The organism is Streptomyces sp. NPDC047043, assembly GCF_040644055.1.
In the GTDB taxonomy this organism is placed as follows: Bacteria; Actinomycetota; Actinomycetes; order Streptomycetales; family Streptomycetaceae; genus Streptomyces.
The window spans coordinates 1-230,686 of the sequence record NZ_JBEYVO010000017.1; the positions used below are offsets into that span (position 1 = coordinate 1).

Sequence of the window (230,686 nt, forward strand, 5' to 3'; positions counted from 1 at the left end):
TTGAGACTTCGAACACCTCCCTCAACGGCGCGGGGGTCTCGTGCGTTGCGACCTCGACGCCGTCACCCCATCAGTGGCCACTCTGAAACAGCTCAGTGTTCAGGTGAGGCTTCACCGCATCCGCAGGGGGCGTCATGGCCATCTCCGACGAACAGCTCGCGCAGGCCAAGCACATCAGGATCGAACAGGTGCCGCTGCTACGCAGGAGCCGTGGCGCGACGAACGAGACTCTCCACGGCCTGTCCGACGCGGCGATACGGCGGGCACTGCGCCGCCTGAACTAGGTTGCGTCCAGGGAAGTGGTGTACGGCTTTGACCTGATCCGGGGGTTTGCTCCGGCGTCGGGATGAGGCCCGCATAGATGAACGGCCACCGGCTGATCTTCGAGGTGTCGAAGCCCGAAGGAGATCAGCACGATGACCGCACCCGACAGTCTGCCCCTGCACGCCCTCGCTGAGGACAACCTCGCCGCGGCGAGTCCCGATCTGCTGCGCGCGATGGTCAAGACGTTCGCCGACGCGCTCATGTCCGCCGAGGCGGACGCCCTCTGCAACGCCGAATACGGCCAGGTCAGTGACGAGAGAGTCAACCACCGCAACGGATATCGCCCGCGCGAGTGGGACACGAGGGCGGGCACCGTCGAACTCGCCATTCCCAAGCTCAGGTCCGGGAGTTACTTCCCGCACTGGCTGCTGGAACGCCGTCGGCGGGCCGAGCAGGCCCTCATCTCGGTGGTCGCCACCGCCTACCTGCTCGGGGTCTCCACCCGTCGAGTCGAGAAGCTCGCCGAGTCCCTGGGCGTCACCCAGCTGTCGAAGTCCCAGGTCAGCGCGATGGCCAAGCACCTCGACGAGCAGGTCGCCGCGCTGGAGTCGTGTCGGGGTCACCGGGGCGAGCCCGCTGAGGCCGCGGCGCTACCTCACCTGCATCACCATCGACCCTGCGGACCCGGACACCGTCTACGTCGCCTTCGGCGGGTTCGAACCGGACAACCTCTGGGTGACCCACGACGGGGGCGGGCGGTGGACTCAGCTCGCCGAGACGCTGCCGGACGTTCCGATCCGGGCCGTCGCCGTACACCCGCGCCGTACCGAATTGCTCTACTGCGGCACGGAGGTTGGGCTCTTCGCAAGCGAGGACGGCGGTGCGAACTGGTCGGCCACCAACGAAGGGCCCACCAACTGCTCGGTGGACCAGCTGTTCTGGATGGACGAGACGCTGGTCAGCGCCACGCACGGCCGCGGCATGTTCCGCATAGACCTGTCGGCGGTCTGACCAGTCCTCGACGTGGCACCCATCGAAGACTTGGCACCCATCGAAGGTGAAAGACGATGACACGAAATGTGCGTTTGCGGGGCCGGATCGAGGCAGCGGCCGCCGGCCTGTGCGGTCTGCTCTTCCTGGTGACGCTCATCTGGCCCGACTGGATCGAGGCGGTCTTCGGAGTGGACCCGGACCAGCACAGCGGCGCACTCGAGTGGATAATCGTCGCCCTGGCGCTGTGCGCCACGTCGACGTTCTCCCTGCTCGCGCGCAGTGAATATCGCAGGGCCCGGGCGCTGTCGACCAGGTGAACCGATACCGCGCAACTCTCGGCGGACGGACCGCACTCAGTGATGGTTGGCTCAGTGATGGTTGGCGACGAGGGTGGTGATGACGCGCCGGGTCTTGGTCTCGGGGTTCTCGGAGATGACCAACCCGTGGTCCCGCACTGCGGATTCGAGTTTCCTCTGCTTGCGCTTGGCCCGCGCTTCGAACTCGTCCGCCTTCTCTTCGTCTTTGGGTTTGACGCGGAGCGAAAGCTCCAGGAAGTCCAGGTCTGCAACCGACCATCGCTCGAGGTCGACTTCCAGATCGTCCAGCGGCACGTCGCTGAACTTCGTTGAGGAGATCGGACCCAATGCGACAAGTCCTGTGACGGGCACTGCGGGCGCACATTCTCGCAGGAACTGCAGTTGCCGAGCGGTGAGGGGCGCGGCGGCGTCGGTCCCGGGTGCCACCGCGTCCAGGAGCGCCCCCTGCGGGTGGCTGCTCGTCGCTGACGCGGCGAGCACCTGACGGTTCCCCGACCAGTCCTGCTCGATCTTGTACTCGAACGACTCCTCGTCGAACGGGCTGGAAAATCGACCGACCAACTGTCCCTCGTCGCACGGACGCAACTTGACGGTCAACTCGTCCGGGGTGTCACCGCTTCTGAATCTCACCATCACATGGCTGTCCAGCAGCAGGTTGCCGTCAGCGATGCCCGAGCGCGATTCAGCGAACCAGATAAGGCGCTTCCGGACTGGTCCCTGCGGTTCGCCCAATACCGACAGAGTCTCGCCGACATTGCCGTCGATGTTCACCTTGATCTCGACCGGAAGGCTCATTATCCCGCTCCCTGCATGTTGAAGGTACTGTTCCTCGAAACTGTTGAACGTTGTCCGCTGATTCGGCTACTCATCGAATTCCGGATCTACACCGTCTTGACCCTCCGCGAAGACGAAGTCACCGAAGTCGCCCGGACAATTTCACCCCATCTCAGGATATCCGGGTCGCGCTGTACCGCAGTTCGGAGGACGACACAGTCCACCCAGGGCCCGCATATCCGGGATTCGACTCCGGGGTGCGCGCAGCGGGAATTGACCAGTTGTTGCCGCGGCGGAAGCGAACGCCTGTTGACTCCCTGTGCGCTGATGGCACAAGGCCGGGCTCGGGCAGGTCTGGGCCCGTCACCGGATGGGTTTCGTCTGCTCATGATGCGGGAGTGCGCGGCGACATGGCTGAAGCCTGGATGTCACCCGTCTGGCCGCATCCCTCGCCCGGCCTGGTGGAACCTGCGTTCCACCCCCTGGGCCAAGAGCGGCACCGCGCTCGTCCGCCGCCACACCCTCGCAAGCCGGTCCCGCCTGCCGCTGTTCGAATTGACACCGGGTCACGGGGGCCTCGTACTGATCAAGGGGAATTCCTGGCCAGAAGTTCCCTGGGGGATTCCATCATCCGCTCTCTCCCTCTCAGCGAGGCTCCATGACGGTGCAACAGCAAGCTGCGATCCCCACGGTCCTGGTCTACGAGGACGACCCCGGATTTCCTCCCCGGGTGAACATGCCCGTACCGCACCCCGTTCCGCAGCTCGACACACAGCCCTTCCCCACGGCCATCGCGGACACCGCGCCGCAGCCGAACGGTGCCGGGCCGGGTACCGAAGCGTTCCGCTACTGGGTGGCGGCCGATGCCCTCAGCAGGGCCAGTCAGACCTGGGGTCCGCTGGTTCCCACCGGAACGCAGTGGCACTCGACGGTCGGCCGCGCCCTCACCGCGCACCTCAACGCCGGAAGAGACCTCAACGCGTTCTACGACCGCAGGGGCCTGTGGTTCTTCCGCAGCACGGTGGCCGGCGTCAATGTCGCCGCGTGCGAGAGCCCCGAGGTCGTCGCACACGAGACGGGTCACGCGATCCTCGACGCCCTGCGCCCCCAGCTGTTCGACACCGCGAGCGCAGAGGCAGCTGCCCTGCACGAAGCCTTCGGCGACATCAGTGCGCTGCTGAGCTCACTCCAGCTGGAACCGCTGCGGATCGCGGTTCTGGCCGAGACGCAGAGCGACCTCGAACTCTCCTCGCGGGTGTCGAGGATGGCCGAGCAACTGGGCGCTGCGATCCGTCAGGGCCACCCGAACGCGGTCGACCCGGACTGTCTGCGCAACATGTCGAACAGCTTCTTCTACCGCGACCCGGTGCATCTGCCGCCCAGCGGACCCGCGAACACGCTCTCCAGCGAGCCGCACTCGTTCTCCCGGGTGTTCAGCGGCGCGTTCCTGAAGGTCGTCGCGGGAATCTTCCGGCAACAGGACCTGCAGGACCAGGCCGGTCTGGCCAGGGCGGCCGAGATCGCGGGACAGCTGATGGTGGATGCCGTCGTGGCCGCGCCCGTGGTGTCCGCCTACTACGCCCAGGTCGCGGGTCACATGATCGCCGCGGACCAGCGCCGCAACGGCGGCATGTACGGTCAGTCCCTGCGCTCGGCGTTCATCCGTCACGGCATCCTCTCCCTGGAGGCCGCCGCGACCATCACCGAACCGGAGGTGGCACGCCGAGGCGCCGGAATGGCCGAGGCGACACCCGGCGGCGGTGAGCACGAGGGCCTCACAGCCGTCACGATCCAGGGCTCGACGTACGGCGTCACCCAGCCCCTGACCCTCTCCGCCCCCGCGGAGGAACGACGGTTCGGCATCGCCGGCTCCGACCCCGCCGGCGGCTCGGTGCGGCCCACCGACCCGGAACAGGTCGCCACCTCGTACCTCGAGGACCTCTTCCGCCGCGGCCGCGTCCACGTGGCCGAGGAGCACCGCTCCGCCACGGCGTTCGTCGACGACAGCCCCTCCCGCCTCAAGACGCACGAGATCAAGAGAAGCGCGACGGGCGAGGGCCTCGCCCTGGTCCGGCGGTGCTTCGACTGAGAGGCAGTGCACTCAGCGGGAAAAGCGCAGACGACGGACGGTGAGCCGTCCGTCGTCTGCGCGCTTGATGACGTGTGTCGTACGCGGCGTCGGCTCCTCGCCCTCGTAGACCGCCTCACCGCGCGCCAGCAGGTCGCTGATGAACTTCTCGGTCACTCGTCGCTCGGCGTCATCGCTCTGTCCGCCGGCACCTGCGCTGCTCAGGTTTTCATCACTGTTTGCACCCATATAGTGCACTTTATGCCGTTGGCATCCCGGCGCCTGTCGGGAGGCCGACCACCCGGGACACTCGAATAGTCGGCTGCCGCGACGGCCCGGCCGCCCACCGGCGTTCGTGAGAGTCGCCGGCGGATCATTCGTCTTTCACGACGGCCTGGCCGTCCCGTGCCGGAAAGGTCTGCGTGTCATCCACCGGTCCCCGCAGGTCCACCGTGAAACCGGTGCGCTCGAGCGCGTCGGCGCCCTGCGTGGTCGCCATGGCGAGCGCGAGCCCTTCGGACACGATCTGCACGACAACGGCCTCAGTCTCATCGACGGCAGCGGTCAGCTCGGGCAGGCCTCGGTCGCCCGACAGTTCGACCCGTGCCCGCAGCACGGGACGGCTCTCCATCGCGGCGAGAGCGAATACAGGGTGGGCTGCCGTACCCATCCCCGCCTCCCGTGCGAACGCGCGCTCCTGGGCGTCCTCGCCCACGAAGACACAGTCGTCGGCCGCCGTTCCTCCCGTGCTCGCGACCGCTCGGTCGAAGATCCCTCGACTGTCCTTCGCACCCCAGTGCACCAGCGCCTCGTCGGTGAATCGGCCGGGGAACGCCTCATCCAGCGCGGCCGCCACCCGTGATGCGGCACCGTCGCCCGGCCCGGGGTTTGAGATGATGCCCATGCGCACCGCGCGGAGGGCGTCGAGCACGGCCATGACACGCGGTCGCGGCTGAAGCCTCAAAGGGCCGCCGAGTTCCCCCTGAGCGTCCGCCAGAGTCGCCCCGATATCGAAAAAGATCACAGGCATGAGAAGTGTCTCCCCACGGTGAACGCTTTCGAGTCGGGACCGCGCGGGTGAAGGTCAGCCACGACGGGAACTGCCGGCGCGTGCAGTTCGGTAGCGGCGTCCAAGCGGGCCTTCCATGTGACCACGGACGAGACGGGCCGTGGGTCGTCGTGGGGCTCCTTGGTTTGCCTTCCCCCGACGATGCGCATCCCAGCTGAGAGGGCAGCGCATTCGCCGGCGCTCAGGTGAGGATCGCCGCGTCCACGGCCTGCTGGTCTGCCTGCTCGATGACGGCGCGGTGACGCGTTCCGCGCAGTGGGCTGTAAGGGCGAAGAGCCTTGCCCTCGCGCCGTGCCCCATGCGCAAGATCCGGTCAACGGAGTCGGCAGCGCGTACGGACCGTCGAACCTTCATGCCTGACCTCGCGCGGATGTGCGGCTGCCTGGTGTCCGGCCTCTGGCAGGTACCTCCGTTGCCTGTGCGGCGGCGCTCCGGCGAATGCCGAAGGTCCACTCCACCCCTCCCTGCGTTGGCTGCTTCTTGCCCCTCGGACGACCTGGTTCCGAATTCAACGGCATCATGAAGATTCTGTGGGGAGAATCTGTCCAACGTCTGGAGCCTGTACGTCGAGGGAGCGTGCGTGCGTGAATCGGCAGGTCCCCGCTGTCCGGAGTGCGACAAACCGCGAGCAGCGGACGGCACTCCGACCTGTTCCTGCGCTCGCCGCGCGTCTGAGGCCCACCGTGAGACACGGACGGCGGAAGCGGCGGCCGCGGAGGACTTCGACCCGGTGCGCATACGGTCGTTCGTCGACATCGACGTCGAATCCGGTCCGCTGGACGCTGCTGCGGCCCGGGCCGAGGACGTGGAGGCACACGCTGACGAGCCGGTCGGCGCTTCGACCGATGCCGAGAAGCCAGAGCGGCCGGACAGTTCAGGAAGGCCGGGCGAGGACGCACCTGGGCTCCCGGCCGACAACGCACCAATCCCCGTGTCACCCGGGCAGTCGCCCCTGCAGTCGTTGCCCGGCGGTGCCCCGGACCGTCGCCGACGGCCTCGAGCGCTCCTGGTCACCGGCGCGGGTGCCGCTGTGGCCGTCCTGGTGACGGGCGGCATCATCGGGGGTCCGTTCTGGTATGACGGCCCTTCCCGGGAGGACTCGGTGTCCGGCGGTGTCCGGGCGGGTCTGCCTGAGGGGCGGAACTCGGGGAGCGCCCCGTCCTCGCAAAACCCATCCCGTACGGCGTCACCGGCGCAGTCGTCCGCAACGTCGACGTCCTTACCGAGCTCGAGCGCCACCGGCAGCCAGGCCACCCCCACGGGCGCCAACGGCCCGCGCGGAGGCGCGCCCAGTGCCACCGCCACTGGCCCGGGTGCCCCCGGGCCGAGCGAGTCGGGCGGCCAGGCCCCCGTCCTCCGCCTCGGCGACAAGGGACCCGAAGTCGTCGAACTGCAGTTGCGGCTACGGCAGATCGGCTTCTACGACGGCGACGCTGACGGCGAATACGACCGCGAGGTCGAGAACGCGGTCCGCGGCTACCAGCTCACCCGCGTGATCCTCCAGGACGAGTCGGGTGTCTACGGCGTGGCGACCAGAGCGTCGCTCGAATCCGAGACCAAGGAACCGTGAATCACGGCAGCGTAGGGGGTTCGGGCGCCGGGGACCGGTGTCCGATTGCGGTGGCACGGATTTTTCCGAGATGCCGAGGAGCGGCGTTACGACCGGCAACGGCCTTCCGCCCATCACCGGGCCGACGAGTCATGGCGCCTGGCGGCCACGGCTCTTTGTCATGCGGCTCGCTCCTCCGCCCACTCGCCCGGCGTCGGCACCTTCCTATTGCGGCCGCGCACGGGCCGATGTGATGCGGCGACGGGCCGTGCGTGCGTAGGTGATTGCGACAGCGAGGGCCATGACGATGATGGCGGCCGGGGCGGCGGCCAGCGCCCAGCTTCGGCTGCCTTCGGACTCGGCGGTTACTGCGACGGCCGCGGTGACCACGGCGGTGACCAGGCCGCAGGCGAGAAGGCCCGCGACGGCGCGCTGGGAGAACTCGTGGCTCCGGTCGTGCTGGTTCAGCGCTGCCCAGTGACGGACGGTCTCCCGAACCTCGTGGCGGCGCTGTGCGGCGGAACGGATCCGCAGGGCGGCGGTGACGGTCGTACCGGCCACCGCCATGACGCACGCCGTCTGCCATCCCACGCCGACGAAGAGCAGTACGGCGATGCCCGCGAGCGTCGTCCAGCCGGCCAGGCAGGCCGCCGCCGCGGTGCGGCGGGAGTCCGGCCGGTCGGCTCCCGCGCGCAGGTCGGCGAGGGCGGGGACGTACCAGACACAGCCGGCGGCGGTCAGCAGCGCGGCGCCCAGCGCCAGGACGGCCCGTGCCACGGCTCAGCTCACCTCCTCGAGTGCGGCGATCTCGGGGTGGTGGAGGTCGAAGGCCGGGGATTCGGAGCGGATACGGGGCAGGGAGGCGAAGTTGTGGCGCGGCGGCGGGCAGGAGGTGGCCCACTCCAGGGAGCGGCCGTAGCCCCACGGGTCGTCGACCTCGACTCTCTTGCCGTACTTGGCGGTCTTCCAGACGTTGTAGAAGAACGGCAGGATCGACAGCCCCAGCAGGAACGAGCCGATGGTGGACAGGGTGTTGAGAGCGGTGAAGCCGTCGGCGGCCAGGTAGTCGGCGTAGCGGCGGGGCATGCCGGCGACGCCGAGCCAGTGCTGGACCAGGAAGGTCAGATGGAAGCCGGCCGTCAGAGTCCAGAAGGTGACCTTGCCGAGGCGTTCGTCGAGCATCCTGCCGGTCATCTTCGGCCACCAGAAGTGGAATCCGGCGAACATGGCGTACACGACCGTGCCGAAGACCGTGTAGTGGAAGTGGGCGACGACGAAGTACGAGTCGGACAGGTGGAAGTCCATCGGGGGCGAGGCGAGGATCACGCCGGTCAGGCCGCCGAAGACGAAGGTGATGAGGAAGCCGGTGGCCCACAGCATCGGCGTCTCGAAGGACAGCGAGCCCTTCCACATGGTGCCGATCCAGTTGAAGAACTTCACCCCTGTCGGCACGGCGATCAGGAACGTCATGAAGGAGAAGAAGGGGAGCAGGACGCCGCCGGTGACGTACATGTGGTGCGCCCACACCGTCACCGACAGTCCGGCGATGGCGATGGTCGCGCCGATCAGGCCCATGTAGCCGAACATCGGCTTGCGGGAGAAGACCGGGATCACCTCGGAGACGATGCCGAAGAACGGCAGGGCGAGGACGTACACCTCCGGGTGTCCGAAGAACCAGAACAGGTGCTGCCACAGCAGCGCCCCGCCGCTGGCGGCGTCGAAGACATGGCTGCCGAACTTGCGGTCGCACTCCAGCGCGAACAGCGCGGCCGCCAGCACCGGGAAGATGATCAGGATCAGTACGCCGGTCAGCAGCACGTTCCAGGTGAAGATCGGCATCCGGAACATGGTCATGCCCGGTGCACGCATGCAGATGATCGTGGTGATGAAGTTGACCGCGCCGAGGATCGAGCCGAAGCCGGACAGCGCCACGCCCATGATCCACAGGTCGGCGCCGAGACCCGGTGAGTGGACGGCGTCGGACAGTGGGGCGTACAGGAACCAGCCGAAGTCGGCGGCGCCGCCCGGGGTGAGGAAGCCGAACGCGGCGATCGAGGAGCCGAACAGGAAGAGCCAGTAGGCCAGCATGTTCAGCCGGGGGAAGGCGACGTCCGGGGCGCCGATCTGCAGCGGCATGATCCAGTTGGCGAAACCGGTGAACAGCGGCATGGCGAACATCAGCAGCATGATCGAGCCGTGCATGGTGAACGCCTGGTTGAACTGCTCGGTCGACATGATCTGCAGGCCCGGGCGGGCGAGTTCGGCCCGCATCAGCAGCGCCAGCACGCCGCCGACGACGAAGAACGCGAACGCCGTGACGAGGTACATCGTCCCGATCTTCTTGTGGTCGGTGGTCGTCAGCCACTCCGTCCACGACGGCCGCTCCATCGGCCGTACCGCAGGTCGGGATGCCTCGTCCGCCACGGCGACAACGGCACGCGGCCGCGCGGTCCCCACCTGCTGTATCTCGTCCACCGGACTGCGTCCTCCTCATCAGCTGATGTCGTTGACGAGCCGGGAAGGACCAGAAGTGCGGGAATGGACCTGGCCCTTCCCGGCCGCCGACACATGATCGGCCGTGAGGCACCCGGTCCGGGTAGGGCCCAACAGCCCCTGCGTGGCCTGTCGATGGGGCCCAACGGCCCCAACTTCGCGCCGCCGTGCAGAGGGGCCCACCTCAGCTCGCACCGCGGCCGTACGCTGCTGAGCGCCGACCGGTCCAGGAGCGCCGGGAAATGCCCGCATCACCACGTCCGACCTCAGCGCACCCTCGGGCAGGCGGGTGACCACCGCGGTCAGTGCGAGCGTGGCCGGAGTGCCGAACGCCGATCGACTTTACGAACCCATTGCGAGCCCAAGAGGTTCTTCGGGACTCCGCATCCGTACTCCTGCACGTGCGGGCCGAACCGGACAGGAGAAACGGTGCTCGTTTCACGTAAAGCGGCGGGAACTCTCTTCGTGGGTGGCGCGCTCGCCACCACACTCGGGTCCCTCCTCTACCCCGCCATGCTCGGAGTCCAGAAGGTCAACAGCGCGCCCGAGCGGCTCATCGCCACCCCGGCGACCGGACCGCTGACGGAGGCCGACCGGGATTTCGTGGTCAAGGTGCGCTCGGCCGGACTATGGGAGTACGCCGTCGGCCACATGGCGTTGCGGAAGGGCACGACGAAGGCGGTCAAGATCGCTGGAGAGCACCTGATCGACGGGGATGCCTCGTTGGACGCCGCCTGTCGCAAAGCCGCCGCGCAGTTGGGCATCACGCTGCCCAACCAGTCGTCGCCACAACAGCAAAGCTTCGTGTCCCAGTTGAACGCGGAGAACGGCAAGCAGTTCGACACCGACATGGCCACCATCGAGCGCGCGGCCAACGGCCAGATCCTCGCCACGATCGCGAGCGTTCGCACCACCACGAAGAACTCGCTGGTCCGCGCCCTGGCCAACCAGGCCAACAACACAGTCCTTGACCACATCACGGTCATGGAGAAAACCGGCCTCGTCGACTTCGACCAGGTCCTCGCCCAGGAGACCACTCCGCCCAAGCTCCCGGCCCAGGACCTGACCCCGCCGCCCCCGGTCCCGGGCCAGCCGCAGGTCGTCCTTACCCCGTCGGCGAACAGCACGGTCTCACCGAGTCCGTCGGTGGGCTGAGGACGCGGGCCGCGTCGCCTACACTGGCCTGGCCGGCGTAGGCGACCCCTGCCTCCCGCCGTCCTCCAGCGGCGCGCAGCACTTCTCCGGGCGGCAACCGCACCGCCGTACCGGAGAGGTCGGCCACGCACGGCCGGCCATCCGACGGGCTGGAGCTCAGCACGCCGACCGCTGGGTCCTTAGCCCGCGGAAGCTCCGCCGTCTCCAGTGGCTTGCGGCGCAGGCGCAGGGCCTTGCGGTGGGCTCCACCGGTGCGGGCGCCGTCGTCATGAGATGGAAGCCCTCGTGGATGTCCGTGATCGCGGGCGCTCGGTCGATCACCGGGCCGACCCCAGCGGCCTCCAACAAGCCGACCAGCGTGGTCAGTTCGGCGCGGGCGCACCCCGTGGAGCCGAGGACGGCCTGCTGGAGGCAGAGGATCCGGCCGGACCGGCTCACGGGTTCGTGCCGTTCGCCGCACCGGCGACGACGGCCGTGTCAGGGGGTGCGGCGACTTCAGCGAGGACGGCCAAGTCGCCGCGCCGACCGTCTCGATGACGACCCCGACGGGCTCGGGTCGTCGGTCACGGCAACGTGCTGATGTTCTTGGCTTGCAGGACGTTCCGGTCGAGCAGGATCATGCGGCCGGGGACCAGCGGATAGCCGTCCTCGCGACGGCGCAGGACGTCCGTGCCGTCACCGGCGTACAGGACGGCCTCACGTTCCAGACGGCTGCGGTTGCCGGATCACGCCCGGGGCGGGGTGTACGGACGTTGCCGCCCCATCGTCGCTACCGGCACGGGTGGAGAGCGGGTGGCGCGCCTCCACGATGAGTGTGTGAACGTCCCGCGCCCGCTTGCCCGTTGAGCAGGGCCGACCGCGGCACGGCGACGCTCACAGCAACCTCTGCCAGTAGTCCCACCAGCGCGTGGCGATCAGCATCACGATGCTCAGACACCAGGTGACCGGCACCGCCCAGTGGAACTCCAAAACGCCCGCGACCACTCCTCGGGGCGCGCGGATGATCCCGTGCCGGAGATTGTGCGCAGTGCTGTACCAGAACATGGCGATCGTGGCCGCCCAGGCCAGACAGCACCACAGGCACAACGCGCCGATCGCGTACAGGGCTTGGGTCATCAGCCACATGCAGAAGATCGCGCCGAACAGCGTGCCGATGTTCAGCCCGAACCAGAACCACCGGCGGAAGCGGGCCCCAGCCAGCAGCGCGCCGCCAACGGCGACGACCACAGGGTAGGTGAGCAGGCCCAACAGCGGGTTGGGGAAACCGAACACTGAGGCCTGATGGCTCTTCATCGGGATTCCTCCGTGGATACCCCCGCGTTCAGGCGGGGGAGGAAACGGACTCCTGCGGAGCAGGGCAGGGAAAGCCGATTCGCCGCCAGGGCGGATCGGCGTTCATGGCCAACCACCCGCAGGTAAGTGGTAGTTTGTGTGCCGTCTGGCCGGCGATAACCAAGCTGGCCGGGCCTACCGCCGGGCTGGCGGGATGTCAGGTCTGTGGAGCTGGCGTAAGACTGCTGGGCGTACCCACGTCCCTTGCCGTTAGTTCGGGGCAGCTGCTGTCTGAGAAGCAGAAAGCTCAACCCGCGAGGGAAGAATCTCCCTGCTTCAGCTGGGGGGAGAAGTCAACACGGTGGTGCAGGACAGGATCGGGCTGAGGTTGCACAAGGGGGAGAAGCGCGGGTTCTGCAGCAGCTGGAACTTGTCGATGGTGATCACGAAGGAGGCGAGGATCCCGAGCGCGCCGGACACGATCAGCAGCCAGGCGAAGGCGCGGGAGGCGCCAATGGTGCCCGGCGACGGGGTCTCGCGTTTTCGTCCGTCGCCACCGCTTCCGCTGGCGAGGTGGTGCACGGTCGTGGGCGTGCTGGTCATCGGGGTGTTCCCGCCTTGCTGGGGTCCGGGGTGGGCCACGGGCCCACGGTGATCGACGAGTCGCTGCCGCCTGCCGGGATGCGCTCGCAGTCCGGCTCCGGCGCGATGCGGAGGCCCTCGCGCACTGCGCACCGCGGCCAGACGACCTCGACGGGAAGTCCGCGCGCACGGGCGTAGGCCACCAGGTGTGCGGTGGCGTCCCGACCGCTGGAGGGCGATCCGTCCCACACGGCCAGCAACTGCCGACACCCCGCGATCATCTGTTCGTCCGCGCCGACGCATGCGTCGCGGTCGGCCGGGTCGTAGGGCAGCAGGCGCACCTGCTGGGCCAGGACCAGCAGTTCACCGGTCGCCCTCCGGTCACGCGTCGGCAGCAACGCCGGCACCATCCCCTGGGTGGGCAGCACCACGGCCAGCTCTCGCCGCGCCGCCCGTGCCGCCCGCCCGAACGCCAGTGACACACCGGCACTCGCGCGCACCAGTGTCGACGTTCCTACGAACTGCTGCTCCAGCCGTGCCCGCAACTCGGCCTCGACCAGCTTCAGCGTGTCCGGAGTCAGGTCGGCGTGCCCGACCGCCATGATCATCGTCCCGCTCACCTTTCGCCCTACGGTGCTCTGGCTCGTCCGTCCCGTGCCGCGCAGCCCCGCCCATGGAGGGGATGGCCAAGCCGGGCCCAGGGCGGGATCCAAGCCCCACGGCACGAGCGGGAGCAGGGGATCAGTGAAGTCAGTGCGCCTGACCGGCAACAAGGGCCGAACGGCCCTGGCACAGGGAGCTCGACGGGCATTCCACGGAAGCGGTCGGGCCTGGCTCTGGCCCCGGTGCTCTCGCGAGATGGCGGCGAGCTGCCCGGGTAGGGGTGTGCCGACAGCGCTCAGCGAGAAGACGTGGTTCAGGACCGGCAGAGGCCGGAAGCGCGGGCGGCGATTGTCTGGCGAGCACCCGATGGACTTCCTTGCCGAGATCTGCGAGCGGCCCGCCGGCGAGCGGCCCTGCATCCTCTTCCATGTCGGCTACGCCGCGGCCGACTGCGAAGTCCCGGACCTGACGCGAAGGTCGCCGGCGGAGTCTCCTGTCGAGCGCCCGGGCTTGCGACGACCTGTGTGATCGCGCAGCCGTGCGTCGACGTGCATGACAAAGCGCGCATCGAATAGTGCGGTCGACTGCATCTGCGAGGGCAAACGCATGTTCCACATCCGACCCGCAGAATGTGTGGACTGCGGGGTTTGTGAGCCAGTCTGCCCGGTGGGGGAGACTCCGCGCCCTCGCGGGCGCGCTTACCTGTTGGCCGCGGCGGCTACAGGAGCTGCGACAGAAGGCAGCCGTGTGCGGCGCGGACCTCTGTGACGTCGACGGCCAGCCCCACTCCTGGTACTACGTGATGGCCGGTTCGCGTGCGTGCGTGCGTCCCGTGCGTGGCTGACATATCGCGCCGAGTCTGCCGAATTCTCAGGCGGGCATGGTCATTTCCAGCCGATGTCTTGGCATTGGCATGACAAACCTGTGTGCACGCTGTCACGCTGCTGCACGAGTTCACCATTCCTTCACGTCTCCTCTACGGGGCGCATACTCGCGCGCCCCTGGCTCCTTCCACCCGCCTGTCGTGCAACGTCCCGGACCGGGCGCACCACGCCCGTCCACCCCCCACCTTCGGCCCCCAACACGGGCCGGCCGTCGCACAGAAGGAGAACCCGTTGCCCCGGCGACACCGCCCCACTCCTCGGCCCAGACGCGCCACAGTCCTCGCCCTCACCGCCGCCGGCTCCCTGCTGGCCCTTGGCGCCCTCCCGGGAACCGCCACCGCGGCACCCGCTGATCCCGGCCCCTCCAAGATCCTCGCCACGCTCCGCGCCGGCGCTGCCCCGACACCCCTGTCGGCGTCCCGCCGCGCCGCGCTGATCAAGAGCGCGCAGTCCGCCGCCGGCACCACGGCCCGGCAACTCGGCCTCGGCGCGCGGGAGAAGCTCGTCGCCAAGGACGTCATCCAGGACGCCGACGGCACGAGGCACACCCGCTACGAGCGCACCTACGCCGGCCTGCCCGTCCTCGGCGGCGACCTCGTCGTCCACGTGAAGAAGAACGGCCGTACGACGACGTCGAAGGCGAGCCGGGCCACCCTCGAAGTGCCCTCCCTCACCCCGAAGTTCACGGCGTCGAAGGCAACCGCGAAGGCCCTCGCCGCCTCCAAGAAGGACAAGGTCAAGGGCTCCGCGGCCGAGGGCGCACCCCGTCTCGTGGTCTGGGCCGGGGCCGGCAAACCCGTCCTGGCCTGGGAGACGGTTGTCGAAGGCGTCCAGCAGGACCGCACGCCCAGTGAACTCCAGGTCGTCACGGACGCGACCACGGGCAAGCAACTCCTTGCCGCCGAACAGGTGGAGACCGGCACGGGAACCGGGCAGTACAGCGGAACGGTCCCGCTCGGCACGACCTTGTCGGGATCGACGTACCAACTCGTCGACGGCGACCGCGCCGGGCACAAGACGTACGACCTGAACCAGGGCACCTCCGGCACCGGCACGCTCTTCACCGACGACAACGATGTCTGGGGCGACGGCACCACGGCCGACCGCCAGACCGCCGGTGTCGACGTGGCCTTCGGCGCCGCGGCCACCTGGGACTACTACAAGGACGTCTTCGGCCGCAACGGCATCCGCAACGACGGTGTCGCCGCCTACAGCCGAGCCCACTACGGCAACAGCTACGTCAACGCCTTCTGGTCCGACAGCTGCTTCTGCATGACGTACGGCGACGGTTCGGGCAACACGCACCCGCTGACCGCCCTGGACGTGGCCGCCCACGAGATGAGCCACGGCGTCACGAGCGCCACCGCCGGCCTGAACTACTCGGGCGAGTCCGGCGGCCTGAACGAGGCGACCTCCGACATCTTCGCGGCCGCCGTCGAGTTCCACTCGCACCTCGCCGCAGACCCCGGCGACTACCTCGTGGGCGAGAAGATCGACATCCGCGGCAACGGCACACCGCTGCGTTACATGGACAAGCCATCCAAGGACGGCGCCTCGGCCGACTACTGGTCCTCCAGTCTCGGCGGCCTGGACGTCCACTACTCCTCGGGCCCCGCGAACCACTTCTTCTACCTGCTCTCCGAGGGCAGCGGCACCAAAACGGTCAACGGAGTCGCGTACGACAGCCTCACCTACGACGGTCAGCCCGTCACCGGCATAGGCATCGAGAACGCCGCCGCCATCTGGTACCGGGCACTGACGACGTACATGACCTCGTCGACGAACTACGCCGGGGCCCGGACCGCCACCCTCCAGGCGGCGACCGACCTCTTCGGTGCCTACAGCCCCACGTACCTCGCCGTCGCCGACGCCTGGGCCGCCATCAACGTCGGCAACCGCATCGCCCTCGGGGTCAACATCGCCCCGATCGCCGACCAGGTCAGCGGCATCGGACAGGCGGTCGGCATTCAGGTGGACGCCTACACCACCAACTCCGGCGCCGGCCTTACCTACGAGGCCACCGGACTGCCCGACGGCCTGAGCATCAGCCCGAGCGGTCTGATCTCCGGCACCCCGACCACCGTCGGTACCAGCGACGTCACCGTCAAGGTCACCGACAGCACCGGCGTGTCCGCCTCGGACACGTTCAGCTGGCGCACCGGCAACATCTACGCCAACACCAACCGCGTCGACATCCCGGACAACGGTGCCGCCGTGGAGTCGCCCATCGACATCACCGGCAGGGACGGCAACGCCTCCGCCACCACCTCGGTCTACGTCAACATCATCCACACCTACCGCGGTGACCTGAGCGTCGACCTCGTCGGCCCGGACGGCACGGTCTACCCGCTGCGCACCGTCAGCGGAGACTCCACCGACAACATCGACGAAACGTACACCGTCAACGCCTCGACCCAGCCGGTCAACGGAACCTGGAAGCTCCGAGTCCAGGACCACTATTCGATCGACGTGGGCTACATCAAGAGCTGGCAGCTGACCCCCTGACACACCTCTGCCCCGGCCCCCGCCGCCCGTGCCCCCCAGAGGCCGGGCGGCGGGGTATGCCGTGCGAGGCACCTCAATCGGCAGGAGGGGACTTTCGGCGCCGACCCGCCTGGTCAGCTGCTGCACAGCCCACCCTGCCCGGACAGCTGCAGCTCCTCCGACCGGGCCCGCTTCACCAGCATCGCGACCAGTTGCTCGTCGGACGTGGGCACAGGCTGCCCGGACTCGGCACCGTTGCCAGGCTCCACGGTCTCCAACTCCACAGCGGTATCAGTCACTTGACGTCTCTGCCGTGATCGTCGGATTCGCCGTTGGGGTTGCACACACGGACCCCGCGACGACGGCGAGCGGCTGACGACACCCGTAATCCCTCAACGACCGGCCTCCCCGGCGATCGGTCGATTGACCGTCCGGTTCGCGCGAGTGACCGCACCGGTTTGCACGACCTGCCGTCGGCAGAGCGCGGCAGGCTCGTACATGCCCGCTGCCCGGCCGTCCCCGATCAGTGATGGACGGATGTCGTCGTGGACTGTTGCTCCGTCTCAGCCTGGACGGTGCCTCCGGGGTGGCGCTGCGCGCAGAGGAAACCGACGGCCAGGGCGATGGCCATGCCGTAGAAAACCCACTGGTTGGCCTCGGCGAAGTCCATGCGGATCGTTGGCATCGCGCCCCGCATCGCCGCCGCCGCGCCGCCCCCGGTGGGCTGCCGCGCGTCCGCGTTGCCCGCGATCGCCTCCGCGGCGTCCTGGGCCACGGAGTGCGCGGCGCTCGAGGACAGTCCGCGGGCCGTGAGGCTGTGCACGACGTTGTCGGTCATGGCGTGGTTCAGAAGGGTCCCAAAGACGGCCAGACCGATGCTGGCGGCGTAGTTGCGGACGGTCTGGGTGATGCCGGTGACCTCGCCGTACGTGGCGTCGATGGAGCGATTGACGGCGTCCGTCGAGGCAGGGGCGAGGATGAAGCCGATGCCGGCGCCAGCGAGTGCGGCGTAGGGCCACTGGTCGTGCATGGACAGGTCGGTGAGTTTGCCCGCCCACAGGGCGAAGCCGACGGCGCCGACCACGCAACCTGTTTTCATGGCCGGTCGTGCGCCCTGCTTGTCGAGGATGCGTCCGCCCCACTGGGAGGCGATCGCGAACCCGGCGAAGAAGTACAGCAGGAACAGCGCGGCCTGGTTGGGGGAGGCGCTGAGGGAGACCTGGGCGTAGACGGAGGCGAAGAAGAACAGCGGGACGAACGCCAGCATGGCGAAGAAGAGCACGAGTGAGTCCACCGTGAAGGCACGGTCCCGGAAGACCGCCAGTTTGATCAGCGGATGACGGGTCCTCGTCTCGTAGCGGCAGAACAGGCCCAGCACGGCCAGGCCGCCGATGATGCACCCCCAGGTCGCGGCGCTGTCCCAGCCCCACGCCGACGCCTGCTGGAAGCCGAGCACGCTCAGACCCATACCGGCAGTGATCAGTACGGCGCCCACGACGTCCAGTGTCTCTTCGCGGCGACGGTCCGAGATACGGGCGAGGGCGGTCAGGACCAGGGCGACCACGGCCACCGGGACGTTGACCCAGAAGATCGCGCGCCAGGTCCAGGACGTCAGCCAGCCGCCGAGCAGCGGGCCCAGCGCGGTGAGGGCGCCGGTCAGCCCGAAGAACAGGGCGAGGGCCCGGCCGCGGCGTTGGACGGGGAAGACCGCCACGACCACCGCCAGCGCGGCGGGAAACAGCAGGGCCGCGCCCAGCCCCTGCGCCGCCCGGAAGACGATCAGCCAGGTCAGTGCGTAGTCGCCCTTGGGCACACAGCCGCACAGGACCGAGGAGGCGACGAAGGCCAGGGTGCCGATCACCACGACACGGCGTGGGCCCCACAGGTCGGCGAGGCGTCCGCCCAGAGCGAAGAAGGCGGCCAGGGCCAGCAGATAGGCGTTGACCACCCACCGCATGCCCGACGCGCTCAAATTCAGTTCGTAGACGATGTCGGGTGCCGCGATCGAGACGATCGTCTGGTCGATGAACGTCATGGCCACTGCGAACATCATGGCGGCCAGAGCCAGTGACTGGGACGGCCCGGGGGCGGCGTCAACCGCCGGGCTCCCGACGCGTCGGGTCTTCCTGCCGATCACCCGACCAGGATGCGCCTACGGTGTCGTCGCTGCATCCGATACGTTCCCGACCTGCGGTTTCACTGTTCGCGTACGACGATTGCCTGTACCGCCCGGCTCAGCACCACCACGCCTGCGACGATCAGCAGGGCACCCATCACGGCGGGCGCCAGCCACCAGCCCGTGCGGATCTCCTCGTCGAACAGCACGACGCCGAGCGCGAGGCTCACCGTCGCGTCGCCGATGGTCAGTGCCGGCTGGGACGCGGCCAGGGGGCCGGCCTGCAGGGCGTTCTCCAGCAGGAGCACCGCCCCGACTCCGGCCAGTGCGAAGCCGTAGGTCTGCCAGGAGGTGAGGAAGGCCGCGATGCCGTGGTCGGCGAAGGTGCCTGTCGCGGATTTCAGCAGGGCGGCCGTGACGGCGTTGGCGATCGCGGCGGCGGTTCCCAGGAGAGCGGCCCGCACCGCTGCCGGGCGGCCCTGGCCGGACAGCAGGACGGCGGCGACCATCGCGCCCAGGCAGGGGCCGAGGCCGAGGATCCATCGCTCCAGCGGGGCCTGGTCAGTCGCCCCGTGCGGGGCGGCCGAGGCAAGGACCAGTGCCAGGCCGGCCACCACACCGCTCACCCCCCACCAGCCCCAGGCCGGCAGGCGGCGGTGCATCAGCGGCGCGACGACCATGAGGGCGAAGGGCAGCTCCAGGATGAACAGCGGCTGGACGAGGGCGAGCGGGCCGTTGACCAGGGCCAGGCTCTGGAAGAGCGCGGCGCCGATCACACCGGCCATGCCGATCACCCAGGCGGGCCGGCGGACCAGTTCCCCGAGCAGGCGCAGCCCACGTTTACCGGCGGTGGCGGCCGCCTTGCGCTGGAAGGCCGTCCCCACGGCATTGCTCGCCGCGCCCGCGACGGCGAAGACAGCGGCGAACTCGATCATGCGTCGGCCTCGGCTGGGAGGTACAGGACTCTGTCCGGTTTCCGCTTCAGGTCGTGAGCAGCCCTCAGCCTACGAGCCGGCCCGGGCTCGGGCATGCGGAAGCGTGGGGGACGGGAACGGCCGGTGGCCGGTGACCATGGCCGGCCGATTTCGGGCTCGTGGGCTGTGTCTGCATGGCTGGCGCCAGTGGGGCACTCCGAAGGTATGGGCAAGGCCGCACTGATCGTCATCGACATGATCAACACCTACGATCACGCCGACGCCGAACTGCTGCTGCCCTCCGTGACGGAGGTGGTACCACGAGTGGCTGCGCTGCTGGAGCGGGCGCGCAGCCGCGACGTGCCCGTCATCTACGTCAACGACAACTTCGGCGAATGGCGCTCGCACCACGGCGAACTCCTCGACAAGGCCCTGTCCGGTCCACACGCGGCACTCGTGGAGCCGCTCGCGCCGGACGACCACTCCCTCTTCGTCGTCAAAGCACGCCACTCGGTCTTCTTCGAGACGCCCCTGACCTATCTGCTCTCCCAACAGGGCATCGACCACCTGGTCCTGTGCGGCCAGGTCACCGAACAGTGCATCCTCTACTCGGCGCTGGACGCCCACATCCGCCACTTCGACGTGACCGTCCCCAAGGACGCGGTGGCCCACATCCATGCCGACCTCGCCCAGGCCGCGCTGCGCATGATGGAACGCAACATGGGCGCCCACGTGTGTGACGGCGACGATCTGTGGCGCAGCTGAACACAGGCCGCCCGCCCAGGAGTTGAGGATTCCGATCACGTCTGTGAAGCAGAGTCGGCGCAAAGCCATGCCGACACGTTCCGGAACCGTGACCGTCGTATGACCCTCCGTCGTGGTGAACCACCCTTCCGCTGACCGAGGTTGACGTGCGTTCCCGGGTGACGTGGCGCCCCTTCGACCGCGGAGCAGCGCGCGTTGCGCAGCTCCTCGTGCGGTCGGCGAGCCGCTTGTGTCAGGGGCCGGGGAAGTGCCTGGGGTCGGCGTTCGGTTGATGGCTGAGGTGGAAGGTGCAGAGTGGCTCGGCAGGGGTACTGGGCGCCCCATGGCGATGAACACTGAGTCCCTCAGCCCGTGGCCGATTGCGAGGCAGCTGCGCCGGATGCGGGCCATGTATGCGGCGGGCGTTGCCCTGTGGGCCGCTTCCAGCGCCTGGACGGGATGGGCGGACCCCGGCAGCCGGCCCATGTGGACGTCCCTGCTGCTCCTGGTGGTCTTCACCGGCCTTGTGGTGATGACTAGTTGGTCGCTACGGCGCCTGGAGTCCGCCGATGCGATGCGCCGGCTGCCGAATCCGCGCAGCGGGGGAGCGGCGTCTCGCGACACCCGCGCGCGTGAGTTCCGCCAGTCCGGCGGATCGCTGGCCGAGCCGTACGGTCGGTTCTCCGATTGACGCGCTGACCCGTCATCGCCGGCCATGGCCGCGGCGCGCTCCTGGGTCAGCAGCCCCACCCTCAGCTGGACCGCCCATCGAGGAACTGGCGCCGAGCATGACGGATCTGCAGTCGGTCGCCGACGCACTGAGGGTCGACGGTGCGCTGGCACTCAGTGGTGCGGGCGTCTCCACGGAGTCGGGCATTCCCGACTAACGCCGTGAGGTGGGAGCCTGAGTCGCCACCCGCCCATGCTCTACCAGGACTTCACGTGCCACGCGCGGGCGCGGCGCCGGTACTGGGCGCGCAGTCACCTCGGCTGGCGGGGCTTTGGCCGTGCCTGGCCTGATGCGGGCCACCGGGCGATGGCCGCTCTCGGGCGGCAGGGGCTGCTCTCGGGTGTGATCAGCCAGAACGTGGACGGGCGGCACCAGGCCGCGGGCAGCGAGGGTGTCGTGGCACTCCACGGGAGCCTGGAGCGGGTGGTGTGCCTCGCGTGCGGCGTCTTCACTTGGCGTCGTGAAGTGGCTCGTCGGCTGGAGGAGGCCAATCCGGACTTCGCTCGACGCCCAGGTCGGAGACTTCCAGGTGGTGCCCTGCGCGCGTTCGGTGACTGTCTGCCCTCATCGGGTCGAGCAGTGCCGTGATTGGGCCCCGCGGCGGACTCGCTGCTCGTACTCGGATCCTCGTTTACGGGGATGTCCGGACTGCGGTCCGTACGTCAGGCCGCTGAGGCCGGAAAACCCGTGCTGATCATCAATCGGGACGTGACCCGAGGTGATCGACACGCCGTCGCGCGCATCGAGCTCGAACTGGGACCAGCGCTCACCGCGGTGGCCGACCTGCTGGGCATCTCCGTAGAGGAGGCGGTCAGGGCTGCTTTGAAGGCTCGGGATCTGGTCACACTGGGGATGCGCCGAGCTGCCGTAGCTGCGCGAGGACGTCGACGACGCCCCGGATCTCGGTGATCCGTCCGTCGGCGAAGCGGAAGATGAAGATCTCGTTGTAGGTGACGGTCCTGCCGGTGGGCGCCAGGCCCTGGTACTCACCGCGGTGGGTTCCGGTCACCGTATTCCTGGCGACGACCTTGTCGCCCTGTGCGATCGTCTCCTCGAGCGCGACATGGATGTCGGGATACGCGCGCAGGAGCACCTCCCACACCCGCTTCAGGGCCTCCGCACCCGTCAGGCCCATGGGCACCGGTGCATGGAAGTCCACGTCCGGTGCGACGAACTCGTCGATGGCCTTGGCGATGGTGCCCGGGTCGTGGCCGTTTACGGCGGCGTGGAAGCGGTTGAGCGTAGCTGTGTTGCTCATTTCCCTGGTTGCGGACATCCCGTCTCTCCTCTGCGTAGTGCCGGATGGTGTCTCAGCACTACGACGGAACAGCCGCCGGGAGTGTGACAGGGCGTGCCGGACGGCAGCGGCCGTAACAGGCGGCGCCTGTCGCGCAGCGTGCGGTGGGTTTCGTGTCACGAGGCGGTCCGCGCAGCCGCTTACTCCGAGCCCGAACAGGAACGTCGCCGCACGCTCCAAGACGACCACGGTGACCAGCCCTCGAAGTGAACCTATACCGGCACAGACGACTCCCGGACGCGCGTCGGCATCGCCGCTCACCGATTAGCAGGCGTACCAGGAGTTTCGGCTACGCGCGGCGGTCCTTCGGACATACCCCACGCCCGCTGAACCAGGGCCGCTCCCCTAAGCGCGCGGGCGCAGAAGCGGGCACTGGAGGACCTCGCGGCAGCAGTAGTCCGCACACCACTGGAACGGGATGTCGGCTCCGCTCGCGAGGAGCAACGGATGGGGGCGGCCGCGGTTGCGGAAGGCGACGGATCAGGACCCGCGCACCGAGGTGGGTGAGGGCTCCGGCGGCGGGGAGCGACGCGCCTCCTGAAGCGGGAAGTAGTCTCCCGGCCGCGTCGAGCGCCGCCACACGTACACCGCGATCGCCATCACGAGGATCAGCCCCGCCAGGATGAGCAGTTCGATCCCCTCGACGTTCCACCGGAAGGACTTCTCCGCCTCGGCCGTGACGATGAGCACCCTGCGGATGCCGGCGATCAGGCCGACGACGAGGAACGGCTCCGCGTCGAGGGTCCGGTTCCTGATGGTGAGGCGGACGGTGTGGAGCAGCTCGGCAACGATGAACAGCACAAGGCCGTTGTCCAGGGCGGAGAGAACGACCGTCTCCGCGCGGTACGGCCCCCTGATCGACCTGATGACGTCGTGGACGACCTCGACGGTCAGAAGCCCCGCGAGCAGTACCAGAAGCCCCGCGACGACGAGGTGGATGCCGTCCTCGATGAGCTGCAGGAGGCCCTGCACCCGGCCGCCCTCGATCTTCGGGAGAATGGGTCGCACATTCAGCATGCTAGGGGTCCCCCGGCCCGCAGGCGCGGCGTGCTGCCGAAGGGGCGGACGAGCGGATCCCTCCCTCTGCCGGCAGCCTGGGGAAGCGGCGAGGCGCCACGAAGCCTTCCCAGCTCAACGCGGACACGAATGGCAGGAGCCTGCGGCTCGTCCTGGTCGCCGACCCGGGCCTGCCCTCCGAGATGGGCCGGACCCTCGCCCCCCCCGCGTGGGTGTGAGGGAGGGAGAGCCAGGTCGAATCGAAGGTGGAGTCTCCGTGGGCATCGCCCACGCCTACACCACCACGGACAGGGCGTCCCCGTCCTCGCCGACCGCGCCTACATCGGAGCCGGCCCGTAGGTAACCGCACCCCTCAGACGCCCGCCAGGCCGGAACCTCACGCCAACCCAGCACACCGTCAACCGCGCGCTGTCCGTGGCTCGGGCACCCGTCGAACGCGGCGTCGCACGACTGAAATCGTGGCGGATCTTCCGCAGGTCCCCATGCAGCCCCAATCGAATGTCGTCGATCACCGCGGCCATCCTCACCCTGGAGCGGCAACGCTGAAAAAGCTCCGGGACCCGAAGGTGCTTTCGGATCTGGGTGCTCCGCATCGTCGCCAAGCGTGAGGCTCCGGCCCTGGCAATCGTCAGCGGGCCGGGGGCGGAAATACCGATCGTGGTCGTACCCACCGGAGAGGCCCAGCAGATCGACCACGAGACCCGAACCCTTCTCCGGGGCCCGTGGGGCGCATGCGCGTCTTCCGGCCCGCCTCGTCGCGTTCGTAGGAGAAGTGCGAGAAGGTCGTGACCGGCCGGTACCGCACCACTACCGCACCGCTACCGCTCCTACTGGCCTGGCGCGCAGTGGCGCCGTTCCCGTCCCGTCAGCCCACGTGCGCAGGGCGATGCCGGCGGAAGGCCGCGAATGCATGGGTAGCAGCGTTCCAAGACATGTGTCGGCGGGCTCCGGCAGCCAGGCTGACCTGCTGCCCGGCCCCTCCGGGTATCCGCGGTCAGCGTCGCCCGCCCAGGATGATCTTCCAGACACGCGTTGCCACCTGCAGATTGAGCCGGGTGTCCACCTCCGCCAGGTCGCGGTCGCTGATCTCACGGATGCGCTGCAGCCGGTAGCGCAGGGTGCTGCGGTGGACCGTCAGCGCGGCGGCTGCATCGTCGTAGTTGCCTCCGCAGTCGAAGTAGCGCGAGAGCGTTTCCACCAGCTCCGTGTCGTGCTCTGCGTCGTAGTCGATCAGCTGGCCGAGCCACTCTCGCACGAAGCCTTCGAGCTCCCGGAGATCGTTTCCGGGCCCCAGGATCCGGTACAGCCCGAGGTCGTCGAAGAACGTCGTCCCGCTGCGCTGGCGGGAGTTCTGCCGCACCTCCAGAGCCCGCAATGCCTCCTGGTAGCAGCGTGGAATGCCGTCCGGGGAGTCGCAGCGGGTGCTCACCCCGATAGCTCCGTCGGGCGTCCCGAGCTCATGGGCCAGCGCCGCGTGCATGGCATCGTCGTCGGGCCTTGCCTCGGTCAGCAGGACCATCCGGTCGCCGCGACGAGTGATCAGCGGACGGGTCGTCGTGGTGGCCGTCGCTCGTTCGACGGCCCGGGTGAAGGAGTCGTCTGTGGCGTTGCCCGGCCAGTGCACCACGACTACGTAGTGGGTACGTTGCAGGTCGTGGCCGACGGCTTCGGCCCGGGCGTAGGCGCTCGTCTCGTCAGTGCCCTCCAGCAGGTCGTCGATCAGTTGGCGGCGCAGCCGCAGTTCGACCTCGGTGAGTTCGCGCATGTGCATGAGCTCCTGGGCGAGCGCCCGCTGGGCGTGGTCCAGGGCGAACATAGTGTGCTCGTTGGCCGTCGCCCCGGGGTCCTCGATGGCGAGTACGCCGAGGACGTCGCCGCGCGGGCAGACCAGGGCCATCAGCCGGTCCTTGACTCTGACCGGGCCCGCCTCGCGCGTGACCCGCCGCAGCATCTCTTCCTGGCCGGTCGGGGACGGCACCGGATAGGGGTCGGGTCGGTCGGGACCGGCCCAGGACCTCAGGTTGCCGAACCGGTCCTCGATGAGCGCCGACAGCCCGGTGAGCTCGTACAGCGCTTGGGTGATGGCGTCCTCGCCGCCGCCCCGGGCAGCCACACGGGCGAGGGTCTCGTGCACGGTCTCCTGCAGGTGCAGCTCGGAGCGCATGATGTCCAGCTGCCGCAGTGCGGTGTCCCGTTCGGTGCGGAGTCGGCTCAGTTCGCCGGCGTTGTCGTGCTGCCAGGCGCGCATGGCCGCCAGTGACAGGGCCGCCGAGGTGAGTCCCACGAGGGTCGAGAGGAGGAAGTGCCCTTCCTCATCGGGTCCGGAGCGGGAGGAGACCACGATGTAGCCGAGCAGACCGCCGGCCCCACGCAGGCCGAACGCCCAGTTCCAGGACCGCTCCGGAAGGGATACGGAGCCGTCGGCCTCGCCCAACTCATTCATGCGTGCGTCGTCGACCGTCGGCGCTCCCGCGTCGTGGCCGGGGACGCGGGACAAACCGTCGTCCGTCGCGAGGTATCCGGCCTCGGCGCTGTAGGGACCAAGGGCACTGACATGCCGCATGGCCAGACGCACGATCTCACTCTGCTCCGTGCAGGTGAACAGGGTGCAGGACAGCGCCAGGATCCCGTGTGGATCCAGCACCGCGAGCGGACGGGGGTCGCGCCGTTCGGTGCCCGCGGGGTCGCTCGGGGGGCGAGACACTTCCCGGTCGGAGACGTCAGAGGACAACCTCTGTGACGGACGGCAGGCCATAGATCACTCCGTTCTCCGGTCATCGGAGGCGATCGGGCAAATCGTGGGATCCACGCCTGTGGCCAGCCCCGCGTACCCAGCCTGGGCAAGGTCATCCGACTTGTCGGTATTTGGCCTTGTTCTCGTGGCGTGACCGACTGCCTCGATTTCTGACCTGCCGGGTGCAGGCGGAGCGCGCTGCCCTCTTGCCACTCTGTGCTTGTCAGGGATCGCCGGGTGCACCGGTGGCCGCGGCGGGAAGGACTGGCTGATGATCGAGCAGGCCCGCAGGACCATCGCCTCGTACACGACCTACCAGGAGGCGGAACGCGCCGTCGATCACCTTTCCGATCAGGGTTTCCCCGTCGAGAGGGTGGCCATCATCGGGCAGGATGTGCGCCTGGTCGAGCAGGTGACCGGCCGCATGGGACATGGCGCAGCCGCCCTGCACGGCGCGGCGAGCGGCGCCCTGCCCGGCGCATTGATCGGATGGATCTTCGGGCTGCTGAACTGGCTGGACCCGGTCGTGTCGGGGCTGCTCCTCGCCATGTACGGGCTGGTTTTCGGAGCACTGGTCGGCGCGCTGTTCGGCCTGCTGGTGCACACGGCCCAGCGTGGCCGCCGGGACTTCGCCTCGGTGAGCTTCATGCAGCCCGGCCGGTACGACGTCGTCGCCGACGAGGCGGTCGCCGACGAGGCGGTGCAGCTGCTGGCCGAGCTGCCCAGCGGGACCGGCGCCGGCACAAGCAGCGGGGCTTGGAAGAGCAGCCGCCCGCGGAGCGGTCCCGCCGTCACCTGAGCGATTGCGAAAGACGGGCGCGACTCCGAGGGCGTACGGGGGCCGCCCGTCGCGGAAGGAGTTCCTCATGGCCAAGGCAGTAGGCATCGACCTGGGCACCACGAACTCGGTGATCGCCGTCTGGGAGGGCGGCGAGCCGGCCGTCGTACCCAACAGCGAGGGCAACCGCACGACGCCGTCCGTGGTGGCCTTCACCGACACCGGCGAGCGCCTGGTGGGCCAGCTGGCCCGCCGCCAGGCGATCCTCAACCCCAAGGGCACCATCTACTCGGCCAAGCGGTTCATCGGCCGGCACTTCGACGAGATCTCCGAAGAGGCCAAGGCCGTCGCGTACGACGTGGTCGAGGGAGACGGGGGCGCGGCCCGCTTCAAGGTGCGCGACAAGCTCTACGCGCCGGAGGAGATCAGCGCGCAGGTGCTGCGCAAGCTCGCCGACGACGCCTCCAAGCAGCTGGGAGAGCGGGTCACGGAGGCGGTCATCACGGTGCCTGCCTACTTCAACGACGCCCAGCGCACCGCCACCAAGGACGCCGGACGGATCGCCGGCCTGGAAGTACTGCGGATCATCAACGAGCCGACCGCGGCCGCCCTCGCCTACGGCATGGACAAGAAGCAGCACGAGACGGTGCTCGTCTTCGACCTGGGCGGCGGCACCTTCGACGTCAGCATCCTCGACGTCGGCGACGGCGTGGTGGAGGTACGGTCCACGGCGGGCGACAGCCATCTGGGGGGCGACGACTTCGACCGCAGGCTGGTCGACCAGCTCGCCGACGGCTTCCAGAAGGAGAACGGCATCGATCTGCGCCAGGACCCACAGGCCCTGCAACGCCTGTTCGAGGCCGCCGAGAAGGCCAAGACCGAGCTCAGCTCGGTGACCCAGACGCAGGTCAGTCTGCCGTTCATCACGGCCGACGCCTCCGGGCCCAAACACCTCACCACGACGATCATGCGGTCCACGTTCGAGCAGATCACCGGCGACCTGGTGGAGCGCTGCCTGGGCCCGGTCCGGCAGGCCATGGACGACGCCAAGGTCAGTGACAACGACATCGACGAGGTCATCCTCGTCGGCGGCTCCACCCGCATCCCCGCCGTCCAGGCCCTGGTACGGAGGCTGACCGGCGGCAAGGACCCCAACATGAGCGTCAACCCCGACGAGGTCGTGGCGATGGGCGCCGCGATCCAGGCCGGGGTCCTCAAGGGCGAGGTCAAGGACGTCCTGCTGCTCGACGTCACTCCGCTGTCGCTGGGCGTGGAGACACGCGGCGGCGTGATGACGAAGATCATCGAGCGGAACACCACCATCCCGGTGCGCCGTTCCGAGACCTTCTCCACCGCCGAGGACAACCAGCCCGCCGTCGACGTCGTCGTCCTGCAGGGCGAGCGGGAGAGGGCCGCCGACAACCGGGTCCTGGGTCGCTTCCAGCTCACCGACATCCGCCCCGCGCCGCGCGGAGAGCCGCAGATCGAGGTCATCTTCGACATCGACGCCAACGGCATCCTCAACGTCACCGCACGGGACAAGGACACCGGCAAGGAACAGGGCATCACCATCAGCGAGAGCTCCAACCTCGACCGCACCGAGGTCGAGCGGATGGTCCAGGAGGCCGAACGCAACCGCGGCGAGGACCAGGCCCTGCGCGAGGCGGTCGACGCCCGCAACGAACTGGACGCCATCGCCTACCAGGTCGAAAAGCGCCTCGGCGAGCTGGGCGACGCCGCGCCCGCACACGAGAAGGCCCGCGCCGAGATGCTGGTGGCCGAGGCCCGCGAGGCGGTCAAGAACGAGGTCGGGGCGGACAAGGCCCGGCCGCTGACCTCCGAACTCCAGCAGATCTTCGCGGGGCTCGCTGCCCACCAGGCGGGAGCCGCCGCGGGCGGTCCTGCGGGCACCGGCGCGCCGGACGGATCCGGTCCCGGCGGGGCCGCGCCGGGCGGCGCCGCGGATGACGACGATGTGATCGACGCCGAGTTCGACAAGGGCTGAGGTGCCCGCCATGCCCATCCCACCCCGGGGCCGAGAGCCCGACCCGCCGCCGGAAGGCGCCGTACAGCCGCCGCGCGGGGACCTTGAGCAGCCCGGACCGCCGACTGATGAGGCCGAGCCGGGGCCCGACGCCGCAACCAGCGCCGCCGCACCCGACGACGAATACGCGGCCGCGCTGCGAGAGGCCGAGGACCGCTGGCGCCGCGCCCTGGCCGACCTCGACAACCTGCGCAAACGTCACGTCAGGGAGCTGGAGCGGGTGGCCGCGACCGAACGCGCCCGTACGGCCGCCGCCTTCCTGCCCGTCATCGACAACCTGGAACTCGCCCTGAGCCACGCGGCCGCCGACCCCGGCGCGATCGTCGAGGGTGTCCGGGCCGTGCGCGACCAGGCCGTGAACGTCCTGGAGCGGCTGGGCTACCCGCGCCACGCGGAGAGGGGCGTGTCGTTCGATCCGGCCCGGCACGAGGTGGTCGGCGTGGTCCAGGATCCCGACGCCGATCCGAACACCGTGGTCCAGGTGCTGCGACCCGGTTACGGGGAGGCCGAGCGGCAGCTGCGGCCTGCCGCCGTGACCGTCGCCAAGCGGGAGTGACCGTCCATGGCACGCGACTTCTACGAGGTGCTCGGCGTTGCGCGCACCGCCGACCAGGACGAGATCCAGCGGGCCTACCGCACCCTGGCCCGCAAGTACCACCCCGACGTCAACAAGGACCCCCAGGCGGAGGAGCGGTTCAAGGAGATCAATGAGGCCTTCAGTGTCCTGTCCGACCCGGAGCAGCGGACCCGGTACGACCGCTTCGGCGAGGACTTCCGCAAGGTCCCGGAGGACTGGGAGGAGCGCGTCGCCGCCGGCGCCGGCGCCGGAGCGGGCGGCGGATTCCGGTGGACCACCGGCGGCGGTCCCCGGGTGCGGTACTCCACGGCAGGCTTCGACGGCGAGGGGGTCGACGTCGAGGATCTGTTCGGCTCGCTGTTCGGCGGCGCCGGGCGGATGCGCGTGCCCGGCGCCGACCAGGAGGCGGAACTGCCGCTCACCGTCGAGGAGGCATATCGGGGCGGCCGCCGAACGGTCACCCTCGCCGGGCCGACCGGGCAGCGGCGCTACCAGGTCGACGTGCCGCCCGGCACCACCGACGGGCAGCGCATCCGGCTGGCCGGGGAGGGCGGGCGCGGGAGCGGCGACGACGCTCCCGCCGGCGACCTGTTTCTGAGGGTGCGGATCCAGCCGCACCCCGAGTTCCGCCTCGACGGCCGGGACGTCCACGTGAGGCTTCCGGTCACCCCGTGGGAGGCGGCGCTGGGCGCGACCGTGCCGGTGCGCACGCCGAGCGGTGCCACGGCCAAGGTGACCGTGCCTGCCGGATCCTCCAGCGGAAGGCGCCTGCGGCTGCGCGGCGAGGGCATGCCGGGCCCGCGCGGCGCGAACGGAGACCTGTACGCGGAGTTGCGGATCATGGTGCCGCCCCGGCTGAGCGACCGGGAGCGCGAGCTGCTGGAGGAACTTGCCGCTGTCTCCTCGTTCGACCCCAGGAGGACCTGATGACCGACCGACCGGCCGAGGCCCGCCCGTCCCCCGCACGCACGCACGAGGTGGGCGCGCAGTACGCGATCGTGCCCGTGCCCAGGCTGTCCCTGGAGACCGTGGCCCGCCGCTCAGGCCTGCATCCCGACCTGATCCGTCGGTTCGTCGCCCTCGGACTGGTGGACGCCGGCCGTGACGCCTCCGGACGGCTGGTGTTCGCCCCAACGGCACCGGCCGCCCTGGCCCGCGTCCAGCGGTTGCGCACCGGGCTGTGCCTGAACTACGCATCCCTCGGTCTGGTGCTCGACCTGCTCGACCGCATCAGCCTGCTCGAAGCCGCGCTGCGGCGCGCAGGCATGAGGAGTGATCTACCACCATGGACATGAACCGCCTGACCCAGAAGTCACAGGAAGCCCTGCAGGACGCCCAGAGCGCCGCCGGCCGCCTGGGCCACACCGAGGTCGACGGCGAACATCTGCTGCTCGCCCTCCTCGACCAGGAGGAGGGCCTGATCCCGCGGCTGCTGCAGCAGGCGGGCACCGAGCCCAAGGAGTTGCGCGCGGCCGTACGCGAGGACCTCTCCCGCCGGCCCAAGGTGACCGGCCCGGGCGCGGCGCCGGGCCAGGTCTTCGTCACCCAGCGCCTGGCCCGGCTGCTGGACGCGGCCGAGCGGGAGGCCAAACGCCTCAAGGACGAGTACGTGTCCGTGGAACACCTGCTGCTGGCGCTGGCCGAGGAGGGCTCGGCGACCGCCGCCGGGCGGCTGCTGAAGGAGCACGGCGTGACCCGGGATTCCTTCCTCGGCGCGCTCACCCAGGTCCGCGGCAACCAGCGCGTGACCTCCGCCAACCCCGAGGTGGCCTACGAGGCCCTGGAGAAGTACGGCCGTGACCTGGTCGCCGAGGCCAGGACCGGGCGGCTCGACCCCGTCATCGGCCGGGACGCCGAGATCCGCCGCGTCACCCAGATCCTCAGCCGCAAGAGCAAGAACAACCCTGTCCTGATCGGCGACCCCGGCGTCGGCAAGACCGCCATCGTCGAGGGCCTGGCCCAGCGCATCGTGCGCGGTGACGTGCCCGAAGGACTCCGCGACAAGACGGTGTTCGCCCTCGACATGGGCTCCCTCGTCGCCGGCGCCAAGTACCGCGGTGAGTTCGAAGAACGCCTCAAGGCCGTACTGAGCGAGGTCAAGGCCGCCCAGGGGCGGATCCTGCTCTTCGTCGACGAGTTGCACACGGTCGTCGGCGCGGGCGCCGCCGAGGGCGCCATGGACGCGGGCAACATGCTCAAGCCCATGCTGGCACGCGGCGAACTGCACATGATCGGCGCGACCACCCTGGACGAGTACCGCAAGCACATCGAGAAGGACGCCGCCCTCGAACGCCGTTTCCAGCAGGTCCTGGTCGACGAACCCAGCGTGGAGGACACCATCTCCATCCTGCGCGGCCTGCGCGAACGCCTGGAGGTCTTCCACGGCGTCAAGATCCAGGACACCTCGCTGGTCGCGGCGGCGACGCTCTCCCACCGCTACATCACCGACCGTTTCCTGCCCGACAAGGCCATCGACCTCGTCGACGAGGCCTGTGCCCGGCTGCGTACCGAGATCGACTCCATGCCCGCCGAACTCGACGAGATCACCCGCCGGGTGACCCGCCTGGAGATCGAGGAGGCGGCCCTGTCCAATGAGACCGATCCCGCGAGCAAGGCCCGTCTGGAGGAGCTGCGCAGGGAACTGGCCGACCTGCGCGGCGAGGCCGACGCCAAACACGCCCAGTGGGAGGCCGAACGGCAGGCGATCCGCCGCGTGCAGGAGCTGCGCCAGGAGCTGGAGCAGGTCCGCCACGAGGCGGAGGAGGCCGAACGCGCCTACGACCTCAACCGCGCCGCCGAACTCCGCTACGGCCGCCTCCAGGACCTGGAACGCCGACTCGAGGCCGAGGAAGAGCAACTGGCCGCCAAACAAGGGCAGAACCGGCTGCTGCGCGAGGTCGTCACCGAGGAGGAGATCGCCGAGATCGTCGCCGCCTGGACCGGCATCCCCGTCGCCCGCCTCCAGGAGGGCGAACGCGAGAAACTGCTGCGCCTCGACGAGATACTGCGCGAGCGCGTGATCGGTCAGGACGAGGCCGTCAAGCTCGTCGCCGACGCCATCATCCGCGCCCGCTCCGGCATCCGCGACCCTCGCCGCCCCATCGGCTCGTTCATCTTCCTCGGCCCCACCGGCGTCGGGAAGACCGAGCTGGCCAAGACCCTCGCCCGGGCCCTGTTCGACTCCGAGGAGAACATGGTCCGCCTCGACATGAGCGAGTACCAGGAGCGGCACACCGTCAGCCGGCTCATGGGAGCCCCGCCCGGATACGTCGGCTACGAGGAAGGCGGCCAGCTCACCGAGGCCGTACGCCGCAAGCCGTACTCGGTCGTGCTGTTCGACGAGATCGAGAAGGCCCACACCGATGTCTTCAACACCCTGCTGCAGATCCTCGACGACGGCCGCATCACCGACGCCCAGGGCCGCACCGTCGACTTCCGCAACACCGTGATCATCATGACGTCCAACATCGGCTCCGAGCACCTCCTCGACGGCGCCACCGCCGAGGGCGAGATCAAGCCGGACGCCCGCGCCCTGGTCATGGGCGAGCTGCGCGGGCACTTCCGCCCGGAATTCCTCAACCGCGTCGACGACATCGTGCTGTTCAAGCCGCTCGGCGAGCGGCAGATCGAGCGGATCGTGGAGCTGCAGTTCGACGAGCTGCGCCGACGTCTCGCCGAACGCCGCATCTCCGTCGAACTCACCGACGCGGCCCGCGAGTTGATCGCCCATCAGGGCTACGACCCGGTCTACGGGGCCCGGCCGCTGCGGCGCTACATCTCCCACGAGGTCGAGACCCTCGTCGGGCGCGCCCTGCTGCGCGGCGACGTCCAGGACGGCGCGAAGGTCCGCGTCGACGCCGAGCACGCAGAACTGGTGGTCACCTACGACCAGCCCCAGGACGGGAAGGGAGCAAGGGCGGCATGAGCACCATGCAAGCCACCAACGTCACCTGTCCGCACTGCGGGCGCACCAACCGGGTGCCGGCGGCCGCCGAGGGCCGCCCCAGGTGCGGCAACTGCAAGCAGCCGCTGCCGTGGATGGCCGACGCGGGCGACGACGACTTCACCGAGGTCGTCGAGCAGGCCACCGTGCCCGTCGTCGTCGACCTGTGGGCCACCTGGTGCGGCCCCTGCCGCATGGTGAGCCCCGCGCTGGAGAAGGTCGCCGCCGATCTCGCGGGAAAGATCAAACTGGTCAAGGTCGACATCGACAAGAACCCGCGCCTGGCGCGGCGGTTCGAGGTCCAGGCGGTACCGACGCTACTGGTCCTCGACCGGGGCGAGACGGTCGCCCGGCAGGCGGGGGCGGCGCCCGCCCCCGTTCTGCGCCAGTGGGTGGAAGAGTCGATCACTGCCCGGGAAGGGTGATCCGGATGACCCTGCACGCAGACCCCCACCTCGCGCTTGTCCGGCCGGTCCAGCCGCAGACCTCAGAAGGGTGTCAGGAGTGTCTGCTGCTCGGCTCCCCGTGGGTCCACCTCAGGCTCTGCCTGACCTGCGGCCACGTCGGCTGCTGCGACTCGTCGCCGAACCGGCACGCCCGCCGTCACGCCGCCGCCGACGGCCATCCGATCGTGGCGTCGCTGGAGCCCGGCGAGGACTGGCGCTGGTGCTTCGCACATGAGGCGTTCGTGTGATGCCCGGCGACGAGAAGCGGCCCGGCGCAGCGCCTGTGCCGGACGAGGCGGAGGAGAGCGTCCCCTTCGAGACTCCCGACCTCTACGGCGCCTACCCCCGCCTGTCGGACGACCAGACGGCCCGCCTGGCTCAGCATGGCCGGCGGCGCGCGGCTGACGCCGGTGACGTGCTGATCCGGGAGGGCGAGCGGTGCGAGACGTTCTACGTCGTCCTCAGTGGCTCGGTCGCCATCGTCGAGGGCTACGGCACGCCCGGCGAACGCCTGTTGCGGGTGCACGGCCCTGGCCGCTTCATCGGCGAACTCGGCCTCCTGAACGGACAGGTGGCCTTCTACACCGCCGTGGTCAGGGACCCCGGCGAAATCCTCGCCCTGTCCATGGACCAGCTGCGTGACCTGGTGACCCGGGACTCCACCCTCGGTGATGTGGTGCTGCGCGCCTGCCTGGGCCGCCGCGCTCTGCTCGTCGGGCAGGGCGCCGGTTTCCGCATCATCGGCTCGCGCTACTCGCCCGACACCCGGCGGCTGCGCGAGTTCGCCGCCCGCAACCGGCTGCCACACCGCTGGATCGATCTGGAGACGGACGAGGAGGCCGAGGCGCTGCTGCGGCGCTTCGCGGTCGGCCCGGAGCAGACACCGCTGGTGATCTGGCGGGACACGACCCTGCTGCGCAATCCGAGCAACGCCGAACTGGCCCGGTTCATCGGCCTGCCGCCCCTGGAATCGGGCAACGACCGCGGCGATCTCCTCATCGTCGGCTCCGGTCCGGCAGGTCTCGCCGCCGCGGTGAACGCGGCCTCGGAGGGCCTGGGCACGACCGTGGTCGAGGCGCTGGCCACCGGCGGCCAGGCCGGGACGTCCTCCCGCATCGACAACTGCTTCGGCTTCCCTTCCGGCATCTCCGGCGCCGAACTCACCGAGCGCGCCGTGCTCCAGGCGGACAAGTTCGGCGCCCGGATCAGCGTCCCTGCGGAGGCGGCCCGGCTCGAACGACGGGACGGCCACTACGCCGTCGGGTTCGCCGACGGCAGCGAGGTCACCGCCCGTACCGTCGTCCTGGCCACCGGCGCCCGCTACCGCCGCCTCCATGTGCCCGGCATCGAGCCGTTGGAGGGCGCGAGCGTCCACTACTCGGCGACCGTCTACGAGGCCCAGCAGTGCCGTACCGACCCGGTGGCGGTGGTCGGCGGCGGCAACTCCGCGGGCCAGGCCGTGCTCTTCCTGGCCGGGTACGCGCCTCAGGTGTATCTGCTCGTCCGTGGGCCGAGCCTCGAGGCGCACATGTCCCGCTACCTGATCGATCAGATCGAGCGCCATCCGCGGGTGCGCGTGCTGCTCTACACCGAGGTGACCGAGGCACTCGGAGACAAGGTGCTGGAGGCGGTCACCGTGGTCGACCACCGTACGGGCGAGCACCGCCACCTCGAGGTGCGGGCCTTGTTCGTCTTCACCGGCGCAGACCCTCACACCGATTGGCTGTCCGGCGCGCTCGCCCTCGACGCGCGCGGCTACGTGCTCACCGGCGCGGAGGCGCAGGCCTGCTCCGTTCCCGAGCTGTGGCAGAGCCAGGGCCGCGACTGCCTGACGTTGGAGACCAGCATGCCCGGCGTCTTCGCCGCCGGCGACGTCCGCAGCGGCTCGGTGAAGCGCGTGGCCTCCGCGGTCGGCGAAGGCGCGATGAGCATCCACTTCGTGCACCGCTACCTGGGCCACACGGCCGCGCCCGGCGGCACCGACAGCTCCCCGCACACCCGTCCGAAGGAGTCCGCTTGGCTCGCATGACACCCGGCGGGCGACGAGATCACGAGAAGGAGAAGGAGGCGATGGGAATGACCACGCCCGTCCGGCGCCACCGCGGTGGCGCCATGCAGGACAGGCCCCTTGGCTGGGCACGCAATCCGCTGACGGAGTTCGACCAACTGCTCAGCGAGATGAGCGGACTGATCGAATCCACGGTGGGAGGCGCGGCGCCCGCAGTCGCGTGGACACCCCTGGCCGATGTCACGGAGTCCGACGACGCCTTCCACGTCGAGATCGAACTCCCCGGCGTCAAGAGCAAGGACATCGACGTCGAAGCGAACGGCCAGGAGCTGGTGGTCACCGGAGAGATCAAGGAGAAGGAACGCAAAGGCGTCCTGCGCCGGAGCACCCGCCGCACCGGAGCCTTCGAGTACCGGCTGCGGCTGCCCGGAGAGGTCGACACCGAAAAGATCAATGCGCAGATGTCGGACGGGATGCTCACCATCACCGTCCCCAAGGCCGAGGTCACAAAGCCCCGGCACGTCGAGATCAGCGAGACGAGTGAAAGCACCGAGAGCAGCGGCTGAGACGCGAACGCCGCGGTATCGGGCACCCGTCCGGAACCGCGGCCGGGCCGGCGAGGCTCGACACCCGGGGTGACTCATGAACGACGTCCCGTGTCACCACCCCTCACGGCGGCGGAGACCCGGCACGCGGCTGCCCACCGGCTTCCTTTCGGCGCCGCAGACGCCAGGCGCGCAGCAGCCGAAGGGGCAGCAGACCCAGCGGTGCTCGCCGGCCCATGTCCTCCTGGTCCTCGCGGTCGAATGCCCGCGCGTAACGCTCGGCGTCCTGGGCCGTCGGATACCGCTTGCTTCCCTCCGCTCCGCACCCACGCGCGCAGTGCCAGAGCATCGTGTCGTCCTCATGGCGAAAGCGAAAACGGTGTCCCAGAAGGTGGCAGCGCAGCACAGCAGACCACCCTATGCGGACATGTCCATTTCGGCCCGCTCTGTCCCTCTCCAGGCAACAGCCCATGGCCCTGAACGAGGAGGCGTGGCATGACCACCACCGCCGAACTCGGTGTCGTCACGACCAAGATCCCCGCCCGGCTCGACCGGCTGCCGTGGTCCCGATTCCATTGGCGGATCGTCATCGGTCTGGGAGCCGTCTGGATCCTGGACGGACTCGAAGTGACGATCGTCGGGGCGGTGGCCGCCCGTATGACCGAGCAGGGCAGCGGCATCAACCTGACCAGCGCCGACATCGGAACTGCCGCCGCCATCTACGTGGCGGGCGCATGTGCGGGCGCTCTCCTGTTCGGGAGGCTCACCGACCGCTACGGGCGCAAGAAGCTGTTCATGGTCACGCTCGGCATCTACGTCCTCGCCACCGTCGCGACCGCGTTCGCCCACGACGCCTGGTACCTCTACCTCGCCCGCTTCATCACCGGTATGGGCATCGGCGGAGAGTACGCCGCGATCAACTCGGCCATCGACGAGCTGATTCCGGCCCGTAACCGCGGGCAGGTGGATCTGGCCATCAACGGCAGCTACTGGGTCGGTGCGGCGCTCGGCAGCCTGGTCGCCGTGCTGCTTCTCAACGAGAGTCTGCTGGCAGCCGACCTCGGCTGGCGGCTGGCCTTCGGCCTGGGCGGCATTCTGGGCCTGGGCATCATGCTGGTCCGCCGCCATGTGCCGGAGAGCCCGCGCTGGCTGTTCATCCACGGGCACCAAGCCGAGGCTGAACGTATCGTCGACCGGATCGAGGCCGAGGTACACCAAGAGACCGGCCGCGAGCTGCCCGAACCGGGCGAGGCGGTCACCGTGCGGCAGCGCGACGTCATCCCGTTCACGGAGATCGCCGGCGTGGCTCTGCGGCGGTATCCGCGTCGCGCCGTTCTCGGTCTGGCGCTCTTCGTCGGACAGGCGTTCCTGTACAACGCGATCGTCTTCGACCTGGGCACGATCCTGAACGGCTTCTTCGACATCGGCTCCGGCTCGATCCCCTACTTCCTTGTCCTCTTCGCGATCGCCAACTTCCTCGGACCACTCCTCCTCGGCCGACTGTTCGACACCGTTGGCAGAAAGCCGATGATCGCGGGCACCTACTTCGGCTCGGCGGTCGTGGCAGCCCTCCTCGCCGTTCTGCTGATCAACGGCTCCCTGACGACATGGTCGTTCTTCCTGCTGGTCTCGCTGACCTTCTTCGTGGCGTCCGCAGGAGCGAGCTCGGCCTACCTGACGGTGAGCGAGGTCTTCCCCATGGAGACCCGAGCCCTGTCCATCTCGCTCTTCTTCGCGATCGGCACGGCCGTGGGCGGAATCACCGGCCCGCTGCTGTTCGGCCACCTGATCCACAGCGGCGATGCCAACCTCGTGGCCATCGGCTTCCTCATCGGAGCGGCAGCCATGGCGTTGGGCGGGGTGGCCGAGGTCTTCTTCGGTGTCCGGGCCGAACAACAGTCCCTGGAGAACATCGCCTGGCCGCTCACCGCTGAGGAAACCGAGGCAGCCTGGCGCAACGAGCCCGCGCCACAGGACGCACGAGACCGCCTCCGGCCCGCGCACGTCCGGCAGGCCGCGCACGAGCGGGAACTGCGGATCGCCGACCGCACCGCCCGCCGCCGGGAGCGGGAGCGCGCCGGAGCCCGCCGCTACCGCCCGGGCACCGGACCGGGCAGCACTCTGTACTCGCCGGGGATGGCCGGCACCGCGGGCACGGCAAGCCGTACGTCCGCCATGGCCGAACAACGCCTCGACGACGAGATCGAACAGATCACCCACGCGCTCCAAGAAACCGGACCGACCAGCCGCGACCAACTCGAACAGGCCGTGGACGGCCGTTCCTGGGGCCCCGGGCGCTTCCGTCGTGCCCTGCGTGAATCCGTGCAGGAGTCCCGCGCCAAGGACCTTGCCAACGGCAGCTACGCGCCGGCGAACGGACCCGGCCGGCCCTACAGCGCACCGAGCGGCCCCATGACCAGCGGTGACCGGGACAGAAGGAGGCAGCGATGAAATACGACGGATTCCTCGCCCGTGTACGCGAGCGAGGCGAATACAACGACCAGGACGAAGCCGCGGACGTCACCAACGCCGTGCTGGAAGTGCTGGCCCAACGGATCAGCCCGGGAGAGGTCAAGGACCTCGCATCCCAACTGCCCGGCCCGCTGGGACCAGTTCTGAACCATGCAACACCCCAGCAGGCGCAGAGCTTCGGGATCGAGGAGTTCTACCGCCGGGTCGCCGAGCGCACCCATGCCCGGCCGCGTACGGCGCAGTGGGACGCCAGCGCGGTCCTGACCACGGTTGCCGACGCTGTCACCGGAGGAGAACTGAATCAGATCATCAGCCAACTCCCCTCCAGCTACGCGGTCCTGTTCGGCAAGGCCGACCTCGCGGACTGAGCCCGTGAGGCGCCCAGAACGAAAGGCCCACGAAAATGGTCGATACAGGTTTCTCCTCGTTCGACACCATGGTGGACAAGGCCAATCGGCTCCTCAAAGACGTCGAGGAGGCTTTCGAGTGGCCCAAAGACCGCCGTAAGCAGTCATACGCGGCACTTCGGGCCGTGATGCACCCACTCCGGGATCGTCTCCCGGTCGAGACGGCCGTACAGTTCGGTGCCCAGCTGCCGACCATCGTCAGAGGCGTCTATTACGACGGCTGGAAACCGGCCGAGACGCCCGTGAAGATGAGCAACGAGGAGTTCTTTGCACGGGTCCGCAGCGAATTCCCCTATGCGGTCGAGGGCGGTAGCGAGAAGCTGGTGCGCACCGTACTGAAATCCCTGGAGCGCCATGTGAGCGCCGGCGAATGGCAGCACCTCAAATCCCGGGTGCCGAACTCCTTTGCCGCGCTCCTGCCGTGATCCGGGCGGAAGAGGTCTCGAGCGCGGCCCAGCCCGCCGAGCAGGCCTGCCGCGCCCCGGCCGTCCCAACACCTAGGTTGCGCATGGTTGCCGGGCGTGTTGATCGTCGACAGCCGGGTGGGCCGGCCACCGCAGAAACCAAGCCTCCGTCAGCATCCGCCGGTAAACAGGGCGCCGCAGCGGCCAACGACCTGCAGCCCGTCGCCTGAGGCACTTGCCTGTGCGGGTCTGGTGCTGCAGATGTGGCGGTCACGGATCAGGGGGCTGCCACTCGAACATCAAAATCGTGGCGTCGTCGCTGAGTTGGTCGTGCCGATGCTTGAGGATGGCATGGATGAGCAGGCGCAGCGCTTCCGGAGCGCTCTGGCCCGCTGCGGTCGACCGGATGATGTAGTCGGTGAAGCGTTCCAGGCCGAACTCTTCGCCTGCCTCGTCGCGTGACTCCACGACGCCGTCTGAGTAGAGCAGTATTCGGTCACCGGGTTCGAGGCTGACGTCGTGCACCTGACGGGCGGTCCCGGCGAGACTGGCGGGCAGACCCAAAGGAGGCTCAGGTGGCCGCTCCAGGGCCTTGTGGAGCAGGCGGTGGCGACGGATGAGCAACGGAGCCGGGTGGCCGCAGTTGCACCAGCGCAGCACACCGGTGGGCATGTGCAACTGGGTGAAGACACCCGTGCAGAACTGCTCCGGAAGCCACTTGGCCAGCGCCTCGTCCACGGTGCCCGCGAGCTCGTTCAGGTCTGCCCCGCTGCGCCGGGCGTTGCGGCAGCCTGCCATGGCGACAGAGGTGGCAAGTCCGGACGCCAGGTTGTGACCCATGCCGTCAAGGATCGTGGCGTGCAGAACGTCCTCGGTGAACGCATGGTCGAAAGCATCGCCGCCCAGTTCGTACGCAGGCTCCAGAACCGCCGTCGAAACGACCCGCCCGGTACCGATCGACCGGGGAGGGAGAAAAGCCCTCACCATCTCGGTGGGCAGGTGCATCGGCCTGGTACGCATGCGCTGCGCGATGGTGTCGCTGTAGGTGCGCTTGGATGTGATGATCAGTGCGAGGAGCAGCGCCGTCGTTCGACAGCGCCGTAGCTTGAGCCCGTCCAGGGTGCTCATGTTCAGCTCCACGACGCCCAGCCGCTCCGCTCCGTCGGCCAGGGGCAGCCAGACGTTCATCCCGCCGGAGGGGCCTTCTTCCACTCGGAGAGAGCCGGTGCGGTAGGCCCATCCGGCCAGCGAAGTGTCGAGGTCCAGTTCCGGCTCGCCTTCGACAAGCGGCACCAGCAGTCTTTGCTGGATGTCGACCAGATAGATGGCGGCCGTGCCCAGCCCCATGGCTTCGGCATACCGGTTCAGGACCGCGGGCAGTTCCGCGGGTGATGCCAGTTGGGCTGCTCTGACCAGTTCCTCCAGCAGCCGCTCCCCGGACCCGTTGGACATGTTCCTGTCCATGCCTTCGATGATCCCCGCGAGGTGGAGCCGCCACAATCTGAGCTTTCCGAGACCCGAGATGTGGGCCGATCAGCCTGGGGTGCTGAGGCTTGCACTTGGGCTTGCACTTGGATCGGTCGGGCTTCACGATCGGCTGACGACACGACTTCAATCGGTGGGGGATCGTGCGGATCCCCTCAAGTCGACAGCGGTCTGTTCCAGCAGCCAGCGGGTGCCCGCCGCGGTCTCGGCCACCCACCGACCAGGTGCGTCAGCCGCCCCAAGGGCTGCCTAACGTGCGTCGGGCGTTGCGCTCCACCGCAGGACCACTTCGCCGTGGACGATGCCCTGCGGCGGGCCAGCAGGATCGTTGCGGTAGCCGAGGAAGCAGAGCGCGCCGGCGCTACTGAGCCGTGACCTGCACCGCCTGGTCCCGTCGCCACTCACAGCAGGAGGTCGAAGACGGCTCGGGCCTCGTCCCAGTGCTGGGTCTGGGGGTTCTTCAGGTCGGGGTGGAGAATCTTGAAGCTCTGGGCAAGGGCCAGGCTGAGTCCGCCGATGATGTCCGGATAGGCCGCCTCGGTCTCCTCGTCGGGCGTGCGGTCCAGAGCGGGGTGGGTGGCGAGCTGTTCCAGGATCGGCTTGAGTTCTACTTCCTGGTCGATCTTCCGGAAGTGGTGAATGCTCTCCTGCAGGCCTTTCGTGATCGGTAGGTCACAGGTCCGGATGACGTCCCGCCCGTTGGCCTTGGCAGTGGCCTGGGCGACGGTCAGCAGATCGTAGAGCTTGGCGTCGACGAAGTCGCTGTAGCGCTTGAGATCGTTCTTGTCGACGTCCAGCCCGGCGGCCGCACGGAAGAACCTTTCGAACCTGGCGATGGACATCACGGTCATGACGGCAACCTCCGGCTGCGGGCGCCGGGGTGGCTCCCGGCTCCCTGGGCTTCCCAATCAGCCTGGCCGACGGGGGCGCGCGAACGCATGCGCATGTCGGGCCCAATTGGCTTTCCTGTCTTGCCCTGCCAGACCAGGCGTCCGACTGCCTCGGGTAGTCGGACGGGCGGCGGATCGACAGCAGGGATCGCGTCGCGGAGCAGCCCCGGGTAAAAGGTGACCCTCCGGATGTGGCTGCTGATGAGGCCGAACGCCGCGGTGGCGAACACGCCAGGGACCGCTCGGGAGAGGCCCGTGGACAGCAGGCAGCCAGGGCCGGTTGACGCGGACCATTCCGCCCAGCCGCGACTCTGAGCGGGTGGTCGGTGGCGCGGCGTGCCGGTGCGGGCCAAGCTGGGTCGGAGCGGGTGGTGGCGGCGGCGCACGCGATCGTGGCCCGGTGGTGGGAGCAGGTCCCGTGTTGGGAAGAAGGGGAGATCTGCCGTACCGCCTGCACCTGCTGGCGGAGGCCGACGTGTCGCGCGGCGTCGACGTTACCTCGGCGGCACCTGTGGGCACTTGCGATCGCGGGGCAGCCGACGAGAAGGGTCCAGTCATGCGGGTGTCGTCTCAGGGCGTTACGGTCGTGGCTCTCCTGGCGGATCCCGACGCGCCGACGGATATCGCGCAGCGCATGGCCCGGACACTTTCTGCTCGGCTCGCCGACAAGTCGGGCCAAGGGCGACGGTTCGACGTCGAGGTGGTCAGTGAGCCCTTCACCTCGGGGACGGAGGATCCGCCCACCCTGATGCGCCGGATCATGGACCGTGGGAGTGCGGAGAACTGGGACATCGTCGTTGCCCTCACCGACCTTCCGCTGCACGCAAACGGGCGCAGGGTCGCTGTGAACCTGAATCACGAACACGGCTTGGCGCTGCTCTCTCTTCCTTCACTGGGGGGCCTGCGGCTGCAGACGAGGGCCCGGCGGGCCGTCGAAGAAGCCGTGCTTGGCTTGGCGGGTCTGCAAACCACTGGGGCTGAAGGACCTCCGCGAAGTCAGCCGCTTCTGGGGCCGTTCGTCAATCGTCTCGCGCGTGTTCATTCGGGCCCAATCGGTGAGAAGGAGACCGACGACTTTCGGTACGTCGTCAGCGGGCCGCGCGGTTACCTGCGGGTGCTCGTCGGTATGGTCCGCGCCAACCGGCCGTGGCGGTTGGTGCCGGGCTTGTCGAAAGCTCTGGCGGCCGCACTCGCCACGGGGGCAGTCGCCACCGTGAACTCCACCGTCTGGAGCCTGGCCGCGTCCCAAAGCACCCCACGCCTCGTGATCGCCATGGTCGGGTCTGTCGCGATCATGATCGGCTGGCTGATCGTGGACGCGGAGCTGTGGCATCGATCACCGGAGAGCTCGCCGGAGGCGAGGCAAAGGGCGCGGCTCTACAACGCCTCGACGGTCGTGACCGTGGGTATCGGGGTGCTCGTCTGCTACGTGGGTTTGCTGGTCATCAACTGGGTGTGGGCGCTTTTCATCCTCAACGACCAACTGTTCGCTTCCGTGACACGAAACCCACTGCACGCCGAGGAGTACTTGACGTTGTCCTGGTTCGTCGCTTCGGTCGCCACCGTGGGCGGCGCGCTGGGATCAGGCCTGGAGAGCGACGAGGCGATCCGGGCGGCCGCCTACTCCAAGCGCGAAAAGGAACGTCGCGACATGCTCCAAGACAACCCCGGTGACCAGCACTCGAAGTGAACCGATCCACGCGCAAATGGCTCCTACGGGCGGCGGTCCCTCGGAACCTCGGCGTCCGCTGAACTTGGGCCGCTTCCCTCAGCCGGCGGGCGACGCGCATCAGGCTAAGCATGGGCGGCAACAGCAGCGCGATGTGCCCCGGCGGGCTGATCATGGCGATGATGGCGCGCGTGTGGTCCCCGGCAGGGCAGGTCCGGCACCTTCTTCAGCCGCTTCGCGACCCCCGCCGGCCATTCCGGATCGGCTACGGGGACGACGTCGAACTGCGACCGCCAGGGGCTGAACAGGCGGTAGGGATGTGGTCATCGATCGCCCCGTACTGCGTGGGTGCCGGTTTGTGGGTGTAGGTCAGCCGGGGTCGCGTGCCCGCCGAGCGCGCTGCCGTCAGGAGGTGGCGGCGCGGCCGGCGCGACCCGGCAGGGCGTTCCGGCTAGGCTCACGCCCGTGACGTGGCTGCGGGCCTTCGGGGAGGTCGTGCGATCCGGGCTCACGATCGAGGAGACGCGGCTGGAGCCCCTGCTCGCGCTGCGCACGGCCGCTGGGGTGGCGATCGTCATCGGGGCGGCGCTGTGGCTGGGCTCCCCTGCCTATGCCGCGTCGGCCGCCCTCGGTGCCTACTCCGCGGGTGGCGCCACCTTCCAGCGCACCTGGCGTCCACGCAAGGTGATCGCGCTCGGCGCAGGCGCCGGTCTGGCACTCAGCACGTTCGTGGGCTACCTGGCGGCGGGGCGACTCGTGACGTTCCTCCCACTGCTGGCCGTATGGGCCTTTGCCGCGGGGATGGCGTGGGCCCTCGGATCGACCGCTGGGATCGTCGCAGCGACGACGGTCGGCAGCATGCTGGTGACCGTCACCCTGCCCACGAGCGTCGGGCGAGCCCTGGAGCACGCCGGGATCATCGCGCTCGGGGGCGTGGTGCAGGCCGTGCTGATCTTGCTGTTCCCGATCCGCCGTTGGGGGGCGCATCGTGACGCGCTCGCCGACGCCCTGGCAGCCGTGGCGGACTACGCCCGCCGACTGCGGCACGATCCGACCGCCCCGTTCGACCCGGAGCCGTTGATGACGGCCCGGGACGCGGCGGCCGTGACGCCGTCACAGGCCCGCACCCGTCCCCCCGTCCTCCACGGTCCCCGGGGCCTCGCCGAGCGCATTCGGCCGGTCGTCGCCGCGCTCGCCGACCCGGACGTCGGCGCCCCGGCGGAGGGACCCGGGCGGGACCGGGCGCGGGAGTTGCTCAACGCGGCCGCCGACGTCCTTGACGCGACTGCTCGTTCGATTCGCCGCGGCACTCCTGCCGGCGTGCCGCCCGGGAGCGCGGACGTCCTGCGCGTCGACGAGGAGCACGAGGTACTGGAAGGACCCGCCCGGCAGGCCGCCGAGCGGCTCGTGGAACTGCTCGGAGAGGCGTTGGAGATCGCCGGGAGCGGCGGCGCACCCGGGAAGGCGCCCACGCCGACCGGCCCCGCGGGCGCCCGGTACCTGGTGCGCCCGACCATGTTCCGGCTCGTCCCGGTCGTCGTTCGGGCGGTCCGCCGTGAGCTCCGCTGGGACTCACCCGTGTTCCGGCACGCCGTCCGCCTGGCGGCGGTGGCCACGCTCGGCTATCTGATCGCCGCCCGGCTGCCCCTGGGCCACGGCTACTGGGCGCCCATCGCCTCGGTGATGGTGATGCGGCCGGACTTCCACCGGACGTACGCGCGTGCGGTGGCCCGCCTCGCCGGGACCCTGGCGGGGGTCGCGCTCGCCACCGGGATGGTGCGGGCCCTGGGCCCGGACGCCCATGTGTTCGGCGCGCTGGCGGTGGTTTCGGTGGGCCTGTCGTACACGTTGATCCGTACCGGCTACGCATACTCCCAGTGCTTCACGGCCGCGTACGTCGTCTTCCTGCTCGGCATGGGCGGCCAGACGTGGGAGCAGACGGTTCCGGAGCGGGTGGTGCTCACCCTGCTCGGCGGGGCCCTGGCAATGCTGGCGTACGTGGTGTTCCCCGCATGGGAGACACCCCGGCTGCCGGGCCGGCTTGCGGACTGGCTCGCCGCCAACGGCCGCTACGCGTCCGCGGTGCTCCGCAGCTACGCCGAACCGACCCGGGAGCATCGCGCCGACATGCGCAGGGCCCTCCTGGCGAGCAGAGAGGCACGTGCCGCCTGGCAGAAGGCCTACGACCAGGCAAAGCAGGAACCGGTCCGCCCCAGGGGTCTGACGTCGCGCGAGGCGGAGCAGGCGCAGGAGGCTCTCAAGGGGTTCGGCCGGGCGGCGATGCTCATGGAGAGCCACGTCCCGCGGGCCGACAGCCGTGTCGTCCCCGAGGCGGAGCATCTCGCCGCGGCCCTGGAGGCGGACACCGCGCAGGCGGCAGTCGACGTGCGCGAGCACAGGAATCCGCACTGGGAGCGCGTGGAGGAAGCGCTCAACGCGTGGCAGGACGCCGCCGACAACCGGAGCCCGGTCGTGCGGCGGGAGGCGGAACTGCAGAAACGGGCCTTGGAAGACCTCGCGACGGCCGTGAGCCGCACACCCCTGGAACGGGACGTCGGCTCTGCTCGCGAGGAGCAGCGGGTGCGGGCGACCCTGGCGGCGGAAGGTGACGGATCCGGACCCGCGCACCAGGGTGGGTGACGGCGCCGGCCACGGGGAGCGCCAAGCCGCATTCTGCGAGCCGAATCGAGCCACGGATCGGACCGCTGTGCCTCCCGACGAGGGCGGCCTGGTGGACTTCCCACCTCCAGACACATGTTCCTCGTGCTGGTTGCCGGCGTCATTCCCGTAACCCTACTGGTGTGGCAGCTCGGCCGAAGCGACGCGACCGGTCGTTGGAGGACGGGGACCACGAGGGAACAAGGTAGAACCCTCGCGTCCGTGCAGGCCCGACCCATCGCCTGGGGACGCCATCCTGCCTGCGGCACACACAGAAAGCAGTCCTGCTCAACGGCTTGACGCCGCCGGACTATCGGGATGCCGACTGATCCAGGCCAAGCCGGTGGGCCGCCCAGGTCGTCCGCCAGACCCGGCAGAACTTCCTCGGCGTGCCCCGCATCCGCCAGCCCCTGCCCGACCTCCCACCGGAGCGACCCACGGGAACGCACCCGACCCCACTGTCCAGTCGATGATCGAGGGCCGCCGCGCTCACACCGGTCAGCGCCGCCGGCGCGTACTCACTGTCCTCGCCCGGGCCGCGAAGGAAGGCTCCGACGTCAGCGTCGCGGCCACCGCCCGCCGGGCCGGGGTCGACCGCACCTTCCTCTATCGCCATCGCGACCTGCTCGGCCAGGTCCACGCCCAGGCGCCGAACCGCCCACCGTCCCCACCGTCCCCGGCGGCCGCGGCTCTGCGGTCAGCCGGGCCTCCCTGCAGGCCGACCTGCTGGCCGCCGACACCCGAACCGCCGCCTCGCCGCCCGGGTCCGCCGCCTCGAACAGCGCCTCAGCGACGTGCTCGATGATCAAGCCTGGCGCCAGGTGGGCATCGGCGGCCCCGAGGACACCGAGCAGCTCAAGGCCCGGATCACCACTCTCGAACAGCAAATCGTCGTCCTGGAGCTCAAACTCCAGGACTAAGGCGACGAGCTCGCCGCCGCCCGGGCGGCCCACCGTGAGCTCATGGCCCAGCTCAACCGCCCACCGGGCTGAGCAGAGCCCGGGCCGGTCGCTCGACGGCCGGCGGTCGGCGGCGCATCTGTTCTCGATGTGGGCCCGCCGACGGCGGTGCACTGTGTGCGGATCAGCGGGCGATCGAGATCGCGAAGGGCGCGAATCCGCTGGACCGAATCACGTGCGGTACGAACAGTATCGCGGCCTCCGTGGCGCGGGCGGTCTGGATCCCGCCGAGATCAGTGATCCACTCCTTGCGCCAGCCGAGGTTGATGAGCAGTACACGGATGGTCTGCTTGGCCTGCGGGTCCTCGCCGGAGAGGTAGGCGTCGGGCGCCTGGGTGAGCGTGGCCGGCGCGGTCATCACGGGGAAGAGCATGGTGTTGAGTGTCTTGACGACGCGTGTTTCGGGGAGCGCTTCCTGGAGTTGCTCAGCGAGGCTTGAGCCGGGGTAGATCAGGTCGGCGGGCAGTCCGTCCGGTCCGTCGACGGTGGCGTTGGAGACGTCGACGAGGATCGTGTCGCGCAGTTCCTTGCGCAGGGCGACGAGCCGGTCCAGCGAGCCGGCTCCCGGGGTGGCGTTGATGACGATCTGGGCTGTCCTGGCAGCATCGGCGGCGGCGTCCGGCGCGCGGTCCGCCACGGTCACCTCATGCCCGGCCCGGGTGAGGGCTTGGGCAAGGTTGCTGCCTACGCGGCCGTTTCCGAGCACTGCGATCGAGGTCACGATGATGTGGTCCTTCCGTGCGTGTGGGTTGTGGTGCGCGGTCAGCGGGAGAGCGTGGCGACGGCCTCGGCGTGGACGCCGGGCGCGGAGGCCAGGAAGCTTTCGCTCTGCGGGGTCCAGGGACGGCCCTCGGCGTCGGAGATCTGACCGCCGGCCTCGGTGACGAGCAACGCCCCGGGCAGCAGGTCCGCTCGGGCACCGGCGAACTGCCAGAAGGCATCGATCCGGCCGGCGGCCACGTTCAGCAGGTGCAGGGTCGCGGGCACGGCGGTGCGGACGACCAGCGCGTCGAAGAGCATGGCGGTGATCGAGGAGCCGACGCGCCGCACGACCTTCTCGTCCTCGTCCGGCCGGGCCTGGCTGGTGGCCACGATGCTCAGGCCCAGGTCCGCGGTGGGGGAGACGTGCAGCGGCCGGCCATCGAGGTGGGCGCCCGCGCCGACGAGCGCGGTGTAGGTTTCTCCGGTCAACGGCAGGTGGACCGCGGTGAGCACCGGCTGGTTGTCCCGCACGAGGGTGGCGGTCACGGCCCACTCCGGAAGCGCGTGCAGGTGGTTGACGTTGCCTTCGGCCGGATCCACGACCCACCATTCAGCGGGCGGCAGCGCCCCGCCGTCCAGTTCGTCCTCCACCCAGCCGGCATCCGGACGCAGGCGCGTGAGGCGGGGGCGCAGGATGTCGAGGGCCGTGTCGTCGTTGTCGGCGAGCGCGCGCATCAACTCCTCCCGGCTCTGGTAGCTGACCACTTCGCCGAAGCGCTCGCGCAGCGCCGAACCGGCCGCGCGCACGGCGATCGAGGTCTGGGTGAGCAGGTCGGCGTCGGAGGCGGTGACGTCGGGGTTCTGAAGTATTTCGGACATGGTGAACTCCCTTGTGAGAAGGCAGCGTTGGGATCATGAAGGTCGATCTGTGCGCTCTGTTCCGCGCTCTGTTCTCGAAGGTATAGAGCCCATGGATTAACTTCAAATGCATGTCAAGCACGGCTAGAATTACTCACATGCAATTGGATTTGAATCTGCTGGCCGCACTCGACGCGCTGCTGGAGGAGGGAAGCGTGGCGGGGGCGGCAACACGCATGCATGTCACCGCCCCCGCGATGAGCCGGAGCCTGGGCCGAATCCGGCGCACGACCGGGGATCAGATCCTGGTGCGCACCGGCCGCACGATGACTCCGACGCCGTACGCGATCGCCGTCCGGGAGCAGGTGCACGAGCTGCTGCACCAGGTCCAAGGGGTGCTGGCACCGAGCCGCGAACTCGATCTGGCAACGTTGGAGCGCACCTTCACACTTCGCTGGCACGATTCCCTGGTCGCCCTGAGCGGCCCGGCGTTGCTCTCGGCCGTGCGTGAAGAGGCGCCGGGCGTGCGATTGCGCTTCGTCGCGGAATCGAGCATCGACACCCCCGAGTTGCGGCGCGGCGAGGTGGACCTGGAGGCGAACGCCAACCGCCCGAGCGCACCGGACCTCCATGCCGAGAACGTGGGCGAGACCCGCCTCGTCATCGTCGTGAGGCAGGGGCACCCCCTCACCCGCGTGAAGACCGTCACCGCAAAGCGGTACGCCGCCGCTGAGCACGTCACCGTCTCGCGACGTGGAAACCTCAGCAATGCCCTCGACGACGCCCTCGCGCGGCTCGGCCTCACCCGCCGCGTGGTGGCGACCGCGCCCACGGAAGCGGCCGCGCTGGAGTTCGCGCGCGGCTCCGATCTCCTGATCAGCGTCCCCGAAGCCACCACACGGTCAGCGGCCGCCGACCTCGGCCTGGTCGTGCTCCCCCTCCCGATCGAACTGCCGTCGGCACCGATATACCTGTCATGGCATCAGCGCTACGACACCGACCAGGCCCACGCCTGGCTGCGCGGGCTGGCACGAACCGCGCTGGCCATGGGCGGAGCGTCGTCGTAGTCGGCGCCGTCCGGCCGCTTCACCGATTCAACGTCAGCAGCGGCTTGTCCGGGCGCGTGCCGGCCGTGGGGGCGGCCAGACCGACGCCTGCGGCTCACGATCGCGGATCCGTGGGCCCTGCTCACTCGGTCGGCTCTTGGCCGGTGAGCAGATTGAGCAAGCCAGAAGGCGCGTTGTCGCCGAAGATGAGCTCGTGGTTCTTGTCGGATTCGGCGGCGAACCGGGCGCTGCGGGAAAAGAGCGCGTGCTCGTACTCCGCAAGGGCGGCTTCGATGTCGTCGGGGTGTGCGGCGATGGCTTTGCCGAGTTCGGCGCCGTCGAACATGGCGAGGTTGGCGCCCTCCCCGGCGAACGGTGACATGAGGTGGGCGGCGTCGCCCAGCAGCGTCACTCCAAGAACGCGGTCCCACCGGTGGCCGATCGGCAGGGCGCTGATCGGGCGCGGGGCGAGGGCGGTGTCCCCGTCAGTGATAAGTGCGGTGAGTTCAGGCGCCCATCCGGTGAATTCGGCCGCGACCTGGGCCGCCGCCGTTTCGGGACTGGCGAGGATGGCAGCGATCCATTCCTGCGGCTTGGTGAGCGCGACGTAGGTGTGCAGAACGGCGTGGGCCTCTCGATGGCCGAGGATCCCTTTGCCGGCCGTGACGGCGAACAGGGAACCGTCGCCGGTGGCCTTGGCCGCTGCCGGGTGGCGTTGGTCGGCGTCGTACAGGTAGGTCTCGATGAACGACGTGCCGACGTACTCGGGCTTCGCGTCGGACAGCAGCGGCCGGACCCTCGACCAGGCGCCGTCCGCGCCCACGAGGAGGCTGGTCGTCACGGCCGGCCCGTCGGCGAACGTCAGTTCGTGCCTTCCGTCTCCGAGGGGGCGGACACTGGTGACCTTGTGTCCCCACTGGATCATCTCGCCGGGCAGCGAGTTGATCAGGATCCGACGCAGGTCTCCGCGGAGCACCTCGGGGCGCCCGCCCGTGCCGTCATCGGGCTGGTCAAACAGGACTGCGCCGTGCTGGTCGAGCACGCGCACGGCCTCGCCGCCTTCGTGGATGATCGCGCGGAACTCTTCGGTGAGGCCGGCCGCTTCGAGGGCGAGCTGCCCGTTGTACTCGTGGATGTCGAGCTGGCCGCCCTGCGTGCGGGTGTCCGCCGATGGCTCGGCTTCGTAGATGGTCGCGGGGATGCCGTGTCGGTGCAGGACCCGGGCGAGGGTCAGGCCGCCGAGCCCGGCGCCGATGATGGTGACGGGAGTGGTCATGGTGGTTTCCCTTTCGGCTGGACACGCTCTACTCGGGTACACTGTTCGCAGTAATTGGCGCCACGATAGCACTACTGCGAACAGTGAGCGCAGTAGTGGGAGGGAAACCCGATGGACGACGCTCACACGGTGGTCTGGAACCGGCCGGAGCGGGCCGCGAAAGGCCCCGCACCCTCACGCACGCGGGCGGAGATCACCGCCGCCGCCATCGCGATCGCCGACGCCGAGGGCATCGACGCACTGTCCATGCGGCGCGTCGCCAGGGAACTGGGAACGGGCACGGCCTCGCTCTACCGTTACCTGGCATCCAAAGACGACCTGCTCGATCTCATGCTCGACGCCGTAGCGGCCGAAGACGGCGGCCCGCCCGCTCCCACCGGCGACTGGCGCGGCGACTTGCGGACACTGGCCCATCGCTCCCGGGCCACCATCCACCGGCATCCCTGGATGACCTCCCTCGCGGCAGGGCGCCCATCACTTGGACCGAACTCCCTCGAGGCCACCGAACACGCACTCGCCGCCCTCGATCCCCTCGGCTTCGACATCGACGTCATGATCATCATCGTCAATACGCTGCATGCCTTCGTCCGCGGCTACGCCATCGACGAACTCGCCCAACAGGAAGCCGTCCGACGCTCCGGAGTCGGGAACCAGGAATGGATGGACGCCCACGCGCCCTACCTCGACAAAGTCGTCAAGGCGGGGCGCCATCCACTCCTCGCCCGCGTCATTCGTGATGCCGAACTTCCCCACGCGGCCGACAGCGCCGAGCGCGGTTTCGAACTGGGACTCGAGCGACTTCTCGACGGATGGGAGGCCAATCTCCCGGTCCGGCCATGACGATTCGACAGCGTCAACTGGGGGCATCGCGGACCCCGCACCCGGGCGCCGGCCTCCGCGCGCTGGACCCTCGACACAGCGCGATTCCCACGAGGCCGGCATCAGAGAACGATCAGGGTGACTAGCTCCGTCCGCCACACCTGTTGCATCCGCTGCAGTGCTCCGGGCCGCCCCTGATCTGCGGAAACTCCAGCCGCACCTGCGCGACGCCCCGGAGGAACCCAGCAGGCAATCCCGCAACTTGTCGGGGAGCTGCGCGTGGGTGCGTACGGTTTGCAGTGCCTCGCGTCGAGCTGGCCGGCCTTCTTCCGGGGGCAATTCGGCAAGCGGCGCCTCCAGCAGGGCAAGGGCGGTAGCGCGTTCGGTCGGGCCGATCTGCCGGCCGAGAGCAGCGCGCAGGTGCGGCCACCGCACGGCGAGCACTGCGAGTCTCGCGATCGCAGCCAGGGTGTCAGGAGCCGGAAGAGCGGCCGCCACGCGCTCTTGCCGGATGACGGCGTAGAGGCGGAACACCTTGACGAAGCGCTTTGTCTCGCGGGGATTTCCGGCCAGCCTGCCGGCGACCGTCGCAACGATGCGCCGCACTTCGGGATTGTCGGGGCGGAGTCGTCGCCGCAGTTCCCGCCGTATGCCAGGGCCACGAGGCGGGGCGCGTTCACAGACTGCCAGCCGCAGGCCCGAGGCGGCGATCAGTGGTGGATGGCGTTGAGGACGGCGGCAAGCTTTTCGGGCGCACTGATCATGGCCATGTGGCCGGTGTCGAGATCGATGACGTCGGGCCGAAGCAGCGCAATGGATCGCTGCTGGAGTTCCTCGACGTAGCACTGGTCGCGCGTGAGGTGCACGTACGTCCGGGGGATCTCGCGTCTGTAGCCGCTCAGGTTCACAGTCTCGCTCAGCAGGGCGGCCGAGTCGTCGGCCAGCCGGTCCAGGGTGGACGCGGCGGTCGCCTCGTCCATGTCGTTGCACAGCATTGCGGCGGCGCCCTCGCGGGTTTGGTGGTAGACGCCGTCGGCGATGGACTGCTCCACCAGACCCCGCACTTCGGGATCGATCTGGTCAAGCACCCGGGAACGGTCCGGCGGCACCACGGCCGACACGAGGACGACGTGGCGGATCCGGTCAGGTATGAGGTCCAGGACACGCGGGATCGTGACGCCCGCAAAGGAGTGACCGACCAGCACCACGTCGCGCAGATCCTTCGCTTCGACGTCCTCGCGGACCGCATCGGCGCAGTCCGCGAGAGTGACCGTGCCCAGGTCGACTTCAGTTCTGCTTCCGCGCCCCGGAAGGTCGACGGCCAACGCTTCCGCACTTAGATGAGGGAGCAGCTCGTCCCAACAGTCCGCGCCGAAGCTTGCCCCATGGATGAGAACGAACGCCATGACTGACCTCCTCGTCAACGATGCCCAACCGAACCATAATTGAATTCAGTTCTGCTGTAGAGGTTTGTGGCAGAGCAGGGGAGTAAAAGCCAAGACGCGGATCGGTTGGGGTTGTTCACGCCGGATGCGGGGACTGCGCGGGGGCTAGGCCCGATGCTGTGACTCTGTTGGTGATCTTGGGAAGGTCCACGCGGTGGCTGAGCACAGGGCGCGGAAGTGCGTAGCCCGGCGTCGTGTTCTGGGTGCGGTGTCGATCCAGTCGGCGACGCGGGTGACGTTGCAGGCCATCGTGGTGAGGACGCGCTGGACGTGGGTGCGGGCCAGGCCGCGGTAGCGGGAACGGCGCAGCCCGTGGGTCCGGGCGTTGTGCGAAACGGTGGCCTCGACGCCGGCGCGGATCGCGTCACCGTGCTGCCCTTGTTCCGTCTGCTGGTCGAGCCGGTTTCACGTCCGGACTCATGCTTCGACGCACTCGCCGCGGCGTGGCTCCGCCCGAAGACGCCTATGTGGTGCGCGACCTCCGGTACTCCTCGACCACCAGGTCGGTCAGCTCGGCCACCGATGTCTCCGACGTGCGCTTGTCGAAGGTGATCTCGCCGTGCTGAAGCAGGTTGACCCGGTCGCAGACCTCGAAGACCTGAGCGTAGTTGTGGGCGATGATGATGACGGAGACCTCGCCGCGGGCCTTGAGGTCGTTGACCAGGTCGAGGATGAGCGCGCCCTCCTTGGCGCCCATCGCGGCCAGGGGCTCGTCGAGAAGGAGGACCCTGGCCTCGGAATAGACCGAGCGGGCCACGGCGATGGCCTGGCGCTGGCCGCCGGAGAGCTTGGCGACCTCGACGTCGACCGACGGGATGTTCACCCCCATCTCCTCCAGGTGCTCCTGGGCGATCTTGCGCATAGCACGGTTGTTCAGCAGCCGGGTGGGGCGGATCATCTCCCGGTTCAGGAACATGTTGTGGTAGACCGTCAGCTCGTTCACCAGCGCCAGGTCCTGGTACACCGCGTCGATGCCGAGCGAGCGGGCATGGTCGACCGACTTGAGCGTCACCTCCTCGCCGTTGAGGAGGATGCGGCCGGCGTCGGGCCGGTGGAATCCGCAGAGGATCTTCAACAGGGTTGACTTGCCGGCGCCGTTGTCACCGACCAGGGCGAGCACCTCACCCTTGTTCAGGCGCAGGTTCACGTCCCGCAGCGCCGTGACCGCGCCGAAGCCCTTGGCCACGTGCTCCACGGAGAGCGCCGGTGTCGGTATCGGCCCGGTCGCCCCGCTCATCGGCGGCCTGCCCTTCGCAGTCTGGTCAGGTACACGTTGAGCACCATGGAAAGGATGATCGCCGCACCGAGGATGATGTTGAACGGGTTGGCGTTGATGCCGATGAGGTTGAACCCGTTGCGCAGTTCCGCGAGGACGAGCGCGCCCAGCAGCGCGCCGACGACCGTCCCTGAGCCGCCGGCCAGGGCCGTGCCGCCGATGACCGCGGCGGAGACGGCGGTGAACATCGGGGAGGCGCCGTCCGCGCCCGCGGAGGTCGGGTCGATCGAGTCGACGCGGAAGGCCTCGAGGATGCCGGCGAAGGCCCCGAGGGCGCTGGTGACCATGAAGTTGCCGAACTTGATGCGGCCGGTCCTGATGCCGGCCTCGCTCGCGCCGAGCGGGTTGCCGCCCGTGGCGATCGTGTGCAGGCCCCAGCACGAGCGGGTGAGTACCACGTGGAAGTACGCGACGATGATCAGGCACCAGATCAGTTCCGACCAGTCCGACTGCCCGAACCAGCCGCGCACCCCGTGTGCCGCCTCGGGGATCTGTGCCGGGTAGGCGTGCGACGTGGTCAGCATGATGCCCAGGATGAGGAAGAGCATGCCGAGCGTGGCGACGAACGACGGTACCTTGAGCACGACCACCACGAAGCCGTTGACGAGACCGATGACGGCGCCGGCCAGTATCGAGCCGATGATCGCGAGGATCGGGTACGTGCCGTAGTAGTCGATCATGTAGTGCATCAGGAACGGCGACAGTGCGAAGACGGCGCCCACCGACAGATCGATCTCCCCGCTCACCAGCAGCAGCACCATGCCCGCCGCGATGATCGCGTACGGTGCCGTCTGCTGGGAGAGGTTGACCAGGTTGCTGCGGGCCAGGAAGTCCGAGTTGTTGGACCAGAAGTACAGCAGCAGGCCCACCGCGACGATGAAGATGGTGGCCTCGCGGCGGATGACGAACGCCTCGAAGGCCAGGCGCAGCGGGCCGTGCCGCCTCACCGGCGGGGTGCCGGCCGTTGTGGTCTTCTCGCCGGTCGCGTCCTGCACGGCCCGCTCGCTCATGCGTGGGCGATGGGGCCGGAGCGCTCGACCAACTGCTGCTTCGTGCTGGAGCCCTCGAACCGGGTCTTGGTCTGCAGATAGGGGCCGACGTTGTCCTTGGTCACGAAGAGCAGGCCGGTGTCGGTGACACTCGGGATCACCAGTCCGCCGGACAGCTTGTACAGCCACAGGTAGAGCACGCTCAGGAAGCCCTGCAGATAGGGTTGTTGGTCGATGGTGAAGTCGAGGTCACCCGCTTTGATAGCGGTGAGGGTGTTCGGGTTCAGGTCGAAGCCGCCCGCGACCACGCCCTTCTTCTTGAGGCCGTACTTCTTCACGACCTTGCCGACGTTCTCCGTCGAGCCCGCGTCGACCGCGAACAGGCCCTTGAGGTCCTTGTGTCCGCTGACATACGCGTCGATGGTCGACAGCTCCTGAGGAAGCTCCGCGCCGCTGGCGACCGACTTGAAGTTGATCGACTTGCCGGATGCCTTGATCGCGTCGGTGGCCCCGTCGATGCGCGGCTGGATGTTGAGCGCGCCCGGGGTGGCGATGAACCCGACCGCTTCCCCGCCGGAAGGCATCAGTGAGGCGATGCGGCGGCCCAGCTCGACCCCGGACTGGTAGAGGTCCTGCCCGACGTAACAGAGCCGGCTCGTCCCCGGATCTCCTTTCGCCCCGTCCGCGTTGTAGGAGATGGTGGGGATTCCGGCGTTCAGGGCTTTGTCGACGGGTGACGTGAAGGCGTTCTTGTCGACGACCGCTATTGCGATGCCGTCGGCCTTCGCGGAGATGGCCGAGCTCATGGCGCTGACCATTTCCGGGACGCTCGAGTCCTTCGAGCCGGTCCACTGGTACGAGGCGTCCAGGAGCGCGCAGGCATCCGCTGCGCCGTATTGGGTCGGAGTGAAGAACGGGTTGGTCGTGACGTGGTTGACGAACACGAACTTCCACTTCGGCGTCTTCGGGAAGTCGCCGACACCGTCGCCCGATTTGTTGTCGTCGCTCTTGTTGTCGGCTGAGCAGGCGGACAGCAAGGCCGCCGCGGCGGCCGAGGCGCTCACCACTCCGACGCCGCTCAGCAGTCGCCGCCTGGCCAGCCCGTTCAGGCTGAGCGTGTCGACGGCCTCTTCCACCTGCGGATCGATCTTCTTCATGATCACTCCGGCGTGCTCGGCCCATGCTGCTCGGTATTTCGAACGGTGTTCGGCACGTTTGGTGGGGCTGAACGTAGAACTGGCCTGATATGTCGTCAAGGCCCTGAGCGGGCTACGGTTTCGTCAATATTTGTGCGTGGATCGTCCGCCCCGCCACGCCAACGTCGGGGCCTACGTCGTCATCGGCTTGGTGCCGGCTTCGGCCTCCGGATAGTGGCGGCGGAGCACGGAAAGACCGATCGCCGCTCGCCGTACGCGCTCGCGTGCGGTCGCCACGGCCACGTCGGCGAGGTGCGCTCCGGAGGGATACAGCGACGGCGCGTTCCGTACCGTGAACTTGAGGTGGACAGGAGCCGCCACGCGCACGAGGGCCGGGATCTCGTAGTAGCGGACCACACCGCCGAAGTCGTCGGCGCCCTCCACATAGACGTCCAGAGGCGTGTCGACCGCGCTTCGGATCGCCGCCATCTGGGCGAGGGTGAGATCGATCGGCAGGTTGATCGTGGTGACCCCGAGGTCCTCAAGGACCCGTGCGGCCGCGGGATTGGCCGTCGGCATCGATATCGACGCCTTGATCCCCAGGTCCGGCGGCAGGTCGCCGGACTGCCGCATTCGGCCGAGGACCCACAGCTGGCCGATGTCGGCCACGAGCACGCTGCGCACGCCGAGGTCGCAGCCCCGGATGACGTCCTCGACCCCGTACGCGAGCTGGTCGGCGCCGCGCAGCACCGCCGCCGCACCGCCACCCGCGGCGGACGTGGACTGGATGCCGATGTCCCAGCCCCCGCGTGGTCCTACGAAGAGGCAGACCTCCACGTCGCGTTCGCGGCCGAGTGCCACCATCTGCTCGATCTCCGAGTCGGTGAGGAGCATCATGCCGCTGCCCTGGCTGATGCGGTGTATCCGGATCCCGTGCCGCTCGGCCTCATCCATAACCGCTTGGAAAGGGCCCGGGCCTTCGACCGACGGGATTTCCACCCGGTACTGCGCGCCGTCCGGGAAGCGCTTGTTCGAGTCGGGCAGTTCCCCGAGGTCCCGATCCGGCAGCCCGAGCGCGGACAGCGACCGCCGTGACCTTTCCATGCCGTCCATCCGGACCTTCTTTCGATCGATATTCCGAACTTTGTTCGGCATCGCTGCGCTTGGACGGTAGGCAGCCAACGAAGAGCCGTCAACGGTCTGCGAAGGCACCTCGGGGCGGGCCTTCCGGTGATGTCATGTCGCGCTCCCCGGTTGCTCCAAATATCGGCTGGACCCTCTGGGTTTCGACGGTCAGTTCACTCCAACCTGGCGGCGTAGTCCGTCAGTTGGGCGGCTCTGCCGCGTGGTGAAGCTGCATGCCAACTTGCCGGTCACCGCCGGGAGATCGGCACGCGATTGCGGCGATTGCCTGCCGGCCGCTGAGTCCAACCACAGGCCGGGCCTCGGTTCGTGGAGGTTCCACGGCACATAGGTCTCGACGGCGTTGAGCCCGGTTACTGGCGTGGCCCATTGCCAGTCCAAGGCTCGTCGCGTGGCTTTTGCGCGGAGCTGCTTGATCTGGTCGTAGGTGGGCTGCAAGCGGCGGGAGGTCTTCTCGCCCTTCTTGCGGAAGCTCTTGCGGTGTGCGGCCTGCCGCTCCAGCTCGAGGAGTTGGACCTTCTCCTTCGGGGTGAGCCACTTGTCCCGGTCGGCGGTGCCGTCCGGCAGACGCGGCCGGCGCCCGTGGTCCTCCTGGTGGTCCGCGTTGGACAGGGCGAGCGGCATATTGACTCCGGCATCGATGCCGACATGCAGACCCTGATGCGGTTCCGGTGCGCGTTCGAGCGTCCGGATGTGGAAGGCGATGTGCCAGCCAAGCGCATCCTTCACCAGCCGGGCGCCGGTGATCCGGTAGTCGGTGCCTGCCCGCGTGCCCACGGGGAGGTCTTTGGCCCAGCGGAAGCGGACGCGGCCGATCTTCGGCAGGTCGACCATGCCCCAGCGGCGGTGGACGCGGACGATGTTCAGGTCCCGGCCCTGCGGGATGTCCAAACGTGCCGTCCACCCATTGAGCTCCGGTGCAGGTCAGGTGCCCGCGGGCGTGATTCTTCAACAAAGGGGAAAAGAGTATTGCATTAGTGGTATTTACGGCACTTCGGAGCGGCGCGCCGCGTCCGGTCCGGCGCCACTCGAGGCGCACCCCCCGACTCTGCCGGCCTGAGGAGCGGCGCAGGTATGAGCAAGGGGGACAGTGAGCCCACCGGCACAGCGGTTGCCACCTGGCGTGAGCAAGTGCGCAAGGCCAGACGGACTCGTCGGCACGCACGACAGATGCGCAAGGCCGCACGCCACGCGATGCCCTGGTGGCGCAGGATGTTCCCCACCTGGCGCATGGTGCTCAGTGGTCTGCTCACCGTGCTCCTTGTCATTGGCACGGCGTTTTTCACCCTGTACGTAACCGTGCAGGTACCCGATCCCAACGCCGCCGCCGTGAGCGAAAGCAACGTCTACTACTACGCCGACGGCACGGAGATCGGCCGCACCGGCGCGATCAACCGCGAATCGCTGCCGCTTTCGGAGATCTCCATCCACATGCAGCATGCCGTGGTCGCCGCGGAGGACCGGACGTTCTACTCCAACAAGGGCGTGGACGCCCGCGGCACACTGCGCGCGGCCTGGAACACCGTCACGGGCAAGGGGTTGCAGGGCGGCTCCACGATCACACAGCAGTACGTTCGGAACTACTACCTCGACCGCGGACGAACCCTTGACCGGAAGGCCAAGGAGGCCATTATCGCAATCAAGGTCAATGAGACACAGAGCAAGGACTCGATCATGGCCGGGTACCTGAACACCAGCTACTTCGGCCGCAACGCCTACGGCATCCGTGCCGCCGCGGAGGCGTACTACGGCATCCGCGCCTCGCAGCTGAACGTCCCGCAGAGCGCGTACCTCGCTGCGCTGCTGAAGGCTCCCAGCATCTACGACGTCTCCACGGCAACCCCGGCGCACAGAGCCGCGGCCGTCGCCCGCTGGAGTTATGTCCTGGATGGCATGGTCGAGCTGGACTACCTCGACACGGGCCGGCGCGCCGGGATGACATTCCCCGTCCTCAGGACGCCCCGGCCCACCCCCGGACTCAGCGGTCAGGCCGGGTACTTGATCGACATCGCCCGCCGGTACCTGATCGACCATCACATCGTCGACGAGGCCGTGCTCGGCTCGGGCGGCTGGCAGATCACCACCACCTTCGTGAAGAAGGACCAGAACGCGCTGGTCGCTGCGGTGAAGAAGGGGCTGCGACAGTTGCCGGACACCCGCAAGGCCAAGGACATCCGCGTCGGCGCGGCGTCCGTGGACCCCTCGACCGGAAGGATCGTCGCCGCCTACGGCGGACCCGACTACGCCGTCCGGCCCTACAACGACGCCACCCGACACGACCTGCAGGTCGGTTCCACCTTCAAGCCGTTCGACCTCGCCGCCGCGTTGCAGCACCGCGCCACCACTCAGGACGGCCACGCCATCACCCCTCACACCCGCTACGACGGCACCAGCCGCCGCTGCGTCCAGGGCCTGCCCCGCGGTTTGCACTACTGCCCGCCCAACGAGGACGACCGTGACTACGGCCGGATCAGTCTGCGCAGGGCGATGATGAAATCCGTCAACGCGGTGTACGCGCAGGAGGGCGCCGACGCCGGTCTCGCCCGGGTGCGCCAGGCCGCCATCTCCGCCGGGCTCCCCGCCGACACGCCCGACATGGGCGTCCATCCCGCCATAGCGCTCGGCGTGGCCACACCCAGCCCGCTCGACATGGCCGGGGCTTACGCGACTTTCGCCGACCACGGCCGGCGCATCGCGCCGTGGCCGGTGCAGCAGCTCTCCCGGCACAACAAGGCGTACGACCTGCCCGGCCATGAGGCCGTCCCGGCGTTCACCCGGACTGCCGCCGACGAGGTCACCTCGGTCCTGAAGGACGTGGTCAGCACCGAAGGCACCGGCTACCTGGCCACCGCTCTGGGCCGGCCCGCTGCGGGCAAGACCGGCACCACGGACAACAACCTCTCCGCCTGGTTCGTCGGCTACACCCCTCAACTGACCACCTCGGTCGCCATGTTCGCTGAGAATCCCACGAGCCACACCCGGATCTCCCTCGGCAACGCGGCGGGCATCAGCCGGGTCAACGGTGGCTCCTTTCCCACGCAGATCTGGACCGCCTACATGACCGCCGCTCTGAAAGGCCGACCGGTGGAGGACTTCCGCCTGAAGTTGCCCCCGGTTACCCACGGCCCCCGAACCGAGGCCAGGCCACACCCCTCGAACCCGCCCAGCCGCACCCCCGTCCCCACCCACAGGCCGACGACTCCAGCCCCGGGGATCACGCCCACTACGCCGCCGCCCACGCCTTCCCCTCCCACGCCTTCCCCGACCACGCCCACGCCGACCGAGACGGCGCCGGCCCCGCCCCCTTCCAGCCCGCCGCCCACCACTGTCACTCCATCCAACCCGGCACCGACTACGACCGAGCCGCCGAGCGCCACCAGCACCAGTCCCTCACGCCCTGTCATCGGCATCGCCGCCACGGAACCGTCTGCTGACAGGTAACGCAGCTTCAGCCCCCACTCAGTTGGCATTGCCACGAGTAAGCAGGAGTCCAACTGCGTTCAGAACCCGGCGTATAGCCTGACTCGCCTGCCGCCACCTGCGGCTTTGCCTGGGAAAGGGCCTCTGATCTGGAACGGAGGCCCTTTCTGATCTTTCGGGAGCTTGCCGCGTTACTGCTGGGTTCCTCAAACGGTGTACACATATCGGCGCCGCAGTGGGCGAGTTGGTGGTGCAGGTCTGCCCCAGATCCAGGGGTTGGCATGGGCGTTGAGCTGGTCGGTCGCCAGGGTGGTGGCGTATGCGATGTCGTCGGGGTTGGCGAATGACCGGCCGGCGAGGGCGGCCTTGCGGAAGATGCGCCACCAGCCTTCCTGCAGGTTGAGCCAGCACGCGCCCACCGGGATGAAGGCATGGTGGATGCGGGGATGGTCCTCGAGCCAGGTCCGAGTGGACACGCTGTTGTGACTGGACAGGTTGTCGGTGACGATCCAGATCGTCCCGTCCGGGTTGGCGTCCTCGACCAGTTGCAGGAACTGCTGGTAGAACACGCTGTTGCGGGAGGACGCCGTCATCGTGACGGCCTGGCCGTCGGCTGGTCGCAGGCCACCGTAGACCCAGGTCTTCTCCGGCCCTCGGCTGTAGTCGAGTTCTGCTTTGATCCGGTGCCCGTCGGGTGACCAGGCAGGCGCGGGCGGGAAGGTCCGCGGGATCACAGGCCCCAGCTCGTCGGCGCAGATCACCGTCGCGTCGTCGGGCGGGTGGGTGTAGAGGCCGATGATCCTTGTCCTTTTGGGACGAAGTCCGGGTCCTTCGAGCGGGTCCAGGACCGGGTACGACGCCAGCGCACGCCCTCGGCGAGCAGGATGCGCCTGACCTGTGAGCGGCCCACGTCGATCCCCTCGGCCCGCGCCGCCGCGGCCAGGGAATCCAGAGTCCACTCGGCTGGTCCGTCCGGACTCGTCGAAGGCCCACAGTTCTCCGACGGGTTCCCACCTCAGCCGCCCTGGTGGCACGGTCTTGACCAGGGAGATGATCCGAGATCGTTCCTCCTCGGTGATCCGCCGTTTGCGGCCCTGCCCACCCAGATCCTCCAGCCCTTGCGGGCCTGAGCGGTTGAAGCGGTGCAGCCAGCACCGGACCGTCTTCTGGCTGCAGTCCAGCTCCACGGCGATCGCCGGCACCCGTAGCCCCGACCAGCTCAGCTCGATCATCCGGGCCCGCATCACTGCATCGCGCGGCGCCTTTCGTGCCCGCGACAATCGGCGAACGACGGCCCGTTCGTCCCCGTCACGCCCCGGCCGTGCCCGTAAAACCATCGTCCAGCACCCGCCCCCGAGCACCATCAACTACCCCGCCACCAGGACATATACCCAGTGAAAGCGGAACCCAGCATTACCGGTAGTTCGTTAAATCCGGCAGTAGAGGTCAATGCCGTGTCCGATGGTGACCGCGTCGATCAGGGCCTGGAGCTCGGAGGGTGGGTCCTTGTCCGTCCAGGCTCGCCACCGTCGGTTGAGGGTGACGGCGGGGGTGAGCCGGGAACGTATGGCGCGTAAGGCCCTGGGCCAGTAGGGCAGTTGGGGCCGGTGGGGTTGGTCTGGCCCCCCTCTCTGGCCCCTGGTCGGGACATGGATCCGGCGCGGTGGCGTCCACGGCTCCGGGTGGGGCGAACCACTGGTCCCAGCAGAAGGAGAAGGCGCAGTTGACCGGGGTCTGGTGGCGGCGGATGGCGCGGTCGGAGCGGACGAGGAAGTGGGCCCAGCCGAGTTCGTCCTTGATCTGTTTGTAGCTCTGTTCGATCCATGGCCGCAAGCCGTAGAGGCGGACGATCTCGGCGAGGCTGGCCGGCGGGTGCGGGCGGGTGCGGGCGGGTGCGGGCGGGTGCGGGCGGGTGCGGGCGGGTGCGGGCGGGTGGCGGCGTGGGGTGCGTCGGGGTGGGGCTGGTTCGTGGCCAAGTACCAGGTGGCCTTCTCCGGCAGCGTGGCCGGGTCGGTGGTGTCGACGACCAGGCGGCAGGGTGAGTGGGGGCCGTAGCCGCCCAGGCGGGCGTCGGCGGCCCACCAGGTCTCGGTGTGCCCGTCGCGGAAGTGACGTTCCACGGCTGTCCAGTCGCCGGGATGCTTGGCATCGCGCCGGGTCAGGGTGTGGGCGGCGTCGGTGGGGGTGTGCGGCTGGTCGGCCCGGGCCCAGGTGCCGCGGTGTGGCTTGAGCGCGACCACGTAGGCCAGGCCGGCCGCGCGCAGTGCGAGGTACCAGTCGTCGCTGACGGAGTAGGCGCAGTCGGCGACCACCGCCCGGCAGCCGAAGCCCGCCTGCTTCCCGCGGACCGCGAGGGCAGCGGCCAGCTGCGGCTTAGCCCTCCCACCCCGGCCCAGGCCGCCCGCTCGGTTCCAAGAACAAACGCCCCGCCACCAGGCACGATGTCGGCAAGACCGTGAAACGGGCCGACACCCTCGGAGAACACATCCGATTGAAGGGTTAAGTATCAAGCGTACGTCCAGCAGTCCGGACGTCTTCCCAGTTCAGAAGGGATGTGAACGATGTAACCGGGCGACAAGCTCAGGATAGCCAGCCGGTGGAAGTCCGGTCCGGGGAGACGCCAGGGTCCCCGGTAGCTGACTCCCGGCGTCGCCCGAAATGGTGGCGTCGAAGTGGAGTGACAAGCGCCCCTCGGGGGCGTGCGACCGACCAGTCCGCAACATGAAGTGAAGCCTGCAGCGTCGTCATTTAACCCCCGCCCGCGGGCGGGCCAAGGAGGAGCCGAGCCTGTGCTTGATTGGCGAAGGCCACGGAAGACGATCTCGGACCTGGAGCGGTCGTCGAAGAACCTCCCGGCGTAAGGGGCGTGGAATGGTCGGAAGGTTGTCCTGGGAACTGGAGAGAGCCTCCTCGGCCCCGGGTATTGCGGCCCGGGAAGCGTGGCCTTCCTATAACCGGCAGAACCGGGAAATGGCAGGTTGCCGAGAGGCAGTCGGAGGGGGTCGTAGTAGTGACGATCGGCGGGACAACACAACCCGTCAGGAGCGAAGGGCCCCTGCTTCATCGAGGCGATTCGAAAACAGGAAGGGACCCGGATGAGTGCCGTTTCGGCTAGTTCCATCCGCCGGGAGGAAGGTGCCGCAGGACCGGGCCGCCGTCCTCTGGACAAGGTCCGAACTCTGCAACGGACGCTTTACCGCTGTGCCGAGCAAGAACCCGAACGCCGGTTTCACGCCTTGTATGGCCATGTCCACCGCATGGACGTTCTTCGGCGGGCGTGGGCCGGTGTGTGCGCAAACCGGGGTGCCCCCGGCGTGGACGGCATGACCGTCGACTCGGTGGAGACCTCGGGAGTGGATGCATTCCTCCAGGACCTTTCGCAGAGACTGCGGGCGCATACGTATCGTCCGTCAGTACTGCGACGGGTCCAGATTCCCAAACCTGGGCGGCCGGGGGAGTTCCGGCCGCTATCGATCCCCACCGTGGCGGACCGCGTGGTGATGACGGCTGCGAAAATGGTCCTTGAACCAGTATTCGAGGCTCAGTTCACCGAGGCGAGCTACGGATTCCGGCCGAAGCGGTCCGCGATCGACGCGTGCGAAGCCGTCCGCGTCGCCGCGAACCAGCGGCGGGAGTGGGTATTCGAGGCCGATATCCGCGACTGTTTCGGCACGATCGACCATGAGGCGCTGATGGCCCAGGTGGCGCGGCGTGTGGTGGACCGGCCGATGCTGAAGCTGATCCGGGCCTGGCTGCGGATGGGAGTCCTGGAGGGCGGGGTGACCTCGCCCACCGGGGCGGGAACCCCTCAGGGCTCACCGATTTCCCCATTGCTGGCAAATATCGCGCTGCACGTTCTCGACGAGGAGTGGCAGAACGAAGGTCGTCGGCTGGGGACGCTGGTGAGGTACTGCGATGATTTCGTAGTCCTGTCGCCGACGGAGCATCGGGCCGAACAGGCCCGTGAATTGGCGGCGCGAGTTCTGGAACGGCTCGGGATGCGATTGCATCCTGAGAAGACCGGTATCGTCTGCCTCACGCGAGGTGGGCAGGGCTTCGACTTTCTCGGCTTCCACCACCGGAAGATGGAGTCGTGGAGATGGCGGGGTAGGTACTACTTGCAGCGCTGGCCCTCGGCCAGAGCGATGCGGGTACTGCGGGACAAAGTCCGTGCGGCGACCGCTCGTTCGAAGACTGAGCGGCCGGTATCCGCCGTGGTAGCCGATCTCAACCCGGTCCTGCGGGGCTGGGCGGCGTATTTCCGTAACGGGAACTCCGGACGGAAGTTCAACGTAGTCGACGGCTATGTCCACGAACGGCTGGCGATCTTCGCCAGCACGAAACACGGACTTGCGGGCAGGAACTGGACCACCCGATTTACTTATGGGTGGATCACCCGGCTCGGTGTCTACCGCCTTACCGGAAACGTGCACAGGGCAACGGCGCATGCCAGCCGGTGAACGATGTCGGAAAGCCGTGTGCGGGAGAACTGCATGCACGGTTTGAAGCGGCGGGGACTGGAAACGGGGCATCAGCCACCGCGCCAGTCCCCGACCCTACTTAGTCGTCTTGGACGAACGCGTAGGTGAGGAAGGCCAGGCCGTCACCGATGGTCTTGGCGCCGATCATGCGCATGCTCTTCTTGCCGCTGACCTCGTCGAAGAACCGTTCGCCAGCCCCGAGCACGACGGGGAAGACGACCAGCCGCACCTCGTCGACGAGGCCGTGCTCGATGAGCGTACGCCCGAGCCGATAGCTGGCAGGGACGACGATTTCTCCGTCGAGCTGCTGCTTCAGCTTCGAAACCTCGGTCACCACGTCGCCCTTCACAACCGTCGAGTTGTTCCAGTCGGGTTCCTCGAGAGTCGAGGACACGACGTACTTGGGCATGCTGTTCAACCGGTCCGCAAGCTCGCCACTCCGCGGCCGCCACCGCGCCCCAAAGAATTCGTAGCTTTTGCGACCCAGCAGCCATGCCTCGGCACGTAGTGCTTCCTCGAGCGCGACCTTGTTCCACTCTTCGAGATCCTTGCCCCCGAACTGGACGAACCACCCGCCCAGCTCGAAGCCTTCCTGACCGTCCGGGTTCTGGACCACTCCATCGAGCGAGACGTTCTGCGGTCCGCTCATCACGATCTTTCCCATTCCGCTCCTCCTCCGGGCCTGCGTTGCCGTCGGCTACGCAGGTATTGGCGCCGCGGCGCTGGGCAACTGGGCGGCGCGCGACCGCCCAGTTCGCCGCTCGGCCGGCGCCTATACAGGATGGAAAGGGTGGCGAGACGCGGGATGAAGGTGACGATGAGGATGGCGGCAGCCGATCTGATCGCAAGGGCGCGGGCCGGGGACGGGCAGGCGTTCGGGGAGCTGACCGAGCCGTACCTTCGGGAGCTGCAGGTGCACTGCTATCGCATGCTCGGATCCTTCGAGGACGCCGAGGACGCCCTCCAGAACACGCTGCTGACCGCCTGGCAAAGCCTCGGCGGGTTCGAGGGACGCGCCTCGCTGCGCACCTGGTTGTACCGGATCGCCACCAATCGGTGTCTCGACGCGCGCCGTGCGGCCAGTCGACGCGCGGCCAAGGAGTGGGACGTGCCGGGGGTCGAACCGCCAGAGCCGACCCGGCTCGGCGAGGTCGTATGGCTGCAGCCGTTTCCTGGTGCCCTCCTGGAGGGTGCGGTCGAGGTGTCGCTCGGCCCGGAGGCCCGCTACGAGGAGACGGAGTCCATTTCGCTGGCGTTCGTGACCGCCCTTCAGGTCCTGCCGCCCCGCCAGGTTGCCGTGCTCGTCTTGCGCGATGTCCTGGGCTTCCAGGCCAGCGAGGTGGCCGGCATGTTGGACTCGACCGTCGATTCGGTCAACAGTGCCCTCAAACGAGCGCGCGCCAGTCTGCAGCGCCGCCTGCCCTCGGTCGCCGACCACCCGCCGCCTCCGGCCGTGGGCTCACCCGCCGAGGACGCGATCGTGGCGAAGTTCGTCCACGCGTGGGAGTCCGCCGATGTCGGTGCACTGGTGGCCCTCCTGACCGACGATGTCTTCATGTCGATGCCGCCGATGTCCTTCGAATACCAGGGGCGGGACGTCGTGGCCCGCTTCTGCGCCGGCCTGTTCGGCGCCGGCCGCAGGTTCGACCTCGTCCCATCGCGAGCCAACGGTCAGCCGGCATTCGGGGCCTACCTGCGCAGCCCCAACGGCCTCCGCCACGGGGTCGGCCTCTACGTCCTCACTCTCACCGGCGACCGGATCTGCGCCATGACGCGATTCGACAACAGCGTGCTCCCGTGGTTCGGGTTGCCCCGATCACTCCCCAGCCGATAGCCGGATCATCCACCCTCCACCAGGGAGGACTGCTGCGCGGGCCCCGATCCCGCGGTCCGGCACAGGCCGCCATGAACTGGGGCGACTGGGAGGACAGCCACATCGCCGTCCGTTACGACCACCAGCTGGACCCGCGGTATGCCGATGAGGCGTTCCTCGCGCGCTCTGCACGCCTGCCTGGTACCCACTACTGGCGGCAGGCCGCCCGGCAGCAAGGAGGGACTCTGCTCAGGGAGGCGGCGATGCCGACCGGATCCCGGCCCTGCAACGGTTGCGGCGGGCCCATCCGTCAGACCCCCAAGGGTCACCGGTCCTCCCTCGCGGCCCTCCCCTTCCAGAAGCAGGCGGTCGGGCGGTGACCCCGAGTCAGCCGCGCACCGACTGGTACGCCGAAGTCGCAGCGGGATGGGCCGCGCGGCAGCGCCCCGAGGACGAGTAGTGGCGCATTCCCGAAGGCGGACTGTTCGTGACCCACTGCGGCCGGTGGGTGGACGGTGCCGGCCGGGCCTGCTCCCAGGGCATCGCCCACTTCGGGCCGTGCGGACTGCCACCGGACAGCCCAGCCTCCACTTCCGCATTCTCAAGGGCGGCGTCGGCCAGGTTCGCCTGCTCAAGCTCGGCGCCGTCGAGAATCGCGTAGGCCGGTATTGCTCTGGTGAGATCTGCCCTGCAGAGCAGGGCATTGCTGAGATCGGCGCTTTCGATCTGGGCGTCGGCAAGGTGGGCATCACTCGGGTTCGCGCGACTGAAGTTCAGTCGTGTCGGGCCTGCGTAGTGCAAGTTGGCTGGTGGTGACGTTGTTCAGCAGGGTCGGGTGGCACGTCACATGCCCCTCAGCCGCCACGGCATCGGCGATCAGCGGTCGCGGACCGGCCCGGGAATCGTGGCGCGGAATGGGTTCTCCGGCCGGAAGGTGCACGTCGCACACCGCTCGGCCAGCACCCGCACCTTGCCGGTCGCCTCGTTGACGACCGGGGCGCACATCTCGTCGTCGAGGGTGTCCTCAGCATCGATGGGCGGCATGTCGGCCAACCTGCCGACACCCTTGCGCGGCGACGACGTGGACCGGGCGTCCTGACGTTGGCCGTTCGCCCCCCATTTGGGTCTTGCTCCGCGCCCGCCGGCGCCGGCCTGGCGGCCGTCCAGACCGGCGGACGGGGCGACGTCACGCAGGGACGCCGAGCGGCGGGTGCTCGAGCACGCGGGGCTTGTACTCGACCAGCTGGATGCGGCCGTCGAAGGTGCGGTGCTCGATCATCTCGAGGGCTACGTCCGGATAGCCGTCGTAGATGCGTTCTTCGCCCGTGGCCCCGGTGATCACCGGGAAGATCACGACCCGGAAGCGGTCGACGAGTCCGGCTCGAAGCAGGGACCGGCACAGGCTGAGGCTGCCGATCGTGCTCAGGAGCCCCGAGCCGCTCGACTTCATCGCGCGGACCGCGTCGACGGCGTCGTCGCGGACGAGCGTGGAGTTGGCCCACGTCAGCGGCTCCTCGAGCGAGGAGGAGAACACCACCTTGGACGCTTGCGTGAGCTCGTCGACGGACGCCTCTTCCTCGGGCCTGAACTCGTCTTGGCCATGGGGGACCTCGCCTGCGGCGAAGCCCGACATCAGGCGGTAGGTGTTCGCTCCCATCAGGTAGGTGGCCTCGGGCTGCTTGCCGAGCCATTCGAGGTACTCCGGGCCCTCGAGGCCCCAGAACCCGGGCCAGCCCTCTCCCGACGCGTGGCCGTCGAGGGAGGTGATGAAGTCGACGAGAAGCTCCGACATGGCGGTGTCCTTTCCTGGGGTGTCACGAGCTTGGACCGGCCGGGAGCCACAAACTCATCGGCCGCGCTGTGGAGTAACGAGAAAAGCCATGACGCTGCAGCCGATCAGGCCGACGGACGGCACTGCTTCGGAGGGCCCGGCCACCGTCACCGACCACGCGCCGTCGCCGCGCTGCGTGCTGCGCACCGCGGTCACCGACTGCGGCGTCGTGTGCGCACCCGCTACCGGGTTGGGCAGTTGGCTGTCCGGCGCGAGTGACTGCGCACGCCGCGTCTGCGCACTGGTCGCCTCAGCGGCGTTGCTGCGCAGCCAGGCGCTGACGAACAGTTGCGCGTAGCCGGCCGGGTCGGCGGCGGGCGCCGTGGTGCGCACGGTGGTGGGCTTGGCGGGGGTGGCCGCCTGGACTGTGGTCGGGGTGGAGGTGGCGGCGGCGGTCAGGGCGAGGGGGTCGGCCGCGACATTGGAGCGGCGGCCTTGTTCTGCGGCCTGCTTGTCAGGGGATGGTCAAACTCCCAGGTCAGGAACTGTGCCTGCTGACCTTGGGGAAATCCAACGCCTCCGGCCCGGCCGTCGACCATGAACCTCGGACCACGGTCACGATGGGGACACGATGCCCGTGGTTGGGGTCATGGTCGGGCCGAAAGCCAGTGCACCATGACCCCAACCACGGCTCCACGGGCAGACCAGGGCCAACGCGGCGCGCTCAGGTTCCCGGGGCCGGCCGCCGCTGGGTAGCGGCGGGCCTACGCGGTCACCGGATCCCGCACTCCGATGCGGCGACGGAAGCCGCCCGGCCCGCCGCAGGCACCTGCGCGGTGGACGACCCAGAGCTGCGCAGCCGAAGATCACGAAACCTGGGTGCGAGTGCGCTGTGGCTCCGCACAACCCGATTGCGCACGATCCTCGGTCGGTTGTCCAGGCCCATTGCGCATCGCCCGTCCGCGGCTGCGCAGGCGGTGTGCGCAGCCGCGATTGCGCTGGCCTCCCCAGCCCTTGTGGTGGGGGTGGTGGTCTGGGCTCTAGTGGTCGTTGCAACACCTCAGCTCAGAGGTGGCAATGGACATCGAGGCTCGTAGACGCCGGAAGCCTCAGGGGAATAGGCCCCTGCTCCGGGAACGGGAGCAATACTTCCGACTTGTGGATCAAGGGATGAGCGGCTTCGCAGCCGGGGAACGTCGCGGGGTGATGGCAGGGGATGGGTTCACGCAGATCGCCAACGCGCTGTTTCGGGACGGCCGGATCTCCTTCAAGGCGAAGAAGATCTTCGGCTGCCTCAGTACCCATCGGGAGGGCTGGCAGGGCACCGTCGCCGATCTGGCCCGGCACGGCCGCGAATGCGTCGACGCTGTGCGCAGCGGCCTGCAGGAACTGGAGAACCCCGGCTTTCTGCTGCGCGAGCGCGACCGTCATCCCGACGGCACGCTCGGGCAGGCCCGGTACGTCATCACCGACCTGCCCGCCCTGCAAAGCCCCAGCTCACCACCAGAGTCGGGTTATCCAGGATGGGCTGAGCCAGTGTTGGCTGTCCCGGCCGTAAGAACACCATCGTTCAGAAGACCAACCAGCAGAAGACCAGCCCCCTCCGTCCGTGCGACCGCAGCGGCGGCGCCGCGCCCCCGAACGCACGGACGGCCCCCGCCCATGCGACGGCCTCCCCGGCGCCGCCCGCCGACGCGATGCACGCGGGCATTCGGCTGCTGCTTCAGATCGGGGCGGCCCGTCCCGAACTGCTGCTGTCCGGGCCGGCGCTGACCGATCAGGGCCGTGTGGCGAGCGTGATGCTGGAGGCCGGCTGGAGCGCCGGCCAGCTGCGGCACGTCATCACCGGCCGGCCGCTGCCGAACCCGGTACGCACCTCCATCGGCGCGATCATCGCCGCCCGGCTGCGCGTCACCCAGGCCTACCCGCCGTCCGCCCGCGCGGTCGGCCGCCACGACACGCCCGCCTGGGACACCCCGCCGTCGCCGCATTCGGTGGCCGGCTCCGCCGCCGCCCGCTCGGTGAACGAGGCCTTGGCCTACCGGGTGTTCGTCGAATGCGCCGACTGTGGTCATCCCGCAACGGCTCCCGGCGAGGACTGCTGCCCGACCTGCCTCGGCTGGCCGCTGTGCAGCACCTGCCGCGGACCGACGCGCAAGCGAGCCCACCCCGACGGCGAGGGCCGCTACACGACGTGTGCCTCCGCCTGACCAACCAACCGGAGGGAAACAGCCCGTGACCGACCCTCTGCGCACACCGCTGCCGGCCGTGGCCGCGCACCACGAGGGCCCCTTCACCCGTGACCCGGGTCGGTGGGAGAAGGAACGTGCCCGCGTCCTGCGGAGTGGCCACGTGCGTGGCCACTCCTGCTCGGCCGCCTGCGGGGCCGTGCTGGTGTACGAGCCCACTTGGTGGGGATGGCTCGCCTGGGCCGTCCCCGCAGAGGGCAGCCCGCCCGGGCTTCCTCATCAGGTCGGGGTGCTCACCCCGGCCGCGACCCGCCTGCAGCGCCTGGCGCTGCGCTGGCTGACCAGAGTCCCGGCCGGCGCATCGGCCTGCCCCACACCAGCCGCGTGTCCCTGGGGCTGTCCGTCACTGTCGTCGGCCTCGTCAGCCTGATCGTCGGAGTGTTCGCCACCCGTCACGGAGTTCCGCTGGACGTCACCCTGTCGGCGATGCTCCTGGCCCCGCTGGTTGCGGAGCACCTGCCCGACCGGCTGGATGCCCGGGCCGACGAGCACGTCCGCGTGGTCGAAGGTGACGGGCCCTGCCGCTACCTGCAGCGCCTCGCGGCCTGGCACACCTTTCTCGTCCAGGCCGCCGCGGACAGCGACCGCTGCGAGGCGCGCCGCTCGGCCGAGGTCGGCCAGCACGTGCTGTGGGACGCCGCCGACCTGCTCCAGACCCCAGGCGCCCGCACGTTCTCCGGCCAACTCATCGCCCGCGAGCGGCTGATGCGCCGACGCGCCCACCAGGTCACCCAGATCCTCAAGCACCCCGCCACCCAGGACGGCCCGGTCAACACAGACCAGTCCAGCGAACTGCGGCCCGTGGGGGACCCGAGGCCGCCCGGCGTCCGCCCACCCATCCATCCGACACCTCCGCACCCGCCCGGCACATCCCCGCTGAAGGGAGCCCTCCGCATGCCCCAGCCCGAACCCGCCCCACGGCGGTTCGCTGCATGGATGTCTACCTACTCTTCGCGCACGAGCCGTACTACCCCGGCCCCGGAACCCAAGAGGTCAACACCAGCGTCGTCGTCGCCGGCTCACTGCTCCAACCGCAGGTGCTCCAGCCCGACGGCGCCCGCATTCACGACCTACTCACCCAAGGACGATGCCCGGGTGAGATCGTGCCGCTGTCCACGCTCACCCACGAACTGGACGGCGGCGCGCGCTGGCCGGAGGTCGCCAACTGGGAGGCCGTCATCGAGGATCTCCTGCAGCTGTTCCGCGACCACGACTGCGACGCCTTGGGCCTGGGCCTACCTGAAATCCCTCGCGCCCTGGTGTGCAACGGTCCGCACGGCGAGATCCGCGCCGTCGACCCCACGTCCGGGGCCCATTGCACGTACGGGCTGGCCGACCGTGTCGAGGTCCTCGTCGAGGTCGGCAAACACCTGGCCTGGGCGGAGGCGGGAGCGTGCCTGTGGCCCGGCGACGGCCTGCTGCCTCCCGTCAACTCCGTGGATGCCAGCTGATGTTCGACTCCGAGGCCCGTCGGCTTCGACGACGACCTGCCCGGCGAGGCCACCCGCCTGAGCAACCGACTCCGCGGCCTGCTCACCCAGATCCCCCCACACCTCGAACGCGTCCTGGGACCACGCCTCCAACACGCTGCCGAACCGCGGCCGGGGCGCGTGCGGTGGCGGGCGGCGCGGACGGCTGTGTGCCGCGCGATCCCGAGGCGCGGGTCGTCCGGCTCGTTGCGCCCTCGCCCCGTGCGTCGGATCCGGCGGGGGAGGAGAACGGGTGTGTCACCACCGGTGGCCGGTGCGGATGCGTCTGCCTGCTGCTGGCGGGCTGCAAGTCCGTCTCGCTCGGCACGTCGACGTCGTCGGAAAGCCGCAGCCCGTTGGCGGGAGCAGCGGGCTCGGCCGCGCCGGCCGGCGGGGGGCGGGCGGTCGCGGTGGGGGCGGGCCCGCAGGAGCACTACACGGTGCAAGAGCAGCCGGCCGCGGGCTCGTGTCACTACCGCTACGAGCGCGGGGAGCCGCTGGCGGATCCGAAGTGCACGCCGGGTGCGATCTCCCCGGCGGTGACGCAGGCGAACCTGAAGTCGACGATCTGCCGCAGGGGCGGCTACACCTCCGAGGTGCGTCCTTCCACGTATGTGACGGGCAAGCAGAAGCGGCTCAACGCCGCCTCGTAAGCTGCACACCGCGGTCTGCGCTGGCAGGGTGTCGCTTGGACCCGGTGGAGACCAAGCTGCACACCGCGGTCTGCGCCGGCAGGGTGTCGCTCGCCGCGGCGCAGCGTGCGATCGTCACGGACTGGACCATCGCGCTCAGCGGCCTCGATCTGGCCTGACCGGAGCGAACGTCGTGGTGGGACGTGGCCGGTACAGCACCCGATCCGGGCGGTTGGCGGTCAGCCTGGGGGCCGGCCCTCAGGTCGTGCGGTGGCATGCCGGGCTCAGCGGTCGAAGGCTTCCGTGAGGCGCACGCGGTAGCCGTCCTCTTCCATCAGCACGACGGTGACGCCGAACGGGTCGGGGTGGTTCAGCTCGAGGGGGATGAAGGCGTAGTTCACCGCGGCCTGGACGGGCGGCACGAGCTCGACGCCGGGCTGCGGCGCGGGGGCCGGCCTCCAGTCGGGGGCGATTGACGCCCAGCCCTCGGGGCTGCGGGACAGGAGCTGCTCGGTGTAGGGGAATTGGTGCAGCACGTGCCCGTCCGGCGTGGCGAGAACCATGTTCAGGCACGGGGTTGGGCCGACGATGGGCAGCTGGCAGGCGGTGGCGACGTCGTGGGTCTCCCACACGAGGACGACCTCGTCCGCACGGGCGGCAGCGGCGATGTTCGCGAGTTGCGCGATCCCGGTGAGCGCGTCCTCGCCGGCCTTGAGGGGGCGGGCCCAGATCATCCCGACCAGCTCGCCGCCCACCAGCGGCATGATGAGCGGGCGCGGAACCGTGCCCTCTCCGAGCCCGGAGGTGTACGCCTCCTTCGCCACGCTGACCAGTGCGTCCCACATCCGTGCGTCCACGCAAGCCCCTCCGTCTGCCGAATCGATCACCGCCGACCTTCCCACGGGGGTTGACGCCGTGTCAGCGAGATGAGCAGCCCGCTCTCGATCGAGGCCGTGTCGCCGGGCCCAGGCGGGGCTGCGGAAGCACAGCAGGCCCGCGCGAAGAGCTTCGGTGGTGTACGACTGACAGCCGCAGCGATGGCCGTAGCAGGCTTGGTCGGGACTGGGGCAGCCGTGGTCCAGCCGGCACAGAGGCCTTGAACCGGGCGCGGAGCACGGCTGGGCACGGCGGTCAGGCTCACGCGGTTCAGGTGCGCCGGCGGTCAGGCTCGCGCGGTTCAGGTGCGCGTCGGCCACGTACGCGCCGTTCAGGGGCGCGGAGGCCAGGATCGCCGGCGGGCCGTGCGGCCCCGTCTCATGTGCGGGAGTGCGGGAGGATGGACCTGGACCGGAGCCGTCCCTCCCGCTGACCGCCGAACCTGGGGCTGCGGGGTGACGTACGACGGCACCGCTCGACCCCGTGCGCTTCGACGACTCGTCCCGCCGCCACGGGGGGAGCGACGGGACGAGCCGACGGTAACCATGCCACATGGTGGGTCACAGTTGGAGGGTGAACCAGGTGGTCTTGCCCCGCTCGTCGGGGCGGACTCCCCAGCTGTCGGCGATGGCGTCGACGAGGATGAGGCCGCGTCCCGACTCTTCGTCCTGGGCGGCCAGCCGGGGCTGGGGAAGGTGGGGGCTGAGGTCGCTGATCTCGACGTCGACGTCGCTGGCGGTGCGGCGCAGGTGGAGGACGAGCGGACCCTCGGCGTGCTGTACGGCGTTGGTGAGGATCTCGGAGACGAGAAGTCTCGCGTCGTCGGCTACGGGTGCGCAGTCCCAGGCGGTGAGGTTCTCGACCACGAACGAGCGGCCCGCCGCGACCGCGGAGGCCGTGGCGGGCAGCTCTACGCTGGCGGTGGCCAGCGGTGAGGCGGGGAGCTGGGCCAGGAGCAGGGTGACGTCGTCGTCGTGGCCCTCGGCGTCCGGCAGCAGGGCGGCGAGTACGTGGTCGGCGGTGGCCTCGAGGCGGCGGGTGCGAGTGAAGGCGTCGTCGAGGGCTTTGGTGAGCTTGTCGATCTCGTCCTCGATGTCGCTGCCGGGGGTCTCAACGAGGCCGTCGGTGTACAGCACGAGGGTGGCTCCGGGCGGGATGGCTGCGCCGGCCTGCTGGTAGAGGATGTCGCCGACGCCGAGCGGGGCGTTCACGGGGGAGGTGAGCCGGTGGACGCCGTCGCCGGGGGTGGCTATGAGGGTGGGCAGGTGGCCGGCCGAGCAGACGGTCACGGATCCGGAGTCCGGGGCGATGACCAGGTAGCAGCAGGTGACGAGCTGGTCGGGGACGTCGAGGTCGGTGACGACCGCGTCCAGGGCCTGCATGAGCTGGCGGGGCTGCATGCCGGTCTTGGCCAGGGCATGGGCGGCGGAGCGCAATTGGCCCATGACGGAAGCCGCTTCCAGGCCGCGGCCCATGACGTCGCCGATGAGGATGCCCACCCGGCCGGCGCCGAGCGGGATGAGGTCGAACCAGTCGCCGCCCACGCCGGCGCCCTGGGTGGCGGGCCGGTAGCGGCTTGCAGCTTCCAGGCCGGGGATGGCGGGCGGGGTGCCCATGAGGCTGCGCTGCAGGGTGAGGGCGATGTGCTTCTGCTGCTCGTACAGGGCGGTGAGTTCGGCCTCGGCGCGTTTGCGGTCGCTGATGTCGCGGATGATGGCGCAGGCACCGATGACGGTGCGGTCGGGGCTGCGCGTGGGCCATAGGGTGACGTCGACGTCGAGCATGGTTCCGGTGCTGGTCAGGCGGAGCGTCTCGAAATGTTCGATCTTCTCGCCCTTGCGCAGTCGCTCCAGCAGCAGGGTGATCTCGTCCTTGCGCTCCGGCGGCGCCAGCATGGATACATGCCGGCCGATGGCTTCCTCGGCCGTGTATCCGTACAGTCGTTGGGCGGCGGCGTTCCAGTAGGTGATGCGGCCGTCGAGGGTCTTGGCGAGGATGGCGTCCTGGGAGGACTCGACGAGCGCGGCGAGCTCGTTGATCCGCGCTTCGGCCGCTTTGCGTTCGCTGACGTCGCGGACGGCGGCGGAGACGAGGAGGCCGTCGGCGGTTTCCAGCGGGCTGAGGCTGATCTCGACGGGGAACTCGCCGCCGTCTTTGCGTAGTCCGTGCAACTCCAGTCCCGCGCCCATCGGCCGCACCTGACGGGAAGCGGAATAGTCCTCGCGGTGCCGGGTGTGGTGGGCGTGGAAGCGGTGCGGGATGAGCAACTCCACCGGGTGGCCGAGGAGTTCGTCGCGCCGGTAGCCGAAGAGGGCCTCGGTCTGGGCGTTGACGAGTCGGATGGTGCCGGTGTCGTCGACGATCACCATGGCATCCGGGGCCGCTTCCAGCAGCGCCCGAAACCGCTCCTCGGCGTCCTTGCGCTCGCTGACGTCGCGGACGGCGGCGGAGACGAGGAGGCCGTCGGCGGTCTCCAGGGGGCTGAGGCTGATCTCGACGGGGAACTCGCTGCCGTCCTTGCGCAGTCCGTGGAGTTCGAGCCCGGCTCCCATGCCACGCACCTGACGGGTGGCGGAGTACCCGTCGCGGTGGGCGGCGTGCTGCGCGCGGAACCTTCCCGGAATCAGTATCTCTACTGGCCGGCCGAGGAGTTCGTCACGTTGGTAGCCGAAGAGGGCTTCGGTCTGGGCGTTGACGAGTCGGATGGTGCCGCTGTCGTCCACGATCACCATGGCATCGGGAGCCGCTTCCAGCAGGCTTCGGAACCGGTCCTCGGCAGTCCCGGGGTGGTCTGCACGGGGCGCGGCGTCGCGTCGACCGTCCACCCGCTCGGTAGTACCGGTCCCGTCGGTTGACTCCGATGTGATCATGTTGCCCATAGCGGCCCCAACTGCCTGTGGATTGCGGCGAATCGAGTCATCTCAGCGCATCCTGGTCACATCCGTCCTCGTCTGCCGCCTACTGGCTCCGCATCGGCCGTCCCTGCCCACTTCCGACCGGACGCCGCTGCTGTCTGGCGAGAACGAGAGGGGTATCCATGCCGAGTCAACGTCCGCCTCGCCACATAGGGCACGGTCGAAAGAGGTCATCTCAATTGGCGGGCTCGGTTGCCTTTCGGCGTGGGAATCGTTGAGCGGCTGGTGCCGGCCGAGGTGTGGGAGTTCCGTCTGTCCCGGCTGGACCTTTGAGAGGACATGCTCGCTCCGGTGATGGCCGCGCGGCGAAGTACGGCGCGGCTCCGCTGAGTTGGGCGCCGCGTGCCGCTCGGAACGAGAGTCCGTCTTCGAACCTGGTTCAGCCCGACCGCATCACGGCGGACATCGAGGGCCGGGACGCGTGAGATGCGGTGACAAGAGCGCCGTGCACGGCTGAGGATGCCGCCCGGGTGGCATAGCGAGTGGTGTCCGCAGGCCATGCGTCATGTTCCTGGTGGATCAGGAGACAGACCGCGCCGTGCACACCGGCACACAGCAGTCTGGCGGTTTCGGTGGTGCTCTCCACCAGTACTCCGGCATCCGCACAGGCTGCGACCTTGTCCCGGAAATAGCGGAAACACGCGTCCTCGTTCTGGCGACTGGCTTCGGTGGCCTCGCCATCCATCACCAGTCGGTACTGGGAGGGATGGCGAAGTCCGAATGCAATGTAGGCGACGCAAATTTCGTAGAGCGCCGTCACCGGATCCGGGACCCTCCGGGACACTGCTTCCAACTCGATGAACAGGGAACTCCACACACGCAGGCACGTGGCGTGGACGAGCTCCCTCTTCGAGGCGAAGTGGAGGTAGACGGCCGGCGGGGTGACTCCCGCGCTTGTCGCCACAGCGCGAATCGTAAGAGCGTCGGCACCACCGTCTTCGAGCAGTTGACCGGCGATGTCGAGAAGCTGGTCGCGGAGCTGGCCGCCTTGGCCCTTGGCGGCGCGAACGCGGGAGCCGGTCAAAGCAACGGGCCTTCGGGAGAGAGCGACATCAGGATGTCTTCGGTTTGACGGCGGTGACCACCTGGGTCACCCGGGCGCACAGGTCGCCTTTGGCGTCGTGCACGTTGACCTCGATGACGGTGTTGCGCCCCACACGCAGGGGGCGAGCTGTCGCGACGACGTCTGTGTGTGCCGGCCGAAGGAAGTGCGTGGTCGACTCCACGGTGGCCGGTGCGGCGCCGACCGGACCGTTGAGGGCGGCGCACACGGCACCGCTCACATCGGCGAGTCCCATCAACGCTCCTCCATGGAGGCCACCGCCCACCGTGGAGAGCGAGAGATCGTGTGCCAGCGTGGCTCGAACGCCGGCTGCCGTCATCTCGTCGAACTCGACTCCGAGGGTCTTGGCGTACGGCGCGAGCGCGTAGACGTCTTCGGCTGCGAGTGTGGGCACGGGCTGCTCCCATCTGAGTTAAGGACGATAAGTTATCGACGTTAACTCAGGCCGTCAACCCTCAACTTCCGACCGGCCACACGGCGAACCGGGCCTCGCTTCTTGCCAGGCGATCCCGGCCCCGTCCTCGTCGCCTGCACGGCAAGTCCCCGTGGTGCACACGCTGCACACGACAGGTCGCTCAGATCAATACGACCTCCCAGGAACTGGCATTCTCCCCGGACGGCAAGACACTCATCACCGACGACTCGCCGCTGACGAAAACGAAGAACACCCGGCCGACCGCCGGGCTGCAGCTTAAGAGCTGGACGTCACCGACCCGGCCCACCCCACCCCGTTGTGGGCACGGCGCCTCGCGGCGGACGTCGACTCCGCACACGTCGCGTTCCGGGCGGACGGCAAACTGCTCGCGATCCACCAGAGCAACGGAAAACTGCAGTTGTGGCGCATCGACCGGGACCGGCCGAGCGGCTTATCGGGCAGGTGACCGTCGGCCAGTGTGGCGGCCCGTCGCCTTCACTCCCGACGGAAGGCACGTCGCGCTGATCGCATCGCGAGTCACCACGGGTTCGGACGACGGGTACCGCCCCGAGCGGTGGGGGTGCCGTACGGCGGGGAATGCACAGGTCGCTGTGCCGCCGGATGTTCGACCACAACATCACGCTGCGCGGGGGCATCGCCCCGGTCCGCGCCTGCATACCCCAAACTCCTGCCGGATGCGCTCTGCGGGGCCCTCGATCCGGGGTCCATCTTCGCCGGTGCCGCCCCCCTTGGCCGAGGTGACGGACAGTTATTGGGCGATGGACGACCGGTCGGCGCTGAAAGTGCACATCACCGTCAGAGAGCGGGGGCCGGCGGTACGGGCGTGGTTGCTCCCGTGCCGCGTGGCGCCCTTGTGATGTCAGGCGGCGCGCTTCACGTGGCGGACCAGCCACATCAGCAGGGCGTCCAGGTCGGCGGCGGCCGAGAGGACCCGGTCGACCGCCTCTGGGGTGTGCAGCCACTGCTCGCAGCCGAGGGGACGGGCGGCGATCAGCGAACGGTGGCGCAGCAGGTTCGTACGGGAGTGGTCCGTCGGATAGCCGCGCGGGGGGCGTTTCATCACGTCCCCCGAGATGTCGTAGCCCTTCTTCCGCACGTCCTCGACAATCGCGGACAGTTCGCGGCCGCTCCCCTCGGAGGCCACGGCTTTGCGGAACATGTCCACCTGGCCGGGATCGGGGTACCACCAGGCGCCCTGGATCCGCAGGCCGTCCAGGGAGAACCGGAGACCGATCTCGATCTTGCGGCCGAGCCGGATCACCGCGCCCTGGTGTTGCCACCACCAGGAGTCGGTGCGGTAGTGCCAGACGGAGAAGTCCTCGTACCGGGGGTCGGTGTCTGCGACCTCGTTGAGCAGGGCGATCATCGGCTGCCGGACCAGGCGTTCGCGGTCCGCGCGGTAGCGCTCGCGGGTCGCGTGAGTCGGTTCGCCCTGGAGCTGCCACAACACGTCCATGGCCTGTTCCGGCCAGCCGGTGAACTGTCCGCGCATGCGCGGAGGATAGCTCACCCGTGATCCGCGCGCGCCGAGAGTGAGACGGGCAGGGAGGCGTCTCCGTGGTCGTCACGGCGGCGCCGGTGGTGGGCCTTGGCATCGGGTGAGGCCGTGATGTAGGCGAAGGCCCGAAGGTAGCCGGCGTGGTTGAGGCGATTGTTTGTCACCCACCTGCGGGTGGCAGTTGATTTGTTCCCGGAGGCCCTGGTGATGGGAGAGGCACCTGCGTATGACTTCAGGCCGCGAGCGTCCGCGAAGCGGGTCTTGTCGTCTCCGATCTCGGCGAGCACACGGGCGCCGAGCTGCACGCCGGGAACGGGGAAGCTGAGGATGATCTCAGCGTCCGGGTGTCGGGGGAAGGCGTCTTCGACCGCCTCGGTGAGCTCGTCGGCGGCGGTGCAGGCGCGCTGCACCGCCGCGATGGTGTCCTTGGCGATGCGCTCCCAGCGGCGGACAGGTCGAGGATGATCCGCCTTACGAGGCCACACCGAAATCATCCTGTACCGGCTCGGCTTCGCCACGGCAGGCTCAGGAAGAGCAGCCGTCGACCACCCGTTCTCCAGCTCTCTCGCAGCGGTTCGGACGTCCAGTTGCTGTTGGCGGACGGCCGATTCGGCGGCAGTGACGTGGCCAATCGGGGCTTTGGCGAGTGGTTCCCGGGAGCGGTGCAGGAACGCCTGCCCGAACAGCCGACCCGCCGCAGGAAGGCACTCCCCGGTGCGAAATACTCTCCCGATGAGTTCACGCACTTCCCCGATCAGCCAGCCGATCACGATACGGAGGGCCGTCGCGCGGGATACCAAACGACTCACGCGTCTCGTGCGTGGCTCAGGCGCCTACGAGGGTAAGTACGCATCCGCAGTGGCGGGCTACCGGGTCGGTCCAGATTACATAGAAGCCCACCGCGCTTTTGTGGCCGTGGGCGCCGACGAGCACGGAGGCCGGATCCTCGGGTTCTACTCGCTCGTCCTTGCTCCACCGGAGCTCGACCTGCTGTTCGTTGCCGACGACGCGCAAGGACGTGGTATTGGACGGCTACTCGTCGCACACATGCAGTCCGAGGCCCGTGCCGCCGGGCTCGACCATGTCAAGGTCGTGTCGCATCTTCCCGCCGAGGACTTCTACCACCGCGTCGGTGCGGTGCGGACCGGGACCGCGTTTGCGAACCCGCCCGCAGTGCCGTGGGACCGTCCCACATTCGAGTTTCGCATTCCTTCGGAATGACGCGGTGCCGGTTGGCGGGGCAGCGGCTTCGCCTGCATGGTGGCCGGCATGCAGGAGCCGCTGGACGCCGCGCGCTCCGTGTGTGCCGTCGTCTTTGCCCTGGCGGAGGGATCGTCTGCGCCAGCGGCCTCCCCTGACGACTCCCTCGCCTCCGGCACTCCCAGAGCCGTCGAAATCGCGTACACCTCGGCTCGCTCCACACGATCGAGGTCGGCGGCGTAAATACGTAGGTCGCACAACCTGATCTGCGAGACGAAGCGGCCCCCTCGCCCCCTGGAGCTTGGCCGACGGCGTCGGTGCGGCCCGCGGTGGAGCGCTTCGGCGGGGGGCCGGACAGCAGTACTGCGCAAGCGAGGCAGGTGTTGGCCGCTCGGTCGCGCTCACCGGACTGCCGCCAGTGCTGCCAGCAGGTTCTTCCTGTCCTGCTGGACCGATGCGGACGCGCGGTGCAGCCGAGCAGCAAGCTCCCGGCCGGACAGATGGATGTAACGCATGGTGGTCGCCAAGTCTCGGTGGCCGGCGTACTGGGCGATCTGGTCGATGGGCCAGTCGGCGCGGGCCAGATCGGTCAGCCTCAGATGCCGCAAGGTGTGAGTGGACAGCCCTGCGGCACCGGCCCTGCGGGCGATGCCTTTGACGGTCTTTGACCAGGTGGAAGGCCCCAGCGGCTTGCCGTAGTTGGGGTTGGAGGCGGAGCGGAAGAGCGGTCCGTCGATACGGCCAAACATGCCGCGTCGTTCGTTGAGATAGGCCAAGAACAGCTGAGACGAGGTGACGCCGAAGGCGACTTCCCTGGCTCGCTGGAACTTGGTCGTCTCTGCCCGCAGATGGATCAGGCGGTGCGCGTGCTCGAAGTCCCCGCCATCGAGTTGGACCAACTCCTCTCGGTGCAAGGCGCCGTCATAGGCGAGCGTGACCATGAGCCGGTTGCGTAGTGACTGCTCGGCGCACGCAAAGAGGATCCGCTGCCAGACGTCCTCGTTGGGGATCCACGGTGCCTGCTCGAGGCGCCGCACGAGCCCTGCCGAGGAGGGCGGCCACGGCGGCTCGACTGCCCTCGACGTTCGGGATTCCGTTCGCGCAGCCCGTCTTCCACCAGCTACTCGTAGAAGGACCGTACGGCCACCACACGTTGCTGGACGGTCGCGTTCGCCAGTCCCGTCTCCGGATGCAGCGGCGCCTTCGTTGATCGCTGGCGGGGACGGTCGAGCAGGTCCCCGATCCAGGCGGCAACCGTGTCCGCACCGGCCAGTATGGGAGCAGGTCCGGGTCATGGTCTCGACCAACTGGGTCGACTACGGTGACCTCTACTCCTCGGACATGGGCGCCATCATCGTCAAGAAGGACCTTGCGCTTGGCAATCTTCGAGGGACCTTGTCGGCGCTTACGGATTCAACGTCAGCGACGGGCCCGAGCACACCGATGTGCACTCCTTCGGCTACCGGGCCGACGGTTACAACCGTCCTGACGCCGACTTCAATGACGGCGAGTGCATGATGTACTGCCGGGGCAACACCGTGGACGGCGGACCCTGGGATCTGCTGGACGATCGACCGGGGATGAACTCCGACATGGGCCACGGCTCCAGCGGCGGTCCGCCGGCGCGTTCGAGAGCGCCCGCGGGACGGCGCCGGAACCGTCGGACGGCGCAGGAACGTCTTCCGCCACTCGATCTGCCCGAAAAGAGCGGGGCCCAGTCTCACTGGGCCCCGCTCTCTCCTGCTTGCGGTCACCAGTACATGACCGACGCGTTCGCAGAACCCCACGTGGAGTACATCCGGACGCGCAGGACATACCGGCGCCCCTTGAAGAGTTTGACCTCGAAGCGGCCGTTGCGGTCCTGGCCGCTGTCGTCCTCGCCGGTGACGTAGCGCAGGTTCTCGTCATCGGCCTGCTCAAAGAGGACCATCTTCACGTCGGCGTCTCCGAAGGTGCCGAACTGATACTTCTGGCTCTTCTCCGGGATGACCTCGTAGTCGGTCTGTTCTCCTGAGGCGAGGGCAAGGACCGACGACTCGAACGGCTTCAGCTCGTCCATGTGAGGGGCCAGCGGCGGATACCACGAGCGCACGTACTCCTTGTCCTGCTCAGACAGTTTGAGCGGAGAAGGAATGCCGTTCCGGTATTCCTCCGGCCGATTGATCAGACCGGGTCCGAAGCCGTATTCCATGATGGACTGCACGTCCCAGTGCGAACCGGTCACCTGGTCCGTGGAGAGTTTGCGGATGATGTTGTTGTAGGTCGTCTCATGGGGCCAGAAATTGGGCGGGCCTGCCATGTAGTTGTAGACGTTGTCCACGTTCCAGTCGATGCCGGCGAACGGATTCTGGTGCTCATGGCAGAAGCCGATCGCATGCCCTGTCTCGTGCCGGACCGTGGCCTTGCCGTAGGGCGAGGTCGGGTCCCATCCGAAGTTCATCGTGGCCTCTTCGACGCCGATGCCGAGACAGTCCGTGCCGACGTATGACCAGGATCCGTCATCGGCAAAGGTGATCCGGATCTCCGATTCCGCAGGGTTGTCCTCGGGGCGGAACTTCAGTCCGATGCCAAGGCCTTCCCACTCCTCGAAACCGTTGTGGACCTCGGTCAACCACGCTTTTGCCACGCCGTCGTCGGCACCGTTGAGGAAGCTGTACCGCAGCTGGGTGCCGTTCACCCACTTCGAGTGATTGGCCAGTATCGCCCTGGTCCGCGGAAGGCTGAGGTCCGAGGGCAGTGGGGGGATTCTCTCCGGGGGCTGGGCGCAGTACCGCAGAGCTTCCTTTTCCTGTTGAGCGGTCATGGTGATGCTCCTGGCTTCGTGCCCGTGACTTCGTGCTCGTGGCGGGCTCAGATGTCCACGTTCACGCCACCGGGATAGGCGTACTGGTCGTGCGGACGCATCGTCACCGTCTTCCACGCTCCGGTCGAGCCGATCTGAAGGCAGGAGTCGAACGGGTACAGATAGGTGTAGACGGGCCCGTAGCGGCCCTCCCACTTGTAGCCGTCGTCGGACTCGGCGTACCAGTAGAAGAACTGCCGATTGTTGGGTGCGAGGAGGATTCGCTCGTAGGGCTTGATGCGCCACCAGCCCATGGTCCGGTAGTTTCCGTACTGCCCGCATCTCTGCGGGTCCCAGTACATCCCCACCACCTGGATCGTCGAGGAATGACTGTTGCGGAAGTACGGCATGATCATGCTCCTCGCTGCCGAGACGCCTCTATGTGCTCGCGCCACCGCTCTACGAGAGTGGTCTGCGGCACTTCTTCCGCCGACACGACGGGAGGTGGCTGTGCCGCCGCGACATCGGCGTCACCGGCCGCCTGCACCTCGGCCTCATGGAGCGTCGAGTCGAGCCCACTCCTGACGTCCTCTTCCGGTGCCTCCTGGAGCAGTTCGACAGCAGGCTCGAAACTCTGGAGCGGTGCTGGGACACCCGTCGGTTGATTGTTGGACATAGCGAATCACCCCATCGCTTTCTACTGATGGCGGGATTCCCAGGACATGCCTGGGCGGAGAGCGATTGACCGTTGAAGGGCCGTGCTTGGTCTCGCTTATGATCTTGGAGTGCTCGACGGGTGATTGCCGACTATAGTCGGCGAATCCCGGCCGAACCGATGCCCCTGCATTCGATGCTGCGCCAGCTTTGGCCGTCGTGCATCTCGGGAACCGCCTTCACCGCAGTGACGTTCACCGGTTGACGGCTGAACGGACCAGGCAAGTTGCCTGCCGTGAACCAGAACTCCTCGTGGACCGCAGTGAAGGCACCTTGGGCGCGGGCTTAAGGCGGGCGATGCCGGCCGACTTCCCCGCCTGGGATCGCGTCTACGCACACGCGGCGCTGGGGCGCGAAGGGTCTGTTGGGAGAGTTGCCTGATCGGTTGCGCGGCCTGGTGCGTGAGGACGCCGGCCCTGCCCTGGAGCCGACAGCGGCGATCGTCGACTCGCAGTCGGTGCGCGCCGTGGCCACGGTCCCGGCCTCCTCACGCGGCTACGACGCGGGCAAGAAGGTGCCGGGACGCAAGCGCCACATCGTCGTCGACTGCGTCGGTCTGCTCCCGGCCGTGATGGTCACCGCGGCCAACGTGACCGACCGGGACGCCGCGATGCCGCTGCTGGAGAGCGTGCGGGCCCGATACCGAAAGATCGTCCTGGTGTGGGCGGACGGCGGTTATGCGGGCCGCTTGGTCACGTGAGTGAAGCAGCAACTGCGGCGGGCAGTCCGGGTCGTCAAGCGCAGCGACGATGCGTCGGGCTTCGTGGTGTTGCCGGTGCTGCGTGGAGCGGATGTTCGCCTGGCTGTTCCGCTCGCGCCGGCTGGTCCGCGACTACGAGACGCTGCCCGTCGTCCACGAGCAGATGGTGCTGTGGTCGATTCATGGAGTAGGGGCCGCGCTCCCGGCCAGGGCGCGGCCCGTCGCCTCACAGGGTCCGCAACGGCTACACCCAGCCGCGTTGAGAAGCCCGCATCCCCAGCTGGAACCGGCTCGCCGCCCCCAGCCGCTCCTGCAGTTCGCTCACCCGCCGCCGCAGGGTTCGCAGACTCACACCCAGATGACGAGCCACCGCCTCGTCCTTCATGCCGGCCGCCAGCAGCCGGGTCAACGTCCTCTCGCTCTCGGAGAGTTCACTGTCGTCGGCCGCCTGGCCCAGCGGAGTCGCCTGCTGCCAGGCCAGCTCGAAGAGCTTCTGCAGGGCCTCGGTCACCGCCGAGTGCCACACCACGACGGCACAGTAGCCGCCGGCCGAGGAGGCGGTCAGCGGCAGCAGCGCCCGGCATCCGTCGACCACCAGCAGCTTCAGCGGCACGGTCGGCAACACCCGGGCCTGCTCGCCGAGTTCGACCATCCTCAAGGCGCGGGACAGGGACTTCGGATCCTCCAGGCCGGTCGCCGCGTAGATCCCGCGAGAGACGATTCCGCGGCTGAGCAGATCGGCCTGGAGATCCACCTGCGGAGCGGCCGGGGCGAGATACGGCGGCGTGTCGAAAAGGCACACCTCGTGCTCCGCGCGCGCATACATCTCCTCCAGGCGGGCCGCGATGGCGCCCTCGCCGGAGGCCACCTCGACCAGCCGGGAGGGCTCCTCGCGCAGCAGCCCCGCCTCGTACGCGGTCGCCATCTCCTCGGCGGTGGCGGCCAGCAGCTCGGACTCCGTCTCGCGCCGCCGGATCAGCGCGCGGATCGCCACCCGGGGGTCGACTGCCCGTAACCCGCCCATGGAGTCCGGTGGTTGCAGCAGCCCGAACCTGAGGAGCCTGTTGCAGGCCTCGCGGACGCGGGCCGGGGAGGCACCGGTCAGCAGCGCCCAGCCGGCCGCGCCGGCGTCGGGCTGGTTGAGGATGGCCTGGTACAACAGCTCGTCGAACGCGGAGACCCCCACCGCGGCCCAGGGGCTCGCGGCGGGGGTCTCCCTAGCCGTGTCGTGTGCCGTGTTCACCATGGCCCGGCACGGTAGACGATCTTTGTTAAGAATTTCCGCAACGTTTGGCGGCGGTCGTCTACCTTTGATCTTGGCCAGTGCTCCGGCCTTCAGGGTGGATGGTGACGGCCATCTCAAAATGGGGGTGACCCGCACCGGAGTACGGGTCTGCACTGTTGACCTCAGCTCACGGGGTGTTTCTGCCGCTCGATGTACTGCTGTACGACGGTCAGGGGCGCCCCGCCGCAGCTTCCGGCGAAGTAGGAGCCGGACCAGAAGTGGCCGCCCCACAGGTGCTGGCGTACGTGCGCGTCGTACTCCTTGCGCAGCAGGCGGGCGGAGACGCCTTTGAGGGAGTTGACCAGCTTGGAGAGCTGGACTTTCGGCGGGTAGTGCACGAGCAGGTGGACGTGGTCCTCTTCCCCGTTGAACTGTTTGAGGTCGGCCTCGAAGTCCGTGCAGACCTCTCGCATGATCTCTTCGCAGCGTGTCAGCATGGCGTCCGTCATGGCCTTGCGCCGGTACTTGGTGACGAACACCAAGTGGACGTGCAGGTGGTGGACGACGTGACGGCCGGTGCGTACGTCAGGGTTGGGATTCCAGCGTGGTGACATAAACCAACAGCGTATAGTGATCGTCATGAGTGAACTCGGTCTGGTGAAGCGGCAGTTCGGGTACCGCGCCCGACTGGCGCTCAGCCCCGCCGAGATCCGCATCCTCGATGACCAGGCGCACGCGGCCCGCACCCTGTGGAACTGCCTCCACTCCTGGTGGACGATGACACCGAAGAGCGACACGAAGCTGTCTCTCGCCGATGCGGCGATCCGGCAGGCCCGCAAGGACCTCGATTACCTCGCCGCCCTTCCCGCTCAGGCCGCGCAGGCCGTCTTGAAGACGTACCACCGGGCGTGGGTGAACTGCTGGGAGGGACGGGCACAGGAGCCCAGCTACAAGGGCCGCTTCCGCACGGTGATGTCCGTGGACATTCCGCAGGGCCGCGACCTGAACATCACGCGGGTGCACCGCCGGTGGGGCGTGGTCAACCTTCCCAAGGTGGGCCGGGTCCGTTTCCGCTGGACCAGGGATCTCCCGGTCGGCAAGCGGGCGAACCAGGAGAACCGGATCACCGGCGGCCGGCTGGTCAAGGACGCGTTGGGCTGGCACATCGCCTTCCGCGTCCAGACCCTCGAAGCCGCCCCCGAGCCGCACCAGGGGCCGCAGGTCGGCATCGACGCCGGAGTCAACGTCCCCCTGGCCCTGTCCAACAAGGACCACCAGGACCACGGGCGCCCGCCGCGCCTGCCGAATGGTGACTCCGACCGTGACAAGTGGCTCACCCCGAAGGAGAAGGCCAAGCTCCTCACGCTGGAGCGGCAGGCCGCGCACCGCAAGACGTTCCGCAAACGCGGGGAGAAGACCTCCCGGCGGTTGCAGCACACCTACGACCAGATCAAGCAGCTCCGAGCAAAAGCCACGCGACGAGCCCTCAACTGGCAGCACCAGACGACCACGTATCTCGCCCGCACCTACGGCGTGCTGGTGGTCGAACAGCTCAACATCCTCGGCATGACGAGGAGCCCCGCCCCCCAGCCCGACCCCGAGCAGCAGGGCGCGTTCCTGCGCAACGGGGCCAGGGCGAAGGCCGGACTCAACCGCTCCATCGCCCAGGAGGCATGGGGGCGGACCGTGACGATGCTGACGTACAAGACCGCCCGCTACGGCGGCCGGCTCGTCAAGGCCCCCGCCCCGAACACCTCCCAGCGATGCTCAGCCTGCGGCTGCACCACTCCCGGCAGCCGGGAGAGCCAGGAACTGTTCGCCTGCAAGAACCCCGAGTGCGGCTGGACGGCGAACGCCGACTGGAACGCGGCGAGGAACATCTTGCACCTGTACCGGATCGGCCACGTCATCGTGGAGGTCCCGGCCGCCGGAAGGCGCGGTCGCAGGGCGGGCAAAACCGTCAAACCCGTCGCCGCAAGGTAGACAGGAATCCCCTTCCTGAGCTTGCGAAGGGAGGGGAGAACTTCAATTCAGGCCGAACGCCCGTACGATCGTCTGATCGACCGCATTGCCGTCCCGGTCGGCGGCCCGGATGCGCAGCGACACGAAGCGGGCGCCCTTCTTCGGATGTCCGAGTTCCGCCTCGCCGTGCTTGACCTTCACCTCCTTCCAGGAGGCGCCGTCGTCGTACGAGACCCAGGCCTTCAGGGAACTGGGCGTGATGCCGCCCGACTGGTTCCGGACGGAGAGGCCGAGCTTCGACGTGTGTCCTGCCTCGGCACTGTTGAGGAGGTCGATCCCGGCCACGTCGTAGTCGACCGAGAGCAGCCCGAGCGCCGTCTGCTGGTCCGTGTGCGTCGAGGCGAAGGACCATTCGGTGTGGGTTCCGGTGGAGTACGCCGCCCACTCGGCCGTGCGCTGCGCGTCGAGCACGAGTCGGTACGAGGACTTCGCCGCCGGGACGGTGAAGGTGCCGTAGCCGCCGAGTGTGGTGTCGCCGACCAACTGCCCGTCCGCGTACAGCTTGCCCTTGGCGGTGTCCTGGACGTTGTCCGCGAATCCGTAGTGGTCTGGCGCGGAATCGCTCAACTCCGGTATACGGAAGGTGAGTTTGTCGCCGGTGCGCTGGGAGGGGCCGTACTGCTGAGCGGTCGCCGGGCGGACGACCTGGCCCAGCCAGTCCTCGGCGGGCTGCTTGCCCGCCTTGTCGAAGGTCCGGACGGGACCCCACTGAGGCTGGTTCGCCTGCCAGTTGGGATAGACGGCGTGCCAGATCCGGCTGTCGGAGACGTTGTAGTACTCGGTGCGCTCCGTGCCGAGCTGCACGTTGGTGGTGGTCGCGATGTCGGTCTTCTGCCAGGGTCGGTAGCGGTACACGGCGTCCTTGCCGACATCACCAGCCCGGGACCCGCGGTAGCGAACCGTCTGCTTCGCCGTGTTGGCGCTGTTCAGGTTGTACGTCTGGTTGGTCGAGACGGCTCCGACCTGCGGGAACATCACGTTGTACACATACGGACTGACCGGAGTGCCGGCCAGCTTCAGCTTGACCTTCTTCCCGCTCTTGAGCAGCGTCCCGAGCTTCGCGCCGTCCTCGCCGGTCGCGATCATCAGCGGGATGGTCGTGCTCTTCGCCCAGGCGATCCAGTACCCCGGCGTCTCGCGATAGGCGAGGACGTAACCGGCCCCGGCCGCGGTCGCGTTGGCCAGTGCCTCGTCCGGCGTCCCCTTGGCGCCCACCCGGACGACCGCGACCTTGCCCTTGACGTCGAGTCCCGCGAAGTCGGCTGCGGTTCCGGTGCCCGCGTCCACCGCGCGCACCGTGTGGTCACCGCTGACCTTCACGGGGAGACCGCTGTCGGTCTGCGCGTAGTCAAGGGGCAGCGCGTAATTCTCGGGGCCGGTGATGCTCGCCGTCAGCTCCTTGGCGTACAGACGGAACTTCGGGTCGAACTCGAACATGCCCTGGGTGACCTTCTCGGTGGGCGCCACATAGATGTGGTCGGTCCACCAGCCCTGGCTGTAGATCACCCCGAAGGCGGTGCCCGGGCCTTCCCGGTGCCAGCTGGTGCTGAAGCCCTGGAACTCGGAGTCCTCCTTGGTCTTCGGCTTGATCTCGACCGCCTTGCGGGCGTCGAGGACGACCTCGGTGTCCTTGTCGACCTTGATCTCCGGATCACCGACGACCGAGGTGTTGGCCTCAAGGCCGGCCGCGTCCCGCTGTGAGATCCAGGACGCCGTGGAGTATGTACCGGCCGGCACCTTGAAGGTGTAGGTGCTGCCGATGAATCCGTACGTGTCCGGGTAGGCGCCGTTCAGTTCCTGCAGCACGAAGATCGACGACCAGGTGGTCGGCTTGCCGTCGCGGCCCAGCAGCGACACCTTCAGGTCGTAGGTCTTCGGCAGCTTCTCGAAGCCGATGGCCGTGGTGACGAGGACGCCGTCGGCGCTCGCGGTGATGTGGCCGGTGTACCGGCCCGTCGCCTCCTTCGCCGGGTCGAGCGTGACCGCGACGGTGGCGGTGCCCTTCGCCGGGACGGTGACTGTGTCCGCGTTCGGTGTGGCGTCGCGAAGCGATGAGGACACCTTCAACTCCACCACTTTGTCGGTGGTGTTGGTGTACGTGATGTCCTTGTCGGCGGCCGCGGTGTCGGTCTCCTCGTACTTGCCGAAGCTCAGCGTCGGGGTCGCGAAGACGCCCTGGTTGACGGCTCGTACGGCGTCGACCCGGCCGTCGCCCTGTTCGAAGACTTCGGCGTCCGGCATGGTCTTCGCCGTGGTCGCCAGCGCCTGCTTGATCTGCTGGCCCGTCCAGTCGGGGTGGGCCTGCGCGACCAGCGCCGCGGCGCCCGCGACGTGCGGGGTGGCCATCGACGTACCGCTCGCCGTCGAGTAGTAGTCGTCGACCGGCGTGCTGCCGGCCATGCTGGTGCCCGCGGCACGGGCCGCGGTGATGGCCACGCCGGGCGCGGTGATCTCCGGCTTGACCGCGTAGTCACCGGCGCGCGGACCGCGGCTGGAGAACGAGGCCAGCTTGTCGGACTTGTCCACGGCACCCACTGTCAGCGCGGAGTCGGCGATGCCCGGGGTGCCGATGCTCTGCTCGGACGGCCCGGAGTTGCCCGCCGCGATCACGAAGAGGGTGCCGGTGGAGGCGGACAGCTCGTCGACGGTCTCGCTCAGGATGTCCGAGGGACCGGTGGCGTCACCGCCGAGCGACATCGACACGATCTTCGCGCCGGATTTGGCCGCCCACTCCATACCCGCGATGATCCAGGAGTCCTGGCCCTGGCCGGTGTTGTCGAGCACCTTGCCCACGAAGAGGTCCGCGCCCGGTGCCACGCCCTTGCGCTTGCCGTCCGAGGCCGCGCCCGAGCCGACGATCGTGGACGCCACATGGGTGCCGTGGCCGTGGCCGTCCTGCACGGTCTCGTCGGGTACGAAGCTCTGCGTCTCGGCGATCTTCCCCGCCAGATCCGGGTGTCCGGTGTCCACGCCGGTGTCCAGGACCGCGACATCGACGCCCTTGCCGTCGTAGCCCGACTTCCACACCTCGGGCGCGCCGATCTGCGGCACGCTGACGTCGAGAGACGCCTGTACCTTGCCGTCGAGCCAGATCTTGTCGATGCCGTCGCCGAGCTGCCTTGCGGCCTTGGTGGTCGGTTCGGTGCCGAGCGCGGGGGCGATGTCGCTCCAGAAGGCGGTCGACTTCTTCGCGCTCAGCGCGGCCCCGTCGATCGCGGGCAGCTTGAGCGTCCGGCGAGCGCCCTCGGGAGTCGCGCTGCCGCTCTTGTATGTCGCGATCACCGGGATGGTGCCGGTCTTCGAGTCCCCGTATCCCTGCTTCACCAGCTGGGTGACGTTGAACAGGGCCGGGTCGAGACGGCCCGCCTTCACCAGTGGGATCGCGTCCACGGGCAGGACACTGACCTCGCCGTCGCGCTCGGTCGACAGGAAGGTGGCGGCCGCACGGCCCTTGCCGCGCTCGATCTCGACGGCGGACTTGCCGTCGGGCCCGGTGGTGACCGAAACCGTGTCGCCCGTGATGAGGGTGATGGTCTGGGTGTCGGCGTGTGGTGCCTGTGTGGTGCCCGGCTGGTCGAGCGGAGACGCGGGACCGGCCGCCGCGGGCGTGACCGCCCCGGCGAGCAGCCCGGCAGCTCCTGCCACGGCCCAAAGGGCGTGGAGTCTTCGCATGTGTGGACGTCCTCCCCTGAACGCTGAAACGCCTCCGCCCTCCTGGAGCGAAAGCCAGTACTCAGAGTGAGTGCCGCGCGCAAAGCGACTCAAGGGATTGCTGTGGCCGGGCAGTGCCAATGCCTTTCTCGGCCACGAGGATTGACGGGCGGATAGGGCGTCGGCGGGGCTCGGCCTGTGACGGGGACGCGGTGCGTCGCCGCATCCTCAGGCGCAGCCGGATCACGGCGCGCTGATGGGGCCCGTCGGGCAGATTGGGCGCGGGGGCTGCCGACAACAAACGACGCGCGCCGCCCGCAAGCAACTGCTCGAGGCGAACGCCGGGTTCGCCGAAGTGCACGGGGCGCACGTACCGGTATTGCGCCCGTCCACGTGGCGCCCGGTCCCGATCGTGCCGCTCGCTTGATACCGGGTATTGACGGTGTCTTGGCTGCCGTGCGTTCTGGCGGTCCGTCAAAGGGCAGTTGGGCGCTGGCGACACGAGCGGCGGAAAGATCTAGAGAGGAGCGATGGCGGCTTGCGCCGGGCCGGCTTTCAGCGGCGCAGGGGCGTTGCTCGCGGCCGTCGGCCGTGTCCTGTCCGCACGCATCTGCTGCTTTGGCGGGCACTCTGGGCGTAGGAAGGCGATATCGGTGGCTTGCCGGGGGGAAGCTGTGTCGGATACGGGGCTGTCGTGGAGCGAGCGGCTGGCTGGCATTTGGGGGCGCGCGGAGTCGACCGTCACGAAGATTGTTCTCGCCGTTGTCTTCGCTCTGGGGCTGGTCGCGCAGTTCGTGAAGCCCGTCGGTGACGCGTTGCAGGACAAGGTCTATCTGGGCGGGGCACTGCTCACCGCGGTGGGCTATGTGCTTTACAGCGAGGTGCAGCGCCTGAACGCGGTGCACTCGACCCACCAGGCGACAGAACAGTCGCTGGCCGCCACGGTGCGTCGCCTCGAGGACGAACTGCAGCGACTGAACCAGGTGCTGCGTCCTCGGGTCACGCGCGCGGCGGTGCAGGCCGAGATCCGGCAGGCGCTGGAAGCCGGGGGAGAGGTGCACTTGGCGGCGATGAGCTTCACCGGAGAGACGTTCGTCAATCCGGTGAAGTCCATGCTGTACAACCTGAGCAGGGATCCCGCACGGCGCGTGCGTGTGCGCGTTCTGGTACCGGATTTCACCGAGGAGATCGACGTCCCCGGCCAGGTGGGTGCCGGAGGCAGGATCTGCGACGCTCCCGAGTTCCGTGAGCACCTGAGGCGCATGGTCGTGGAGCATGAGCTGCGACTGAAGGCCCACATCAGGCGGATGGCCGCGCGCGGCCAGGGAACACTCACGGTCGAGTTCCGCGTGCTGCACATGTCACCCATGCGGAGGCTCTACTTCATCAACACCGACGTGGTGTATGAGGGGCTCTACGACAAGCTGGATCTGCGCCCTGACCCGGACTGCGCTGCAGCTCCCGGGCCGGACCCGGCCGAGGGTGATCTCCTGGACATCCTCGGCGGCTCTCGGCTGGACCGCTGGTCCCTGGACAACGGCGAACAAGACCGGAAAAACCTCGCCCGCTGCCGGGAGTTCTTCGAGACGCTCTGGCAGGGAGCCCGCGAACTGACGCCGCCGCCCCCAAGTCGGCCAGACGTCTCCTGAATCCCTCCCTACGGCTGCCAAGGCGGTCGCCGACCCGGTACCGGTGCCCGCCGGACCGGTGCGCACCCGGGAGACCGCCTCCGACGGCTACCACCAGGCGCTCGCCGCACACCAGGCAGCTCGGCCCGAGCAACACGTCGACCGGCGATTGCCGATGCGATCGAGGGACAGATCCGTGCCCTGCGCGAATGAGCCGAGGCGCGTTTCCCGACATGGCCCTGGAAGCGATCGAGATCGCCCGTGCCGGGCGCCGCCGTGATGCCCAGGTCACGCACGCCCAGGCGCTGTGCCGCGCCCGCGCCGAGCGCGCCCAACGAGTCGGCACGACAGCTGGTGAGCAGTGTGCCGGTGCGCGACGGGTCACGTACTGCCGCAGGAGGCTGCGGCAGTGCGGGACGGGGACCAGGTGGGGATCGGAGATGTGTTGTCGGCTGCGGCTTCTTTGAGCCGGATGCACCGATCCTCGTACGCAACACGTCAGCGGCTCCGGTGACCAGGCCGCCGCCGAGTGTGCCGATGATCGCGGCGACCAGGGTGCTGTCCATAGCGGAATGGTGTGGTGCCCGCGACCGCGCTGCCGAGGGTGGAGCCTCGGCGGGTGCGGGCCGGTGCGGGTGTCGCCAGCGGGCGGAGTGCCCGACTGATGGCGGCCAGTTGAGGCTGATGCACTGATCGCAGGAGCTGTGACCGGTTCCCGTCCTGATGCGGTGAATTGGGTGCATCCGGTTGCGCATCAGCTCCTTATGGAACCTTGGGCGTGTGGTTACGCAGGCGTCGCAGGAGGAGGAGTGCGACGGCGGCGCCGGCGAGTTCGCCTGCGGCCAGTGCTGACCAGACGCCGCTTGTGCCGAGCCGGCCCAGGGTGACGACGAGGGGGACTTTGATCAGGAGAAGGGTGCCGAGGGTTGCCATGTAGGCGGGCGTGGGCCGGCCCAGGGCTTGGGCGTAGGAGGCGACGAGGGGGCCGATGCCGGCGACGGTCAGACCGAGGGCGATGACGCGCAGGGCTTGTGCGGCGGTGGCGATGGTGTCGGCGTCGTTCAGGAACAGCCCGGTCAGGGGTTCGGCCAGCAGGGCGAGGGCGGCGGCGGTGAGCAGGCCGTACAGCAGGGAGCCGCGGAGGGCGAGGTTGCGGGCGTGCAGGGCGCGGTGGGGCAGGCCGCGGCCGGTGTTGTAGCCGACGAGGGGCTGCAGTGCCTGGCTGATGCCGGTGTGCGGCATCGTCGCGAAGGTCTGCAGGCGGGCGCATACGGCGTAGGCGGCCAGTGCGGCGGCCGAACCGGTGGCGGCGAGAGCGCCGTTGACGAGAACGGCCAGCAGGGTGACGCCTGTTCCGGCCAGAAACGAGGGCAGGCCGACAGCCAGGAGCGTGCGGAGTGTCGGGCCGTGGGGCAGCAGGTCGTGGAGACTGATGAGGTAGGGGCGCTCGCGCCTGCGGAAGAAGAACCACAGACTCATCGCCGCGGAGACGGCCTGGCCGCCGACGGTGCCGAGGGCCGCGCCGCGTACTCCCAGGTCACATCCGAAGATCAGCAGCGGGTCGAGGGTGATCTGCACGGCGACGGCCACGACCCACAGCAGGGTCGAGTAGCCGGTTTGGCCTTCGGCACGCACCAGGCTGGAGAAGCCGGTGGAGACCATCGCTCCGCACAGCAGGATCACGGCGTAGGGGCGGGCGATCTCGCGCAGTTCGCCGTGGGCCCCGAGCAGGGTGAGCAGCGGGTCGAGGAAGGCCAGGCCGAGCGCGGTGGTTGCGGTGGCACAGATCCAGAAGACGGCGAAGGAGGTGCCCGCCGCCCGGGCGGCGGCCTGCCGGTCGCCCGCACCCAGAGCGCGGGAGACCAGGGAGGCGCCGCCCGCCCCGACCGTGGTGGACACCGCGCCGAGCAACAGCAACAGCGGGGCCGCCAGGTTGACCGCGGCCATCGCCTTGTCGCCCACGCCGTGGCCGACGAACCAGGCGTTGGTCAGGGCGTAGACGCCGTACACGCCTACCGCGGCGGTCGTCTGAGTGCAGGCGCGCCACAGCAGCCGGCCCACCGGCTCGGTGCCGAGCCGGGTAGTGCTGTCGGGGACGGGGGCCAGGGGGGTGGTGGTCACTGGCGGGTACGGCCGAGCAATGCCATGGCGTCGTCGAGCTTCGGGCGGGCCCAGTCGTACTGCTTGGTGTCGGCGTGCGCGCGGTAGACGGTCTCGATGACCATGATCAGCATCAGGTAGAGGCCGTACAGGCTGCGGCGCACCTGCTGGGTCGCGGTCAGTTCGCCGTGGCCGTAGCCGCGCATGAAGGCCGCCGGATCACCGAAGGCGGCCAGCTGGGTGCCCGTGAAACCCGCCTCGATCAACGGGTCCCCGTAAAAGGCGCGTTCATGGTCGATGACGCAGACGACCTTTCCGTCGCGGACCATGACGTTGCTGTCCCACAGGTCCCACTCGACCAGCCGCGGCTCGGTGACCTCCTCCAGGCTGCCGGCGTGTTCGTCCACGACCGCCCGGACCGTGTCGTAGGACCAGCCGATGTCCACGCTCCGGCGCTCGCCGTCGCGCAGGACGTCTTCGAGCATGCCGGTGAACACGCGCCGCCAGCTCGGATCACCGGGCCCCGTCAGCGGCCCGAATGCCGTGCCGCGTAGCGAGTTGATCTCCCGGTTGGCCGCGCCGACCTGTTCCATGTAGGCGTCGCGCTCGGCGACGGGGAGCGACGCGGCGATGATGCCGAGGTTGTCGGCGTCGACGTACGGCATGAAGAAGTAGTCGGCGTCGCACAGTTCGCGGCTCTGATCGGCGAAGTCGACGGCCGGAACCGGCACCAGAGTGTGCGTGCGCAGCAGCTCCAGCGTGGCCAGTTCGGTCGACATCGCGCCGCGCTCGTAGGTCATCACCTCCACCTGCGGCGGCGGGGCGATCTTCAGGACGACCTCGGCGCCGTCCCGCAGGCGTATGCGGTAGGCGACGTTGAACCAGCCGTGCCCCAGCTCGCTCACCCATCCGTCGCCGACCGGCACCCGCTCGGCACCGTAGGCGCGCTCGACCATGGCGCGCAGCGTGTCCGGCGACTGCCTGTTCTTGGTGATGCTCTCCACACCCTGCCCCTTCGATCTGACGTGCAAGCCGGGCCACCGGGAAGGTGGCCCCGGGGCGGCGACCGGCGGTACGGACGCAGCCGTTCCACGCGAATGACACCACATGGCCCGATTCATGAACACGGGCAGCACGCGTGCAGCGGCCCACTCTGGCGAGAAGCCAACGGCCGCGAGGTTCGTGCGGGGCAGATACGGCTGAGATCCGTCACGGGCAATCAGAATGCAACCTCGGGCGGAAATGCCCAGTTGGCCTTGCGTGCGGTTCGTCTGAACGGAACGTGAGCCGAGGCAACGCCGATCGGGGTGTGCGCGGGCCTCCCGTCTCTACCGTGGCGGTGGAGGAGGCAACTCTGTTGGGCTCACTGTTCGAGGAGTTGGAGGCGCCCGGGAGGCAGCTGCCCGGGTGCGGGTGGAGGATCTTGAGTCGCAGATCGCGGAGTTGACGGCGCGGGTGGAGGCCGAGCGGGCGACGTGGTCGCGGCAGAGGGTGACGCAGGAGACGGTGGCCGAGGTGGTCGCGGAGATGTCCGGTTCGCACGCCCGCCTCGGACACGCCGTCGGGGGCCGGTTCGCATTCCCAGCTCACGTCCTGATCGCGCAGGCTCGCGTACAACCCCAGCAGGTACGCGATTCGGTCTGGGCACAGCCGCGTGGGCGTGACGACGGCGGCCTCGGTATCAGATGGGAATGCCCGGGGGATCTACTTCCTGCAGCGAACCGGCCGAGCCCGCCAGACGCGGCGCCTGGTGCGATCGTAGCGGCATGGCCACACTCTGTAACACGGATGCCCCGGACCTCGCTGTACTGAGCAGAAGCGGGCAACGGAAAAGGTGCAAAGTGGCAGACATACTCTTTGTAGTGCTCTTATTACTGTTCCTCGTTGCGCTCGACAGAAAAAATGAGGGGAAACCGCGCTTTTTTTTACGTCTGCCTCACCTTCCTGACGCTCTATCTGGGGTTTCTCGTCCTCGATACGATCGCTAACTAGGGCCTACGATCTTTGCTGTGTAGAGAAACCTCCAGGGCCTCGCTGGGCCGTCCGAGGCAGACCGGTGGTGACAGACGATGACAACTGGCCACACGTCAACTGCCTGCCCCCCCGAACCCCTGAAGCTCGGTTTCGTATTCGGCGGGACTGCGGTAGCCGAGGCGTGCAGTCGGTGCAAGTTGTGCCAGCCCTTGATGGCGGTGGCGGTGAGGACGTGGCCGAGGTGGGTTTTCGCCAGGCCGCGGTATCGGGTGTGGCGTATGCCGCTGACGGCCACGGCTTGGTGGATGGTCCCTTCGACACCGGCACGTGCTGCGTAAGGTGCCTTCCACTCCTCGGTGTTCTGCTCGGCGCGGACGCGTTCGAGTAGGGCGTCCTGGTCCTGCGGCCGGACGGTCAGTTGTCTGCCGTACTGGTTGGAGCGGGTGCACTGGTCGCGAACGGTGCAAGGCGCGCAGGTTGTGGTGGCGAAACGGATCCTGATCGCGTCTCGCCCGTTGTTGTCGAGGCCGACTGTCCAGTAGCGGCTGACCGCACCGGTGGGGCAAGTAGCTTGTTGGGACTGCCAGTTGATAGTGAGGCCGATCTTCCGAACCCGGCGGCCTGGACCTGTTGAGGGGTGCTGTTTGGCCGGACTGGTGCGACGACGGTGATGCCGCAGGTTACCGGCGTGGTCAGAAGAAGTTCGGCGGAGGCGTATCACGAGTCCAGGAGGTGTTCCGCGGGCTTGAGGCCCTTGTCAGCGAGGCTGTCGTGGATGGCGTCGACGACAGTCGCGTCGTTCGCGGTGGCATCGGTGGTCACCACGTGAGTGATCAGGTGGGGTCTGTCGGCGTGTTCGGGGCGGTCGCGGATCTCGCTGAGGTGGACTTTGAACCCGGTCCAGGCCGAGCCGCGCTTGCGCGAGTAGCGGGCTTCGGGATCGTACGGCGAAGCGATCAACGTTCTCCCCGCCGGGAGGTCCTCCTGCCCCGCCAGCTGATCTCTTGCCCGGCATCGGTAACGGTGCGGGTGAACGGCTGGATCCACACTGTCCGCAGCACGGACGGGGCCGGCACTTCGCGCAGCCATCCCGGCGCGGTGCGGGCATGCGCGGCTTCGAGGAGCTGATATCCGTCGGCGGCGATCCGCTGAGCGAGCCGATCTCGCTCGGCCCGGTCAGCAGGCAGACGGTAAGCGTCGGTCCGTGCCCCGTAACGCTCCTGCCACGACGGATCCACCCAGCTCACGAGCCAGTTCGGGACCGCAACGGCCCGTGCTTCCAAAGAAGCGCGCAGGGTCTCACCAACGAACTCCAGCCGATTCAGGCTGCGGACGGCCGCCGGCACGTGGGTGGAGTCGGTGCGCTGCCGACCGCCGGCCGTGACCAGATCGAGCCCTGTCAGCCGCTTCAGCAGCAAGTCCAAGATGCTGCTCTCCAGCCCGTGCTCCACCAGTCGCTGCCGGAACCCGGACAGTACGGTGAAGCCGAAGCCGGAATCGGACAGTTCGCCGCGCAGGCCCTGGCCGACGAGGGGGCCATTCTCGCCCGCGACACCGTGCGCACCGCCCTCGTCGTCAAGCAGGGCGGCCGCATGACGTGCCGCTGGGAAGGCCTCTCCGGGCGCCTGTACACGCTCGCCCTCGACGAGCAGGAGCGCGCGTTCCTCGGCCTGGTGCTGTCCATGGTGGGCATCGCACACGTCACCATCCCCGCCGTCGAGGAACTCGACGAGCGCCGACTCCTCGTCATCCAGCGCGCCATCCTGCGTCTGTCGGGCAACGACCGGATCGCCGTCGGCACCCGCCTGTGAGACTTCGCGGCCATGTGGCAGGCCGCGGAGACAGGGCGACCGCTCCTGCACCTCCTGAGCCAGGGGCGGCCGCTTCACCAAACGCCCGTGCGCCCACGTCCCCCGTGAAAAAAAAGGGGGGCGGGCCCATGAGCTGCTCGCCTCGGCCGGAACGCTGTTGTCGCCGAGCACGGTGCGGTTGCGGGAGGAGTCGGACACGCTCTGCTTGCTCTCTCCGGTTCCGAAGACTGCCTGGCGTTGGGGCGACACCGCCCAGTACAAACTGACCCAGCGGGGCCGGTATCGGGCGGCTGGAGCGATTGACCTGTTGGTGTGTGCGACAGCTGTGCACCATCGGCACACTGTCCTCCACGTGGACAACGACTTCGCGACGGTGGCCGGAGTGCTCAAGGAAGTTCAGCAGCGAGACGTGCGCGTCTGATCTCAGAGGGAGAGCGCACCCGGCTCGCCCGCAGGTCTGTGTTTTGTTGTCGGCCGGCCCCGGTTGCCGCGCCTCACCAGTTCCGGCGGAAGCAGTCGAATGAGTACGCCATTCCCGCGTCTGTCGCGATGGTGAAGTACCACAGCAGGTAGGCCGCCATGCCGAGCACGATCGGTACTACGACGAGCAGGCGGATCAGCAGGAACAGGGTCCTGACCCAGGGCTGGGCCGGCCCCCTGGAGAAGTCGGGTCGGGCCGGGTCGTACGAGATCCTCTTGTCCGGCGCCCCCGGGGGGCCGGATCGTTCGAAATGGTGAGACGTTCCTCTGGTGTCGGTGAACGCGTATTGGACGGTTCCGGCGGTGCGGTCGTCGGATGGCCCACTGCGGAAGCCCACGTTGGTGGCGACGGTCGTCACGCCGTAGCGGTGCAGCAGCCACCAGGTCACCGTCGCGCGCCAGGCACCCCGGGCCAGGAAGCAGCCGAAGGCGAACACCGGGAAAAGGGCGACCCAGAGCTGGGCGAGGCGCCCATCGCCCGCAGACAGGGGCGGCTGTAGGCCGAGGGTGAACAGGCAGGTGAGCGTTGCCCCGGCCCACCACTGGCCCGGGGACGGGAGTGTCCTGACCCGTGTCCAGGAATTCCAGGGCCGCTCCCTGGCCGTCACGAGGGCCGCGCCGTCTGTGCGTCTTTCGGCCTCGTCCCGTTGCGGGAGCGCCGCGTTGACGGCGCGTGCGAAGGCCTCTACTTCCTCGGCGTTGCGGGAGCTGATCGTGCAGACCGTGGTCGGCTTGGCTCGGGCGACCGTCGAGTTCAGAAGGATCTCGGCGGTCGTGTACCGGTCCCTGGTGACCTCGACGGCCCGGATCGCGTCGAGGGGGATGGACAGCCGGATCCCCGCCCGGTCCAGCTCGACGGTCTCGCGCTCCACGAACGCGGTTCCGCCTCTGCCGTGCAACATCGTTCCGGCTGCGGGCTCCGTGTCTCTGACGGTCATGGCTGGGTCCCCCATGGTCAACTGGCGTGGTCTGCGAGGGAGTCGTGGTCACCGGTTCGGCCACAGTCGCACCGTGCCGTCCAGGCTGCCCGAGGCCACGGTTCTGCTGTCCGGGCTGAACGCCACTGATGTCACCTTGTCGGTGTGGCCGGTGAGGGTGTCGACGGGGCTGAGATCGAGCGTGCTCGTGTCCCACAGCCGTACGGTCATGTCGTCGCTGCCGGTGGCCAGGGTGTCCCCGTCCGGGCTGAACGCCACCGCGGTCACCGGGCCGGTGTGGCCGGTGAGGGTGCCCTCCAGGAAACCCGCCCTTGGTCGTCAGGGTGCGGGTGACGGTGCCCTGTGCGTCCGACAGCCGCGTCGGCCCGGCGGCCGGGTACGCCTCGCGCGGAGTCCCTCGGCGCCGGGTGCACGGTCGGGCCTTCGCCGGGCTCCCCGAGCGCTACGCCCGTGCCGCGCAGGCTCGTTGAAGCGCCATGCCCCCTCGCGAAAGCTCCTGCGCTCGCCAACCCGCCCAGGATCCCGACCGTTGCCGCAGGCCACAACGCGACGTCCGTGACGAGGTCGGGGTCCTGTGTCCTACTGTCCACCAGCCCTCCGGACGGCGCCTCTCCAGTCTTGGCTTGCGGGTTCTCCATCGCCCAAGGAATCGATCGACCGATGTGACGCTCACGCCACCAGCGCCCCCTCCCCTCGAGGGCGCACACCCTCCTGTGCCTATCGCTGCACACTGGGAGGGAGGTTGGCACCTCACGCCGGAACAAGAAGCACACGCCCTTGAGGTGCTCTTCGAACTGTTCGACGCAATCCTCGCCGAGCGTGAGGCCGCCACCTCCGGAGGGTAAGGCGCCCGTCCGCTACCCGCGCCTTGCCGTCATCACGTCCGCCCAGTTGCAGAACCCTGGCCGGGGACCGGCACATCGAAGCAGTTCAGCACCATCGCGATGAGGCAGTAGCTGCCGATGAGGAACACCAGCTCGCCGACCCCTTCATCGCCCAGGAGTTGGGTGGCCCGGTCGTATGTCGAGTCCGGCAGTATGCGCCCGGAGGTCAGGGCCATGGCGACGTCGTGGGCGACGGCCTGTTCGTCGCTCAGCCCGGAGGGGCGCCCGCCCGCCGCCAGGGTCGCGATCTGTGCGGCCGGAAGGCCGAACTGGTCTGCCGTCTGCTCGTGCGCGTACAACAGGTATCGGGCGCCGTAGGCGCCGCCGACGGTGAGGATCGCCACCTCGCGGACGACGGGATCGAGGCGGGCCTCGGCCGCGACCGCCCTTTGCAGGAACAGGGCCGGGACCCCGAACGTGGGAAAGTGCAGCATCGCCGCGAACGGCCCGACGAGCGCCCCGTCGTCGTCGAGGATGACGACGCGGCCCTGCTCCTCGGTGACGAGGCCGGCGATGCCGTCATGCACCTCGCGGAGTTGAGGGGCGAGCTCATCGGGTGGAATCGGTCGAATACGCATGCGTTGCTCCGTCTCAGAGTCCGTCGGTGTACTGGCCGTCGATGAGCACGAAGGCGACCCGGCAGTTCACAGCCGACCGGTTTGCCCACGCGTGGTTGGTGCCGCGCTGGATCACGATGTCTCCGGCACGGAGGGTGGTCTCACCGTCGTCGAGAACCAGCGTCAGCTCGCCCTCGATGACGATCCCGTAGTCGATCGTCTGCGTGCGGTGCATCAAGGGATGCCGGGCGCCGGCAGCGGGCCGCGCGGCGTCCGCACCTCCCATCTCGCCGAACTTCTCGGCTGCCTCGGCCCCCGTCAGGCTGCGGATACGGTCGTCCTCCGGAGGAAAGTCGATCACCCGCAGGCGCGTGCCGTGCTCGGGGGGTCCAAGCACCAGATGGTCCTCCGCCGGCTCACCGGACTGCCGGTCGATGACGGCGGGCGTCTGACGTGTATTCCAGATCTCGTAGAAGGTCGGGCCGCCGGGTCCGCCGATCTCCATCACGCGCGTCGGTGGTGCGTCTTGCGTGATCACCGCACGGTCGGCCGCGTCATGGCCGGTCACGATTCTCCGGAACGGTTGCAGTGAGCTCATTTCGTGAGTCCTTGCCCTTTCAGCCGAATTGAGCAATCGAGGTCATCGCGTCAGTGAGGCAGGTGGCACGGCGGCGTGGGCGCCGAAGCTCAAGGAAGGGCCGGGCGCACGGTCCCCAAGCGTCGGGCCCATGCCGTGGAGATGTTCAGGCGCGGGCGGGCACGGGCGCCGGCGTGGCCCGGGCCACGGTCAGGACGTACAGGAGCAGACCTGCGGTGGTGAGGAGGAAGCCCGACCACACGGTGGACAGGGTTCCCCAGCCGGCGTCGAGCGCGATCGCGCCGCCGATCGCGCCGAGGCAGTTGGCCAGGTTGAGGGCGGCCAGGTTGAGGGTTCCCATCAAGGTCGGGGCGTCCGGTGCGAAGCTGGTCAATCGGACCTGGATGGTGGGGATGGCGAGCATCATGGTCGCGCCGACGCCGAAAAGGCAGGGCAGCAGAACCAGCAGGTTGTCGCCTGCCGCGCCGATCAGTACCAGGAACGCGAGCGCTCCGCCGTAGCCCCAGAGCAGCCCGCGGCTTTCGTACTGGTCGGCGACGCGTCCGCCGACGTGGTTGCCGACCGCCATGCCGAGGCCGAAGACGGCGAGTGCGATCGGGATGAGGGAGGCGTTGCGCTGCGCCGCGTCGGTGATGAAGGGGCCGATGAACGTGTAGACGGCGAAGATGCTGGAGATGCCCAACGCCGCGACGGTGACCATCAGCCAGACTCCGCGCCTCCGCAGGGCGCCCAGTTCGCCCGTGAGGGAGCTGCCGCGCAGGTCGTCGGTGCGCGGCAGCCAGGCGACCAGGGCCGCTGCGGCGAGCAGGCCGACGGCGACCACGGTCGCATACATGACGCGCCAGCCGGCGTGTTGGCCGACGAAGGTGCCGAGCGGCGACCCGGCGATGGTGGCGACGGTGAGTCCTGCCATCACGGTGGCGAACGCCCTGCCGCCCTTGCCCGGCCCGTACACGTACGCGGCGACCACAGCCCCGGCTCCGAAGAACGCGCCCTGCACGCTGCCCGCGACGAACCGGAAGGCGACGAACAGCACGATGTTCGGCGCCACGGCGGAGAGCCCGTTGCCGACCAGGAACAACCCGATCAGGCCGAGCAGCAGACTCCGCCGGTTGACCCGGGCGGCGAGCAGGGTGATCGCCGGGGAGCCGATCATCACCCCGACCGCGTATGCGGTGATGGCGTAGGTGGCGACCGGGACGGAGACCTCCAGATCGGCGGCGAACAGCTGAATGATGCCGTTGCTGCCGAACTCGCCGGCGCCGATCGCGAAGGTGCCCAACGCCAGTGCGAACAACGCCAGTTTCGGATGTCTGATGGGCGACTTCGCGGAGATGTGCCGCTTCTCCTCGGCTGTGCACTGGGCGGCGTATGCGCGCTGATGCATCGTCTCGTCCTTGGCAGGTGGGGTCGGGTGGCCGGCCTATGAGTGGGTGCGGGACGCAGATCAGGGGTGGGGCGGGTCGTCGCCGTCCGCAGGTTGTGTCGGGGGTAAGGACACCCCCCTGGCTTCGCCGGCCTGGTGGTGTCAGCGTGCTGCGCGCTTGATGAGGGCGGCCGTCGCGTTGGGCTGCGCGATCATCGCGACATGGGAGGTGTCGGCCTCCAAGGTGTGTGCGCCGGCCCGGCGTGCCATGAACCGCTGGGCCGCCGGGGGCAGCACCTGGTCGTCGCGGCCCACGAGGTACCAGGACGGAATGGTCTTCCATGCCGGAGGGCCGGACGGCTCCCCGAGGGTGCGCGTGTCGGCCGGCCGCTGGCCGGCCCACATCAGATCGGTGGCCGACCTCGGCAGGTCCCCGGCGAACACGTCGTGGAAGAACTCCTTCTTGATGTAGCCGTCGACGAGGCCCTCGCCGTAGGGGCGGAAGTCCAGCGCCGCCTCGCTGAGTCTGCTGCCCGGGTACTTCGTCTGCAGGCCCAGCAGTGTCTCGCCCTGATCGGGTACGAACGCGGCCACGTAGACCAGCGCCTTCACGTTCGGGTTGCCGGCAGCGGCGTCGGTGACGACGATCCCGCCGTAGGAGTGCGCGACCACGACGAGCGGGCCGCTGAGCGTCGCGAGGATGCCGGCCAGATAGGCGGAGTCGGAGGCCACGCTGCGCAGGGGGTTGGGCGGCGCGATGACCGGATAGCCGTCGCGGATGAGCCGGGCGGCGACCCCGTTCCAGCCGGAGGCGTCGGCGAAGGCCCCGTGCACGAGTACCACGGTCGGCTTCCGCGCGCTGCCGCCTGCGCTGCCGCCCCCGGTGTGTGCCTGTGCGGCGGGCGTGTCGAGTGCGGCGCCCGCTACGATCGCGGCCGATCCGGCCAACAGCCCCCGGCGAGTTGTCGTCATCGCTGTATGCCCTTCGCTCTCCGGCGTTCTCGGTGGTGATCGCCGGTCAGCGTAGGGCGGGTCACTTGACGCGCACTGAACGGAAATCCGGGCGTGCGCCGGGGCCTGGTTCACCGTCGGTTCCGTTGTCGTCAAGCCCGTGGGAACAGCGTGCGGATACGTTCGGAACAGCCACCGGCGATCCGTCACCATGATGTGCCGTCCACGGTGCCGATGCGGTGTCCTTACGTGTCGGCCAGCCCGGCCAGCAACTCCTCGGCGCGGCGGGCGAACAGGTGGGCCTCGCGCTCGGCGGAGAGCGCCCGGGCCCGCTCGGCGGCCGCCCGGACGGCGGCGACCGGCGCGCCGCGGGCCGCCATCAGCCGCGCGCGCAGCAGGAGCAGGAAGCCCTCGGCGTAGCGCTGGCCGTGCGTGTCGAGGGCCGAGTCGGCCTGGTCGAGGGCTGCCGTGGCTTCGTCGAGTCTGCCCGCAGCAAGCCACATCTCGCCGAGGAGGCCGTACCAGGTCGCCAGACCGGAGCGTGGTGGGTCGGCCAGTGCCGTGGTGATCAGGCGTTGTGCCTCCGCTGCCGATCCGGCCGGGTCCTCGCCGGTCACGGCATGCGCCCAGCACTGCGCCAGCCGCTGATAACTGCCCAAGAAGACGAAGGAGAACTCCGGGTCCAGGGCGCTGCCCCGCTCGGCCGTGTGCAGCGCCCGCACCGGGTCGCCGGCCAGTGCCGCAGCCGTACAGGCGAAGGCAGCCCAGACGGTGAGCACATAGGCGTCGCCGTCAGCAGTGGCCTCGATCGTGTCGAACAGCGTCCGTGCCGTGTCGGTGTCGCCGTGCAGCGCTGTCATCAGCGCGAGCATGGCGGGCCCGAGCAGGCGCAGATCGCGCCGGAGCGTGTCCTCTCCTGCGTTGGCCAAGTCGTCAAGCATGGTGGAGCGGCTTCGGCTCAGATACCGGAACGCCTCGCCGATGTTGCCGACGTCCCATTGGTGGATGCCCCACGCGTGCCAGCCGTAGGTGCGGACGACCGGGTCGGCGGAAGCCTCGCCCTGTTCCAGCAGTCGCTGTGCCAGTCGTCCGGCGCGGTCGAGTTGGATGCCCTGGGAGTGGGCGGCCCAGCGGGAGAAGAGGAAATCCGTGGTCTCCCGCTCCCGGCCGAGGGCACGGGCCAGGTGCTCGGCCCGCTCCAGCAGTTCGAGAGCCGCACCGACGTATCCCGCCCGCATCCCGTCGACCGCGGTGAAGAGCGACAGAGCGGAGAGCTCCAGCTCCGCCAGCCCTGCTCTGCGCGCTACCTGCGCGGCCGATTCCAGCTGTTGCGCGGCGGCCTCGAACGCCGACTTTCCCGCCGCGCAGCGACCCGCGCGGATCAGTGCGGCGGCGGTGCGGGCCGGGTCCGCGAGCGGGCCGGCGGCCCACAGATGATGGGCGAGGCGCTCGTCGTCCGTCGTCGTGTGCTGCTCCAGGGCGTCCGCGACGAGCACATGCAGCCGGGTGGCCCGTGGCGGCGGTGTGGCCCCGACGACGGACTCACGGACCAGGTCATGAGCGAAGTGGAAGGCATAGGGGTTCCGCAACGACGGCTCCAGGAGGCCGAGTTCCTGCAAGGGTTCCAGGCGGTCGAGGCAGGTCTGCACGGGGAGGTCGGCGGAGCGCGCGAGCAGGGCGAGGTCGATGTCCCGGCCGATCAACGCCGCGGTCTGCAGCAGTCGTACGACCGCGTCGTCCAGCTTCGCCATCCGGTCGCGCACGACATCGCGGACGGTGGCGGGTACTCCCGCTGATGTCGTGGCGGCCTCGGTGAGGACGCTGCGGTCGGCGAGGAGGCGGGACAGTTCCCGGACGAAGAAGGGGTTACCGGCGGTTCGCGCGTGGATGTTGCGGGTCGCGCCGGGGCCGGGATCCTGGCCGGTCTCCTGACGGACCAGTTCCGCCACTTCGGCCGGGCCGAGCGGGCCCAGCCGGATGCGGCGGTGGCGGGGCAGCCGGCTTGTCGCGGCGAGCATCCGCTCCAGTTCCGAACCGGGTATCGGCGCGCGGTCGCGAAGGACGCCGGTCAGGCTGGTGCCGTGCGGCAGGTGAGCCGCCAGGTGGCTGAACAGTTCGAGTGAGGCGGCGTCGGCCCACTGGAGGTCGTCGACGACGAGCACGACCGGCCGCCGTGCCGATGCCTGTCGAACGAGCGCGACGGTCTGCTCGAACAGGCGGAACCGGGCACCGCTGTCCGGCAGTACCGGCGCGGCGGGAACACTCCCGTGCGGTCCCAGGAGGCGGCCGAGTTCACCGGCCTGCCACTCCTTGCGTGCCGCGACGGGCAGGCCGGCGAGCATCGCGCCGACCGCCTGCACCCACGGCCACATCGACGGCGTGCCGTCCCCCTCCAAACACCGGCCCCAGACCACCAGGGCGCCGCGCCGGTCCGCCTCGGCGCCCGCCGCCTCCAGCAGCCGGGTCTTGCCCACCCCTGGTTCGCCCTCAACAACGACCAGACCCGTGCCACCGGCAAGAGCCGACTCCACGGCCTGCCGCAACACCGCCAGTTCCTCGACCCGGCCCACCAGCCGGCCGTCCGACGGCAGTCCACCACCAAGGACTGACGGCCGCTCAGTGGGCGTCTTCTCGGCCGGCGCCGGATCCAGCACGCGCCGCTGCGCGGCCAGCAGCTCCGGGCCGGGATCCAGGCCCAACTCCTCGACGAGCCGGGCCCGAACGGCCTGGAAGACCGCCAGTGCTTCCGCCTGCCGACCTGCGGCGGCCAGGGCGGAGACGAGACTCGCCTGCACCGACTCGTGCAGCGGCGCCATGCGGGCGGCCAGTCGCAGCGGCCGGAGCACACGTTCAGACTGCCCCAGCGATATCGCCAGCTTGGTCGCCGCCACGCACGCGACGTACAACTCAGCGTCCAGCGCCGCGAAGACCGGCACCGATGTCGGTCCATGGAGCAGTCCGTCGCCGGCGGAAGCGTGCCACAGATCCAGCGCCCGGACATAGAAGTCGAGCGCCACGTCGGGCCGTTGCTCCGAGCCGCCGGCCCTGGCCGCCTCGACCAACTCCCGGAACGTGAGGACGTCCAGCGTGCCGGGACCGGCCGCGAAGAGGTAACCATTGCCTCGGCGCTGGAGGTAGGAGCCGGTGCCCCGCGCGGGCAGCGCGGGCTCCAGCAGTCGCCGCAGGGTGCCGACGTACTTCTGGAGAATGTTCAGGGCCGACGCCGGGACGTCCTGGTCCCAGATCAGGTCGACCAACTCACTCGTGCTGACCGGCTCGCCCGCACGGGCCAGCAGCACCGCGAGGAGATACGCCTGCTGTCGAGGCCCGGCGTCCAGCTCGACGCCGTCCCTCCAGATCCGTAGCGGACCGAGAATCTGAAGACGCAGCTGTCCCCCGGAGGACGCCATGCCCACCCCCACCCCCACTCACAGGCCGACCATCATCGGCTGCGGCGCAGCCACTCTACTGTCGGTCCGCGACCTGGTGCTATCAGCCTGGAACGGCCGCTGAGCGGTGCCCTCGTGGCGAAACGGGGTGCCCGACCGGCCGCCCCCTGCGTACGCCGGCGAAGGGCGACGTCGCCGAGGTGACGGTCTGCCGCCGGGTGCCGTCGTGCACCCCCCTGGTGTCAGCGGGATGTGCTGTGCGCAAGCTCGGCCATCAGCTCCTCGGCACGACGGGCGAACAGGTGAACCTCGCGCTCGACGGACAGTGCGTGCGCCCGCTCGGCGAAGGCCCGCACGACGGCGACCGGTTCACCACGCGCCCACAGCACCCGTGCCCGGATCAGCAGCAGCAGGCTTTCGGCGTAGCACTGGCCGTATCTGGCGATGGCGGAGTCCGCGCGGTCGAGCGCGGCGTCCGTCTCGTCCAGCTTTCCGGCTGCCAGCCACATCTCGCCGAGGAGCCCGTACCAGGTGGCCAGGCCTGAGCGGGGCGGGTGACAGAGCGACACTTCGATCAGTTGCTGTGCCTCTGCGGCGGCGTCGGCGGGGGCCTCGCCGGTCACGGCGCGCGCCCAGCAGCGGGCCAGCCGTTGGTAGCCGCCGAGGAAGCCGAACGAGAACGCGGGGTCCACGGCGATCCCGCGTGCGGCCGCGCGCAGCGCCCGTACCGGGTCACCGATCAGCGCGGCGACCCTTGCAGAGTAGGCCGCCCAGACGGTGATCGCGTAAGGGTCGTCTCCTGCAGCGGCCTCCATGGTGTCGAGCTGGGCCAGTGCCGCGTCGCTGTCACCGTGCAAGGCGGTCATCATGGCGAGCATCCCGGCCGCCACCCGTCGCAGATCGCGCCTGAGCGGGTCTTCCTCCTGGTGGGCCAGGTCGTCCAGAACGGTCCAGTCGGTCCGGCTCAGATACCGGAACGCCTCTCCGATGTTGCCGACACCCCACTGGTGAATGCCCCAGGCGTACCAGCCGTAGGCGCGCACCACCGGGTCGTCGGACGCCTCACCCTGCTCCAGCAGCTGTTCGGCCAATCGGCCTGCGCGTTTCAGCTGAATGCCCTGGGCGTACGCGGCCCAGCGGGAGAACAGGAAGTCGGCGGCCTCCCGTTCCCGGCCGAGTCCACGGGATAGGAGTTCTGCCCGCTCCAGTTGGTCGACCGCCGAGCCCACGTATCCCGCCCGCATCCCGTCCACCGCGGTGAACAGCGACAGGGCGGTCAGTTCCAACTCCGCCAGGCCCGCTGTGCGTGCCACGCGTGCGGCCGAGTGAAGCTGGCGCGCTGCTGCCTCCAGCGCCAGTTTGGCCGCGGCACAACGGCCGGCACGCACGAGCGCGGTCGCGGTGCGGGCCGGATCAGCGAGCGGTCCGGCGGACCACAGGTGATGGGCGAGGCGCTCGGCCACCAGCTCGGTGTCCGCGGCCCTGTGCTCCAGGGCGTCGGCGACCAGCAGGTGCAGCCGGGCCGCGCGCGGGGGCGTGACCGTCTCCGCCACCGATTCGCGGACCAGGTCGTGCGGAAAGGCGAACGAGTAGGGGTCCCCGGGCGAGGGTTCGAGCAGGCCCAGCCCTTCACACGACTCGAGGCGGTCCAGACACGTCTGATGGTCAAGACCCGCGGTCCGGGCAAGGAGCGCGAGGTCGACGGCCCGGCCGATCAGCGCGGCGATCTGCAACAGGCCTCTGGCGGCACTGCCCAGTGCGGCCATCCGGTCGCGCACGACGTCTCGGACCGTGGCCGGCACTCCGATCCGGGCCGCGGTGGTCTCCGTGAGGACACCGCCGTCGGCGAGGAACCGGGACAACTCGCGGACGAAGAAGGGGTTTCCGGCGGTGCGGGTGTGGATGAGGCGGGTGACGGCCGGACCCGGGTCCTGCCCGGTCTCACGGCGCACGAGTTCGGCCACCTCGGCAAAGGCGAACGCGGCGAGCGGGATCCTGCGGTGACCGGTCAGCCGACTCGCCGCGGCCAGTACCCGACCCAGTTCCGGGCTCGGCGCGGGCGCGCGGTCGCGGAGCGCCGCGATCAGGGCGGTGCCGCCCGGCAGCCTGGCCATCAGGTGACCGAGCAGATCGAGGGAGGCGGTGTCGGCCCACTGGAGGTCGTCGAGGACGAGCACCACAGGTCGCCGCGCCGCCACCTGACGGACGACAGCGACGGCCTGCTCGAAGAAGCGGAACTGGACACCGCTGTCGGGCAGGGCCGATGGTGCGGTGCCGCTGTCTTGCGGTGTCACCAGGCGGTCGAGCTCGCCCACCTGCCAGTCCTCGCGCGCAGCGGCCGGCACATCGTCCAGGAGCCCGCCGACGACCTGCGTCCACGGCCACATCGACGGCGTGCCGTCCCCCTCCAGACACCGGCCCCAGACCACCAGGGCGCCGCGCCGGTCCGCCTCGGCGCCCGCAGCCTCCAGCAGCCGGGTCTTGCCCACCCCTGGTTCGCCCTCAACAACGACCAGACCCGTGCCACCGGCAAGAGCCGACTCCACGGCCTGCCGCAACACCGCCAGTTCCTCGACCCGGCCCACCAGCCGGTCGGCGGTCGGCACCCCGGCGGTGGGTGTCACCGGCCGTTCCACCGGCCCTTCCTCGGCCGGTGCCCGTTCCAGGACACGCAGGTGAGCGGCCACCAGAGCCGGGCCGGGGCCGATGCCGAGTTCCTCGGCCAGTCGGGCGCGGACGGCGCGGAACAGCGACAGAGCGTCGGCCGGCTGGCCGGCGGCGGCCAGGGCGGCGATGAGACTCGCCTGCACCGACTCGTGCAAGGGCGCCATGCGGGCGGCCATGTGCAGGGACGGGAGTACCCGCTCGGGCCGGCCGAGCGTTGTCGCCAACTCCGCTGCCGCGATGCATGCGCGGCGGAACTCGTCGTCCAGTCCGGCGAAGATCGCCATGCCGGTAGGACCGTGGGCGACCCCGTCGCCGGCCGCGCCCTGCCAGAGTCGCGTCGCCTCCAAGTACGCGTCGAGTGCCGCACCGAGCCGCCGCTCCGCGACGCTGCCTTCGGCCGTGACGACCAGTTCACGGAACCTGACGACGTCCAGTGCCCCGGAGGCGGCCACGAAGAGGTACGCGCTGCCGCGACGCTTCAGGAACGCGCCGGGTTCACGCGCGGGCAACTCCGGCTCCAGCAGTCGTCGGAGCGCGCCGACGTACTTCTGGAGAATGTTGACCGCCGAGGCCGGGGCATCCTCGGCCCAGATCAGGTCGATCAACTCACTGATGGTGACGGGTTCGCCCGCACGGGCGAGAAGAACGGCGAGCAGATATGCCTGCTGCGGAGGCCCGACGTCCAGTTCCGCGCCGTCTCGCCAGACGCGCAACGGACCGAGAACCTGCAGACGCAGGGATGCGCCGGAGGAAGTCATTCCCTTGTCCATTCTCAGTGCCGGGTCGCCCTCACGGTCCTCCGCTGCCCTTGGCGGCCGATACGGGGCGGCAGGAACGCGACTACCGTCAAGTGCCGCAAGGAAAGGCACGGCACGCGATCAGAGCCGACGGCGGTGGTCGAAGCGGGTTCTTCAGGCAGCCGCGGTGTGGAGTACCACCGGTCATATCGCCGGGACCGCGCGGGAGGTGATCGCTGCCGTCCCGTCCTACGGACCGATCACCAGGTCCTCGGTGGGCAGCGTCTGGCAGGCCAGCCGCCAGCCCCTCGCCAACTCGTCCGCGGAGAACATGCCTCGGTCGTCGCTCTCGTGGGCGCCGGAGAGCACCCGCACCCGGCAGGTGCCGCACGCGCCTTCGCCGCACGACTGGGGCAACGCGACACCGACGGCGTTGGCGGCGTCGAGGACCGACTGCCCGGGACTGCACGGGAACGCCGGGGCGCCACCATCCGTGTCGATCATGAACTCGGTGACACCGGCCGCCGCGGCGGCGACGGCGATGGCGTGCGCCTTCTCGCGGCGGGTCTCCCTGCTCCGGCCGGACACGAACGCCTCGGTGTGGATGGCCTCTCGCGGCACCCCCAGTTCCGTCAGGCATCCGATCAGGTCCTGCATCATGGCCGCCGGCCCGCACAGGTGCACGCGGGTCGTCGGACCGGCGTGGGGCAGTAACGCGTCGGAGTCGATCCGCCCGTGCCGGTCGGTTTCGAAGACCGACATCTCCAGCCCGGGCAGCCGGGACCGCAGTGCCGCGAGTTCCGGACCGAACACCACCTCGTTCGCGGTCCGGTAGCTCGCCAGCAGGACAATCCGCCCGGTGTGGCCGGCATCGGCGGCGGCCAGCAACACGCTCATCAACGGGGTGATCCCGACACCTCCCGCGATGAGCAGAAGAGTGTCCGCCGTGCTGTGCGAGGAGCCCGGCTGCCAGGTGAACGCCCCGTGCGGGCCGCTCACCCGCAACGCCAGTCCGGCCTGCACTTCCTCATGGAGGAACCCCGAGCCCAGGCCGTCCGGCTCGTGCTTGACGGCGATCTCGACGAAGCCGCTCTCCCCGGGACTGCTGCAGATCGAGTACGACCGTTCGATCGGCTCGATGGCAACGGGCAGCTCGACCTTCAGGTACTGACCGGCGGCGAAGGAGAACGGCATCGTGTCCTCGTACAGAGGTGCGAGGCGGATCCTGCGGACCGTCGGGGTCAGCACCTCGATGCCGACCACGCGCAGATAACCCTCCCAGGGCACGGCCGGATCCCGGGCCGTTGCTCCGGAGCGGATGGCCCGCCACATCGTTCCGAGCTGCCGCGGTCTCAGGACGGCGTTCGCCGCCATCAGCCCGCCTGCCAGGGCCCCCACCACACCGGAACCCCAGGCGTCCTGACCGGCAACGAACAGGCCCTTGACCGGAGTACGGCATCCCGCCCGGGCCGAGCGCAGTCGTTGCGGAGTCGCCGCGAGGCCGTAGAAGGATCCCCGCACGCTGTGCTGATAGGTCTCGAACGACAGCGGCGTCGCCAGTTCGGCGAAGGCGATCGTCTCCCGGAAGCCGGGCCAGCGCTCCTCCAGGCGGGCCAGCAGCCGTTCGGTCAACTCGTCCTTGAACTTCCGGTAGCTTTCCGGCCGCTCACCCTCGGGTGTCCCACGCCACGGGTCGACCAGCTGGGGATCGACCAGTTCCAGCAGCTCCACGGTGTGGAACCGGGCGGCCGGGTTGTTGAGCGACGCGAACGACACGTACAACGTGCCTTCCCCCGGAGGGCGCGGCCCGCTGTCGTGCTCCTGGAGATCGGGCATGAACCAGTGGTTCTCACCGCGCAACCCGAACACGGCCGGCGACCGGTCCAGGCCGAGGAACAGCATGACCGCCGACCGCTCCTCGGGCAGATCCGCCAGTTCATGGCTCCGCCCGATCAGGGCGTACGTGTTGCGCACTCCGGCCGCCGAGACCACGGTGTCGGTCCGCACCCGGTAACGGCGGCCAGTGGCGGTGTCCTCGACATCCACCCCGGTCGCTCTGCCGCCCTCGACCACCACCTCGTGGACCCGCTGCCGGGGGCGCAGCACGACGCCGTACCGTCGCAGGATCTGCAGGACGACCCGGTTGAGTTCCTGCGGGCCGCCCACGGGGTGTGCGGTGCCGTCCATGAAGAAGGTCAGCGGGACCGCCGCGTGATAGCCGAACGCGCTCGATGCGGGCGGGGTGCCGTACAGACCCCACCGCGCGGCCAGAACGGCTCGCAGACCCGGATCGCCAAAGCTCCGCAGGACCTGGTCCCGCAACGATCGGAAGGTCGAGGGGAAGAGCCGCTCCACCAGCGGCGCAGTCGCCTTGCGGATACCGGCCGGGAACGATGCAAGGACATTGCGCGCCGTCAGTCCCGCCATGGCCCGGCGAGTGGTCCGGAAGAAGTCGTCGATGGCCTCGGCCTCGGCGGGGAACCGTTCCTTCAGACGCGTGCGGAACGCCTCCTCAGTGGCGGGGACGGCGAAATCGAGTTCCGGGAAGTGCAGGGCGTCGTACTCGGCCGGCAGGAGCGACAGTTGCGCCCGTCCGTCCGTCATGAATCCGAGGAACGGGCCGGAGTTCGCGCTCATGTAATGCAGCCCGGTACCGAACCGGTAGCGCCCGGCGCGGGAGAACTCGTGCGTCATCCCGCCGAGCGTGTAGTGCTGTTCGAGGACGAGAACGCGCTTATTGCCGAACTGTGCGATCGCCCGTGCTGCCGCGAGACCACCCATGCCCGACCCGATCACCACGACATCGGCTTCCTCGTCCGACATCTTCCGCACCCCCCAGTCATCCGTCCGCCGGGGGACCAGATTGGCCGAATGCGCTTGACGTCGACTGAATGATCTGTGAAGTCCGCCGGGAACCGGGTCCTGCTCTCATTCCCTTTCCGTCCAGTGCGAGGCCATAGCTTGGCGTCGAGCGTGAGGGTGTGGAGCCGCGTCGTTCTGCGCTGTGTTCATCCGCCACCCCTCCACGGTCGCCGCGGTTGCGCCTCTGTTCAGTCGGCCGACGGGCCCGGACACGTCCGACGGTCGAGGTCGTGTGAGCGGACGTTGCCTGTCATCGCGGTGCGAAGAAGTGGTCGTCGGCCGGACGGTGCGGGAGAACCCGAGCACCGCTGCGGTCCATGTCGGCCGTCGTCCGAAGGAGAGGGTGGTTCATGGTGAACGGGAATCCGACGATCGTGCTCGTACACGGTGCCTTTGCCGACAGCAGCGGCTTCAACGCCGTCGCCAAGCGGCTTGTCGCCGACGGCTATCCAGTGGTCGCCGCGCCGAATCCCCTTCGGGGGCTCGCCTTTGACGCGGCACACGTCAAGGCGCTGCTCGACAGCGTCGAGGGACCGATCGTGCTGGTCGGGCACTCGTACGGCGGAGCGGTCATCTCCGCCGCCGCCGAAGGAAACGCCAACGTGAAGGCACTTGTCTACCTGGCGGCGTTCGTCCCGGAGACGGGTGAGAGCGCGCAAGCACTGGTCGAGCGGTTCCCGGGCAGCACCGTGGGCGAATCCCTGAAGCCGGTCCCGCTGCCCGACGGACAGGTGGATCTCTACATCGAACCGAAGGTCTTTCATCCCCACTTCGCGGCCGACGTGTCGTTGGAGGAGGCCACGCTCTACTCGATCACGCAGCGTCCGGCCACCGGCGCCGCGCTGGGCGAGCCGGCCACCGGTCCGCAGGCGTGGCACACGATCCCCAGCTACAACCTGATCAGCGGCGCCGACAGGATCATCCCACCGGCGACGCAGGAGTTCATGGCCCTGCGTTCGGGGGCGAAGACGCAGGTGGTCGAGGGTGCTTCCCACATGGTGTTCGTCTCCCGGCCGGGAGCGACGGTGGCCCTCATCGAGACCGCCGCGCAGGAGCAGACGTCCCCGCGGTAACACCGCCGGGCAGCGCAAGTGCAGTGCCCCGAGGACCCATGGGAGGGAAAGTGCACAAGAGCGAAAAGGCCATGCGGTGGGGTCTGCGGATCCACTTTTTCTGGTACGTCCTCGCCAACGCCGCTCAGGTGGTGCTGTGGGCGATTCTCACCCCGGACCGTTTCTTCTGGCCCTTGTGGTCGATTGTGGGCTGGGGCATCGGCATGGTGATCCATTTCTGGGCGATTCGCGTGAAGTCCCGATCAGTTGCCCGCTCGTGACGTGAACCATCTCAAAGACGACCGGAGGAAAAGTCATGTCCGAGAAAGTGGTTCCGGGTCGCAACACCGCCGCCGCCGAAGGCGACGTCGTCGTCTTCCACATCGGGCTACGGATCAACCGGCTACGAGCATTCTCCAGTTGGCTGCCGGCATTCATGTCGATGCCGCGCATGCTGCGTGAGCTGTCGCAGGAGAAAGCCAGCGGGCTTCTCGGGTACAAGGTGCTCTACGGCAGCCTGCGCGACTTCTACGTCGTCCAGTACTGGTCGGACAAGGACCGGCTCCTGGCCTACGCCCACCAGCAGGACAAGGAGCACAGGCCCGCATGGACGGCGTTCAACCGACGAGCACGCGCCGCCAAAGGGCATGTGGGTATCTGGCACGAGACGTTCATCGTCCCGGCCGGCTCCTACGAGTCGGTGTACGTCGACATGCCCGCGTACGGCCTCGGCGCCGCGACCGGTGTCGTTCCGGTCGGCCGGCGCGGCGACACGGCGGCGCAGCGGCTGCGTACGGGAAAGCAGTGAGCTGTCCGGTCCGGACGCGAGAGCACACCATCTCGGGCGCGATGGGCACGCCGTCCACCCTTCGCGCCGCGCAGAACCCCACCCCGGGGCCCTCCTGTCCGACGGCGGCCCCGGCGGTGAAGTCCATCTCCTCCGCCGGAAGCACCTGGATGGTACGTCCGGCGTACGCGATCGTCGCGAAGACCGCGCTGTGATGGACGATCACCTGGGCCGCGCTCGGCGACGGACTGTCGGCGGGACGCTGCGGTGTCGTATGACCGTCGGCGACCAGGACGAGGCCGTAGCCGGGCAAGAGCGCGCTGCGGCTGGTGGAATCGACGCAGCACTCGGTGGTGAAGCCGGTCACGACCACCTGCCGCACTCCCTGGACGCGCAGGACTGCGTCCAGCGGTGTGTCCAGGAAGGAGTCGGCGCTGTCCTTGTCCACCACGGTGTCCTTCAGCCGTGGGACCACCGCAGGGTGGATGTCCAACTGTTCACCGGCAACGCACTCGCCGGAACGGGGCCACCGCCCCCCATCACACATGCGGGCGACGCCGCACCCAGGCCGCTTGCCGCGCCCTTCGCCCGAAACCCGTTGGCATAGCACCCCAACACTGTGTCAGGCTCCAGTCACCAAAGGGGCGTAGCTCAGCCCGGCCAGAGCAGCGGATTCCAAACCCGCACGCCGCAGGTTCAAATCCTGCCGCCCCTGCGCGAAAGACGGGCTCACCACGACTCCGCCGGGATGCACATGAACGAGGACGTGCTCACCGCTTTGGAGAAGGCTGCCACCGAGGAGGCCAAGACCAGGTCAAAGGGGGCGGCCTCGAGCTTTCGGAGCTGGCCCTGGGCGTCCTCGGGCTCGGCCGGATCGGTCAGGCCCTGGCCGAGCGGGCGGCTGCCGTCGGCATGAACGTGCAGGGACTTTCCCGTCGCCCTGCAGGGGCGGCAGCGCGCCGTGCCGAGTCTGTCGGCGCCCTTCTGGCCAGCAGCGACGTGATCCCCTTGCATCTTCCGCTCACTCCGCGGAGCCGGGGAATGATCGGCGGGGCGGAATTGGCGCTGATGCGACCTGGCTCGATCCTGCTGAACACCTCCCAGGGCGGGATCGTCGACGAGCAAGCGCTGGCAGAGGCACTACGCGACCCGGCGCACGCGTGGCGGCCGCCGCCGTCGACACCTTCGCCCACGAGCATGCCGCCTTCACCTCCCCGTTGTTCGGCCTGTCCAACGCCGTGCTCACCCCGCACGTCGCTGGGATGACTCGGCGCGCCATGGCTGAGGCTGCCCTTCGCTGCGCCGACCACATCGCAGCGCTGCTCGCTGGTCACCTGCACGGCGTCTCCGTGGTGACGCCGTGACGTCTGCTGCCGGCGGGTGACGGCCGGGCGGCCATCCGTGCGGGCCGGCCAGCCGATGCCGTCGACATTCACCGGCCAGGCCGGACGTCAGCGACCGGCGGACGACCCGCCTACCGCAAAGATGGGCCAGAGCGGGCCGCGCCTGCGAGCCGTGCGGGGCGCGACGCCCTCAGGTATGCGCGCCGAACGGGTTACCGCCGGGCCGCGCGGCGACGTACGAGCAGGACCGTGCCTGCACCGGCGGCTACGGCCGCGGCCGCGGCGCCCGCGAGGGGCAGCGCAGGACCGGAACCGGTGGCGGCGAGGTCACCGCCGGTGGTGGAGGCGCTCCCCGAAGATCCGGTGGCAGAGGAGCTGCCGGTGGTCCCGGATTCCCCCGTCGTCCCGCCTCCGCCGGTGGAACCCGAACCGCCCGCTGACCCGCTCCCGCCCGTCGAACCCGAACCGCCCGCAGACCCGCTCCCGCCCGTCGAACCACTGCCCTCGACGTCGAGCAGGATGTCGGCCTTGTCGTTCGCCTTGTTGACGTCGTACGGGCGGGAGTCGGCAGTGAGGGCCACCGAGCCCTTGGCCCCCGCCACCGCCTTGTCGATCTTCAGCTTGAAGGAGTAGGTGTTCACCTGGTCCTCGTCCACCCAGCCCTGTGCGATGTAGCAGTCGTAGGCTCCGGCTGCCGGCTTCTCGCAGTGTGGTGCCTTGACCGCGGTCGTACCCGAGGGAATCTTGATCAGGACTCGGGTCGGCACCGGAGGCCCCGGTTCCACCAGCACCCAGGCGGGTCCGGCGTTGGTGAACTTCACCTGCAGGTCGATCGTGTCTCCGATCCGGCCCTTCAGCCGCGCTCCCGACACCTGGAAGTCGGCCGTGTTCGCCGCGTTCACCCGCACCCGGGTCTCGGCATAGTGGGGGCTCCCCGAGCCGCTGCCGGTGAGAACGGCGCCGGGCCGCTCCACCAGCTTCGCCGCGGGAGCGGTTCCGCGCACGGGCCCGCGGGCGTTTTCGTCGGGGCCGAAGTCATAGTCCCCGACGGCGACGTCGAGATCGTCGTACAGCGCCCGGTCGAGAGCCTTGAGGGTCAGCTTCTCGGGCGCGTAGACGACACCTGGCTCTACGGCCTGGTCGAACTCGCAGGTGATCTGGGATCTGGTCGGCAACTCGTCGTACGAGTGGATGTCCCACCGCACGCAGTTCGAGGGCACGTCGGCGTAGTCCAACCCCTTGGTGACGGTGTACCGCAGCCAGATCTTCTCCAGCGTCTGGGTGCCCTTGTTACCGAAAGTGACCGGCGCCTCGAAGGTGCTCCCCGGCTGCACTCCGCTGATCGGCGCGATGGCCCCCAGCACCAGCCCACTCCCGGCACCATCGGCCACGGCGCAGGGAGCGGTGCCCAACGTGATCAATGCGCCCGCGCCGATGGTTCCCACGGCCCTGCGAAGGATACGGAAGCTGTGATCGCAGCGGAGCATGTAACTACCTCTGAGTGAAGTGACGAATCTGGGCGGTGAGTTGGGGAAGGCACGTTCCGTACATCAGACACACGCCGACGTCCAACAGTTGTACCGGCGTCCGTCGCGATCGGCCGCAGGGTTGCCGAGCGGTGAGCCTGCTTTCCGCGGGCCTACGGGCGACCTCCGTCCCTGCCGCAGAGGTTGAGCCTGCGGCCCCGCTGGGGGCGCCTGGGTCAGGACGGGTCGCCGTACTGGAGGCCGCGTCCGTTGGTGCCGATGTAGACGCGGCCGTAGGTGTCGGGGTCGCCGGTGATGATGCCGATGCTGCCCCACTGGTGGGCGTCGTCGTTGACGCGGAGCCACGTGGCGCCCTTGTCGGTGGAGCGGAAGACTCCGGTGACGTCGTTGACGGTGCCGATCAGGTAGAGGGCCTGGTAGTTGGCGCCGGGTGCGGCCTTGCCGAAGCCGAGGGCGGAGGCGGACTGCACCGTGGTGAGTGTGGTGAAGGTGCGGCCGCCGTCGGTGGAGTGCAGCAGCCCGTTGCCGCCGCCGGCGATCCACAGGTCCCCGTTGATGCCGGGGACGGCCGTGAGCCTGCCGGCGGGCAGGCTGGTGGCGCGGGGGGTGAAGGTCGCGCCGCCGTCGGTGCTGGCGTGGAGCGTGCCGCCGGTGAGTGAGTAGAAGGTGTTGGCCGAGGAGCGGTCGGCGACGACGACGGCGTCGGTGCCCAGGCCGCTGACCTTCGACCAACTCGCTCCCTTGTCGGTCGAGCGGTACGGGGCCTGGCCGGCCTCGGTCCACACGATGGTGGAGCCGTCCGCCGCGAGCGCGACATGGCCGCTGCTCGCGCTGCCCACGGGCTCAGCCGTGAAGCCGTTCCAGCTGCTGCCACCGTCGGTGGAGTAGGCGCCGTCCTGCGCGCCGCCCGTGCCGACACGGACCATCACCGCAGGGGCCGACTGGGCGAAGTCGATGTCGGTGCTGCTGCTCATCAGCGGGTTCTTCAGCCGTCCGGCGGGTACCTCGGTCAGGGAGTCGTGGCGGAAGCCGCCCTGGTCGCCCATGGAGGTGATGACGGTGGCGCCGCCGGGAGGGGCGATCGCGTCCGCCAGCGAGGTCTCCTCCAGCCCCCGGGCCCCGGAGGCCCAGTGGCTGGTGCCTCCGCTGTCGGAGGCGTTGACGTCCTTGCTGCGCCAGATGCCGTTGCCGGTGCCGTACAGCACGTGCCCGGAGTCGAAGGGATCGATGGCCAGCGCGGTCATCCAGTGCCCGGTGCCGCTGCCGACGTACGGAGCGCCGGAGGCGTCGCGCTGCGACTTGTCCGCCAGCGCCTTCCAGCTCGTGCCACCGTCGGTGGTGCGGTAGACCTCGTCCTCGGGCCACCAGCGGTCCAGGGTGGTGACCATCACCGTGGACGGCTTCTGCGGGTCGACGGCCAGACCGGAGAACCCGTAACTGCCTTGGGACGGGGAGACGTTCTTCCACACCCCGCCCGACGGGGTGTACTTCCACACCGAGCCCGCCGTCGCGTCCATGGGGCCGATGCTGTTGCTGTACGTCAGGTACAGCGACCCGTCACCGGAGACCACACCGTGCTGCGGCATCTGGCCGGTGGGCTGCCCGGAAACAGCCTGCCAACTGCTGCCACCATCGGTCGAACGGTACAAAGGCGTGGACTTGTCGTTGACGCCGACGTAGACCGTCTTGCTGCCGGCCGGGCCGTACGTCACGAAGGAGATACCCGCGCCGCTGCCCGCCCCGTCCTTGACGGGGAACGAGGAGACCTGACGCCATGTCACGCCGTAGTCGGTGCTCCGCCACAGGCCGTTCTTGCGGGTGCCCAGCAGCAGGGTGCCGTGGTCCGCGGGGTCGATCACGAGCCGCTCGCCCGCCCCACGGCCGGGTTCGTTGCCGCCCAGCTTGAACGGCAGATCGGTGCGCTGGAAGGTGCGGCCCCGGTCGGTGGAGCGCAGGATCGCGCCGTTGCCGGCCCACTCGTTGGTGTAGGTGCCCGCTCCGAGGTAGAGCCGGTTGGGGTCGACGGGGTCCGTGGCCAGCGCATCTATGCCCAGAAGGTTCCAGTCCTTCTCACCGAGCCAGTCGGTCAGCGGAATCCACTGCTCGGCCCCGGTGTCCCAGCGGTAGGCGCCGCCCATGTCGGTGCGCGCGTACAGCAGACCCCTCTCCTTCTGGTTGAACACCAGCCCGGTGACGTAACCACCGCCCACCACCTGGGCGTTCTTCCACACATACGGTCCGGCCGCGGCCGTGGTCTGAGTGCTGCCGGTCCCTGACGCCTGGGTCTCCGCCGATTGCACCAGCTTCCACTGCTGGTTGGTGCTGCCCCTGCCGGGATACTGGATGATCGGCGCGCCCTGGGCCGTGGAGCCTCCGGAGACGTCCAGGACCTGGCCGCTCCTGCGGGAGGTGAAGGTGACGGCGTCGGAACCGCTCACATCGTCGATCCGCCACTCCTGGGAAGTGGAGGAGCTGTCGGTCTGCTGCTCGGCGGCGGCCGCCCGGGCGGTCGAACCGCCCGCTATGCCCAGCACCTTGCCGCTGTTGCGGTTCACCAGCTCGTAGTAGCCGTCCCCGGTGGGTCTCAGCTTCCACTGCTGGTTGAAGGTGTTCTGGTCGGTCCACTGCTGGATACGGGTGCCGTCGGCGGTGGAGAAGGCGTTGACGTCCATCACCTTGCCACTGCGTACGGAAACCAGCCGGTAGTAGGCATTGCCGTCGATCGTCGCGGCCTGCGAGTCCTCCTGCGCGAACAGGAGATACGGCACGACGATGGCGGGCACGCCGAGCAGCAGAGCGGTGGCGGTCCAGCGACGGCGGTGACGCCCGCGGCGCCCGCCGTTCGTGGGGTTGTTCATGGGGAGACGTTCTCCTTGCATGCTGTTCGACAGCGGAAACCCGGATCCCGGCCACCGGAACCGGCCGGATCCGCTTCCTTGTCGTCACAGGCCACGCACAGGTTGCCGTGAGCCAGAAACTCTTTCGATCAGCTCGGGTTCGAAGCGTGAAGCGGAGGCTCTGAGGGAGCCCGAGCCGGGAGCCGACAACCGAACTCGCCCTGCGCTCGGCCGGTGCGAGAAAGTGCCGCAGTGGGACGGGGGATCGCCACTGCCCTCACCGTCTGGGAGCGCGTGCCCTCGTTGCCGGGCAAGGGGGCAGCCAGGGCGGGAGATCCGTCAGGAGGCCGATCGATCAGGAGAGAGGCGGCAAGTGAGTGCCGGTGACGGAGTCTCAGGACTTCTCGACGCGATACATGACCTTCTCGCCGCTTAGGAGCTCAAGGTCAGTGTCACCAGTTCACCGTCGCGCAACGAGTCCAGGTCGCAGTCCGGTCGTAGGTGACCACCTCGATCTGCTGGGGCAGCCCGCGGGAGAACCGGGCCTGGAGCATGGCGGTCACCCCATACTCGCGGTCGCCCGCTGAACCGGGTCAGCGCGCCGACCCCCGCCGGGCGAGACCGGGCCCGGCGACTGCCTGCCAGGCTCGGGTGTCACTGCGGCGTGGGTCATCAAGCAGCGCTCACAACCTCTTGCCGTGGCTGGAGACGAGAGGAACGGGCAGGTGGCACACAAGTACGGCGAGTTGCTGTGGCGCGATCGGCATGGCGCACGCCCCCGGGGAGTTCCTGGACCCACAGTGCTCGTGCTGCTGGGGGTGCCGGCGGTCGTGCGGCTGTGTCTGCCGGAGGCCAACGAATGGTTCTGGCGGGCGAAGTGAGCAGCCCTGGCCGGCGGTTGGCCCGGAGACGTGAGTGTGACTTCCCTTCGGAAAGTGTCGTCCATGTCTCACCGGCCCTCTCCGGCGTCACACTCCGAGCCGTCTCGGCCCTCTTGTCGGCAGAACCGACTTGAAGAGGGGAAACCCAGTGAACATCGTCATCTTCGGGGCGAACGGAACTACCGGGCGGCTGGCCGCCCAACAGGCGAGTGCCGAAGGGCACACGGTCACTGCCGTCACGCGCCATCCCGAGACCTTTCCGGTAAATGGTCCGCGGCTGCGGGTGATTGAGGCGGATGTACTCGATTCCGCCGCGGTCGAACGAGCGGTGGCCGGGCAGGACGCCGTGATCTCGGCGCTCGGCGTCCCCTACGGCCGAAGCCCCGTCACCGTGTATTCCGTCGGTATCAGTCACATCACGCAGGCCATGACCAGGCACGGCGTCCGACGCGTCGTCGGCGTGACCTCGACCGTGCTCTTCGGGACGGCGGCGCCCGGCGAGGGCTTTGTGTTCCGAAAGGTGTTGGAGCCGTCCGTCGTACGTTTCATGGGGCGCACCGTGTACGACGACATGCGGCGCATGGAGGAGATCATCCGCGAGACCGATCTCGACTGGACGGTCATTCGCCCCGGCGGCCTGTTCGACAGGAACGCGGTCAGCGACTACCAGGTCGGCAGGGAGCGCCTCCCGGGCCGGTACACCGCGCGGGCCGACCTCGCGCACGAGTTGCTGCGGCAGGCCGTCGACGACCGGCATGTGCGTGCCTTCATCGACGTACGCACCACGCAGGACACCCCGAGCTTCCTGGACCTCATCCGCAACGAGGCGTTCAGCGGCAAGGGCGAGAAGAACGGGAGCACGAAGGGGCGCGTTCGTGGCTGATGACCGGTTCATCCTGCTGGCGCCGGGTGGCGCCCGGCCGGGGTGAATCGCGTTGCCGCCCGCGTTCTGCGTCAAGGTACGCCGCCGCAGGAAAAATCAGTGACAGCGCCTTGACGCAGCGCGAGCCGTGAGAATTCCCCTCCTTCAGGAGGGGGAGAAGTCAACGGGTGAGTACCGCTGCCTGAACAGGAGGCGGGCCACCGTGTAACTCTCCTTGCGTTTCGATCCCTCACCCCGTGGTCCGTCGGCGGCTCGGGCTCGACGGCCGTAGCGACAGAGCGTGACGGCGCCGGTCACGAGGACGCGCATGCACCATCTGCCCAGGGTGGCGCGAACCGCAAGCGCGTCACCAGGGCACCTCTCCCTCGTCGTCGAAGAAGCGGCCCGTCGGCCCGTCAGCCGATACGGTGGCCAGCCGGATCGCGGCGGCTGCGCCCTGCTGGGGGGTGCGCACTCCCCGGAAGCCGTTGAGGTCGGTCGCCGTGTAGCCGGGGCAGACGGCGTTGATCAGGATGTGGGTGTCGGCCAGTTCCTTGGCGTACTGCACGGTGACGGCGTTGAGGAACGTCTTCGACGGAGCGTAGGCGGCGGCGATGGGGCCCGTCTCGGCGCCAGGCGTGGTCTGGAGAGTGAGGGAGCCGACGCTGCTGGAGACGTTCACAATCCGCGGCGACGGCGAGCGGCGCAGCAGAGGGAGCAGGGCGTTGGTGACGCGGATGACGCCGATCACGTTGGTCTCCACGGCCGCCCGTACCCGGTTCACGTCGACCGTGGTGGGTTCCTGCGGTCCGCCGCCGGTGATCCCCGCATTGTTGACGAGCGCGTCGAGCCGCCCGGCCCGCTCCTCCATCAGCCGAGCCGCCGCACTCACGCTGGCGTCGTCGGTCACGTCCAGCGGCACGCCGAACGCGTCGGCTCCGGACGCGCGCAGCTTGTCCACAGCGGCCTCGCGCCGCTCCTGGTTCCGCGCGCCGATTCCGACCGACCAGCCGAGGGCGCCGAGCCCGGCGGCGATCTCGTACCCGATGCCCTTGTTGGCCCCGGTCACCAGCGCGACCTTGTGGTGCTTCACGGTGTTCGTCTCACTCATGACATCGATACTTCTCTCCCGCCGGGCGGGGCGTCCAAGACCGACTGGGTGGACGGCGATACCGTCCGGGTATCGCTCCTGGCCGCTCCGGTTAGGCTGGCGGGGTGGAGACACGTGAGCTGCGGTACTTCGTCGCGGTCGCCGAAGAGCTGCACTTCGGCCGGGCCGCGCAGCGGCTCGGGATCGCCCAACCCCCGCTGTCGCGGGCGATCGGCGGGCTCGAACGGCGCCTGGGCACCCTCCTGCTGGAACGTGGCAGCCGGGGTGTCGCCCTGACCGGGCCAGGGGCGGTGCTGCTGCGAGAGGCGCGGGCGGCGCTGGACGCCGTCGAGGCCGCCGAACGGCGCACCCGCCGGGCCGCCCTCGCGGCGACCGGCCGCCCCGCCGCGGTCCTGGCCGCGAAGGCGGGCGCCTCCGGTGAACTGCTGGCGAAACTCCTCGACGCCTACGCCGCCGAGCCCGGCGCCGTCGCCGTGGACGTCGTGCTGTGCGGACCGGGCGAGCAGGCCCGGTTGCTGCACGACGGCCGGGCCGACGTAGCCCTGCTGCATCGGCCATTCGACGACACGGCCGGCTTCGACACCGAGGACCTGCGCTCCGAGGGTCAGGTCGCGATCCTCCCGGCGGGCCACCCTCTCAGCGCCCGCCCCCACGTGCGGCTCGCCGAGGTCACCGACCTTCCCGACCTGCCCCTGCCCCGCTGGCCTCGCCCTGACGGCACCTTCCCGGACGGCCCCGGACCGCAGGTGCGCGACCACACGCAACTCACCCAGCTCATCGCCCTCGGCCGCGCCTGCGCGGTCGTGCCGGAGTCGGGCTGCACCGGCCTGCGCGAGGACCTCACCGTCGTACCGGTCCCCGACGCCCCTCACGTCACCACGGTCATCGCCTGGCCTCCACACAGCTGCTCAACGGCGGTCGCGGGGCTGGTCCGCGCCGCCACTGCTCTGTGACCGACGGCGGTGAACGCCGGGACACCGTGCAGGATTTCGGGGACAGCGTCCGGTCTGCCATCAGCTCCCGACACATTGTGCGCTACGAGGTGACTGGCCTGCACCGGCGTCGCCGGAACCACAGCCAGGCTACGTACGTCAGGGAGTGAACTCCTCGTCCAGTCGGTCGATCGCCCCGTCGGCGCCCACGTGGTACTTGAACACCAGTCCGCTGTTGGGGTTGGCCTCCAGCCAGTCGAGGAACTCCTGGACACCGATGTGCTGATTGTCGGTGCTGGCCACGATGGGGTTGGTGACGGTGATGTACGCCGCCTGGTCCATGGGCATGTAGGTCTCCTTGCCCACGGTCTCGAAGGGCGCGCCGTCTGAGTCCTTGGGGGCGCAGCCCCAGTTGCCGTACTTGACGATGAGGCTCAGCGAGCCCCCTTCGGGGGTGTAGCGGTAGACCGCCACCTCGTCAGGTGAGATAGGCATCTTGTGGTCGCAGCCGTCGTCAGCGGCCGTGCCGGAGGCGATCGGTTTGCCCGGCGCCGGTGTCGAGGAGACGGGCTTGGCGGCTGCGGACGACGATGCGCCGCCGGTGTCTGCGGGCTTTGCACCGATCGTCGGGGAAGCAGTCCCCGTACCACTGGTGGCGGCGGCCTTTGCCGTCGCCGTCTTCCCGCCGGCGGAGGTGGCGGGCGAAGTCCCGTCTCCGTTGCAAGCCGTGAGCAGCACCGCCAGGACGGCGGTGGACGCGCTGATCACAGTCGTACGGAGAGCGGTGCCGGGTCTGTGCCGGTCGGACTTCGTGGAGGTTGTCATCTCGGTCCTGTCTGGTGAGTGGCAGTTGACGGCGACTGTCTCAGGCACAAACGATTTCCGGCCAATCGGCGGTTGCCAGGTCGGCGGGCCGTTGCTGTGTCGTGACACAGCTCCACATCGCTCCTTTTGCGAACCCCGGCTGTGCAGACCACACGCGGGGGTGGGGAGGGGCCGCCATGCTTACGAGCGAGCCCTGCCATCCGGAACTCATCATCACGCGCTGCTGTTGCTTGCCAGCACAATCAGTTCTACTGAGCTTGTTGGCGTGATGTCGTGGCTGACAAGCGGTGGTTGGCGCGGTAGGCCGTTTGCATGAGGTATCCGCAAGGAGGCGGGCTGACCGCGGAACGACGGGCGTTTCGCGAGCACATCCGGATGCAGGCGGCCGAGTTGTCGCCCTTGGACACGGCAGCGCCGCGGTCGCCCAGCAGTTACGGCCCGGGCTGCATGCCGTTGTTGGACCACACTCACAGCGTGATGGTGAACGTCCCGTCGGCCGGCTTGCTCAGCCAGCCCCGCTCGGCCAGTCGGTACGGCTTGGAGCGCATCGCCTCCGAGCGGGCCGGCTCTTTGGACATCCCCAGCTCACCGCAGACCTGCTTGACCATGACCGGCGTATCCGCCCGTCGCACCACGTCCATGATCCGCTGGTAGTGCACAGGCAGGACCGTCCGTCGGTGTCGCGCTCGCGCTGCGGCACCAGCAGCACCGCGCGGCCCGCGGCCTGGCCGGCACCCTCAGGCGTCGTCCTCGTTTCGGCGTGCAGCTGCTCGGCCAGCCGACGCGCGACCCGCTCGGCGACGGTGAGTTACTCGGGCTCGTCGCGCACCTCGTGAAGCTGCTAGCTCAACTTCTCTGCCTGCAGCTCCAGTTCGGCCTTGCGGGCGTTCACGATGCCCCGGGCGATGCCCAGGCCGGCCTCCCCGCTGGCGTGCAGGCCGAAGCCGAACAGCACCGACACCAGCAGCACCGGCAGGATCTCGTTGCCGGTCAGGGCGCTGATCAGGGTGGCCGGGATGATGGCGAGGGCGAACTCGGCGAAGCCCTCGTGGGCCGTGATCGCCTCCGGCGGCAGGCCCTTGGTGGACAGGGTCGAGAGGTCGACGTGCAGACCGCTGCCCGGCTTGACGACGTAGACGACGACCAGGCCGATCACCATGGCCACGGTGGTCAGCACCTCGAAATAGACCAGAGCCTTCAGGCTCACGCGGCCGACCGCGCGGGCGTTGCCCATGGAGGCGATGCCGTGGACGACCGTGCAGAAGATGATCGGCGCGATGAGCATCTTCACCAGCGCGATGAAGCCGTCGCCGAGCGGCTTGAGGTCGGCGCCGACGGACGGCCACAGCCCGCCCACGGCGGCGCCCAGGAGGACGGCGATCAGGCACTGGATGTAGAGGTGGGACAGCATCTGGCGGATGCGGCCCGGTGGTTGGGCGACGATACCCGGGGCGGCGTCGTTGCGGCTCATGCGGGGCGTCCTTCCAGGACGGGAACGAGGAGTTCGGCTCGGGCGATGCGCCGGGCGGCGCGGTGCAGCAGCACCGTGGGGGACGCGGCGTCCGGTGCGGGGACGGCTCGGGTGGTGATCACGCCGGCGGGGGTGCCCAGGCGCAGCGTGCCGTCGGCGGTCTGCCGGGCGACGCGGTGGGCGAGGGTGCCGGGGGTGGCGGCGGCCGCGGTCAGGGCCACGGCGGAGGTCAGGCCGATCGCCGGGTGTGGGGCGTGCATGGAGACCATGCGTACGGCCAGGTCGTACTCGTCCTGGTTGACGAGTGTGCCCTGTGTGGTGCGGTAGGGGGCGGGTCGGGCGACGATGCCCGCCTTCGGCACCGCGTGGCTGACCGGATCGCCCTCGCGGGCCAGGCCCATGGCCAGCGCTGCTTGGCGGCGCAGCAGGGTCAGCGCGGGCACGGCAGTGGCGAACGCGAGGAGGGATTCCGTGCCATCGAGGCCGAAGGCCTTGGCCTCGAACAGCGCGGCCGGTGCGCCGGCGTCCACCAGGGATGCCTCGACGGGACCGTCCGGGCCGGTCAGCTCGTCCAGTGCCCGGCCGGTCGGCAGTGCGCGGCCGGTCGTCGAGCCCGCCGGGTCCTCAAACCCGAGCAGGACCGGCACGCCTTGTGCCGAGGTACCCGGGACCACGGCCGTGCCCTCCTCCGGGGCCGCGCCCGCGGGGGTGGGGATCGTGCCGGTGAGGCGGGCCCCGGTGTTGACGTTGAGCATGCGGACCGTGGTGGTGTCCGACGCGATCGGCACGAGCTTGTGGTGGACGGCGTACAGGGCCACGGCGGTGGCGCAGTTGCCGCAGTTGCTGGCCCACTCCACGCGCTCGTCGCCGATGCCGACCTGTGCGAAGGCGTACTCGACATCCACACCGGGTTGGGTCGACGCCTGTACGACGGCGGCCTTGGAGGTGGTGGAGGAAGCGCCGCCCACGCCGTCGATCTGGCGGGGGTCGGCGGCGTTGAAGGCGGCGAGCAGCAGGGCATCGACGTCCACGCCCATGGCGACCACGTCGCGGTGGTCGAAGATCCAGCACTTGCTGGTTCCTCCGCGGATCATCTCGCCCTGCAGACGCAGCACAACTGGCTCCTCACAGACGTGGAAGGGGAAGCCCACCGGCGGTCTCGCCGTGCGTGGTGTCCTCCACGGTGGGTGACGGCAGCGTGAAGTACGATCTCGGAAATCTGCATGGCTATTAAGGTGAAGTGAACGCTGGAGGGAGCGGCATGCTCGACGTCCGGCGCATCCTGTTGTTCACGGAGGTCGCCCGGCGCGGCTCGGTGACCGCGACCGCCCGCGCCCTCAACTACACCCCGTCAGCGGTATCGCAGCAGATCAGCCGCCTGGAAACGGAGGCAGGGCAGCCCCTGTTGGAACGCCATGCCCGGGGTGTCACCCTCACCGACGCCGGACGGGCGCTGGCCGAACGAGGGCAACGGATCGAACGCGAACTGCGGGCCGCGGAGAACGAACTCGCCGACTACGCCGGTCTGCGCGCGGGCACACTGCGCATCGGTACCTTCCCCACGGTCGGCGCCTCGCTCCTCCCGCAGGCCGTGATCGCCTTCCGGGACGCCCACCCCGACGTACGGCTGACCGTCCGCAGCGCCCGCATCGCCGGCCTCGGGGCGATGCTGGAGAAACGGGAGGTCGAGATGTCGCTGATGTGGGACTACGACTGGAGTCGGATCGACCGGGAGGACATCGTCGTCACCCCACTCCTCGATGACCCGCCTGCCCTTCTCGTCAGCGACCACCATCCACTCGCCGGCCGTGACGCCGCCTCGCTCGCCGACTTCGCAGACGACCCCTGGATCACCCGCGCCGACCATCACCCGGTGGCCGAAGCCCTCGTCCGCGGCTGCCGCGCGGTCGGCTTCGAGCCCCACATCGCCTACGAGGCCCACGACTACCAGGAAGCCCAGGCCATGGTCGCCGCCGGTATCGGCGTCGCCCTCGCCCCCACCCTGGCCCTGGAGGGCATCCGACCCGGCGTCGACGTCCTGCCCCTGCAGCCGCCGGCCCCCATCCGCCGCATCCTCCTGGTTCGCATGGCCGACCACTCGCTCACCCCCGCCGCTCTGACCTTCGCCGGACTCCTCCGCGACGCCGCTGCGGCCCGAACCCTCTGACACCGAACCGCGCCCACCGGTCAGGGAACCGCGCTCACCGCGGGAACCCAGGCCCCCGCATTTCGGTGTTGGACGTGGGCAGCGGGCGGAGAGCTTGTCGCGGTAGCGGCCCTCGCGGCGGATGCGGTCCAGCGCCTTGTTGCGGGCGCAGGTCAGCAGCCAGGCGCCGGGCCGGCGCGGTGGTCCGGCGGCCGGCCAGTGCTCAAGGGCCTCGACCACCGCTTCGGCGACCATCTCCTCGGCGAGGTCGAAGTCGCCCAGGGGGCGGACCAGGCTGGCTTCCTCCGTGCTCGTGATGTTTCTTCATCCTCACGACGAACGAGGCGGCGCCAAAGGGCAGGTCCGGTGCGCCGAAATCCTCGGCCGGTCAGCTGCTGACGTCGATCCGGTAGCGGGTGGCCAGGGCGGCGACGTCCTGGATCCGGCCGGACATTGTCGGGCTTCAGCGACGTGTATTGCCACGGGAGACTCTTCGCAGGTCCGAACTGCATGGCCGACATCCGTGAGTTCATCCGGCTTTCGGGCGACGTGCCGGAGTAGTGGCGGCTTCACCGGTTCCAGCGGGCGCCGCGGGGCACCGGTGCGAGTCTTCCCGCCCGTTCACCTGGCGGTTCGAGTGGTTGCAGATCGGGGAGATCCGCAGCCGCGTCGTCGACGGTGAGGTCGCGCACATCAAGGGGACCTTGAAGATCGGCTTCCGGGCGAGGAGTGGACGCGGCCGCGGCCCGCGCGCGCCGCTGCCGGTCCTGAGGGGAGTCGGACGACGGTGGTGACGGCTGACGCCCAGCTACGGACGCCTCTTGCCGCGCGGACGGAGAGCACGCCGCTATTCAACCGATTGGTTGACAGGTCGGAACCCTGCCCGTATGGTATTTAACCAATCGGTTGAATACGGGAGGTGTGAAGTGGCCGACGACCGGCTGTCGCTGGTGTTCTCCGCACTGGCCGACCCCACTCGGCGCGACATCGTGGCCCGACTCGCCGCCGGGGACATCACAGTCAACGAACTGGCCGAGCCGTACGACGTCACGGTGCAGGCCGTGTCCAAGCACATAAAGGTCCTGGAGGACGCCGGTCTGGTCAGCCGCAGCAGAGTCGCCCAGCGGCGGCCCTGCCACCTCGAGACAGAGGTCTTCGATCTGATGACGAAGTGGATCGAGCGTTATCGGCGCGAGGCGGAGGACCGTTTCCGCCGTCTCGATGCCCTCCTTGAACAGATGGGCGAGCAGCCGGCGAAAGACACCTCGGCGAAAGAGGCGGCATCATGAGCACCACCGACGCGCACCACCGCAACGAGACGCGGATCGTGGCAGACCCGGATCTGCCCACCATCCTGATCATCCGGGAGTTCGATGCTCCGCCGGAGCGCGTGTTCCGGGCATACACCGACCCCGATCTGGTGGTCCAGTGGCTCGGCCCACGTCGGCTCACGATGCGGATCGACCGTTATGACGCGCGCAGCGGTGGCTCCTATCGCTATGTGCATCGTGACGACGACGGAACCGAGTACGGCTTCCACGGTGTGTTCCACGAGGTGCGCCCCAACGAGCGCATCGTGCAGACCTTCACCTATGAGGGCTTTCCCGACGGCGTCAGTCTGGAGACGGCCGTCTTCGAGGACCTCGGTGGCCGCACCCGGGTCACCGGCAAGTCGCTCATGGACTCCATCGAAGCCCGCGATTCGATGCTCAAGAGCGGCATGGATCACGGCGTCCGCGAAGGCCACGAGCGGCTTGACGAACTGCTCGGCGGCCAACAGGGCAACAGCACCGATCGACACACCGAGACAGGATCTTGATCATGGCGAGAACAGCAGCCGACGAACACCGCACTGTGGCGGGCGCATTCACCGACCGCGTACGCGGCACGGATCCTGAGGCATGGGACAACCCGGCGCCGTGCGAGGGATGGGCCGCCCGGGACGTCGTCCGTCACCTCGTCGAGTGGTTCCCCGCCTTCCTGAAAGCCGGCGCCGGAGTCGAACTCCCGAAAGGGCCCTCGGTGGATGACGACCCGGTGGCCGCCTGGTCGATGCACCGCGATGGGGTGCAGGCCCTCCTCGACGATCCGGACACCGCACACAAGTTGCTGTCGAACCCGCACATCGGAGAGATCCCACTGGACCAGGCGGTCGACCGGTTCTACACCGCCGATGTCTTCATGCACACCTGGGACCTGGCACGGGCCACCGGCCAGGACGAACACCTCGATGCCGCCAAATGCGCCCAGTTGCTTGACGGGATGCTGCCGCTCGACGACGTGCTCCGGGCGAGCGGACAGTACGGACCGCGGGTCGAGGTGCCGGAGAGCGCCGACGTCCAGACTCGCTTGCTCGCCTTCATCGGCCGCAAGCCCTGACGAGCCGGAAGACACCGTCGGCGGGGTCGGCGCCTCCGTGCTCGCTCCCGTCGCCCATGTTCGGCTGCGTCATGCTGAGGTACCGCACGCCCGAGCCGGTGAACGAGAACTCGGCGTAGTTGCCCGCGGTGCTCGTGACCTTCTCGGACCCGTTCATGTCCTTCGTGTCGTTCCAGTTCGACCAGGTCCCGGAGTAGGTCACGCCCGCGGCCTTGTCGTCGACGTGGTTCCAGCGCTGCCGCACGAGCGCCTTCGACGCGGCGGACGCGTTCCCCTGGGCGTCCACGACGTAGAGGTGGTAGTCACCCACCACCTTCGGGACGCTGATGCTCCATCTGACGGTCCGGCGGACAACTCCCCACGCCCGTAGTCGGTGGTCTACGGCTGAGGGCGGCCTTGTCAACTCGTGGACTACGACGACCTGCCCTGCGAGCCGCGGGTCCTTCAGCCTGCGCTCGTAGGAGTCGTGCACTCGGTTCGCGGAGTGGCCCAGTCCGGACCTGCGGCACTGGCTGCCCGGCCTCTGGCCGCCGCCAGTACCGAGTACCGTCACCGAACCCCGCAGTCACAGGAGGGGCCGAGTAGCGAGCTGACGGTGCGTCTTCCCGGCTGCGAGACGGGAGGCATAGGTGGTCTGACGCGAATACGGGCCCGCGCGTTCGAACATCGCGTCCGGCCGCGAACCACTGGGGTGTCACCCCGGTGCGAGTGCAGCGGGTTTCGGGTTTCGTGTGCGCATGCCGGGTCAGTACACCCACACAAGAGAGGCCCAGCCATGACCGTCCCGCTTCCCGTGGTGTTCATCCACGGCCTTTGGCTGCACAGCACCTCCTGGCGACCGTGGATCGATCTGTTCCGCGCGGAGGGCTACGATCCCTCGGCACCCGGGTGGCCCGGCGACCCCGACACCGTCGAGGAAGCGCGTCAGAACCCCGAGAGCGTCGCCGGATACGGCATCGACGACGTCGTGGAACACTACGCGGCCCTGATCGAGGCCCTGCCCGCGCGGCCCATCGTGATCGGTCACTCCTTCGGCGGGATGATCGCCCAGAAGCTGCTCGGCCAGGACCGCGCCGCCGCCGCGGTCGCGATCGACGCCGCACAGATCAAGGGCGTTCTGCCCCTGCCGCTGTCCGCACTGAAGGCGACGCTCCCGGTCTTCAAGAACCCGGCCAACAAGCGCCGGTCGGTCTCCCTGACCCCGGAGCAGTTCCGGTTCGCCTTCGGCAACGCCATCGCGGAGGAGGAATCGGCGGCCCTGTACGAGCGCTGGACCATCCCCGCGCCGGGCAAGCCGCTCTACGAGGCCGCCGCCGCCAACTTCAACCCCCACTCGCCCGCGAAGGTCGACACGGACAACAGCGGACGTGGCCCGCTGCTGCTCATCTCCGGCGGCAAGGATCACACGGTCCCCGAGGTCGTCACCCGGGCCACCCTCAAGCAGTACCGGCACTCCGAGGCCGTCACCGACATCATCAACTTCCCCGACCGCGGGCACTCCCTGACGATCGACGGCGGCTGGCACGAGGTCGCGGACACCGTTCTCACCTGGCTGCGCCAGCAGAGTCCGGAGGCGACACGATGACGTCGACCTCCCGGGGCACCGCACACCACGGTGCCGACACGGGTCTCGCCGGGCGGACCGTCGTGGTCACCGGTGCCGGGCGCGGCATCGGACTGGCCGTGGTCGAGGCCTTCCTTGCGGCCGGCTCCCGCGTCGTCGCCGGATCGAGGGAACGTACCGAAGCCCTCGACGCGCTGGTGAAGCAGGGTGCCGAACTCACCGTCGTGGAAGTCGACCTGGCGACCTCCGACGGTCCGGCCGCGCTGGTCGCCGAAGCCGTAGCGGTCCACCGCGGTGTCGACGTCCTCGTGAACAACGTCGGCGCGGTACGGCCGCGGGTCGACGGCTTCCTGAGTGTGACGGACGAGGACTGGGAGTGGACGTTCACGGTCAATTTCATGGCCGCCGTCCGCACCACCCGGGCCGCCCTGCCACACCTGCTCGCCGCCGGCGCGGGACGCATCGTCACCGTCTCTTCCGTCAACGCCAGGCTGCCGGACCCGCTGGTCATCGACTACGGCGCGGCCAAGGCAGCGCTGACCAACTTCTGCAAGGCCCTGTCCAAGGAGGTGGGGCCGCACGGCGTGCGGGTGAACACCATTGGTCCCGGCCCGGTGGAGACGGCGCTGTGGCAGGGCGCCGACGGTGTCGCCGCCACGGTCGGTGAGTCCCGGGGCGTCGATCCCCGTGAGGTGGCCCGCGGGGCGGCAGGCCAGTCGCTGACCGGCCGCTTCACCCGTCCAGCCGAGGTGGCCGACCTCGTTCTCTACCTCGCCGGTCCTGCGGCGGCGAACATCACCGGCGCCGACTTCATCATCGACGGCGGCCTCGTCGAGTCCCTCTGACCCGCCGTCAGGGCACGGGCCGCCACCCGCAGGACATCGCCGACAACGCACGATTCCAGAAGAAGCCCCTCACCATGCCGGTGCTCGCTAACGGCGCTTCCGGCAGCCTCGGTTCGTCCGTCGCGAAGCAGGTGCGCCACTACGCAACCCAGGTCACCCCGGCCGTCGTCCGCGACTCCGGCCACTGGATCTATGAGGAGCGCCCCGAAGACATGACCGACATGCTGCTGCATTTCCTGGGCGAGCACCGATGACGTCAGGAGCGAAAGTGACCCGGTTCTTCCCGACCCTCGACCCTACGGCCGAACGCGAACCCTTCTGGTTCCTCGGCGGCCAGGCCAGGATCCTGCTGCCCGGCAGCGCGACCGACAACCGGCTCAGCCTGATGGAGTTCGCCGACCCCGTCGGCCACGCACCCCCGCACCATGTCCACGAGGACGAGGAGGAGGTCTGGTTCGTCCTCGACGGCGAGGTGACGTTCTTCGTCGGCGACCAGCGCCACGACCTGGTGCCCGGACAGGTCGCGTACGGGCCGCGCGGCGTCCCGCACAGCTATCTGGTGCGCTCGCCGGCAGGGGCGCGGATCGCGGTGCTGTTCAGCCCGGCCTGCATAGAGGAGTACTTCAGGGCCAACGGCACCCCCGTCGCCGAAGCGGAGGACCTGCCGCCGGAGTTCGATCTCGCGGCGGTCGTGGCCTCCGCCGAGGCCTTCCATCTGCGCGTCACCGGACCACCGCCGTCCTTGTGAGTCAGACCGCCCCGCGAGAGCGGGAACGACGAGGAGCACAGCCATGACCGGCACCGAACTTGTCCTCGTCCGTCCTTCGGCGCGCGCCGCGCGCCGCAAGAAGCCGATGCTCTCGGCGATGGTCGCCGCGGCGCTGCTCGCGATCCCGGCACTGACCGCCGCCACGCCCACCGGCGCCGCAACCGCCGCCGAGGCGGCCGCGGAGTCAACAGCACCGAGCACCCCAAGGCCCACCGTGGTCCTCGTCCACGGCGCGTTCGCCGACTCGTCGAGCTGGGACGCGGTCATATCGCGGCTCCAGCGGGAGGGCTGTCCGGTCATCGGTGTCGCCAACCCGCTCCGTGGCCTGGCCGGCGACTCGGCCTACCTGTCCAGTGTCCTGGACACCATTGCGGGCCCGGTCATCCTGGTCGGCCACTCCTACGGAGGCGCCGTCATCACCGACGCCGCGGTCGGCCACCCCAATGTGAAGGCCCTGGTCTACATCGCCGCGTTCGCCCCCGACCAGGGCGAGTCCGGCCTGGCGATCCTCGGAAAGTACCCGGGCAGCCAGCTCCCACCGGCGCTGACGGTCCGCTCCTTCCCGGGTGGCCAGGACGCCTACGTCAACCCCGCGGACTTCCGCCAGGTCTTCGCCGCCGACGTACCGGCCGGCAAGGCCCGCCTGATGGCGGCCGGGCAACGGCCGGTGGCACTGGCCGCCTTCGAGGAACCCAGCAGCACGCCGGCATGGAAGAGCATTCCTTCCTGGTTCCTGGTCGCAGGCGCCGACCACGCCATGCCACCCGCTGCCGAGCAGGCGATGGCCCAGCGCGCGGGCTCGCACACCGAGGTGATCCGCACCGCCTCGCACGCGGTCCTCGTCTCCCACCCCGAAGCGACCGCGCACCTCATCGAAACCGCCGCCCGCGCCACCTCCTGACCCGGCATCAACCCCGACAGGACCGGCGCCATCCAGCACCACTGAAGCCACTGTCATCCGTCAAGCTCCGAAGGGAACCCACATGCCCTACATCACCGTCGGACAGGAGAACTCCACCGACATCGAGCTGTATTACGAGGACCACGGCAGCGGACAACCCGTTGTCCTGATCCACGGCTACCCGCTCGACGGCCACTCCTGGGAGAAACAGCTCCCGGCCCTGCTCGACGCCGGCCACCGGGTCATCACCTACGACCGGCGCGGCTTCGGCCGCTCCTCGCAGCCGACCACGGGCTACGACTACGACACCTTCGCCGCCGACCTCGACACACTCCTGACCGAGCTCGACCTCACCGACGCCGTACTCGTCGGATTCTCCATGGGCACGGGAGAAGTCGGCCGCTACCTCGGCACGTACGGCTCACAGCGCGTCGCCAAGGCCGCCTTCCTGGCCTCCCTCGAACCCTTCCTGCTCAAGACCGACGACAACCCGGGCGGCGTCGACCAGTCCGTCTTCGACGGAATCCTGGCGGCGGTCACCAAAGACCGCTACGCCTACTTCACCGCCTTCTACGAGGCGTTCTACAACCTCGACGACACGCTCGGCAGCCGCATCAGCGAAGAGGCCGTGCGGGCCAGCTGGAACGTGGCGGCGGGGGCATCGGCGTACGCCTCGGTGGCGTGCGTGCCCACCTGGCTCACCGACTTCCGCGCCGACGTCGCCAAGATCGACGTACCGACGTTGATACTGCACGGCACGGCAGACCGGATCCTGCCGGTCGACGCCACCGGCCGGCCCTTCCACGCACTGCTGCCTTCGGCCCAGTACGTCGAGGTCGAGGGCGCCCCGCACGGTCTGCTGTGGACGCACGCCGAGGAGGTGAACGCCGCGCTGCTGGCCTTCCTGAGCAAGTGACGCCGGTCGATGACACCGGCCTGAGGGCGAGTCAGCCTTCGGTCGCCGGGCCCTGTTCGCCGATCGCGCGGGGGATCTGCCTGCGGGAGGTGATGCCGAGCTTGCGGAACACCCTGCTCAGATGGAACTCGACGGTCGACGCCGTGACGAACAACCTGGTCGCGATCTCCGTGTTGGTCAGCCCGGCGGCCGCCATGGAGGCCACCTGCCGTTCCCGCGAAGTGAGATCGAACCTGGTCTCCTCGGACCGCCTGCGGGCCCTCGCCCCGGTGGCGAGAAGCTCCAGCCGGGCACGCTCGGCGTACGGCACCGCACCGAAGGCGTCGAATCTCTCGTACGCGGCACGCAACTGCGTCCTGGCGTCGGAGCGCCGCCTGCAGCGGCGCAGCCACTCCCCGAACAGGAGCCGCGCGCGGGCCTGTTCCAGGGCCAGTGGACTCTGATGGAGCAAGTCGAGCGACTCCTGGTAGAACTTCTCCGCGTCGTCGCCGTCGGCCGTCAGTGCCCGTCCCAGGGCCAGGCTGCCCAGTGCCCAAGGGGTGGCGGCGAGCGGGGCACGTTCCTCCAGCCGGGCCACGGCTTCGCTCGCGCCGGCTCGGTCGCCGGTACGGACACAGGCCTCGACGAGCTGCGTCAGGACGAGGTTGCCGCAGGCCGGTGGGTCCTTCTCGAAGACCGTGCGCGCGTGCTTCAGCGCCTGCCCGTAGCGGCCCTGGCCCAGCTCGAACAGGGTCAGGGCGTGCTGCGCCAGGAGTTGGAGCACGCCGTGGCCCATGCTCCTCATCTCCGCGGTCCGCCGCACTGCCGAGCGCAGCTCCACCTCCTGGCCGGTCAGGGCGAACAGATGGAGCCGGTTGATGTCCCCGCCGCCGGGGAAGCCGGTGTCGGCAGCGATGTCGTCGAACTCGGCGTAGCGGACCTCCGCCTCCCTGAACCGCCCGTCCCACAGGTCGTAGCGCGCCTGGACGAGCAGCGTGATGCTCAGCGCGTACAGCGCGCCGGTGCCGCGGTCGGCCGCCGCCAGGCGGTCGGTGAGGTCACGCCCGGCCTGGACCTCCCACAGATCGTCGCAAGCCATGGACAGCATCACCGCGAAGGGACTGCGCGAGTCACCGATCCCGCCGCCGCGCCGCAACCCGTCCAGTGCGGTGCGCAGCGCGGGCGCGCCGTGCTCGAACCCTCCGGCCACTCGACGCGCCAGACCCTCCATCAGAAGGTCGCGGCCGTCCGCGGTGTGCTGCCGCGCGGCGATGGCGGCCGCCGCGACGTCGGCCGGCGATGTGCCCTGCGTGCAGTCATGGGCGACCAGTGCGGCGTGGAGCGCCTCGCAGAGCAGCTCCCAGGACAGCCCCGGGTCCCGGGAGCCGAGCCTGGTCACCGCGTCCATGAGCATCGCGGGGACGTCGGCCACGGCGATCCTGAACATCTGTGCGGTCGCCCGTATCCGCAGCTCGCGTGCGCCCAGTACCGGGCCACGGATGTCGGCGGCCGCGAGATCCAGTGCGGTCTGTGCCGCCGACGGGTCGCCGGACATCAGATGCGCCTGCGCCGCGTCGAGCAGCCGCTCGGCTCGTGTGTCGGGGGCCTTGGTGAAGGCCGCGGCGCGCGAGAGGAACAGGGCTTGCTGGGAGTAGCCGCCGCGGGAGCGGGCCCGCTCGGAGGCCGCTGCGAGATCGTCGGCGATTCCGTCGTCCACGCCCTCGGCGGCTTCGGCCCGGTGCCAGGCGCGGCGGTCGGCGTCGCGTACGGGGTCGCAGGCCGCGGCGAGTGCCGTGTGCACCCGGCGCAGTTCCTCGGGTCGGGCTCCTGCGTACAGCGTCGAGCGGATCAGGGGATGGCGGAACGCCGGCGGCGCGTCCCGGCCGAGGATTCCGGCAGCGATCGCCGGCTGCACGGCGCGGGCCGACAGGCCCAGCCGCCCGGCGGCCCGCCACATCATCGCCGTGTCGCCCGCGGGGACCGTGGCGAGGAGCAGCAACAGGGTCGTGGTCTCGGGCGGCAGGGCGTGGACCAGGCGTCGGAAATGGCCTTCGAGCAGCCGGCTGACCGGCAGCGGATCGGGCAACGGCGCGATACCGGCCAGTTGTTCGGCGGCGAGGGCGTCGGTCAGCTCCAGCAGGGCGAGCGGATTGCCGCCGGTGCCGGCGACGATCCGCTCGGCCACCGCTGTATCCACCCGTCGGGTGGCGAAGGAGAGCAGGGCCTTGGCCTCCGCCGCCGGCAGGCCGGTCACGCAGTGCACACTCAACGCTTCGAACAGTCCGGTGTCCTCGGGCCCGTCCCGGAGGGCGATGATCACGCCCAGCGAGTCGGCATGCAGGCGGCGAGCGGTGAACGCGAGCGCCTCGGCCGACTCCCGGTCCAGCCAGTGAGCGTCGTCCACCAGCAACAACAGCGGCTGCTCGGCGGCGGCGTCCGACAACAGCGTCAGCGTCGCAAGTCCGACCAGATAGCGGTCCGCGGGCGGCCCCGCCACCAGGCCCAGGGCCGCGTCCAGCGCGGCCCGCTGGGGCCCGGGCAGCCGGTCCGTCCGGTTCAGGAACGGCCGCAGCAACCGGTGCAGCGCGCCGAAGCCGAGACCGGTCTCGGTCTCGACCGGGGTCAGGCGGATCACGCGAAGATCCGCGGCCCGCTGGGCGGCGTACTTCAGCAGCCGGGTCTTGCCGATCCCGGCCTCGCCGCTCAGCACGAGGACGGCGCTGAGGCCGTCGCGCACGGCGTCGAGCAGACGGCCGATGGCTTCGCGCTCGGTGTGGCGGCCGACCATCGGCGGCCCGGATGCATGGTGGACGTCGTTCCACGCCATGGGACCGATCCCCCCTGTCGATGTGCTGACGTGGGGAACGCTAGGAGCGCCGCGCGGGCGGTATCGAGCGTCATGTGACGGTGGTCAGCGCAGTGACCTGACCACCGTTCGCAGCTCGGCGCGCGAGACCACGCCCAGTTTGGGGAAGATCCGGTGGAGATGTGAGCTGACGGTGCGGTGCGACAGGTAGAGCCGCTGGCCTATCTCGCGGTTGGTCAGACCGTCGGCGGCGAGCTGGACGATCTGGAGTTCGTGGGCGGTCAGTTGGTCCCGGGCGTCCGGGGCCCGGCGGCGGCTGGTCTCGCCCGAGGCGCGCAGTTCGCGGCGGGCCCTCTCGCCCCGGGGGATCGCGCCGAGCGCGTCGAACATGTCCCGGGCGGCCCGGAGGTGCTCGCGGGACTCGACACTGCGCCGTCTGCGCCGCAGCCATTCGCCGTAGGCCAGGTGGGTACGGGCTCTGATCAGGGGCCAGGCGCCGAGGTCGGCGCTCAACGCGCCCCGGAAGAGCGGGTCGGCGTCCTCGTCGGCGGCCAGCAGCGCCCGGACCAGGCGCAGTTCGGCGTGCAGGACCGGCGCGGAGGTCACCGTGGCGACCTCCTCCAGTTCCGTCACGATCGCCGGCACGGTCTCCAGCCGCCCGCAGTGCGTGGCCGCGTCGACGAGATCACCCACGACCGTCAGCCGCAGGGCGACCTGGTAGGCGGGGTCCGCCGGATCGTGCAGCCGGCGGAAATGGCCCAAGGCCTCTTCGAACCGCCCCGCGCCGAGCGCGGCCAGTCCGCGCGCCATCGACGCGGTGGCCAGCACCGGACGTGCCCCGGCCGGCAGCCCGGTCTCCTCCGCCTCCTCGGCCAGCTCCAGGGCGGCATCCACCTCGCCGCGCAGCGCGGCCAGCTTGGCCGCGGTGGCGGTCATCAACGCGTACATCATCGTCTGGCTGGTTTCGCGCGCCAGCCGTCGTGACTCCTCGGTCGCGGCGATCGCCGCGCCGAGATCGCCGACCACGAGAGCGCTCCACGCGTCCGCTCCCACCGTCCGGGCCAGCAGCCCCAGGCGTCCCTGGGCGCGCAGCGGCGAGCTGCCGGCCGCCGAGAACGCCCGCGCCAGATCGAAACCGCCGACGAGGAGTGAGGCGGTGCTGAGCATGCGGTAGGCGCGGCCGTCGTCGCCCTCCTTCAGGGCGACGTGCCGGGCCCGTTCCAGGACGAAGGTGCCGCGTTCAACCGGTGCGGCGTAGGCGCAGATGGCCAGGCGCCACGGGTCGAGTTCGTCGAGCCCCATGCGCTCCACGGCCTGCAGGACCGTGCGGCGCCCCTCCGGGCCCGGATCGGACCAGAAGCACAACTGCGCGGCGCTCCACAGGATCCGCAGCGCCAGCGCACGGTCCTCCACGGCCATCTCCTCGGCGAGGGCCGTCAGCGAGTTCGCGCCCGAGGCGTGGCTGTGCAGTCCCTCGTCGAAGCTGCCGCGCAGCCAGACGACCGTGGCCTGCTGCCGCCGCGACAGGGGCCCGGTCAGGGCCTGGTCCAGCAGCCGGGTCACGGTCTCGGGCCGGCCGAGTTCGACGGCGAAATCGGCGGCGCGCAACAGCCGTTCCGCCCGGCGCTCGGTGTCCTCGCTGAGTGCGGCCGCCTGTTCGAGGGTGGTGACGGCCGCCGCGATGCCGCCACGGCGTGCGGCCCGGTGAGCGGCGTCCTCCAACGCCACGGCGACGCTCTCGTCCGGGTCGTCGGCCGCGGCGGCCCGGTGACGCAGCTGCCGGTCAGGCTGTTCGTCGAGTACGGCGGCGAGCGCGGCGTGAGCGGCGTGGCGGACGTCGGCGGGCATGGTCTGGTGGATCGCCGACCGCATCAGCGGATGCCCGAAACGCAGCTCCGCGCCCACGACTTGGACGAGCCGGGAGCGTACGGCAGGGTCGAGTTCGGCGGTTCCTGCTGCCGTGCCGGTGAACTGCCGGGTCGCGCGGTAGACCTCGGTGAGCGACGGGCTGTCGTTGAGGGCCGCGATCCGCAGCAGACTGCGGGTGATGTCGGGCAGGGTTTCCAGACGGTCGGTGAAGGCCCGTTCGAGCCGCTCGGTGAGCGGCAGCTGCGAGAGGTGGGGATCGGCCGACGCACCGAGGGTGCGGGAGAGTTCGGTCAGGGCCAGGGGATTCCCGGCCGCCTCGGCCAGCAGCCGGCGATGCGCGGTCGGCCGCAGCTTCGGCGCATGGTCGGCCAGGAGCTGCGTGGCCTGGGTGTCCGTGAGCGGGCTCAGGGGTAGGGAGGTGAGTTCGTCGGAGTTGAGACGCGACTGGTAGCCGTCGCGGGCGGCTCCCACCAGGACCACCGGCTCCGTGCCGACCCTTCGCGCCACGAAGGCGAGGACACTGGCGGTGGCGTCGTCGAGCCACTGGGCGTCATCGACCAGGACCAGCACCGGTGCGGTCGCGGCGGCGTCGGCCAGGAGGTTGAGAACCGCCAGACCCACCAGGAAGACGTCGGGGACACCGGCCTCGGCGTGTCCGAGAGCGGTGTCCAATGCCTGCCGGTGGGATACGGCGAGCTCGGCGGCACCTGGGGCAAGGGGACGCAGGATGAGCTGCAGACCGGCATAGGGGATGTCACTCTCGGCTTCGACACCGCTGGTGCGCAGAACCTGGTAACCGAGCTCCTCGGCGAGGGCGGCGGTCTGGGCGAGCAGTGCCGTCTTCCCGATGCCGGGCGCACCCTGGACGAGCACCGCGGCTCCGTGACTCCGCGGTTCGGCCAGCAGTCGGCGCAACAGATCCAGCTGATCATCCCGACCGATGAGCTCCACGTTCCCCCCATCAGACCGGGTCGCCGGACCCGCTCTGTTCGAACGTCAGGGTACTGTGCCGCGTCCGACGATCTGAACGACAGCCCAGGCCGCGACGCACTCGCTTCCTCACCCGACACCGCCGCCGACACCACCCTGAACCAGGACCCCGCCGACTCGCCGGGCTGCACGGCTGGCTCAGTGCACATGGGCGGGCCGAGTGAGCTGGGCGAGGTAGACGTCGATGCCGGACACACGACCCGGCAGGGGCGCGCTCAAGTCCCACCAGCGCATCGCCTCGATCTCGCCATCGGCCTCGAAATCGCGGCGCCGCAGAGCGCGGCCGGTGAACAGGGCACCGCATTCGGCGCGCTGTGCGGAACCCAGCAGGAATTCGGCGTAGCCGACGAACTGCAAGGGATCGCCGGGCACCTGCCCGCTCTCTTCGGCAAGTTCACGAACAGCCGCCTGACGCGGGCTTTCCCCCGCCTCGAGCATGCCACCAGGTAGTTCCCATTGACCCCGAAACCGGTCGTAAACCACAGCGACCTCGTCGCGGTGCCACAAGGCAGTCAGAGCCACGGGCATGGGAGCACCACCAGGGAGGACGTCTTCAGCGCCGCGTGTGAAGGAAACCAGCCGGTTGCCGCGGTGATCGACGGCAAGAGGCTTGGATGAAGGACTGAACATGCGGAAACCTGCCCCAACTTCAACACACCCAACGCCTTGGACCGCGGCATCCTGAAAGGCCGCCGCAAAGGGTTGTCCACGCAGGTCGGCGACAACGGGTGGTCGATGTCCAGAAGGTTTCGTGCCAGGCGGAGCACATGCCGGCGAGCCGTCGTCCGCACGCGCCGGTGGCCTCGGATCCGGTGCAGGCATTGCCGCACTTCTTTTGCACAACGGGTTCCTAGGCTCCCGTGGCACCGTTCACCGAGCGAGGGAGTCCACCGTGACATTGATCGTCGCCGCCGCATCGCCGTTTCACGGCCATGTCCAGCCAGTCCTCACCGTCGCATCGGACCTGGTGCGGCGCGGGCACGAGGTCGTCGTCCTGACCGGCAGCCGGTTCACCGAGGACGTACGGGCCGCCGGCGCGCTGCATGTCTCGTTGCCGCCCGCCGCGGACTTCGACGACCGGCAGCTGGACCTGTACTTCCCCGACCGTGCCGCCTTCCCGCCGGGCCCGGCGCAGTTGGAGTACGACCTGAAGCATGTCTTCGGTGATCCGACCCCCGCCCAGTACCGTGCGCTGCGGACCTTGCTGGCCCGTCGGTTCCCGGCTTCCGTGGTCATCAGCGATCCGCAGTTCTTGGGGGCGACGGCCCTGAGCCTGTCCGCTCCGCCCGGTCGCCGGCCGCTCACCATCGGCCTCGGCATCACCATGCCGACACTGCTCAGCGAGGACGCGCCGCCCATCGGGCTCGCGATGCCGCCCCTGGCAGGGGAGGGGGCGAAGAAGCGGCACCGGGAGATGAACGACCAGGTCAGGGAGGTTTTTTCCGGCGCTCAGCGGCACATCGAGGACAACTTCGGGGAGTGTGGCACCGAGTTGCCCGGGTTCGTCCTCGACTGCATGGTCACCGCGCCGGACCACTATCTCCAGCTGACCGTCCCTGAGTTCGAGTACCCGCGCGGTGATCTGCCGTCCTCGTTCCGGTTCGTCGGTCCTTTGCCGGCCGTGCCGCGCCCGCCGCGGCCACTGCCGGACTGGTGGGCGGACGTGGAGTGCGCGGAGCGGCCGGTCGTGGTGGTCACCCAGGGGTCGTTCGACAACCGTGATCTCGGCAGGCTCGTGCGTCCGGCACTCGGCGCCCTGGCCGGGGAGGACGTCCTCGTGGTGGCCGCGACGGGGCGCGCGGACGGCGTGGCGGTGGTCGAGGCTGCGGGGGCGGTGCCGGCGAATGCGCGCATCGGCGCGTACGTCCCCTTCGACGCACTTCTTCCGCACGCGTCCGTGCTGGTCACCAACGGCGGGTACGGCGGTGTGCACGAGGCCCTGCGGCAGGGCGTACCGCTCGTCGTGGGCGGCGACGGAGAGGACAAGCCCGAAGTGGCGGCCCGCGTCGAGTGGAGCGGGGCGGGGGTGGATCTGCGGACCGGGGACCCCTCGCCGAAGGAGGTCCGCGACGCCGTGCTGACCGTGCTCGCCGAGCCCGGGTACCGCGCGCGTGCGCAGACCCTGCGGGCCGGGTTCGAGCGCCATGACGCGCTGGAGGCCATCGCGGAGGTGGTCGCGACGGCCGCGTAGCCATTCACGCGGCTCGCCCCGCCGTAACCGCCCTCGCAGCCGTTCCCGCGGCCTGTCCCGCCGAACCCTGCTCGTGGCCGCTCCCGCGGCTGTCCCGCCGTCACCGCCCTTGTGCCACGCCCGGAATGTCCTGCCCCGTGAGTGCGGTCCCCGCCGCTGCCTAGCATGAGGACCAGGAGGGCGGGGCGATGACATCGATGCCACTGCGGTTCGCGGTGCTCGGGGAGTTACGGGTCTGGCGGGACGGGGTCGAGGTGGAAGCGGGGCCGCCGCTGCGCCGCACCCTCCTCGCCCTGCTGCTGGTCCGAACAGGCTCGCCGGTGCCGTTGCCGGACATCGTCGAGGCTCTGTGGGCGGATGAACCTCCCGCTCGCGCGGTGAACATGGTGCACCGCCATGTGGGGGAGCTGCGGCGGCTGTTGGAGCCGGGGCTGCCGCAGCGGGCCGAGGGCAGCCTGCTGTTGCGTGGCGGTGGCGGCTACCGGCTCCTGGCGCCGCCCGACTGCGTGGACCTGCTGGTGTTTCGCCGGCTCGTGGCGAGGGCCAGGGCGCACCGCGATGTGCGGCAGGCCGTCGCCGCGTACTCCGACGCGCTCGCCCTGCGCCGCGGCCGGGCCGCCGGATGCCCTGCCCAGGCACCCCCGCATCCCGTCTTCGCCGAGCTGGACCGTGAGTACGACGCCGTCGTGCGCGAGGCGGCCGAGGTGGCGTTGCGCCGCGGCCAGGTGGACCGCGTCCTGCCCGCCCTGTCCGAGAGCGCCGCCCGGCATCCGCTGGACGAGGGCCTGCAGGCCCTGCTGGTCCACGTGCTCGCGGCCACCGGGCGCCGAGCCGAGGCGCTTGACGTATTCCGTACGGTGGCCGGCCGGCTCGCGGACGAGATGGGCGTCGATCCCGGCCCCGAGCTGACCGCCGCGCGGCTGCGGGCGGCCGCCGAAGTGGCACTCGAGGACGTTTCGGAGAACGCCCGGGCCCAGCCGGAGGCCGTCTCGTCCGGCGCCCCGGCCCGCCCCTCGGTCAGGCCGGCCCAACTGCCGCCCGCTCTCCCGGTCTTCGTCGGCCGGGAGGCGCAACTGAACCGCCTGCGCACTCTGCTCGACGACGCCGGTGCCGAGCCCGCCCTCGTGATCAGCACCGTCACCGGCCCGGCCGGCGTCGGCAAGACCGCTTTCGCCGTACACCTGGCGCACGAGGTGGCCGAACGCTTCCCGGACGGGCAGTTGTATGTCGACCTGCGCGGCTTCGACCCCGCCGCACGACCCGCGCGACCGCAGGACGCCCTACGGGGATTCCTGGCCGCCCTCGGCGTACCGGCCGCCCGCACACCCGAGGGGCTCGACGCCCAAGCAGCCCTGTATCGCAGCCTGTCGGCAGGGCGCAGACTGCTCGTCCTGCTCGACAACGCGCGTGACGCCGCTCAGGTCCGGCCTCTGTTGCCCGGCACCCCCGGCTGCCTCGTGCTCGTCACCAGCCGCAACCGGCTCGGCGGACTGGCCTCCGCCGATGGTGCCCACCCGCTCACCCTGGGCGCGCTGACGCCGGCCGAGGCCCGCTCGGCCCTGGCCCTGCGGCTGGGTGCCGCCCGGGTGGCCGCCGAGCCCCGCGCGACGAAGGAGATCGTCCAGCTCACCGCGCGGCTGCCCCTCGCCCTGGCCGTCGTGGCCGCCCGCGCCGCCGACCGGCCATCATCGCCGCTGGCGACGCTGGCCGAACAACTGCGGGCCGCGCACGGCGGGCTGGCGGCGTTTGGCGACGCCGACCCCGCAATCGACGTACGTGCGGTGTTCTCGTGGTCGTACGACGCACTCGGTGCCTCGGCGGCCCGCATGTTCCGGCTGCTCTCCCTGCATCCCGGGCCGGAGCTGACCGTCCACACCGCCGCCGCCCTCGTGGGTGAACCGGTCTCCAAGGCCCGGACCCTGCTCGCCGAGCTGGCCGACGCGCACCTCATCGCGGAGCGCACGCCCGGCCGGTACGCCTGCCACGACCTGCTGCGCGCGTACGCCACCGAACTGGTGGGGGCCACCGAGAGCGAGGACGAGCGCCGGGCGAGCCTGCGCCGGTTGCTCGACCACCTTCTGCACACCGCCCATGCCGCCGCGCTGCTGTCCGACCCCCCGACGGCCGTGATCACCCCCGTCACACCCGCCGAGCCCTCGGTGTCGCAGCAGCCCCTCGCCGACGCGACGACAGCCCTGGCCTGGCTCAAGGACGAGCGGGCGGTGCTGTGCGGCGCATTCCGCCAGGCCGTCGACCTCGAACTCGACACCCACGTCTGCCAGTTGGCCTGGTGTTTGGAGCGCTTGCACGAACGGTTCGGACACTGGCCGCAGTACCTCGCCATCCAACGGACCGCGGTGAAGGCCGCCCGCAGACTGGCCGATCCCGAGGCCCTCGCCCATGCCCACCGCGGGCTCGGTCGCGCCTGCATGATGCTCAGACGGTACGCCGAGGCCGACGAGCATCTGCGGGCAGCCATGGGCGAGTTCGGCCGAGTCGTGGACGACGACGGCAACGGACGGGCACAGTGCCGTCTCGCCCTGTGGGAGCTGATGACGCGTCAAGGTCGTTTCAGAGAAGGGATCGAGTACGTGGTGCCCGCGCTCGGTCTGTACCAGGCGTCCGGCCGGCGCAGGGGCGAGGCCGATGTGCTGGTGGCGACGGCCTGGGGACAGGCATGCCTGGGCGAGGCCCGTGATGCGTTCAACCACGCGCATCGGGCACTCGCTCTCTTCCAGGAGCTGGAGATCCCGCTCGCCGAGGGCTACACCTGGGACACCCTCGGCCACATCCATCGTCAACTGGGCCGTCACGACACGTCGGTCGGCTGTCACCGACGCGCCCTTGCCCTGTTCCGGCAGGCCGGTGACCTGTTCAACGAGGCCTGCGCCCTGGACCGGCTCGGCGACGCCCATCACTTGGCCGGTGATCCCACCGAGGCTCTGCACGCGTGGCAGAACGCCCAGGACGCGCTCAAGGAATTCGATCCCGTCGGGGCGGCTGAGGTGCAGCGGAAGATCGACCGTCATCGGGAAAGGCCGCCGGTCACAAGCCAGGCACACTTCGTCCACTGCCCCCTGCCTACGCTCCCGCCACCCACCAACCCCCTTTCACCGGGAGCGAGTTAAATGACGTACACGATGATCAACGGCAACCGGCTGTTCCACACCGACGAGGGACCGGCCGGGGACCGTGCGGGCGAGACACTGCTGCTGGTGCATGGCGGAACCTGCGACTCGCACGACTGGTCGGCGCAGATCGGGGCGTTCGCGACGCGGCACCGGGTGATCGCCCCGGATCTGCGCGGTCACGGCCGGTCCACCGCTTTGACGGGCGGAATGCGCCCCCGCGACTTCGCCGCGGACCTCGCGAAGCTCCTCGAAAACGTCGACGCCCCTCCGGTGGTCGTCGTAGGACACTCGATGGGTGCCGTGGTCGCTTCCGTCCTGGCGGTCGAGTACCCGTCCCTGGTGCGGGCCGTCGTCGCGGTCGAGCCCAGTTACGGCTTCGAGGCGCAGTTCGCGCCGCAGCTCGCCGCCGCCTTCCGTGTCCCCGATCCGGCCGGTACCGCCGTGGCGGTCCTGGGCGGGCTGGAGAACCTCGCCGCGGACGGGCCCGATGCGGACGCACTGCGGGTCTGGCACCGCCGGCGGATTCTCGGCATGGATCCGATGACGGTACGGGACGTCTTCCAGGGCCTGTTCGACGAGGCGGCCGTCGCGCTGACGGTGCGGCCGGGCGTGGAGAGCTACCTGTCGCGGCGCGCCTGCCCGGTGCTGTCACTGTCGGCGACCGCCTCCCTCAAGGCCAAGGGGGTCGACGGCAACTGGGAGGAGGCTTTGAGCCGGCACCCCTACAGCGCGTCCGCGGTCCTCGAAGGGGTCGGGCACTGGCTGTTCCAGGAGCGTCCGGCCGAGTTCAACGCGCTGGTGATGGGCTGGATCGACGGGCTGCCGCCCGCCTGACCGGAAGCGGGCACGCGCACGGGGACGACATCACGGGGACACAGGGACGACGACGGTGACGATGCGGTTCGAGGTCTTAGGACCGGTACGGGTATGGCGCGACGGCAAGGAGGTGGCGCTCGGTGCGGCCCAGCAACGCCTGCTGCTGGCCCAGTTGATGGCGCACGCGCCAGGGCCCGTGGTCATGGAGGAGTTGCAGCACGCCCTGTGGGGCGAGTCGCCGCCCAGTTCGCCCGCCAACGCGGTCTACCGGCACATCGGTGTGCTGCGCCGGCTGCTGGAGCCCGGGCTGCCGGTCCGCGCCCCGGGCCGGTGGCTGATACGGGACGCGGGCGGGTACCGGCTGCACGCCACGCCCGAGACACTCGACCTGCTGCGTTTCAGGGAAGTGGTGGGGCGGGCGCGGCAGCGCGGGATCCGGGGCGCGGAGGCTGCCGTACCGCTCCTGCTGGAAGCGCTGAACCTGCGCACCGGGCCGGTCGCCGGCGGTGTCCCGGTGGAGGCGCGCTCCCACCCCGTGTTCAACGCCCTGGAGCGCGAGTACCTGGCGGTGGTGAAGGAGGCCGCAGACGCGGCACTGGCCACGGGCCGGGCCGGGCAGCTGCTTGCCGTGCTGCACCGCGCCGCGGCCGAGCACCTGCTCGACGAACCACTGCAGGCCCTCCTCGTGCGCGCGCTCGCGGCCACCGGGCAACGGGCGGCGGCGCTGGAGGCCTGGCAGCGCGTACGAGCCCGGCTCACCACCGAACTGGGCGTCGAGCCCGGCCCGGAGCTGCGGGCCGCGCAGCAGGAGATACTGCGCGAGGACGCCCGTACGAATCCGTCCGCGCCGTCCCTGCCGTCCGGGCCGGACCACGGCGCCCGGAGCGCCCCGGCCCGGCTGACCGTGGTTCCGGATACTGCGGCGGCCGTCACGTCCCGTCCGGCTGCCCCTTTCGTCCACCCCGCCCAACTACCCGCCGACCTTGCCGCGTTCGCGGGTCGGCGGTCCGAACTCGCCCATGTGGCGCAGCTGTCGGCGAAGGACGCGACGGGCACCCGTATCGCGGTGATCAGCGGGATGGGCGGTATCGGCAAGACCACGCTGGCCGTGCGGTGGGCGCACCGCGCCGCCCACCGCTTCCCCGACGGGCAGCTGTACGTCAACCTCCGCGGCTTCGACCCGGGCGGGATCCCGGCGGATCCGGCGCAGGTGCTGCGCGGGTTCCTGGAGGCCCTCGGCGTGCCGGCGCAGCGCATACCCGCCGGTGCGGACGCCCAGGCGGGGCTGTATCGCAGCCTGCTGGCCCGCCGCCGGGTGCTGATCCTGCTCGACAACGCGCTGGACACCGAACAGGTCCGGCCCCTGCTGCCGGGCAGCCCCGGCTGCCTGGTCGTCGTCACCAGCCGTGACCGGCTTCTCGGCCTGGTCACGGCCGAGGCCGCGCGCCCCCTGGCACTGGACCGGCTCCCGGCCGCCGAGGCCCGCGAGTCGCTGACCCGCCGCCTCGGTGCCGACCGCGTCTTGGCCGACCCGGAGGCTGTCGAGGAGATCGTCACCCGGTGCGGGGGGCTGCCGTTGGCGCTGGCCGTCGTCGCCACCCGGGCCGCCGCCCACCCGCACTTCCCGCTGGCCGCGATCGCGGACGAACTGCGCACGGCCCACGGCAGCCTGGACGCGTTCACCGACGCGGACCCGGCCGGGGACGTACGGGCGGTGCTGTCCTGGTCCTACCGTGCGCTGAGCCCCGGCGCGGCGCGTCTGCTGCGGCTGCTGTCCCTGCATCCGGGCCCGGACGTCTCGCTGCCGGCCGCGGCGGCCGTCGCGGGCGAGGACTTGGTGGCGGTCCGCCGTCTGCTCGCCGAGCTGACCCGCGCCCATCTGCTCACTGAGCACGTACCCGGCCGGTACGCCTGCCACGATCTGCTGCTCACCTACGCGGCCGAACGCGTGACGGCGGAGGAGGGCGCGGGGGAGCGGGAGGCCGCCGTGCGCCGTCTCCTGGACCACTATCTGCACACCGCACACGCCGCCGGGCGTGTCTACTCGCCCTTCTGGAGACTGCATCCGCTGCCCGCCGCCGCCCCCGGGGCGCATCCCGCTTCCTTCGCCGACGACGCGGCGGCGCTGCGCTGGTACACGGCCGAGGCACGGGTGCTGGGCGCCGTCGCCGAACGGGCGGACGCCCGCGGCGACCACGCACATGTGTGGGGCCTGGCCTGGGCACTGGAGCGGTTCATGGACCGGCAGGGTCACTGGCACGACGGGGCCGCGCTGCAGCGTCTCGGCCTGAACGCGGCCGTCCGCGACGGCCACCGCACGGCCCAGGCCCATCTGCACCGCGGACTGGCCCGCGCCTCGGCCCGCCTGGAACGCTACGACGACGCCCGCACCCACATCCGCCACTCCCTGGACCTGTTCGCCGAGCTCGGCGACCGCCTCGGCCTGGCCCACGCCCACCGCAGTCACGGCTGGCTCCTGGACCGCCTCGGCGATCACGAAGCAGCGCTCGACGCGGCGGGCCGGGCTCTGGCCCTCTACCGTGCCCTGGGCGATCGTGCTGCGCAGACCAGTGCCCTGCACGCGCTGGGCTGGAGTCATGTCCTGCGGGGCGAACACCACACGGCCGCCGCCTACTTCGAGGAGGCCCTCGGCGGCCTGGCCGGCCTGCCCACCGGTACCCGGTACGCGGAGGCCGGGGCCTGGGACAGTCTTGGTGTGGCCCGCCACCACCTCGGCGAACACCGACGGGCCATCGCCGCGTACCAGTGCGCGCTGCGGCTCTACCGCGAGGTCGGCGACCTGTTCAGCGAGGCAGGGGCGCTGCGTCACCTCGGCGACACCTACCTCGCCATCGGCGATCCCGGCGCGGCCCGCACGGTCTGGGAACGCGCGGTGCGGCTCCTGATCCGGACCGACCCGACCGCGGCCGAGGAGATCCGTACGCCCCTGCTGGCCCTCGGGGACGCGGTGCCCGCGCCACGGATCACCGTCGTGTCCGCCGCCGGCGAGGACCTGACCCGTACTGCCGGGGCAGGCCATGAGTGACCGAACTCTGGCGGGCCCAGGCGCCGTAGTGTGCGGGCCCCTTGATCTGGCTGCCTGCTTCTCGTACTACGGCCTTCGCCGACAGGTCCGGCAGCGTGTTGTCGCTGGTGTGTTCCGCGGGCAGGGACAGCCCCGCCCGCTGCGGCGTCGGTGCGAAACTGCGAGTCGGCGATCCACCGGATCATCGGTGAGCGCGCGCCGGTTCCCACCGGGGTTAGGCATTAACCACAGGGCCGGGCAGTCTGTCATCGAGGAAGGTCCGGGTGGGGCGGCGCCCGACGTCCGGTGGGGGGCGCCTCGCCGGTACGCCTCGGTGAGGAGGCGGTAGGCCTCGTCCCGGTAGCCGCGTGCTTCCGCGGATGCCTGTGGGCGGTTCACGGAGTGTGGCGCGCGCTGAGGTCGGGGTGCTGCTGCGGCGTCGGCGCGGGTGTCGGCCGGGGCCTCGTCAGCCACAGGCCGGTGCACACGGCGGTGGCCAGGGTGACGGCTCCGGCCACGGTGAAGGCGCTGTCGAGGCCGGTCTCGAAGGAGGCGCCGGCGGACTGCCGGGCGCTGGCCACGGCCCCGAGCACCGCCACGCCGAGCACCGCGCCGATCTGCCGTGTGGTGCTGCTGATGCCCGAGGCGAGGCCGCCTTCCTGTGGGTTGACCGTCTGGATGGCGGCGCCGGTCAGCGGGGACATGGTCAGGGCGAAGCCGGCGCCGACCGTGGCCAGCCGCCACCACACGTTCGCGTAGCCGGTGTCGGCGTGCACCGCGCCCAGCGCGAGGAGTCCGAGCCCGGCCAGCGCCAGGCCGCCGGTGACGACGGGCCGGTAGCCGTAACGGGCGGCGAGGCGGCCCGCGAAGGGGCTGACGGCGACCATGGCGAGGGTGGCGGGCAGGGTCTGCAGTCCGGCCCGCAGGATCGAGCTGCCCTGCACGGACACGAAGAACTGCGAGAAGAAGAACGACGAGCCCATGAGCGCGAACCCCACCACGATCATGGCGGAGTTGGAGACGGTGAACAGGCGCTGACCAAACAGGCCCGGCGGCAGCATCGGTGCAGGATGGCGCGCCTCTACGGCGACGAACGCAGCGAGGAGGACGGCGGCTGCGGCGAAGCAGGCGAGGATCACCGGCGAGGTCCAGCCGCGCGAGCCGCCTTCGATCAGGGCGTAGGCCAGGGTGCCGACCCCGAGGACGGACAGGATCGTGCCCGGGATGTCGAGGGCGCGGGCGTCGGGGTTGCGGGACTCCTGAAGGACGCGCCGGCCGGCCACCAGCAGGACCACGCCGATGGGCACGTTGACCAGGAAGATCGCGGGCCAGCCGAACGCCTGCGCCAGGACGCCTCCGGCCACGGGCCCGGCGGCCAGGCCGATGCCGCTGAGCCCTGCCCACAGCCCGATTGCCCTGACCCGTTCCTGCGGGGCGGGATACGCGGCGACCAGCAGGGCGAGCGAGGCGGGGCTGAGGGCCGCGGCCCCGACCCCCTGCAGCACCCGCCCGGCCACCAGCCAGCCGACCGAGGGGGCGAGGCTGCACAGCACGGACGCGGCGGTGAACGCCGCGACACCGCTCAGGTACACGCGTTTGCGGCCGAACCGGTCGGCGAAGACCCCGCCGGACAGCAGCAGCATGGCGACCAGCAGCACGTAGGCGTCGACGATCCACTGCAGGCCGGACAGGCCCGCGTCCAGGCGGCGCTGCATGTCCGGCAGTGCCGCGCCGACGATCGTGTTGTCGAGCAGCACCATGAACTGTCCCAGGCAGGTCAGCACAAGCATGACGTCCCCTCCCTCTCACCTAACGCAGCCAACAGCTGCATTAAGCAGGACCGTAAAGCGGCCGGCCACGTAAACGCAAGTACCGGCTGCTTTAAGCTGGGAGGCATGGACGAGCAACAGCGCACCCGGCGGCCCGGCGGACGCAGCGCCCGCGTCGGCGCGGCGGTGCATCAGGCGGTCACCGACCTGGTGGGCGAACGCGGGTACGGCGGATTCACCGTCAGCGAGGTCGCCGCCCGCGCGGGAGTCGCCGACACCACCGTCTACCGCCGCTGGGGCAGCCTCGAAGCACTGCTCACCGACGTGACGCTGACCCGCCTCAACGCCCGCTCCCCGATGCCCGACACCGGATCTCTCGCCGGCGACCTGCACACCTACGCGGCCCAAGTGGCCCGCGAGATCACCGGCCCCGACGGCCTGGCCGTGCTCCGCCTGGCCGTCGCCCTGTCCGGCTCCGGACCCGAGGGCCTGCGCCTGCGCGACGACTTCCTCGCCGCACGAGCCCGGCAACTGCAGTCCATGCTCGACCGGGCACGCGAGCGCGGGGAGCGGCCCCCCGACGCGCTGGCCGTCGTCGACCACGTCATGGCCCCGATGTACATCCGCGTCCTGTTCGGCGCGGGCCCGCTCACGCCGGAATACGTGGAGGGCCTGGTCGACCGTCTGCTCGGGTGACCGTCGGGCGGCCAAGTGGAGGTCGGCGCACTGCATTGCGGCGAGTGCGGCGCGCAGGGGCGGGGTGAAGCGCGACCGCCGGCTCAGGGCCGCCGGGCAGGCTGTGGAATTCCTCGAGGAGCGGGACCAGCCACTCAACAAGGTGTCACACAGGGCCCAGGGCCCTCGGCCTCTCCGTGTCCCGCAGTTGAGGCCCAGCGCTCGCCCGGCAACCGCATGACAGATCACCTCTGCCGCGTCTCCTCGCGCCCTGGTGACTGGCCTCGTACGCAGCATCCGGCACCACGGCCCCCGTCCCATACCGGGCGGCGGCCGAGCTGATCCGGCTCGCCGGCTCAGTCCTCGGCGACGCGGATGATCGTCTTGCCACGCCTCCGCTTGCCCGGCATGAACGCGGCGACCGCTTCGCTGAGCGGTCGCACGTCGCCGATGATCGGCTTGAGGCGTCCGTCGCGCACCCGTTGGGCGAGGTCGATCAGGCGGGCACGGTCGGGTTCGACGACGAAGAAGACGGCACGTGCATCGCGGGGGTGGATGGTGACGGGCTCGGCGATGGTGACCAGGGTGCCGCCGGGGCGGACCAGAGCGGTGGAACGCTCGAGGATCTCGCCGCCGATCACGTCCAACACCACGTCCACGTCGCCGATCTCCTCCAGCTTGTCCGCCTGGAGGTCGACGAAGGCATGGGCGCCCAGACCGAGTGCGGTGTCGCGGTCGTCGGCTCGTCCCGTGCCGATCACCTGGGCGCCCGCCGAGCGGGCGAGCTGCACGGCGATCGAGCCGACGCCGCCTGCGGCGCCGTGGATGAGGACGCTCTGCCCGGTCTGGAGGCGGGCGTGGTCGAACAGGGCCTGCCAGGCGGTGAGGCCGGAGATGGGCAGCGCGGCCGCGGTGATGTGATCGACGTCGGCGGGGAGCGGGGCGAGATTGCGGGCTTCGACCGCGGTGTACTGGGCGAGGGTGCCGTTGCGGGCCCAGTCGGCCAGGCCGTACACGCGCTGCCCGATCGTCAGGCCGGTGGTGCCGTAGCCGAGTTCGGTGACGACGCCGGACAGTTCGTGGCCGGGCACGCTCGGGGTCCGGTCGCGTCCGGCCCGGTCGGTCCAGGTGGCGGGCCACTCCAGCTCGCCCGGTGTGAAGCCGGCGGCGTGGACCTTCACGATCACGTCGTTCTCCGCGGCGTGCGGGTGGGGCAGCGCGGCGAGAGCCAGGCCGCTGGCACCGGCCTCGCGGTCCTGGACGGTGATGGCTTGCATGAGGGGTTCCTCCGAGGCGGGGGGACTCGGGCGCCGGAGTGCGCCGCGGTGGTCGCCTTCGACCTTAGGAGCCAGGCAGCCCAAGCGCGTGGGCCAATGTTTCCCGCTTCGAGTGGGCCATTTGCTGAGGGGGACACGAGGCTGGCCGCGACCCCAAGAAGGACCCGGATGCTGACCGGCCGTGCCGCTAGGAGTGTGTCCGCGGGGGGCCGGGGCGTGTCCGACTTGCTCGATCGAGTGAACGTGTTGACCGGCCGATCCCCGGCTCGTGCTCAAGCGGATACGGCCGGTGCAGCCACTCCGGCGACACCGCCCACACGCCTGCTACCACCATGCTACCCTCTCGGTGTGTCTTCCTCGAAAAAGCAGACCCAGGTCCGCCTGGAACCTGGCGTCCTCGCCGCAGGCAAGGACGCCGCGGCCGCCCGCGGCCTGGACTTCAACCGCTACGTAGAGCGGCTGATCATCGAAGACACGACCGGTGCCCGGGCTGCCGGCATGGCCGCCGCGCAGCGCCTCATCGACGAGCACGGCACCTTCCTCGACGACCTGGAGCAGCAGCTCGACGCCCCCTACGCCAAACCACGGCCGGGTGCCGCCGCGTGATCCTGCACGTCGACGAATCCTGGATCCTGGAAGTCGCCGAACGGGCCGGCCACGGTGACCCCGGCGTCGACGACTACGGCGTACCGGTCGCCGCCGTCGCCCGCCACCGCGGCGAACTCCTTGAGCGTCCCGTCTACGACGGCCCCTACGCCCGCGCCGCCGCCCTGGTACACACCCTCGGCCGCTGCCGCTGGCTGGAGCGCTCCAACCTGACGGTCGCCTGCGCCGTCGCCGTGATGTACCTCGAAGCCAGCAGCATCCCGGTCAACCCGACCCGCGAGCAACTGACCGCGCTCGCCCACGAGTTGAACAGCCCGCATTCCACCGCCGCGGGGATCGCCGCCATGCTGCGCGCATGGAAGCCCTGACCTGGCTGAGCCGAGCCGAGCCGAGCCGAGCCGAGCAAGGGCATGCGCTGGCTGCCATCTCGTACACCGTCCGAACGCCGGGCCGTGGACTGCGCGACCTGCCGTCCTGCGTGCGCTGGGGACCTCCGTGACCGACGTGCCCCTGGGGAACGCTGTCCGTACAGTCGGCGTTCCGCCCGCGGATTAATCGGCGGGCCGGACTCCGCGGAGTACTGCCTCACCCACTCCCAACAATTTGGCATAGGACATATTTCTTATGTCCTATGCCAAATGTTATGGTCGTGGGAAGAGGTGGTGCCAGGTGCAGATCAGCGGGACGACGGCGACGGAGATCGCGGGCAGTGTGCGGGACCTGATCGCGTCGGGTCGGTTGGCGCCGCAGGATCTGCTCCCGCCGGTGCGCAAGCTGGCCGAGGAGCTGGGGGTGAACCGGAACACGGTGGCCTCGGCGTACCGGCAGCTGGTAGCCGCCGGTGAGGCGGAGACCCGTGGCCGCGGCGGGACGGTCGTGACGGGGGTGCCGCAACTGGCAAGCGAGGGAGCGTGGTTCGGTGGCCGCCTGATCGACCTGGCCAGCGGCAACCCCGACCCGGAGCTGCTCCCCGACACGCTGCAGGCGCTTCACGGCAGCGCGTACCGGCCCGCGCTGTACGGCGCGCCGTCGGTCGATCCGGACCTCGCCGCCTGGGCGTGGTCGCAGTTCGCGCCGGATGTTTCCACGGACGGGTTCCGGGTCTCGGTCACGCATGGCGCGGTCGACGCCACCGAGCGGCTGCTGAACGCCTATCTCACCCGGGGCGACGCGGTCGCGGTGGAGGATCCGTGCTTCCTGGCCAGCATCGGCACCCTGCGGCTGAACGGTCTGCGCACCGTCGCGGTCCCGGTCGACGAGGCGGGGATGCGGCCGGAGGCCCTGCGGGCGGCGTTGGAGGGCGGGGTGCGGGCGGTGGTGTGCACGCCGCGGGCCCACAACCCGACAGGTGTGAGCGTCACCCGCGAGCGCGCTGCCGAACTGCGGTCGGTCCTTGCGGCGCATCCCCAGGTCCTGGTCATCGAGGATGATCATTTCTGGGCCGTCTCCAGCGCGCCGTACCACCGGATCACGCCGCCCGAGATCTCCCGGTGGGCGCTGGTGCGCTCGGTGTCGAAGTTCCTCGGGCCGGATCTTCGGCTCGCGCTCGTCGCCACGGACGAGGAGAGCGCCCAGCGCCTGCAGGCGCGGCTGAACACCGGGACGACGTGGGTGAGCCGGCTGCTGCAGCATGTGGTGTACCGGCTGGTGAGCGATCCGCAGGTGCACGGCCTGACCGCCCGGGCGCGGGACGCCTACGCCGAGCGTAGCGCGATGCTGCTCGCCGAGCTGGGCGAGCGGGGTATCGGCCGTCCGGCCGGCTACCGGCCGGACGGGCTGAACGTCTGGGTGCCGCTGGACACGGAGGCCCGCCCGGTCGCGGATGCGCTGGCGCGGCGCGGGTGGGCGGTCCAGCCCGGCCACCTCTTCGCTGTCGGGTCCGGCGCCGGCCAGGAGATCAGGGTGACCACCTCCACGCTCACCGCGCAGCAGGCACGCGAGTTCACCGACGACCTCGCCGCCGTTCTCCCCGTCCACCTCACCTGAACCGCCCCGGCCATGCCGTCGGCGGCATGAGCCACCACGGCACACCGCTCCCATGACACACAGAGACCGAAAGGCCAGCACAGCCATGCGCACACACATCGTCGTCCACGAGGCATTCGAGGCCCCGGGAGCCTTCGAGGACTGGGCCAGATCCCGGGGCCACGACCTCGGCTTCTCACGGGTCTACGAGGGCGACGCGCTGCCCCCGTCCGGCCGGGACTTCGACCTGCTGATCGTGATGGGCGGCCCCCAGCAGCCCAGCACGACCGTCGAGGAGTGCGCACACTTCGACGCCGCCGCGGAGAAGGCCCTCATTTCCTCCTGTATCGAGGCGGACAGGGCGGTCATCGGTATCTGCCTCGGCGCCCAGCTCGTCGGGGAGTCGCTCGGCGCCGCCTGGGCGCCCAGCCCGAACACGGAGATCGGCTCTTTCCCCGTCACGCTCACCGACGCCGGCCGTGAGCACCCCTTCCTCGCCGGCTTCGGGGACTCCTTCCACACCGGCCACTGGCACAACGACATGCCGGGCCTCACAGACGACGCGGCCGTGCTGGCCACCAGCGCCGGCTGCCCCCGCCAGATCGTCGCCTACAGCCGCTACGTGTACGCCTTCCAGTGCCACATGGAGTTCACCCCCGACTGCATCGAGGCCCTGATCGAACACGACGAGAAGGAACTGGCCGCACTCGCCGACCGCCCCTACGTCCAGCAGCCCGACCAGCTGCGCGCCAACGACTACACCGAGATGAACGCCAAGCTCATGACGTTCCTCGACCGGCTCGCCGCGGACTACACCGCCCGCTGACGGGCAGGCCGCCAAAACAGACCGGTGCTGTTCGCCTGGACATGGGAGAGCGGCTTTCGGACCGGATCTCCGGGGGCTCTGGTGGAGCCGGTGGTCACCGTCTCCATGAGGATCAGTCCCGTTGGGCTTCGTTGGAGGCGGGCTGTCCGTTCCTGCGGGAGGTCCGACGGGTGATGCGCCTGGTCATAAGCGTGATCGCGGCCCAGGTGATCAGTGATTCCGAGTGCTGGATGAGCCGTTCGTAGTCGCGTGCGTGTCGTCGGGCGTGCATGATCCAAACGGATGGGAGCGTTCGACGACCCAGCGGCGGGGCAGGATGACGAACCCGCTGGCGTTCTTCGGGCGGCTGACGGCCTTGAGAGCGAGATCGAGGTGGGGCTTCGCCCAGGTCACAAGCTGTCCGGCATAGCCGGAGTCGGCCCAGACGATGGTGATCTCGGGGTGCATCAGCCGCAGCCGGAACAGGACCTCTTTGGCGGCGTCGCGGTCGGTCATGTCGGCCGGGGTGACCATGACGTACAGCGGCAGGCCCTTGGTGTCCACGACCAGGTGCCGCTTGCGGCCGTTGATTTTCTTCGCGCCGTCGTAGCCGCGGGAGGCGCGGCTGACGGTTTCGGCGGCCTTGACGGACTGGGAGTCGATGTCGCGTGTCCCGCGCCACGACGTCCCCCAATCGTCCCAGGTCAACGATAGATCGGCAGGCCTTGTGATCGACAGGGCGAGTGCCGTTCACGGTCCCCGTGCCAGGCTGGCACCAACGGCGGGAACCGAGGTGCCAGGGAGGTCAACTTCGGCAGGAACGGCTTCCCTTGAAGGGCGATGGGGCCTCTCGAGGGGCCATTCTGAAGCCATGACCGTGGACCATGCCGCCGCTTCCCGCTGGGCTCATGTGGCCGAGCGGCTACCCGCCCGCCTCGACGAGCTGTCCGGGCCCGCGACCGGGACGGTCGAGCTGCCGCTGCACCTGGCATGGTCGGGGCTGCGGAGCTTCGAGGTGAGCGACGAGAAGCTGCTGCTGGGCCTGTACCGCATCGTGCTCACGAACGGCCTGCGCGAGGACCTCACCGGCTACCTCAACGCCGAACTGCTCGTGCGGCACTGGCCCCGGCTGCGGATCGCCGTGGGCAAGCCGGTGCGCACCTGCTGGGAGCAGCGTTTCCCCGAGCTGGCGGGCGCCGCCACGGTATGAGACTTCCAGACCTGCACCGGCGCCTGCTACGTGACGCCCTGGACAGCGGTCATGCTTACGGACTGGTGCTGGCCGGCGGCTATGCCATCCAGGCGCATGAGCTGGTCTGCCGTACAAGCCAGGGCGTGGACCTGGCCACCGACGCGCCTGCGGACATGAACGAGATCACCGGCGCCGTTGCTGCCGGCCTCGCGGACCGGGGCTGGACGATGCGCATCATCGAGGTCGCCCCGCGCATGTCCCGTCTGATCGCCACCGACGCGGCATCCGGCGCGTCCTGCGAGATGGACATCCTCAAAGAGATCTTCCACCGGCCTCCCGCCCACACAGAGGCCGGGCCCACGCTGTCTCGGGACGACGCCGTGGGACTGAAGGTCCGCGCCCTGCACAACCGCGGCTTCCCGCGCGACGTCATCGACGTCTTCAGCGCCCGCGAGCTGTACACCATCCAAGAACTCGAACGTCTGGGCGCGCAGCACGACGAGGAGTTCGACCTGGAGGAACTCCACGGCCGGCTCGAAGCAGTCGACTTCACCTCCGACCGCGAGTACGCCGCATATGACATGACCCCTGCCGACATCGCTGAGCTGCGAGCTTGGGTGCAGGACTGGCTCGACGATCTCGGGCTGCGTTCTTGCCGAGCCGTACACCAAGGACGAGGAGGGCGACTGAAGCGCCCTCGCAACGGCATCTACGGGTAGTTGACTTACCCCGGTGCGCTCGCCGAAAAGGTGCGCCCGCGCATCACCGCCGGGGTCAGCGTTTGACGCGGTTGCGGACGGCGAGGACCGCGAGCCCCAGGGGCGCGCTCAGACGGTGGCCCGGGAGGTCTGCCTGGTGCGCTTCGCTGTCCTGGACGACGGCGAGTTCGGCCCCTTCGAGTGGACCAACTGGAGGTCCACCGCTCCGGTCTTCTCGACCTGTGTTGGGTCCTGCACTGGGCCGTGGTGGACGAGGCAGCCGACGCCTTGCCGCTGGCCGAGGTGACGGCGGTCATCCAGCGCGTTCACCACGTCGTGCATGGGAGTGCGTATCGCCATCTGTACGGGAAGCGCCTGGGCGAGAAGCGCCGCCGGCATGGCCGGCGCATCGGGGTGAGCGGCTGGATGCGTACCGGCGAGGGGCAGATCGTGTGGCCGCCCTCGACGTTGCGGCTCCGGTTCCTTTGAGCGAGCCAGGAATCGGTACGCCTGCTGCCCACCGTCGGCTTCGCCGCGGGGCGTCTACCTTTGATCTTGGCCAGTGCTCCGGCCTTCAGGGTGGATGGTGACGGCCATCTCAAAATGGGGGTGACCCGCACCGGAGTGCGGGTCTGCACTGTTGACCTCAGCTCACGGGGTGTTTCTGCCGCTCGATGTACTGCTGTACGACGGTCAGGGGCGCCCCGCCGCAGCTTCCGGCGAAGTAGGAGCCGGACCAGAAGTGGCCGCCCCACAGGTACCGGCGCACGTGCGCGTCGTACTCCTTGCGCAGCAGGCGGGCGGAGACGCCTTTGAGGGAGTTGACCAGCTTGGAGAGCTGGACTTTCGGCGGGTAGTGCACGAGCAGGTGGACGTGGTCCTCTTCGCCGTTGAACTGTTTGAGGTCGGCCTCGAAGTCCGTGCAGACCTCTCGCATGATCTCTTCGCAGCGCGTCAGCATGGCGTCCGTCATGGCCTTGCGCCGGTACTTGGTGACGAACACCAAGTGGACGTGCAGGTGGTGGACGACGTGACGGCCGGTGCGTACGTCAGGGTTGGGATTCCAGCGTGGTGACATAAACCAACAGCGTATAGTGATGGTCATGAGCGAACTCGGTTTGGTGAAGCGGCAGTTCGGGTACGGTGCCCGGCTGGCGCTCAGCCCCGCCGAGATCCGCATCCTCGATGACCAGGCGCACGCGGCCCGCACCATGTGGAACTGCCTGCACTCCTGGTGGACGATGACACCGAAGAGCGACACGAAGCTGTCTCTCGCCGATGCGGCGATCCGGCAGGCCCGCAAGGACCTCGATTACCTCGCCGCCCTTCCCGCTCAGGCCGCGCAGGCCGTCTTGAAGACGTATCACCGGGCGTGGGTGAACTGCTGGGAGGGACGGGCAGAGGAGCCCAGCTTCAAGGGCCGCTTCCGCGCGCCGATGTCCGTGGACATTTCGCAGGGCCGGGATCTGAACATCACGCGGGTGCACCGCCGGTGGGGCATGGTCAACCTTCCCAAGGTGGGCCGGGTCCGCTTCCGCTGGACCAGGGATCTCCCGGTCGGCAAGAGGGCGAACCAGGAGAACCGGATCACCGGCGCCCGGCTGGTCAAGGACGCGTTGGGCTGGCACATCGCCTTCCGCGTCCAGGTTTTGGAGGCCAAGCCCGATCCTCACCAGGGGCCGGAGGTCGGCATGGACGCCGGGGTGAACGTCCCCCTGGCCCTGTCGAACAAGGACCACCAGGACCACGGCCGGCCGCCGCGCCTGCCAGGCGGTGACTCCGACCGTGACAAGTGGCTGACTCCGCAGGAGAAGGCCAAGCTCCTCACGCTGGAGCGGCAGGCCGCGCACCGCAAGACGTTCCGCAAACGCGGTCAGAAGACCTCCCGGCGGTTGCAGCACACCTACGACCAGATCAAGCAGCTCCGAGCAAAAGCCACGCGACGAGCCCTGAACTGGCAGCACCAGACGACCACGTATCTCGCCCGCACCTACGGCGTGCTGGTGGTCGAACAGCTCAACATCCTCGGCATGACCAAGAGCCCGGCCCCCAGCCCGACCCCGAGCAGCAGGGCGCGTTCCTGCGCAACGGGGCCAGGGCGAAGGCCGGACTCAACCGCTCCATCGCCCAGGAGGCATGGGGGCGGACCGTGACGATGCTGACGTACAAGACCGCCCGCTACGGCGGCCGGCTGGTCAAGGTTCCCGCCCCGCACACCTCCCAGCGGTGCTCAGCCTGCGGCTGCACCACTCCCGGCAGCCGGGAGAGCCAGGAACTGTTCGCCTGCAAGAACCCCGACTGCGGCTGGACGGCGAACGCCGACTGGAACGCAGCGAGGAACGTCTTGCACCTGTACCGGATCGGCCGCGTCATCGTGGAGGTCCCGGCCGCCGGAAGGCGCGGTCGCAGGGCGGGTAAAACCGTCAAACCCGTCGCCGCAAGGTAGACAGGAATCCCCTTCCTGAGCGCAAGCGAAGGAAGGGGAGAACTTCAAAGTGTCGCGAGGTAAAGCGGGCAGGGACGGTAGCTCAGAGGGGCTGACTCAAGAACGTGGTGCGGATCGAGCGATTGGCGGACCTGAAGCCCGTCCACCAGCGTCAGGCGGCCGTCCTGGCCCTGTGGCGGTGGCGCGCGCCGATGCTCGCATTCGAATTGGATGCGGAGTGGGGCGTCGACCAGTCTGTGGTGGAGTCGCTGTTCCGAATGGCAGCATCACCCGTTGGTGAACAGTCGGATCGCGCGTACCGGCGAGCAATGGCCGAGCTGTGCACGGCCCCGCTCTTCATGTCTGAAGTCGACCCGGACACGGTCCAGCTCTTCCAGTTGGAGACCATCAGCAACCTGCTGACCTTTGGCGAACTGCTGGGCAAGCCTGGCGTGGACGAAGTCGAGCGAGTGATCGAAGCCTCGGCCCGCCTGGTGAACTACCTCGACGGTCTCGTTGAGGGCTCCTTCTACTCTCACCCCTCGGAGGAAGCCCACCGCCAGTACCTCGCCGATCTGGCGGAGCGGGCGAGCGGGGGCTATTTCGCGTCGCGCCACTTCGCTGTCGAGACCGCCTGCCACGGTGCTCTCGGGGTTCTCCCCGATTCCGCAGGGCTGCTCGACTCGTCCACGGGTCGCGAGTTGCTTGCGCTCTGCGAGGACTTCGGCGAAGAGCTCGTCACAACGATGCAGTGGCTCCGCATGACGGGTCACTAGCGATCGCGTCGTAAGCCGGATGGCGAGTGCGGCAGCCGTGACGGACCGGTGGCCTGGAACGGAGGGCTGCTACGCACCCTGGACTCCGCGGACTTCGGCCTGCTCTCGTAGTCCCTCACGAGCCGCCGGAACAGCGTGAGGATGCCGAGCGTCTGCTCCACGAGCCGCCTCTTGGCCTGCGGGACGAAGCCGACGCCCTTGTCGGTTGGGTTGCGCTCGACGATCTCGACGTCGATGCCGACCGTGGTGCCGTGCTCGACGACGGTCTTCTTGAAGCCTGGGTCCACCAGCGCCTTCTTGATGGTGCCGATGGGGGCGACTTGGCTGACGAGCGCGATACCGAACGCGTTGTCGTGGGCGCTGGTGGCCGGCACGGTCAGGGCGATGACCAGGCCGAGGACGTCCACCGCCAGCCCGCGCTTGCGGCCCGGCACCTTCTTGGGCGCGTCTTTCCCGGTCGTGGCGGCGGGCACGTTCACCGCCGCGTGGATGCTCTGCGTGTCGATCAAGACCAGGCTCGGGTCCTCCGACCGCCCGCCCCTTCTCGCGGACCTGCCAGCGCAGCAGGTCGTTGATCTTCACGTCCGTGCCGTCGTCGCGCCAGGCCGCGAAGTAGTAGTACACGGCCGACTTCGGGGGCAGGTCGTGCGGGAGATAGTCCCACTGGCAGCCGGTCCGGCCCTCAGCCATCCACTCGCGCCGGGTAGTCGAGTGTGGATACGGTTTTGACCCGGATGGTGGTGAAGGCACGCTGGGCCGGGGGGCTGGGGTGGGGCTGAGTTTTCGGGATGCTGTTCGCCTGTTGGGTGCGTCGGATGAGCGTACGGCCGTGGCCGTTTGCTTCCGCTGAACCGTCAGTCGGCCAGTGGCTGCTCGGCCCAGATGGTCTTGCCCCGTTCGCCGTACCGCGTCCCCCAGTTTTGGGCGAGCTGGGCGATGAGGTAGAGGCCGCGGCCGCCCTCGTCCGTGTCCTGGGCGCGTCGCACATGGGGTGATGTGCTGCTGCCGTCCGACACCTCGCAGATCAGGCTCCGGTCCCGGATCAGCCGCAGCGTGATCGGCTCACCGCCGTAGCGCATCGCGTTCGTCACCAGTTCGCTGACGATCAGCTCGGTGGTGAAGGACTGCTCCTCCAGACCCCACAAGGCCAGCTGGCGTGCCGTCAGGTCCCGCGCGCGGCCGACCATCCTGTCCTGCATCTCGATATCCCAGGTGACGTGGGAGTCCGGGGGCAGACCGGTCGTCCGGGCGACCAGGAGCGCTACGTCGTCCTGGTGGTCCGGCGGGAGCAGGTCGCGGATCAGGGTGTCGCACACCTCCTCCGGTGTGGCCGACGCGGGGCTGTGGGAGAGAGCGTCGTGCATGCGGCGCAGGCCGGTGTCCAGGTCCTGGGTGCGCGACTCGAGCAGTCCGTCGGTGCAGAGGACCATGAGATCCCCGTCGCCCAGGGTGATCTCGTGCTCCTCGAACACGACACCGCCCAGGCCCAGCGGCGGTCCGCCGGGCAGGTCGACGAAGTCGGCAGGGCCGTTCGCCGACACGACCGCCGGAGGCGGATGTCCGGCGCGCGCCAGCCGGCAGCGTCGCGACACCGGGTCGTACACCGCGTACAGGCAGGTCGCTCCCGTCACCAGGGACGCTTCGTCACCGCGCTCGTCGAGGAAGCGGTTCATCTGATCGTCCAGATGGGTGAGGAGCTCGGCGGGGGAGAGATCGAGATCAGCGAGGGTGCGTACGGCGCCACGCACGCGGCCCATGGTCACGGCGGCCTGTAGATCGTGTCCGACCACGTCGCCCACCACGAGCGCCACCCGCGCGCCGGATAGAGGGATCACGTCGAACCAGTCCCCGCCCAGCCCGGTGTGCTCACTGGCCGGCAGATAGCGGGACGCCGTCCGCACCGCCGACGGCGACGGCAGCCGCTGGGGGAGCAGGCTGCGCCGGAGGGTCCGGGCCGTCGTCCGCTCCCGGTGGTAGCGGCTGGCGTTGTCGACGCACACCGCCGTGCGGGTCACGATCTGCTCGGCCAGCAGCACGTCGTCGGCTTCGAAGCGACGGGGATTGCCGGAGCGCATGAAGACGGCCGTGCCGAGGGCGACACCCCGGGCGAGCATGGGGACGAGGAGCCAGGAGTGGACGTCCGGCCCACCGTGTGCGGGCGGGCCCGGGATCACGACGTCCGGACAGGAGCCCAGCTGCTCGTCCATGAGGAGGACGGACTCGCCCTTCGCCATGGCGTCGAGGAACAGGGAGCTGGGCGCCGTCGCCGCCGCGTCGAGGTCACCCACCGGCACCGTCCCGGCCCCGCCCGATCCCAGGTTGTCGGCCGCGTCGACGCATGCGGCCCGGCGGAGCAGCCGAACGCGCGGCTGCCCGTCGTCGCTGAGCTCCTCGTCGGAGAAGACGGAGTCCAGCAGATTGACGTGACAGGTGTCGGCCAGCCCCGGCACCGCGACCTCGGCGAGCTCCCGGGCCGTCTGCCAGAGGTCGAGGGTGGTGCCGATCCGGGTGCCCGCCTCGTTCGCCAGGACCAGCCGTTCGCGCGAGCGGACCCGCTGGGTCACGTCGGAGACCACATGGCCCAGCGCGATCACCGTCCCGGACGGGTCCTTGAGCGGCAGGACAGACTCCGACCATACGAACTCGCGCGGCGAACCGGGTACAGCGTGCCCGACGACCTCGGTGCCGACGAGGGCTTCGCCGGTCTCCAGCACCTGCCGCTGCCGGGCCTCGAGGGCGTCGAAGTCCATCAGGCCGGGCGGGGCCATCTCGCGCATCGTGTGCCCGGTGTACGAGGTGTCCCGGAACACCCCGGCGCGCCGCTCCGTGAGGTTCTGCGCGACGAACCGGCCCTGCGTGTCGAAGAGGTCGATGTGGAAGGGGGTCTCGGTGAACAGCGCCTTCAGCAACGCCCGCCCCAACTCATACGTCCGGAATACCTCCGTACGGACCGCCTGCACGAGCCACTGTCGTTCACCGTTCACCGCGGTGAGGGGGCGTACCCAGACCTCGGCCTCCACCAGCTCGCCGTCACGCCGCCGCAGCACCAGCAAGCCTCGGCGAAGACCCTCGTCCCAGCGCCGGAAAACGTCGGCCACCGCCGTGGGGTCATGGAGGAGCACAGCCGCCCGCCGGCCGAGAACCTCGTTGTCCGAATAGCCGAGCATGGCCTGGGCGCCAGGCCCCCAGGCCACCACCCGGCCCAGGGCGTCCAGCAGCGTCTCCGCCTCACCCCCGGGATCAGGGAGCTCACCGACGCCGCGGAAGGTGATGTCGCGCATCCTCACCTCGTGCACTCCGTGCCGGACCAGGGTGTGAGAGTTCTGCGGTGATTACGCAATAGATCGTACCTACGGCGGTGGCGGGCGTCCTCGGACCTTCCGCCGAAGCAGTCCCCAGACCCCAACCAACCTCGGCGGTGCCGAGATCCGTCACGTCCTGCAGATCGCCGCTGTAAACGCAAGGCCCTTCCACGATCCTCACCGCTCCTTGGCCAAGCCTGTCTCGTGCCACATGCGCACCAAGCGTGCGGACATTGCTCCGGCCGGCAGCGGGCCACCTTCCGCGTTGGTCACGACGCGATGACGTCGGGATGACGGCTTTCCCTGTCGCCGCGACTGGGCGCCCAGGCTGCAGACGCACCCGAAGCCGACAGGAAGAGCCCCAGGACCCAGCGAGTGACCATCCTGTCGCTGCTCCACACGCGGGCTTGTGAGCCTGCGGGCGCCGAGGCAGCAGTAAGCCAGCGTCGATCATCTCGCCCGAGATCGCCCACGCCGTCGCGGGCGTCGGCTCCTTCTCCGTCTACCCGAGTTCACCGAGACGGAGGGCATCCCTTATCTCGCTGAGCTTCGCGGTCGTGGCCGGGGTCCGCTCCTGCGCTTGTTCAGCGAGTTGGAGGGCGTCGTCAATCTCGCTGAGCTTCAGGGAGGACAGGACGGCCGCCCGCTCTATCAGGTCGTCCCGGGACACAGTGGTCAGCCACGTGCACGGGGTGAAGCCTGGACGCGGGAACGCGAGCCGCAGCACGCCTTCGAACGGCAGTCCTTCACCGGCGCCGACCGTCACTTCGATGCCCAGATCACTGATGTCGACGCCCGCCGGAGCGACGACCTGCATCACCCGGATCCCGGACGTGTCGTCTCCCGACAGCAGTACGACCAACCTCCGCTCGTCGAACTGGACCCACCAGACTTCGCCACGTTGCACAAGTCCTCCAGACACATGACGGCAGACAGACGCTGCGCGGCCCTGACGCGCTGTGGAGACGGGTGCGGCCACCGTTGATCATCGGTGTGTGAAGACTGAAGATCATGCGGTGGCGGCAGGTCACAGCGTAGACCCTGCCCGCTGGCAGGAGGCGTTCGAGGGCCGGATGGCCCAGATCGCGGGCCGGTTCGCACGGGTCGAACCCCGACGTCGGGTCGGGTGGTTGGTGCTCGGGCTGCTGTCGGACCTGCCGCGCAAAAACTGCTGGACCATCGCAGAGTGGGCCGGAGAGAGCAACCCGGACGGCATGCAGCACCTGCTCGGGCGGGCCAAGTGGGACGCCGACCAGGTCCGCGACGACGTGCGGGCCTACGTGGTGGAGCATCTGCGGGACGACCAGGCGGTTCTGGTGGTCGACGAGACCGGCGACGTGAAGAAGGGCACCGACACCGTCGGTGTCCAGCGCCAGTACACCGGCACCGCGGGCAGGATCGAGAACGCGCAGGTCGCCGTCCATCTCGTCTACGCCGACCGCCGCGGACACGCCGCGGTAGACCGGGAACTGTACGTTCCGCGTTCCTGGACCTCGACCCCGACCGCTGCCGGGCCGCCGGACTCGGTGACAAGACCGAATTCGCGACCAAACCGCAGCTTGCCGCCCGCATGGTCACCCGATTCCTGGACGTCGGCCACCGGGCCGCCTGGGTCGCGGGAGACGAGGTCCGCGGCGGCAACCCGACGCTACGCGCCGCGCTGGAAGAACGCGGCACCGACTTCGTCCTCGCGATGGCCTGCTCGCACGAAGTCACCACAGGCGCCGGGAAGTTCCGCGCGGACACGCTGGCCAGGAAGGTGCCCAAGAGGGCCTGGCACAAGCTGTCCGCAGGGAGCGGAGCCAAGGGCCACCGCTTCTACGACTGGGCCGTCATCGACCTCGCCGACCTCCGGCCCGGGAGCCGGCAGTTGCTGATCCGCCGCAACCGCAGTACCGGCGAACTCGCGTACTACCGCTGCTACTCGCCGGCCGCCGCAGTGCCGCTACTGACCTTGCTGGCGTGGTGTCGCGGGGCTGACAGGCTGTGGTTGTCGCAGTAGGCCGGTCACATGAGGTATCCGCAAGGGGGCGGGCTGACCGCGGAGCGACGGGCGTTTCGCGAGCACATCCGGATGCATGCCTCCGAGTTATTCGCCCTGGGACACGACAATGCCGCGGTCGCCAAGCAGTTACGTGTCAGTGTGCGGTCGGTACAGCGGTGGCACCGGGCATGGCAGCACGGCGGAACGGCAGCCTTGGAGTCGAAGGGGCCGGCGTCCAGGCCCAAGCTGAGTGAGGCCTTGTTTGAGGTGCTCGAGCAGGAGTTGGCCAAGGGGCCGCTGGCGCACGGCTGGCCGGATCAGACCTGGACGCTGGCGCGGATCAAGACCCTGATCGGGCGCCGGTTCCACAAGAGCATGACGTTGTCGGCCATCGCGCAGATGCTGCATCGGCACGGCTTCAGCCACCAGGTCCCGGCCCGCCGGGCGATCGAGCGCGACGAGGAAGCCGTCACCGGCTGGGTGAAGGAGACCTGGCCCCAGGTGGAACCGTCGTGGCGGCGCTCGGGGCCTGGCTCTGCTTTGAGGACGAAGCCGGCTTCTCGATGACGCCGCCCACCGCCCGCACCTGGGCCAGGCGCGGACACACACCCATCATCCGGGTGCGAGGACGCTCCCAGCGCCGCTTCTCCATCGCCGCTCTGGCCTGCTACAAACAGGACGAACGCTCACGCCTGATCTACCGGCCCAAGCACCACGTCGATCACAAGCGGGGTGGCAGACGCAGTTTCACCTGGACCGAATATCGTGACCTGCTCATCGCCGCCCACCAGCAGCTCGGCGCACCGATCGTGTTGGTATGGGACAACCTGAACGTGCATCGAGACTGCCGGCTGCGGGAGTTCATCGACACCCACAACTGGGTCACTTGCTACTTCCTGCCGGCCTACGCGCCGGACCTCAACCCCGTCGAGGGCATCTGGTCACTGCTGCGACACAGCAGCCAGACCAACACCGCCTTCACCGACCCTGACCACCTTATGCGCGCCCTTCGGCACGGTCTCCGCGAGATCCAGTACCGCAACAACCTCATTGATGGATGCCTCGCTGAGACCGGACTCACCTTGGCGACATCACGCCAGCAACGTCAGTAACCATCCTGGTGCGCGTCGCTGGATCAAGGGGCGGGTCGAGGAGTTTTGCCAGTCCGGCAAGGACCTGGCGGCCTTGGACGAGCACCAGGTCCGCCGCTACGCCGCTGACGGTGGGGCCGTCGGGTGGTTCGCCGGAGGAGTGCGGGGTGGCCTCGGGTCTTGGGGTGTGGGGGCGGTGTCGTTACGGCCGAGGAGTTTCCAGCGGATTCCGGTGAGGACGGGTGCGGACAGCGCGGGCGGCGTGTCCGAGGGGTACTCCGGCTGGCCACCCTCTTGCACAACGTCCGGGGCCACGGGCTGCGACGTTCCCGCTACAGCGGCCTGGCCCGCGCCCACGTCCAGCACGTCCTGACCGCGATGGCCTGCGACGTCGCCCGCATCGCCGACTGGGCGACACCGCACCCAGGGTGTAGCGCCGAGAGTGTGGAGTTGTTGGACGGCTGGATGTGAGTCGTCAGGGAGTGCGGGCGTCGTAGTTCTCGCGGTTGGCGAGGACCTGGGCCATGTGTGTCTGCGCCCAGTTTCTGAGCCCGCGCGTCATGTGGTGGAGCGAGAGGCCGAGGTCGGTCAGCTCGTAGGAGACGGTGACGGGGACGGTTGGCGTCACGGTGCGGGTGAGCAGACCATCGTGCTCCAGCGACCGTAGTGTCTGGGTCAGCATCTTCTGGCTGACCCCGGCCAGAAGGCGAGCGATCTCGGAGTAACGCATCGCCTGCGGAGCGTCTGCGTGTGCTGCACCGGGTTGGCCAGGGCTGTTGTCGCCGCCCAGCGCACACAGGATCAGGACGACCCACTTGTCCGAGATTCGGTCGAGCAGCTGCCGGCTGGGGCACCCTGCCAGGAACGCGTTGTACTCCTCCTTGGCCTGAGCCCTCTTCTGGGCCGCCTTCATCGTCGTCACTGATCGCACCTCTCACCGATGGGTGGGTTACGCACTCCCAAGTGCCTACTTCCTGAAAGGAAGTTTCTCTCCAATGCTGATGCAGGGAGGCAGCAGGCGCCACCCCCCAAGTGCACGACGAAAGGCAGCAAGATGAGCACACCCGCCCTCTCTCTTCCCGGCGGCACCTGGACTCTGGGTGACGTGACTGTCACCCGGTTCGGTTACGGTGCCATGCAGCTGGCCGGCCCGTGGGTGATGGGGGCGCCCGCCGATCGCGAGGGTGCCCTGGCCGTTCTGCGTGAAGCGGTCGACCTCGGTGTCACCCACATCGACACCAGCGACGCCTACGGGCCGCGCGTCACCAACGAGTTGATCCGCGAGGCGCTGCACCCCTATCCCGAGTCGCTGCACATCGTGACCAAGGTGGGCGCGACCCGCGACGAACAAGGTGGCTGGCCTACGGCCCGGCGACCCGAAGATCTGCGCCGCCAGGTCCACGACAACCTCAAGTCGCTCCGGCTCGACGTACTCGACCTGGTCAACCTGCGACTCGGTAACGCCGAAGGTCCCCAGCCCGGCTCGCTCGCCGAGGCGTTCGAGACGCTCGTCGAACTCCAGCAGCAGGGCCTGCTTCGCCATCTCGGGGTCAGCAACGCCACCGAGGAGCAGGTCGCCGAGGCGCAGAGCATCGCCCCGATCGTGTGTGTGCAGAACATGTACAACCTCGCCCACCGCCACGACGACAAGCTCATCGACCGGCTCGCCGCCGACGGCGTCGCGTACGTGCCCTTCTTCCCTCTCGGGGGCTTTACCCCGCTCCAGTCCTCGACGCTCTCGGCGGTCGCCGCTCGACTGGAGGCGACACCGATGTCCGTCGCACTGGCCTGGCTGCTGCAGCGATCACCGAACATCCTGCTCATCCCCGGCACGTCATCGACGGCACACCTGCGCGAGAACATCGCCGGCGCGGGACTCTCCCTCTCCCATGAGGACTTGATCGAGCTGGACGACATCGGCCGCTGAATGCAGCGGTCAGCCGGGGCGTCCCGAGCGCGTTGCGCGAGCTCATCACGCTCGGCCGGACGCTGAAGAAGCGAGCCACCGACGTACTGGCCTACTTCGAACGCCCGGGCACGTCCAACGGGCCGACCGAGGCCATCAACGGACGGCTCGAACACCTCCGCGGCTTCGCCCTGGGATTCCGCAACCTCACCAACTACATCGCCAGATCCCTGCTGGAAACCGGCGGCTTCAGGCCACGACTACACCCTGGATTGTGAAGAGCCGCCAAAGTCGCTACACCGACCGCGCGGGTTCGTAGGCGCAGCAGGGGTTACTGAGGATCGCGCTTGACCCCGATCACACCACCACAGGGGTCATCGCGGCGGCACTCTCCAGCCGGCGAACAAGGTGCCAGACGACGACGATCGACAGCGCAGCGGCGCAGATGTAGAGGCCATCGCTGATCATCAGATGCCGCAGGGCATGACGAGCCTGGCGCGCATCGACCGCCTTCTTGAGGTCTGCAGATCCATCGCCGTACGCATTCGCCGCCACGAGAACGGAGAGCCACCAGACCGTGAGCAGGGGATGTCCGCGGCGACGCTGGGATGCCGGTCGGCTGGCTGCCCACAGGTCGTTGATGAACATCTTGGGGACGAAGAGCTGCGCCAGTGGTATCACCCAGCCGAAGACCAGCCACCCCCTGCGCCGCCGCTGTCCCTCTCGCCAGAGCGCATCCGCGACGTCGCGCATGTCGGCAAGCCAGATGCTGAACTGAAGCAGGGCCAGTACGAGCAGCCCGGTCCGCCAGCCCATCAGGTTCCGGAAGTACGTGTCGACCTCGACCAACGGGTTGTCCACGTACGGCCCTGGCGTCAGCGTCCCCGCAAGCATTCGGTACTTCTGCCACGCCGTCAGCCCGGCCGCGAAGGTCACCAGCGCGAATGCAACGAGGACGACTGAGGCAAGTCGGGCCTGCCAGCGCGACGGCGCAACTGCTTCAGCCACTCCACACCCCTTGAAGCCGCCCGTTCGGACTTCGCGCAGGTCGGTAGCGGATCTTAACCCCCAGATCAGCGAGTGCCACACCCCCTCGGCCAGCCCTTCATTGGACCTGGCCGGGCGGCGTGCCCCTCCCGTGCCCGGCCGGACGGGAACCAGAAGGGAACAGCGGGTGCTGACACCCAGCGGACACGAAAGCGACCCTCAACCGAGTTACCTGGTCAGAGGCCGTTTCGCCTGGCGGTGGGGTGTGGGATTTGAACCCACGGTGACTCGCGCCGCGACGGTTTTCAAGACCGTGTACGGATCGACGTTCCCAAAGCGTCGAGTGCGCCCACGGCCGCGTGGATATGAGCCGGGCCGCGACGCAACCGTTCTCCCGCGCACCACCAGGACAGTCGCTGTTCTGCGTCCTCCCTTGGATGCATGCCCAGGCCATGCTCGGGGCACAGGGGCCACGCCTGCCACAGAAGCTCCGTGACGGTCTCCTGCGCGGCATCGGCGACGCTCGCCAGTGCAGAGGCAAGGCTGTCCTGTGAGATCGGGTCCAGGTGGTTGCCGTGCCACTCGCCGTTGGCCATGGCGACGTAGACATTCTCTGGCTCATCCGCGTCGTAGGACGGAAGGGCCAGCAGTTGCAGGGGTTCCAGCCGGGGAAGCGTCACCGTCAGGTCCCGGTTCAGAAGGGCGAGAGCCTGCTCCCACACGGGGTATTCGCCCGGCGAGACGCGGCGAGGCTCAGGGGGGTCGAAAAGAGCGCACATGGGCACCATCCTCCGCCACACCAGGGACAGCTCCCATCGCTCAACAGCGTGGTCCCCTGCAAAAACCGCGTGTGGCGGCTGACATCAGCGGCTGACGCCAACAAGCGCGAACAGCAGCGCTCGGCGGCGGGCCTCGGTGGACGATCGGCCGAGGCGCAGGCCAGGTTGGCCGATGCCGGTAGTCCCCTATGACCGACCTGACAAGGATGAGATCACGACGTAAACCCACGATCCGAACCGTCCAACCAGTGGCAGGTCAATGATGGATCGACTCGATCATTGGTCCTATCGCCCACGCCGAAAGACGTTGCAGGCCAGCCGCAGATGCCCTGTATCTGGGCCTTGGCGGAGGTACGCGCACCCGGCAGCCGGTGCCGGTAGCGCACCAACTCCCGCACCTCACGCACGCCTTGCGGAGCGATCCACGCCTCCGCGAGCCGTCCCATACGCAGGAGGTCCGCCAAGTCGGCGGCATCCCTCTCGTCAGTCTTCACCCGCCGGTAGGGGAACATCCTGACTCCCAGAGGATGCGTCAGGTGCACCTCCGCGCGGCGAGGGCGTCCGCCGCCCAGTACCAGCCGTAGGTGGCCTCCAGGACCACCCGCGCGGCAGGACCCGCCTTGGCAATCTCAAAGACGGTAATACGGGGCGGCGTCATCGGCCGACGCGTCACCGACGGTGTGATCCCTGTCTCGGACAGCGACGGCCGCCCGAATGTATGACGTTGGGTCAGACACTCGTCGTTGCCCCAGGTCGCGGGCCCGGTGACGGGTCGAGCGCCGTGTCTGCTCGTCGAGTCGGGAACCCCTCGATCCTGTTTGGACACGCAGCGTTTACATGCCTCCAGCCCGTTGACCCATGGGACTTGTTAACGTGCTACCCGTTGGTAGTAATCAAGTGGGGGCGGGGATTCTGTGGCGGCATCGCCGCAGCTTTCCGGCGGGGAGCCGAGAAGGGTGACCTGGCAAGGGGGCCGGGTCGACCAGGGCTTCCGCGTGTACGTATCACGCGGACATCGAACTCCAGTTCCCACGCCTGCTGATCCGAACGGGTGAGACTGTCACGTGGTTCGTACTCTGGTCGATTTATTGACCGCGCACGCTTCGCAACAGCCCGACCGCACCGCGTATCGGTACCTCGTCACGGGTGACTGTGACGGTGAGATCCAGGACATCTCCTACGGGCAACTGGCCCGCCGCTCGCAGGCCATCGCCGCCTGGCTCCAGGAGCGCGGTCTGGCCGGCTCCCGCGCCATGCTGTTGTATCCGCCCGGCCTCGAATTCGTCCCTGCGTTCCTGGGCTGCCTCGCCGCCGGTGTCATCGCGGTGCCGGGGGTGCCCCCGCGGGGGCGGTCGCAGAACCACCGGGCCCTGATCCGGATGAAGCGGCTGATCGCCGACGCGGACGCCAAGGTGATCCTCGGCGGACGTGAAGTCATGGGCGCCCTGGGCGAGTTGGCGCAGCACCTGCCCGAGATGGACGGGATCACCTGCGTCACCACCGAGGACATCCCCGACGATGCGGCCGGCTCCTGGCGCGAACCCGGCCTCACCGCCGACTCGGTCGCCTTCCTGCAGTACACCTCCGGCTCCACCTCCGCCCCGCGCGGCGTGATGGTGACGCACGGCAATCTGGTGGACAACGAACGGGTCGTCACGGAGCGGATGGGGCACACCCCGGACACGATCGCGGAGTACGGCCACGAGATGTACGTCAGCTGGCTGCCCGTGTACCACGACATGGGCCTCATCGGTCCGGTCCTCAACACGGTCTACCTCGGTGTGACCGCCACCCTCTTCTCGCCGCTGCACTTCCTGCAGCAGCCCCAGCGCTGGCTCAGCGCGGTCACCCGCTACCGCCCGCACACCAGTGGCGCCCCCAACTTCGCGTACGAGCTGTGTCTGAAGAACGCCACTCCCGGGCTCCTGGGGGAGCTCGACCTGAGCAGCTGGAGGGTCGCCTTCAACGGCGCCGAACCGGTTCGGGCCGCCACCCTGCGACGGTTCAGCGAGACCTTCGGCGCGGCCGGCTTCCGCCGCGAGGCCCTCTACCCGTGCTACGGCCTCGCCGAGGCCACCCTGATGGTCGCCGGCGGCCCGGTGGACGCCGCGCCGACGCTGCTCGACGCCGGGGGGAGTGGCGCGCACGCGGGCGCTGCGGACGCGGCTGCGGTCGGCTGCGGTCGTCCCGGCCCCGGCCTGACCGTGGTGATCGCCGACCCCGAGGGGCAGGAGGAGTTGCCCGAGGGTGAGGTCGGCGAGATCCGGGTCGGCGGCGCGAGCGTCGCCAAGGGGTACTGGCGCAACGCCCTCGCCACCCGCGAGACCTTCCGGGCCACGCTGACCGGCCGTGAGGGCCGCTTTCTGCGCACCGGCGACCTCGGGTTCCTGCGGAACGGCGAACTGTTCGTCACCGGCCGTCTCAAGGACCTGATCGTCATCGACGGCCGCAACCACTACCCGCAGGACCTGGAGTTGTCGGCGGAGCTGTCGCACCCGGCGCTGCGGCCAGGCTGCACGGCCGCGTTCTCCGTGGACGGCGCCGCGGAGGGCGAGCAGCCCGTCGTCGTGGCAGAGGTGGCCCCCGAAACGGCGGGCGAGGCGGAGAAGATCGCCGACCAGGTCCGCAGCGCGATCGCCGAGGCCCACGGCCTGTCGGCGCGCGACGTCGTGCTGGTCCACCCCGGCACCATTCCGAAGACGTCCAGCGGAAAGATCCAGCGCCGGGCCACCCGGGCCGCATACCTCGACGGCACCTTGTCCGTGCTCGGCGTGCCCGTACAGAGGTGACGTCACCCGTCACCGGTGGGGTGCCCGCACCGGTGACGGCCCGCGAGAGTACCCGCCGCACGGGACCCGCATCCGTCCGACGCGGCGGCCGTACCGGTCCTGTTCCGCGCGTACGGAAACCGCCTGAACCACCGTTCCTGAGGACACCTGACCAATGCCTGCGAACGAGTTCCCGAAGCAGTCCGCCGAGACGTCCGTCAACACATCCGAGGAACTGCGCGCCTGGCTGGTGTCGGCCGTCGCCGAGGCCGCCGGGCTCGACCCGCTGGCCGTCGACCCCGACCGGCCGATCGCCGAACTCGGCCTGGGGTCACGCCAATTGGTGACCATGGCCGCGGAGCTTGCCGCGCGGACCGGCCGGCCGGTGGAGCCGTCCCTTGTCTTCAACCACCCCACGATCAGCGAGCTCGCCGACGCGATCCTCGGCGAACGGCCCAAGGCGGACGACGACTTGGCGCCGGGCGACGCCCCGGTGCGGGCGACGGGCGGTGACATCGCGATCGTCTCCATGGCCTGCCGCTTCCCCGGTGGCGCCGACGACCCCGAGGCGCTGTGGCGGCTGCTGGCCGCGGGCGAGGACGTCATCTCCGAGGTACCGAAGGGCCGTTGGGGATCCCAGGGGCTTTTCGACCCCGACCCGGAGGCAGTCGGCAAGGCGTACAGCCTGCGGGGCGGCTTCCTCGACGGCATCGACCACTTCGACGCCCCCTTCTTCGGCATCTCGTCGCGAGAGGCCGCGGCCATGGACCCGCAGCAGCGGCTGCTGCTGCAGACGAGCTGGGAGGCGATCGAGCGGGCCGGGATCGTCCCCAAGGCACTGCACGGCAGCTTCACGGGCGTCTACATCGGCCTGTACGACAGCGGATACCTCGCTTCGGCCTCGCTTGCCCAGCTCGACGGGCACATCGGCACGGGCTCGGCGCCCAGCGTGGCCTCCGGGCGCATCGCCTACACCCTCGGTCTGCAGGGCCCGGCGGTCACCGTCGACACAGCCTGCTCGTCGTCCCTCGTCGCCCTGCACCTCGCGGCCCGGGCGCTGGCGGGCGGCGAGTGCGACCTCGCGCTGGCGGGCGGCGCGACGCTGCTGGTGACCCCGCGCGGGCACGTCGAGTTCAGCAGGCTGCGCGGGCTGTCGCCGTCCGGACGGTGCAGCCCGTTCTCGGCCGGCGCGGACGGCGTGGTGTGGGCCGAAGGCTGCGGTGTGGTCCTGCTGAAGCGGCTCGCGGACGCCCGCCAGGACGGCGACCAGGTCCTCGCCGTCATCAAGGGCTCGGCAATCAACCAGGACGGACGCAGCCAGGGACTGAGCGCCCCGAACGGACCTGCCCAGGAACGGGTGTTGCGCGCGGCCCTGGACGCCGCCGGTATCGAGCCGGACGACCTGGACTACGTGGAGGCACACGGCACGGGCACCCCGCTCGGCGATCCCATCGAGGGCCGGGCACTGGCCGCCGTGTTCGGGCCGGGCCGCCCGGCCGCCCGGCCGCTGGGCGTCGGCTCCCTTAAGTCCAACATCGGTCACACGCAGGCCGCGGCGGGCATCGGCGGCGTCATCAAGACGGTGCTGGCCCTCGGGCACGAGCAGATACCGGCGTCCCTGCACGCCGAGGCGCTCACCGAGCACATCGACTGGGCGGGCAGCGGCCTGCGCGTGCCGGGCGGCGCCCAGGCATGGCCGCGCAGTGGCGACCGGCTGCGCCGAGCGGGAGTGAGCGCGTTCGGGATCAGCGGCACCAATGCGCACGTGGTGCTGGAGGAGGCACCACAGGATGTCGTACGGCGAGGAGCGGAGGCGGAGCCGTCGGGTACCGCGACTCTCTTCCCGCTCTCAGCCGGTACTCTTCCCGCCCTCGAGAGGCAGGCCCGGCGCCTGCATGAACTCCTGGCCGGACAGCCGCAGGTGCCGGTGCGGGCGGTGGCCGCGACGCTGGCCCACCACCGTACCCACTTCGAGCACCGGGCCGTCGTGCGGGCAAGCAACCGCGACGACCTGCTGACGGCCCTGCACGGACTGGCCGGGGGGCGGCCGGAGACGGACCTGACCGTCGGTCCCCAGCAGACGGCCCCGGCAGGCAAGTTGGCGTTCGTCTTTCCGGGCCAAGGCGCCCAGTGGGCCGGCATGGCCCGCGACCTGCTCGCGCACGACCCGGTGTTCGCCGACGAACTCGACCGCTGCGACGGCGCCCTGCGCCCGTTCACCGAGTGGTCGGTGGCGGCCGTCCTGCGCGGCGACGCGGACGCGCCGTCCCTGGACCGCGTGGATGTCGTCCAGCCGGTGCTCTTCGCCGTGATGGTGTCCCTGGCCGCAGTATGGCGGGCCCGTGGCGTACGGCCCGACGGCGTGATCGGGCACAGCCAGGGCGAGGTCGCCGCGGCCTGCGTCGCCGGAACTCTGAGTCTCAACGACGCGGCGGCGGTCGTCGCCCTGCGCAGCAAGGCCCTGACCGGGCTGTCCGGCACCGGCACCATGGCCGTCGTCGCCCTTGCGCACACCGACGTCGAGGCCCGCCTCGAAGGTCTCGACGGACGGGTTTCGGTCGCCGCCGTGAACAGCGGCCGTTCGACGGTGATCGCCGGTGCCGTGGAGCCGCTGGCGGCGCTCCTTGCCGACCTCGACCGGGAGCAGGTGTTCGTCCGTCGCCTCGACGTCGACTACGCCTCCCACAGCACTCAGGTCGAGCAGGTCCACGGACTGATCGTGGACGAACTCGACGGCGTCACCACCTGTCCGACGTCGGTCGCCTGGTATTCGACGGTGACCGGTGAGCCGGTCACCGAGGAACAGGAGGCCGACTACTGGTACACCAACCTTCGCGAACCCGTCCGCTTCGCGCCCACCGTCGAGCGCATGGCGGCCGACGGCTACCGCTACTTCGTCGAACTCAGCCCCCACCCCTCCCTGCTCACCGCGCTGCACACGATCGGCGAGGACTGCGGCCGCGAACTGGTCGCCGTCGGCTCGCTCCGCCGAGACGAGGACGGGCCCGCGTGTCTGGACCGCGCCGCCGCCGAACTCCACGTCCACGGACGGAAGATCGACTGGCGTCGTCTCATTGCGGACACCGTGCCCGCGGACCTGCCGACCTACGCCTGGGACGCGCAGCGCCACTGGATCGAGCCCGAGTCCGCCGTCGGCGCCCCCGGCCTGTTCGACCGCTGCGCGCACCCGTTGCTCGGGATTCAGCTGCAGTCGGCGGACGAAACCCGCTGGACCTTCCGCAACGAGTGGTCCCCGTCGACCACCGACTGGCTGCCCGATCACACCGTCTTCGGCCAGACCGTGGTGTCGGGCACGACCCTGATGGAGCTGTGTCGCGCCGCCCTCGCCGTGGCCCGCCCGGACGAACCGGCCGACGTCACAGACCTGCTCCTGCTCACGCCCCTCGTGCTCTGCGTCTCCGGCACGGTCGAAGTGTCCGTCGAGGTCGTCACGGCCGGCCCCGTTGCGGAGATCACTGTGCACAGCCGCCCGCGGGGCCAGGAGGCCACGGGCTGGACCCTGCACGCAACCGCCTGCGCCGACGAAGCGGCGCCGGTGACGGCGGGGCAGCCTCCGCTCCGGCCGGAGACGGCCGAACCCGGGTGGAGCCCGGAGACGTACGAGCGGCTGACCGGGCTCGGCCTCGGCTACGGACCCGCTTTCCAGGGCGTACGGGAGGCGGTGGTGACCGGCGGCGGCGAGCTGCTGGCCCGGCTGTCGCTCCCGGACGCTGCCCGTGACCTGAGTGACCCCTACCCGGTCCACCCGGCGCTGCTGGACGCCGCGCTCCACGTGGCCGCCGCGTTCGACGCCTCCGACGGCCGGGTGCTGCTGCCGGTCGCGGTGGGCCGCTGCGCCCTGCATCACGGTGGCGCGAACGAGCTCATCGCGTCCGTACGGCGGACCGGCGGCTCCGGCACGGACCTCACGCTGGAGGTGACGCTGTGGGACACCGACGGTATCCCGGCCGGCAGGCTGGAGGGCGTGCGGCTGCGGGCCGCGAATCCGGCGGACCTCATCAGCGGCTCGCAGAACGGCCGGCACCTGTACGAGCCGACGTGGACGGCGGTGACCGAAGAGCCCTCTGAAGGACCGGACAGCGAGTGGGCCGTCGTCGGCGACCCGTCCGACCCGCAGGCCGCTGCGGCGCTCAGCGGACTAGAGGCGGCCGGGATCCGGCTCCGCGAGACCGGCGGTGACGTCCTGGTGCGGTTTTGGCCTCTCCCGGCCGAAGACGACGAAATCGCCCTAGCAGCACACGAGTTGGCGGCAACAGCCCTGGCCGAACTGCAAGCCCTCATCACGCACGACGTAGCGCCCACGCGGACCGTATGGGTGACCCGCGGTGCGGTCGCCGCCGGTGATGTGGACACGGTGTCCGCACTGGCACAGTCGGTCCTGTGGGGCCTGGCCCGCAGCGCCCGCATCGAGCACCCGGACCTCGGACTGACCCTGCTCGACCTCGACGGCTCCGACGATCTGGCGGACGCCCTGCGGGCCGCAATGGCGCACCGCGGTGAGCCCGAACTCGCTCTACGTTCGGGCACGCTGCTCGCCCCTCGGCTGGTTCGCGCCCGCGCCGCCGACCCGGCCGTACCCGGCTCGCTGCCCACGGACGGCACGGTATTGATCACTGGAGGCCTGGGTGCCGTCGGTCGCCACATCGCCCGCCTCCTGGCCGAACGCGGCGTCCCCCGCCTGCTGCTGACGTCACGACAGGGCACCGCCGATCCGCGCACCGCCGAGGTCACCGAGGAACTCGCCGTGCTCGGAGCCGAGGTCGAGGTGGCGGCGTGCGACGTCGCGGACGCGACGGCCGTGGCCGACGTGCTCGGCAGGGTCGGTGACGAGCTGCCGCTGAGGGGCATCGTGCACTGCGCCGGCGTCCTGGACGACGGGGTGGTCGCCGAACTGACGCACGAACGCCTCGCTCGGGTGCTGCGCCCCAAGGTCGACGGCGCCGCCCATCTGCACCGGCTCACCGCCGACATGCCGCTTCAGATGTTCGTGCTGGTCTCCTCGGCTGCCGGTGTCGCAGGCAACGCGGGCCAGGCCAACTACGCGGCCGCCAACGTCTTTCTCGACCAACTGGCCCACCACCGGCGGGCCTTGGGCCTGCCTGCCGTGGCGGTCTCGTTCGGCGCGTGGGCGGGCGAGGGCCTTGCCGCCGAACACGCCGACCTCGCGGGGATGGCCCGTCTCGGCCACCGTGCCCTCACCCCCGACCAGGGCCGCGACCTGGTGGAACTCTCCCTGCGCCGGAGCACCCCGCACCTGGTCGCCTGGGCCCTGGACCTCACTCGCCTGCGCGAGACCATGGCCGCGGGTGGCCCCGCGGCTGCGTTGTGGCGCTCGCTGCTGCCCGCGCCGCGCACCGGCCGGGACGGCAGCGACGCCCTGGCGGACCGCCTGGCCCGGCTGCCGGAAGCCGAACGCGCCGAACGTGTCCTGGCCCTGGTTCGCGAAGAGGCGTCCCGCACCCTCGGTCTGCGCTCGGCGGAGTCCGTCCGCCCCGACCAGCCGCTGCGCGAGCTCGGCATGGACTCCGTGACCGCGGTCGAACTCCGCAACCGCCTCGCCGCCGGCCTCGGCGCCCGGCTCCCCGCGACCCTGCTGTTCGACCACCCCACCCCGGCCCGTCTCGCCGAGTACTTGCTGACCAACGCCCTTGCGGCGAGTGGACGTACGACCCGCCGCAGCGATCCGCGCCCCACCACCCGCAGCACGACCGCGCCGACCGACGAGCCGGTGGCCGTCGTCGCCATGGCCTGCCGACTGCCGGGCGCAGTGAGCGACCCGGAGGAACTGTGGCGGCTGGTCGCGGAGGGCCGCGACGCGGTCGGCCCGTTCCCGGCCGGACGCTGGGACGTGGAGTCGCTGTACGACCCCGACCCGGATGCCCCGGGCAAGTCGTACGCCCGGGAAGGCGGCTTCCTGGACGACATCGCCTCCTTCGACGCGGGCTTCTTCGGCATCACCCCGAAGGAGGCGGCGGCCATGGACCCGCAGCAGCGGCTGCTTTTGGAGACGGCGTGGGAGGCACTCGAGCGCGCCGGGATCGTGCCCGCCCGACTTGCGGGCAGCACCACCGGCGTGTACGTCGGCATGTTCGGCAGCGACTACCTGTCGGGCTCCCGGCTCGACCAGCTCGACGGCTACGTCGGCACGGGCTCGGCGCTCAGCGTGGCCTCCGGCCGGCTCAGCTATGCGCTCGGGCTGCACGGTCCGGCGTTGACGGTGGACACGGCGTGCTCGTCGTCGCTGGTGGCGGTGCACCTGGCGACGCAGGCGCTCCGGTCGGGCGAGTGCGACCTGGCACTCGCCGGAGGTGTGACGCTCATGGTGACGCCGGGGACCTTCGTGGAATTCAGCCGACTGCGGGGCCTGTCCGCGACCGGACGCTGCCGTTCCTTCTCCGACGACGCCGACGGCGCCATATGGGCCGAGGGCGTCGGCATGATCGTACTGAAGCGGCTGAGTGACGCCCAGCGCGGCGGTGACCAGGTGCTGGCCGTGGTGCGCGGCACGGCCGTCAACCAGGACGGCCGCAGTCAGGGGTTGTCCGCGCCCAACGGTCCGGCTCAGGAGCAGGTGATCCGCCGAGCCCTTCAGCTGTCCCGGCTGGAGCCCGCCGACATCGACTACGTCGAAGCGCACGGGACGGGCACGACGCTGGGAGACCCGATCGAGGCGAACGCCCTGTCGCAGGTCTTCGGCGACTCGCGCCCCCACGACCGCCCGCTGTACCTCGGCTCGCTCAAGTCCAACCTCGGGCACACGCAGGCCGCTTCGGGCGTGGCCGGGCTGATCAAGGTGGTCCAGTCGCTGCGCCACCAGACCCTTCCGGCGACCCTGCACGCGGGCACGCCCAGCCGGCACGTCGACTGGGACGGCAGCGGGCTGCAACTGCTGCAGCAGGCGGCGGTCTGGCCGTCGGCGGGGGAGCGGGTCCGGCGTGCCGGGGTCAGCGCCTTCGGGATCAGCGGAACCAACGCGCATGTGATCGTCGAAGAGGCTCCGCCGGTCGAGGCCGAGCAGGCGAGCGAAGTCCCGCCCGGGAAACGGTTGTTCGTGGTGTCCGGGCGCAGTGAGGCTGCATTGCGAGGCCAGGCCGCGCGGCTGGCCAGGCACCTGAGCGAGGGCATCGCGCTGCCGGATGTCGCCCACACCCTGGCGCGGCACCGCAGCCACTTGGAGTGGCGGGCGGCGATCGCGGCGGACGACCGGGACGAACTGAGGGCGCGTCTGGAGGCGTTGGGAGCCGGACGTGCGCCGCTCGCACCGCCCCGCGAGGAGCAGTCGGGCAAGGTGGCCTTCGTCTTCGCCGGACACGGCGGCCAATGGCCGGGCATGGGCGTGGAGTTGATGGCCCAGTCGGAGGCGTTCCGCGAGGAACTGACCCGGATCGACGAGACGGTGCAGCGGCATGTGGGTTGGTCGGTGCTCAATGTCCTGCGGGCCCCCGAGGAATTCTCCCCGCTCGACCGGACCGAGTACCTGCAGCCGGTGCTCTTTGCGGTCAACGCGGCGCTGGCAGCCGCCTGGCGGCGGCTCGGGGTCGCCCCGGACGCCGTGATCGGGCACAGCCTGGGTGAGATCGCCGCCGCCTACAGCGTGGGCGCCCTCACCCTCGACGACGCGGTGACCGTGGTGACCGGGCGCGCCCACGCCGTCCTACCGCTGGTCGGACAGGGCGGCATGGTGTCCGTGGAGCTGGCCCGCACACAAGTCGAGGAGCTGCTCGCGCCGTACGCGGACCGGCTCTTCGTCGCCGCCGTCAACAGCGGGACCTCCACGGCGGTCGCAGGCGACGCCGATGCGCTGGCCGAGCTGCGCCGGGCCCTGGACGAGCAGCAGATCCCCATACGACGGCTGTCGACGCCGTTCGCCTCGCACACCCCGCTGATGGAACCCGTGCGCGAGGACATGCTCGACCGGTTCTGCGGCATCCGGGCCGGGCAGGCGTCGCCCCCGCTGTACTCGACGGTGTTGGCCGAACCCGTGCCCGGTGACCGGCTGGACGCCGGCTACTGGTACGCCAACCTCAGGCAGCCCGTCCGTTTCGCGGACACGGTCCGACGGATGCTGGACGACGGCTACCGCTACTTCGTCGAGCTCAGCCCGCACCCCTCGCTGCTCTCCTCCATCGAGGCGGTGGCTGCGGAGGCCGGGATCGACGCGGTCGGCGTCGGCTCGCTGCGTCGGGAGCAGGGCGGACACGACGTGCTGCTGCGCAGGGTGGGCGAGTTGTACGCCGCCGGGCACACGCCCGACTGGCCGGTACTGTTCCCGCACGGCCGCCGCGTCGACCTGCCCACCTACGCCTTCGCCCGCGAACGGCACTGGCTCGCGCCCGCCCCGGCCCCAGCAGCAGGCCCCTCGCCGATCCTCGGTACGCACATCGAGTCCAGTGACGAGCCCGACCGGCACACCTTCCAAAGTGAGATCGACCTGCGGGACATCCGCTTCGCCTACCTGACCGACCACCAAGTCGGCGGCGAGGTCTGGCTGCCCGGCGCCGCCTTCCTGGACATGGCACTGGAGGCCGCGTCCGCCGTGGCGGACGGCCGGGAAGTACGCCTGGCCGACGTCAAGTTCCTCCAGCCGCTGCGCCTGGGCGAAGACCGGCCCGTACGGCTGCAACTCGTCCTGCGGCCCGCCGAAGGCGGCTTTCGGGACTTCACCATCGCATCGGCGGCTGCGGGGGAGCGCGGCACGCGGTGGCAGCAGCACGTCATCGGACGCGTTGCGCCTCTCTGCGACGAGCCGACCGCCGACGTTGCGCTTTCCGGCGTGCGCGAGCAGTGCCTCGAAGCAGTCGACCTGCCGGCCGTCTACGCCGGGCTGACCGCCCTCGGCATCGACTACGGCCCCGCCTTCCGAGGGCTCGAGGAGGGCCACCGCACGCACGACCAGTCCCTCGGCCGACTGGCCGCCAGGCCCACAGCGGGTCACCTCCTGCACCCAGCGGTTCTCGACGCCGCTTTCCACACGGCCGCCCTGCCCGGCGACGCACCCGCAGACCGCGCGTTCGTGCCCGCGGGGGTCGGACGCCTGCGGTTCACCGGGCTGCGCGGCACGCCCGCGTGGGTGACCTGCCGGCTGCGCTCCACGGCCCAGGACACCGCCGTCCTGGACCTCAGGATCTGGGACGAGGACGAGCAACTCGTCCTTGAGGCGGAGGAGTTCGAGCTGGCGGCGCTCTCGCCGCTGAACGGGGCGCTCTTCGCGACCCGCTGGCAACCGCGGCCGGTGGCGCAGGAGCCGCCCACCGAGGGCAGTTGGCTGATCCTGGCCGACGAGAGCGGGGCGGCCGCGGAACTCGGCAAGCGGCTCGGTTCCTCCGTGCCGCATGTCATCGCCCGCAGGGGGACCGCGTTCGGCCTCGAGGGGCCCGGCCGGTACGTGCTCGACCCGGCCGATCCGCAGCACCTGGCCCGGCTCCTGGACGAGGCGTTCCCGGGCACAGCGCCCGAGCGGGTGATTCAGCTGTCCGCGCTGGATGCTCCACCCGTCGGCGATGTCGCTACGGCCAAGGAGGCGGCACGGCTGTGCTGCCTGAGCACTCTGCACCTGGTGCGCACCCTCGCCGACCGTCCGCACGTCCGGCCACCGCGCCTGTTCGTCATCGTGCGGGGCAGCCAGGCTGCCGGTGACAGCACCCAGGTGACCAACCCGCAGCAGGCACTCGCCTGGGGCTTCGGGCTCGCGGTGGCGCAGGAGCACCCGGAGCTGTCGACCACGCTGATCGACCTGCCGCCCACCGGCGGTGTCGGCGACCTTTGGACACAGCTGAGGCACGCGGACGACGAACGGCTCGTCGCCCTGCGCGGGGCGGGCCGACTGGTGCCGCGCCTGGCGCGCACCCACCCGGACGACGGCGGCCACGGCGAGACCGGCGCGGACGGCGTGCACCTGATCACCGGCGGTCTCGGCGGCCTCGGCCGGGTCGTCGCCGAGCGACTGGTCCGCCGCGGGGCCCGCCGTCTGGCGCTGATGAGCCGGGGCACACCCGACGCGGAGACCGCGATCTGGATCAAGGGCCTTGAAGAGCGAGGCGTCACCGTGCACGTGGCGCGCGCCGACGTCGCCGACCGGGACGGCCTGGCAGCGGCTCTGGACGCCGTACGACGGACAGCGGGCCCCATCGCGGCGGTTGTGCACGCGGCTGGTGTACTCGACGACGCCACCGTGGCGAACCTGACCGACGAACGCGTCCTGGGCGTGCTCGCCCCCAAGGTCCTGGGCACCGCCCTGCTCACCGAACTGGCCCCGGAAGCGGGAACATTGGTGTTGTTCGCCTCGGCGGCCGGACTCCTCGGCTCGGCCGGTCAGAGCCCGTACTCGGCGGCGAACGCCTTCCTCGACGCCTGGGCGCACCACCTCTCCCACAGCGACCGCCGGGCGCTGAGCCTGGACTGGGGTGCCTGGGCCGGCGTCGGCATGGTGTCCGAGTCGGGCACCCGAGCCGCCGAGACCAGCCGCTCCGGCCTGATCGCCTTCTCACCGCAGGAGGGCGGCGAGCTGTTCGAGCGGGTGCTGGCCACCTCCCGCCGCCAGCTCGCGCCCCTGGCCCTGGACTGGGAGATGCTGACGCTCGTTCCCGACGTGGCACGCACCCGCCCGATCCTGGGCGACCTGGTGACCACCCCGACGGCTACGGCCGCCCCGGACGACCTCGTCAAGAAAGTGTTCGCGGCGACCAACGACCAGGACCGCGCCACCCTGCTGGAGGCGTACGTACGGGCCAGGGCCGGCGAGGTCTGCGGGGGAACGGTGGACGTGTCCGCGACCACCGCCCTGAAGGAACTCGGCCTGGACTCCCTGATGCTGGTGCGGCTGCGCAACGCCTTCGCCCGCGACCTGGGCGTCGAACTCCCGGCCGCCACCGTGTTCGCGGCGTCCGACATCCGCGGCCTCGCCCGGGCCCTGGGCGAGGCCCTGCCACAGCGGGAAACCATGGCGCAGGAGCAGCCCGACCACCTCGGCCAGGACGTGCCGGAGAGCGAACTGCGGCCCGCGACCCGCGATGTCGTACGCCTGCTGCGCAGCGCCCGGCCGAGCATGCCGGACGCGGCGCACGGCATCGGCCTGGCCGTACGGCTCACCGCGCCGACGACCCGCGAGACGCTCACCGCCATCCTCGACCGGCTCGTCGCCCGGCACGCTGCCCTGCGCACCGCGATCGTCACCGGCAGCGAAGGCCGGTGGCAACTGCTCGTAAACCGCGAGGCGGCCGAGCCGCTCCTGCGCTGGACGAGCGCCGAGGGCGAAGTCGACGCCGCCGACCGGCTGCGCCGACTGCTGGAGCCTGCCTTCGATCTGGCCGGCGCGCCCTTGTGGCGGTTCGAGCTCGTGGACGGCGGTGCGCGCGGACAGACCCTCGTCTTCGGCGCCCACCACGCCGTGAGCGACCTGCAGTCGCTGCTGCTCGTGGCCGGGGAGATCGACGCGGAACTGTCCGGCACCCCGCTCGGTGATGCCGTCACCAACCGCGACATCGCCCTGCTCGTCGAAGCCCAGCAGAGCGGTCCGGGGGCGGGTGCCCAGTGGCGCGAGGCCTTCAACGGCAGCGAGCGGCTCGACCTGACACTCGCCCGGCCGCGCCCCGCGACACGGTCGTACCGGGCCGGAAGCGTGACGGTGACCATTCCCGACGGCCTGATGGAGCGGGTGTCGGCAGCCGCGAGCAGCCTGGCGATCACTCCCGCCGCCTTCTGCCTCGGCACGCTGACGGTGCTGCTTGCCAGGAAGCGGGAGCGGGAGCGGTTCGTGCTCGCGGTGCCCGTGGACACCCGCGTCCACGCCGACGCCTACGACGCGGTGGGCTTCTTCGGCGTACCGGTGCCGTTCCCGGCCGAGGCCCGGGCGGACGAGGCGGTCGGCGAGGTGCTGCGCCGCACGGACGGCCGCCTGCAGCAGGTACTGGCCAAGGGCGCCATGTTCTCGGACGTCCTGGCCACGCTGGCCAGGCAGGGGCTGCACCGGCCAAACGCGCCGCTGGTCGAGGTCTACTTCAACTATGTGCGCTCCTCGCGCCGCCTCACCCGCATGGAGGTGCTGCCCGCCGGCACCGGCTACTCCGATCTCGACCTGATGATCACCATGACCCCGGACGCGGCGCGCATCCGGCTCGACCACAACCTGGACATCCTGGATGCAGCGGCCACGGCCGAACTGGGCAAGGAGTTCCTGCGGCTGCTCGGTGAGACGGCCCAGGACCCCACGGCACTGGTACGGACCGCCAAGGCTCCGGCGGCCAAGGCCCCTGCTGCCGAGGTCGCTGCCACGCCCGCGCCGCGCCGGTCCCTGGCCCTCGCCGCGACCTTCGCCCTCGGCAATCTGCCGCTGATGTGTGAGACGGCGGTCAACGACGGGGCCACGGACGGCGCTCTGACGATCGCCGAGGCGCCGTACCATCACGTGCTCGCGAGCCTTAAGGACCCTTCCGGCGCCTTCGCCGACCCCTCGACCGCCGTGGGCGTCGTGCTGCTGCGGGCAGCGGACCTCGAACGCTTCGGGCCCGTCGACGACGCAGTGCTCACCGAGCTGCGCACCGCCTACCCGGCTGCACTGAAGGCGCTGTCCCAACGCACCCGCACACCACTCGTCGTCGGCTTCCTCCCCTCCGCACGGAGCGAGGACCGCCTGACGCAGTGGGAGCGCGGGATCGCCGCCGACCTGGCCGAGCTGCCGGGCATCGCGGTCATCGGCGCCGACGACTGGACCCGGCACCATGCCCTCGAGGAACACTTCGACGAGCGCACCGAGCGGCTGGCCCATCTGCCCTTCACCCCGCCCTTCCAGGCGGCCGTGGCCCTACGCCTGGCGGAGGTCGTACGGGCGGTGCTGCGCCCCGTGCCGAAGGTGATCGCGGTGGACGGCGACGAGACCCTGTGGGGCGGGGTGGCCGGCGAGACGGGCCCCGAGGCGGTCGACCTGACCGGTCCTCGTGCCCGGCTCGCGCGCAGGCTGCTGCAGTGGCGGGAGGCGGGCGCTCTGCTGGCGCTGGTCAGCAACAACGACGAGGCCACCATCCGCGCCGTCCTTAACCGCCCCGACAGCCTGTTGAAGCCAGAGCACTTCACCGTGCTCTGCGCCGGCTGGGGCCCCAAGCCGGGCCGCCTGGCCGAGGCGGCGCGCACGCTCAACCTCGGCCTGAACAGCTTCCTGTTCCTGGACGACAACCCGGCCGAGATCGCCAAGATGCGGTCGGCGCTGCCGCAGGTGCTGTCGGTGACCTGCCCGCAGTCGACTGAACTGGACGAGTTCCTGAGCCGGTTGTGGCCGCTCGTCCCGGCCGCGGCGACCGCCGAGGACGCGCTGCGCGCCCGGTTCTACGAGCAGGAACAGGAGCGGGAGGCCGTCCGCGAACAGGCCGGTTTCGAGGAGTTCCTCGCCCGGCTTGAGCTCGAGGTCGGCATCCGAGCCCTGTCCGACGCCGACGTCCAGCGGGCCGAGCAACTTGTGCGCCGCACCAACCAGTTCACCCTGCGCGCCCGGTCGGCCGACGGCGGCGATGTCGCCCGGTGGCGGGAGCGGGGCGAGGTGTGGACGGCCGCGGCGCGCGACCGCTTCGGTGACTACGGCCAGATCGGCCTGCTCGCGCTGCGCGCCGAGGGCGACCAACTCGACGTTCTCGCCTGGCTGATGAGCTGCCGGGCGCTCGGCCGGGGCGTCGAGGAGCGCCTGTTGCAGTGGCTGGCCGACCGCGCCGAGGAACTGGGCTGCGCAAAGGTCCGCCTGACGGCGGAGCGCACCCCGCGCAACGTACCCGCCCGGCGGCTGCTTGCCGCGCTCGGCGGCGGTGACCAGGAGGACGAGCGCCTGGAGGCCGTGACCACGCCGGGCCAGCTGCGGGCATTCCGCTCCTGGGAGCAGCAGTGAGGGAAAGGACGCACTGTGCACATCATGAAGGGCTCTCATGCGTGAGTTGAACGAGGACGCGGCGGCGTACACCGAACAGCGGACGGCCGCCGAGGCGATCGAGCGGGGCGGCGGTGGACTCGGCGTGAGCGACCTGCTGGCCCGGGTGACGGCGGCGGCCACCGCTGCCGTCAACGGTGCCGCGGCCACCCCCACCCGGGACGTGGACAGCGTGGCGGCGACCATCGCCGCCGCGGCGGGCCGCTATCTGCCCGGTGGGAACCTGCCGCCCGACACCGACTTCTTCGACGCCGGAGGAACCTCCGTCCACGCCGTGGAACTCGTCGCGGAGCTGGAAGACAAGCTGGGCATCGAGTTCGACCTGGACGAGGTGTTCGCCGACGCCCGGCCGATCAGCCTTGCCCGACGCTGGATGTCGGCAACCGGCGATTCAGGGACCCCGGCGAGCACCTCGTCGACCCGGAGCACCGACCCGCGCTCCGCGGCGGGCACCCTTCCGACCCTGGCCCCGGGACCCCTCCCCGTCCCGTCACCTCCCACCCAACCGGCTTTGCGGGCGCGCCACCTGGCCGGAACTGGCGACGACGCCTGCTCCCGGGCCCGCCGCGAGGATCTCGACCAGATCCTGGCCGACCTCGCGCTCGCAGACCGCCTGCCGTTCACCGACGTGCCCCAGCCGCTGCCGCCGCGCCGGATCCTGCTGACCGGCGCCACCGGCTTCCTCGGCAGCCACATGCTGCTCGACCTGCTGCGGCACAGCGACGCGCATGTGTACTGCCTGGTCCGTGCGGCGGACGAGGAGGCGGCGGTCGCCCGGCTCGGCGCGGCGCTGACGGGCTACTCGCTTCCCTGGTCGTCGGAGGTCCGCCGACGGGTGACCGTGCTTTGCGGCGACATCCGGCAGCCGCGCCTCGGCCTGTCCGACGAGCGGTGGCACACGCTGGCCCGCGAACTGGACAGCATCGTCGGCGTGGCGGCGGCCGTGGACTTTCTGCGCGGCTACCAGTCGCTGCGCGCGAGCAACGTCCTGGGCACGCTGACCCTGGCCGAACTCGCGGTCACTGGCCGGCCCAAGCCGCTCCACCACATCTCCTCGATCGCGGTCTTCAACGAGGTCGGCATCACCTCCATGGGCGAGGACGATCCGCTCGCCCACGTCGACCGCCTCATCTCGGGTTACGACCAGTCCAAGTGGGCCGCCGAGGTCGCCCTGCGCCGGGCCCGCGACCACGGCCTGGTGGTCACGGCACTACGGCCCGGCGGCATCGGCGGCCACAGCAAGACCGGCGCCTACAACCCGCAGGATCTCAGCAGCGGCCTGATCTCGGCCTTCGGCCGCTTCCGCACGGTGCCCGCCTTCCGGTACCTGAACGCGGCCCCCGTCGACTGGGTCAGCCGCGCCGCGGTCGCCGCGATCTGCGAACCCGACGCCTGGGGCTACGACTACAACCTCACCGGTGTGCCCAACACCCTCGACGACGTCGTACGCGACATGGCGCTCGGCGGCATGCACGTCCGCGTCGAGGACTGGGACGAATGGCGCGCGGACGCACTGGCCCGCCTGGAAGCCGACCCGGTTCCCGAACTCGCCTTCCTGACCAGGGTGTTGCAGAGCCCCACAGCGCAGAAGCTGTGCGAAGCGACCCTGAAGGGTCCGGCGGCAGGCGGCGAACGCACCACCGCGCTGGTCGAGGCGCTCGGGCTGCCGCCCGCGGTCCGCTACGACGCACAGGCCCAGCTCAAGACGTTCGAGCGGCTCGCCCAGGACGGCCTCGCCCGTTTGCCGCACAGGGACGACCAGCCCTACCTGTGGTTCGCGGAGACGACCGAGGGCGGCGTGAGCCCGGTCGGCGCCCCCGCCGACACCCCCTGCTCCATGGCGCTGACCCTCTCCATCGCGAGCATGTACCAGTTGGTGAAGGAACGCCGGGTGGACGTCACCGGCGAGGTGGTGTGCCCGGCGGTGCACCCCGAACCGCTGGCCGTCGAGCGCGGCGACGTCTGGATCCGCCCCGAGGAGGGAATCCCGCAGGAGCACGGCCTCAAGCACCAACTGCTGTACTACCGGCTGCGGTTGCGCGATGCCGACGGCGGCCACTGGTGGCTGGAGGGACGCAAGTACGCGCGCGCCCGGCGCGACCTGTGGCGGCAGACCCGCGCGCTGACCGTCCACATCGGCCGCGAGGGCGAGTCGGCCAGTCTTGCGGGCGAGGTCGTCGTGCCCGCCGACTCCTACGTCCGCGACCAGATCGACGGCATCAAGGTCGACCCGCGCCTGACCAGCCAGGAGAAGCGGGCCGCGAAGCTGACCTGGCTCGCCTGGTTCGGCCTGGAGATGGGCCGCGGTCTGCTCGGCCCCTTCGCCCGCGCCGCCGCGGACCTGCTTGACCTGCGCCGCACCCCGACCCTCACGGAGCAGCACCGATGATCTTCAGGACGACGAACTCCCGCCCCGCCCGGCCGGCGCTCCGCAGGGTCCGGACAATGCCGACCCCCCGCCGCCTCCACCACCGCCTCGATCCGGTAGCCGTCGAGGAGATCCCCTTCCAGGCGAGCGACGGCGCGCGGCTCGGCCTGACCCGCATCGACACCGGCGAGTCGGACCGGCCCGCCGTGCTGCTCCTGCACGGACACACCGCGTCCGCCGACATGTTCCTGCTGCCGGAGACACGCAACCTCGTCGACGTGCTCCTCGACGACGGCTACGAGCCCTGGCTGCTGGACTGGCGGGGCAGTTGCCGGCTGCCGTACAACGAGACCGGGCATACGTACACGTACGACGACGTGGCCCTGTACGACATCCCCGAGGCCGTCTCGTACATCCGCGAACGCATCGGCGACCGCGCGCTGTTCGTGGTCGCCCACTGCATCGGCTCCCTCACCCTCTCCCTGAGCATGGCGGCGGGGCTGGTGCCCGGCCTCGCGGGCGTGGTGTCCCAGGGTGTTTTCCTGACCCCGAAGCTCGCGGGCCGGACATCGCTGCGTATGTCGGTGGCGGGGGAGTTGCTGAAGACCCGGATCGACCACATACCGGTCGACTTCCGCAAGGTGGGCCTGTGGTCGAAGTACACCCCGCTGTTCGCGCTGGCCTCCCGGAAGGCGAACTGCCCGGACCCGACCTGCCAGATCCTGCACAACTCGGCCTGGGGCACGGGTGCCTCGCTCTTCGTGCACGAGAACCTGTCCGGGGCCACCCACGACCGGCTCGCCGAACTCCTCGGCCCCGCGCCGCTGTGGATCCTGCCCCACCTGCGCCGTATCGAGCTGGCCCGCAGCGTGGTCCGCTGGCATGACACCGACCACCGCTACCGGGCCTTGCCCCCCAACGCCCTCGATGCGGCGGGGGGCATCGACGCCCCCGTCCTGCTGCTTTCGGGTAGCGAGAACGGGCTGTGGCTGGACTCCCAGAAGCTCTGCCACGAGATCCTCGCCCACCGGCAGCCCCACCTCGACGTGTCGTACACCGAGATCCCCGGCTACGGTCACCTGGACACATTCCTCGGCCGGGGCGCCGCCCTGGACGTGTTCGGGCACATCCTCGACTTCCTCGGCAAACGGCGGTGACGGCCGCCGCGGGGCACAGGTCCCGGCTCGGCCGGACATGCGTCCATGCTTCCACGCGGCCGCGGTCCGCGGAGGGGGACGATGCTGTCGGATCCGGGGCCTTCAGCCTCCCGTCGAAGAGGCCGAGTACACGGTCCTCGATGCCCGGCTGGCCCGCATGGAGGCGGAAGAGAAGGCAACCGGATAGCGCCCCGACGGCATCGCCAAGGGGGCCGGGCCGCTCCCGATGATCACCGGGAGCGGCCCGCTTCGTATGAGGCGGACGGAACGGGGACCGGAGCAGGCCATCCGGTTGTGTTGCGCGGCACGGGTCCCTCAGTGGCGCGCCGCGCGCTCCGGCGGGAGCCCTGGCCGGTCCTTGGGCAGCAGCACGCGCAGGGCATGCGGCCGGATTCCGCACAGGACGGGGAGAGGAAGCCGCACCGCTTCACCGTCGATGCCCGCGTCCAGGTGCCGCACCTCACCGTGCAGCGTGATGCCGGGAGCCGACCAGACGACAGCTCCTTCGCCCGGAGGGCCGGCACCGCGCTTGTGCTGTCGCAGTTGGCCGCGCAGGTGCCGCAGAAGGTCCGGGGGTGCCTGCGCCGGCCGCTTGAGGACAACGGCGCCCAGCTGTCCCGTGGTGAGGGAGAAGCGGCGCCCCAGCCAGCGCGGTGTGGCCAGGTGGTAGGGGTTGTTGGAGACCAGCACCACCTGCGGGTACTCGACGGTCCCCCAGGGGGTGTCCACGCGGGCCTCGACCCACTGCTTGCCCTTGAGATAGTCGGGGGCCACCGTGGCGAACGCGCGCGGCTTGTCCTCCCGGTAGCCGGGCTCCAGCAGGGCGTCGGCATACATGCCGAAAGAGACGTTGTTGACGAAGACACGTGAGCCGAGCACCCCCAGGTCCACCTGTGTGCGCTCACCGTCGACCAGGGCGTCCAGCGCCCGCCCCGGATCGCGGAGGTCAAGGCCGAGGTCCCGGGCGAAGTGGTTCCGGGTGCCTGCCGGGACGACGACCAGCGGGAGGCCCTCGTCGGCGGCCACTGCGGCGACGGCCGATACGGTGCCGTCACCGCCCGCCACCCCCAACACCTGCGCCCCCTCCTCGACGGCGTTCCGGGCGAGCGACGCCGCGTCCCGTTCCGCGCTGGTCATCCAGACCTGGGCTCCCATGTCCTCGGCCTGCTGCACCAGGCCGTAACGAGCAGTCTTGCCGCCGCCCGAGCGTGGGTTCGTCACGATCACCACCTGGGCACGCGTGCGAGCGTCGGTCATCACCGCACCCACTCTCACTCTTCAGGCCGGCCTGCGGCGGCCGACCGGTTGACGTAGGACATCGCTGCCTCCCGACGGCGTGGCGGCGGTACTGAGCAGCGCCGGTTGGCGGCGCGTCCATGCGCTGCGGGCAGCTGGGCAGATGCTGTCTGCCGCAGACGTCCGGTACGGCGGACGCTGCAGCAGCGGGGCGGCCGGAATCTGTGCCGCGCTCAGTGCTGAGGGTGCGGCTGGGAGCGGAACACAGGCCGCCGCTTGGCAGTGGTCCCGGGAGCGAGACGGCCGACTTCGATGCGCATCCTGATGGCGTGGAATACCTCGATCACGCCGAGGACGATGGCCATGATGCCCGCCGCCAGGGTGAGCGCGCCGATCGAGGTGAAGGGCGAGACGATCAGCACGATGCCCGCCAGCATGCCGATGATCCCGGTGAAGAGCATCCAGCCGCGCGCCGGCGTGTCCGGGGCGGAGGCGGCCGTGGCCGTGACCATAGTCCCGCGCAGCAGCCAGCTGAAGCCGATCCACAGGGCGAGCAGCAGGATCGACTGGAGGGTGCCGCGGAAGCAGATCAGCCCGAGCAGGACAGATAGCGCGCCCGTGAGGAAATGCAAGGCCCGAAGAGGCCCGGGGATATGCGTGCCGAAGGCGGCGGCCAGCTGGAAGACACCGATGACCAGCAGATAGATGCCGAAGAGCACACCGACGACCCGCAGCGTCTCCTCCGGCCAGGCAAGGACCACGACGCCGAGGGCGATGGCAGCCAGGCCCGTGGTGAGAAGGATCTGCCAGCCCATGTTCGCCAAGGCCGCCAGGCTTGCGCCGAGGGAGGCGTCTGGTGGCTCGGTGCCGTGCTGGGGTGCAGTGCCGGTGCCTGATGGGGAATCGGAGGGAGGTGTCATACCAGCTCACCCTTCCGAGAAGAGAGGAGGCGGATCGGTTCCCCTCCATCGTCACTCCGCCCGGCCCCGTATCGCCCGACGAGGGGGAGGTGGCCGGGTGAGATCTGCTGCGCCGGCGCCGTAGCTCCCGGGGATGCCGCTTCGTGCGATCTCCATGCGTTGCTGCCGGCGCCCAGAGTGCCGAGATCTCCTCGCCCCGGAGGATCGCCGACGGGCGCGGACGGTGCTCGTGAGCCGTTACCCGGACGCCGGCAGCCGGTCCTTGATCCCGGCCGGGCGAGGAACACAACGCTCAAGGCGACGGCGGAGGTCCGCCGACCGGGTCACCGCGGTGACGACGTCCGGGTCGGGCCGCTCCAGCGTCAACTTCCTGTCCGGGCACAGGGTGCCGACGAGCCGGAGGTCGTCGCCCAGGTCCATCAGGTCGGAGAACATCTCCCACAGCGCCCTCGTCTGCGGGTCGGGTCGCATCAGGGCGATCTGGGCCCGGGTGTTCTGCAGCAAGCGCGCCGCGCCCGGATGCCGTTGTGGTGTACGTGTCGAGGATGTCCTCGCCGCCCCAGCCGCATACCACGGCCGCGAGCTTCCAGCCGAGGTTCGCCGCGTCGACGATACCGACGTTGAGGCCCTGGCCGCCGACCGGCGCGTACACGGGGGGCCGCGTCCCCGGCCAGCAGGACCCGGCCGGCCCGGTACAGGGTCGCCTGCCGCGCCGTGTCGATCCAGCGGGTCCCGGACAACATCGTGGTGATCGTGACATCGGTGCCGCTCACCGGCCGGATGCTGTCCTGCAGCTCCTCGACGGTGAGCGGCTCGACCTGCCGCGGCGGGCCGACGAACTCCACTGTGGACATCCGGCTCACCCCGAGCCCGTACACGTACACGCCATGCGGCGTGTAGTGAAATCCTGGCCACAGCTTCTCCTGGTCCACCATGTCGACCACTGCCATCCGACCGGTGACGGTCGCGTCGGTACCGGCGGCGGCGCGAGCACCAGCGACGACGCGTGCAACGTGGACGAGTCGCCCGAATCCGGCGGGCAGGGCGGCAGCGGCAGCTCGGCTGTTCCCGGCCTCGGCGGTCCCAGCGAGCTGGCGGCCTCGTACCTTCGGCGGGGCCTTCCACGGCGCCAACGGCAAGGTGAAAATCACCTGGAAACCCGAGAACTGACCCACGGCACCGTCGGCCCGTCGTCGCGGTACCTCCGCCGGACCACGGCCCTCGCGCAACGGGCCTGCCCCGCAGTTCCTGGCCGGCCGGTCCCCGCCCTGGCAGCCGGCGTCGGCTGCCACCAGGACGAGCAGCCCCGTGACCTCTGCACCCGCCTGCAACGAAGTCCCAGACGTGCAACCGCGAAACACCGGACAGCGGAGGGAGTCGCCTCATGCGAGAGCTGCCGCAGGGCCCACCGTCCCGGGTCCGTAACGGTCGTTGAGCCGGTCGATGACCGGCTCAACCCGCAGCCGCGCCTCGCGGGCGCCGTCCAGTGTCGCTGCGTTCGGGAGGGTGTGGTGAGGGAGGCGGTCTTCCTCCACGTGAGGCTTCGTCAGGGTGAAGGGCTCGCGGAGCTCATGGAGGTTATCGAGCGGTTCACCCCGCTCGCCCGGTCGTTGGCGCCGTCGGCGGCCGTTGCCCAGGTGGGCGGCGCGGCTGCTGTTCGAACGGTTCCTCAGCGAGCGGCGCACGTCCCTGCCGGACATCGACCTCTGGACGAATCCACGGCCCCGCACCTCCTGCCCCTCACGTACCCCCTGCCTGACCTGCGCCTCTCCAGGCATCCACCATACCCAGAATTCGAGCAAGTGTTCGATACATGTCTTCGGGCGTGCCGTCGACAGTGTGACTCGCAGTGATAGTTGGCCACTCGCGATGATGGTTGGCCAGTGCGGGGCGCCTTCGCCATGGGCCCCTGAGTCGAATCCACTTGATGCCACCGGGGTCGATGGCGCACTGTTCAAGTGACGTTGAACGAGGGGCGCGAAAGACGGTCGATTTGTGCTTCTCGGTGGCGGGTTGACGCGGAACGGTTCGGTGGTGGGGGTGTTGTGGCCGGGCGAATACTGAGGCGGGGGCGCCTGCTGGGCCTGGCCGCGTTGTTCCTGGTGAGCTCCACGGTCGTGTTCCTGGGCCTTGAGGGTGGCAGTGGCATCCTGCTGCACGTCACGCAGAGCATCTGGCTGGCGCTACTTGTGTATCCCGTGCTCTATCTCCTGGCTTTCCTTCTCCTCGGGCTGATGGTGCCGCATGGAGGAGTTTGAGGGCTGGTCCAAGGCCTGGGTCGTCCTGGCGATGATCGTGGTGCCCATCGCTGCTCTGGTCGTGACGTACCAGACCTACTCGGGCCTGGACCAGCGGGCGCTGCACGCCCGAGGCCGGCAGGAGCGGGCGACGGTGACCGACGTGTACTGGGTCGACCAGGGTGCCGATCCGCCATCTCACGTCGCGCAGCTGGCCGATCCGTCGGGACAGCCGTTGCCAGGCAACGTGTCCGGGGACGGCCTGAAAGCCGGCCAGACCGTCACCGTCACTGTAGATCCCCGGGGGGAGATCCCGGTGCTGCTGGGCACTCCTTCGACAGGTTCAGGGAAGTTCCGGGCCGCGGGCATCGCCGCGGGCGTCGAGATCCTGTTCCTTGCATGGGCGGCCTACCGGGGTGCCGCAGACCGGCTGGCCACGAAGACGACCGACAAGCCGAAGCCAACGCACAGGCCCGACGACGTTCGGACATGACGTGCCTGCGGCAACGGCCCCAAAGTTCCTCAGCTCCTGCCCGAGCCGCTGCAGAGAGCCGCAGTCGGCAACATTCGACCCGTGCCAGGCGGCGGCTCCACGCTCGCGACGAAGTCGGGGCTGCAGTGGCCAACCGTCCCTGAGCAAACTGGCCAACCGTCATTGTGTACACCCTGCTCACCAGCGGTCTTGTTGCTGTCCGTGGCCACCCATCGTTGGACGTCACAGACAGCGTGATCGCAGATGTGACTGGGGCCCGGGCCCACTGTCTGGCTCACCGGTTCGGGAACGCCGCTTCCTGGCCTCCGAAGGTTCGAGCGGCGCACCACGCGGGGACGCTGCCGCGTGGTCCGCAGGCCGACGGCCCGGCGGGTCCGCCCAGTTGCACCGAGCGGCCTCGGTGTATCAACAGCCCGGACCGCTCCACAGCAGCCCCGACAGGCCTTCGACTCCGAGCGCCAGCAGCGCCGCGGCGGCCACCAGCGAACCGGCCCACGCGGCGGACTGCCAGGACCACCCGATGATCATGACTCGGTATGCCCCCTGGGTGACGCGCTCAGGTGCCGGACGCCAAGGGCGGGCAGGGAGTTGAGTCAACGGTCAACCAGCCGTGGACGCGGGGTCTCGCCCGTGGGTTCCGCGTCGGTGCCGACCGGGCCGCGGGGAAGCATCCAGTCCAGCCACTTCGGCAGCCACCAGTTGGTCCGGCCGAGGAGTGTCATGGTCGCCGGTACCAGCACCATGCGTACGACCGTGGCGTCGATGAAGATCGCGGTGGCCAGACCGAGCCCGAACATTTTGGTGGAGGGGTCCTCGGCGACGGCGAAGGACAGGAAGACCGCCACCATGATGAGGGCGGCCGAGGTGATGATCCGGGCGGTGCCCGAGACGCCCTCAACGATCGCCGTGCCGTTGTCGCCGGTGCGCAGGTACTCCTCGCGTACGCGGGAGAGGAGGAACACCTCGTAGTCCATCGACAGGCCGAACAGGATGGCGAAGAGGAACATCGGGATGAACGACACGATCGGAACCGTCGCTTCCAGCCCGATGAGTGCGCCTCCCCAGCCCCACTGGAAGACCGCGACCATGATGCCGTAGGCCGCGCCGATGCTCAGCAGGTTCAGCAGTACCGCCTTGAGCGGTACGAGTATCGAGCGGAAGACCAGCATCAGCAGCAGGAACGACATCGCCAGCACGGCGGCGACGAACACCGGCAGGCGCTGGCTGGTGCGTTGGCCCACATCGGACAGGCTCGCGGCGGCGCCGCCGACGTGGGCCCTGGCCGGGCCGTGCCCGATCGCCGTGGGCAGCACGTCGGTGCGCAGCCGGGCGATGGTGTCGGCCGTGGCCTTGTCCTGAGGGCTGGTGGTCGGGAACACCACGAGGGTCGCGATGCCGGTGGCCCGATCGATATGCGTCGGCGCGACGGATGCGATGCCCGGATCCGCCGCGACCGCCCCGACGAGGCGGTCCAGCACACCCGGATCACCAGCGGGGTCCGCGGCGATGACGAGGGGACCGTTGGTGCCCGGGCCGAACCCCTCGGCGACGAGGTCGTAGGCGCGGCGCTCGGTACGGCTGTGGGGCAGTGAGCCGTCGTCGGGCAGGCCGACGCGCAGGCCGAGCACGGGCAGCGTCGCGGTCAGCAGCAGCCCCGCCGCGCCGACCGCGTACGGCACCGGGTGTCGGTTGACGTGCCCGATCCAGCGTCGCCACCCGGCGGCGGGGGCGTGGCCCGCCGCCGGCTCCCGCCGCCGTGCGAGTCGGCCCGGCTTCCTGGTCTGCAGAGCCCGGCCGATCCGGCCGGCCCGGGCCAGGCGTGGGCCGGCGGCGCCGAGGAAGGCCGGCAGCAGCGTCACCGACGCGACCACCATGATCAGGACGACGATCGACACGGCGAACCCGCCCACCGTCATGAACGGCACGTTCGCGACCGCCAGGCCGAGGATCGATACGACGACGGTGCCGCCGGCGAAGACCACGGGCCTCCCCGCCGTGGCCACCGCTCGCCCCGCCGCCTCGCGGGGATCGAGCCCGCGCGCGAGGTACTCCCGGTGCCTGGCGAGCACGAACAGCGCGTAGTCGATGCCCACTCCGAGCCCGACCATGCTGCCCAGGACCGGCGCGAAGGTCGGGACGTCCGTCACCCCCGCCAGTACCGTCATCGTGGCAACCCCGACGGTCAGCCCGAAGACCGCCATGCCGATCGGCAGCGCGGCGGCGACGAGCGAACCGAACGCCAGGAACAGGATCGCGGCCGCGGCGAGGATGCCGATCAGCTCGCTCGCGCCGCCGTCGGCGTCGGAGAAGACGTAGAAGAGGTTCCCGCCCATCTCGATGCGCAGGGGCAGCTCGGCGCGCAGCCGGTCGCCGAGATCGACGAGGGCGTGGAGGTCTTCGGCCGACAGCCGGCTCTGGTCGGGGTACTGCACCCGGACGACCGCGATCCGCCCGTCGGCCGAGACGAGGCCGCCGCGCACGGCGGTGTCCCGGCTTGCGTCGAGTGCCCCCGCCGGGTCGGTCGTGCCGAGCACGTGCGGCAGCCGCTGCACCTCGGTCTGGAGCCGCGCGAGCGCGGTGCGCGCACTGCCGCGGTCGAGGAACGTCGCTCCGCCGTCGAGGGGAGTGACGACCACCTGGGCGGTCATCCCCTCCTGGCCGGTGCCGGCCCGCTCGATCAGTTGCGCGGCCCGTTGGGAGTCCAGTCCCGGAGCGGTCATCGAGTCCGCGGTCCGCCCGCCGATGGTGAATGCGGCGAGGACGGCGAGCGTGGCGGCGAGCAGCCATGCCGCGATCACCCGCCAGGGATGGCGGGCGGCGCTTGCGCCCAGGCGCAACAGGGCTTTCGAGAGCATTGGGTCCTCCAACCACCTCGTCGGCCGTCCTTGTACGGCCGCCGATGCCGAGGTTCGTGGCCACGGCGCTCTGCGGCATCGGCTCGCGGGCCGCGGATCCGTCGGCCCCAGGGCGGAGTGACGCCCCGTCCTTTCGGCCGATGCGCACCGCGGCGCGGTCCCTAGGCTGAGAACCGTGCTGCGCGACGACCTGCGAACCCTGTGGACCGAACCCCGCCCGCCCGGTGCGCCCGCCCGGGTGTGGCGGGACTGGGCGCTGCTCGCCGCGGGCCTGGGCGGTGTGGTGCTGGAGGCCATCCTGCGCGAGAACGTCGTGTGGCGGCCGGTGGCAGTGGTGTTGGCCGTCTGGCTGTGCGTGCTGCCCCTGTGGCGCCGGACCCGCCCGCTGGCGGTGGTCGCGCTGGCGTTCGGCTCGGTGATCCTGCTCCAGATCGCCTCGCTGATCGCCGCGCCTGCCGAGCCCGTCGGCCTGAACACCGGCGTGGTTGTGGTCGTACTGGTGTATGCGCTGCCCCGGTGGGGATCGGGACGGGAGATCGTGCTGGGCAGCGCGGTGATCCTCACGGCCTTCGCGCTGTCGACCGTCACGGACGAAACCCCGGCCGCCGAACAGGTCGGGGGCTTCGTCTTCCTGTTGCTGCCCGGCTTGATGGGGGCCGCCGTGCGGTTCCGGGCGACCGCTCGCGAGCGGCAGTTGGAGCAGGTGCGCTCCCGCGAGCGCGAGCAGCTCGCCCGGGAACTGCACGACACGGTGGCCCACCATGTTTCGGCCATCGTGATCCGCGCCCAGGCGGGCCGGGTGCTCGCGGGCACCGACCCGTCCGCCGCCGTCGAGGCGCTGGAGGGGATCGAGGAGGAGGGGGCGCGCACGCTGGAGGAAATGCGAGCCATGGTCGCCGCGCTGCGCGACCGTGGGGCCGGCGCCGAGCTGGCGCCGCCTGCCGGTGTCGCGGATCTGGAGCGCCTGGTGCGCACGCCGAGTGGTCGCCTCAGGGTCGACCTGGGGCTCGATGGCGAACTGGACACGCTGCCCCCGGCCGTGGACGCGGCCGTCTACCGCATTGTGCAGGAGTCGGTGACCAACGCCATGCGCCATGCGGTCAACGCGACCGAGATCGTCGTCCGGGTCACCGCGGAACGGCACACGGTACGGGTGAGTGTGCGCGACAACGGCCAACGCACCGGCCGAGGCCGTGCCGGATACGGACTTGCCGGACTGCGCGAACGCGCTGCCCTGCTCGGCGGCACACTACAAGCCGGCCCCGGCGTCGACCAGGGCTGGCATGTCGAAGCCGAGCTGCCGAGAGGGAGGACCGAGAGCGGTGCCCATCCGCGTCCTCGTCGCTGACGACCAGACCATCATCCGCACCGGGCTGCGGATCATGCTGAACGCCCAGCCGGGCATCGAGGTGGTCGGCGAGGCCGCCGACGGACAGGAAGCGGTACGTCTGGCCCGCGAACTGCGCCCCGACGTCTGCCTGTTCGACATCCGCATGCCCGTGATCGACGGGCTCGAGGCCACCCGGTCGGTCGCCGGCCCGGGCGTCGCCGACCCGCTGGCCGTGGTCGTCATCACCACGTTCGACCTCGACGAGTACGTCTACGGCGCGCTGCGTGCCGGCGCCCGCGGATTCCTCCTCAAGGACACGGGACCGGACCTTCTGGCCCAGGCCGTACGGTCGGCGTCCGACGGTGAGGCGCTCATTGCGCCCAGCGTCACCGTCCGTCTGCTCCAGGCATTCGCGGACCTGCCCGCCGGCCGGCCCGCGGCCCAGCCGGTCTCTCCCGTCACCGCCCGCGAGGAGCAGGTGCTCCTCGCCGTCGCTCGCGGGCTGACCAACACCGAGATCGCCGATGCGCTGCACATCAGCCTCAGCACGGTGAAGACGCATCTGGCCAGCCTGATGGCCAAACTCGGCGCCCGCAACCGGGTCGAGATCGCGATGTGGGCCTACGAAACGCGCCGTATCCTCCCCGGAACCTGAGCCTGGTGTCGGGCCATGTTTCGGGGTGCGGGTTGGGCACCGGCGCAGCAATGCGGGGCATGCCAAGGGCAACGACCTGGCGGCTGCGGCGGACCACTGCGACGGCTTGCTGGATCTGCGTTCGGTCCTCGTCGGTGAGGTCGTCAAGGTCGGTGCCGACGCGGCGGATCAGCCGCCGTACACGAGTGATTTCCTCGTCGGACGGCATCGCCTCGTCCCTGGCCCAGGTGTCGGCGCTGAACGCGGCGAGCCGTTCCCGACTGCGCAGCAGATCGGCGAGGCGCGCAGAGGGCACCCGCTCGATCGCCTCGCGCAGCCGTCCCGCCGCGGGGTGCAGATAGGGCCGAGGCGAGCCAGGACGGCTCTGCCCCAGCAACGCCTGCACCTCGTCCAGAACCCCGCCGGCGTCGGCGACGTTACTGGCAAAGGCATGGCGCAGCATGCGCGCAACGACGCTGCGCTGCAGGCCAGCCCGGCGTACCAGCGCGGCAATCATCTCGCCGATCGAATCCGTCGTCACCGGCGACCCCAGCGGCGCGATGATGTGCAGATGCGGACCTTCCACGTCTCGTCCTCGCCGATCACCTCCGCAGTCGCCTTTCCCTAGGTCCGGCATGGGTCCCCTTCCGCCCGGGCTACTTGTGGCTGCCCCACGCAGTCGCCATGCATTTCGCCCGGCGAGGGGTTGTGAACTGCTGGCGTTTGAGTGTGCGTGAGCATGTATGAGGTCGTATGAGTGGGCGTCGCGAAATGCGCATGCGGTGGCTGAGGGGCTGACGGCATGATCTCGGGCATGTCGACGGACGTCAGCGGAATGATCGAGTGCCGGCCGGGGGCTCGGCTGTGGGGTCCGGAGGACGAGGACTCCGTATGGGAAGCCGGCATCGACCTCTTTCTGCTCAACGTGGGCAACGCCTACGACGGCTTGGCCTGCCTCTTCGGAATCCGTAACTCCTTCGGCTTCCGGCCCCTGGCCGAGGGGCGCGGTTTCCCGGATGACACCTCGGATGGGCTGCGCAGGGACTTCTTGGCTTACAGCGGCCCGGATGACGTGTTCGGAACCACGTGGCTGACCTGGGCCGAGCTCGAGGCCACCGACTGGCAGGAGACAGACGCCTGCGGCACACGGAGTCGTGCTGCGGCCGCGGGTGCCGACACCGACTGGGGCCGGGTTTGGCGCGTGATGGCCATCCTCGGCGAGATCCACGGCGCAGAAAACGTACGTCTCGTCGTCTGGTTTCACTGACTCGCGATTGAGGGCTCCAGTTGGCGAGCGGTGCCAACTGAAGCGCCCAGTGTGCGATACGAAGTCGCTCCAGGTAAGTAAGTCCAGCCATGTGAAGGAGGTATCGATCGGCTGAACTTCGGGGCAGTGTCCAAGGCCCGTCCCCGCGCTCCCATGCGTCGGTGGTAACGGCGAGGTGTGAAGCGGAGCGTTCAAGCCCAAGAGCGTCCCGGCCATCGGGGTGCAACTGGTGAGATCTTAAAGTCACGGGGCATCATCGAAGGTTCACTTGCGTTCGCCCGGGACCAGCGGTGTCCTCCCTCCGGGCTCAGTTACCCGAAGGTCGCTTGGTGCCTTCCAGCACCGGATCCTATGACCATGGCGTCAGGTTCCTGCCTGGGCCGAGTGCGGCTGAGTTCCTCCGTTGGCTGTGACCGCTGTTGGGCGACGCATCGGTGGTCCGGACTTCGACGAGGCGATCGTTCAGACCACCATGGTCGGGACCGACGAGTCGTCGGTCTGCTTCTTTCAGGGACAGAGGGCGCGTATGGACATTCGGCAGCTGGAGTACTTCCTTGCGATTGTCGACCGTGGTGGGTTCAACCGTGCGGCCTCGGCTCTGTACGTGTCGCAGCCGTCGCTGTCGCAGGCCGTACGGGCACTGGAGCGTGATCTCGGTTCCGAGCTGTTCCATCGCATCGGACGCAGGGCAGTGCTGACGGAGGCCGGAAGGGCCCTGATCGAGCCTGCCCGGGAGGCCGTGCGGAGTCTGCAGACGGCACGGGCGAGCGTCGCGGCGGTGCACGAGCTACGTGAGGGGCGCCTGGACGTGGCATCCGTGCCGTCGCAGGCGGTGGAGCCGCTGACGAGTCTGGTGAGTACCTTCAGCCACCAGTACCCCGGCGTCTCGGTGGCCATCAAAGCGGCGTTCACCGCGCGTGATGTCGTCGACATGGTGCGCACGGGTGCCGTGGAACTGGGGCTCTTGGCGTCCACCGGTCCGTTCTCCGACAAGGAGGTCGTCTCCTATGCGCTGGAGCGGCAGCGCTTCGTGCTGATGGTGCCGGCCGACGGCCCGTTCGCTGATCGGACGGCGGTGGCGTGCGCCGAGCTTGCCGGGCAGCGGCTGATCGTCGGGCAGCCGGGTACGGGGATGCGCGCCTACGTCGACGCGCTGCGGGAACAGGGCATCGAGTTCACCGTCGCCGCCGAGACAGAGCACCGGGTGTCGCTCATGCCCCTGGTACTGGCCGGTGTAGGGCTCGCGGTCGTTATGGACTCCTGGCGGGACCTCGCCCGGCGGCTGGGCGCCCACGTCCTGGACATCGAGCCGGAGACCAGCTTGGACATCACTCTGGTCAGCCGCCGCGGCACCCTGTCGCCGGCAGCCGCCGCGTTCGTCACGGCCGCCACCTCGGCCGGCGGCAGCTGATAGGCACCGCTTATCAGCGATATCCGCTTTGCGTCTTGGACTTCCCACGGACCGCCTTGCTGCAATCGACGGCATGACGACCAACCACCGCATTGCCCTGATCCCCGGCGACGGCATCGGCGCCGAGGTACTGCCTCCGGCACAGCGGGTGCTCGATGTTCTCGGCCGCCGCCACGGCTTCAGCCTGTCCTACACGTCGTACGACTGGTCGTGCGAGCGATACCTGCGGGAGGGCGCCATGATGCCCGCCGACGGGATCGACCAACTGCGCGACAAGGACGCGATCCTGCTGGGCGCCGTGGGATACCCGGGGGTGCCCGACCATGTCTCGCTGTGGGGACTGCTGATCCCGATCCGGCGCGGCTTCCGCCAGTACGTCAACCTCCGGCCCATCCGTGTCTTCGAAGGCATCGACAGTCCGGTGCGCGGCGCACGTCCGGGCGAGGTCGACATCGTCGTCGTGCGGGAGAACGCCGAGGGCGAGTACAGCGAGATCGGCGGACGGCTGAACCAGGGCACGTCCGAGGAACTGGCCGTCCAGGAAGCGGTGTTCACCCGCGCCGGGGTCACCCGGATCGCCGACTACGCGTTCTCGCTCGCCGCCCGCCGCCGAGGAAGGCTCACCTCCGCCACCAAGTCCAACGGCATCATCCACACCATGCCGTTCTGGGACGAGCTGATCGCCGAACAGGCCGCCGGGCACCCCGACGTCACCTGGGACCAGGAACACATCGACGCGCTGGCGGCCAAGTTCGTCCTCGACCCCGCCCGCTTCGACGTCGTCGTCGCCTCCAACCTCTTCGGCGACATCCTCAGCGACCTCGCGGCCGCGGTCGCCGGATCCATCGGCATCGCCCCGTCGGCCAACCTCAATCCCGAGCGGGACTTTCCCTCGATGTTCGAGCCGGTGCACGGCTCGGCGCCCGACATCGCGGGCCAGGGCATCGCCAACCCACTGGGCGCGATCTGGTCCGCGGCCATGATGCTCGATCACCTCGGCCATCCCGCCGCGGCCAGGGACATCACGTCCGCGATCGCGTCGGTTCTGGCCAAGAGCGATGCCCGCACCCGTGACCTGGGCGGAACCGCGACCACCGCCGAGTTCACCGACAAGCTGATCGAACTCCTCTGAGCCGTCTCCTTGCGCCGTGGGCGGCCAGGACGACGCCGCCCACCGGTCGCGAGCACTTTCAGGCGCCCTCCGCCCTTCTCAACGACCTGTGGTGGGCTGATGTCCCCGCTCCTTCTCCATGCGGGCGCACTTGTCGCGCCCTCCTCGGCGGCCTGATCGCCGTCGCCGTCCTGCAGCCCGACACCGGGTGCACGTACCCCACCTCGCCACACATCGCCAACGGCGTGAAGTCCTCGGCGCCGGGGTCATGCGCCGGGAGCAGGCGCCTCACCCGCGTCCAGGACCAGCACCGCGACATGCAGGGACGTGCGCTGCAGACCTGATTCCAGGTCGCAGCCGAGGAGCCGTTCGATGGTGTGCAGGCGCTGGTAGTACGCCTGCCGGGACATGCCGGCGTGTTTTGCCGCGACCGACTTGTTCCCGGCCGCCGCGAGGTAGGCGCGCAGCGCCGGGAGCAGATCGCCGTTGTTGCGGTCGTCGTGCTCGATGAGGCGGGTCAGTTGCCGTTCCGCGTACCGCTGAAGACGCGTGTCCGCCCGCAGGACGCCCAGCAGGTCCGGCAGCCGGACGTCGGCGGGCACGTAGAACCACCGCTCCGGGGAGGCCGGGGTGATGGCCTCGGCGGTCTGCTCCGCCTCCTGCCACGACCGGGCGATCCCGCCGAGGTCGGTCACCCCGGGACCGACGGCGACAACTGCCCGCGGTCCGAGTTCTTCCCGGGTCAGTTGGCCGATCCGCTCGGCGACCGGCTGCCAGGCGCTCGCCTGTGCCAGTGCCATGAGGACGCCGATCCGACCCGGGGCCGTCTCGCCGACCAGGGCGCGCACGCCCGTGTGCGTCAGCGCCTTCGCGATCCGTTCGTCGAGGTGCTCATCCTCGGTGCCGGTGCGCGGGTGGCGGATGACGACGGCGAAGAGCCGGTGTCCGGAGGTGGGCAGCCCCAGTGCCTCGGTGCGGGCACGCGCGTCGGCGGGGGAGCGGAAACGCCGTTCGTACAGGTCCCGCAGTACGGTGCGGTGGGCCCGGCGCTCCCACCAGGCCTGCCCCGCAAGGCGCGCCATGGTCAGCGCGACCGCCGCGCTCTCCAGCACGAGGACGTGTTCCGGATCGGGCTCGGCTTTGAGCCGGCCCTCCAGCAGGACCAGCCGGCCCCATGGTCCGCGATGGTCCTGCACCGGTGCGATCAGCCACCCCTCCGGGCCGCTCGGCGTGATCCTCTCCGGTGTCGGTGCGGCTCGTGAACGCCGCGACCAGGCCGAGACCACCGGTTCGTACGGCCGACCGAGCAGCTCGCACATGAGGACCCGGTGGGTGAGGTCCTCCAGTACCACGGGGGCTCCGGTGAGCTCCGCGGTGGTGTGCACCAGTTCCTCGGGGGCCGCGCCCCGCAGCGTCAGGGCGGTGAAGATGTCCTGAATGTCCCTCCCGCGGCGCAGCAGGGCCCCCTGGGCGTCGAGGATGAGCGCGTGCACCGTCTGCGTGACGTCGATGAACCGGACGCCACGGGCCAGCTCGACCAGCGGCACGTCGCGAGCGCGGCACGCCGCCACCAGCTCGGGGGGCACCCTTTGGTACCGATAACCGAGCTCCACGATCAGGCCGGCCGCGCCGACGTCCGCGAGCTGGTCGACGTAGCCGCGCAGCTCGGAGGCGTCCTCGGGATGCGGCATGCCGGTCGTCAGTACCAGCTCCCCGCCCTCCAGGAAGTCCGCAGGGTTGAGGAGCTCGGTGACGTGCACCCAGCGCACCGGGCTGTCCAGCCGTGACTCCCCGGCCAGCACGCGCGGCATCCCTTCGGCGAGCACGGGCAGGAGCAGTACCTCCCTGAGGGTGGGGAAGTGCCCGGTTGCGGTGTGTCTGGGCGGCATAGGGGGTCTTTCTTCTGAAGGAATCCGGCTCACCTTGGCACCGGCCACTCATCGTGACAAGAGGCGGCCCGTCATTCGGGCAGTCCGGTCGTCCGCCGTGACAGACCGTCTCGAGAAGGCCCCAAGCCGGAACAGAGTGTGGGTTGACCTGCAGGTTCCGACGGGCGGAAAGTGAACGCCATCCCCGGCAGGATCCGAACTGCAAAGGTCCGCACGGTATCCGCAGCGTGCTGGGGCCCGACTGCCACCCAGATCACACCATCGAGAGGAGCGACCTCATGCGCATCCCGAAGCGCGTCGCCGTGATCGGTGCCGGCAGCATGGGCAGCCAGGCCATGTGGCGACTGGCCGCCCGCGGAGCCGAGGTCATCGGCTACGACCGGTACGCACCGGGTCACGACCGCGGCGCGGCCGGGGGCGAGAGCCGCATCTACCGAGCCGTCCACCTCGGGGAGCCCGCGTACATTCCACTGCTGCGGCTGGCGGACCGGATGTGGGAGCAGCTCCAGGCGGAGACCGGCCGGTCCCTGCGACGCCGCAGCGGCAGCCTGGTCATGGGGGAGGCCTCCTCACCGTCGATGAGCCTCCTCCTGTCCATCAGCGCCGCCCAGGGACTGGATCACGAGGTCCTGGAGAGGGAGGAACTCGCCCGCCGCTACCCGCAGCACCGGCTCCCGAGCGGACACATCGCGGTCCTGGACCGGTTGGGCGCCGTCATCAGGCCGGAGGCGTCCATCCAGGCCGCCGCCGGCCGTGCCGAGCACCTGGGCGCCCGACTGCACCGCTACACCACGGTGCGCGAGGTCGTGCCCGCGGCGGGCGGCGGGGTGCGGGTCGTCACCGACCAGGGTACGGATCACGTGGACGTCGCCGTGGTGACCGTGGGCCCCTGGATCAACACGCTGCTCCCGGACCTTGCCCGAGCCATCGACGTCCGGCGGGTGGTCTGCTCCTGGCACCTGCCCACCCGTCACGACTGGTTCGCGGGCGGTGCTCCTCCGTTCGTGCGCGCCGTACCGCACGACTGCTTCGGAATCCCGTCGCCCGACGGCATCTCCGTCAAGCTCGGTCTCTCCTTCAAGTACCACGCGCCGGTGCCCGAGCCCGAACGGCTCGACCGCACGGTCCGCCCCGAGGAACTCGGCACCTTCCGCGAGCTCATCGATGAACTCATGCCCGACCTGAACCCCGACCCCATCAGGATGTCGGCTTACATGGAGGGCTACACGCAGTCCGGAAACCCGCTCGTCGGTCATCTCCCCGGCGAGGACGACATCATCGTCATGGCCGGCTTCTCCGGCAGCGGCTTCAAGATCTCGCCCGCGATGGGAGAGATCGCCGCGGACCTGGCGCTCGACGGCACCACCCGGCACCCGGTCGCCTTCCTCGCTCCTGCGGGTGTCGGCGCGGCCTGATCCCCGGCGATCGTCCACGGCGTCGCCCCACCCTCCGGCCTGTCGCGAGCATGACAAAAACACCGCCTGACCGGCCACCCACGCACAAGAGACTGGAGTACTTCCATGCGTCCCATCCCCTCGTTCCAGTTCCGCCCGAAGTACGTCTCGTTCGACTGCTACGGCACGTTGATCGAGTGGCCGATGACCCCCATCACCCGTGAACTCGTCGGTGACCAGATCCCCGTCGAGCACTGGGACCAGTTCGTCAAGGAGTTCCGCGGCTACCGCTACGACTCGATCCTCGACGCGTTCCGCCCCTACGAGCAGACGCTGCAGGACGCGTTCGAGCGGGTCTGCCGCAAGTGGGGCGTGAAGGCCGCCCCGGACGCCGGCAAGCGGTTGGCCGACGGCGTGCGCAGCTGGGGCCCGCACGCGGACGTGCCGGAACCGCTGAAGAAGATGGGCGAGCACTACAAGCTGGTGATCCTCTCCAACGCCGAGGACTCCTTCCTCGCGGAGAGCGTGCCCCGGCTCGGCGCGGACTTCCACGCGATCTTCACCGCGGAGCAGGCCGGCTACTACAAGCCCCGCTACGCGGCGTTCGAGTACATGCTCGACCAGCTCGACGCGTCCCCCGAGGACTTCGTGCACGTCTCCTCGCACACCCGCTACGACCTGATGCCGATGCACGACCTGGGTTTCCGCAACCTCGTCCTCCTGGACCGCGGCTACGACCCGGTCACCCACGGCTACGACTACGTGACCGTCAAGTCCCTCGACGAGCTCAACCAGATGCTGGGCATCTGACGCGCCACGACGACGTCCCGCCCCCCGGACCGACCCACACATCGTCCCCCGCATCACGGCCCCCCGCATCCGTCACACCCCTCGCATCACCGGCTCCCCGTATCCCCGCGTTCCCCAGGAGGCACCGCCATGGAAATCAACCGGACAGGCCGCAGAACCGTACGCCGCACCGCAGGCGCCGTGGCTGCCGCCATGCACGTCAACAGGCAGTTGAGCATCCCGATCGTCACGACCGCCCTGGCCCTCGCGCTCGCCGCGTGCGGGGCGGGCGCCACCGGGCAGAACGTGGGGGCGAAGAGCACGGCACAGGGCGCAGGATCCGGCCCGTCCGCCGAGTACACCGACGACATATCGGTCGGTGTGAAGCCCGACCAGAACGCGGTGAAGCTGCTGCCCGCGGCGGTGAAGGCCAAGGGCACGCTCTCGGTGCCCATGGACCTGTCGTACCCGCCCACCACGTTCATGGCATCGGACAACAAGACCCCGATCGGATTCAACCCGGACATCGCCCGGCTGATCGCCGCCAAGCTCGGCCTGAAGCTCCAGATCAACAACGTCAAGTTCGACACCATCATCACCGGACTGCAGGCCAACCGGTACGACTTCACCGCCTCCACCATGGGCGCCACGACGGACCGGCTGAAGGCGCTCGACATGGTTGACTACTTCAAGGCCGGGACCGGAGTGTCCGTCCCCTACGGCAACCCGCAGAAACTGGGCACCCACACGCTGTGCGGGCACCACGTCGGTGTCACCTCCGGCAGCACCCAGGAGCTGCAGTGGCTGCCCCAGCTGTCGAAGCAGGACTGTACGAGCAAGGGCAAGCCGGCCATCAAGGCCGTGACCCTGCCCAGCGTGAACGACGCTCTCACCCAGCTGGTCTCCAAGCGGATCGACGCGGTGATGTACGACTTCGTCGCGCTCGAGTGGGCGGCCACGCAGCAGCCCAAGACGTTCGACGTCCTCAAGCCCCTGGTGACCACCAAGCCCGTGACCGTCGCCCTGAAGAAGGACTCCCCGCTGACCCCCGCGGTGCAGGCCGCCCTCCAGTCGATCATCGACAGCCCCAAGTACGCCCAGGCACTGGGCCGCTGGGGGCTCCAGGACCTAGGGATCAAGACCGCGGCCACGGCCGTCCCGCAGGACTGAGACGCCGATGGACGTGATCGAGACCACGACGACCAGGAGCGGACCGGTGCCACAACTACGGGCCGAAGAGAAGAAGCGGATCACGCCGAAACGTCCGCGCGACTATGTCGCCTGGGCCGTCGCCATCGCGATCGTCGCCGGCTTGGTGTGGACCGCGGTGACGAACGAGAACTACCGCTGGCCCGTGGTGTTCAGCTACTTCACCACGCAGACCATCCTCAACGGCCTGCTCGTCACGCTGCTCCTGACCGCGGCGAGCATGGGTCTGGGCACGCTGCTGGGGCTGGTGCTCGCGGTGATGCGCATGTCGCAACAGCGGCCCGTCTCCGGGCTGGCCCAGCTCTACATCACCTTCTTCCGCGGCACCCCGGTGCTCGTGCAGCTGGTCTTCTGGTTCAACATCGCGGCGCTGTACCCGAACCTCTCGATCGGCATCCCTTTCACCGACATCTCCACGCCGGTGAACGTGAACGCGATCATGACGCCGATGACCGCGGCCATCGTGGGACTGACGCTCAACCAGGCCGCCTACATGTCCGAGATCATCCGCGGCGGGTTCGCCTCGGTCAGCCGCGGACAGCACGAGGCCGCGGACTCCCTGGGCATGTCGGCCTTCACCAAGCTCCGCCACGTGATCATCCCGCAGACCATGCCGGCGATCATCCCCGCCACCGGCAACCAGGTGATCGGCATGCTCAAGGAGACCTCGCTGGTGAGCGTGCTCGGCGTCGCCGATCTGCTGCAGAGCGCACAGGCGATCTACGCCCGCACCTACCAGACCATCCCGCTGCTGATCGTGGCCAGCCTCTGGTACCTGATCATGACGCTGGTGCTGGGCGTGCCGCAGTCCATGATCGAGCGCCGTTTCTCCCGCTCCACCCGGGCACGGCTGTCCCCGGCCGCCACCTCGGCCGAGCCCGGGACCGGTCAACTCGTTCCCACGACGAGGGAGTCGCTGCTGTGAACCCGGACGGAACGATCGTCGCACGCAAGCTGTGCAAGAGCTTCGGACGTCACCAGGTCCTGCGGGACATCGACCTGACCGTCGCGGCCGGGGAGATCTCCTGCATCATCGGACCGAGCGGCTCGGGCAAATCAACCTTGCTGCGGTGCATCAACGGGCTGGAGACCGTCGACCGCGGAGTCCTCAAGGTCAACGGAGAGGACTTCGGCTACGTCGAGAAGGACGACGCCTATCACGCCGTGCGCCCCAAGCGGCTGGCCGAACAGCGCGCCCGTATCGGCATGGTGTTCCAGCAGTTCAACCTGTTCCCCAACATGACCGCCGAGAGCAACGTCATGTCCGGACCGGTGCTGGTGCAGAAGAAGGACCGCGCCTCCTGCCGCCAGCAGGCACAGCAACTGCTGGCCAGGGTCGGCCTGGAGGGGTGCGGCCACAAGTACCCCGCCCAGCTCTCCGGCGGACAGCAGCAGCGTGTGGCCATCGCCCGCGCGCTGGCGATGGAACCCACCATCATGCTGTTCGACGAACCCACCAGCGCACTGGACCCCGAGCGCGTGGGCGAAGTACTCGCCGTCATGCGCGACCTCGCCGGCAACGGAATGACCATGCTGCTGGTCACCCACGAGATGGCCTTCGCCCGCGAGGTGGCCGACGAAGTGCTCTTCATGGACGAAGGCATCGCAGTCGAACGCGGCGACGCACGCGAAGTACTGGCCAACCCACGCGAAAAGCGAACGCAGGCCTTCCTCGAAAGGGTGCTGTAGAAGCGGCTTGGACACGCGGAAGCGGCCTTGTCAGCAAGCGTGGAGAAGTCGCCGGCCGACCGCGGGTGACGTACCTTCCGCCCCCTGCCCGCCCGCGTCTTCAACACCTCTACTTCGACGTCGAACTGACCGGCACCGTCGTCAGCGCGCCCTCCATCGCTCCGACCGCGAACTCGGTGGCAACAGGAGAGTCAGCACGCCCTGCCCGCAGCACCCCGACCGCAGCCTTCCCGCCGGCACGGGCCGCGCAGGCGCTGACAGCGCGACCGGCCGGCCCGCGTGGTGCTCGGCCACCCCCACTTCGAAACTCCCCGCTAAGGACCCGACATGAAGACGATTCCCTACTGGATAGAAACCGCCGGGGCGTTTCCCGACCGATCCGGCAAGCCGCTGACCGAGGACACCGACGTGGTGGTCATCGGCGCCGGCCTGACGGGTCTGTCCACGGCCCTGCACTCCGCGCGCAAAGGCGCCCGCGTCACCCTCGTCGAAAAGGGTCAGATCGGCTCCGGTGCCTCCGCCCGCAACGGCGGCATGGCCAACCTGGGCTTCACCATCGGCGTGGGCCAGGCCATCCGCCGGTACGGACTCGAACGGGCCCGCGAGATCTACAACTCCTACGGCGACGCCGTGGACACCGTCGAACGGCTCGTCAACGAGGAGTCCATCGACTGCCAGTTCCGCCGCGTCGGACGCCTGGGCGTCGCCTCCCGCCCCGCCCACTTCGAGAGCAAGAAGGCCCAACAGCGCGACCTGGCCAAGTACTTCGGACACGAGACCACTCTGATCGGCAAGGCCGAGCTGCGTTCCGAGATCGGCTCCGACGTCTACCACGGCGGCCTGCTCGATCCGTTCAGCGCGGCCCTGCACGTCGGCCGATTCGTGCGCGGTATGGCCGAGGCGTGCGAGCGCGCCGGTGTCGAGATCCACGAGCGCAACGCGGCCATCGGCGTACGGCGTACCGCCGCCGGCCGGTTCGAGGTCAGCACCGAGCGCGGTGTGATCCGTGCCGGGCAGGTCATGATGGCCACCGACGCCTACACCGACCGGAACTTCCCCTGGCTGCGACGCCAGCAGGTCTGCGTGGGCAGCTTCATCATCGTCACCGAGCCGCTCGGCGAGGAACTCGCCCGGGACATCATCCCCAAGGCCCGCCTCATCGTCGACTCCCATAAGGTCTGCCACTACTTCCGGCTCACCCCGGACAACCGGCTGCTGTTCGGTGGCCGCGCCCGCTTCGCGCCGTCCGACCCCACCTCGGACAGGAAGAGCGGGGCCGTGCTGTTCCGTGAGATGTGCGGGATCTTCCCCCAGCTCTGCCGCACCAGGATCGAGTACGTGTGGGGCGGCTCCGTCGGCTTCGCCATGGACCGCATCGTGCACGCCGGGCAGACCGACGACGGCGTCTACTACTCCATGGGATACGCCGGCCACGGCGTGCAGATGGCCACCCACATGGGGCAGGTCATGGCCGAAGTGATGGACGGCCACCTCGAGGTCAACCCCGTCCGCGACATCGCCCCGCCCCGCATCCCCCTCTACAACGGCACCGCCTGGTTCCTGCCCTTCGCAGGCGCCTACTACAAGACGCTCGACCGCATCCGCTGACCGGTCGACAGCCCCTCTGCACCCACAAGGAGATACCCACGATGACTGTCGTCCGTGATGTTCCCAAGCAGCTGTTCATCGGCGGCGATTGGCAGGACGCGGAGTCCGCCCGGACCCTGTCCGTCGACAACCCGGCCACCGGCGAGGAACTGTGCCAGGTCGCCGACGCCTCACCCGGCGACGGCCGGCGTGCCCTCGAGGCGGCGGTCGCCGCGCAGGCCGCCTGGGCCGCCACCCCGCCGCGCGTGCGCAGCGAGATCCTGCGCCGCGCCTACGACATCATCATCGCGCGCACCGAGGACCTCGCGCTGCTGATGACCCTGGAGATGGGCAAGCCCCTGTCCGAGGCACGTGCCGAGGTCGCCTACGGCGCCGAGTTCTTGCGCTGGTTCTCCGAGGAAGCCGTCCGTGTCGACGGCGGCATGATGACCGCCCCGGACGGCAGGAACCGTCTGCTGGTCACCCGTCAGCCCGTCGGACCCTGTCTGCTCATCACTCCGTGGAACTTCCCCCTGGCCATGGGTACCCGCAAGATCGGCCCCGCCATCGCCGCCGGCTGCACCATCGTCCTCAAACCCGCCCCCCAGACGCCCCTCACCAGCCTTGTCCTGGCTCAGATCCTCACCGAAGCGGGGCTGCCGGCCGGTGTGCTGAACGTCGTCACCACCTCCGACGCCGCCGGCGTCGTCGAACCCCTGCTGCGCGGCGGGCAGATCCGCAAGCTGTCGTTCACCGGCTCCACCCAGGTCGGCCGGATCCTGCTGGCCCAGTGCGCCGACACCGTCATCCGCACCTCCATGGAACTGGGCGGCAACGCCCCGCTCCTCGTCTTCGACGACGCCGACCTCGACGTAGCCGTCGAGGGCACCATGGTCGCCAAGATGCGCAACATGGGCGAGTCCTGCTGCGCGGCCAACCGCATCTTCGTCCACACCTCCGTCGCCGAGGAGTTCGCCTCCCGCCTGGCCGCCCGCATGGGCGCCCTCACCGTCGGGCCCGGCACCGAACCCGGCACCGATGTCGGTCCCCTCATCGACGTCGTCGGCCGCAGCAAGGCACACGACCTGGTGCGGGACGCCGTCAAGCGCGGTGCCACCGTCCTGACCGGCGGTGAACTCCCCGAGGGCCCCGGCTGCTTCTACCCGCCCACCGTCCTCACCGGCATCGCCCCGGACTCCGCAATCATCGACTCCGAGATCTTCGGCCCGGTAGCCGCGATCCGCACCTTCGAGACCGAGGACGAGGCCGTCGCCGCCGCCAACGACACCGAATTCGGCCTGGCCGCCTACCTGTTCACCCAGCACCTCGACCGTGCCCTGCGAGTCGCCGAACGCCTCGAAAGCGGCATGATCGGCATCAACACCGGACTCGTCTCCAACCCCGCCGCGCCCTTCGGCGGCGTCAAACAGTCCGGACTGGGCCGCGAAGGCGGACGCGTCGGCATCGACGAGTTCCTGGAGCACAAGTACCTCGCCGTCCCCGTCGGAGCCTGACATGCGCGACCGACTCGTCGTCCTCTACCGCGGCAACCGGCCCCCCGCCACCGCGCGCCTCGAAAGCCTCGCCGACACCGTCTACGCCACCGAGGAGGAGCTGCCCTACCTCCTGCCCGGCGCCGACGTCCTCCTGGCCTGGGTGAACATCACCCCGGCCATCCGAGAGGCCTGGCCCGATGATCCGCACAAGGCACCCCGCTGGGTGCACGCGTCCTCCGCAGGCGTGGACTCCTTCCTGTTCCCCGCCCTGGTGGACGATCCGCAGGTGGTCCTGACCAACGCCCGCGGGGTCTACGAGCAACCGACCGCCGAGTACGTCCTGGGCCTGATCCTCGCCCTCGCCAAGGACTTCCCCGGCACATGGGAGCACCAGCGGCGCCGCGAGTGGCGCCCGCGCCCCAGCGACAGCATCACCGGACGCACCGTGCTGGTCTGGGGGACGGGGCCGATCGGCCGGGCCATCGCCCGGCTCTTGCGCGCCGTCGGGATGCAGGTGAGCGGAGCCGGCCGCGCGCCCCGCACGGACGACCCCGACTTCGGCACGGTCCACGGTGCCGCGACCCTGCGCTCCGCCCTGACAGAAGCGGACTACGTCGTCCTGGCCGCTCCCCTCACACAGGGCACCCGGGGAATGGTCGACGCCCCCGTGCTGGCGGCCATGAAGCCGGGGGCCCGGCTGATCAACGTAGGCCGGGGCGGACTCGTCGACGAGGAAGCGCTGGTCGACCACCTCGCCGCCGGACGGCTCGCCGGCGCAGCCCTGGACGTGTTCGCCCGGGAGCCGCTGCCGGCCGAATCACCTCTGTGGAACATGCCCGGTGTGGTGATCTCCCCGCACACGGCGGGCGAGACCACCAGCGAGCGGGAGGCGCTCGTCGAGGTGTTCCTCGACAACTTCGCCCGCCACCTCGAGGGCCGGCCGCTGCGCAACGTGGTGGACAAACAGCGCGGATATGTGGTCGACGACACGCGCCCCGGCTGAAGGCGAGCAGCGCGTCCCGGCCGGTAACTTCTACCGGACCCTGTTGGCCAATTCGGGGCTTGCTGCGCCCCACTGAGAGAAAGCGGGCTGCCGCCGCTGCCGTATTTGTGGGTCGTGCGCTGGCAGGTGGCGCAGGGGCCGACCTGGTTACCGGAGCAGGCGAGCGCGAAAGGGTCGGGTTCGGAGAGCCACCACCCGTCGGGTCCGAGCGGGGCTGCCCTTTGGCGTTGCGGTTCCTGGGGGCTGACGCAGCCCAGTTCCTGCAGGAGTCGGCGGACGCCTTCGGTGCCGAAGTGCTCGCGGCTCTTGGGCGGCCGGTATCCCTCAGCGTTGAGGATTTTCGTGATGGCGGCGGCGGTGTGGCCGGCCTGGGCGAGTTCGCGGGCACGGGCTGCCAGCTGAGGAAAGTAGCTGAGCTGGGCGAGACGGCCGACGGGGCGGATGACCTCGCCGCGGGTGCGGTGCCCGCCCGCCCAGGTGATCGCCACGGCCATGCGCTCGCTGTCGCCGATGACGGTCACCTCGACCCGCTCAACGAGGTGCCGCAGCAGCTGCTTGCGGTCCGCGTCGGTGGTGGTCGCAGCCCGCCAGACCGTGGGCAGGTCGCGGGCGAGGGCGCTGATCTGCTCGCGCTCGGGGGGTGTGAGCAGGCGTGGGCGGGCGGCAATGAAGCGGTCGTGCTCCTCGCCCAGTTGCTGCCGCCGGCGCAGGGCGGCCCCCCAGCCGCGTTCCAACTCCCGCACCACCAGGCGGTTCTCAGGCTCGGCGAGCTGGTACTGGCGCCGGGCCCGGTCGGCGGCGTAGTCGGCCCGCTCCAGCCGCTGCCGCCAGACTTTTTCGACTGTCTGGCGCTGCTGTTCGGCCTTCTCCACAGCCTGCAGGGAGACTTCAAGGGCCGCGGGTGCCATGGCGGCGAGGAGAACCTCGGCGACATGGCGGTCCACGCAGGAGCCCGACAACTGCTGGCACTCCTGGCCGCCGTAGTCGGCCTTGAGACGGTCGCACTCGTACTTGGGCCATAGCTTGCCGCCCCGGCCGCGCTGGTAGTGCACGGTCATGCGGGTGCCGCAGCGTCCGCACCAGAGCACACCGGCCAGCAGCGCCGGCCCGTCGCGCACCGCTCCCATACTCAACGAGCGTGCCCGGTTCGCCTCGATCCTGGCCAGGTTGCGTTCGTGCCGGCCGGTGTCGATATAGGCGGGCAGCACCCCGGGCAAGTAGACCAGCCAGTCCTCACCGGGGCGGCGAACCCGGCCGGTGCACGGGCGGCCCGCCAGGCGGCGGCGTGGATCGGTGCGGCTGCGCCCATAGACGAACACCCCGGCATAGGCCGGGTGCCGGAGCATGTTCTGGATCACGATCCGGCTCGGTCGGCTCCACTCCAGCTGCCCCTTGCCCGCACCCGAGCGGGCCCGCACGCCGATCTCGATGCCGTTGTCGACCAGGAAGCGCAGCACCGCGTTGATGGTGGCCAGTTCGTCGAACAGGTCAAAGACGAGGTGGACGAGGGTTTGCACCCGCTCGTCGGGGTCCTTGACGACCAGCCCGTCGGCAAGCCGGACATAGCCGATGGGCAGGGGGACGGCGAGCTCGCCGCGGCGGGCCTTGGCAATCCGCCCGTTCCACATCCGCTGTTTGATCAGGTGCAGCTCGGCCTCGCTGATCGCGCCCTTCAGCCCCAGCAGCATGCGGTCGTTGTGCTCGGCCGGGTCGTAGATGCCATCCGGGTCGGCCGGCAGCGCGTCGGCCAACGCGCACAGTTCCAGCAGCTGGTGCCACTCGCGTCCGCTGCGGGCCAGGCGGGACATCTCCACCCCGAGCACCAGCCCCACATGATCGAGACCGACCTCGGAGACCAGCCGCTGGAAACCGGGCCGGGCCACCAGACCGGACGCCGAGTGGCCGAGGTCCTCATCGATGACCAGCACCCGCGAGGCATCCCAGCCCAGTTCAACCGCCCGCTGGCGCAGCCCGTACTGCAACCGGGTCGACTCCGCGTGATCTATGACCTGCTGCGGAGTCGACTGGCGCACATAGACGACCGCGAGACGGTCGAGATGCCGCGGCTGGATCTTGCCGTCAACCCGGTTCCACGGAGCCGGCGACACCACCATCGCCGTCACCCCCGCCCCCACCGGATGCGGTCACCATCCGTGCCACCAGCTCGGACAGCAACCGCACCACCAGTTCCCGGCGCAGTTCGGGCACCATCTCCCACTGGCCGTTCTGGGGAGTTCACGGCCGTCGTTGCACACCGAGCCCCACCGCCCTCGTCGACGTCGGCCCGCCGATGCAGCAGCCGACGCACGACGGCAGCAGCGTCAAGTAGGCCCTCCACCCCGATGACCGGGACATTCCCGACCTCAGAGCCGTCTATGTGTGCAGTACGGCTTGCTCCTTGAACGCGGGATCAACCGCCTCAAGCGCCACCGGGCTGTGGCCACGAGGTACGAGCTCGCGGTCCGCTAAGAGGCGACCGTGCTGGTCGGCCTAGTCCTCACATCAGGGGATCCCCGAACTGTTCGAGGAGCGCGTCGACCGACGTATCGTCCGCGGGACCGGACGCGCCGTCGTGCAGGATCTGCTCCGCCCAGATGACCTTGCCGCGGGACGTGTACCGCGTCCCCCACCGCTGTGCGAACTGCGCCACGAGGAACAGCCCACGTCCGCCCTCGTCCGTGGTCGCCGCCCGACGCAGTCGCGGAGAGGTGCTGGAGCCGTCCGACACCTCACAGATCAGACTGCGTCCGCGCAGCAGGCGCACCTTCACAGGTGGTGATCCGTAGCGGATCGCGTTCGTGACCAGCTCGCTGAGGATCAGCTCCGTCGTGAACGCGGTCTCGTCCAGCCCCCAGCCGCTCAGAACCGCCCTGCACTGGGCCCGCACCGAGGGCACCACCGCCGTGTCCTGGGGCACATCCCACTCGGACACCGAAGAGGACGGGATCCGCCGGGTCCGCGCCGCCAGCAGTGCGATGTCGTCCGAGAGCCGGGTCGGCTTCAACGCCCCGATCACGGCTCGGCAGGTCTCCTCCGGAGTGCGTTCCCCGGTCCCGGCTCCGCCTAGCGCCCGGCGCAGCTCTTCGAGGCCGGCGTCGATGTCGCCGGCAGTGTTCTTGACCAGCCCGTCGGTGTACAGGATCAGCTGGGAGCCCTCCGCCAGGTGCACGTCGGCGGTTTCGAAGGGGTAGCCTCCGAGGCCGAACGGGGGTGAGGCCGGCACCTCGGGGCAGACGACCGTCCCGTCCGGGTTCACCACCACGGGGCCGGGATGCCCCGCACGGGCCATCGTGCAGATCCCTGTCGCCGGGTCGTAGATGGCATACAGGCACGTCGCTCCGGTCAACCCCGTCCCCTCCTGGTCGTCGGGGGCAGTGCTGGAGTCGTCCTCGTCGTCCAGGCGGGCGACCAGATCGTCCAGCTTCCCGAGGACCTCGTCGACGGGGAGGTCCAGCGTGGCGAAGTTGTGCACGGCGACGCGCAGCCGACCCATCGTCGCCGAGGCGTGTAGCCCGTGGCCGACGACATCGCCTATCACCAGCGCGACCCGTCCGCCCGGCAGCGGAATGACGTCGAACCAGTCCCCGCCCACTCCCGCCTCCGACGGCAGGTACCGCCAGGCCACTTCCAGGGCGTCCTGCTCCGGCTGGCCCCGCGGCAGCAGACTGCGCTGCAGCGTCACCGTCATCGCGTGCTCGCGGGTGAACCTCCGGGCGTTGTCGATGGCCACCGCCGCCCGCGCGCCGAGCTCTTCCGCGAAGGCCACGTCCTCCGGTTCGAACGCGGGCGAGCCCTCCGTCCGGTAGAAGTGCGCGAGGCCCAGGGGCACCCCGCGCGCCCGCAGCGGCATGGTCACCAGGGAGTGCAATCCGAGTTCCAGAGCCCTTCGAGCGCGTTCCGGATCCTGTTCCTGCCAACCGTGGGCCTGGCGCAGGTCCGCCTCCAGGACGCCCCGGCTCCGTTCGAGCGCCAGCATCTGCGGAGTCTCGGGCGAGAATGTGATCACTTCACCCAGCTGGTACACCGGCAGCATCCGCTGATCTCCGCTGATCGCGGACCGCAGCAGGTGGCGCCAGCCCTTCGTCGTCGGCTCAGAGCCGCGCACCACCGAATCCAGCAGATCCACCGCGACGACGTCGGCGAACCGGGGCACTGCCACGTCGGCCAGCTCCTGGGCCGTGCGCTCCACATCCAGCGTCGTCCCGATCCGCATCCCGGCCTCGTACAGCAGCTTCAGCTTCCCCAGCGCCACCTCGGCTCGCCCGGACACCACCGCCAGCTCCGTGGTGTCCCGCAGCGTCACCACGCTGCCGGCGTCGTCGGCCTCCGGGAACGTGGGCCGCTTGTTCACAGCCAGCAACCGGTCGTTGGCGAGGTACACCTCGTCGGTGACCTTCTCCGGGGATGCGAGCACGCGCGCCATCTGCTCGGGAAGCCCCAGCTCCCGCACGTGCCGCCCTTGTGTGTCGGCCGGTAGACCCAGTAGCCGCTTCGCCTCTTCGTTGGCCAGCAGCAGCTGTCGGTCCTCGTCGGTGATCAGAACCCCCTCCCGTACCGCGTGCAGCACGGCTTGGTGGTGCTCGTACAGCCGCGCCAGCTCCGTCGGGGCCAGGCCATGTGTCTGCCGCAGCAGTCGCCGGGACACTGCGGTCGTCCCTGCCGCGGCCAGCAGCAGCATGATCGCGCCGACGCCCAGGATGATCGGTAGCTGCGGCATCCACAGTCGCGCCACGTTCGTGACGGTGATCCCCGCAGAAACCAGGCCGACGATCCGGCCGCGCGCATCGGTCACCGGGACGACCGCCTGGATGGCCGTCCCCTTGCCCGCCGGCAGAGGCGGACCGCCCGCCTGTTCGACGACGGTACGGCCTTCGAGTACCGGCTCGATGGTGCCGACGAACTTCTTGCCGATCTCCGAGGGGTAGGGATACGTGTACCGGATTCCGTCCGTGCTCATGACGACGATGAAGTCCATGCCTGCCCGCTTGCGCGCCTGCTCGGCTCGCGGCTGCAGCACGGCGGTCGGGTCCGGGCTGCGCAGTGCCAGGCTCACACCGGGGGCGCTGGCGAACGACTGGGCGGCCACCACCGACTCCCGACGTCCCTGCCGCACAGCGTCGTACGCCGCCTGCACCATGATGCACGCCACCGCGGCCACCACCAGCAGCAGCACGATCATGCTCTGAACGAGGAACACCTGCCCCGCCGCGGTGCGCGGGCTCAGTACGGACAGGCGCCGAGTCCGCTGGCCACCGTCGGGCGGAGGACGTGAGGTCCGCGATCGGCTGGGATAACCCTCCATACACCCTTGATACACCGCTGCACAGACCTGGGATGACTGACGACGCCTGTCCGGAGAGGGTGAACCCGCGGCGGGACGAGTAACCGAAGGGCGGTGAGGGGGGACAGCCCGAGCGGCGCGCCGGGTGAGGGGTCTCAGTTGCGGCGGGCCAGGCCCGGCGCGGCCTTCCGTCGGCCGGATGGTGACGCATCCACCGCACGTGTCTGATCATCAGGACTGAGCCGCGTGGTCCATCCGAGCTCGATGCCTGGTTCCTATCGTTATGATGCATCTTGTGATCGGGTTTGGGTGGCCGTGGCGTCGGCATCCTCTCCGCGGCGGCCGGTGGGGAGCGGCCACGCTGTCACCGGTGATCCTCACCGCCCTCATCGCCGTTCTGGCGTTCTCCACCCCACGGCAGATCGCCTTCAGCCGCCTCCTTCCCACCGCTCCCGCTCTCGCCGCCGCCATGTGGCCCGTGCTTCCCACGCTCCTGCTCGGACTGTTCTGCCTCCTGGTCATGATCGGTCTCGGCTTCGTCTACACCGACCTGGGAACGCCGTACACGTCGGCAGCCATCATCGCGGTCACCCTGGCGGCCGCCTACGCCAGCCATGTCCGGCTGCAGCGCGAGGAGACGCTGTTCCACGTTCGGCTTGTCGCCGAGGCCGCCCAGGAGGTGCTGCTGCGCCCTCTGCCGCGCTGCATGAACAACATTGAGATCGAGGCCCTGTACCTGGCGGCCCAGGAGGAGGCGCGGATCGGTGGCGACTTCTACGAGGCGGCCGACACGCCGTATGGGATCCGGCTCCTCATCGGCGACGTGCGCGGCAAGGGCCTGTCCGCGGTCGGAGCGGCCTCCGCGCTGATCAGCTGCTTCAGGGAGGCCGCATACGACGAGCCCGATCTCAGCGGCATCATTCATCGCCTGGAGGTCACCATCACTCGTCACAGTGCCGCGTTCCCCCTCCTGGACCGGCCGGAGCACTTCGCCACCGCCCTCATCACCGAGATCCCCCAGGACGTCGGCCAGGTCAGAATCCTGAGCTGCGGGCACCCCCCACCCCTGCTCGTCCACCAGGGGAAAACCCGGCTACTGGAAGCCACCGCCCCCTCGCCGCCGCTCAACCTGACGACGCTCGTCGGCGAGCACCACCGCGTGGACGCCTTCGACTTCACCCCCGGCGACCAGCTGCTCCTCTACACCGACGGGGTGACGGAGGCCCGGGACCGCACCGGCACGTTCTTCCCTCTGCCGGACTGGACGCAGCAGCAGGGCGAAACGCCGCCCCGCGAGCTGCTCGACCGGCTTCATGCGGCCCTGCTCCACTACAGCGGAGGAAAGCTCGACGACGACGTCGCTGCCCTTGTCGTGCGCTGCCCGGACACCTGGGCCGGCGAGTACCGCCTGTAGGCCTCGCCGAGGCGGCGAACCGACATGCGAGGCCGATGGCTGACGCTTTCCTGCGAGGGACGACGGCCTGCGGCATCTGTGACGCGTGAGCCCGGCAGCGGGTTCGCCTGGATCGAGCGGGTGGAGGTCATCACCGATATCGGTCCTGAGAGCCCGCATCCCCTGGGTGCCGGCTCTCGGTCTGTCCACCCGCGGACGTCCAGCCCGCTGGACGGCGCGGTTGCAGAAACCACGTGGATACACGAGTAACCGACGGGCTGTAACCGGCAGTTGGAAGGCTTCCCAAGTCGTTCAAGATCGACGGAGGGAGCCCTCACGCAATGGCACAGCCTCACAGCCGGACCACCACCAGTCGGCGTTCGTTCTTGCGTAACGTCGGTCTCAGCAGCGGTGCCGGTGCCATGTTCGCCACCATGGGCGCCCTGGGCCTCGCCCCGACCGCACAGGCCGCGCAGCACGAAGAGCCTTTCCGTGCCCTCAGGGCGAGCGACTTCACCCTCACCGGTCGCAGCGCCGCCAAGGTCGTCGTCCTCGGCGGCGGCATCGCCGGGCTGACCACCGCGTACGAACTCGGCAAGGCCGGCTACGACTGTATGGTCCTGGAGGCCAGAGACCGCACCGGCGGCCGCAACTTCACCGTACGCGGCGGTGATTCAACCACCGACCTGTACGGCAACCGGCAGACCGCCCGCTTCGCCGAGGGCCACTACATGAACGCCGGGCCCGCCCGCATCCCGCAGTGGATGGTCACCCTCGACTACTGCCGTGAACTCGGCGTTCCCGTCGAGGTGTTCACCAACGTCAACGCCGACGCCTACCTCTTCAACGAGTCGGCCGGAATGACGAAGCCCGTGCGGTACCGGACCGCGAAAGCCGATGTCTACGGCTACGTCTCCGAGCTGCTCGCCAAGGCCACCAACAAGGGCGCGCTCGACAAGGAGTTGACGGCCGATGACCAGGAACGGCTCGTCGACTTCCTCCAGGACTGGGGGGCACTCGGTGACAAGCTGACGTACGAGGGCGGCGAACGCCGCGGATACTCCGCCGTCCCGGCAGCCGCCGGCACTCCAGGCGTCCTGCTCGGCGATCTCCCGACCGCCTCCCAGGTCTTCGCCAGCGGCGTCGGCCGGTACTTCTCCTTCGAGTTCGGCTTCGACCAGGCCATGCTGATGTTCCAGCCGGTCGGTGGCATGGACCAGATACCGAGAGCGCTGACCAGGGCCGTCGGCGCTCACCGCATCCGTACCGGGGCGGCCGTCGGGAAGATCACCGACAAGGGGAGCGGCGTCACCGTCACCTACACCCAGGGCGGCCGTACGAAGGTCGTCGAGGCCGACTACTGCGTCGCCGCCATGCCGCCCAACATCCTCGCCAAGATCCCGCACAACCTGGGCTCCGGCGTGCAGAGCGCCCTGGAGGCCATCACCCCCTCGTCCGCGGCCAAGATCGGCTTGGAGTACCGCTCCCGCTGGTGGGAACTGGACCACAACATCTACGGCGGCATCACCGAGACCGACCAGGACGTCGTGCACATCTGGCACCCCTCGTACGGCTTCCACGGCGAGCGCGGCATCATGATCGGCTACTACAACTACGGCGACGACGCCGACTCGTACGCCAAGCTCGCCCCCAAGGAACGCGAGAAGCGCGCGGTGGCCGCCGGCGTGAAGATCTACGGCGAGAAGTACCGCACGGAGCTCGTCTCCTCCTTCTCCCACCACTGGCGCCAGACACCCCACCTGGAGGCCGCCTGGCACGACACGCCCGGTGGCCCCGACGCCCCGCGCTACAAGCCGCTGAACGAGCCCTCCGGGCGGGTCCACTTCGCCGGTGACTGGCTCAGCTACACCGACGCCTGGCAGCACGGTGCGTTCACCTCGGCCCGCAAGGCCGTGACCGCCGTGCACACGCGTGTGCTGTCGGATTAGCACAGACACATGGCCACAAGGCGCGTGCTGAAGGTGTCCCGCATGGGAAGGCGATAAAAGGCAACTGTTCAGGGGTGTGAGCGGGATTGCTCACGCCCCTGCACCGCGTTGTGCAGTAGCCCGGAGTGCATCCACGTTGCTCGTGTCGCGAGCTGTTACCGACGGCGACAGCCCCCCGTGGGCGCGGGGAACACAACGAAAATGATCGCGTGTCCGTCGATGCACTCCAGGTGCTGACCGCACCTGCTCGATGCAGACAATGGCCCCTTCGTCCTGGCATTACCCACCGAGCGATCAACCCGGACTGCGATCAACGCCTTTGACGCTCACAGCGTCATGGAGGCGCGACCTCAGCAGACGCAGTCCGCTACCACACCACGCGGCCTCACCAGCGTCACAGGCGTGACCAGACTGCCCGAAACTCGGGTTACCGGCCGCCGAGGTTGCACATCTTCCTCAGCCTGGGTGCCATCAGGGAGCCGCGGAGCGGGCCGTGTCCGAGGTGATGTCGTACGCCTCGGCGTCGAACTCCGCCAGTCGGCGGCGCATCCGGCCCGTCGACCACGGCCAGCTGAAACTGTTGCGGCCGTTGCTGTCGAAGTAGTAACTGGAGCAGCCACCCGAGTTGTACACGGTGGACGGCAGGGCCTGCTGGACCTCGGCGGCGAAGGCGGCCTGGACCTCAGGGCGGACGTCCATGGTGGTCCAGCCCGCCGAACGGAAGTGGCGCACCGCGCCCGCCACATAGTCCAGTTGGGCTTCGAGGACTGTGTACGCGGAGGAGTGCCCGGTGCCCAGGTGAGGCCCGAGGAGGACGAAGGCATTGGGGAAGCCACTGACAGTGGTGCCCAGGTAGGCGTCCGGACTGCCCTTCCAGTGGGCGGCGAGGCTGGTGCCGTTGGCGTCGAACACCCGCTCGGCGATGGGCATGTCGAGAATGTGGAAGCCGGTGCCCAGGATGATCGTGTCGACGTCCGCGACACAGCCGTCCGCCCCGATGACGCGGCCGTCCCGGACGGACTCGACCGCAGTTGCGTGCACGGTGACGTTGGGCCGGGTCAAGGCCGGATAGTAGGTGTTGGAGAGAAGGAGCCGTTTGCAACCGAGAGTGTGGTCGGGGGTCAGCGCCCGGCGCAGCCGCGGATTCTGCACGGCGGCCCGGAGATGGAGCGCGCCCACCTTCTGCAGGGCTCGCAGGAGAGCCGGATGGCGGAAGCCGACGCCGAGGGCTTCCATCGCCGCGTACTC

General features: G+C 69.7%; 184 protein-coding genes, 1 tRNA gene and 22 pseudogenes (1 of these 207 cut by a window edge). 110 read left to right on the forward strand and 97 right to left on the reverse strand.

Features of this window, described 5'->3' with window-relative positions; genetic code table 11:
• The first annotated feature begins 134 nt into the window (after window positions 1-134).
• The 4 genes and pseudogenes from ABZ880_RS25990 to ABZ880_RS26005 all read left to right on the forward strand — a co-directional run bounded on the left by ABZ880_RS25990 (window position 135) and on the right by ABZ880_RS26005 (window position 1,574).
• Window positions 135-284 carry a hypothetical protein gene (locus ABZ880_RS25990; RefSeq protein WP_361267140.1) on the forward strand — a complete coding sequence of 50 codons (150 nt, stop codon included), beginning with the start codon at window positions 135-137 and terminating at the stop codon, window positions 282-284.
• A gap of 132 nt (window positions 285-416) precedes the next feature.
• Window positions 417-860, forward strand: a pseudogene (locus tag ABZ880_RS25995) (transposase); the annotation flags it as partial.
• Window positions 861-999: 139 nt separating this feature from the next.
• Window positions 1,000-1,275, forward strand: a complete 276-nt coding sequence (locus ABZ880_RS26000; RefSeq protein ID WP_361267496.1) for a hypothetical protein — start codon at window positions 1,000-1,002, stop codon at window positions 1,273-1,275.
• Window positions 1,276-1,331: 56 nt separating this feature from the next.
• On the forward strand, window positions 1,332-1,574 hold the full coding sequence (locus ABZ880_RS26005; protein ID WP_361267142.1) for an ABC transporter permease: 243 nt from the start codon (window positions 1,332-1,334) through the stop codon (window positions 1,572-1,574).
• Window positions 1,575-1,625: 51 nt separating this feature from the next.
• On the opposite strand, the gene ABZ880_RS26010 is transcribed toward ABZ880_RS26005, so the two are convergent.
• The gene (locus tag ABZ880_RS26010) at window positions 1,626-2,369 is read right to left on the reverse strand and encodes a hypothetical protein (protein ID WP_361267144.1); all 744 of its coding nucleotides are present in this window, start codon (window positions 2,367-2,369) and stop codon (window positions 1,626-1,628) included.
• 637 nt (window positions 2,370-3,006) lie between these two features.
• Between ABZ880_RS26010 and ABZ880_RS26015 the strand changes: the two genes are divergently transcribed.
• Window positions 3,007-4,437, forward strand: a complete 1,431-nt coding sequence (locus ABZ880_RS26015; RefSeq protein WP_361267146.1) for a hypothetical protein — start codon at window positions 3,007-3,009, stop codon at window positions 4,435-4,437.
• 12 nt (window positions 4,438-4,449) lie between these two features.
• Here ABZ880_RS26015 and ABZ880_RS26020 read toward each other — a convergent pair whose 3' ends face one another.
• A complete protein-coding gene (locus ABZ880_RS26020) occupies window positions 4,450-4,593 on the reverse strand; it encodes a hypothetical protein (RefSeq protein WP_361267148.1) in 144 nt (47 codons plus the stop codon).
• Window positions 4,594-4,789: 196 nt separating this feature from the next.
• The gene (locus ABZ880_RS26025; protein WP_361267150.1) at window positions 4,790-5,446 is read right to left on the reverse strand and encodes an HAD family hydrolase; all 657 of its coding nucleotides are present in this window, start codon (window positions 5,444-5,446) and stop codon (window positions 4,790-4,792) included.
• A 1,069-nt stretch (window positions 5,447-6,515) separates the two neighbouring features.
• Here ABZ880_RS26025 and ABZ880_RS26030 point away from each other — a divergent pair.
• Window positions 6,516-7,055 carry a peptidoglycan-binding domain-containing protein gene (locus ABZ880_RS26030; protein ID WP_361267152.1) on the forward strand — a complete coding sequence of 180 codons (540 nt, stop codon included), beginning with the start codon at window positions 6,516-6,518 and terminating at the stop codon, window positions 7,053-7,055.
• Between the two features lie 204 nt (window positions 7,056-7,259).
• Here ABZ880_RS26030 and ABZ880_RS26035 read toward each other — a convergent pair whose 3' ends face one another.
• Together ABZ880_RS26035 and ctaD are read right to left on the reverse strand one after the other, a co-directional pair.
• Window positions 7,260-7,811, reverse strand: a complete 552-nt coding sequence (locus ABZ880_RS26035) for a hypothetical protein (protein WP_361267153.1) — start codon at window positions 7,809-7,811, stop codon at window positions 7,260-7,262.
• 3 nt (window positions 7,812-7,814) lie between these two features.
• A complete protein-coding gene (gene ctaD / locus ABZ880_RS26040; protein ID WP_361267155.1) occupies window positions 7,815-9,509 on the reverse strand; it encodes a cytochrome c oxidase subunit I in 1,695 nt (564 codons plus the stop codon).
• 483 nt (window positions 9,510-9,992) lie between these two features.
• Between ctaD and ABZ880_RS26045 the strand changes: the two genes are divergently transcribed.
• The gene (locus tag ABZ880_RS26045; protein WP_361267481.1) at window positions 9,993-10,682 is read left to right on the forward strand and encodes a DUF4142 domain-containing protein; all 690 of its coding nucleotides are present in this window, start codon (window positions 9,993-9,995) and stop codon (window positions 10,680-10,682) included.
• 873 nt (window positions 10,683-11,555) lie between these two features.
• Here ABZ880_RS26045 and ABZ880_RS26050 read toward each other — a convergent pair.
• The 3 genes and pseudogenes from ABZ880_RS26050 to ABZ880_RS26060 all read right to left on the reverse strand — a co-directional run.
• Window positions 11,556-11,975, reverse strand: a pseudogene (locus ABZ880_RS26050) (vitamin K epoxide reductase family protein); the annotation flags it as partial.
• Window positions 11,976-12,290: 315 nt separating this feature from the next.
• Window positions 12,291-12,557 carry a vitamin K epoxide reductase family protein gene (locus tag ABZ880_RS26055; RefSeq protein ID WP_361267157.1) on the reverse strand — a complete coding sequence of 89 codons (267 nt, stop codon included), beginning with the start codon at window positions 12,555-12,557 and terminating at the stop codon, window positions 12,291-12,293.
• 134 nt (window positions 12,558-12,691) lie between these two features.
• A pseudogene (locus tag ABZ880_RS26060) lies at window positions 12,692-13,144 on the reverse strand (hypothetical protein); the annotation flags it as partial.
• A 519-nt stretch (window positions 13,145-13,663) separates the two neighbouring features.
• On the opposite strand from ABZ880_RS26060, the pseudogene ABZ880_RS26065 reads away from it, so the two are divergent.
• Both ABZ880_RS26065 and ABZ880_RS26070 read left to right on the forward strand, forming a co-directional pair.
• Window positions 13,664-13,808 (forward strand): annotated as a pseudogene (locus ABZ880_RS26065) (4Fe-4S binding protein); the annotation flags it as partial.
• A gap of 446 nt (window positions 13,809-14,254) precedes the next feature.
• On the forward strand, window positions 14,255-16,528 hold the full coding sequence (locus tag ABZ880_RS26070; RefSeq protein WP_361267159.1) for a M4 family metallopeptidase: 2,274 nt from the start codon (window positions 14,255-14,257) through the stop codon (window positions 16,526-16,528).
• 113 nt (window positions 16,529-16,641) lie between these two features.
• Here ABZ880_RS26070 and ABZ880_RS26075 read toward each other — a convergent pair whose 3' ends face one another.
• The 3 genes from ABZ880_RS26075 to ABZ880_RS26085 form a co-directional block, all read right to left on the reverse strand.
• Window positions 16,642-16,806, reverse strand: coding sequence for a hypothetical protein (locus ABZ880_RS26075; RefSeq protein ID WP_361267161.1), 165 nt, complete (start codon window positions 16,804-16,806; stop codon window positions 16,642-16,644).
• Window positions 16,807-17,030: 224 nt separating this feature from the next.
• Complete coding sequence (locus tag ABZ880_RS26080) at window positions 17,031-18,557, reverse strand: MFS transporter (RefSeq protein ID WP_361267483.1); 1,527 nt, start codon at window positions 18,555-18,557, stop codon at window positions 17,031-17,033.
• 146 nt (window positions 18,558-18,703) lie between these two features.
• Window positions 18,704-19,558 carry a DMT family transporter gene (locus tag ABZ880_RS26085; RefSeq protein ID WP_361267163.1) on the reverse strand — a complete coding sequence of 285 codons (855 nt, stop codon included), beginning with the start codon at window positions 19,556-19,558 and terminating at the stop codon, window positions 18,704-18,706.
• Window positions 19,559-19,762: 204 nt separating this feature from the next.
• On the opposite strand from ABZ880_RS26085, the gene ABZ880_RS26090 reads away from it, so the two are divergent.
• The 3 genes and pseudogenes from ABZ880_RS26090 to ABZ880_RS26100 all read left to right on the forward strand — a co-directional run bounded on the left by ABZ880_RS26090 (window position 19,763) and on the right by ABZ880_RS26100 (window position 21,920).
• Window positions 19,763-20,302, forward strand: a complete 540-nt coding sequence (locus ABZ880_RS26090; protein WP_361267165.1) for an isochorismatase family cysteine hydrolase — start codon at window positions 19,763-19,765, stop codon at window positions 20,300-20,302.
• A gap of 322 nt (window positions 20,303-20,624) precedes the next feature.
• Entirely contained in the window at window positions 20,625-20,972 is a 348-nt protein-coding gene (locus ABZ880_RS26095) for a hypothetical protein (protein ID WP_361267167.1), read from the forward strand.
• Window positions 20,973-20,996: 24 nt separating this feature from the next.
• A pseudogene (locus ABZ880_RS26100) lies at window positions 20,997-21,920 on the forward strand (Sir2 family NAD-dependent protein deacetylase).
• Here ABZ880_RS26100 and ABZ880_RS26105 read toward each other — a convergent pair.
• Together ABZ880_RS26105 and ABZ880_RS26110 are read right to left on the reverse strand one after the other, a co-directional pair.
• A complete protein-coding gene (locus ABZ880_RS26105) occupies window positions 21,853-22,269 on the reverse strand; it encodes an ester cyclase (RefSeq protein WP_361267169.1) in 417 nt (138 codons plus the stop codon). The pseudogene ABZ880_RS26100 and the gene ABZ880_RS26105 sit on opposite strands and share 68 nt — an antisense overlap.
• Before the next feature lie 519 nt (window positions 22,270-22,788).
• Window positions 22,789-23,325 carry a phosphate-starvation-inducible PsiE family protein gene (locus ABZ880_RS26110; protein WP_361267171.1) on the reverse strand — a complete coding sequence of 179 codons (537 nt, stop codon included), beginning with the start codon at window positions 23,323-23,325 and terminating at the stop codon, window positions 22,789-22,791.
• A gap of 288 nt (window positions 23,326-23,613) precedes the next feature.
• Here ABZ880_RS26110 and ABZ880_RS26115 point away from each other — a divergent pair.
• Window positions 23,614-23,871 (forward strand): annotated as a pseudogene (locus ABZ880_RS26115) (transposase family protein); the annotation flags it as partial.
• Between the two features lie 448 nt (window positions 23,872-24,319).
• Here the strand turns inward: ABZ880_RS26115 and ABZ880_RS26120 are convergent.
• Window positions 24,320-26,029, reverse strand: a complete 1,710-nt coding sequence (locus ABZ880_RS26120) for a helix-turn-helix domain-containing protein (protein WP_361267173.1) — start codon at window positions 26,027-26,029, stop codon at window positions 24,320-24,322.
• Between the two features lie 301 nt (window positions 26,030-26,330).
• On the opposite strand from ABZ880_RS26120, the gene ABZ880_RS26125 reads away from it, so the two are divergent.
• The 13 genes from ABZ880_RS26125 to ABZ880_RS26185 all read left to right on the forward strand — a co-directional run bounded on the left by ABZ880_RS26125 (window position 26,331) and on the right by ABZ880_RS26185 (window position 39,704).
• Window positions 26,331-26,858 carry a general stress protein gene (locus ABZ880_RS26125; RefSeq protein WP_361267175.1) on the forward strand — a complete coding sequence of 176 codons (528 nt, stop codon included), beginning with the start codon at window positions 26,331-26,333 and terminating at the stop codon, window positions 26,856-26,858.
• A 67-nt stretch (window positions 26,859-26,925) separates the two neighbouring features.
• Window positions 26,926-28,842, forward strand: coding sequence for a molecular chaperone DnaK (gene dnaK, locus ABZ880_RS26130; RefSeq protein ID WP_361267177.1), 1,917 nt, complete (start codon window positions 26,926-26,928; stop codon window positions 28,840-28,842).
• A gap of 10 nt (window positions 28,843-28,852) precedes the next feature.
• Entirely contained in the window at window positions 28,853-29,437 is a 585-nt protein-coding gene (grpE, locus tag ABZ880_RS26135; RefSeq protein ID WP_361267179.1) for a nucleotide exchange factor GrpE, read from the forward strand.
• Between the two features lie 6 nt (window positions 29,438-29,443).
• Entirely contained in the window at window positions 29,444-30,385 is a 942-nt protein-coding gene (locus ABZ880_RS26140) for a J domain-containing protein (protein WP_361267181.1), read from the forward strand.
• Complete coding sequence (locus ABZ880_RS26145) at window positions 30,385-30,753, forward strand: chaperone modulator CbpM (RefSeq protein WP_361267183.1); 369 nt, start codon at window positions 30,385-30,387, stop codon at window positions 30,751-30,753. The genes ABZ880_RS26140 and ABZ880_RS26145 overlap by 1 nt, the downstream gene beginning before the upstream one ends.
• On the forward strand, window positions 30,744-33,383 hold the full coding sequence (clpB, locus tag ABZ880_RS26150) for an ATP-dependent chaperone ClpB (protein WP_361267185.1): 2,640 nt from the start codon (window positions 30,744-30,746) through the stop codon (window positions 33,381-33,383). Before ABZ880_RS26145 ends, clpB begins: the two co-directional genes overlap by 10 nt.
• On the forward strand, window positions 33,380-33,826 hold the full coding sequence (trxA, locus tag ABZ880_RS26155) for a thioredoxin (protein WP_361267187.1): 447 nt from the start codon (window positions 33,380-33,382) through the stop codon (window positions 33,824-33,826). The genes clpB and trxA overlap by 4 nt, the downstream gene beginning before the upstream one ends.
• A gap of 5 nt (window positions 33,827-33,831) precedes the next feature.
• Window positions 33,832-34,095, forward strand: a complete 264-nt coding sequence (locus ABZ880_RS26160; protein WP_361267188.1) for a UBP-type zinc finger domain-containing protein — start codon at window positions 33,832-33,834, stop codon at window positions 34,093-34,095.
• A complete protein-coding gene (locus tag ABZ880_RS26165) occupies window positions 34,095-35,876 on the forward strand; it encodes an FAD-dependent oxidoreductase (RefSeq protein ID WP_361267190.1) in 1,782 nt (593 codons plus the stop codon). The genes ABZ880_RS26160 and ABZ880_RS26165 overlap by 1 nt, the downstream gene beginning before the upstream one ends.
• Before the next feature lie 47 nt (window positions 35,877-35,923).
• Entirely contained in the window at window positions 35,924-36,421 is a 498-nt protein-coding gene (locus ABZ880_RS26170) for an Hsp20/alpha crystallin family protein (protein ID WP_361267192.1), read from the forward strand.
• Between the two features lie 474 nt (window positions 36,422-36,895).
• Window positions 36,896-38,851, forward strand: coding sequence for an MFS transporter (locus tag ABZ880_RS26175; RefSeq protein WP_361267194.1), 1,956 nt, complete (start codon window positions 36,896-36,898; stop codon window positions 38,849-38,851).
• On the forward strand, window positions 38,848-39,240 hold the full coding sequence (locus ABZ880_RS26180; protein WP_361267196.1) for a DUF2267 domain-containing protein: 393 nt from the start codon (window positions 38,848-38,850) through the stop codon (window positions 39,238-39,240). Before ABZ880_RS26175 ends, ABZ880_RS26180 begins: the two co-directional genes overlap by 4 nt.
• 35 nt (window positions 39,241-39,275) lie before the next feature.
• The gene (locus ABZ880_RS26185; RefSeq protein ID WP_313746001.1) at window positions 39,276-39,704 is read left to right on the forward strand and encodes a DUF2267 domain-containing protein; all 429 of its coding nucleotides are present in this window, start codon (window positions 39,276-39,278) and stop codon (window positions 39,702-39,704) included.
• Between the two features lie 249 nt (window positions 39,705-39,953).
• Here ABZ880_RS26185 and ABZ880_RS26190 read toward each other — a convergent pair whose 3' ends face one another.
• Together ABZ880_RS26190 and ABZ880_RS26195 are read right to left on the reverse strand one after the other, a co-directional pair.
• Complete coding sequence (locus tag ABZ880_RS26190; RefSeq protein WP_361267198.1) at window positions 39,954-41,147, reverse strand: PP2C family protein-serine/threonine phosphatase; 1,194 nt, start codon at window positions 41,145-41,147, stop codon at window positions 39,954-39,956.
• Between the two features lie 422 nt (window positions 41,148-41,569).
• Window positions 41,570-42,019, reverse strand: a complete 450-nt coding sequence (locus tag ABZ880_RS26195) for a DUF1931 family protein (protein WP_361267200.1) — start codon at window positions 42,017-42,019, stop codon at window positions 41,570-41,572.
• A gap of 457 nt (window positions 42,020-42,476) precedes the next feature.
• On the opposite strand from ABZ880_RS26195, the gene ABZ880_RS26200 reads away from it, so the two are divergent.
• The 3 genes from ABZ880_RS26200 to ABZ880_RS26210 all read left to right on the forward strand — a co-directional run bounded on the left by ABZ880_RS26200 (window position 42,477) and on the right by ABZ880_RS26210 (window position 47,305).
• Window positions 42,477-43,748 (forward strand): hypothetical protein, encoded by a 1,272-nt coding sequence (locus ABZ880_RS26200; RefSeq protein WP_361267202.1) that lies wholly within the window; start codon window positions 42,477-42,479, stop codon window positions 43,746-43,748.
• A gap of 444 nt (window positions 43,749-44,192) precedes the next feature.
• Window positions 44,193-46,367, forward strand: a complete 2,175-nt coding sequence (locus ABZ880_RS26205; RefSeq protein WP_361267204.1) for an FUSC family protein — start codon at window positions 44,193-44,195, stop codon at window positions 46,365-46,367.
• A gap of 812 nt (window positions 46,368-47,179) precedes the next feature.
• Window positions 47,180-47,305 (forward strand): hypothetical protein, encoded by a 126-nt coding sequence (locus ABZ880_RS26210; protein WP_361267206.1) that lies wholly within the window; start codon window positions 47,180-47,182, stop codon window positions 47,303-47,305.
• A gap of 163 nt (window positions 47,306-47,468) precedes the next feature.
• Here the strand turns inward: ABZ880_RS26210 and ABZ880_RS26215 are convergent, their stop codons facing one another.
• Together ABZ880_RS26215 and ABZ880_RS26220 are read right to left on the reverse strand one after the other, a co-directional pair.
• Window positions 47,469-48,065, reverse strand: a complete 597-nt coding sequence (locus ABZ880_RS26215; RefSeq protein WP_361267208.1) for an NAD(P)-binding domain-containing protein — start codon at window positions 48,063-48,065, stop codon at window positions 47,469-47,471.
• Window positions 48,066-48,106: 41 nt separating this feature from the next.
• Entirely contained in the window at window positions 48,107-48,925 is an 819-nt protein-coding gene (locus tag ABZ880_RS26220; protein WP_361267210.1) for a 3'(2'),5'-bisphosphate nucleotidase CysQ, read from the reverse strand.
• Between the two features lie 137 nt (window positions 48,926-49,062).
• Between ABZ880_RS26220 and ABZ880_RS26225 the strand changes: the two genes are divergently transcribed.
• Complete coding sequence (locus tag ABZ880_RS26225; protein ID WP_361267212.1) at window positions 49,063-49,971, forward strand: LysR family transcriptional regulator; 909 nt, start codon at window positions 49,063-49,065, stop codon at window positions 49,969-49,971.
• 121 nt (window positions 49,972-50,092) lie between these two features.
• Here ABZ880_RS26225 and ABZ880_RS26230 read toward each other — a convergent pair whose 3' ends face one another.
• Window positions 50,093-51,226 (reverse strand): NAD(P)/FAD-dependent oxidoreductase, encoded by a 1,134-nt coding sequence (locus ABZ880_RS26230; protein WP_361267214.1) that lies wholly within the window; start codon window positions 51,224-51,226, stop codon window positions 50,093-50,095.
• Between the two features lie 111 nt (window positions 51,227-51,337).
• Between ABZ880_RS26230 and ABZ880_RS26235 the strand changes: the two genes are divergently transcribed.
• Window positions 51,338-52,066: a TetR/AcrR family transcriptional regulator C-terminal domain-containing protein gene (locus ABZ880_RS26235; protein WP_361267216.1), complete on the forward strand. Its 729-nt coding sequence runs from the start codon at window positions 51,338-51,340 to the stop codon at window positions 52,064-52,066.
• 689 nt (window positions 52,067-52,755) lie between these two features.
• On the opposite strand, the gene ABZ880_RS26240 is transcribed toward ABZ880_RS26235, so the two are convergent.
• From ABZ880_RS26240 to ABZ880_RS26270, 7 genes and pseudogenes are all read right to left on the reverse strand, one after another.
• Complete coding sequence (locus ABZ880_RS26240; protein ID WP_361267218.1) at window positions 52,756-53,451, reverse strand: alpha/beta hydrolase; 696 nt, start codon at window positions 53,449-53,451, stop codon at window positions 52,756-52,758.
• A gap of 144 nt (window positions 53,452-53,595) precedes the next feature.
• Window positions 53,596-53,874, reverse strand: a pseudogene (locus ABZ880_RS26245) (transposase); the annotation flags it as partial.
• Between the two features lie 79 nt (window positions 53,875-53,953).
• A complete protein-coding gene (locus ABZ880_RS26250; RefSeq protein ID WP_361267220.1) occupies window positions 53,954-54,727 on the reverse strand; it encodes an ATP-binding cassette domain-containing protein in 774 nt (257 codons plus the stop codon).
• Window positions 54,724-55,776, reverse strand: a complete 1,053-nt coding sequence (locus tag ABZ880_RS26255) for an ABC transporter permease (protein WP_361267222.1) — start codon at window positions 55,774-55,776, stop codon at window positions 54,724-54,726. The genes ABZ880_RS26250 and ABZ880_RS26255 overlap by 4 nt, the downstream gene beginning before the upstream one ends.
• Window positions 55,773-56,912, reverse strand: a complete 1,140-nt coding sequence (locus ABZ880_RS26260) for a sugar ABC transporter substrate-binding protein (RefSeq protein ID WP_361267224.1) — start codon at window positions 56,910-56,912, stop codon at window positions 55,773-55,775. Before ABZ880_RS26260 ends, ABZ880_RS26255 begins: the two co-directional genes overlap by 4 nt.
• 171 nt (window positions 56,913-57,083) lie before the next feature.
• Window positions 57,084-58,004 (reverse strand): U32 family peptidase, encoded by a 921-nt coding sequence (locus ABZ880_RS26265; RefSeq protein ID WP_361267226.1) that lies wholly within the window; start codon window positions 58,002-58,004, stop codon window positions 57,084-57,086.
• A gap of 399 nt (window positions 58,005-58,403) precedes the next feature.
• Window positions 58,404-58,925 (reverse strand): annotated as a pseudogene (locus ABZ880_RS26270) (RNA-guided endonuclease TnpB family protein); the annotation flags it as partial.
• Between the two features lie 279 nt (window positions 58,926-59,204).
• Here ABZ880_RS26270 and ABZ880_RS26275 point away from each other — a divergent pair.
• Window positions 59,205-61,475, forward strand: a complete 2,271-nt coding sequence (locus ABZ880_RS26275) for a transglycosylase domain-containing protein (RefSeq protein WP_361267228.1) — start codon at window positions 59,205-59,207, stop codon at window positions 61,473-61,475.
• 185 nt (window positions 61,476-61,660) lie between these two features.
• Here the strand turns inward: ABZ880_RS26275 and ABZ880_RS26280 are convergent, their stop codons facing one another.
• Entirely contained in the window at window positions 61,661-62,686 is a 1,026-nt protein-coding gene (locus ABZ880_RS26280; RefSeq protein ID WP_361267230.1) for an IS630 family transposase, read from the reverse strand.
• 700 nt (window positions 62,687-63,386) lie between these two features.
• On the opposite strand from ABZ880_RS26280, the gene ABZ880_RS26285 reads away from it, so the two are divergent.
• The gene (locus tag ABZ880_RS26285) at window positions 63,387-63,509 is read left to right on the forward strand and encodes a hypothetical protein (RefSeq protein ID WP_361267498.1); all 123 of its coding nucleotides are present in this window, start codon (window positions 63,387-63,389) and stop codon (window positions 63,507-63,509) included.
• A 98-nt stretch (window positions 63,510-63,607) separates the two neighbouring features.
• Here the strand turns inward: ABZ880_RS26285 and ABZ880_RS26290 are convergent.
• Window positions 63,608-63,850 (reverse strand): annotated as a pseudogene (locus ABZ880_RS26290) (transposase); the annotation flags it as partial.
• Window positions 63,851-64,711: 861 nt separating this feature from the next.
• Here ABZ880_RS26290 and ltrA point away from each other — a divergent pair.
• Window positions 64,712-65,914: a group II intron reverse transcriptase/maturase gene (ltrA, locus tag ABZ880_RS26295; RefSeq protein ID WP_361267484.1), complete on the forward strand. Its 1,203-nt coding sequence runs from the start codon at window positions 64,712-64,714 to the stop codon at window positions 65,912-65,914.
• 100 nt (window positions 65,915-66,014) lie between these two features.
• On the opposite strand, the gene ABZ880_RS26300 is transcribed toward ltrA, so the two are convergent.
• Window positions 66,015-66,599 (reverse strand): dihydrofolate reductase family protein, encoded by a 585-nt coding sequence (locus ABZ880_RS26300; protein ID WP_361267232.1) that lies wholly within the window; start codon window positions 66,597-66,599, stop codon window positions 66,015-66,017.
• Between the two features lie 159 nt (window positions 66,600-66,758).
• Between ABZ880_RS26300 and ABZ880_RS26305 the strand changes: the two genes are divergently transcribed.
• Together ABZ880_RS26305 and ABZ880_RS26310 are read left to right on the forward strand one after the other, a co-directional pair.
• Window positions 66,759-67,769, forward strand: a complete 1,011-nt coding sequence (locus ABZ880_RS26305) for a sigma-70 family RNA polymerase sigma factor (protein WP_361267234.1) — start codon at window positions 66,759-66,761, stop codon at window positions 67,767-67,769.
• Window positions 67,770-67,840: 71 nt separating this feature from the next.
• Entirely contained in the window at window positions 67,841-68,128 is a 288-nt protein-coding gene (locus ABZ880_RS26310; protein ID WP_361267236.1) for a hypothetical protein, read from the forward strand.
• Between the two features lie 7 nt (window positions 68,129-68,135).
• On the opposite strand, the gene ABZ880_RS26315 is transcribed toward ABZ880_RS26310, so the two are convergent.
• The 5 genes from ABZ880_RS26315 to ABZ880_RS26335 form a co-directional block, all read right to left on the reverse strand.
• Window positions 68,136-68,549, reverse strand: coding sequence for a pentapeptide repeat-containing protein (locus ABZ880_RS26315; protein ID WP_361267238.1), 414 nt, complete (start codon window positions 68,547-68,549; stop codon window positions 68,136-68,138).
• A gap of 75 nt (window positions 68,550-68,624) precedes the next feature.
• The gene (locus tag ABZ880_RS26320) at window positions 68,625-68,792 is read right to left on the reverse strand and encodes a hypothetical protein (RefSeq protein WP_361267240.1); all 168 of its coding nucleotides are present in this window, start codon (window positions 68,790-68,792) and stop codon (window positions 68,625-68,627) included.
• 142 nt (window positions 68,793-68,934) lie between these two features.
• The gene (locus ABZ880_RS26325; protein WP_361267242.1) at window positions 68,935-69,540 is read right to left on the reverse strand and encodes a dihydrofolate reductase family protein; all 606 of its coding nucleotides are present in this window, start codon (window positions 69,538-69,540) and stop codon (window positions 68,935-68,937) included.
• 54 nt (window positions 69,541-69,594) lie between these two features.
• The gene (locus ABZ880_RS26330) at window positions 69,595-69,912 is read right to left on the reverse strand and encodes a hypothetical protein (RefSeq protein ID WP_361267244.1); all 318 of its coding nucleotides are present in this window, start codon (window positions 69,910-69,912) and stop codon (window positions 69,595-69,597) included.
• 672 nt (window positions 69,913-70,584) lie between these two features.
• Window positions 70,585-70,950, reverse strand: a complete 366-nt coding sequence (locus tag ABZ880_RS26335; RefSeq protein ID WP_361267246.1) for a hypothetical protein — start codon at window positions 70,948-70,950, stop codon at window positions 70,585-70,587.
• Between the two features lie 266 nt (window positions 70,951-71,216).
• Here ABZ880_RS26335 and ABZ880_RS26340 point away from each other — a divergent pair, with 266 nt between their 5' ends.
• Window positions 71,217-71,729: a hypothetical protein gene (locus ABZ880_RS26340; RefSeq protein ID WP_361267248.1), complete on the forward strand. Its 513-nt coding sequence runs from the start codon at window positions 71,217-71,219 to the stop codon at window positions 71,727-71,729.
• Between the two features lie 258 nt (window positions 71,730-71,987).
• Here the strand turns inward: ABZ880_RS26340 and ABZ880_RS26345 are convergent, their stop codons facing one another.
• Window positions 71,988-72,515, reverse strand: a complete 528-nt coding sequence (locus tag ABZ880_RS26345; protein WP_361267250.1) for a hypothetical protein — start codon at window positions 72,513-72,515, stop codon at window positions 71,988-71,990.
• A 185-nt stretch (window positions 72,516-72,700) separates the two neighbouring features.
• Between ABZ880_RS26345 and ABZ880_RS26350 the strand changes: the two genes are divergently transcribed.
• The 3 genes and pseudogenes from ABZ880_RS26350 to ABZ880_RS26360 all read left to right on the forward strand — a co-directional run bounded on the left by ABZ880_RS26350 (window position 72,701) and on the right by ABZ880_RS26360 (window position 73,890).
• Window positions 72,701-73,219: a hypothetical protein gene (locus ABZ880_RS26350; RefSeq protein ID WP_361267252.1), complete on the forward strand. Its 519-nt coding sequence runs from the start codon at window positions 72,701-72,703 to the stop codon at window positions 73,217-73,219.
• Between the two features lie 21 nt (window positions 73,220-73,240).
• Window positions 73,241-73,360: pseudogene (locus ABZ880_RS26355) on the forward strand (IS110 family transposase); the annotation flags it as partial.
• Window positions 73,361-73,407: 47 nt separating this feature from the next.
• A complete protein-coding gene (locus ABZ880_RS26360) occupies window positions 73,408-73,890 on the forward strand; it encodes a hypothetical protein (RefSeq protein WP_361267254.1) in 483 nt (160 codons plus the stop codon).
• A 263-nt stretch (window positions 73,891-74,153) separates the two neighbouring features.
• On the opposite strand, the gene ABZ880_RS26365 is transcribed toward ABZ880_RS26360, so the two are convergent.
• The 7 genes and pseudogenes from ABZ880_RS26365 to ABZ880_RS26395 all read right to left on the reverse strand — a co-directional run.
• Window positions 74,154-74,714, reverse strand: coding sequence for a hypothetical protein (locus tag ABZ880_RS26365; RefSeq protein ID WP_361267486.1), 561 nt, complete (start codon window positions 74,712-74,714; stop codon window positions 74,154-74,156).
• Window positions 74,715-75,305: 591 nt separating this feature from the next.
• Window positions 75,306-77,570 (reverse strand): PAS domain S-box protein, encoded by a 2,265-nt coding sequence (locus ABZ880_RS26370; RefSeq protein ID WP_361267256.1) that lies wholly within the window; start codon window positions 77,568-77,570, stop codon window positions 75,306-75,308.
• A gap of 469 nt (window positions 77,571-78,039) precedes the next feature.
• Entirely contained in the window at window positions 78,040-78,684 is a 645-nt protein-coding gene (locus tag ABZ880_RS26375; protein WP_361267258.1) for a TetR/AcrR family transcriptional regulator, read from the reverse strand.
• Window positions 78,685-78,712: 28 nt separating this feature from the next.
• Window positions 78,713-79,117 carry a PaaI family thioesterase gene (locus tag ABZ880_RS26380; protein WP_361267260.1) on the reverse strand — a complete coding sequence of 135 codons (405 nt, stop codon included), beginning with the start codon at window positions 79,115-79,117 and terminating at the stop codon, window positions 78,713-78,715.
• A 181-nt stretch (window positions 79,118-79,298) separates the two neighbouring features.
• Window positions 79,299-79,535 (reverse strand): hypothetical protein, encoded by a 237-nt coding sequence (locus ABZ880_RS26385; protein WP_361267262.1) that lies wholly within the window; start codon window positions 79,533-79,535, stop codon window positions 79,299-79,301.
• A gap of 483 nt (window positions 79,536-80,018) precedes the next feature.
• On the reverse strand, window positions 80,019-80,651 hold the full coding sequence (locus ABZ880_RS26390) for a DUF2461 family protein (RefSeq protein WP_361267264.1): 633 nt from the start codon (window positions 80,649-80,651) through the stop codon (window positions 80,019-80,021).
• A 59-nt stretch (window positions 80,652-80,710) separates the two neighbouring features.
• Window positions 80,711-81,055 (reverse strand): annotated as a pseudogene (locus tag ABZ880_RS26395) (transposase); the annotation flags it as partial.
• A 334-nt stretch (window positions 81,056-81,389) separates the two neighbouring features.
• On the opposite strand from ABZ880_RS26395, the gene ABZ880_RS26400 reads away from it, so the two are divergent.
• Window positions 81,390-81,878: a GNAT family N-acetyltransferase gene (locus tag ABZ880_RS26400; protein WP_361267266.1), complete on the forward strand. Its 489-nt coding sequence runs from the start codon at window positions 81,390-81,392 to the stop codon at window positions 81,876-81,878.
• Window positions 81,879-82,258: 380 nt separating this feature from the next.
• On the opposite strand, the gene ABZ880_RS26405 is transcribed toward ABZ880_RS26400, so the two are convergent.
• The 3 genes from ABZ880_RS26405 to ABZ880_RS26415 form a co-directional block, all read right to left on the reverse strand.
• Window positions 82,259-82,894, reverse strand: coding sequence for a site-specific integrase (locus ABZ880_RS26405; RefSeq protein ID WP_361267267.1), 636 nt, complete (start codon window positions 82,892-82,894; stop codon window positions 82,259-82,261).
• A gap of 713 nt (window positions 82,895-83,607) precedes the next feature.
• On the reverse strand, window positions 83,608-84,660 hold the full coding sequence (locus tag ABZ880_RS26410; protein ID WP_361267269.1) for a M12 family metallopeptidase: 1,053 nt from the start codon (window positions 84,658-84,660) through the stop codon (window positions 83,608-83,610).
• Window positions 84,661-84,707: 47 nt separating this feature from the next.
• Window positions 84,708-85,049, reverse strand: a complete 342-nt coding sequence (locus ABZ880_RS26415; protein ID WP_361267271.1) for a hypothetical protein — start codon at window positions 85,047-85,049, stop codon at window positions 84,708-84,710.
• Window positions 85,050-85,726: 677 nt separating this feature from the next.
• Here ABZ880_RS26415 and ABZ880_RS26420 point away from each other — a divergent pair.
• A complete protein-coding gene (locus ABZ880_RS26420; RefSeq protein WP_361267272.1) occupies window positions 85,727-86,053 on the forward strand; it encodes a transposase in 327 nt (108 codons plus the stop codon).
• Window positions 86,054-86,297: 244 nt separating this feature from the next.
• Here ABZ880_RS26420 and ABZ880_RS26425 read toward each other — a convergent pair whose 3' ends face one another.
• The gene (locus ABZ880_RS26425; protein ID WP_361267274.1) at window positions 86,298-87,299 is read right to left on the reverse strand and encodes a helix-turn-helix transcriptional regulator; all 1,002 of its coding nucleotides are present in this window, start codon (window positions 87,297-87,299) and stop codon (window positions 86,298-86,300) included.
• Window positions 87,300-87,460: 161 nt separating this feature from the next.
• The gene (tnpA, locus tag ABZ880_RS26430; protein WP_361267276.1) at window positions 87,461-87,892 is read right to left on the reverse strand and encodes an IS200/IS605 family transposase; all 432 of its coding nucleotides are present in this window, start codon (window positions 87,890-87,892) and stop codon (window positions 87,461-87,463) included.
• Window positions 87,893-87,917: 25 nt separating this feature from the next.
• Here tnpA (ABZ880_RS26430) and ABZ880_RS26435 point away from each other — a divergent pair, with 25 nt between their 5' ends.
• Window positions 87,918-89,261 carry a transposase gene (locus ABZ880_RS26435; RefSeq protein WP_361267278.1) on the forward strand — a complete coding sequence of 448 codons (1,344 nt, stop codon included), beginning with the start codon at window positions 87,918-87,920 and terminating at the stop codon, window positions 89,259-89,261.
• A 42-nt stretch (window positions 89,262-89,303) separates the two neighbouring features.
• On the opposite strand, the gene ABZ880_RS26440 is transcribed toward ABZ880_RS26435, so the two are convergent.
• The gene (locus tag ABZ880_RS26440; RefSeq protein WP_361267280.1) at window positions 89,304-92,972 is read right to left on the reverse strand and encodes a S8 family serine peptidase; all 3,669 of its coding nucleotides are present in this window, start codon (window positions 92,970-92,972) and stop codon (window positions 89,304-89,306) included.
• Window positions 92,973-93,625: 653 nt separating this feature from the next.
• On the opposite strand from ABZ880_RS26440, the gene ABZ880_RS26445 reads away from it, so the two are divergent.
• Window positions 93,626-94,600 carry an ATP/GTP-binding protein gene (locus ABZ880_RS26445; RefSeq protein ID WP_361267282.1) on the forward strand — a complete coding sequence of 325 codons (975 nt, stop codon included), beginning with the start codon at window positions 93,626-93,628 and terminating at the stop codon, window positions 94,598-94,600.
• 741 nt (window positions 94,601-95,341) lie between these two features.
• Here the strand turns inward: ABZ880_RS26445 and ABZ880_RS26450 are convergent.
• From ABZ880_RS26450 to ABZ880_RS26470, 5 genes are all read right to left on the reverse strand, one after another.
• Entirely contained in the window at window positions 95,342-96,700 is a 1,359-nt protein-coding gene (locus ABZ880_RS26450) for an MATE family efflux transporter (RefSeq protein WP_361267284.1), read from the reverse strand.
• Window positions 96,697-97,683: an aminoglycoside phosphotransferase family protein gene (locus ABZ880_RS26455; RefSeq protein WP_361267286.1), complete on the reverse strand. Its 987-nt coding sequence runs from the start codon at window positions 97,681-97,683 to the stop codon at window positions 96,697-96,699. Before ABZ880_RS26455 ends, ABZ880_RS26450 begins: the two co-directional genes overlap by 4 nt.
• A gap of 980 nt (window positions 97,684-98,663) precedes the next feature.
• Entirely contained in the window at window positions 98,664-99,374 is a 711-nt protein-coding gene (locus ABZ880_RS26460; protein ID WP_361267288.1) for a transposase, read from the reverse strand.
• Window positions 99,371-99,613 (reverse strand): hypothetical protein, encoded by a 243-nt coding sequence (locus ABZ880_RS26465; protein ID WP_361267290.1) that lies wholly within the window; start codon window positions 99,611-99,613, stop codon window positions 99,371-99,373. The genes ABZ880_RS26460 and ABZ880_RS26465 overlap by 4 nt, the downstream gene beginning before the upstream one ends.
• Complete coding sequence (locus tag ABZ880_RS26470) at window positions 99,610-100,077, reverse strand: hypothetical protein (RefSeq protein ID WP_361267292.1); 468 nt, start codon at window positions 100,075-100,077, stop codon at window positions 99,610-99,612. Before ABZ880_RS26470 ends, ABZ880_RS26465 begins: the two co-directional genes overlap by 4 nt.
• An 18-nt stretch (window positions 100,078-100,095) precedes the next feature.
• Between ABZ880_RS26470 and ABZ880_RS26475 the strand changes: the two genes are divergently transcribed.
• Window positions 100,096-100,464, forward strand: a complete 369-nt coding sequence (locus ABZ880_RS26475; RefSeq protein ID WP_361267294.1) for a hypothetical protein — start codon at window positions 100,096-100,098, stop codon at window positions 100,462-100,464.
• Window positions 100,465-100,648: 184 nt separating this feature from the next.
• Window positions 100,649-100,885, forward strand: a pseudogene (locus ABZ880_RS26480) (VapC toxin family PIN domain ribonuclease); the annotation flags it as partial.
• A 73-nt stretch (window positions 100,886-100,958) separates the two neighbouring features.
• On the opposite strand, the gene ABZ880_RS26485 reads toward ABZ880_RS26480, so the two are convergent.
• From ABZ880_RS26485 to ABZ880_RS26525, 9 genes are all read right to left on the reverse strand, one after another.
• A complete protein-coding gene (locus ABZ880_RS26485) occupies window positions 100,959-101,882 on the reverse strand; it encodes a hypothetical protein (protein WP_361267296.1) in 924 nt (307 codons plus the stop codon).
• 48 nt (window positions 101,883-101,930) lie between these two features.
• On the reverse strand, window positions 101,931-102,182 hold the full coding sequence (locus ABZ880_RS26490; RefSeq protein ID WP_361267488.1) for a hypothetical protein: 252 nt from the start codon (window positions 102,180-102,182) through the stop codon (window positions 101,931-101,933).
• Between the two features lie 577 nt (window positions 102,183-102,759).
• Window positions 102,760-103,344, reverse strand: a complete 585-nt coding sequence (locus tag ABZ880_RS26495) for a hypothetical protein (RefSeq protein ID WP_361267298.1) — start codon at window positions 103,342-103,344, stop codon at window positions 102,760-102,762.
• Window positions 103,345-103,357: 13 nt separating this feature from the next.
• Window positions 103,358-103,921 carry a cupin domain-containing protein gene (locus ABZ880_RS26500; protein ID WP_361267300.1) on the reverse strand — a complete coding sequence of 188 codons (564 nt, stop codon included), beginning with the start codon at window positions 103,919-103,921 and terminating at the stop codon, window positions 103,358-103,360.
• Between the two features lie 145 nt (window positions 103,922-104,066).
• Window positions 104,067-105,308 carry an MFS transporter gene (locus ABZ880_RS26505; protein WP_361267302.1) on the reverse strand — a complete coding sequence of 414 codons (1,242 nt, stop codon included), beginning with the start codon at window positions 105,306-105,308 and terminating at the stop codon, window positions 104,067-104,069.
• A gap of 141 nt (window positions 105,309-105,449) precedes the next feature.
• Window positions 105,450-106,259, reverse strand: a complete 810-nt coding sequence (locus tag ABZ880_RS26510; RefSeq protein WP_361267304.1) for an alpha/beta hydrolase — start codon at window positions 106,257-106,259, stop codon at window positions 105,450-105,452.
• 224 nt (window positions 106,260-106,483) lie between these two features.
• Window positions 106,484-109,648 (reverse strand): AAA family ATPase, encoded by a 3,165-nt coding sequence (locus tag ABZ880_RS26515; protein WP_361267306.1) that lies wholly within the window; start codon window positions 109,646-109,648, stop codon window positions 106,484-106,486.
• 221 nt (window positions 109,649-109,869) lie between these two features.
• Window positions 109,870-113,052: an AAA family ATPase gene (locus tag ABZ880_RS26520; protein WP_361267308.1), complete on the reverse strand. Its 3,183-nt coding sequence runs from the start codon at window positions 113,050-113,052 to the stop codon at window positions 109,870-109,872.
• Between the two features lie 228 nt (window positions 113,053-113,280).
• Complete coding sequence (locus tag ABZ880_RS26525; RefSeq protein ID WP_361267310.1) at window positions 113,281-115,854, reverse strand: 2Fe-2S iron-sulfur cluster-binding protein; 2,574 nt, start codon at window positions 115,852-115,854, stop codon at window positions 113,281-113,283.
• 389 nt (window positions 115,855-116,243) lie between these two features.
• On the opposite strand from ABZ880_RS26525, the gene ABZ880_RS26530 reads away from it, so the two are divergent.
• Genes ABZ880_RS26530 through ABZ880_RS26545 form a run of 4 tightly spaced genes read left to right on the forward strand, consistent with a single transcriptional unit; the run spans window position 116,244 to window position 117,947 of the window.
• Window positions 116,244-116,966, forward strand: coding sequence for an alpha/beta hydrolase (locus ABZ880_RS26530; RefSeq protein WP_361267312.1), 723 nt, complete (start codon window positions 116,244-116,246; stop codon window positions 116,964-116,966).
• A 50-nt stretch (window positions 116,967-117,016) separates the two neighbouring features.
• A complete protein-coding gene (locus ABZ880_RS26535; RefSeq protein WP_361267314.1) occupies window positions 117,017-117,226 on the forward strand; it encodes a 2TM domain-containing protein in 210 nt (69 codons plus the stop codon).
• 35 nt (window positions 117,227-117,261) lie between these two features.
• Window positions 117,262-117,753, forward strand: a complete 492-nt coding sequence (locus tag ABZ880_RS26540; RefSeq protein ID WP_361267316.1) for a DUF4188 domain-containing protein — start codon at window positions 117,262-117,264, stop codon at window positions 117,751-117,753.
• Between the two features lie 41 nt (window positions 117,754-117,794).
• Window positions 117,795-117,947 carry a hypothetical protein gene (locus tag ABZ880_RS26545; protein ID WP_361267500.1) on the forward strand — a complete coding sequence of 51 codons (153 nt, stop codon included), beginning with the start codon at window positions 117,795-117,797 and terminating at the stop codon, window positions 117,945-117,947.
• 59 nt (window positions 117,948-118,006) lie between these two features.
• Here the strand turns inward: ABZ880_RS26545 and ABZ880_RS26550 are convergent.
• Window positions 118,007-118,279, reverse strand: a pseudogene (locus ABZ880_RS26550) (isochorismatase family protein); the annotation flags it as partial.
• Between the two features lie 93 nt (window positions 118,280-118,372).
• Between ABZ880_RS26550 and ABZ880_RS26555 the strand changes: the two are divergent.
• The 3 genes and pseudogenes from ABZ880_RS26555 (at window position 118,373) to ABZ880_RS26565 (ending at window position 119,096) form a co-directional block, all read left to right on the forward strand.
• A tRNA-Trp gene (locus tag ABZ880_RS26555) sits at window positions 118,373-118,447 on the forward strand.
• Between the two features lie 128 nt (window positions 118,448-118,575).
• A pseudogene (locus ABZ880_RS26560) lies at window positions 118,576-118,821 on the forward strand (NAD(P)-dependent oxidoreductase); the annotation flags it as partial.
• Window positions 118,822-118,892: 71 nt separating this feature from the next.
• Window positions 118,893-119,096: a hypothetical protein gene (locus tag ABZ880_RS26565; protein ID WP_361267318.1), complete on the forward strand. Its 204-nt coding sequence runs from the start codon at window positions 118,893-118,895 to the stop codon at window positions 119,094-119,096.
• A 191-nt stretch (window positions 119,097-119,287) separates the two neighbouring features.
• On the opposite strand, the gene ABZ880_RS26570 is transcribed toward ABZ880_RS26565, so the two are convergent.
• Entirely contained in the window at window positions 119,288-120,520 is a 1,233-nt protein-coding gene (locus ABZ880_RS26570; RefSeq protein ID WP_361267320.1) for a hypothetical protein, read from the reverse strand.
• A gap of 257 nt (window positions 120,521-120,777) precedes the next feature.
• Complete coding sequence (locus ABZ880_RS26575; protein ID WP_361267322.1) at window positions 120,778-123,420, reverse strand: RICIN domain-containing protein; 2,643 nt, start codon at window positions 123,418-123,420, stop codon at window positions 120,778-120,780.
• 704 nt (window positions 123,421-124,124) lie between these two features.
• Between ABZ880_RS26575 and ABZ880_RS26580 the strand changes: the two genes are divergently transcribed.
• The gene (locus tag ABZ880_RS26580) at window positions 124,125-124,280 is read left to right on the forward strand and encodes a hypothetical protein (RefSeq protein WP_361267324.1); all 156 of its coding nucleotides are present in this window, start codon (window positions 124,125-124,127) and stop codon (window positions 124,278-124,280) included.
• Between the two features lie 148 nt (window positions 124,281-124,428).
• The gene (locus ABZ880_RS26585) at window positions 124,429-125,163 is read left to right on the forward strand and encodes an SDR family oxidoreductase (protein ID WP_361267326.1); all 735 of its coding nucleotides are present in this window, start codon (window positions 124,429-124,431) and stop codon (window positions 125,161-125,163) included.
• Between the two features lie 346 nt (window positions 125,164-125,509).
• Here ABZ880_RS26585 and ABZ880_RS26590 read toward each other — a convergent pair whose 3' ends face one another.
• A complete protein-coding gene (locus tag ABZ880_RS26590; RefSeq protein ID WP_361267328.1) occupies window positions 125,510-126,253 on the reverse strand; it encodes an SDR family oxidoreductase in 744 nt (247 codons plus the stop codon).
• A gap of 104 nt (window positions 126,254-126,357) precedes the next feature.
• Between ABZ880_RS26590 and ABZ880_RS26595 the strand changes: the two genes are divergently transcribed.
• Window positions 126,358-127,206: a LysR family transcriptional regulator gene (locus tag ABZ880_RS26595; protein WP_361267330.1), complete on the forward strand. Its 849-nt coding sequence runs from the start codon at window positions 126,358-126,360 to the stop codon at window positions 127,204-127,206.
• Window positions 127,207-127,344: 138 nt separating this feature from the next.
• On the opposite strand, the gene ABZ880_RS26600 is transcribed toward ABZ880_RS26595, so the two are convergent.
• From ABZ880_RS26600 to ABZ880_RS26615, 4 genes and pseudogenes are all read right to left on the reverse strand, one after another.
• Window positions 127,345-128,010, reverse strand: coding sequence for a hypothetical protein (locus ABZ880_RS26600; protein ID WP_361267332.1), 666 nt, complete (start codon window positions 128,008-128,010; stop codon window positions 127,345-127,347).
• Window positions 128,011-128,477: 467 nt separating this feature from the next.
• Window positions 128,478-128,651: a hypothetical protein gene (locus ABZ880_RS26605; protein WP_361267334.1), complete on the reverse strand. Its 174-nt coding sequence runs from the start codon at window positions 128,649-128,651 to the stop codon at window positions 128,478-128,480.
• 251 nt (window positions 128,652-128,902) lie between these two features.
• Window positions 128,903-129,481, reverse strand: a pseudogene (locus tag ABZ880_RS26610) (cation:dicarboxylase symporter family transporter); the annotation flags it as partial.
• Window positions 129,478-130,596: a PrpF domain-containing protein gene (locus tag ABZ880_RS26615; RefSeq protein WP_361267336.1), complete on the reverse strand. Its 1,119-nt coding sequence runs from the start codon at window positions 130,594-130,596 to the stop codon at window positions 129,478-129,480. The pseudogene ABZ880_RS26610 and the gene ABZ880_RS26615, both read right to left, overlap by 4 nt.
• A gap of 146 nt (window positions 130,597-130,742) precedes the next feature.
• Here ABZ880_RS26615 and ABZ880_RS26620 point away from each other — a divergent pair, with 146 nt between their 5' ends.
• Window positions 130,743-131,648 carry a LysR family transcriptional regulator gene (locus tag ABZ880_RS26620; protein WP_361267338.1) on the forward strand — a complete coding sequence of 302 codons (906 nt, stop codon included), beginning with the start codon at window positions 130,743-130,745 and terminating at the stop codon, window positions 131,646-131,648.
• A gap of 117 nt (window positions 131,649-131,765) precedes the next feature.
• Here ABZ880_RS26620 and ABZ880_RS26625 read toward each other — a convergent pair.
• A pseudogene (locus ABZ880_RS26625) lies at window positions 131,766-131,945 on the reverse strand (sigma factor); the annotation flags it as partial.
• Window positions 131,946-132,553: 608 nt separating this feature from the next.
• Here ABZ880_RS26625 and ABZ880_RS26630 point away from each other — a divergent pair.
• From ABZ880_RS26630 to ABZ880_RS26640, 3 genes are read left to right on the forward strand one after another with little or no spacing between them, the layout of a single operon-like run.
• A complete protein-coding gene (locus ABZ880_RS26630; protein ID WP_361267340.1) occupies window positions 132,554-132,916 on the forward strand; it encodes a metalloregulator ArsR/SmtB family transcription factor in 363 nt (120 codons plus the stop codon).
• Window positions 132,913-133,446 (forward strand): SRPBCC family protein, encoded by a 534-nt coding sequence (locus ABZ880_RS26635; protein WP_361267342.1) that lies wholly within the window; start codon window positions 132,913-132,915, stop codon window positions 133,444-133,446. The genes ABZ880_RS26630 and ABZ880_RS26635 overlap by 4 nt, the downstream gene beginning before the upstream one ends.
• Before the next feature lie 2 nt (window positions 133,447-133,448).
• Window positions 133,449-134,006 (forward strand): TIGR03086 family metal-binding protein, encoded by a 558-nt coding sequence (locus ABZ880_RS26640; RefSeq protein ID WP_361267344.1) that lies wholly within the window; start codon window positions 133,449-133,451, stop codon window positions 134,004-134,006.
• Here ABZ880_RS26640 and ABZ880_RS26645 read toward each other — a convergent pair.
• Window positions 133,987-134,319 carry a hypothetical protein gene (locus ABZ880_RS26645; RefSeq protein ID WP_361267346.1) on the reverse strand — a complete coding sequence of 111 codons (333 nt, stop codon included), beginning with the start codon at window positions 134,317-134,319 and terminating at the stop codon, window positions 133,987-133,989. The two genes, ABZ880_RS26640 and ABZ880_RS26645, sit on opposite strands and share 20 nt — an antisense overlap.
• Before the next feature lie 462 nt (window positions 134,320-134,781).
• Here ABZ880_RS26645 and ABZ880_RS26650 point away from each other — a divergent pair, with 462 nt between their 5' ends.
• From ABZ880_RS26650 to ABZ880_RS26675, 6 genes are all read left to right on the forward strand, one after another.
• Window positions 134,782-135,591 (forward strand): alpha/beta hydrolase, encoded by an 810-nt coding sequence (locus ABZ880_RS26650; protein ID WP_361267348.1) that lies wholly within the window; start codon window positions 134,782-134,784, stop codon window positions 135,589-135,591.
• Window positions 135,588-136,415 carry an SDR family NAD(P)-dependent oxidoreductase gene (locus ABZ880_RS26655; RefSeq protein WP_361267350.1) on the forward strand — a complete coding sequence of 276 codons (828 nt, stop codon included), beginning with the start codon at window positions 135,588-135,590 and terminating at the stop codon, window positions 136,413-136,415. The genes ABZ880_RS26650 and ABZ880_RS26655 overlap by 4 nt, the downstream gene beginning before the upstream one ends.
• A gap of 74 nt (window positions 136,416-136,489) precedes the next feature.
• On the forward strand, window positions 136,490-136,669 hold the full coding sequence (locus ABZ880_RS26660; protein WP_361267352.1) for a hypothetical protein: 180 nt from the start codon (window positions 136,490-136,492) through the stop codon (window positions 136,667-136,669).
• A gap of 14 nt (window positions 136,670-136,683) precedes the next feature.
• Window positions 136,684-137,163, forward strand: coding sequence for a cupin domain-containing protein (locus tag ABZ880_RS26665; protein ID WP_361267354.1), 480 nt, complete (start codon window positions 136,684-136,686; stop codon window positions 137,161-137,163).
• A 43-nt stretch (window positions 137,164-137,206) separates the two neighbouring features.
• The gene (locus ABZ880_RS26670) at window positions 137,207-138,085 is read left to right on the forward strand and encodes an alpha/beta hydrolase (protein ID WP_361267356.1); all 879 of its coding nucleotides are present in this window, start codon (window positions 137,207-137,209) and stop codon (window positions 138,083-138,085) included.
• Between the two features lie 82 nt (window positions 138,086-138,167).
• Window positions 138,168-139,001 carry an alpha/beta hydrolase gene (locus ABZ880_RS26675; protein WP_361267358.1) on the forward strand — a complete coding sequence of 278 codons (834 nt, stop codon included), beginning with the start codon at window positions 138,168-138,170 and terminating at the stop codon, window positions 138,999-139,001.
• A 31-nt stretch (window positions 139,002-139,032) separates the two neighbouring features.
• Here ABZ880_RS26675 and ABZ880_RS26680 read toward each other — a convergent pair whose 3' ends face one another.
• The 3 genes from ABZ880_RS26680 to ABZ880_RS26690 form a co-directional block, all read right to left on the reverse strand.
• The gene (locus ABZ880_RS26680; RefSeq protein WP_361267360.1) at window positions 139,033-141,807 is read right to left on the reverse strand and encodes an AAA family ATPase; all 2,775 of its coding nucleotides are present in this window, start codon (window positions 141,805-141,807) and stop codon (window positions 139,033-139,035) included.
• A gap of 84 nt (window positions 141,808-141,891) precedes the next feature.
• A complete protein-coding gene (locus ABZ880_RS26685) occupies window positions 141,892-144,606 on the reverse strand; it encodes an AAA family ATPase (RefSeq protein WP_361267362.1) in 2,715 nt (904 codons plus the stop codon).
• Window positions 144,607-144,783: 177 nt separating this feature from the next.
• Window positions 144,784-145,173, reverse strand: coding sequence for an NUDIX hydrolase (locus tag ABZ880_RS26690; RefSeq protein WP_361267364.1), 390 nt, complete (start codon window positions 145,171-145,173; stop codon window positions 144,784-144,786).
• A 364-nt stretch (window positions 145,174-145,537) separates the two neighbouring features.
• On the opposite strand from ABZ880_RS26690, the gene ABZ880_RS26695 reads away from it, so the two are divergent.
• The 4 genes from ABZ880_RS26695 (at window position 145,538) to ABZ880_RS26710 (ending at window position 153,829) form a co-directional block, all read left to right on the forward strand.
• Window positions 145,538-146,836, forward strand: coding sequence for a nucleotide disphospho-sugar-binding domain-containing protein (locus tag ABZ880_RS26695; protein ID WP_361267366.1), 1,299 nt, complete (start codon window positions 145,538-145,540; stop codon window positions 146,834-146,836).
• Window positions 146,837-147,024: 188 nt separating this feature from the next.
• Complete coding sequence (locus ABZ880_RS26700) at window positions 147,025-149,964, forward strand: BTAD domain-containing putative transcriptional regulator (protein WP_361267368.1); 2,940 nt, start codon at window positions 147,025-147,027, stop codon at window positions 149,962-149,964.
• On the forward strand, window positions 149,965-150,801 hold the full coding sequence (locus tag ABZ880_RS26705; protein ID WP_361267370.1) for an alpha/beta hydrolase: 837 nt from the start codon (window positions 149,965-149,967) through the stop codon (window positions 150,799-150,801).
• 61 nt (window positions 150,802-150,862) lie between these two features.
• A complete protein-coding gene (locus ABZ880_RS26710) occupies window positions 150,863-153,829 on the forward strand; it encodes a BTAD domain-containing putative transcriptional regulator (protein ID WP_361267490.1) in 2,967 nt (988 codons plus the stop codon).
• A gap of 374 nt (window positions 153,830-154,203) precedes the next feature.
• On the opposite strand, the gene ABZ880_RS26715 is transcribed toward ABZ880_RS26710, so the two are convergent.
• Window positions 154,204-155,598 carry an MFS transporter gene (locus tag ABZ880_RS26715; RefSeq protein WP_361267372.1) on the reverse strand — a complete coding sequence of 465 codons (1,395 nt, stop codon included), beginning with the start codon at window positions 155,596-155,598 and terminating at the stop codon, window positions 154,204-154,206.
• Between the two features lie 105 nt (window positions 155,599-155,703).
• On the opposite strand from ABZ880_RS26715, the gene ABZ880_RS26720 reads away from it, so the two are divergent.
• Window positions 155,704-156,273, forward strand: coding sequence for a TetR/AcrR family transcriptional regulator (locus ABZ880_RS26720; protein ID WP_361267374.1), 570 nt, complete (start codon window positions 155,704-155,706; stop codon window positions 156,271-156,273).
• 335 nt (window positions 156,274-156,608) lie between these two features.
• Here the strand turns inward: ABZ880_RS26720 and ABZ880_RS26725 are convergent, their stop codons facing one another.
• Window positions 156,609-157,529, reverse strand: a complete 921-nt coding sequence (locus tag ABZ880_RS26725; protein ID WP_361267376.1) for an NADP-dependent oxidoreductase — start codon at window positions 157,527-157,529, stop codon at window positions 156,609-156,611.
• Window positions 157,530-157,877: 348 nt separating this feature from the next.
• Between ABZ880_RS26725 and ABZ880_RS26730 the strand changes: the two genes are divergently transcribed.
• The 4 genes from ABZ880_RS26730 (at window position 157,878) to ABZ880_RS26745 (ending at window position 160,926) form a co-directional block, all read left to right on the forward strand.
• The gene (locus tag ABZ880_RS26730) at window positions 157,878-158,135 is read left to right on the forward strand and encodes a hypothetical protein (RefSeq protein ID WP_361267378.1); all 258 of its coding nucleotides are present in this window, start codon (window positions 157,878-157,880) and stop codon (window positions 158,133-158,135) included.
• Window positions 158,132-158,503, forward strand: coding sequence for a fic family toxin-antitoxin system, toxin component (locus ABZ880_RS26735; RefSeq protein ID WP_361267380.1), 372 nt, complete (start codon window positions 158,132-158,134; stop codon window positions 158,501-158,503). Before ABZ880_RS26730 ends, ABZ880_RS26735 begins: the two co-directional genes overlap by 4 nt.
• A gap of 301 nt (window positions 158,504-158,804) precedes the next feature.
• Entirely contained in the window at window positions 158,805-160,121 is a 1,317-nt protein-coding gene (locus ABZ880_RS26740) for an aminotransferase class I/II-fold pyridoxal phosphate-dependent enzyme (RefSeq protein WP_361267382.1), read from the forward strand.
• 85 nt (window positions 160,122-160,206) lie between these two features.
• Complete coding sequence (locus ABZ880_RS26745; RefSeq protein WP_361267384.1) at window positions 160,207-160,926, forward strand: hypothetical protein; 720 nt, start codon at window positions 160,207-160,209, stop codon at window positions 160,924-160,926.
• A 166-nt stretch (window positions 160,927-161,092) separates the two neighbouring features.
• On the opposite strand, the pseudogene ABZ880_RS26750 reads toward ABZ880_RS26745, so the two are convergent.
• A pseudogene (locus ABZ880_RS26750) lies at window positions 161,093-161,568 on the reverse strand (transposase); the annotation flags it as partial.
• Window positions 161,569-161,776: 208 nt separating this feature from the next.
• Between ABZ880_RS26750 and ABZ880_RS26755 the strand changes: the two are divergent.
• From ABZ880_RS26755 to ABZ880_RS26765, 3 genes are all read left to right on the forward strand, one after another.
• Complete coding sequence (locus ABZ880_RS26755) at window positions 161,777-162,115, forward strand: hypothetical protein (protein WP_361267386.1); 339 nt, start codon at window positions 161,777-161,779, stop codon at window positions 162,113-162,115.
• Window positions 162,112-162,816 carry a nucleotidyl transferase AbiEii/AbiGii toxin family protein gene (locus ABZ880_RS26760; protein WP_361267388.1) on the forward strand — a complete coding sequence of 235 codons (705 nt, stop codon included), beginning with the start codon at window positions 162,112-162,114 and terminating at the stop codon, window positions 162,814-162,816. The genes ABZ880_RS26755 and ABZ880_RS26760 overlap by 4 nt, the downstream gene beginning before the upstream one ends.
• Window positions 162,817-163,062: 246 nt before the next feature.
• Window positions 163,063-163,284, forward strand: coding sequence for a hypothetical protein (locus tag ABZ880_RS26765; protein WP_361267390.1), 222 nt, complete (start codon window positions 163,063-163,065; stop codon window positions 163,282-163,284).
• 157 nt (window positions 163,285-163,441) lie between these two features.
• Here the strand turns inward: ABZ880_RS26765 and tnpA (ABZ880_RS26770) are convergent, their stop codons facing one another.
• On the reverse strand, window positions 163,442-163,873 hold the full coding sequence (gene tnpA / locus ABZ880_RS26770; protein ID WP_361267392.1) for an IS200/IS605 family transposase: 432 nt from the start codon (window positions 163,871-163,873) through the stop codon (window positions 163,442-163,444).
• A gap of 25 nt (window positions 163,874-163,898) precedes the next feature.
• On the opposite strand from tnpA (ABZ880_RS26770), the gene ABZ880_RS26775 reads away from it, so the two are divergent.
• From ABZ880_RS26775 to ABZ880_RS26785, 3 genes are all read left to right on the forward strand, one after another.
• Complete coding sequence (locus tag ABZ880_RS26775) at window positions 163,899-164,948, forward strand: transposase (protein ID WP_361267394.1); 1,050 nt, start codon at window positions 163,899-163,901, stop codon at window positions 164,946-164,948.
• A gap of 2 nt (window positions 164,949-164,950) precedes the next feature.
• The gene (locus ABZ880_RS26780; RefSeq protein ID WP_361267492.1) at window positions 164,951-165,241 is read left to right on the forward strand and encodes a transposase; all 291 of its coding nucleotides are present in this window, start codon (window positions 164,951-164,953) and stop codon (window positions 165,239-165,241) included.
• Window positions 165,242-165,345: 104 nt separating this feature from the next.
• On the forward strand, window positions 165,346-165,996 hold the full coding sequence (locus ABZ880_RS26785) for a hypothetical protein (RefSeq protein WP_361267396.1): 651 nt from the start codon (window positions 165,346-165,348) through the stop codon (window positions 165,994-165,996).
• Between the two features lie 74 nt (window positions 165,997-166,070).
• Here ABZ880_RS26785 and ABZ880_RS26790 read toward each other — a convergent pair.
• The 3 genes and pseudogenes from ABZ880_RS26790 to ABZ880_RS26800 all read right to left on the reverse strand — a co-directional run.
• A pseudogene (locus tag ABZ880_RS26790) lies at window positions 166,071-166,686 on the reverse strand (transposase); the annotation flags it as partial.
• Between the two features lie 164 nt (window positions 166,687-166,850).
• Window positions 166,851-169,277, reverse strand: coding sequence for a SpoIIE family protein phosphatase (locus tag ABZ880_RS26795; protein WP_361267398.1), 2,427 nt, complete (start codon window positions 169,275-169,277; stop codon window positions 166,851-166,853).
• A gap of 523 nt (window positions 169,278-169,800) precedes the next feature.
• Window positions 169,801-170,205, reverse strand: coding sequence for a type II toxin-antitoxin system PemK/MazF family toxin (locus tag ABZ880_RS26800; protein ID WP_361267400.1), 405 nt, complete (start codon window positions 170,203-170,205; stop codon window positions 169,801-169,803).
• Between the two features lie 166 nt (window positions 170,206-170,371).
• Between ABZ880_RS26800 and ABZ880_RS26805 the strand changes: the two are divergent.
• From ABZ880_RS26805 to ABZ880_RS26820, 4 genes and pseudogenes are all read left to right on the forward strand, one after another.
• A pseudogene (locus tag ABZ880_RS26805) lies at window positions 170,372-171,258 on the forward strand (IS701 family transposase); the annotation flags it as partial.
• A gap of 51 nt (window positions 171,259-171,309) precedes the next feature.
• Window positions 171,310-171,849, forward strand: a complete 540-nt coding sequence (locus ABZ880_RS26810) for a winged helix-turn-helix domain-containing protein (RefSeq protein ID WP_361267401.1) — start codon at window positions 171,310-171,312, stop codon at window positions 171,847-171,849.
• Complete coding sequence (locus tag ABZ880_RS26815; protein WP_361267494.1) at window positions 171,846-172,394, forward strand: transposase; 549 nt, start codon at window positions 171,846-171,848, stop codon at window positions 172,392-172,394. The genes ABZ880_RS26810 and ABZ880_RS26815 overlap by 4 nt, the downstream gene beginning before the upstream one ends.
• Window positions 172,395-172,667: 273 nt before the next feature.
• Entirely contained in the window at window positions 172,668-172,844 is a 177-nt protein-coding gene (locus tag ABZ880_RS26820) for a hypothetical protein (protein WP_361267403.1), read from the forward strand.
• Between the two features lie 4 nt (window positions 172,845-172,848).
• On the opposite strand, the gene ABZ880_RS26825 is transcribed toward ABZ880_RS26820, so the two are convergent.
• Window positions 172,849-173,295 (reverse strand): helix-turn-helix domain-containing protein, encoded by a 447-nt coding sequence (locus ABZ880_RS26825; protein ID WP_361267405.1) that lies wholly within the window; start codon window positions 173,293-173,295, stop codon window positions 172,849-172,851.
• 132 nt (window positions 173,296-173,427) lie between these two features.
• Between ABZ880_RS26825 and ABZ880_RS26830 the strand changes: the two genes are divergently transcribed.
• Window positions 173,428-174,300, forward strand: coding sequence for an aldo/keto reductase family oxidoreductase (locus ABZ880_RS26830; RefSeq protein WP_361267407.1), 873 nt, complete (start codon window positions 173,428-173,430; stop codon window positions 174,298-174,300).
• Window positions 174,301-174,308: 8 nt separating this feature from the next.
• Window positions 174,309-174,557: pseudogene (locus tag ABZ880_RS26835) on the forward strand (transposase); the annotation flags it as partial.
• A 79-nt stretch (window positions 174,558-174,636) separates the two neighbouring features.
• Here the strand turns inward: ABZ880_RS26835 and ABZ880_RS26840 are convergent.
• From ABZ880_RS26840 to ABZ880_RS26855, 4 genes are all read right to left on the reverse strand, one after another.
• Window positions 174,637-175,287, reverse strand: coding sequence for a DUF4328 domain-containing protein (locus ABZ880_RS26840; RefSeq protein ID WP_361267409.1), 651 nt, complete (start codon window positions 175,285-175,287; stop codon window positions 174,637-174,639).
• 284 nt (window positions 175,288-175,571) lie between these two features.
• Window positions 175,572-176,045, reverse strand: coding sequence for a hypothetical protein (locus tag ABZ880_RS26845; protein WP_361267411.1), 474 nt, complete (start codon window positions 176,043-176,045; stop codon window positions 175,572-175,574).
• Between the two features lie 212 nt (window positions 176,046-176,257).
• Window positions 176,258-176,557: a transposase gene (locus tag ABZ880_RS26850; protein ID WP_361267413.1), complete on the reverse strand. Its 300-nt coding sequence runs from the start codon at window positions 176,555-176,557 to the stop codon at window positions 176,258-176,260.
• A gap of 20 nt (window positions 176,558-176,577) precedes the next feature.
• Window positions 176,578-176,718, reverse strand: a complete 141-nt coding sequence (locus ABZ880_RS26855) for a hypothetical protein (RefSeq protein WP_361267415.1) — start codon at window positions 176,716-176,718, stop codon at window positions 176,578-176,580.
• A gap of 415 nt (window positions 176,719-177,133) precedes the next feature.
• On the opposite strand from ABZ880_RS26855, the gene ABZ880_RS26860 reads away from it, so the two are divergent.
• From ABZ880_RS26860 to ABZ880_RS26875, 4 genes are all read left to right on the forward strand, one after another.
• Window positions 177,134-178,834 (forward strand): fatty acyl-AMP ligase, encoded by a 1,701-nt coding sequence (locus ABZ880_RS26860; protein WP_361267417.1) that lies wholly within the window; start codon window positions 177,134-177,136, stop codon window positions 178,832-178,834.
• A gap of 154 nt (window positions 178,835-178,988) precedes the next feature.
• On the forward strand, window positions 178,989-192,701 hold the full coding sequence (locus tag ABZ880_RS26865) for an SDR family NAD(P)-dependent oxidoreductase (protein WP_361267419.1): 13,713 nt from the start codon (window positions 178,989-178,991) through the stop codon (window positions 192,699-192,701).
• 37 nt (window positions 192,702-192,738) lie between these two features.
• Complete coding sequence (locus ABZ880_RS26870; RefSeq protein ID WP_361267421.1) at window positions 192,739-195,129, forward strand: thioester reductase domain-containing protein; 2,391 nt, start codon at window positions 192,739-192,741, stop codon at window positions 195,127-195,129.
• A 56-nt stretch (window positions 195,130-195,185) separates the two neighbouring features.
• Entirely contained in the window at window positions 195,186-196,265 is a 1,080-nt protein-coding gene (locus ABZ880_RS26875; protein WP_361267423.1) for an alpha/beta fold hydrolase, read from the forward strand.
• 315 nt (window positions 196,266-196,580) lie between these two features.
• On the opposite strand, the gene ABZ880_RS26880 is transcribed toward ABZ880_RS26875, so the two are convergent.
• The 4 genes and pseudogenes from ABZ880_RS26880 to ABZ880_RS26895 form a co-directional block, all read right to left on the reverse strand.
• Complete coding sequence (locus tag ABZ880_RS26880; protein WP_361267425.1) at window positions 196,581-197,522, reverse strand: diacylglycerol kinase family protein; 942 nt, start codon at window positions 197,520-197,522, stop codon at window positions 196,581-196,583.
• A gap of 212 nt (window positions 197,523-197,734) precedes the next feature.
• Complete coding sequence (locus ABZ880_RS26885; RefSeq protein WP_361267427.1) at window positions 197,735-198,421, reverse strand: HdeD family acid-resistance protein; 687 nt, start codon at window positions 198,419-198,421, stop codon at window positions 197,735-197,737.
• Between the two features lie 292 nt (window positions 198,422-198,713).
• Window positions 198,714-199,007, reverse strand: a pseudogene (locus ABZ880_RS26890) (hypothetical protein); the annotation flags it as partial.
• Window positions 198,892-199,194: an FAD-dependent monooxygenase gene (locus tag ABZ880_RS26895; protein ID WP_361267429.1), complete on the reverse strand. Its 303-nt coding sequence runs from the start codon at window positions 199,192-199,194 to the stop codon at window positions 198,892-198,894. The gene ABZ880_RS26895 and the pseudogene ABZ880_RS26890, both read right to left, overlap by 116 nt.
• On the opposite strand from ABZ880_RS26895, the gene ABZ880_RS26900 reads away from it, so the two are divergent.
• The 3 genes from ABZ880_RS26900 to ABZ880_RS26910 all read left to right on the forward strand — a co-directional run bounded on the left by ABZ880_RS26900 (window position 199,136) and on the right by ABZ880_RS26910 (window position 201,151).
• Window positions 199,136-199,321, forward strand: coding sequence for a hypothetical protein (locus tag ABZ880_RS26900; RefSeq protein WP_361267502.1), 186 nt, complete (start codon window positions 199,136-199,138; stop codon window positions 199,319-199,321). The two genes, ABZ880_RS26895 and ABZ880_RS26900, sit on opposite strands and share 59 nt — an antisense overlap.
• Before the next feature lie 1,058 nt (window positions 199,322-200,379).
• Entirely contained in the window at window positions 200,380-200,679 is a 300-nt protein-coding gene (locus ABZ880_RS26905) for a hypothetical protein (RefSeq protein WP_361267431.1), read from the forward strand.
• The gene (locus ABZ880_RS26910; RefSeq protein ID WP_361267433.1) at window positions 200,666-201,151 is read left to right on the forward strand and encodes a hypothetical protein; all 486 of its coding nucleotides are present in this window, start codon (window positions 200,666-200,668) and stop codon (window positions 201,149-201,151) included. Before ABZ880_RS26905 ends, ABZ880_RS26910 begins: the two co-directional genes overlap by 14 nt.
• A 405-nt stretch (window positions 201,152-201,556) precedes the next feature.
• Here ABZ880_RS26910 and ABZ880_RS26915 read toward each other — a convergent pair whose 3' ends face one another.
• The gene (locus tag ABZ880_RS26915) at window positions 201,557-201,679 is read right to left on the reverse strand and encodes a hypothetical protein (protein WP_361267435.1); all 123 of its coding nucleotides are present in this window, start codon (window positions 201,677-201,679) and stop codon (window positions 201,557-201,559) included.
• Window positions 201,680-201,744: 65 nt separating this feature from the next.
• On the reverse strand, window positions 201,745-204,006 hold the full coding sequence (locus tag ABZ880_RS26920; protein WP_361267437.1) for an MMPL family transporter: 2,262 nt from the start codon (window positions 204,004-204,006) through the stop codon (window positions 201,745-201,747).
• Window positions 204,007-204,181: 175 nt separating this feature from the next.
• Here ABZ880_RS26920 and ABZ880_RS26925 point away from each other — a divergent pair, with 175 nt between their 5' ends.
• From ABZ880_RS26925 to ABZ880_RS26950, 6 genes are all read left to right on the forward strand, one after another.
• A complete protein-coding gene (locus tag ABZ880_RS26925; protein WP_361267439.1) occupies window positions 204,182-205,354 on the forward strand; it encodes a sensor histidine kinase in 1,173 nt (390 codons plus the stop codon).
• A complete protein-coding gene (locus ABZ880_RS26930; RefSeq protein ID WP_361267441.1) occupies window positions 205,329-205,991 on the forward strand; it encodes a response regulator transcription factor in 663 nt (220 codons plus the stop codon). The genes ABZ880_RS26925 and ABZ880_RS26930 overlap by 26 nt, the downstream gene beginning before the upstream one ends.
• A 25-nt stretch (window positions 205,992-206,016) precedes the next feature.
• A complete protein-coding gene (locus ABZ880_RS26935) occupies window positions 206,017-206,598 on the forward strand; it encodes a hypothetical protein (RefSeq protein ID WP_361267443.1) in 582 nt (193 codons plus the stop codon).
• 186 nt (window positions 206,599-206,784) lie between these two features.
• On the forward strand, window positions 206,785-207,237 hold the full coding sequence (locus tag ABZ880_RS26940) for a hypothetical protein (RefSeq protein ID WP_361267445.1): 453 nt from the start codon (window positions 206,785-206,787) through the stop codon (window positions 207,235-207,237).
• 526 nt (window positions 207,238-207,763) lie between these two features.
• Window positions 207,764-208,648: a LysR family transcriptional regulator gene (locus tag ABZ880_RS26945; protein ID WP_361267447.1), complete on the forward strand. Its 885-nt coding sequence runs from the start codon at window positions 207,764-207,766 to the stop codon at window positions 208,646-208,648.
• Window positions 208,649-208,721: 73 nt separating this feature from the next.
• Window positions 208,722-209,780: a tartrate dehydrogenase gene (locus tag ABZ880_RS26950; RefSeq protein ID WP_361267449.1), complete on the forward strand. Its 1,059-nt coding sequence runs from the start codon at window positions 208,722-208,724 to the stop codon at window positions 209,778-209,780.
• Window positions 209,781-210,025: 245 nt separating this feature from the next.
• Here the strand turns inward: ABZ880_RS26950 and ABZ880_RS26955 are convergent, their stop codons facing one another.
• A complete protein-coding gene (locus ABZ880_RS26955; RefSeq protein WP_361267451.1) occupies window positions 210,026-211,648 on the reverse strand; it encodes a PucR family transcriptional regulator ligand-binding domain-containing protein in 1,623 nt (540 codons plus the stop codon).
• A 278-nt stretch (window positions 211,649-211,926) separates the two neighbouring features.
• Between ABZ880_RS26955 and solA the strand changes: the two genes are divergently transcribed.
• The 8 genes from solA to ABZ880_RS26995 all read left to right on the forward strand — a co-directional run bounded on the left by solA (window position 211,927) and on the right by ABZ880_RS26995 (window position 220,815).
• Window positions 211,927-213,063: an N-methyl-L-tryptophan oxidase gene (gene solA, locus ABZ880_RS26960; RefSeq protein ID WP_361267453.1), complete on the forward strand. Its 1,137-nt coding sequence runs from the start codon at window positions 211,927-211,929 to the stop codon at window positions 213,061-213,063.
• Between the two features lie 105 nt (window positions 213,064-213,168).
• The gene (locus tag ABZ880_RS26965; protein WP_361267455.1) at window positions 213,169-213,852 is read left to right on the forward strand and encodes a haloacid dehalogenase type II; all 684 of its coding nucleotides are present in this window, start codon (window positions 213,169-213,171) and stop codon (window positions 213,850-213,852) included.
• 129 nt (window positions 213,853-213,981) lie between these two features.
• Window positions 213,982-215,001 carry an ABC transporter substrate-binding protein gene (locus ABZ880_RS26970; protein WP_361267457.1) on the forward strand — a complete coding sequence of 340 codons (1,020 nt, stop codon included), beginning with the start codon at window positions 213,982-213,984 and terminating at the stop codon, window positions 214,999-215,001.
• Between the two features lie 7 nt (window positions 215,002-215,008).
• A complete protein-coding gene (locus ABZ880_RS26975) occupies window positions 215,009-215,965 on the forward strand; it encodes an amino acid ABC transporter permease (RefSeq protein ID WP_361267459.1) in 957 nt (318 codons plus the stop codon).
• On the forward strand, window positions 215,962-216,729 hold the full coding sequence (locus ABZ880_RS26980; RefSeq protein WP_361267461.1) for an amino acid ABC transporter ATP-binding protein: 768 nt from the start codon (window positions 215,962-215,964) through the stop codon (window positions 216,727-216,729). Before ABZ880_RS26975 ends, ABZ880_RS26980 begins: the two co-directional genes overlap by 4 nt.
• 327 nt (window positions 216,730-217,056) lie before the next feature.
• Window positions 217,057-218,337 carry an FAD-binding oxidoreductase gene (locus ABZ880_RS26985; RefSeq protein WP_361267463.1) on the forward strand — a complete coding sequence of 427 codons (1,281 nt, stop codon included), beginning with the start codon at window positions 217,057-217,059 and terminating at the stop codon, window positions 218,335-218,337.
• 41 nt (window positions 218,338-218,378) lie between these two features.
• Complete coding sequence (locus ABZ880_RS26990) at window positions 218,379-219,830, forward strand: NAD-dependent succinate-semialdehyde dehydrogenase (RefSeq protein WP_361267465.1); 1,452 nt, start codon at window positions 218,379-218,381, stop codon at window positions 219,828-219,830.
• A 1-nt stretch (window position 219,831) separates the two neighbouring features.
• Window positions 219,832-220,815, forward strand: a complete 984-nt coding sequence (locus ABZ880_RS26995) for a D-2-hydroxyacid dehydrogenase (RefSeq protein WP_361267467.1) — start codon at window positions 219,832-219,834, stop codon at window positions 220,813-220,815.
• Between the two features lie 929 nt (window positions 220,816-221,744).
• On the opposite strand, the pseudogene ABZ880_RS27000 reads toward ABZ880_RS26995, so the two are convergent.
• Together ABZ880_RS27000 and ABZ880_RS27005 are read right to left on the reverse strand one after the other, a co-directional pair.
• Window positions 221,745-222,929, reverse strand: a pseudogene (locus ABZ880_RS27000) (recombinase family protein); the annotation flags it as partial.
• Window positions 222,930-223,312: 383 nt separating this feature from the next.
• Window positions 223,313-225,994, reverse strand: a complete 2,682-nt coding sequence (locus ABZ880_RS27005; RefSeq protein ID WP_361267469.1) for a SpoIIE family protein phosphatase — start codon at window positions 225,992-225,994, stop codon at window positions 223,313-223,315.
• 472 nt (window positions 225,995-226,466) lie between these two features.
• On the opposite strand from ABZ880_RS27005, the gene ABZ880_RS27010 reads away from it, so the two are divergent.
• Window positions 226,467-227,510, forward strand: a complete 1,044-nt coding sequence (locus tag ABZ880_RS27010; RefSeq protein ID WP_361267471.1) for a PP2C family protein-serine/threonine phosphatase — start codon at window positions 226,467-226,469, stop codon at window positions 227,508-227,510.
• A gap of 401 nt (window positions 227,511-227,911) precedes the next feature.
• The gene (locus ABZ880_RS27015; protein WP_361267473.1) at window positions 227,912-229,438 is read left to right on the forward strand and encodes a flavin monoamine oxidase family protein; all 1,527 of its coding nucleotides are present in this window, start codon (window positions 227,912-227,914) and stop codon (window positions 229,436-229,438) included.
• 471 nt (window positions 229,439-229,909) lie between these two features.
• Here the strand turns inward: ABZ880_RS27015 and ABZ880_RS27020 are convergent, their stop codons facing one another.
• Window positions 229,910-230,686, reverse strand: the 3' portion of a protein-coding gene (locus ABZ880_RS27020) for an NAD(P)/FAD-dependent oxidoreductase (protein ID WP_361267475.1). It continues 741 nt past the right edge of the window; 777 of the gene's 1,518 nt are visible here — the last part of the coding sequence; its start codon lies beyond the right edge, outside the window — the gene reads right to left on this strand; its stop codon occupies window positions 229,910-229,912.

Bases quoted from the DNA above. Each gene is read 5' to 3' on its own strand.
- ABZ880_RS26125 (WP_361267175.1), top strand. From the start codon at position 26,331: ATGATCGAGCAGGCCCGCAGGACCATCGCCTCGTACACGACCTACCAG.
- ABZ880_RS26635 (WP_361267342.1), top strand. From the start codon at position 132,913: ATGAGCACCACCGACGCGCACCACCGCAACGAGACGCGGATCGTGGCA.
- ABZ880_RS26105 (WP_361267169.1), bottom strand. From the start codon at position 22,269: ATGAGCAACACAGCTACGCTCAACCGCTTCCACGCCGCCGTAAACGGC.
- ABZ880_RS26260 (WP_361267224.1), bottom strand. From the start codon at position 56,912: ATGAAGAAGATCGATCCGCAGGTGGAAGAGGCCGTCGACACGCTCAGC.
- ABZ880_RS26390 (WP_361267264.1), bottom strand. From the start codon at position 80,651: ATGCGCGGACAGTTCACCGGCTGGCCGGAACAGGCCATGGACGTGTTG.
- ABZ880_RS26845 (WP_361267411.1), bottom strand. From the start codon at position 176,045: ATGTGCGCTCTTTTCGACCCCCCTGAGCCTCGCCGCGTCTCGCCGGGC.
- ABZ880_RS26110 (WP_361267171.1), bottom strand. From the start codon at position 23,325: ATGCTGAATGTGCGACCCATTCTCCCGAAGATCGAGGGCGGCCGGGTG.
- ABZ880_RS26145 (WP_361267183.1), top strand. From the start codon at position 30,385: ATGACCGACCGACCGGCCGAGGCCCGCCCGTCCCCCGCACGCACGCAC.
- ABZ880_RS26220 (WP_361267210.1), bottom strand. From the start codon at position 48,925: ATGTCCGAAATACTTCAGAACCCCGACGTCACCGCCTCCGACGCCGAC.
- ABZ880_RS26655 (WP_361267350.1), top strand. From the start codon at position 135,588: ATGACGTCGACCTCCCGGGGCACCGCACACCACGGTGCCGACACGGGT.
- ABZ880_RS26600 (WP_361267332.1), bottom strand. From the start codon at position 128,010: ATGACAACCTCCACGAAGTCCGACCGGCACAGACCCGGCACCGCTCTC.
- ABZ880_RS26950 (WP_361267449.1), top strand. From the start codon at position 208,722: ATGACGACCAACCACCGCATTGCCCTGATCCCCGGCGACGGCATCGGC.
- ABZ880_RS26885 (WP_361267427.1), bottom strand. From the start codon at position 198,421: ATGACACCTCCCTCCGATTCCCCATCAGGCACCGGCACTGCACCCCAG.
- ABZ880_RS26495 (WP_361267298.1), bottom strand. From the start codon at position 103,344: ATGCGTATTCGACCGATTCCACCCGATGAGCTCGCCCCTCAACTCCGC.
- ABZ880_RS26515 (WP_361267306.1), bottom strand. From the start codon at position 109,648: ATGGCGTCCTCCGGGGGACAGCTGCGTCTTCAGATTCTCGGTCCGCTA.
- ABZ880_RS26575 (WP_361267322.1), bottom strand. From the start codon at position 123,420: ATGAACAACCCCACGAACGGCGGGCGCCGCGGGCGTCACCGCCGTCGC.
- ABZ880_RS26080 (WP_361267483.1), bottom strand. From the start codon at position 18,557: ATGTTCGCAGTGGCCATGACGTTCATCGACCAGACGATCGTCTCGATC.
- ABZ880_RS26640 (WP_361267344.1), top strand. From the start codon at position 133,449: ATGGCGAGAACAGCAGCCGACGAACACCGCACTGTGGCGGGCGCATTC.
- ABZ880_RS26510 (WP_361267304.1), bottom strand. From the start codon at position 106,259: ATGACGACAACTCGCCGGGGGCTGTTGGCCGGATCGGCCGCGATCGTA.
- ABZ880_RS26780 (WP_361267492.1), top strand. From the start codon at position 164,951: ATGCTGACGTACAAGACCGCCCGCTACGGCGGCCGGCTGGTCAAGGTT.
- ABZ880_RS26710 (WP_361267490.1), top strand. From the start codon at position 150,863: ATGCGGTTCGAGGTCTTAGGACCGGTACGGGTATGGCGCGACGGCAAG.
- ABZ880_RS26235 (WP_361267216.1), top strand. From the start codon at position 51,338: ATGGACGACGCTCACACGGTGGTCTGGAACCGGCCGGAGCGGGCCGCG.
- ABZ880_RS26690 (WP_361267364.1), bottom strand. From the start codon at position 145,173: ATGCCCGTGGCTCTGACTGCCTTGTGGCACCGCGACGAGGTCGCTGTG.
- ABZ880_RS26715 (WP_361267372.1), bottom strand. From the start codon at position 155,598: ATGCTTGTGCTGACCTGCCTGGGACAGTTCATGGTGCTGCTCGACAAC.
- ABZ880_RS26775 (WP_361267394.1), top strand. From the start codon at position 163,899: ATGAGCGAACTCGGTTTGGTGAAGCGGCAGTTCGGGTACGGTGCCCGG.
- ABZ880_RS26995 (WP_361267467.1), top strand. From the start codon at position 219,832: ATGCGCGACCGACTCGTCGTCCTCTACCGCGGCAACCGGCCCCCCGCC.
- ABZ880_RS26305 (WP_361267234.1), top strand. From the start codon at position 66,759: ATGGCGGCAGCCGATCTGATCGCAAGGGCGCGGGCCGGGGACGGGCAG.
- ABZ880_RS26520 (WP_361267308.1), bottom strand. From the start codon at position 113,052: ATGACTTCCTCCGGCGCATCCCTGCGTCTGCAGGTTCTCGGTCCGTTG.
- ABZ880_RS26365 (WP_361267486.1), bottom strand. From the start codon at position 74,714: ATGTGGGACGCACTGGTCAGCGTGGCGAAGGAGGCGTACACCTCCGGG.
- ABZ880_RS26880 (WP_361267425.1), bottom strand. From the start codon at position 197,522: ATGACCGACGCTCGCACGCGTGCCCAGGTGGTGATCGTGACGAACCCA.
- ABZ880_RS26865 (WP_361267419.1), top strand. From the start codon at position 178,989: ATGCCTGCGAACGAGTTCCCGAAGCAGTCCGCCGAGACGTCCGTCAAC.
- dnaK (WP_361267177.1), top strand. From the start codon at position 26,926: ATGGCCAAGGCAGTAGGCATCGACCTGGGCACCACGAACTCGGTGATC.
- ABZ880_RS26965 (WP_361267455.1), top strand. From the start codon at position 213,169: ATGCGTCCCATCCCCTCGTTCCAGTTCCGCCCGAAGTACGTCTCGTTC.
- ABZ880_RS26005 (WP_361267142.1), top strand. From the start codon at position 1,332: ATGACACGAAATGTGCGTTTGCGGGGCCGGATCGAGGCAGCGGCCGCC.
- ABZ880_RS26055 (WP_361267157.1), bottom strand. From the start codon at position 12,557: ATGACCAGCACGCCCACGACCGTGCACCACCTCGCCAGCGGAAGCGGT.
- ABZ880_RS26720 (WP_361267374.1), top strand. From the start codon at position 155,704: ATGGACGAGCAACAGCGCACCCGGCGGCCCGGCGGACGCAGCGCCCGC.
- ABZ880_RS26185 (WP_313746001.1), top strand. From the start codon at position 39,276: ATGGTCGATACAGGTTTCTCCTCGTTCGACACCATGGTGGACAAGGCC.
- ABZ880_RS26325 (WP_361267242.1), bottom strand. From the start codon at position 69,540: ATGTCGGAGCTTCTCGTCGACTTCATCACCTCCCTCGACGGCCACGCG.
- ABZ880_RS26940 (WP_361267445.1), top strand. From the start codon at position 206,785: ATGTCGACGGACGTCAGCGGAATGATCGAGTGCCGGCCGGGGGCTCGG.
- ABZ880_RS26010 (WP_361267144.1), bottom strand. From the start codon at position 2,369: ATGAGCCTTCCGGTCGAGATCAAGGTGAACATCGACGGCAATGTCGGC.
- ABZ880_RS26650 (WP_361267348.1), top strand. From the start codon at position 134,782: ATGACCGTCCCGCTTCCCGTGGTGTTCATCCACGGCCTTTGGCTGCAC.
- ABZ880_RS26265 (WP_361267226.1), bottom strand. From the start codon at position 58,004: ATGGACGGCATGGAAAGGTCACGGCGGTCGCTGTCCGCGCTCGGGCTG.
- ABZ880_RS26425 (WP_361267274.1), bottom strand. From the start codon at position 87,299: ATGGTGAACACGGCACACGACACGGCTAGGGAGACCCCCGCCGCGAGC.
- ABZ880_RS26340 (WP_361267248.1), top strand. From the start codon at position 71,217: ATGCACGCGGGCATTCGGCTGCTGCTTCAGATCGGGGCGGCCCGTCCC.
- ABZ880_RS26525 (WP_361267310.1), bottom strand. From the start codon at position 115,854: ATGTCGGACGAGGAAGCCGATGTCGTGGTGATCGGGTCGGGCATGGGT.
- ABZ880_RS26680 (WP_361267360.1), bottom strand. From the start codon at position 141,807: ATGGCGTGGAACGACGTCCACCATGCATCCGGGCCGCCGATGGTCGGC.
- ABZ880_RS26745 (WP_361267384.1), top strand. From the start codon at position 160,207: ATGCGCACACACATCGTCGTCCACGAGGCATTCGAGGCCCCGGGAGCC.
- ABZ880_RS25990 (WP_361267140.1), top strand. From the start codon at position 135: ATGGCCATCTCCGACGAACAGCTCGCGCAGGCCAAGCACATCAGGATC.
- ABZ880_RS26440 (WP_361267280.1), bottom strand. From the start codon at position 92,972: ATGCGAAGACTCCACGCCCTTTGGGCCGTGGCAGGAGCTGCCGGGCTG.
- ABZ880_RS26140 (WP_361267181.1), top strand. From the start codon at position 29,444: ATGGCACGCGACTTCTACGAGGTGCTCGGCGTTGCGCGCACCGCCGAC.
- ABZ880_RS26910 (WP_361267433.1), top strand. From the start codon at position 200,666: ATGGAGGAGTTTGAGGGCTGGTCCAAGGCCTGGGTCGTCCTGGCGATG.
- ABZ880_RS26815 (WP_361267494.1), top strand. From the start codon at position 171,846: ATGACGCCGCCCACCGCCCGCACCTGGGCCAGGCGCGGACACACACCC.
- ABZ880_RS26660 (WP_361267352.1), top strand. From the start codon at position 136,490: ATGCCGGTGCTCGCTAACGGCGCTTCCGGCAGCCTCGGTTCGTCCGTC.
- ABZ880_RS26195 (WP_361267200.1), bottom strand. From the start codon at position 42,019: ATGACCGTGATGTCCATCGCCAGGTTCGAAAGGTTCTTCCGTGCGGCC.
- ABZ880_RS26810 (WP_361267401.1), top strand. From the start codon at position 171,310: ATGAGGTATCCGCAAGGGGGCGGGCTGACCGCGGAGCGACGGGCGTTT.
- ABZ880_RS26705 (WP_361267370.1), top strand. From the start codon at position 149,965: ATGACGTACACGATGATCAACGGCAACCGGCTGTTCCACACCGACGAG.
- ABZ880_RS27015 (WP_361267473.1), top strand. From the start codon at position 227,912: ATGTTCGCCACCATGGGCGCCCTGGGCCTCGCCCCGACCGCACAGGCC.
- ABZ880_RS26540 (WP_361267316.1), top strand. From the start codon at position 117,262: ATGTCCGAGAAAGTGGTTCCGGGTCGCAACACCGCCGCCGCCGAAGGC.
- ABZ880_RS26400 (WP_361267266.1), top strand. From the start codon at position 81,390: ATGAGTTCACGCACTTCCCCGATCAGCCAGCCGATCACGATACGGAGG.
- ABZ880_RS26435 (WP_361267278.1), top strand. From the start codon at position 87,918: ATGAGTGAACTCGGTCTGGTGAAGCGGCAGTTCGGGTACCGCGCCCGA.
- ABZ880_RS26275 (WP_361267228.1), top strand. From the start codon at position 59,205: ATGCGCAAGGCCGCACGCCACGCGATGCCCTGGTGGCGCAGGATGTTC.
- ABZ880_RS26955 (WP_361267451.1), bottom strand. From the start codon at position 211,648: ATGCCGCCCAGACACACCGCAACCGGGCACTTCCCCACCCTCAGGGAG.
- ABZ880_RS26095 (WP_361267167.1), top strand. From the start codon at position 20,625: ATGGCGATGAACACTGAGTCCCTCAGCCCGTGGCCGATTGCGAGGCAG.
- clpB (WP_361267185.1), top strand. From the start codon at position 30,744: ATGGACATGAACCGCCTGACCCAGAAGTCACAGGAAGCCCTGCAGGAC.
- tnpA (WP_361267392.1), bottom strand. From the start codon at position 163,873: ATGTCACCACGCTGGAATCCCAACCCTGACGTACGCACCGGCCGTCAC.
- ABZ880_RS26875 (WP_361267423.1), top strand. From the start codon at position 195,186: ATGCCGACCCCCCGCCGCCTCCACCACCGCCTCGATCCGGTAGCCGTC.
- ABZ880_RS26090 (WP_361267165.1), top strand. From the start codon at position 19,763: ATGGGCAAGGCCGCACTGATCGTCATCGACATGATCAACACCTACGAT.
- ABZ880_RS26505 (WP_361267302.1), bottom strand. From the start codon at position 105,308: ATGCATCAGCGCGCATACGCCGCCCAGTGCACAGCCGAGGAGAAGCGG.
- ABZ880_RS26225 (WP_361267212.1), top strand. From the start codon at position 49,063: ATGCAATTGGATTTGAATCTGCTGGCCGCACTCGACGCGCTGCTGGAG.
- ABZ880_RS26255 (WP_361267222.1), bottom strand. From the start codon at position 55,776: ATGAGCGAGCGGGCCGTGCAGGACGCGACCGGCGAGAAGACCACAACG.
- ABZ880_RS26990 (WP_361267465.1), top strand. From the start codon at position 218,379: ATGACTGTCGTCCGTGATGTTCCCAAGCAGCTGTTCATCGGCGGCGAT.
- ABZ880_RS26755 (WP_361267386.1), top strand. From the start codon at position 161,777: ATGACCGTGGACCATGCCGCCGCTTCCCGCTGGGCTCATGTGGCCGAG.
- ABZ880_RS26180 (WP_361267196.1), top strand. From the start codon at position 38,848: ATGAAATACGACGGATTCCTCGCCCGTGTACGCGAGCGAGGCGAATAC.
- ABZ880_RS26485 (WP_361267296.1), bottom strand. From the start codon at position 101,882: ATGACCGTCAGAGACACGGAGCCCGCAGCCGGAACGATGTTGCACGGC.
- ABZ880_RS26015 (WP_361267146.1), top strand. From the start codon at position 3,007: ATGACGGTGCAACAGCAAGCTGCGATCCCCACGGTCCTGGTCTACGAG.
- ABZ880_RS26670 (WP_361267356.1), top strand. From the start codon at position 137,207: ATGACCGGCACCGAACTTGTCCTCGTCCGTCCTTCGGCGCGCGCCGCG.
- solA (WP_361267453.1), top strand. From the start codon at position 211,927: ATGCGCATCCCGAAGCGCGTCGCCGTGATCGGTGCCGGCAGCATGGGC.
- ABZ880_RS26410 (WP_361267269.1), bottom strand. From the start codon at position 84,660: ATGACCGCTCAACAGGAAAAGGAAGCTCTGCGGTACTGCGCCCAGCCC.
- ABZ880_RS26280 (WP_361267230.1), bottom strand. From the start codon at position 62,686: ATGATCGAGCTGAGCTGGTCGGGGCTACGGGTGCCGGCGATCGCCGTG.
- ABZ880_RS26500 (WP_361267300.1), bottom strand. From the start codon at position 103,921: ATGAGCTCACTGCAACCGTTCCGGAGAATCGTGACCGGCCATGACGCG.
- ABZ880_RS26320 (WP_361267240.1), bottom strand. From the start codon at position 68,792: ATGCCGCCCATCGATGCTGAGGACACCCTCGACGACGAGATGTGCGCC.
- ABZ880_RS26170 (WP_361267192.1), top strand. From the start codon at position 35,924: ATGACCACGCCCGTCCGGCGCCACCGCGGTGGCGCCATGCAGGACAGG.
- ABZ880_RS26605 (WP_361267334.1), bottom strand. From the start codon at position 128,651: ATGGACGTGGTGCGACGGGCGGATACGCCGGTCATGGTCAAGCAGGTC.
- ABZ880_RS26675 (WP_361267358.1), top strand. From the start codon at position 138,168: ATGCCCTACATCACCGTCGGACAGGAGAACTCCACCGACATCGAGCTG.
- ABZ880_RS26545 (WP_361267500.1), top strand. From the start codon at position 117,795: ATGGGCACGCCGTCCACCCTTCGCGCCGCGCAGAACCCCACCCCGGGG.
- ABZ880_RS26025 (WP_361267150.1), bottom strand. From the start codon at position 5,446: ATGCCTGTGATCTTTTTCGATATCGGGGCGACTCTGGCGGACGCTCAG.
- ABZ880_RS26870 (WP_361267421.1), top strand. From the start codon at position 192,739: ATGCGTGAGTTGAACGAGGACGCGGCGGCGTACACCGAACAGCGGACG.
- ABZ880_RS26415 (WP_361267271.1), bottom strand. From the start codon at position 85,049: ATGCCGTACTTCCGCAACAGTCATTCCTCGACGATCCAGGTGGTGGGG.
- ABZ880_RS26850 (WP_361267413.1), bottom strand. From the start codon at position 176,557: ATGTTCCCCTACCGGCGGGTGAAGACTGACGAGAGGGATGCCGCCGAC.
- ABZ880_RS26700 (WP_361267368.1), top strand. From the start codon at position 147,025: ATGACATCGATGCCACTGCGGTTCGCGGTGCTCGGGGAGTTACGGGTC.
- tnpA (WP_361267276.1), bottom strand. From the start codon at position 87,892: ATGTCACCACGCTGGAATCCCAACCCTGACGTACGCACCGGCCGTCAC.
- ABZ880_RS26530 (WP_361267312.1), top strand. From the start codon at position 116,244: ATGGTGAACGGGAATCCGACGATCGTGCTCGTACACGGTGCCTTTGCC.
- ABZ880_RS26310 (WP_361267236.1), top strand. From the start codon at position 67,841: ATGAACTGGGGCGACTGGGAGGACAGCCACATCGCCGTCCGTTACGAC.
- ABZ880_RS26250 (WP_361267220.1), bottom strand. From the start codon at position 54,727: ATGAGCGGGGCGACCGGGCCGATACCGACACCGGCGCTCTCCGTGGAG.
- ABZ880_RS26985 (WP_361267463.1), top strand. From the start codon at position 217,057: ATGAAGACGATTCCCTACTGGATAGAAACCGCCGGGGCGTTTCCCGAC.
- ABZ880_RS26230 (WP_361267214.1), bottom strand. From the start codon at position 51,226: ATGACCACTCCCGTCACCATCATCGGCGCCGGGCTCGGCGGCCTGACC.
- ABZ880_RS26830 (WP_361267407.1), top strand. From the start codon at position 173,428: ATGAGCACACCCGCCCTCTCTCTTCCCGGCGGCACCTGGACTCTGGGT.
- ABZ880_RS26350 (WP_361267252.1), top strand. From the start codon at position 72,701: ATGGATGTCTACCTACTCTTCGCGCACGAGCCGTACTACCCCGGCCCC.
- grpE (WP_361267179.1), top strand. From the start codon at position 28,853: ATGCCCATCCCACCCCGGGGCCGAGAGCCCGACCCGCCGCCGGAAGGC.
- ABZ880_RS26240 (WP_361267218.1), bottom strand. From the start codon at position 53,451: ATGGCGTTCGTTCTCATCCATGGGGCAAGCTTCGGCGCGGACTGTTGG.
- ABZ880_RS26945 (WP_361267447.1), top strand. From the start codon at position 207,764: ATGGACATTCGGCAGCTGGAGTACTTCCTTGCGATTGTCGACCGTGGT.
- trxA (WP_361267187.1), top strand. From the start codon at position 33,380: ATGAGCACCATGCAAGCCACCAACGTCACCTGTCCGCACTGCGGGCGC.
- ABZ880_RS26920 (WP_361267437.1), bottom strand. From the start codon at position 204,006: ATGCTCTCGAAAGCCCTGTTGCGCCTGGGCGCAAGCGCCGCCCGCCAT.
- ABZ880_RS26975 (WP_361267459.1), top strand. From the start codon at position 215,009: ATGGACGTGATCGAGACCACGACGACCAGGAGCGGACCGGTGCCACAA.
- ABZ880_RS26725 (WP_361267376.1), bottom strand. From the start codon at position 157,529: ATGCAAGCCATCACCGTCCAGGACCGCGAGGCCGGTGCCAGCGGCCTG.
- ABZ880_RS26335 (WP_361267246.1), bottom strand. From the start codon at position 70,950: ATGACGGTCGCGCTCGCGCAGCAGAAAGCCGGGGTTCTCCAGTTCCTG.
- ABZ880_RS26760 (WP_361267388.1), top strand. From the start codon at position 162,112: ATGAGACTTCCAGACCTGCACCGGCGCCTGCTACGTGACGCCCTGGAC.
- ABZ880_RS26590 (WP_361267328.1), bottom strand. From the start codon at position 126,253: ATGAGTGAGACGAACACCGTGAAGCACCACAAGGTCGCGCTGGTGACC.
- ABZ880_RS26795 (WP_361267398.1), bottom strand. From the start codon at position 169,277: ATGCGCGACATCACCTTCCGCGGCGTCGGTGAGCTCCCTGATCCCGGG.
- ltrA (WP_361267484.1), top strand. From the start codon at position 64,712: ATGGACGTTCTTCGGCGGGCGTGGGCCGGTGTGTGCGCAAACCGGGGT.
- ABZ880_RS26970 (WP_361267457.1), top strand. From the start codon at position 213,982: ATGGAAATCAACCGGACAGGCCGCAGAACCGTACGCCGCACCGCAGGC.
- ABZ880_RS26620 (WP_361267338.1), top strand. From the start codon at position 130,743: ATGCTCGACGTCCGGCGCATCCTGTTGTTCACGGAGGTCGCCCGGCGC.
- ABZ880_RS26175 (WP_361267194.1), top strand. From the start codon at position 36,896: ATGACCACCACCGCCGAACTCGGTGTCGTCACGACCAAGATCCCCGCC.
- ABZ880_RS26300 (WP_361267232.1), bottom strand. From the start codon at position 66,599: ATGGGAAAGATCGTGATGAGCGGACCGCAGAACGTCTCGCTCGATGGA.
- ABZ880_RS27005 (WP_361267469.1), bottom strand. From the start codon at position 225,994: ATGATCGTGCTGCTGCTGGTGGTGGCCGCGGTGGCGTGCATCATGGTG.
- ABZ880_RS26915 (WP_361267435.1), bottom strand. From the start codon at position 201,679: ATGATCATCGGGTGGTCCTGGCAGTCCGCCGCGTGGGCCGGTTCGCTG.
- ABZ880_RS26160 (WP_361267188.1), top strand. From the start codon at position 33,832: ATGACCCTGCACGCAGACCCCCACCTCGCGCTTGTCCGGCCGGTCCAG.
- ABZ880_RS26085 (WP_361267163.1), bottom strand. From the start codon at position 19,558: ATGATCGAGTTCGCCGCTGTCTTCGCCGTCGCGGGCGCGGCGAGCAAT.
- ABZ880_RS26165 (WP_361267190.1), top strand. From the start codon at position 34,095: ATGCCCGGCGACGAGAAGCGGCCCGGCGCAGCGCCTGTGCCGGACGAG.
- ABZ880_RS26190 (WP_361267198.1), bottom strand. From the start codon at position 41,147: ATGGACAGGAACATGTCCAACGGGTCCGGGGAGCGGCTGCTGGAGGAA.